The sequence below is a fragment of the Paenibacillus sp. FSL R5-0744 genome, from assembly GCF_037972555.1.
GTDB lineage: Bacteria > Bacillota > Bacilli > Paenibacillales > Paenibacillaceae > Paenibacillus_AQ.
The window spans coordinates 6571884-6802569 of sequence record NZ_CP150228.1 but is presented as its reverse complement, the minus strand read 5'-3'; the positions used below and the strand labels follow the sequence as shown (position 1 = coordinate 6802569).

The following is a 230686-nucleotide window of genomic DNA, read 5'->3' as shown; positions in this document are numbered from 1 at the left end:
TCTAAATCTGCTGCTATGTTATCAGCTGTGGATTGATTTGCGCGATCAGGTTAGTGCCAATCTCGATTTCACTTCCCTGTCCGAAGAAACCCAGGCGGTCATGGAGCAGAAAGGGATTCGTGTGTTGTGTCCCATTCCGGCTTCTACCCCGCAGCTTCCTAATATAACTTATCGATATTCTGCTGAAGAGCAGAATGAACCACCCATTAAATTAGATGTTCCTATAGACAGCAAGCTGATCTATTCTTCCTTCACTGACCTTAGCAAGGCGCTTGAGAGTCAAATACCGGATATCGCAAATTATCGTTTTGATTCTCAAGAAAGTGAAGTTGGGAAGTTCGTGCTTCACCCGCTAGTTCAGAATCAGTGGTCGCTATTCCGAGTTAGGTTAGAGTTGATTAATAGTGACCAGAAGATTGTAGCTTTCCGCTCACCTAAGATTGAGATAGGGGCAAGCAGTAGCGATAAGGAACAGAAGGTACTGCCGGCATCGCAAGCGCTTAGCAGTTTGATTGAAAAATATTTTCCGGCAGACTCCGTAGTAAAGGAGATTGAGCTTGGTTATTATGGTGAGTTGTTCAACTCCGAAAGTCAGGTAGCGTCGCCAATGTGGCGGTTCATGCTGGAGAACGGCAATGCCTATTATGTGGATGCTATAAGTGCGGACATCATCAGTCCGAAGACAACAGATTAGAAGGAGTAAGGAAAATGGGGATTTCATTTACAGTACTGTCCAGTGGTTCTACCGGAAATGTAACGGTGGTTCGGAACGGGGAGACAACACTTATGATTGACGCGGGACTAAGTGCCAAGCGGATCGATGAGCTGTTGGCCATGCGCGAGCTAACGGGTAATGATATAGACGGGATTCTAGTCACACACGAGCATTCCGATCATATTAAAGGACTCGGAGCAATGGCCCGTAAATACGATCTTCCGATTTATGCGAACACCAATACCTGGGGAGCCATTGAAAAAGGCATTGGAAAAATACCCGACTATAACCGAATCATTATGGAGTCGGGACAGCATAGGGATTTTGGTAGTCTGCGTGTTGAATCGTTTGCAATTTCTCATGATGCGGCGGAGCCGGTGGGTTACAATTTTTATGATGGAAAAGAAAAACTGTGTGTAGCTACAGATCTGGGGTATGTTAGCGACAAGGTAAGAGATGCGATTTCAGAGGCGGACGTATTAGTGCTGGAGGCGAATCATGATATTGAAATGCTGAGGATGGGACGTTATCCGTGGAATACGAAACGACGTATACTTGGCGACATGGGTCACCTTTCTAATGAAGCAGCCGGAGCAGCACTAAGTGAAATTCTCACAGGACGGACTAAACGTACCTATTTAGCGCATTTAAGCCGGGATCATAATATGATGGATTTGGCTAAAATGTCGGTACGTTGCGCAATGGAGGATCGGGGCTGTTTCTTTAAAGATAGTGAGTTTAAGCTTTGCGATACGTATTATGACCAACCTACGCCATGGGATAAGTTGAGCCAGTTGTCATAAGCTGATCAAGCTCAGCAGTCTTTCGTTCTAATTCTTGGCGGGAGATCAGGCCTTTATCGATCATCAATTCGATCATAGCACTGAAGGCAAGGGTCATATGGTAGTGTTCATCCTTCAAATCGCCAAGCTTACCGATAAACTCCACCAGATCCATACTTGTGGAAAAAGAATTCATAATTATACCTCCTTATATAGTAAAAACAGAACTGGAGTTGTAAAAAATTCGCAGGCTTTTTACCTCAGGAAAATCACGAATTGAGGGTTGCCTGTGATACAATTATAGACGTGATAAGCAAACTCTAAATTTATGGAATCTTTCTATTAGTGTAGTCTTTTAAGTTGCAAAATATTCCTAGTAGAGAAGATATATTGAAAGATTCTAAAATTCTTTCGATTAACTGAAACTATTGTGTGGTTAATGGATAAAGTGAAACTTTTTAGTGATTGTTGGAGTCTAAAGGATGCAGAGGTATATGCTTGGAACGTGATTGCTAGAGGTTCAGGTTTTAGATACTGTGAACGGTTGGCAATAGAAGGGGGAGATTTTCGGTGGGATTGTTTGATGACGATTTCTATTCAACTAAAGTATCACGGTCCAGAGGGGATGAAGCATCAAAGGGATCATTTGCTAACCGCAAGCATTCTGTGCGAAGATCGCGCAAGGGCTTATCCACTTGGCAAATATCCGCCGTCTGCTCCTTAATCAGTGCTGTGGTGGCAGTGTTTTTATTCAGTATGCTTACTGGACAAATGAGTCACGAAACTGCCCCGAAGTCGGTAGTAACAACTGGGGAGGTTGCCCCAAGCAGAGATCCGTTTGACCGTATCATTCAAGCCGCTGCTACGGTTCGTCCTGCAGTAGTAAGTATTATCAATCATAAAGAAGATAATAAAGAATTGAACATTCTGGATGAGTCAGCATTAGGCTCTGGAGTGATTTATAAAAAGGTAGATAATAAAGCATTTATCATTACTAATAACCATGTCATCGAAGACTCTAGCAATCTTGAGGTCGTAACAGTAGATGGCGAGACACGTAAAGCTACACTTGTTGGAACGGATAAAGTGAGTGACATCGCGGTGCTTTCGATTGATGCCAAGGGTATCAATACAATCGCAGAGCTCGGGGATTCCTCGAAGCTTCGTTTAGGTGAAACGGTCATTGCCATCGGAAACCCGTTGGGACTTGGTGACACATTGACTTCAGGTATTGTCAGCTATACTGAACGGAAGGTTCCCGTATCCTTGAATCAGGACGGCGTATATGATTGGGAGCAAGAGGTCATTCAGACCGATGCAGCAATTAATGAAGGCAATAGCGGCGGGGCGCTTGTGGATCTGGATGGTAAAGTCATCGGTATTAACACGATGAAAATCTCCGATGCAGGTGTAGAAGGGCTGGGTTTTGCTATTCCAGCTAACCATGTGATAGATACCGCTAATGAACTGGCTGAGAAAGGGCGGATTGCCCGTTCCTACTTAGGCGTATATTCGGTAGATTTAAACAATCCTTACATTCCTCTCGCAGAGGACCAACGCAAGGAACTGAACCTACCGAACAATGTTAAGGATGGGGTTGTCGTTCTGGATGCTGTTGGACCTGCACAAGAAGCGGGAATACAGTTCAATGATGTAATTACGAAATTTAATGATGAACCGATTACATCCACGCTCTCCCTTCGCAAGTATTTATATAATCAGACGAAGATTGGTGAGGATCTGAAGATTACCTATTATCGAAATGGGAAAGTCAATCAGACTACAGTAAAACTTCTTGAAAAACCAGAGGAATAATATGCTGGAAGTCGGCATATAATGATATAGCAGTAATGACAAGTAGAGCGGACTACCCCTTCGGTTGAGAAGGTAGAGCTTCCTGAAATAGCGATACTCTGTATCGCTATCGGGGATCTATTTCTTCTAAAGTTTTGATAAATATGGCAATTATAAGCTGATTTAATCAATTTTGGGCTGACTGGCAACCCTTACATTGGAAGGTAATACTTATTAGGGTAGAAACGGATATATACGGATGCCAGCTTGCCTTTGCTAATCAGGTGTGGTAATATGATATCAATCATACATTTAGTCCCTAATTTTCGCATTGAAAAGGGCTGTTATATTCGGTAATACAACCTTTTTCAATGTGTGAATTTTTTCTTTGTTTGAAGATAAAAAGAACATATTAATTTAAATTTGTGGAGGTAACACACATGCAAACAGGTACAGTTAAATGGTTCAACGCAGAAAAAGGATTCGGATTTATCGAAGTTGAAGGCGGAAGCGACGTATTCGTTCACTTCAGCGCAATCACTGGCGACGGCTTCAAAACTTTGGACGAAGGCCAACGCGTTGAATTCAACGTTGTTCAAGGCAACCGTGGACCACAAGCCGAAAACGTTGTAAAACTGTAATAATAGAAGAAACCGTCCCAGCTTGTGAAAGTTGGGACGGTCTTTTTATATCTAGTTAGTCACTATTGACTTACAGGATGGGAGGAACGGCAATGAACTACCGGAAGAAACCTTTGGAAGAAATACCGGAAGAAAATACCGCGATTTGGGCGTGTACCAATGATGGATGCAACGGATGGATGAGGGATAATTTCGCATTTGAACATGCGCCTTCTTGCCGTCTATGTGACTCTCCAATGGTTCGCAGCACGAAGATGCTACCACAATTGCTTAATTCGAATGGCGATCTCAAATCGCTGAAGAAGGGTATTTCCATTACCTAACCAATGCCTTTATGAGTCAAGCTTGTTATAGAACAGTGAACAACTTCAAGACGGTCAAACCGTCTTATTTTTTTTGCTTTTTTTAAGGTAAATTGTGATTTTTGTCACAAATCATTTGAATTTCACCGTTAAAAGCACCCCTTTGTGTGACATTTATCACAAAAGTGCGTCTAAATTTTTGACACAATATAGTTAACGAAAAGGGGAGAAGGAAGGGAAAAATATGGATACAGTAATGCTGTCGCGTATACAATTTGCGTCGACGACAATATTCCACTATTTCTTTGTACCGGTATCAATCGGACTAGCGCTCTTGATTGCGATCATGGAGACCATGTACGTTAGAAAAGGCAATGAAGAGTACAAAAGAATGGCACAGTTCTGGGGAAAGCTGTTTCTCATCAACTTTGCAGTAGGGGTAGTTACAGGTATTTTGCAGGAATTTCAGTTCGGGATGAACTGGTCTGATTATTCACGTTTTGTGGGTGATGTATTCGGGGCTCCACTTGCAGTCGAAGCATTGGCAGCTTTTTTTCTGGAGTCTACTTTTATTGGCATCTGGATATTCGGCTGGGACAAAGTGTCCAAAAGAGTGCACTTGTTATCCATCTGGCTAGTAGCTTTCGGTACGATGTTATCCGCTTTCTGGATTCTAGCAGCGAACTCCTTTATGCAGCATCCTGTGGGATTTGAGATAAATAATGGACGGGCAGAAATGAATGATTTCTTCGCGCTCATTACGAACGGACAATTGCTGGTTGAATTCCCGCACACGGTTCTTGCTGCGTATGCAACAGGCGCCTTCCTCGTAACGGGTATTAGTGCGTATAAGATATTGAAGAAACAAGATGTATCTTTCTTTAAGAAATCTTTTCAAATTGCAGCAATCGTAGGTATCATTTCTTCTATTGGTGTAGCCGTGGCAGGCCATGCGCAAGCACAGTATTTGGTTGAGACTCAACCTATGAAGATGGCGGCTTCTGAAGGACTGTGGGGTAAGAGTGGTGACCCAGCACCTTGGACCGTATGGGCTAACATTGATCCTGACAAGCAGGAAAGTTCTGGAGAATTTCAAATTCCGTATATGCTAAGCTTCCTTTCATACAGTAAATTTTCCGGTGAAGTTAAAGGTATGCTTGAGCTGCAAGCTGAGTATGAGCAAACCTATGGCCCCGGTGACTATATCCCGCCAGTACGTACGACATTCTGGAGTTTCCGGATCATGGTTCTAGCAGGAACGTTAATGATCGTAATGGGTATGTACGCAATGTATTTAATGTGGCGCAAAAAGATGGACCGTCCAAACACTTGGTTTATGCGGTTTATGTTATGGGGAATACTGCTTCCTCCAATCGCGAATACAGCAGGTTGGGTCATGACCGAATTCGGGCGTCAGCCATGGACGGTATTCGGATTGATGACAACGGAAGACAGTGTGTCGCCTAACATTACAAGTGGTCAGGTTCTATTCTCTGTTATTTCTTTTACAGCGATTTACGCCATTCTCGGATTAGTTCTAATTGGTTTGTTTATGAAAGTGATTAAAAAAGGTCCTTATGCGATGGATAACGATCACGGGGATTCGCATGATCCATATAACGAGGAGGGCGCCCAATGATGTCTCTTAATGAATTGTGGTTTGTGCTCATTGCAGTTCTGTTTATAGGGTTCTTCTTCCTGGAGGGTTTCGATTTCGGCGTAGGGATGGAAACACAAATTCTCGCTAAGAATGACACTGAGCGCCGGATTCTGATTAACTCGATCGGACCCTTCTGGGATGGAAACGAGGTATGGTTAATTACTGCTGCGGGTGCAATGTTTGCGGCTTTCCCTGAGTGGTATGCAACGTTGTTTAGCGGATTTTACATTCCCTTTGTCTTTGCTTTATTAGCTTTGATTGCACGTGGTGTTGCTTTTGAATTTAGAGGTAAACGGGATTCAGTAGCTTGGAAAAAAACTTGGGATGTTTGTATCTTTTTCGGCAGCTTCCTCCCACCTTTCCTCCTTGCTGTGGTGTTCGCCAGCTTCATCAAAGGTTTGCCGATTGATGGGGATATGCAAATGTACGCAGGTTTTACAGATATCGTAAATGTGTATACCGTAGTAGCTGGTGTGACTGTTGTCCTTCTTTGTTTGGTACATGGTCTCATGTTCACAACGTTGCGTACAGTGGGTGATCTACAGGCTCGCGCTAGAAAAATGGCGCAAAGATTGCTTTTGCCACTTGGGGCTCTATTGCTTGCTTTCGTGGTAATGACTTATTATATGACTGATATTTTCGAACAACGTGGTTTAGTTCTTATGATTATAGTAGCGCTGGGAATTATCGCGTTCATATTATCGGGTTATTTCATGACGAAGAAGAAGGATGGCTATGCTTTTGGAATGACAGGAGCGGTAATAGCATTGTCCGTAACTTCCATCTTTGTAGGATTGTTCCCACGTGTTATGATTAGTTCAATCGATCAAGCCTTCAATTTGACAATTACCAATGCGGCTTCGGGACATTACTCTTTAAAGGTAATGACGATTGTGGCGCTGACCATCCTTCCATTCGTATTGGGATATCAAATTTGGAGTTACTTTGTCTTTCATAAACGCGTTCACGAGAAGGAGCATCTTGAATACTAATGGATAAAAATTTGCTTGGGTATAAAGGAGTTAAGCCGGTATTTCTGATCGTTGGCCTCCTTACCCTGGTGCAAAGCATGTCCATACTTCTGCTGGCCAAATGGCTGGCAGAAGTCATCTCTGCGCTATTTGCAGGAGAACCTCTGAAGGAACAATGGGCTACTTCGCTATTGTTCCTTCTTGCATTTCTAGTGCGCCATGCTTGCGCCATGCTGATGAGCCGTATCTCTTACCGCTTTGCGGAAGCAACGGGCAGCAATATGCGGAGGGAAATGATGGATAAGCTCTTCCAGCTTGGACCCAGAATGGTGGGCGGGCGTGGAACCGGGGATCTTGTCACACTTGTGCTGGAAGGCGTAACAAAGTTCCGCACATATTTAGAAGCGATTATCCCTAGAATGGTAGGGATGTCAATTACACCGATTTTGGTGCTTATTTATATCTACAAGATGGATACCGCGAGTGGGATAATTCTAACGATCACTATGCCGATTATTATTGTTTTTATGATCTTGATCGGGATGACGGCTCGCAAGCAGATGGACCGTCAGCTGAAATCTTATCGTACCTTATCTAATCATTTCGTAGACTCCCTCCGTGGGCTAGAAACGCTGAAATTTCTGGGCCGCAGTCGTAGTCATAGCACGAGTATTGCCACCGTCAGCGATCGGTATCGCTCGGCGACGATGCGTACACTGCGAGTAGCCTTTTTGTCTTCGTTCGCGCTGGACTTCTTTACGATGTTATCCGTTGCTTCCGTCGCGGTAAGTCTCGGCCTGCGTCTGGTCAACGATCAGATGACACTGGTTACGGGCTTAACCATTCTGATCTTGGCACCGGAATATTTTTTGCCTGTACGATTGGTAGGTTCGGATTTCCATGCTACTCTCGATGGTAAGGAAGCCGCTGAGGCAATGAAGAGCATTATAGATCAGGATGAAGTGAAAGCTGAAGTAGTAGGTTCTAATGGTGACCAAGCATTGAAATCAGCATCGAAAACATCAGAAGAGATATTCACTTGGCATAAAAATAGCATACTTACATTAAATGATGTCAGTGTGAAATACGAGGAAGCTGGTCTTTCTTCACTGGAAGCGGTGAACCTGCAATTTAAAGGAGCAAGCAAAATTGGGATTATCGGAGAGAGTGGGGCCGGTAAATCTACACTAGTCGATATCTTGGGTGGTTTCTTACACCCTACTTCAGGAAGTATCACAGTAAACGGTACAACGGTTAGCGCATTAACGGATGAGGCTTGGCGAAAGCAGACCTCGTATATCCCGCAGCGCCCTTATATTTTTAGTGGTACATTGGCTGATAATATTCGCTTCTATTACCCTGAGGCTTCTATGGAAGCTGTGGCTGCAGCTGTGAAAGCTACTGGATTATCAGAGCTGGCGGCAACCCTTCCGAATGGCTTGGATGAGATGATCGGCGGCGGAGGTCGTTCGTTCAGTGGCGGGCAGGAGCAGCGGGTTGCGCTGGCTCGAGCTTTACTCAGCAGTCGTCCGATTATGTTATTGGATGAGCCAACGGCACATCTGGATATTGAGACGGAATATGAGCTGAAGGAGACGATGGTGCCTCTTTTTGAAGGAAAGCTGGTCTTTCTGGCTACACATCGCCTGCACTGGATGCTTGATATGGACATTATTGTAGTAATGAAACAAGGAAAAGTGGCAGAAATCGGTACCCATCAGGAATTGCTTGCCCGCAAGGGTGCGTATTATGAGTTGATTGGGTCGCAATTGGAGGGAATCCATTGAAACGTGAAGGATGGTTTGCTCCGTATGTATCGTCGTATTTTTGGCGTTTTGTGCTTATTATCATGCTTGGGGCGTTGACGATTTTTACAGCCTCATCATTAATGTATACTTCAGGATTTCTGATCTCAAAAGCGTCTACACCCGTCGAAAATATTCTAATGATTTATGTACCGATTGTAGGTGTGCGTACGTTCGGAACGAGTCGGGCTGTCATTCATTATGTAGAACGTTTAGTTGGGCATGACACGATTTTGCGAATTCTATCTAAGATGCGTGTGCGTCTGTACAATATTTTGGAGCCACAGGCTTTGTTCCTGTCGTCACGCTTCCGCACTGGGGATATTCTCGGGATGCTTGCAGATGACATTGAATATTTGCAAAATGTATATCTGCGCACCGTTTTTCCAAGCATTATTGCTTTGCTGATTTATGGAGCAGCTGTGATTGCACTGGGTACTTTTGATATCGCCTTTGCGCTATTGATGGCTCTGTATATATTGGTGTTAGTAGTGGTGTTGCCGTTCTTATCTCTATTGTTCACACAGAAGCGCCAACGTGAAGTGAAAGTAGAGCGTAATCGTCTCTATCAAAAGCTGACTGACGCCGTACTTGGTATGGGTGACTGGGTCATTAGTGGACGACAAAGCCAGTTCGTAGATACTTATGAAGCAGATGAGAGAAAGGTAGCCAAAACCGATGCAGCGCTGCGCAGCTGGGCACGTATTCGTACGTTCATTGGGCAAGCGGTAATTGGGATTGGTGTGCTTTCTATGCTATATTGGGCCGCTGGAGAGTTTGCAGATGGTGCTATTGCGGGTACATTGATTGCGGCGTTCGTACTGGTTGTTTTTCCTGTAGCAGATGCCTTTCTGCCAGTGTCTGAAGCAGTGGAGAAAATTCCGCAGTACCGTAACTCCTTAGAGCGATTGTCTGGTGTAAATGGAACTGAGCAGAACATCGTCTCTGAAAAAGCAACTGTAGTCGATGCTCTACCTCAGGCCATGAAGAGTGCTCACATCAAGCTCGAAAATGTAGGTTACCACTATGGTTCAGAGGCTAACTGGTCGGTTCGCGATCTCAGCCTCGATATTCCACAAGGTAAAAAGATTGCGATCATCGGCCGAAGTGGTGCGGGTAAATCGACGTTATTAAAGGCTATTCAAGGTGTTATTGAACCTTCTGAGGGCTCGGTTATGATTAATGGAATCGCTGCAGATGCCTATGGCGAGCATATTCCTTCTATTATAGCGGTGCTTAATCAGAGTCCACATTTATTCGATACTACAGTAGCTAACAATATTCGTATGGGTGATCCGAAGGCTTCCGAACAAGCCATTAAAGAAGCTGGCGCCTTAGCCAAAATGGATACGTTGATCTCCTCGTTGCCAGATGGATATGATACCTTTGTCCGTGAAGCAGGGCAACGATTCTCTGGTGGAGAGCGTCAGCGGATAGCGTTAGCTCGTATTTTGCTGCAAAATACCCCTGTTGTCATACTCGACGAACCGACTGTAGGGTTGGACCCGCGGACGGAACGTGATCTTTTGAAGACAATGTTCGAAGCCATGAAGGGTAAGTCACTAATTTGGGTAACGCATCATTTGGTCGGTGCGGAGCAGATGGATGAAGTGATTTTTATGGAAAATGGCTCGGTAGAAATGCGTGGAACCCATGCGGAGCTGATGAAAAAAGAACCACGTTATCGCAGATTATATGAGCTGGATCGTCCGGTGGAGTTTCTAGGGTAGGATGGAGAGTTTGAAATAATATTTATAGAAAATAGAGAGAGATAAGTGATGAGATTCCTTTTGCCTTTCGGGGTGGGAGGAATCTTTTTTTGGTGAAGGGCAAGAATATAGACAATGGATGAACAGATCGCTGGAATGGATAGATAGGAGTTCCATTTTCGTGGGAAGTATGGTAGAACAATAGAAGGAGTATTAGGCCGTAGCGGCACAGAAAGGGATGCTTGGTTGAATGTATGTAGTATGTAAAGAACATGTAGAATTAGCTATTGATTTGTTTGTGGACGAGTATGAAGATGCACCAGATGTAGTGGATTTGAAGGAAACGGAATTCTCTGACTGGGACCCGCCGGCAAAGTGCACCCAATGTGAGAAGAACGCTGAATATTTGGTGGTCTAAAGGACCTTTAAGACTTATAAAAAAACACCTTGCAGTCCCGGAAATGGGCCGCAAGGTGTTTTTGCGTGGAATAATTATAGGTGCATTGGAGGATTAATTTTATGCATCTGCTGCATCTGCCATATTGGTCAGGGAGCTACCTCGGTTGTTCTTGCGGTAGACAATGGCTGAGATGATGGCAAGCATTGCTGCAATAGAGAGTCCCCAGTAGATGTTTGAGTAAGCGGCCCGGAGCGGCAGTCCACGCTGCCATTCCAATGCACTTGCGGCCATAGCTACGCTGAAGGCGCCGCTAAAGAATTGCAGTAGCTGGAACAGTCCCATCCCCGAGCCGATTTGTGAGGAAGGCAGAATCCGTGAAATTTCATTGGATACACTACTGGACAACGTCGTGAAGGCAAGACTCATAATCATATAGATCAGCATAACGGCAATCCAGGACCGCCCAGCGAAGAATGCGAACAGGACGGTAGCAGTCAACACAAGCAGTGGAGCGAAGCGTAATATCCCCGCATTGCCATAACGGTCGATGATTCGTCCGACGGAACGGGAAACGAAGATTGCGAGCAACGAGCCCGGAAAGATCACAAGCCCGGCATGACTTGCACTGAAGCCAAAACGATGAGTCAAAATCTGTGGCAGCAGGAACAAGGTGGCGAAGCTACATAGATAGGAGGCGATACCGACCACCGCCAGTACGAGATATGAGCGGTTACGGAAAAGCGCGGGCATTACAAATGGGTCGGGCGTGCTGCGGATGCGGCCAACAAATAAAGCGATGGCGACAAGTCCGGCGACCAAGGCCACCCACAGCCCACTAGTCAGGAACAGCAGCAGACCGGTGGTGCCGACGCCCAAGAGCAGCCCACCAAGCACATCAAAGGAGCCTCGGGTGGGCACCTCTTTAGGCAACAGGATAAGGAACAACGGCACGAGAAGCAAAATAGCTGCCGTTACAGCGAACAACCAGATCCAGCCGAGATATTCGACGATGGCTCCGCCCGCGACCGGACCAAGGCCTAGGCCGAGTGAAACGGCTGACATAATCGTCGCCATCGCTTTGCCGCGACGGGCTTGCGGGACATAGCGGGTAAACAGCACAAGAGATAAGGACATTACTGCGCCCGCGCCCGACGCCTGTAGAATACGCACGATAAGCAGAAAGATAAAGTTGGTGCTGAAGAAGCCGGCCACAGCCGCAAAGCCTAGCGTCAACAAGCCTATCACCAGCAGGCGGCGGATCGGCAGAAAATCAGAGAGCCGGCTGTACGTGATTGAGGCGATCGAAAACATAATGGAATACCCGGTAACAATCCAAGAAGCGGATGCAGCTGTAATGCCGAAGGCTTCGGTTACATCAGGCAGTGCCAGATTGAACATGGCTGTATTCATGATGACGAGAACCACAGCGATGCTGAACAGCAGAGTCAGCAGGCCTTCCCGTGGAAGAGTCGCTTCCGGAGCGGAGGCTTCATGATCCGCATTCACGGATAGGTTATTTACAGAAGTCATGTGCGAAGCACTCCTTTTTTATTGTTTAATAGTTCGATTACTTACGAACAATTGAAATATAGCATGCGTTGATATAAAATGCAATTAGGATCACCAATATTTTTTTCGCATTAAAAGTAGGACAAAGGGGATAATCATCCATGAAAATACTATTTCATCCGGACCGCAAGGACATTCAGCTTGCTTCCGTATTGTATGCGCTCAGCGATCCGATTCGCCTCCATATCGTATCGGATATTCATAGAAATGGAGAACAGGCTTGCAACGGCTTCAACGTTCCGATTGCCAAATCCACCATGTCTCACCATGCCCGTACGCTGCGCGAGTCAGGGGTTGTGTTTACGCGGGTGCAAGGAACCCAGCGTATACTGTCGCTACGGACAGAGGATCTGAGCGCACGTTTCCCAGGATTGCTGGATTCTATATTGAGTGCTTATGAAGCTGGGGAAAAGCCGGATTTTGTAATGGAGGAGCGGGAGGAGAGTAAGTAGGGGATGGATTGTCTGAAAAATAGGACATTTAAGGAATGCGAAAAGGTACTTACTAAAACTACAAGGGACGCCCAGTGCGCGTCCTTTTGCTATTTCAATAGAGGACTATAACAGGAGGCACTTATGCTTATTCAAATTATTGGCGTAGGAAAATTGAAGGAAAAGTACTTGATTAATGGCATCGCGGAGTATGCTAAACGGCTGACACCGTACCTCAAATTTCAGGTGATTGAGGTGGCAGATGAAAAAGCACCCGACTCTCTAAGCGAAGCAGAGGTCGGTATTGTTAAGGCACGCGAGGGGGAACGCATCCTCGCGCACATAAAGAGCGAGGCGCATGTCATTGCGCTCGCGATTGACGGCAAGCTGTGGAGCTCGGAAGAGCTTGCCGCAGAAATTGACCGGCTCGGCACCTACGGGACGAGCCATGTCGTGTTCGTCATCGGAGGGAGCCATGGGCTCTCCGACGAGGTCATGCGCCGCGCGCAGCAGCGCATGAGCTTCGGGCGCATGACGCTGCCCCATCAGCTCATGCGCCTGGTGCTGGTGGAGCAGATTTATCGCGCGGTGAAGATCAATCGGGGGGAACCGTACCATAAATAGGGCGAAAAGTTGAGTTGAAGGTTGAAGCTTTAATGCTAAATATATCAGGAATAGTTCTCCATCATTTGATATAAATAATTTCGAAAGTCTTCAACATAGGTTTTGGGCTCTACAACTTTTAGATGAGTGCCAAAGCTTGCTAAAAGTTGAAATCCCATATAATTTTGAGGGACATATATGGTTGCTAATAAAAGTCCAGAACCATGGTCTTCAATACTTCGTCGACCATACCTTTCGATGATTTGATCTTTTATGCTAGGCGATATCCATGCCTTAATCGTGACGAATTGCGGTAGATAACTTGCTTCGTGTCCTTGCTCAGACCAATCGTCTCTAGGATGAAACGCGCGTTCATCCATAGTAATATGATCGATCCGGGATAACTTGAATGTTCGAGATCCCTGTCGATGTAAACAGAATCCTTTCAAGTACCAACTCGATTCGCTAAAATGCAGCTCATAGGGCTCAACCATTCTATCCGTTACAGCCCCGTCTTTATCTGTATAATCAAACGAAACCAGCCTTTTCTTTGATATGGATTCTTGACATGTCTTTAAGGTTTCAAGAATCTCGGACCGACCTTCCCAATCATAAAACGACAGTTGAATGGAACGATTCAGAGACAATGGACTAACCATTGCCTCTATTTTTTTTATCGTTGTTTCCACTTCTTCAGTAAGGAGGAGTTGTTCCAATCCGCCGAGCGCAGCCAATATATTCTGTAAATCGGAGCTGCTTAGAAGGCGTTTATCGACCTTGTATTCGTCCATTATGCCGTAGCCGCCTTTGACGCCATTGACAGAGTAGATCGGGATGTTACATAAGCTCAATGTTTCCATATCGCGAAGGATCGTTCTTTTGGAAACATGGAATAGTTGTGAGAATTCCGTTGTAGAAACAATCTCTTTCCTCAGCAATATCATGATAATCGAAATGAGTCTCTCCACTTTGTTCATAATTGCCCTCTTTTTTCTACATGAATTCAGAACGGTGACAATAAGATGTCACTATTTATCCATTATACTACATGTATCACAAGAAGGAGGTTTTGATTTAATGTTTAATCCAACCGATTTTCCCAAGCCAACCCTTATTTCAGTCAATGGTGTGGAACTCGAAGTGTTTGAAGCAGGCCGAGAAAACGCAGGAAAACCTATTGTACTCTGCCACGGCTGGCCAGAGCATGCCTTTTCTTGGCGCCATCAGATGGACGCACTTGCCGCAGCGGGCTACCATGTCATCGTCCCCAACCAGCGGGGTTACGGCAACTCATCCCGTCCGACCGAAGTAACAGACTATGACATTGAACACTTGTCGGGTGATCTCATCGCGCTTCTCGATCACTATGGATACGAGGACGCTACCTTTGTCGGTCATGACTGGGGTGCATTCGTCGTTTGGGGACTGACCTTGTTGCATCCAAACCGCGTCAATAAAGTGATAAATCTGAGCTTGCCTTACCAAGAGCGCGGAGAAAAACCCTGGATCGAGTTCATGGAAGAAATACTTGGCGGCGATTTCTATTTCGTCCACTTCAATCGACAGCCAGGCGTCGCGGACGCCGTATTCGAAGACAATACATACAGGTTCCTTCGCAACCTGTACCGGAAGAACGAGCCTCTCAGAGCACCTGAGCCAGGTATGGCGTTGATCAATCTCGCCAGAGCAGAAACACCGCTCGGTGAGCCCGTAATGAGCGAAAGCGAGCTGGCCGTTTACGTCTCCGCTTTTGAAACATCAGGATTCACGGGCAGCATAAATTGGTACAGGAACCTTGACCGCAACTGGCGATTATTGGCGAAAGTGAACCCAATCATCCAGCAGCCGACCCTCATGATCTACGGCGACCGGGATGTGGTTGCGAAGTCTGAAAACCTGACAAAGTTCGTGCCCAATGTGGAAGTGGTCAATCTGGATTGCGGTCATTGGATCCAGGAAGAAAAGCCGGAAGAAACAAACCAAGCGATTTTAAAATGGCTGGAACAATGGGAGATGTAGTTTTTTTCAACAACCAAGAAGAGTTTAACGATTGGTTAGAAGAACATCATGCTGAAGCTAGTGAAATTTGGGTGGGCTATTTTGGGATAAGTACAGGTCGTGCAAGCCTTACTTGGTCTGCATCAGTAGATGCCGCTCTTTGTTTTGGGTGGATTGACGGTATACGAAAAACCATTGATAAACAAAGCTATAAGATTCGCTTTACTCCGCGCAAAGTAAATAGTGTATGGAGTGCTGTGAACGTAAAGAAGGTAAAAGCACTAATACAGTTTGGAAAGATGAGACCAGAAGGAATGCACGTCTTTAACAACAGAACCGATGCACAAGGCTATTCCTCTGAACAAAGAAACGTGGAACTTGCCAAAGAATATGAAGAACAAATCAAGGCAAATCAAACAGCCTGGCTATTCTTCACTAATTTATCACCATCCTATAAAAGAGATTCTATCTGGTGGGTAATGAGCGCCAAGAAAGAAGAAACACGATTAAGAAGGCTTGGAATATTGATCGCTTCATCTGAAGAAGGGCTAAAATTTCAACATTGCAAAAAATATATTACAGAATAAGGAAATATAAATAACAAAAGAATTGTTAAAAGGATTTTTGGTACTGCATAAATCTGGGTCTATTGTTTCCCTGATCTTTAGGAGAGAGGAGCTACTGTATTTCTCAATCAATTAGGGTTTAATTCTCATCAAAAGTCAGAACGTTTTAAATGCGAGGCATAAATCAAATCGCTAAATGAAGAAGGGATGAAACAGCTCATCCAAAATCGCAACCCCCTTCATTTTTATGGTACAGCCGACCCTCATGATCTATGGTGATCGGGATACGATTCAGAGGTCTGAAAACCTGACAAAGTTCGTGCCTAATGCGGAAGTGGTCAATCTGGATTGCGGTCATTGGATCCAGCAAGAAAAGCCGGAAGAAACAAACCAAGCGATTTTGAGATGGCTTGAAGAGCAGAATGATGCTGAATAGAGTCGCTTAGCAAGCAAAACTTAGAAAAACAATAAGGACACCCAAACAGGCAATGTCATTAAGTTAAGCTCAAAGGTAAGAACGGGAATAAAAATGGAATTCAAAACGGCATGGGAAAGCCCCGTGCCGATCGCTGTCAATACGAGTCCTGAATGAACTTCATTAACAATCTCTTGAATTTCAAGTACTGTCTATGGAGATGTCTCGTCCACGCTCAATGCATAATCAACATAGGTTAAGTTCAACGGAGTAACACCTGTTACTCCAGTAGTGTCAAATATTGAGTGGTCAGGCGCATCGCAAGCTTGCTGAACGTAGTAAGCATTAATTGTATCCAACGCGGCTTGTGGAGACATTGGTGCAGGTGTTTGTGTAGGTGTCTGCGTTCTATAGATGTTACGCTGAACCTTATCATAAGTGGGACAAATTTTAGGCATAAAAAAACCCGAAAAGCAGTACTTTTCGAGCATGTTTTCTTTCGGATTATTTCGTCATATCAAGGACGATTCGACCATTGATTTTGCCTTCTAACATCAGATCGTAGATCTCATTAATCTCTTCTAGTTTACGTGTCTCAATAATGGTTTTGATTTTTCCTTCTGCAGCGAATTGCAATGTTTCTTGCAAATCTTTGCGAGTGCCGACAATCGAACCGACTACCTTTGTACCGTTTAATACCGTATCAAAGATCGGAACATCCATGGATTCAGGGGGCAGCCCAACCATGACGCAGGTGCCGCCGCGACGAATGGCCCGGTATGCTTGGTCGAATGCTTTTTTCGCAACTGCTGTACAAACGACACCATGTACTCCGCCGATTTCTTTTTGAATCCAGTCTGCGGCATCTTCTTTTAATGCGTTTACGGTTTTGTCTGCGCCAAGCTGTTTGGCAAGCTCCATCTTTTCATCCGACGTGTCGATGGCCACTACGTTCATTCCCATCACCTTTGCATATTGTACACCAAGATGACCCAATCCTCCGACGCCGAAAATGGCTACCCATTCACCTGGCTTTACACCTGATACTTTCAAAGCTTTATAGGTCGTAACGCCAGCGCAAAATAAAGGTGCCGCTTCGATGAAGCTTAGATTATCAGGAACCTTCACTACATAATCGGCAGCTGCCACACAATATTCTGCATATCCGCCATCTACGGAATATCCGGAATTTTGCTGATCGAGACAAAGAGTCTCTCTTCCTGTAAGACAATACTCACAATGACCGCAGGCTGAGTACAGCCATGGAATTCCTACTCGATCTCCTACCTTTAAGTGTGTAACTCCTTCACCTATTTCTTCAATAATCCCAACACCTTCATGTCCGGGAATAAGAGGGAGTTTCGGTTTGACAGGCCAATCGCCATGAGCAGCATGCAAATCTGTATGACACACTCCGCACGCCTGAATATGGACAAGGATTTCTTTGTGTCCGGGTTTTGGTTTAGGTACGTCTTGTAGCTCTAACTTTTCTTTGAATTTCTTAACTACAGCGGCTTTCATCAGCATACTCCTTTAGTTTTTTGCTTTTCAAAAAGTAGTATGTTCATGAGGCTAACTTTAAATTCTTGAGACTTTTATCACTGATTAACACTCACATCACAAGTAATATGTTAGAATATCAGAACAGCTTTACTGCGTTACCGCTTTATCAACTTCATAATTCACGAGCTATGATGGCTAAGGATTACACTTTAGCTGGAGCAGCTTCTGGAGAGACTGCGGAAATTCCGCGGCGCCGAAGGGTTCACAATCTCAGGCAAAAGGACAGAAGAGTACTGAATATATATTTGTCATGCTGATCGCTATCAGCAGGGCGAATATTATTTGATATTCTTACGATCTGGGAGATTGGATGACATCCAATCTCTCTTTTTTTTATTCCAATTTATTGTACTCACAAGGGGGAACTAGGTATGGCACAACCAGAATTAAAGAGAGAGCTGGCTAATCGGCATGTTCAACTTATTGCAATTGGCGGCACCATTGGTACAGGATTATTCTTGGGATCAGGCAAGGCGATAGAGAAGGCAGGCCCATCCATTATGATCACGTATTTAATCGTGGGTATTGCTGTGTTTTTTGTGATGAGAGCACTGGGAGAACTCCTATTATCTAAAGCGGGCTATCAATCGTTTACGGATATTGCTGAAGACTACCTTGGATCACGGGTCGCATTCATTACTGGTTGGACCTATTGGTTTTGCTGGATCATGACGGCTATGGCTGATGTCATTGCTGTTGGCGTATATGTACAGTACTGGTTTGATATCCCGCAGTGGGTTCCTGCCATCGCCTGTCTAGTCGTGTTATTAGGACTTAATCTATTAACTGTAAAGAGCTTTGGGGAACTCGAATTTTGGTTCGCTTTAATTAAGGTAATTACGATTCTCGCCTTGATTGGTCTTGGGGTCATTTTACTGATCATTGGGTTTAAGACGGATGCAGGATCGGTGACGATACGAAACCTATGGGAGCATGGGGGCTTTTTTCCGAACGGTATATCAGGCTTCTTATTTTCTTTTCAAATGGTTGTATTTGCTTATGTCGGCGTGGAGTTGGTGGGGGTATCGGCAGCGGAAACAGCGGATCCGGAGAAAAATATTCCGTCTGCAATTAATAAAATTCCTTTACGGATTCTATTTTTCTATGTCGGTGCGCTTTTCGTCCTGCTATGCATTAACCCTTGGACGGAGCTCAGCCCGGCAGAGAGTCCTTTTGTAAAAACCTTTACTTTAGTAGGGATTCCAATTGCCGCAGGGATTATTAATTTTGTTGTACTAACTTCAGCGGCTTCCGCTTGTAATAGTGGGATGTTCTCGACCAGCCGAATTCTCTATAATTTGAGTAGAAATAACCAAGCGGCACCTCATTTGGGCAAACTGAATAAAAACCATGTACCAGGTAACTCGTTATTCATTTCTACAATTGTTATATCTGTGGGTGCACTTTTGAGTAAACTTATTCCGGAGCAGGCTTTTGGAATCGTGACAACGATTAGCGCCATTTGTTTTATATGGGTGTGGGGCATTGTTCTTATCTGCCATATTAAGTATAAGAAAACCCGGCCAGACTTACAGGCGAAATCCAAATTTAAAGCACCGTTCACACCGGCTATTAATTATATTGTCTTAACCTTGTTCGCTGGAATACTGATCATCATGCTATTCGCTGGAGAGACACGCCCGGCTCTATTATGTACTCCATTATGGTTTATTTTATTATTCATCTTGTATTCGATTAGAAGCAAAAAGGGGAAAAGTAATCAAGTTTGAGTGAGGTCAACATCAACTAGCGGTATGCCTAGTGTTAACTGCAACTTGGGGTTGCGGGGCTGCAACTAAAGCGTTCTTTACTTCTGCATACGATTAATCCAATATAGGCTTAAGAATTGCAGAAAGGTAGTTGCTGCTATGATCTTTGGGGAGAAGTTAAAAGCGGAAAGAAATAAAAAAAGTTGGTCACAAGAAGAACTGGCCGAGAAGCTGTTTGTAAGCCGACAGTCGGTTTCGAAATGGGAGAATGGTCAAAACTACCCAAGCATTGAAATCATTATTAAAATAAGCGATCTTTTTGGGGTAACTATCGATGAGTTACTAAGAAGTGACGAGGAGTTGACCAAAAAGGTGATAGAAGAAGGGAAGAAATTAGCTCACCCGAAATTAAAGTTTGTATTTGATGTCTTCGTAATAGCAGGCATTGTGCTGTTAGTGATTAAACTCTGTGTTCTCTTTCTGAACAAAGTAACGGCGCTAGGGATTACCTTGAATGGCGGGTCATTTTTTTGGAACTTCGGTTCTTTGATTTTAATGGTTGTCGGGGGAATCGGCTCCAGCATTCTGAAAGAAAAATATAAACAAGAGTAAGCCGGTGAGCCGGGAATAGCTATTAATAATGTAAAAGGACAGCTGATCGCTGTCCTTTTTACATTCCACGTTATAAGGTTATTCCTTGTTAACTAGGTTTGCTTTCTTTTCAACCATGATCTTGCTCTTCATCGGCATAAATAATGTTATAACAAACGCGGCCACGGATAAAATCATCATAAAGTAATAGGCGTCACTTGCCCCAAGAATGGATGCAAGGGATTTAAGGATCTCAGGAGTAGTAGAGGGATTGCTCTGCATCACTGTGGCCGCATGACTTGTTGCCTGCACAGTATAAATCGTAATTACGACAGCAGTTCCGATGGCTCCGGCAATTTGGCGAACGGTATTGTTCACTGCTGTACCATGGGTGCCGAGTTGTTTGGGCAGTGCATTTAGTCCAGCCGTATTGAGTGGCATAGTGATGAAGCTTAATCCAATTCGCAGGCCAATGGTACGAATCATTAGATACGTATACGTTGTAGATTCAGATAGATCAGTTACCGCCCACATGGATGGAATAATAAATAGTAAACCAATAATGAACAGTGGTTTAGCACCAAAACGGTCGTATAATTTACCGGTGACGGGTGACATGAACGCATTTACGAGCGCCCCTGGCAGCAATAGCAGTCCTGCATCAAATGCTGTAAAACCACGGCCATTCTGCAGATAAATAGGCAATAAAATCATATCTGCGTACATCATCATCGTAATTAATACGTTAATAAGAGAAGTCATCGTAAAAACTTTATTTTTGAAGACAGACAGGTTCAGCAGTGGATCATCAGACTTGATTTGTCGAAGACAGAATACGGCCGTAACAGCGATCCCGATCCCTAAGGTCAGAATTACTATTACATCGTCCCAGCCTTTACTGCCTGCACTACTGAAGCCGTATAAAATTAAGCCAAATCCAACGGTTGATAAAAGAACACTTACTACATCAAGCTTAGACTTAGACGTCTCGGATACATTCACTAAATACTTGAATGCCAACGCTATAACAATGATGACGAGTGGAATGAGGCCGATAAATAACCAGCGCCAAGAGTGATATTCAACAATAAATCCTGCGAGCGTTGGCCCAATAGCAGGAGCAAATATCATCGCCAGTCCAAGCAGTCCCATAGCACTGCCGCGTTTTTCAACAGGGAAAATAGCGAGCACAACGCTCATCATGAGCGGCATTATAATACCGGCACCTGCAGCTTGGATCATCCGTCCGACTAAGAGTAGACTAAAGCTCGGCGCTGCTGCACAAATGATTGAGCCAATTAATAAAAATGACATGGCACTTAGAAATAATTGACGTGTTGTAAAACGTTTCATTAAATAGGCTGTAATCGGAATCAATATCCCGTTGACCAGCATAAAACCTGTTGAAATCCATTGTACAGTTGTTGCCGTGACATCAAATACATCCATCAGACTACTTAAGGCGACATTTAAAAGCGTCTGATTGAGTGTAGATAAGAAACAACCAAAAATTAGAATGGTTAGTAGGATTCCTTTATTTATTTTCTTAATATCTTCTTGCATGGTGCAGGCCTCTCTTCATTGCTTTTTCGACATAGTGTCGATAAAATAAATCATATCAGCATGTAAACGGTATTCCTATTTGCAATTTTATTGAAAATGTCGACTAATCGACAGAATGGGTAAATTAGTTGATGAAATACTATATAAACGATAATAGAGGGATGAAATGTCCGAACATAAAAGAGTTGATCCACGAGCCATTCGCTCAAAAAAGATGCTGAAAAATGCTGTTTTTTCATTATTGGCCGAGAATGTGGAGATTTCTCAACTGACTGTCCAAAAAATCGCCAACCGTGCTGAGCTGAATCGTGCAACGTTTTATTTGCATTATGAGGATATTAACGATTTATTGCGCCAGATCGTACATGAAATCTTTGATGACCTGTCCATGAAGGTTGAACCGTTATTACAAGTGAAGAGCAGTATCGAGCAGGAGCAGTTGGTCACATTTTTAAGTTATTTTTATGAATACCGGCAAATCTTTGCTGTATTGGTAGAGCACAAAGGCTTCAAAAACCAATTAACCAACCTATTAAAAAATACGATCGAAAAGCGAAGAAACGTGAGAAACATAGATTCCACTAAGGAGGTTGTCTCCCTTGATATTATTGCAGCATCACTATTAGGGATTATTATGTGGTGGATTAAGGATGGCAGCCAATATAGTGCGGAATACATAGCAGGCCAAATTACCTTGATGTATAAAAGAAGGTATTTATAATCGCTAGACTTTGCTACAGGAGGATAAAACCGTTGTATGATGTAGAGAGACAAATTTCAAGATAACGGATATTCTCCGCACCAACCTTAGGTAAAACTATAAAAAGCGGCAGTCTAGGGCGGTAATTCTCGTCCAAAGGCTGTCCGCTTTTTTTTATAAATCATTCTATTTAAAATCAACTTTAATTTGTGCTATCTCACTGTTCGTACCAATGCGTAATGGCGGTCCCCAGGTACCCACACCTGATGTAACAATAACTTGAGGACTGTCTAAATTCTTCTGATAGTGCCCGTAATCTACTGTAAACATAGCGTTGGTGATTAGATTTGCAGGAAATACTTGTCCTTGATGCGTATGTCCGCTAAGTATTAAATCGACATCATCTCCGTACTGAATCATATTTGTGGGTTGATGATCCATTACGATAACGGGCATAGTTGTATCAATGTTACCCATCACTTCAGAAGTAACTGCTCTAGCATGTCCTTGATCACCAATCGGTGATGAATCTCTCCTGCCAACTACAACGAATTGATTATCAATAACGACATGCTCATCATTTAGAAGTTTAATATTACTCTTATCTATAAAGTTCACAATCTCATCGTATGATCGTCCTGCATCATGGTTACCTAAACAAGCATAAACCCCATAGGTGGACTGAATAGTATTTAATAACTCTATTCCTTGGGAAGGATTAGAGAGCGCATAGTAGTTACCATTAAATATATCTCCTGACATCAACACAATATCCGGCTGCATGTTATTAATACGATCAACAACGTCTTCAATAAACTTTACATCATTTACGTAGCCTAAATGTAAGTCGCTGATCAGAACAATATTTAAATGATCTAACGACATGCTTTTATGTATTTGGATCGGATAAGTAACTTCTTTTATCTGATTCGCATTATAAATCCCATAGGACACCAACCCTATGACTAGAATTAATACTACTGACCTTGTATGAAAAATAACACGTTTTGGCGCAGGGGAGGGGATGATTTTGATCCATTTACTAATAAGTAAGATTACATCGGAAAGGAGTAACAGCAAGAACAAATAGAAGTAGATCCCCATCCAATAGTCCCCGAATTGACCAATAAAATTAACAATACTTGAATCGGTCGTCATAGCTGAAGAGGACAATAGTAAATTAATAATGATTGTTACCGCACACAAGCTGTAGATGACTCCGTATATAATCCCATTAATATTTGAAAATACATGTTGTAACCATTTGAAAATTTTTCTTGCGATGTAATAGTTACTTGCCGCGTACATAGCGAATATAAACAGAAATGCGAATACCATATGATGCACCGTCCTATTTTTTTAGATTTCAGAGAGCAATCGTTTATAATCAATAATTATGAGCAAATGGTCAGGTACTCAGTAACAGTAACATATTTTTTCATGTTGGAAGAGGAGATTGTTGATTTTGAATAAGAAGAGAAATGGATCAGATCAAATCGTACTAGCCGCAATCGAAACGATTGAGGAAGTGGATTTTCTACTTATGACGGAGTTAACGGCATGGTTTGTTCTTTCTGGTTATTTGGAAATTATGCGAAATGGTTCGGATATTTTGATTCGGACAGGCGATATTTTCGTTTTTAATAAAGGTGATATTGTCCGTGTAATTGGCAGTGAAGAGAATGCGACGCTCTCGGTAAAGTTTCTAACCAATGAGTATCAAGAGGAGTTTCCGGCATTTAAGCTTAACATTCCACTGTCGATGGTGTACAAAAAAGATGGATATGAGCTTGTGAAGAATTGTATGGCGTACTTGTACGTCGAAAGGATATATCCGGGAGCCGGTTCTGATTATATCATCGAAGGGTATTCGAAACGTTTAATCGGATTGCTGTACCGATATCTTGGGCCAGAAGATGAAAAGAAGCAAGTGCATACTGCTTCGGATAAGGTAAAAGAAATTGTATCATATATCAATGTTAATTATGCGGACAAACTCAGCCTGGATGAGATTGCTGAAAAGTCTTATAGTAGCAAATACTACCTGGCACATTCCTTTAAAAATCAGCTAGGGATTTCAATCGGAAATTACATCAAAGAAGTGCGATTGTTTCATAGCTTACGTATGCTGGAAAATACGAACGAGAAGATTGTCACGATTGCTTTAGCTAACGGCTTTCCCAATGTACGCTCATTTAACGAGGCATTTAAAATAAGGTATGAGCTTTCACCTGCTGAATTTCGTGAACAGCGTCAAATAAGAGCGGTGCAGAATCGTGTCGATGCGGAGCTGTCCCAAGATGTATTAGCCTTACTATCGCCGTATGTACCGTTAGGTGAATTACCGGCTGGCCCATCTATTGCCCCCAATCGCATCGAGGTCCAATTAGATTTGCATAAAACGATCGGCCAGTACTCAAAGGTGAATCATGTTCTTAAAATAAAAGGTAAACTTATGGATAGCCGTTTGCTCGAAGTGCGTCAGCGTCTAGGGGTGAAGTGGGTAGCGGTCAATCGTATTTTTAAAAAAGTGGATATACGGTTGAGCGAAGGGAAGCTGGTCTGTTCATTTAGTGAGTTGGATCGAATATTGCAGCAGATCGTGTCTGTTGGCATGATTCCCTACCTTCAATTTCAATCTATAGATTTGGATGATTGGGAGGAGCGGGGATTTCATAACAATGAATGGTTTCAAACGGTAATGACTGAATTGAATCTCCATCTGCAGCAAAATTATATGACAAGTCAGGATTGGATGTACGAGTTCCGCTGCTTCTATGAAATGAAAAATAGCAGGCAATTGCGTCTGTCGCTAGTGAATGCCATTTCAATTTTTAAAAACTATAAGAACGTGGTTATTCATTTTCCCATCCCGCCAGAAGATGCGGTGTTGCTCGATATGACTTGCCATAATGCCGTTTATTGCATTGATGACTGGACCCGTATGCGCAAAATTCCACTTGAAACTGCACATAATTATCTATTTGACGAAGAATACATTCGGGTCATTGGTGAGAACACAAACATGCAAGACCAAAACCGTATTTTGGATCGAATGCTGGTTTACGATCAGGATGATTATCTACACGCCTATTCGGATCTAGCGCAAGCAAATGCAAGCATTTGGCAATATATAAACCTAATGAATCAAAATGAAATTGCAGGTCACTATTTCCCCCCATTATCACTCGATTCAGCGAAGCTGTTTGAGTATTTTCCAGATGAGCTGGCAAGTAAGCTTTCATTACTTACACCGGATGGTCGTTACAAGGACAATTGGTATGCGACAGAGTTTGTGAGTCGCTTGTTTGATGAGATTGTGTTCAAAAACAACTCATGTATCGTGACAAAACAGCAAGATAATTACCGCATTTTAACTGTTTATCCAGAAGAAGAGCAACATCTGTTTATCAATGAAAATAAGGAAAAACTAGAATTAGCTTGGCATAAGGCAAAAAGTCCCTATGTTTTTATAAAGATGGAACTTACAAACCTTGAAGGGACATACCGATTGATCAAGCAACGATTAACTACTGAGCAGGTAGATCAGCGATTAGACCTTGCTGATTTAAGGAAATGCAAAAAGTTGTCTTTCGAAGATATTGCGTATTGGAATGCAATTAATCGACCTTCGAGAAGCGTAGAACAACTGAAAATAAAGGGAAATCATACACTTGAGTTCGAAGTTCCGCTATTTGGGATTATTATGATCGACTTAGAAAAAACCAACGATTAATGCTAAATATTGCTCACTCGATTTCTTGATAAATCGAATGAACGCAATATTTAGCTTTTTTTTCGACAAGATCCTGATAGTTAAAATGTAAGCGCTATATTATGATTGTGAAAAAGAAAGACGATACCGGAGGGGGTCGCCGTGGTGGACAATTTTAATACTAAACGTGTTAAGAAAAGTGAAATCGTGCAAAAGGTGAAGGAAGATAAAGCTAAGCTGCGAGCGCGAAAGCAAGAAATTAAAGCGCTACCGGAAGCAGAACGAACAGCAGCGATTGAACAGGACAAACAATTAAGAAAAGAGCAAAAGCAACAAACAAAAATGGAGTTGAAAGCTCTAAGTCGCAAAGATCGTAGAGCGATGAAAAAAGAAGCGAAACGCTACAAGAAAATTAAAAATAGACCAAGACGTTTCACCGGCTGGTCGATTGTAGCGCTTGTTGTCATATTGTTGTTCGTACAATTCGGTGCAACCGCTTCTAGCATCATCGATGCGCTGACAGGAAAACACATTACAGCCGTAACCGATTCCCCTGAGGCGCTTGCAGCACGTGAACAAGGTGGGAAAATAGCTGAAGAAATTGCGAATGAAGGCATTGTTCTATTGAAGAATGATGATAAACAGCTGCCTTTGAAAGATAAAAAGGTTAACGTCTTCGGACTAGCTGCATTAGAGCTACGTTATGGCGGCGGAGGATCGGGTGCGGGGGATACTTCCCGTGCGGTTAATTTATTTAAAGGTCTAGAAAATGCAGGTATTTCGTACAATACCGAGCTTCATGACTTGTATCAAGAGGTTGGTGCAAAAGCAGGAGTGGGCAGCAAGGCGAGTACCGGAGTCATTCAAGTTGTAAAAGGCATGTTAGGCGGAAATTCTAGCGATGAACCTAAAATCGATTATTTATCGGACGAAGCAATAGCACAAGCGAAATCCTATTCGGAAAATGCAATTATTGTCATTGCTAGTGAGAGTACAGAAGCTAGTGATGCGACCGCTGAGCAGTTGAAATTGACAGCAAATAAACGCGCTTTGATTGAAAAGGTTGCACAGTCCTTTGAAAATGTCACAATCGTTGTAAATGCGGGGAATGCCTTAGAGCTTGGTTTCGTAAATGAATTTAAATCCATTAAATCTGTATTGTGGATAGGAACACCTGGCCCTTACGGTGCCAACGCATTAGGAAATATTCTTGCAGGAAATATTAATCCATCAGGCCGTATCACGGATACGTACGTGTATGACAATTCATCGGCTCCAGCAAGTGAGAACTTTGGAGACTATAAATACGATAATTTGAAGTATTCATTCCTCAATTATCAAGAAGGGATCTATGTCGGCTACCGTTTCTATGAAACCTTCTTTTTAAATGATGAAGCAGGCTATCGAGATACCGTGTTATATCCTTACGGACATGGATTAAGCTACACGGATTTCGAGTGGAAGGTTTTGAATCAGTCATTGTCGGAAGACAAGATTGAACTACAAGTCGAAGTGAAAAATGTTGGCGACAGAGCCGGAAAAGATGTTGTTCAAGTTTATTATTCAGCTCCGTATATTGCAGGCGGCATTGAAAAATCGGCCATCGAACTGGCCACTTATGCAAAGACGTCTCTGCTGGAAGCAGGTCAATCCGAGGTGCTTACCCTTTCGTTCGCTACCGAAGAGATGGCATCTTATGATATGAACGTAGAGGAAGCGTATGTATTAGACCCAGGCACATATACGATTAAAGTGGCTCGCAATGTACATGATATCGTGGCAAGCTATGACCTTCAGTTGGCTGAGAAGAAGGTTTTCAAAGAAGATAAGGATACCGGAACGCCTTACGAGAATCGCTTTGAATTAGCAAAAGGTGAAGTTACGTATTTGTCCCGGAATGATTGGGAGAAGACTTACCCTTCAGATGAAAATATTAGTCATAAAGCACCGCAAAATGTGGTCGACGCATTCTCAAAAGAGCCGGAAGCTTCAACGATGGAAATGCCAACGGTTGGCGCTAATAATGGCTTAGTACTGGAGGATTTGAAAGGTTTAGCCTTTGATGATCCGAAATGGAATGAATTCATGGATCAGTTTACATTGGACGAAATGATTGATTATGTAGCAAACGGCGCCTATAGAACGATGGCAGTAGAGCGTTTGGGTGTTCCTAAAACGTTGTTGATGGACGGACCGGCTGGATTTAGTTACTTCTTTAAGCCAATCGAAGCCGCGTCATATCCGTCTGAAATCGTCATTGCAGCAACATGGAACAATGATCTAGCCTATCAAATGGGAGAAGCGGTTGGTAAAGAAGCGCGAGCGTATGGCATTCAAGGCTGGTATGCACCGGGGATGAATATTCACCGTACAGCACAAGGCGGCCGTAACTTTGAATACTTCTCAGAAGATCCTGTGCTTTCAGGAAAAATGGCGGCATCTATGATAAACGGCGCAGAAGACCAAGGCATTATTGCCTTTATGAAGCACTTCGCGTTAAACGATCAAGAAACCAATGCTCGTTCAGGAAATCTGATCTGGGCCAACGAGCAAGCGATTCGCGAAATCTACTTGAAGCCGTTTGAGATTACGGTTAAAGAAAGCAGCCCTCTAGGCGCAATGTCTAGCTTTTCGATCATCGGGACAAAGTGGGCAGGAGCGAATTCCGTCTTGTTAAATGATGTTCTGCGTAAGGAATGGGGCTTTGATGGATTTGTTTCCAGCGATGCGGTCTTTGGATTTATGAAAGCGCCGGATGCGGTTGTAGCTGGCAATGATCTCATGCTCGATATTATGACACCAAGTAAAAACGAGAAATTATTAAAACAAGCATATAAGAAGGATCCTGCAGGAATCACAAATGGGGTTCGCACAAGTGTTCAGCATGTGTTGTACACGATCCTGCAAACCTACTTATTCGAAAAATAGGCGTAAGCATGCGGGGTGAAGAGATTGAAGTATAGAGCGTTAATCGAAAGTATGACCGTAGAAGAAAAGGCATCTTTAATGTCTGGCGCAAACTTTTGGAATACAAAAGCAATCGATCGAGTGAAGATTCCCAGCATTATGCTGACAGATGGACCGCATGGTTTGAGGAAGCAAGGCGGAAAGGCAGACCACTTAGGCTTAAATAAAAGTCTGCCTGCCACTTGTTTTCCGACGGCGGCAACCTTGGCTAATAGCTGGGACAGACAATTGATCTATGAGGTTGGTCAAACGATTGGAAAAGAAGCAGCTAGCGAAAAAGTGAGTGTGTTGCTTGGTCCTGGATTGAACATCAAGCGGAATCCGTTATGCGGACGAAATTTTGAGTATTTTTCCGAGGACCCTTATTTAACGGGAGAATTAGCGAGTGAGATGGTCAAAGGCATTCAGGTGAACGGCATCTCTGCATGTCCTAAACACTTTGCGGTCAATAGCCAAGAACATATGCGAATGACGATTGACGAAGTCGTGGATGAACGCTCGTTAAGAGAATTGTATTTAGAAGGATTTAGACGTGTAGTTGAGAAGGGTCAACCGAAAACCATCATGACCTCTTACAACAAAGTCAACGGCACGTTCGCCAATGAAAATAACGATTTGTTACAGGATATTCTGTACGGTGAATGGGATTTTAATGGCGTAGTCGTTACGGATTGGGGCGGGAATAATGACCGTGTTGCAGGATTGAAAGCAGGCAATCAATTGGAGATGCCTTCAACCAATGGAATTACGGATCAAGAAATCGTGCAAGCCATTAAAAACAATGAGCTAGACGAAGAAGTGCTGAATGACGCTGTCGATCGTCTGCTCGGATTAGTCTTTACTACCCAGCTGCATGATCAAGACACACCGCGCATTGATTATGAGGAGCACCACAATAAAGCGATAGAAGCTGCCAAACGTTCGATTGTGTTATTGAAAAATGACGATAAGATATTACCGCTTAAACACGGCAATAAAGTTGCGATTATTGGTGATTTCGCCAGTAATCCTCGCTACCAGGGTGCTGGAAGCTCGCTTATTAATCCTGCCAAGCTATCCAATGCCTGCGATGTGCTGGGTCAATCTGGCTTATCGATTGTGGGATATGCGAAAGGCTTCAAGCGAATGGGTGGAAAAAATGACCGTTTACTAAAGGAAGCTGTTACGTTAGCTCAGAAAGCAGATACCATTTTGCTGTTCTTGGGGCTGGACGAAGGCAGCGAAGCCGAAGGTGTTGACCGCGTAAACCTTAGCTTACGTGATAACCAGCTCGAACTGCTTCGTTCATTAACAGAAGTCAATTCCAATATTGTGGTGATTCTCGCTGGCGGTGGTGCCATTGAAATGCCGTTTATAAAGAATGTCAAAGCTATCGTTCATACCTATTTATCTGGACAAGGAAGTGCTGAAGCGTTAAAGAGTGTTTTACTTGGAGAGTACAACCCAAGTGGTAAGCTCAGCGAGACATTCCCGATCAAGTATAGTGATGTCTCTTCTGCTCCTTATTATCCAGGTAAGGAGGCAACCGCAGAGCATATCGAAGGCATTTTTATCGGTTACCGTTATTTTGATACCGTGAATAAACCTGTGTTATTTCCGTTTGGTTATGGGCTGTCCTATACAACCTTTGCATATACGGATTTAACGGTTGATCAGCATCAGGTTTCATTTACCATCACCAATACAGGGGCAGTCGCAGGGGAAGAAGTTGCGCAGCTCTACATCCAGAAACAAGATTCATCGATATTTAGAGCCAAACGAGAATTAAAAGGTTTTGAAAAGGTGAGCTTAGAGCCGGGTGAAAGCAAATGTGTCACAATGATTCTGGAGGAACGTGATTTTTCGTATTATAATCCGACGATTCACGATTGGGCGGTCGAGCCTGGCGCTTACGACATTCAAATCGGAAGTTCAATCCAGTCTATTCTTTTGCAGGAACATGTTATGCTTACGGGCGATTCCGTTTCTTGTGAACATACAAAGGAGCAATTCCCACATTATTTTAGCGGACATGTTCATGAAGTAACGGCAGCGGAATATAAGGGGCTCTTGGGTTATGAACCTCCTTCTCCTTATTGGGATCCAAAGCAGGACTTGGGGTTAAACGACACCATTGCTCAAGCTAAATATAAGAACGCACTTGGAAAAACAATCTATCATATTGTCCTTTTCTTTAACAAGTTTTTTGAAGCAGTCAATAAACCTCTGCTAGCGAATAATGTCTACTTTGTTCTGAATATGCCTTTTCGTCAAATTGACCGTTTTACTGGCGGGAAAATTAGTCGAAAGCAAATCTTGAAGGTATTGAAATGGATAAACCGATAGGAAAATAGTAGCGAGGAAAGGGGATACTACGGTATCTCCTTTTTCTAAGCTTCAAAGGAGAAATAGAAGGCGTATGAGCGAAGTGAATTTCGAGAAAAACACAGGAATGATGGGTGTTTGGAATAAATTCAAGGGACAACATCCGAATATTGCACAATTCATAGTATTTTTTATACTGAGTGCTGGAATGACGGTATTACAACTTGTTCTAATGCCTTTATTTAAACTCATATTTGCACAGACATCATTACTATCTACAAGCTTTCAAGTTTTTCAGTTGGGACATAACTTTGATGGAAGTGCTTATTATATATTCGATTATGCGGCTGGTTCGCTTACATCAGGAGGTGGAGGAGGACTTGGCTATTTTCTTGCCGTTCAAATCACGCTCGGCATTGCACAGATCATTAACTTTTTCGCACAGAGAAGCATTACATTTAAATCAAACAGTAACGTTTGGAAGGCTGCTTTCTGGTATGTATTAGCGTATATTCTTATAACCGTTGGTGCTGCCGCGGCGCAAGGATTTTACAAGGCTCCTATCTATAACTTATTAATTAACACATGGGGAATGGGTTCAATGGGGGAGACAACCGCGGATATTATTACAATGATTATCAATAGTACAATTTCGTTCTTGATATTCTACCCTATTTTTAAAATCATTTTTAAACAGGAGCCTGCAAAATAAGCCTAGTAAAGGCACACCTTTCCTGATTTACGGGGGAGGTGTTTTTTTTATTTAAAGCGTTTATTTATCTGAAAGCTTTATAAAAATGTAAACAATAACATTTTACGACAATATTCACCTTACTTTTACATGGGGGGTATGATATATTCTGGTTGAAAATGGATAATAGGAAAAATGAAAGGAAGAATGCGTATGGAAGCGCTGGTGTGGACATCCAATGATAAGCTAGAGCTCTGCGAATGGGAAGAGCCACAGATTGTAACCCCGGATGAAGTTAAGATTCGGATTGAGATGACAGGCATTTGTGGAACAGATCTAGCGGTCATAACCGGTAAAGAGGAAGGAGTTCCAGGAATCATTCGCGGTCATGAGGCTGTGGGGACCGTAATTGAAATTGGCAGTAATGTTGACCGTGTTAAGGTGGGGGACCGAGTAGTTATCGATCCGAATCAAAGCTGCAATGAATGTTATTTTTGCTTGAAAGAACAGCCGCACTTATGTATAGGTTCCGATGGAAATGGGATGCCTATTGCTGGTTTGAATCGAAATGGGACATTCACTTTTTTTTTCTCAACTGTACAAACGTTTGCACACCTTTTACCTGATCATATGAGCTGGGAGACGGGGGTATTAATCGAGCCGCTTGCCTGTGTGCTGCACAATTTCAAAGAAGCTAATGTCACGGCTGACGATAAGGTGCTCATTCTTGGATCGGGTCCAATGGGGCTGTTAAGTCAAATGGTGAGTAAATCAAAAGCTGCGCTCACGGTAGCGACGGAAATTAATCCCTATCGGTTGGCATTTGCTAGAGAGATCTCGGATTTTGCTCTAACACCATCCCAATTAAATCAAGCTACCGTAGATGAAATCTGCGCGGGACATAAGTTTGATGTGATTATCGATACGGTGGGCACTCAGCTCGAAGTTGCGGAGGAATGGATTGAGCGAGGAGGGCGCATTGTTCCTTTTGGAATTAATGCGAAGTATCGGTACACCTTTTCCCCTACCAGATTCGTACAGCATGCAATCAAAATTATCGCAGCAGGCGAATACCGCTACATGTTCGAGGAAGCTTTGCGGTTTGCCGCTGAGACACCTGAACTGGAGAAATTGGTGACCAGAAAAGTTAAGCTCAATCAGCACGAGGCAGCAATAAACGAGTTGATCGGCTATGAATTGAACTCTTTGAAGGTGGTTGGGAGTGACACCGTAAAGACGGTTTTTGTTCCCTAAACGTAGAACTGCAATCAATGAGAGGTGGATCTGTTAATGAGCAAAGAAAGCAAATTTAGACTTGTTCAGGATTACTTGTCTACACACAAAGATAAAGACGTTGCGCCAATTTGGATTCCTACTGTGTGGAATGAGTGCAAATATGAGCGTGTTCTTTTCGAAAAAGACGGTGAAATTTGTGTACATCCGTATGATTTTTTGACAGAGCATTTGAAGTATGTAGACAAGCTTTCGTGGAGATATTCGCTCAAGGAACGCACGAATTTAGACGACAGCGCGATCTATTCTTCATTAATTCGTTATTCGACGGCTTGGGATTACAACCATGATGGAACAATTGAATCCGGCACTTTTTTAAGATTCCTTATTCTTCTGCCGCTGTTAAAAAAAATGGGCATCAATATTCTGTATATGCTTCCAGTGAACCAGTACAGCAAGTTGAATCTGAAAGGAGATATCGGGTCACCTTACGCTGTGCAATCGTTATTCCACTTGGATCAGAACCTACACGACAGCTTGCTGGATGGTATGGAGGAGTTTACGATCCACGATGAGCTCAGCGCTTTGGTAGAAGCTTGTCATTTGCTTGATATTAAGACTGTTGTTGATTTCATTCCCCGTGTAACGGCGAAAAACAGTGCGTTCATTACCGAACATCCCGAATGGGTGTATTGGATCAAAATGCAGGAATTAGAAGGCTTTGCACCGCCATCGATTCCTGAGCTTGGATTCTTTGAGGAGTGTACGCCTGACAAATTGGAGACGGTCTACCACAGCCAGGAAACCGCAGCATTTCTGCGGAAGTTCTCGCCGCCGCCCAATGAACTTCATCCAATCCTTTGGCAGCAGTTAAAAGAGAGGGCTGCTAAAACTGGAAATGAGCTATTAACTTTGGTGGAGCAAGAGATGGGGATAACGACTGCTCCCGCGCATTCGGATTGGATTAACGATGTACAGCCGATTTGGACAGACATTACGTTCTTGCGCCTCTACAAGGACTTTTCTCCGCAAGTGAGACATCTTATAAGTTCGGATCAGGCACCATATGTTCTTTTTGATACGATTAAATGCAATGACTACCCGGGTGAGGAGCCGAATTTGGAGCTGTGGGATGTGCTGGAGGAGGCCGTACGGTTTAATCTCGAAAAGTATGGGATTGATGGCTTCCGCATCGATATCGGACATGTACTTCCTATTCCGCTGTTGACTCGTATTTTTGACACGATTAAAGAGTTGAATCCGAATGCAATCTTGATCAGCGAAGATTTGTTCAATCGTAATCACAAGAAGGCGGCGAGCACCGGCTACAACATTATGCTTGGCAGCGGATGGAATGTCATGACGCAAATCAATAAGGACAATCTCGTTTCATTCTTAGAGGAGCTGCCTGAGTTAAACATTCATGTGTTCGCCTGTGCAGAAACAGCAGATACGCCTCGAATCACGAGCCGTGGCGGTGTTGAGGTGGCTCGGATGATTGCGGTATTTAATCAATTTCTTCCGAATGCAATTCCATACGTGACGACTGGCTATGAAATGAATGAGGAGCAGCCACTCAACTGTGGTCTTGGCGACAACACGAACGGAGAGGAGATTTCCCGCGCTTTTTTTAACGTCATGCAAATTAATTGGACAAATCCTGCACCGATGCTGCCGTTGCTGACAGAGCTAAGTGAATTTAAGAAAGATTGGCCCCAGCTAGTGAAGCCAGAAAACTTTTTCGTGGCTCAATCCCCGGAAGGTACAGTTCTGTACGGGTATATGCATGGCGAACAGACGCTGCTCTGCTGCTTTAACTTGAGTGCTGATGTTTCCTGCCAAGTTGATTTGAAGGCTGCGGTACCTGGGCGGTGCCCAATGACCGTGACACTGGATAGTTCCTTAACGGGCAGCATCGCAGGTCAGACGTTAGACAGCTTACTGCTTGCACCAAATCAGGCTTTAGTGCTCGTAAACAATCATAGACAAGTTAGTTAAGGGAGAGAGGCAGCGATGGAAAAGAAGAACAAAGAAATTGTGTTATGGCATGAGTTTGACGGTCCGGGAGATACCTCGATTGAGGTGTTGGAGGGAATTTGCAAGCTGTATACAGAGCGCTTCGGCGTACAAATTACGCCACAAGTGATGAACATTACGGAGTTGACTGCGCGCCTGAACCAAATTAAGGACACCCATCAAGGTCCGCATCTGGCGATGGTTCCTGCGGATATGTCCTCCTACGTTGAGAATGGCCTTTACTCTGAAGTACCGGGCTGGCTATTCGATGATGCACTCACTGAAGGGGCACTTTCAACGATGCAACTGGATGGTGTTCAGTATGGTATCCCGGTATTACGGGGCAATCATCTGGTTGTGTATTACAATCCGGAGATTTACGCCAGTGCGCCGACGACATGGGAAGTGTTCGAAGAGGCAGCAGAGAGGTTGTCCGCTCAAGGCATCATACCGATTGGAGCAGATTTACAGCAGGGTTATTGGTTTATTCCGTTTCTTACAGCTTTCGGTGGTTGGCCTGTTCAGGATGGAAAGCCGAATATCGTAACCCCTGAAATGAAGCGATCACTTGAGTTCATCCATGACAAGATGGATCAAGGCGTGCTCGTCAGTCTCGACGGTTCCACAGGACTGCTAGAGCAGTTTATTGACGGTAAGATTGGCGCCATTATTTGTGGAGAGTGGATTTATAACCATCTGGACAAGCAGATGAACAACAGGCTTGCGGTCTGCCAGCTTCCGGTCATAGAAGGCCAGCAATCGCTATCCATGTCTTCTTCTATCGGCCTGATTTACCCGAATCATTCGTTAACGTCGGAGGAACGGGAAGATATCTTGTCTTTCACGCATTTTATGTTGAGTGATGAATGCCAGACCATGTGGACGCTGGGTGTGCAGCGGATTCCAGCTCAGGAAGAGGTGCTGAACCGTCTAGCTGCCTCTGTTACGCCTAACAAACATATGATTATATCGCTGTTGGAGCACGTACGGCCGATGCCGACGTACCCCTTCATGATTCATGTATGGGAGGCGCTAAATGCGGGTCTAACCGAGCTGCCCTTAAGCAATCCTGAACAATCATTAAAAAAAATAGAACAGACTATCCAAGCATTCTGGGGCGCATATAAAAGCTAAAAAGAGACGGGGAGAAGAAACATGAAAACAACGATATTCAGCCAAATTTCGATTGACGGTAAGCTCACTATGGGAGCTGGTAATTCGAGTAAGGAGCTTTTTTCTTTGTTTTCCAGTGAGGATATGGAATTCATTCATCTATTCCGGGGGAATGTGCAGGGCATTATGGTCGGCAAAAATACAATCCTGACGGACAATCCCTTTCTTACTAATCGGTATGAGGAGAACAAAAATCCAATCCGGATCATTCCGACGACCACCTTGGATATTCCGCTAAATAGCAATGTGCTCTCGGATGAGGGGAGGACGATTATTGTCACAACCGAGAAAGGACGGGATGAATATAAAATCAAGCAGATCCGGGAAAGAGGGAAGGAGTGCCTCATCTGCGGTGAGGATAAAGTCGATTTCGTGGAGCTTGAACGTCAGTTGGAAGACAACTTCGGGATTACCAGCTTGATGGTCGAGGGCGGCGGCTTTTTGAACTGGCATATCTTCGATCAGGACATCGTCGATGAAATTATTCTGATGCAGCTTCCGATCATCATAGGTGGTTCCACGAACATTACTTTAGTGGATGGAGACGGGTATCAGCAATTGTGCTTTGCGAAAAAGTTCAAGGTTGTAGAAATTCAGCCAAAAGATAATTATACGCTCATGCGCTACAAAAAAGTGATATAACCTCACACGAAGTCATAGACTGCGAATGGCTATGGACGCGGTAAAATCGAGAAAATGGGGGTTGTGAATGATCCATGTCAGAGAAAGAGAACTTCTACAAAAGTGTGTATAAAATCGCTGTACCTGTTACGCTTCAAAGCTTACTGATGGCATTGCTCAATTTGACGGATCAGTTGATGGTCGGGCAGCTTGGAGATGTGGCGATTGCTTCGGTGGGAATGTCCACCAAAATATATGGGATCATCGCGGTTGTCTTGGCTGGTCTATCGACGGGTGTGTCTATTTATGCAGCCCAGTTTTGGGGGAACAAAGATTCCAAAAGCGTCTCCCAGGTGCTGGGCCTTGGACTACTCGTCGGCTTCGCGTTCTCGTTCTTATTTTCTGCGGCTGTCTTCATCGATTCGCCGCTTTTCCTGAGCATGTTCACGACAGATGCGAATGTAATAGATAATGGGTATATTTTTCTGCAGATCATGTCGATCGGCTTTGTACCTGTCATGCTCACGATGATGTATTCCGCGATTTTGCGTAGTACGGGCCATGCCAAATGGCCGATGTATGTAAGCTTAATTGCTGTTGTGTTGAATATTATACTGAATTACGTACTTATTTACGGGAACTTCGGCGCTCCAGCGCTTGGTCTGAAGGGCGCAGCTATTGCAACCCTTATTTCCAGGGTAATAGAATGTTTGTTGATCATTGGTGCCGTGTACCGATATCGTTTACCAGGCGCTGTTGGGTTAAAGAACTTGTTCATCATTCCCAGACCGCTCATCCGCAAGTTTTTTGGAACGACGTATCCGCTGCTGCTGACTGAATTGATCTGGGTATTGGGTGAAACGGCATATGCGATCATCTATAGCCGCATGGGGACGATGGAGATGACGGCGATGACCATTACCTTCCCATTGCAAGGGCTTTGCATCGGCTTATTGTCCGGTCTGGCTAGTGCAGCTGGGGTTTTGGTTGGCAACCGTTTGGGCGCGAACGAAACGGATATCGCACTCGATCATGCGAAAAAGTTCATTCGTCTTGGCATTATCATCTCTCTAATTGTCGGGGTTATCATTGCGGCAGGCTCGAAGCTGTATGTCTCCGCATTCAATATCTCCGAGGATGCTAAACAGATGAGCATATATATCGTTATCGTATTCGCTGGATTTCTTTGGGCCAAAGTTTCCAATATGATTATAGCAGGCGGCATTCTAAACAGTGGGGGAGACAGCAAGTTCGTGTTCAGCATGGAATCGACCGCGACATGGCTGATAGGTGTCCCCTCCGGGCTATTGCTATCATACGTCTGGAAGCAGCCTGTCTACCTTGTATATCTCGTCATATCACTTGAGGAGGTTGTCCGTTTTGGCTTCGGTTACGCCCGGATTTACTCCCGGAAGTGGATGAGAAATTTAGTCAACGATTTGGCTGAAAAAGCGATGTAAGGGCTGATTGGATCGCTCAAGGCTCCCGTGTATTCCCGACTAAGGGAAAGTCACGGGAGTCTTTTTGTAACTAATGATATGATTGTCGTATGGGGTGACTTTGAACGGGTGATAATTAATTAAACGAGTCTAGCCAGAAAGGAACTGCTATGCAAGAGACTTCTAGAAACCATAGATTCAATTATTTTTTTGAAATGATTCTTCACCTCATTTGCGGAGTATCAATTGTTTATTTTGGCCTGAATGGAAATGATGATAAAACATTTCAAGCAGCCCTTATCATTCTAGTCCTGTTACTCTTTAAGGGCTTAATCACAAGGACCAACAGCGAACTGCCTCCCGCACTTCAGTTTTCGGTGCTGGTCTTTATCACAATCACGATGATGCTCGCCAATTTATTCAATTTGTATGGTGTCATCCCTTATTTAGATAAGATTGAACATCTGCTGTCTGGAATTATTTTATTGTTCGTAGGACGATTCATCTTGATCAAGATGGCTAAGCGTAAAGGGCTGGGCGGTCTGCCTTCCAACATCATCATTTGGTTCGCGTTCCTGTTTGCTGTTGCAATGGCTGGAATGTGGGAGATTTATGAGTTTACGGTGGATCATCTCTTTGAGCTTCATTCGCAAAATGGTAGTTTGACCGACACGATGATGGATATGATTTGCGGAACATTGGGCGCTCTCGTCGCCTCCTTCTATTTATTCGTAGAAGCACGCAGAAAAACGTAGCTTTGATCGACGTTAATTTTCATGTTCACTAGGAGACTTCTTAGGAATTCTAATCTGAAAAATGGTTTCCGTCACAGCTTCGTCCAGCAAACGCACGTTGCCATGGTGCAATTCCGCGATTTCCTTGACGATCGAGAGCCCGATGCCAAGTCCCTCGCCTTTTCTTCCACCGTCGGCGCGGTAGAAACGCTCGAAGATACGCTCGCGATCCTCTCGTGCGATCCCTTTACCCCGGTTTTTGACCGTGAGAACCACTTCCTCTTGTTCCTCCGTCAATCCAATTCCCAGATAGTGTCCTTCTTCACCGTAACGAACGGCATTGTCCAGCAAGTTGCGCAAAGCACGTTCGATCAGCGGTGCGTCGATCATAACCTCGATATCCGTATCTTGGATGTCTGCCTCCAACACGATGTTCTTATCGTCCAGGAATAAGAGGTACTCGGCTGCAATCTTTCGCATTAATTCCGACAGGTTATGTGGAGCGAGCTGAAGCCGAAGTAGATGCTCTTCTTGACGGGTAATGTCGAGTAACTGATCAAGCAGCTTATCCATGTAGCGAGAGTGCTGCAGGATGATTTTGGCCCCGGACTGAAGCTCGTTCTCATTCTTGTACGCACCGGTACGGATCATCTCGGCATAACCCAAAATCATAGTTAACGGCGTTCGCAAATCGTGGGACAGGTCCGATAAGAGCAGTCTTCGCCGATGTTCTAACTGTTCGATTTGGGCAGACTGGCTCTGGATACGCATTGCCATTGAATTGTAGTGTTGGGTCAGCTGAGCGATCTCGTCCCTCGACGTATCTTCCAGCACGATGACATCGCTTCGGATTCCGACTTGGTTCAGCGCGTTGTTCAGTTTTGTAATGCGACGATCGGTGGAAGAGAAGAACCATAAGGAAAGGAGATAGGGAAGCAACAACGCCAGTAACAGAGGTAAAATAAATGTTAGTAAAGCCTTATACGTTCGGAGAAAAAAATATATTTGTCCAGATGTCATGTCTTCGCTGGATAAACTCAATAACATGTAATAGGATCGATAATCATGGGCAACGGAATAAGTAAGAGTGATCGGAGTATTTTCACCCCAAAGATTATTTGGCATATGGTCAACACGGTCGGCTAATTTGCGGAAGTCGTAGGAATTATTCTCGCCGGCGGAATCATACAGCGTCGAACCGTCCTCAGCCAGCCACTCTAGGCGGATCTTGGAATGCGGGCGTAGTACTTCTTCCAGAATGGGTTGAACCTCTGGTCCCGAGTAGGCGTCTTGCCGTTCTATAGTCGTAAGTGCTTCTTGTGAGATGGCGTTTAACGTCTTCAGATCATATCCCGGGGTCCAAGTCTTCCCGGTCATTAGGGTAATCGTAATAAACAAGACGATGCTTCCTGCGGCACTGGATAGCATCATCAGCCATAGCTTAGTTCGTCTCTTCATCGTCCGTCACCCGAGAGGCGATAGCCGATGCCGCGAATGGTATGAAGATTAGATTGGGACCCGGGTGCGCTTTCAAGTATTTTTCGGATGCGGCTGATGAAGACGCTGAGGTTGTTGGCGTCATAGTTTTCATGCTGCCAGACTTGTTTGTAGATTTCTCCTTTTGTTAGTACGCGATCAGGATTGAGCATGAACACTTGCAGTAGATGGGATTCGACCGGAGTCAGTCCATGTTGTTGTCCATCATTATGTAGTACATAATTGTCGATATCCAGAATAAGTTTATTCAATTGAATCACATGGGGCCGGTTGGAGGTCTCAGGATGGCGCCTGCGGAAATGGGCCTGTATCCGTGCTAGCAGCTCCATTGGACTGAAGGGCTTGGTCATGTAATCGTCGGCTCCCAGTCCAAGTGCGTCGATTCTGTCTTCCACTTCTCTTCTCGCACTAAGCGCAATGACCAGCGTTTCCGGACGATGTTCCCGCAAGTAGCGTAGAACTTCGAAACCGTTACCGTCGTCCATCATGATGTCCAGAACGATCAGTGAGAAAGGCTGCGCTTGTAGCTGTAAGATCGCCTGCCGCCCAGACTCCGCTTCGGCGATGTCCCATCCGGCGCGTTCCAGATGTAAGCGAATAAGCTCACGAATGTCGGGTTCATCATCGACGATCAGAATCCGGTCCATGTTTTCATCACTCTCCATTTTTTGTTAACTATGATTTCATTATTATAGCAAAATTAGGTAAAATTAGGATCGGAATATCGACTGGGGATTTTGATAAGTAGAAGTTTCTTAGATAAACTTATAATGGGTACATTGAAAAGGACAAAAGAGGGAGCTACATACATCGTAACTTAGGTCATAACTGAGGAGTGGTAGGCATGGCACGTGTCTTATTTATTAATGCTGGATCAGAGGGACATATCAATCCAACGATTGGCGTTGTACAGGAGCTCATTTCTCGTGGAGAAGAGGTAGTGTACTTCACTATAGAAGCTTTTCGGGAGCGTATGGAGGAGACAGGTGCTATAGTACGGACATTGGACGCTCAACAATTTATAAAAGCCTTTATTTCAGGTGGGAGAGATTATCTGCTTGAAAGAGTCAATGGGCTTTTACTTACGGCGGATATCGTTATACCAAGCGTTCTTGAACAGATTAAGGGGGAGCATTTCGATTACATCATCCATGATTCGATGTTTGGTTGTGGACGTTTACTGGCTCAAATTCTTAATCTTCCTGCAATCAACTCTTGTACTTCTTTTGCACAGACAAAGGAATCATTTGATCAAGTCATGGGACGATTCTACACAGGAGCCCCTGCAGAAATAGTAAAAGCTGTAGACGATAGATTTCAAAGTCTGACCATAAAAATAAAGGAACAATATGGTGTGCAGATTCACTCTCCTTACGAAGTGTTCTGTAATCCTGCACCACTTACAATCGTGTATACGACAAGGGAGTTTCAACCTTATGGAGAAGCCTTCGACCCATCGTATAAATTCGTTGGTCCTTCCATCTCTTCACGATTAACGCCAGATCATTTTGATTTTTCTGCAATCAAGGGGAAGGACCTAATTTACATTTCAATGGGTACGGTCTTCAACCAAGCAAGTGATTTCTATAAGCTTTGTTTTGAGGCATTCGGGAATACGGAGCATACGATTGTTATGTCCATTGGGAACAAAGTGCAAATCTATGATTTAGGAGAAAATCCTCCCAACTTCATAGTTAAAAACTATGTTCCACAGACGGATATATTACAGTACACAAAAATATTCATTACACATGGTGGAATGAATAGTGCGCATGAAGGACTCTACTATGGGGTTCCGCTAATTGTAATCCCACAAAGTGCGGATCAGCCGATCATTGCGGAGCAAGTGGTCAATATTGGAGCGGGCATTAAATTACAAATGCAAGGATTAACTGCAACTGAACTGCGTGAAGCTGTAGAGCGTGTGCCCACCCTTCCGTCATTCCAAAAAGCTGTTGCAACGACTAAAGATTCCTTTCGGACATCCGGTGGACCTCATCAAGCTGTTGATGAGATTTTCGAATGGAAGTGTCAATATCTTGGTTAGTGTGCATGGCCATCCGTTGAAGGATGGCCATATTTGTTTAACTTTCGAGACAAGCCTATCGCGTACTCTCCACATAATTAAAAATAGCATCTCTCAACTCAAACTCGTACGTCAAACCATTCACAAGTCCCACCACATGATTGCTGTCATACAGATCGAGCATGAAGCCAGCCATTTCCTTTGCGGTATGGAATTTCCGCACAGCGCCGTGATATTCGAAATTCGTGACATCGAAAGCACGTTTCGCGAATTCTGTTTCTGTTGCGGCAGGTGCCAACACTTTAGCCTGCATAGGTGCACCTTGACTCTTCAACTCATGAGATAGTCCTTCAGTAAATGCACTTACATAAAACTTCGTCGCACAGTACGTTATAGCATTGCCCACAATCGTATAACCGCCACCAGATGAAACGTTAATTAATTGCGTGCCATCAATAGTGGAGTAGTCTCGAACGAATAAAGAGGAGAGTATAGTCAACGCTTCTATGTTCAGATGTAGCATTGTAGTTATTTTATTTAAATCTTGCTCGGCCACTGAAGCAAAGTTCCCAAATCCGGCATTGTTGATCCAGGTTTCGATGGAATATCCTTGCAGGCTTTCATACAATGTATAAGCATTCTCGATAACGGATAAGTCAATCGTTTGAATGACAACCTCTACATTAGGATGAATACGAGCGATTTTAGACTGTAATTCCTCTAGCTGTTCCTTTCTGCGGGCCACAAGGATTAAGTTTTTTCCACGAGAAGCAAAAGCTAGGGCAGCTTCATAACCTATCCCTGAACTAGCCCCGGTAATTACAGTATACTTCATGTGATTTCCTCCTATTTCTTCTACGAGAATGTAATTCGATCTTACAGCGATTTGATTATATAGGTTAGAGTTTACTCTAAGGCAAATGTTTTTTATAATCAGGGTGACTTTCAAAATAAAATAGATTAGAGGATTTGCATGTACACGATTAGCGAGGTATCCAAGTTATTGGAGATAACCACATATACACTGAGATATTATGAAAAAGAAGGGATTGTTGCTCCGATACGCAGTGCCAATGGAGAGAGGGTATATGATGATACTCATCTTGCTTGGCTGCGATTTGTACTGAGGTTGAAACAAACCCAAATGCCCATTTCACAAATCAGGCAATATGCCCAGTTATATTTAGAAGGAGAACATACAAGCCAAGCCCGCTTGAATCTTCTGGAAGATCATAGAAGCTCAGTTCAGGATCAAATCAGACATTTAACAGAGACAGAGAAGATGCTGAACGACAAAATAGCTAATTACAAGGTCTTCATTAGTAAAGGGAATACACTGGATTTGTCTATGGATGACTAGTAATACAATTACGCTTCATCCATGAAAAAGGGGATTACCTCAGGCCTCACGGCCAACAGGTAATCCCCTTTTCCTCATACATATGGATCTGTTGCAGCGTTTATTATTTCAGAGGAATTTTGATCTCTAGTTGCTTGTTGTAATTTTTAGCTACATTACCTTTGGCATCTACTTTATAAGCCCCGGCAGTGCCTTTTTCAAACACGGCTTGATAAGGTTTGATAATGAGATATTCTGCGGCCGGGCGAAGCGCCTCGAACAATAAATCTTCAGAAACAGTATTCTGGGTTGTTGCAACAGATTCCCGTGCAATATATTCTAATTCGTTTCCCAGATTATCATAAATATCATATCCTAAAGCCTGTGCTTGGGTAGCAACCCCTTTAACTGCTAAAGCAATGCGCACAGAAGTCTCTCCCACAGCAACACGATTAGTTTTGATTTCAAATTGGTTGTCTTTCTTTAAAGCTGGTAGCTGAATGTTACGCGCTACTCCTGCTTGCTTAAGAGAAAACTTTAGTACATACAGATCTTCGATTCCGTTAAGCTTCACATGGATGCTCAATTCAGAGGAAGCCAGGCTTGCCTTTTGCTGCTCAGTTAGCCATCCGGTCTGCAATACAACAACCGCCTTGTTGGCGTCACCATCACTGATCCAGCGTGGTGATTTAAAATCAATTCCACCTGAATTAGTGAGCTTGGCGTCTACTGCCATAATGGTTCCTTCTGCAAGGTAAGGCTCACCTTTATCGTTCAAGGTTACCCCTGCGAGCATTCCTGAGAACAGGGATCCCTCACGGCTCAGATCGATCTTAATATAATTACCGTCAAACTGTGCACTGCCCTTTAAAGTAAGCTGATCGTGTGAATCGGCGGCTTTTGTTGTATTCAGGGAAGCTTCAGCGGCGGTTTGAACACTGGCTGCTTGGGTTAAAGCCGGCATTCCCAACGCTCCAAGGCATACAGCAGCACTTAAAATTACAGACAATTTCGTTGTCATTTTCTTCATGATATCATTCTCCTTAGTGTTTATTTAACTAGCACGTTTATTTCCAGGCCATCGATATAATGCTTCACAGGATTTCCGGAACTATCTGTTTTGAATGCGCCACTCTTACTTTTTGGATCCTCGAACTCATAAAGATAGCCACGGATTGTGAGCATATTGGGATGTTTCTCGAACGGCTCTACAAGCAGATTCAGATCCTGTGATCTATTGGATGAAAGGAGTGCTTTTTGCGATATATTTTCCAATACCAGTCCCTGTTCATCCGTCACTTCAAAGCCCAATGTATTAAAATCTGCGTAATCCCCGTCAGTCTCTTGTTCAATGTTGAGTAACAGGCGCGTGGTTAATGGGCTATATTCCAGCTTTTGCAGCGTCAGACTCCATCCCTCTGCTTGTGCGCGCATATCAGGTACGACAATACTATTTTCTGTAACCTTACGTGCAGGAATCTCCAGAATGTATGGTGTATCTATACCGTTTAAAAGAAGGGTTACAGTCAGTTCAAATTGATCAGGGAAAGGCTTGGTGATCCCCAAATTCGAAGAATCCACCAGTTGAAAAATAGCTGTACTCTGCTCCTTGCCTTCCATCCAGGTTAGAAAAGGAACAGCTTCCCAATGACCATCTGAGAATTCCTCCATTGAAACCCCATCGATCAAAACTTCTGCGGACATTATTGAACCTTTGCCTAGAAAAGGCTTACCATCCGCTCCAATCGTCACGCCGGTGAGCTTCCCGTCCAGCCCTTCTCCCTCGCGCTTCACTGAGAATGCCAATCGGTTGCCATCAAATACAGCCTCTTCGGCAGACAAGGTGATTCCATCATGCGTATCACTGCTATTCGGTCGGGTAATCAGACCCAGACGCTGAGCAGCTTGCAATCCTATATCATCTGCCCGTTCAAAAATTCCGCCTATCCATGGAAGCTGCTTGAGCGCATTGGCCAACGTTGGCGGATAGACGGCCGTTAGCATAACACTTAGCACTATCGCTGCAGATACAGCAGCTGCGATTTTTGGATATATCCGTTTTTTCTTTTTCTTTTCCTTTTCCACAGGATCCTGAACAATAGTGGCGAGTGATGCATAAATCGAATCCTGCCGCGACCGCAGTAAAGGTGGAAGCTCCTGTATATTAGCCTTTCCTAGCTCCCTGATCTGCTTTTCTAAATTGTTATTATTCATTAGCAAGACCCTCCTCCCGCACAGGATGTATCTGTTTGGACAACAATCTCCGTGCGCGATGAAGTCGTGCCCTGACCGCTCCTTCGGAGATGTCGAGCACATCTGCAATCTGCTTAATGGATAAATCGTCATAATAAAAAAGCACGATAGCAAGCCGCAGGGATTCGTCCAACTGATTAATGAAGCTTTGCAGGTCTACGTTGCCTGAATCTTCAAAATGCACATAGGAATCGACCGGTTCTTCGGGAATTTCCGCCACAGCTATAGTTCGCTCTCGCATACGAAGTAACTGATTGCATTCATTAATCAGGATGCGTATAACCCAGGTTTTAAAAAACTTAGGCTGCTTAAGGTTGGCCAACCCTTTATACACCTTCAGTGTCGTCTCCTGAAGAGCATCCGCGCAATCTTCATCTTTTAGCAGAATGGTTTTGGCTAATCTGTACAACTGGGATTCCAGTTGCCTAAAAAGACGGGTAAACGCCTCGTGGTCGCCTTTCTGCGCTTTTTTGATATCCAGTTCGTTTTCCAGCAAATGATTGTTCCTCCTTGAGGGCCCTCTGTATGATTAGATGGAGAAGGCATACAAAAAGTTATATTTGGATAAAAAAATCTGAAATCTATTTAATATCATCTATTCCAGAATAATGGAAAATGAAGATTAAAGCCTATAAAGCTTGCTTAAGCATACAAAATGTTATCTTTTCATCCGTTACTAAATATTTTAACTATTGGTATATTGATTTGTAAGTGCTTACATATCTTAGGACGCACACATATGCATCTGAAAATTTAGAATGGAAGGTGATCAGAACGTGAGAGTTAATCAAAAGGGTATCTCTGCATTTTTAGCAGTGTTGTTGCTGCTAAGTTCATTCTCATTCAACATGAGGAGTGCTTTGGCTGCAGATTCGAACAGTTCTTTAATAGTAAATGGCGGTTTCGAGGACAATTTCTGGGAAGATGGATCATGGAGTGTCGATACGTCAGATTGGAATCAAGTAGAAATTAAGCATTTTGCATATGCCGATGATACTTGGCTAAATCCAGATGAAGGAGCTCATGCTTTCAAATATTGGATTAACAAAGTCGCTACTGGAAACCAGACCATCTCGCTTAAGCAGACTATAACGAACCTCCCTGCGGGAAGTTATGAGCTCTCAGTCAAGTCGATGGGCGGTACTGACAATGAAACGGGGAATGTTGAATTGTTTGCGGGAGACGAGAAGGGGGCTGCCATTACCACCACAGGCTATAATGCTTGGGGAACGCTCAGCCTGAAATTTATCTTGAAGCAGGATACCCCGAGTCTTGAGGTTGGTGCGAACATAAGCGGCGCTCCAAGCGCATATGGATTTCTGGACAGCTTTGAGTTGAAACAGTTGAGTACGGATACGACCCAGCCGGTGGCTGCGGATATTTTTGTGAAGAAGGTGGAAGGACTCCAGCCTGATTTTATTAAGGGCGTGGACATCTCCAGTATTATTTCTTTAGAGAATAGCGGAGTCGAGTTTTACAATGAAAACGGAGAGGTGCAGGATATTTTTACAACCGTACATGAAGCTGGGGTTAATTACGTTCGGGTACGGATATGGAATGATCCTTTTGATACAGCTGGAAAAGGTTATGGTGGTGGCAATAATGATCTGGCCACCGCGATTGAAATTGGGAAAAGAGCGACCGCAAACGGTATGAAGCTGCTAGTGGACTTCCATTATTCCGACTTTTGGGCCGATCCGGCCAAGCAGCATACGCCTAAGGCATGGGCCAATCTGAGTTTCGAAGATAAGAAGACTGCACTTTACGAATATACCAAAGTAAGCCTGCAAGCCCTGCTTGATGCAGGTATTGATATTGGTATGGTTCAGGTAGGCAATGAAACGAATGGACAATTCGTTGGTGAATCTAATTGGACGAAGATGAGCCAATTGTTCAATGAGGGAAGCAAAGCCATTCGGGAGATCGATCCTAATATTCTGGTTGCGCTGCATTTTACAAATCCGGAGTCGGCAGGCAGATATGCCACTATAGCTAAGAATTTGCAAGATAACAATGTAGACTATGATGTGTTTGCAAGTTCTTATTATCCATTCTGGCACGGTACATTAAGCAATTTGACATCCGTGTTGAAGCAAGTCGCTGATACTTATGGGAAAAAAGTAATGGTAGCTGAAACCTCTTACGCGTATACCGCAGAAGACGGGGATGGACACGGAAATACAGCGCCGCAAAGCTCAGGTCAAACTTTAAACTACCCTATCAGCGTTCAAGGTCAGGCTAACTCAGTTAGAGACGTGATCGAAGCGGTTGCGAATGTGGGTAACGCGGGAATTGGCGTGTTTTATTGGGAGCCTGCTTGGCTTCCGGTAGGTCCGAAAGACAATCTGGAGCAGAATAAGTTGATATGGGAACAGTACGGTTCCGGTTGGGCATCCAGCTATGCGAAGGAATATGACCCTGATGATGCAGGGGAATGGTATGGCGGAAGTGCCGTTGATAACCAGGCTTTGTTTGATTTTAACGGACATCCGCTTGCCTCGCTGAATGTGTTCAAATATGTGAATACAGGCGCAGTGGCCCCTATTGCTGTAGATGAAATTAAGGATGTTTCGATAACGGCGATTGCTGGGGAGCCAATCCATCTGCCAACAGACGTAAGTGTTACTTACAATGATGGAAGTTCCGGCAAGATGTCAGTGGTTTGGGATCAAGTTGCGCTTGAGCAAGCCATTAGCAAGGGCGCGGGCAGCTATGTGATCGGTGGAACGGTGGAAGGCGGTCAGGTGGTAAAGGCTCTTCTAGTTATTAAAAAAGAGAACTTTATCGTCAACGCAGGCTTTGAAAATAGCGATAGAAGCATGTGGAAAATCACCTATGCTGACGTTAATGCTCCACATACAGACTACCAAAATAAAGTTACAGATGCCAAAACAGGCAACTATTCACTACATTTCTACTCTGCGAAAGCAGTGGATTTTAGAGTAGAGCAGACTATTTCTGGTCTGAAGCCGGGATATTATAATCTTTCGATGTTTATTCAAGGGGGAGATGCTGCCAACCCCAATATGAATCTGTTTGCTGTAACTGATGGTAAGGAAGTAAAAGTAAACACCGGTGTGAAAGGATGGGCACAGTGGAATAATCCTGAGATCCAGGATATTCTCGTTACCGATGGATCCCTTACCATCGGAGCTAATATCAAAGCAGACGGCGGCGCATGGGGATCGATTGATGATTTCTATCTAAGCTTTGTCAAAGGTATTGAGGAACCTGCTATTGTTGATACGGATGCAGAAGTACAAAATATCACTTCTATGACAGCTACGGTTGGAGGAAATATCACTTCGGACGGTGGCGCTAAGGTTACAGAGCGAGGAATCGTATATTCTACTAGTGCCAATCCGACAATTGAGGATGGTAAAGTTATAGCTGAATCAGGTGGAATAGGAGCCTTTTCAGTAAGTCTTGCAGGACTTCAATCTGGATCTACCTATCATGTACGTGCCTACGCAGTGAATGCAACCGGAGTAAGCTATGGACAAGAGATTACGTTTACAACATTAAGCTCTAGTGCAAGCTTGAATAGCTTGGATTTGAGCGGGATAACATTGGATCAAACAGTGAGCGGAAGTGTATACGACTATACAGCGAGTGTACCGTATTCTTTATCTAACTTCACAGTGACGGCAACGGCCAGCGATGCTGTCTATGGTACCTTGACAGTGAGTACGTACAATAGTGCCAATACACTTGTGGCCGGTCCGATAAGTTTGGCAAGTGGGGCAACAAGCATAGAGCTTCCCCTTGAAGTAGGTAGTAACCGATTAGAGTTATTCGTAATTGCCCAAGATGGCACAGGTACGAGATACACAGCAACAATAACGAGAGCTGCGCAAGATAACGGTTCTGATGGTAATGGAAACGGTGGTAATGATGGTGGTAGTACCTCTAATGTCGTACATCCGGTTATCTCCTCCAATGGGAAACTGACGCTTCCTGCAGGTCAAGCGGGTGAAGTCAAATTGGATAATGGGCTTGTGATTTCAATTCCAGCTAATGCTTCAGGCAAGCAGTTGGTATTATCGATTGAGAAAGTGCTCGATTCGCAGAATCTTCTCAGCAATCATGAGATTCTCGTAAGCCCGATCTATGAAGTTCTAAAAAACTTCGCGGAGAACTTTAGTAAACCAGTCACGCTAACCTTTGTGTTCGATTCAGGACAAGTGAAGAGCGGCCAAACTGTAGCGATCTTTTATTATGATGAAGTGAAGAAGAGCTGGGTGAAAGTTAATGGCGGCAAAATAGATGGAAATCGCATTGCTGCAGATGTGGATAACTTTACGAAGTTCGCTGTACTCGTAGTGGATCAAGCGACTGGATCACCGGTAACCAATGCATCTACTGAACCGACAACAGAGGCCCAATTTAGCGATATCTCGGGACATTGGGCACAGGCTAATATTAAGAAAGCGGTGAGCGAAGGGATCGTCAAGGGTTATACCGACGGAACGTTCAAACCGAATGGTGCGGTGACACGCGCTGAATTTGCGGTGATGCTGATGAATGCGCTGAAGCCAACAGGAAACGGTGTGGAATTGGGCTTCACAGATACAATCCCTGCTTGGGCTGAGAAGTCCATTGCACAAGCTTTAGAGGCGAAGATTATACGCGGCTATGAGGATGTTACCTTCCGTCCGGCAGCGAGCATAACACGTTCGGAGCTAGCAGTTATGATCTCTAGAGCAGCAGGGGGAGATTTAACAACGGCGGCATCAACAGGCTTTGCTGATGATAGCCAAATTCCTGCATGGGCAAAGGATGCGGTTGCAGCCGTGAAGAAATCAGGCATTGTGAGCGGGCGTAACGGCAATGTATTTGCACCAAATGAGACGGCAACAAGAGCAGAGGCAGTAGCCATCATTATGAATCTGCTGCAAACTAAATAGTAAACTTACTGTAGTAAGAAAAAAGACCGTCCTTAGGACGGTCTTTTTGTCTATTCTCTATATGTGCCCAAGCTTGGCATTCAAAAAAAAGAAGAACCAGCAGAGTCTGCTGGTTCTTCTTACTTATATAAATAATTTGCATGCAAAGAAAGATCGTGATATTATAAAATAATCACTGTTGATTTCACGAATTTACACATAAGTGTAACATCTTATCTACACTATTATAATACCATGTGGATTAACAGTTTGTCAAATTTTAATTTTTGCTTCTTTATAACAAGAATGAAAAGGAGCGTGTTCGTGAAGATGGTAAATGTAATGGATTGGCAGCAAGAACAAGATCGGCTTGATTTGGTTACGGAAAAGCTGCAATCAAGAATCGCAGAACTAGAGCCAGAAGTGACTGGGCTACGTGATCAAGTGGTGGACATTCGCAAGCGGTTTTGGGAAGAAGTCACGGTCAATACGAGCACAGACGAAGATTTCGAAGAGACCTTCTACAGTATAAAGCAGCAAGAAGCATTGTTGTCCGAGCGAGAGCGCAGCCACCGGCAGCGGGTGCAGCGTTTTAAGAATATGAAACGGCTACTGCCATCTCCCTATTTTGGGCGAATGGATTTTCAAGAAGACGGTTTGGGCTTGAGTGAGAAAATTTATATCGGAGTGGCTTCTTTCGTTGATGCAGACGGTGTGGACTTTCTGGTGTATGACTGGCGAACGCCTATTGCAAGCATGTATTATGATCATTCCCCAGGGCCATCTACTTACGAAACGCCGGGAGGACAGATTACAGGTGAGATGATGCTGAAGCGGCAATATCAGATCCGTTACGGTCAGCTCCAAAACGTGTTCGATACGAGCTTAACGATCGGGGACGAATTGCTTCAGCAGGTGCTTGGTAAAGGCGCAGATTCACAAATGAAGAGCATTGTGGCGACCATCCAGAAGGAACAGAACGCCATCATCCGCAATGACAAAAGCCGTATGCTTATTGTGCAAGGAGCGGCTGGCAGCGGAAAAACGTCCGCAGCGCTGCAACGGGTAGCGTATTTATTATATAAACACCGCGATAGGCTCAAGGCAGATCAGATCGTTCTTTTTTCGCCAAATCCGATGTTTAACAGTTATGTATCGACGGTGCTCCCTGAGCTCGGCGAAGAGAATATGCAGCAAACGACCTTTCAGGAGTACCTTGCCTATTGGCTCGGATCCACGATGAATTTGGAGGACTCCTTCGAGCAGATTGAATATGTACTGACGTCACAATCCTCGCAGGGGTATGAAGCACGGTTAACGGGGATGCAATATAAGGCTTCTGAGGCTTTCCTGCATGCTCTTCAAAGCTACGCGTTATGGTTAGGCAAAGAAGGTATGCTGTTCCACAGTATCCGTTTCCGGGACCGCGAGTTGATTACTGCGGAGCAGATGAAGTCGCAATTTTACAGCTACGACAGCTCTATACGATTGGCTAATCGCGTTGCTTTACTACGTGAATGGCTGCTGCGTGAGCTGACTAAGCTAGAGCGTCAGGAAATGGAAGCGCCCTGGGTTCAAGATGAAGTCGATTACCTCGACAACGATCAATATGCCGAAGCTTACAGTGAGGTGCTTAAGAAGTACCGGCGAGAGGAAGCTGTCTTCGATTTTACAGAGCAGTATCTTGAAATCTATGGCGATTTTCGTACTCAGAAGGACGGGGAAGAGAATGTCTTTGACTTTAGCTCACAGGAAGATGAGTTACTGCGTCGTATGATCGTGAAGGAGCACTTCAAACCGCTAAGACGGGATGCCAAACGGTTGAAATTCATAGATACGATTGGATTATACGAGCAGTTATTTAGGGATGAAGCCACTTATCAGAAAATGACGGGTGAGACCGAAGTGCCTGACCAATGGTCAGAAATTTGTAAGCAGACGAAGGAAAAGTTGAGCCTTATCGAACTGTTTTATGAAGATGAGACCCCATTCTTATATTTAAAAGAGCTTATCGAGGGTTCTCGTACGAATACAATGGTGCGACATTTATTTATTGATGAAGGACAGGATTATTCGCCGTTCCAATTCGCGTTTCTCAAGCAATTGTTTCCCCGCGCCAGCATGACAGTACTCGGCGATTTCAGTCAAGCGATATTCCCGCAAGCGACGAATCTGCAAGAGGTAGATTCTCCTTTGATCCGGCTTTATGGTGAAGAGGAAACGAATCTATTTCGTTTAATCCGAAGCTATCGTTCGACTCGCGAGATTGTGGAGTTTACGAAGGCGCTGCTACCTAATGAAGAGATCGTGCCTTTTGATAGGGGCGGCAAGAAGCCGCACCTATTGAAGGCTAGCAATGAGGTGGAGCGGGCGGTACGGATAAAAGAGGAGCTTGCGGCGCTTATGGCCGAAGGTCTCGACTCCATCGCCGTTATTACTAAGACTGCTGCGGAAAGCCGCGAAGCCTATGAAGCATTACTCGCACAGGGGGGCGAGAATCTGCGGCTTGTTACGAAGGAGACGCTCACCTTTGAGAAGGGAACGCTAATTATTCCTGCGTATCTTGCTAAGGGCGTAGAATTCGACGCCGTGCTAATCTACGATGCTTCTACACAGACTTATCATCGGGAGAGCGAACGTAAACTCTTTTATACAGCTTGTACACGCGCGATGCATCGGCTTCTGCTGTACACGACAAGCGATTGGTCTCACTTTATTCAAGCCTTGGATGCATCTTTGTATGAAGTAGTATAATTAGACATATCAAAATCAACCTCTTCAAGAAATTCGATAACTTCCCCATTGGGGCTGTGAACGATCGCGTTCTTGATCAGAAGAGGCGGTTCACCAAGAGAAAGCGAATCTGGTTCTATAAAAGCCTTTGCTCCATGAGCAAGGGCTTTTTGGTACATTTCATCTACATTATCCACATAGAAGGCGAAATGTAAGAGTGCTCCGTGAGCTATATCCTCTTCAGACAAGGCTTTTTTCCCTTGGGCGGCAATGACTGCATCGTTATCAAAAATCTCTATGCAAGTTCTTTGATCAGGTGAAATAAGCATTGAAGCTTCTTTGATTTGAAAGGAGGGCAGACTCCAATGATGACCTAACTTAAATCCTAAGGCGTCAATGTAAAATGAAATTGTTGCTTTATAATCTTTGGCTTGAATCGCTATATGTGCAAGACCTTTTACGCTCATTATTAATCACTCCTATATCTAATGTACTATTTATTATAGTTGGATTAAAATAGGAGATACATATATAAGATAAGTGTTTTATCCTGACATGGTTATTGAATATAAGGTATTTTAGTTGAATGGGTTTATTTATTAAAAAGAGCTAGGAGGCGCTTGATATGGAACATCTTATGGATGATATTGATAAAAAGATTATGCAATTATTGCAGTACAATGCTCGAATGCCCATTTCACAAATCAGCAAAGAGGTTTCGATGTCACAACCATCCGTTAAAGAAAGAATCATTAAGTTGGAGGAAAGGAACATCATATCGGGGTATCATACAGCTTTTAATTTGCGGGATCTGAACCGGGGTACGACTACTTTTATTCTAATCAAAACAGAACATTGCCAAGAGCTCACCGATTTTTGCAACGATGCTATGGAAGTTACCGATTTGTTCCGCATTAGTGGAGAATATAATTATCTCATTAAGGTACAGACCTCAACGATTGAGGCGCTTGCTGAATTTCAAGATCACCTTATAAAGTTCGGACCTTCCAAATCGCATATCAGCTTGAAAAATATTTTGGAGAACAGAGTGCTACTCTAAAGCGAAGTTTCCAAATACAAGATATAGTAACCGCTTTCTTTTCATTGTAAAATGGGTCAAAATAGCAGTCGTATTGATACGTATATAAGGGAGCATGCGCATGGAGAGGAAACTGTCTAGTAAAAAGTATATTCCATTCACATACAAGATGATGATTCCGTATCTCATTCTTGTATTGCTGACAGATGTGCTGGTTGGCTATATAGCCTATACAATGCTCGTAGAGTCCAGGACTGAAATGGCGGAAACGAATGTCCGGACCGCATTAAAGCAGACGAGGAACAACATCGAATACCAGACAGATGAAATCAAACGTATGACCAACTCGCTGTTTCTAAATACGAATTTTCAAAATGCCCTTCAGTTCAGGGGAGATCCTTTGGAAAATATGCTCAAAATGAGAGATGATATCGTTCCTTATATGAAGGCCCCTCTGCAACTGTATGGGAACAAGCTGAGACTTGCGCTTTTTACAGTCAATGAGACGATGCTTGAAATTACTGGTGATGATATGTCGACACCTATCGGTCGAAGTGATTATTATGTTCTTTCTGATCAGGTGATCGAGAATACGGAGTGGTTTAAGTCGATTGTTGCGAATAATCAAGACAGTTTGTGGCTTCAAGCGGATACCGACCGTGAGCTAGGTAATATTTCATATTTCCGCAAGCTTGTTTCTTCCAAGGCAGCACCTGCGATTATCGGATATATTCGCGTTACGGCGAGGATTGATGAGCTATTTGGTAACTTTGATACTTTTCCGATTGAACAGGGGATTGAACTTCGTCTGTTGGATAGGGCTACAGGAATGACTTTGTATGAACAAGGTGTTGCTGCTGAAGATACGAAACAAGATGATTATTTAATTATTAGTGAAGATATTCCGGTATCAAGCTATGTCATTGAGGCGCGCGTACCTCACTCTTATTTGAACAAAGATGCTAGTAGAATGCGGAAGGTGATTAGTACCGTTTGTTCCATCAGTTTTTTGGTGATGGCTATTATCGGTTTTCTAGTTGCACGTATATCTGGCAAGAAGATCAAACGGATTGTGTATTTGGTTCGATCTTTTCAGGAGGGTAATTTTTATAAAAGAATCGGATTTCCAGGGAACGATGAATTTGTCTATATCGCTAATAGCTTCAACCAAATGGCGACCAGCATTCAGGAACTCATCCGGAACGTCTATGTGCAGGGCATTCAGAAAAAGCAAGCGGAGCTGGATGTGCTTCAAGCCCAGATCAGTCCTCATTTCTTGTACAATACGCTGTCGACCATCGGCAGTCTGGCCAATTTGGGGGAAGTGGAGAAGGTTACGCAGATGGTACAAGGTCTCTCCAAATTTTATCGACTCACATTAAACGATGGGCATGTATATATCTCCCTTGAAAATGAGCTGGAGCAGGTGAGGATGTATCTGGAAATTCAGAGAGTGAAGTATGCGGATGCCTTTGAGGTTTATTATGATGTCGATCCGGAAATTTTACAGGTGCCTATTATTAAGCTGATTTTACAGCCGTTTGTGGAGAATATATTCAAGCACGCCTGGTTCGGGGAGACTATTGCGATTCGTATTACTGGAAAGCGGCTGGGTGACCGCATCGAACTCAAGGTCATTGATAACGGGATCGGCATGCGGCCGGAGACACTTCAAAACATGCGATCAAGCGCATATCAACCAGGCAGCTACGGTCTGAGAAACGTGGAAGAACGAATTAAACTGCGATACGGGAGCGATTTCGGCATTCAAATCGGTAGCTATTTTGGAGCGGGAACGACAGTTCGAATTATTTTACCGGTGGAAAATGCAGAGATCAGAGAAGTGATGGGGGAGTGAGGAGTATGGCGATGGAGATTAATGTTCTGCTGGTGGATGATGAAGTAATCGATTTGGAATGGCTTAGACGGCGTGTAGCCGACAGTGATCATTTGCCTTTGCATAGCGTGAGAACGGCAACGAGCGGGTTTGCCGCTCTGAAAATGATGGAACAGCACCCTGTTGATATCATTCTCTCTGATATCGGTATGCCGATTATGTCAGGCGTGGAATTTGCAAGGAAGGCGAAGGAGATTAATCCAGAGGTCCATATTCTATTTATTAGCGGACACCAGGATTTCAATTATGCCAAGGAAGCGATTCAATTGAATGCATACAGTTATTTGCTTAAGCCTGTGGATGATGACGAGCTGAACGAGACGCTGACCGAACTCTGCACAAAGATTGAGAAAGTGAGGACGCAGCGTACTTCCTTGTCGGAAACGCTGACGCTTGTTAATCAGGAGCTACTGCTGCGTTGGTTTAACGAGGCTGCACCGGGACAGGTTGAAACGCACATTCATAACGTTCTCACGCCATACTTACAAGGTGCATCAGCGGTTGCCATCATTGAGATCGACGACATGGCGCGAAAAATTCAAACCTGGACGGAAGAAGAGCGGAGTTTATGGAGCAGCACTGCCAATCAGTTTATCCGAAAGTTTGCTCAGGATCAAAATTTGGGCATGGTGATTACGACTTATGACTATCACTTTGTGATCCTTGCTGCGGTTCAGGAACAATATTTTACAGCTTTGCTGGAAGAGTTGATTCGGGCGTTCTATCAGGAGTTCTCCTGTTCGATTACGATCGGAAGAGGAATGTACACAACCGACCCGGTCAAGCTACATGATTCCTATCGGCAGGCGCAGGCCGCTCTAAGCATTAAATGGATCGTAGGGAAGAATAGGTTGATCCAAGATGCCTCGGAATGGTCTCCAAAGGAAAAGATGGCATCGGACTTAGAGGTTATTGTGGATCGTATGCTTAAAGCTATGCTCGACTACGACCTTACCACTATTGATGATTGCTTGCTTCAGCTATTTGCCGGAGACAGCCCAATCTCCCAGAAAAACGACATCTACGATATCATTATCCGGATTACCTCTAAGCTTCATGCTGATCTGCAGCAAATGAATGAGCATTTGTACGAGATTTTGAATTGGGATTCTCATCATCCTTTTGTGCTGTTTCAGTTCGAAACGGTGCATGATATCCTTTCGTGGCTGAGAAGAAGATTCTTTGAACTGTCGGAGCTGCTTTATTTGAAACGCCAAAGGCAAAAGCGCAAGTTAATTGATGAAATCACGGAGTATGTGAAAGAAAGATTAGATCAAAAAATAACGCTAAACGAGGTCGCTGCACATTTCGACTTTACCCCTAACTATCTGGGGCATCTGTTCAAGGTCGAAACCAATAGTCTCTTCAGCGATTTTCTAAGTGAATTGCGTATGAAGCGGGTATGCGAGCTACTCGAGGATCCAACGAAAAAAGTATATGAGATTGCGGAACAAGCCGGATATAAAAATATTATTTATTTCAATAGGCAGTTCAAGCAATATATGGGCATGTCGCCCGGCGAGTACCGGAAGAAAAATAAAATCTGAATCGATTACTTATTGAGGAGGCTCATGTTCTATATGGAACAGGGGCTTCTTTTTTATCGAAATTGTTTATGAATCGTTGAATTAGTATTATGTTTAGTTGTTTCGCTGAATTATCTCACCGCCGCCGTCCTTTTATAATGAGAGATATAGAGAAGAAAGGGGTGCAAAGATGAAAGGGCATACATTTTGGAGCGATTTAAAAAACTATAGGGTTCTGTTGCTGATGCTGGCTCCGGCGGTTGCTTTTTTTCTTTTGTTTGCCTATGTCCCAATGGCGGGCATTATTATTGCCTTCAAGCATTATGATTACGCGGGCGGTATTTTTGGAAGTGCCTGGAACGGGCTTGATAACTTCCGCTTTTTCTTTGAATCAGGAGATGCTTGGCGGGTAACACGGAATACAGCATTGTACAATATTGCATTCATCGTTGTAAATAACTCTTTGCAAATTTTTGCAGCCATTATGTTGTTTGAGGTCGGTGGCAAATGGTTCCGCAAAATTACGCAATCGGCGTTGTTTCTTCCCTACTTTATTTCATGGGTAGTTGTCGGCGCAATTGCCTATAACCTGCTCAATTATGATATTGGTACTGTGAACGCACTCCTTAGAGGACTCGGGCTAGAACCTATTGATATTTACAATACGCCTGCTTACTGGCCGTATATCCTAGTTCTCGTTTCCGCCTGGAAAGGCCTTGGATACGGAACGGTAATGTACTTGGCCGCGATTACGGGCATAGATACTGAACAGTATGAGGCAGCTGAAATCGATGGCGCCAATATTTTTCAGCGGATCCGGAAAGTGACGATTCCAAATCTTTACCCGACGATTATTATTTTGGTGCTGCTGGCGGTCGGGAATATTTTCCGTGGTGATTTCGGGATGTTTTATAACATGATCGGCAATAACGGTTTGTTGTTCTCTTCGACGGACGTTATCGATACTTTCGTGTTCAGATCGCTGATTACTTCGAATGATATCGGCATGTCGGCTGCGGCTGGCGTTTTCCAGTCCGTTCTTGGCTTCGCAACGATCATGACTGTGAACTATGCTGTTCGTAAATACGATAAAGACCGCGCCTTATTCTAACCGCATCAGAGGTACAGTTTTCATAATGGAGGTAACGATATGAAGCAGCTCGATCGTAAAATATTCTCGGGTATTGGTTATGTATCCCTAATCTTTCTCGCAATTTTATGTATATTCCCGTTTATACTTGTCGTATCTTCATCGCTGACGGAAGAGTCAAAAATATTAACAGATGGCTATCAATTTATACCTACGGCCTTCTCAACAGAAGCCTACAACATTTTGTTTAAGTATCCCGACCAGATGATTCAAGCCTATATGGTGACCATAGGCGTTACTATAATAGGCACACTGTTTGGTTTGTTTCTGACTTCGATGACGGCTTATGCGCTATCCAGAAAAGATTTTAAATGGCGTAATAAATTTTCGTTCTTCTTTTTCTTTACAACTTTATTTAACGGGGGTCTGGTTCCTTGGTATCTGCTTATGGTCAATTACCTCCATATCAAAGATACATTGCTGGCTTTAGTGATTCCGATGATGCTCAACGTCTTCTACATCATTGTTATGAAGTCGTTTATGGGCAGCATTCCGGAAGCAATCGTAGAATCGGCTAAAATTGACGGTGCAGGCGATTTTAAGATCTACGCTCGTCTAATCCTGCCTCTCTCCAAGCCGGCGCTAGCGACTATTGGTTTGTTTCTGGCTCTTGCCTATTGGAACGACTGGTACAATGCCCTTCTATTTATTTCCGATGAGAAGCTGATGCCGCTTCAATATTATTTGTACAAAATGCTTGGCAATATGGATGGCATGCGAAAAGCCATGATGGGTGCAGGAGCAGTCGTAACCACATCGATCCCAAGCGAGAGCTTGAAGATGGCAATGACGGTTGTAGCTACAGGTCCGATTCTGCTCGCTTATCCATTCGTTCAGAGATATTTCGTTCAAGGCTTGACGATTGGCGCTGTAAAAGGATGAACCCGGGGAAATCCGGTTTATCAATATAATTAATACAAGGGGGAAGGCTTGAAATGCTGAGAAAAAATAGATTCATTATGCTCGCACTCGTTTTAACCTTCGTAATGATTTTGAGCGCATGTGGTGGTGGCAACAACGCCAATACATCCGCTAAGGCTACCAACAATGCCGCTGAGGTAACAAGTGAGCCTACAGAAACAGCGAGTGCAACGAATGCAGCCGAAACTTCAGATACCATAGACACCTCTAAAGAAGTAAAGTTGAAAATGATCTTCGTTGGGCCTAAACCGATAGACTATGATAGTGTTTTTGCTGAAATTAACAAGAAACTGAAAGAAAAAATTAATGCGACCCTTGAGGGCGAGTTCTTGGACTGGTCTGACTGGGCTCAAAAATATCCACTGAAGCTGGCAGCTAATGAAGATTTTGACCTCATCTATTCGGCAAACTGGGCCGGTTATAATGACCAGGCACTGAAAGGCGGATTTCTAGAATTAACCGATGAGCTAATTACTAAATATATGCCAAAAACTAAGGAAGCTATGTCAGATGTGAGCTGGGATCAGGCAAAAGTAAACGGCAAACTGTACATGGTTCCACAAAACAGAGGGGAATCTGTTGAAAAGCTGATTCTCTATCGTGAAGATTTGCGTAAGAAATACAATCTTCCTGAAATCAACAGCCCGGAAGCATATGCTACCTATTTGAAGACGATAGCTGAGAAGGAAAAAGGAATTACACCTTTCACTCCGGAAACGGGAGACTGGAAGTATCATAATTTGGACCGTGTATTACTGAAGCAGCAAAACGAATGGAATATGTTTGATCTAGATCTTCCATTTGCCTTCAAATTGACCGATGAAACAGGTAAAGTCTTTAACGTCTATGAAACGCAAGAGTTCAAAGATCTACTCGTGTATTACAAAGATCTCGCTGATAACAATGCTTGGTCGAAAAACGTTCTGAACAGTAAAAATGATCATCAGGCGGATTTTAAAGCAGGTAAAACCGCCTCGATTACGCACAATAACGGAACACTTGGAGCACTCATGGCTTTAATGCGCCAAGAAAATTCTCCTTATGAAGTAGCGTTGGCTGATATTAACCAGGGGAAGAAAAAATCAGTGGCGATTTCTACACAAAACGGTACGTCGATTCATGCGACTTCCAAAAATGTAGAACGTTCCTTGATGCTGATCGATCTGATGCAAAACGATAAAGAACTGCACGACCTGATGATGTACGGCATTAGTGGCGTGCACTATGAACCGGTTGGCGACACCAAATATAAAGCACTCGACAAAAATCCGAACTTTACCGGCTTCTCTAATTGGAACTTCAACTCGCCACTCAACCTTGACAATGAAGCATTCCCGCAAGAAGCTAACGATCTGGCTAAGGGCTGGGAAGCTAACGTCTACCACTATGCCCTTGAAACCTTTGTATTCGACAATAGCAAAGTGAAGACGGAAATTGCCAATGTGGGCAATGTAATGCTCCGCTATGCCATTCCGCTTGAGTACGGCGTAATTAAAGATATCGACAAAGGCCTTGCAGATTTGAACAAACAGCTGAAATCAGCTGGCATTGATAAAATCCAAGCTGAGCTGCAAGCGCAAATCGATGCTTTCTTAGCGAACAAGTAATATACAGTACAGGATAAGGGAGGCCCAACAGTCATGAAATGGCTATTGGGCCTCCCTGTTTTTTGAGATCGATTGTATATGAAGGCGCTATCGGACGCAGCCGAGCGGCGTATGAAGAGTTCTGAGGTTGCATTTGTTTTAGTATGAGCTAGTATAATAAGGCAAGAAGCTCCCTCTCGGGAGCCTAAATAGCTTCAAGGGCATCATAAGCGGGCCATTAACTTCGGAAGATTGGAGAGAGATATGAAAAATATATTGTATAAGTATATGAGTAAATTTACATCTCTTAACGAAGAGGATCAGCAGGATATTGTTGAGGGTATCCTTATAGAGGAATTTAAAAAGGGGACAGTGCTCCTTAGACAAGGAGATTTTCCCACAAAATGTTTTTTCGTGCTAAAAGGTTGTGTTAGGCAGTACTCGATAGATGAATCGGGAAAAGAAGTCACATCTAATTTCTACACAGAAGAGCAAGCGGCTTCGATTTTTAATCGGCATCAAGAAAGTAAGCCCTCTGCGTACACCTTAACCTGTCTAGAAGATAGCACATTGGTGGTTGGTGAACTTTATGCGGAACAAGACATGCTTCACAAACACTCGCAATTGGAAACGATGATCCGCAAAATGGTAGAGGAAAACTTAGGTGAGGTACAGGACGAATTAACTTCATTTATCGCTTCCAATCCTGAAGAACGTTACAAAGCTTTGTTGCGAAAAAGACCTCACTTACTCACTCGCGTACCTCAGCATCAATTGGCCAGCTATCTGGGGATGACACCAGAGTCATTAAGTAGAATTAAGAAGCGGGTTCATTCCAGTGATAACTAAAAAGAAAGTCATACACTTTTGTGGAGTTTTCCTCCTCTAAGCAGTAGCCATATCCCAAAACCTAGTTCTCCTACAATCATAGGAATAGTAAAAATATAATTTAATATTGTAATGACCCCTTCGTATTGTGGAAGAAATATTTTGCTTAGATGAATGATCATGTAACCTATTGAAGCAAGCAGCAATAAGATGCCGATTACTTTAGGGATGATGCCAGATTTTAAAGCCACATAGCCCACAATTAATAGATGCCCGCCAAAAACGACCAATCCCATAGACCAAATCAATTGAAATGCATCCAGAAATAACATCATAAATGCTTGAGTCTGTTCGATTTTTAATGAGGAAAAGTCGATTGTATTTCCCGTGAACAGCAGCACAACTATCAAGTTAAGTATAGAGACTCCCAATATAGCGGAATAGGTTAGACGAAGCCAGGCGCCGAGTAATGATAGCTTTTGGTTAATCGGTTCTAGAAACACATAAAACGCCCAGGCGACCAGGATGTCAGTAATCATAATGATGATCCAACCCAAAATTTCACCTTTGAAAAGGTTAGTGGATGACACAAGGTTATTGAATGTGACGCTGGCATCGCCCTGAACAACAAGATTCCCATGGACAAAGCCATACGAAAAAAATGAGGCAAGGGTCATGATAATAAGTGAGATTCCAGCAGTTAAAGCGGACTTTCGCTGATTCGATAGATCTTTTTCTGAGATAGCCATAGATAGCCTCCTAAAGGACTTTTTATTTTTATTGTAATTAGGAGTAGTATGGCGGGCATTGACTTAAATCAAGAGTGCATCATCAGACAGAAAAAAATGCTTATTATCACAATAACGGAAGTTCATCCAGCCGTTCGTAAATCAACAATCCTTTCTCTTGCGCAACCTGTACCATTTCATCGGCACCCTGAGATGATCCTCCAACTCGAAGCACGGCATCACAGTAATTAAGCAGGCGAATGGAAGACGGATGGAAAATCCGGTTGAAAACGTCGTCTCCTAGATTAGTGGAACCGGCTGTAGCAATAAGAGGCAAAGCATACCACTCCCCCAGCACTGGCATATGCCCAGCCTCGTAAACTTGAAGAGCAATTTTATTCATGTATTTGACATTTTCCTCGATTAATACTGGATCATCATTGGTTCCAGAACGATACGGGCCAGCGATAAGGATATGCAGCGGTTTTGATTTTACCTTCAAGAGACCTTGGATCTGAGCGTATTGGAGCAGCATTACCGTCTTAGCATCACGAATCTCGCCGCTTTGGACCATGTCAAGCGCTTGAGCAAACGGAAGTTCCACTACTTCAATATTTTCCTGTTCCTCCTCAAGTCCCCCACCAGGACCAGTTGTCATGACGTCACTATACTCAGCTACAAAGAAGTGCAGGGTTTCGGTAACGGATCCTGGTGACATATAGACCTCGCCAACTTTCTGCACTCGGTCGATACGGTACCCCGTCTCTTCCTCCGTTTCCCTCAGAATACTTTCTTCTGGTGTTTCTTTATCGAGTAGCCCCGCGCAGGTTTCGATAAGCATTCCAGTCACATTGCCGTTTAGATAAGTAGGCATTCGGAATTGTCTCGTAAGTACGATGGTTTGTTTGTGTCGATTATAGAGTAGAATGGTCGCTCCGTTGCCTCGGTCATACACTTCACGGGATTGTGTCTCCCATTGTCCATTTTCTTTTTCATACTTGAATGTGATCTTCTTTAAGGTGTACCAGTTATCCGATAGAAGTTCCTCTTTTACGATCCGTACTCTTGGGTTGTAATACTGTGCCTTCATCTCATTTCCTCCCTAGAAAAATCCCGTTTTCTTTAGTCATTTCGAGGGCTCCATTCTCCTGTAGAAGACGATTGACGTGGTTTCGAAATTTGTCTATAGCCGCACCGACAAGCCGCTCCTTTGCGTTCATCGGGGTCGATATCATATATTCAATCAGGGGTTCAGCTTCGTCGACTAACAGACGGTCGTCGTAACGTAGTAACCGAAGATCGGAGAAGCAAGAAGACAGCAGGTCTCCTCCGTTACCCAGATTAAATCGTTTAATAGCTTGATCCAATACATGAAGGTCGGGGTCGAACGAGACTGCCAAGTGTTCAATCTCTTGTAGGTGTTGAGTGCTCATTGTAGAGGTGCATATTATACCCCCTCGCTTTAGGACGCGGTGTATCTCGTGGATCGCTTTAGGGATGTCCGGCACGTGATACAGCATGTTGTTAGCGATAACCACATCGAAATGCTCATCGTGGAAGGGGATTTGTTGCGCGTCAACAGATAAGAGCTTAAACTGTGAACTTTTACTTCCTAAGCGGCAACGTGCTTCTTCTACCATCCCGCTCGAAATATCAGTAAGTGTGATGCGCCAGCTGCTTGGAATTCGTTCGGCGTTTCTTATCCAAAAGGTCCCATCGCCGCCGCCTAACTCTAGAATGTGGGCTCCAGGGTGCACCTCCAGTTGTTCAAACACCCAATTATGCCAGCCTTGCGGATTTGTACTGAACTTGTCATAAAGATGTATCCGCGTTTGTAAGCGCCTTGCCGTCCGATACTGTTCCCCCCAATCTTGCTTACTCTGCAAGGTTTGAATAACATTTGCTAAGTGGTTCCAATCAGACCGATTGACCGACATTTGCATAGCATCTCGTATTGCATGAACTACATGCTCCGTATGAGTGATTTTTCTCTGTAGAACATCGAGCTGTGCTTGTAACGAATGTCTGATCTCCCCTATGGATAGCGACTCTGCATCTAAGATGTCTTTTATTTCTTGAAGTGATAGTCCTAAATATTTCAACGTTTGAATTTGCTGCAATTTTTCTAGGTCTTTCATGTTATAAGATCTTATCGATCCCGCGTGATGATTTTCTGGAATTAGAAGCCCAATCTGATCGTAATATCGCAATGTCCTGACCGTTATTCCTGTACGCTTTGCAAGCTGCCCTGTCGTTAAATAGTTCTCTTTGTACATCCTTTCCTCACATCCAATCGATTGCTCAAGCGTGTTGTTCTCAGTTAGTATAGCAGGTGACGTAACGTCACCTTCAAGCAAAATTTATGTATAAGAAACAGAGGGCAAGCACCCTGACAGCAGATGGCCTTTCAGAGCCCTCTTGGAAATAATCGGAGCAAATCAACAAGGGTGGAGATTTCGTTTTCCGGGCATGTTACTTAAAACATGTTAGGAGGGGATAAGGGATGTCCAGAAGAAACAGGAAATATGCAGTGCCGGGAGTCAATCGCGGGATGCAAACGTTTAAGGCCGAGGTGATGCGGCGCGAGGGTTATGATGTAGATCCGGAGCGGCCTGATGATGTGAAATATGAAGTCGCAAAAGAACTTGGTATCCCATTGGAACACGGTGAGAATGGACATTTGAGCACAGAATCAGTGGGTCAGATTGGTGGAAAAATTGGTGGATCGATGGTCCGCGAGATGGTTCGTCTCGCACAGCAGCAATTGGTGGATCAGGAAAGGGAGTAGCATTTTTTCTAAATCATAAAGTTGCAGAAAATGTAGGAGGCGGCTTTAGTCCTGAATTGCCTGGGACTGAGACCGTTTTCTTTGTGTTTCCCAAAACAACCTAATTAATGGTAGAATTTTACCGATGTTCCACGGTATAGTGAAGAAGGCTATAACACCATTCAATTCTGTATTGGGAGAGGAATCGTCAAATGAATCAGAGGTATCGTAAACGCAACACAGCTGCTTTCACAGGGGTATCGTATTTTGCATTGGCTGCAGGTCTTTTTCTATTCTGTTTGGGGGTGTACAACGACGATTGGGAATTGAACGTGAAAGGGTATTATTTGCTTTGCATGGTGTTAATTACGATTAGCTGTATCGTTGTGCAAAAGGTCGTTAGAGACAATTCAGAGGATAAAGAAATTAAGCTAGAAAATCCGAAACACAGGATGAGAAATACAGGGGCTTTCACAATTATGGCTTTTGCAGGCTTGGTTATTGGGTATGTAATGTTCTTTATTGGTCTGTACAATGCTCCATTTCAATTGAATGTAAAGGGGTATTATATAGCTGTTATTCTGTTGATTTCATATAGCGCCGTTGGCGTTCAGAAAGTGACGAGAGATAACGCGGAGGACAAAGGGATTCTCGCCGAGCAAGATGCCAGAAGGGACATTCAAGGGTAAAGAGGGACCTAGATAAGGAGCAGTGAGATGAACTTTTTAAAAGAAAATCTTTTTTGGCAGTATCCAGTAAACACTTTTTCTATTACAGATGAGAAGATTGAAATTATAACTGAGCCTAATACGGATTTTTGGCAACGCACCTATTATGGGTTCAGGAACGATAATGCACCTGCGTTGCTAATGAAGACGGATGAGAAATACTTTTCTTTTATAGTGAAAACTGATTTTGACAGCGCTCATAGATTTGACCAGTGTGGAGTAATTGTCTATCAGGACAGTGACAATTGGTTCAAGGCATCGATTGAATATGAGAATGAAGAATATCAAAGATTGGGTAGTGTGGTTACGAATCATGGATATTCAGACTGGGCAACAACAGATCTCGACGCAACAATAAAAACAATGTATTACAGATTAAGTCGACGTGGGAGTGACTTCTGCGTTGAAAACTCTTTAGATGGGATTACCTTTAAGCAGATGCGTATTTTTCATTTGTTTGAAGGGAGTGAGCATATCAACTTTGGTTTATATGCTTGTAGCCCAGAGGATTCGTCATTTAAAGCAACATTTACAGAAATAGAAATTACAGAATGTCAGTGGTTGGAACATAAATAAAGTTAAGGAACTAAGATTAAGCTAAAGGAGCCTCGTGAGTAATGACGAAGCTCCTTTTTATTTTGAAATCTTTGTATGTTAAAAAAGTTTTGAGTGAACTAACTAGGTTCGCGTAGACACTCTTTTTTTAAATAAGCAGCAAAGCTCTTGATATTCATCCGTATATGCCGATTATTTCCCTCGAGCTTACTCATCATGATGCCGCCCTCCATGATGGAAAGGGAGAAGGTAGCTAGTGCCTCAATGTCGAGATCTGCTTTGAATTCACCACTTTGTATACCTTCAGAAATGATTTTCTTTTTGGATTCCAGTGTGCCTATTAGAGCTTGCTGGGCTTTTTCACGCAAGCCTGGATGACTGTCGTCGCTTTCAATAGCCGTGTTAAGGAGCGGACACCCCCCAATAAAAGGGGGCGCTTCAACTACTTTCTCGTACACATGTAAATATGCTAATAGCTTGCCAGAGGCCGTTTCTTGCTGACTAATGGCATGAGCTAGTTGGCCCCCCACAATACTACCCGCATAGCTAAAGGCTTCATATGCAATCTCATCCTTACTGGAAAAATGACGATAAATGCCACCTTTCTTAATGCCTGTCAATTCTGTTATATCAGATAAGGATGAGCCCGAATATCCTTTCTGGTTAAACAGTTCAGCGGCTTTAGCTATGATGTAAGTGCGAGTCTTCTCACCCTTTTCCATTGTCATCCTCCGTCCTTAATTGTATATGTACACGTAGTATATCAAATGAAATTATTCTGTTGCAAAGAAAAGCATCTATGCTATTATAAAAGATACCGATCGGAATCTTTTATAATAGACAGGGGTGGAAACCATAATGGAAACGACATGGTTTAAGGAATCCAGGTATGCATGGATTGGATTAGGATCTCTCTGGGTTATTGGATTTATTGGTGCATTGACTCGCTTCAGCTTGTCTTTTTTTCAGGTACAAATATCGACGGATTTACAGATTAGCAGGGGATTCATCTCAATGGCATGGTCCACCAATTTATTCATCGTAGCCGTATGCGCACCTTTGGGGGGCTGGCTCGTGGATCGTTATGGCACAAAGAAAATTCTAATGTTAAGTGCAATCATGAGTACTTTGGGTACTGGTATTGTCGTGTTAGGCCACCATCCTATTGTCTTTTTTATTGGATACGGTGTTATCTCTGGTTTAGCAGGTATTGGGGCGACGACAAATTATATATTGATGTTTGAATGGTTTCGGCATCATCGGGCTAAAGCAATGGCCTTGCTGGCGAGTGCCTCTTCTGTAGGATTAGCGATTATTACACCCATTTTCGTATCCATGGACTGGCTGACTTGGAAAAACGCCTTTATGGCTTCTTTTATCCTAGGTGTTTGTGTAACACTTCCCGTAATTTGGTTAGGAATTAAGAGTTCACAACAGAAAAATACGGAGAGAGCTCCTTCGGATCGTTCAATAGAAGTCGAAGGTCAAGATACATCACCTAGAGTAACTCCACCGTCGAAGAAATTTATTTCTCTTCCTATCTTTGTCGTAGTCGCGATTGCGCTGTTCACCTGCGGTATCAATATGGGATCCGTCGAGATGAATTTGGTAGCCATACATCAGTTGGCAGATGTATCACCAAGCATGATCGCCTTATCTATGAGCATCCTTGGTATTATGGAAATCACGGGGGCACTCATTTGCGGCTATTTTCTAGACCGATACAATAAATTAATGATGATGTCTCTATTGTATGGCATTCGCATTATAGGTTTTGCTTTCCTCTTTATGCACTTGGGAAGTTCACCTATTCTTTTTGCTATAGCGTTCGGAATTACCTACTTAAGTGCATTACCAGGTGGAATGCTTGTCATTAATGAGTTTGCAAAGGGTAAAGGAAAACATACCGGTGTTCTACTTCTCATGCACCAGGGCGGCGGTATAGTAGGTGTATTAATCGGAGGCCTATCCTTCGATTATTTTGGGAATTATCAGAACTTAATTGTAGTTGATGTTATAATCTGTATCCTCGTAACGCTAGGGTACTTCGGATTATTCACGACACATAGAAGGAATCTTCGGATTCAAAATAAGAAGGTTGCAGTAAGTGAGGCACTTTGACTTAGATATGGAGGGATGAAAATATAACTGCGTGCATAATTGGCTACCTGATCCTTCATATTATAGAGGCTACTCATCTAAGAACAAAGGAGAATATACTTTGCAGCAGCAATTACAGTCAGGAAGCATGAAGATGGGTGGACAGCGGCTAGGCCACGGCGCCCACGAAATGTTCGATGTGCACGAGGTATTGTCCTGCCAGATCAATTTACTGGACCAGTTCATGATGTTCAGAACCTTTGTACAGGATCAAGAGCTATTGTCTATCTTGGATCGGCAGTACAATTTCATGCTGGATCAGTACAACTTGACCTGCCAATGCTTTAAGACAGGGCAAAAGCCAAGCCAGGAAACGGCTACCTATCTTATCCCGAATATGACACAGCCGGTTTACGGCCTCCAACCGGCCCCGCCCAAGAAGCCTAACTCGTCACTGGCGGATGTGAAAGATGCGGGCGTCAGCGGGTATATGCTGGGTCTAATCAAATCCCATGCCTCACTGCTGGCTATGTCTTCACCGGAAGTGACGAACCCAGCGCTACGTCGGGTGCTGGCTTCACAAGTGCAGCATTTTATTGAAATGGGATATGAGTTGTTCCTTTATCAGAACAAACATGCCTATTATCAGGTTCCGCAGCTTCAGGTTTCAGTAATACAGCAGATGCTGGATGCCTATGTTCCCGCTGCCGGATCTCCTCAGATGCCCGTAAATAATTAGGGCGCTGACCATTCTAACTGTAGAAGACCCGACTCGCTTGTTGTTGAACAGGAAGTCGGGTCTTCTTTTGCCTGCCTAAGCCTATACCAGAATAAAATAACACCCGATAACGCATAGTAACACCAGACGGAGGGGATATACATATGGGTTCTCCAACTGGCAAGCTACCTTGGTGGCAGCTTACTTTATTTGGTGTAGGCTGCACGATTGGCACGGGATTCTTTCTTGGTTCCAGCATCGCTATCCGTAAGAGCGGATTATTGGTGTTGGTTATTTTTGTGTTGGCGGCTGTGGCAACTCTGTTCGTCTATGAGGCGCTGGCCCAAATGACTATACAGAATCCTCAAAAGGGCTCTTTTCGTAGTTATGCCAAAGAGGCTTTTGGCCGCTGGGCCGGGTTTGGCATGGGCTGGATCTATTGGTGCTCAGAAATTCTTATACTCGGCAGCACCTTGACTGCTTTGGGTCTGTTCTCGCGGGTCTGGTTTCCGAGTTGGCCGCTTTGGATTTTTACCGCAATTTATGCTGTACTGGGTCTGCTGGTCATTATTCTAGGTAGCCAGGGGATTAACAAAGCGGAAAATCTATTCGCCATGATCAAAATCGCCGCGGTACTGATGTTCATCGTGGTCGCCGTGGTTGCCCTTTTGAGGGGAAGGGGGAATTGGGATACGGTTCACAGTTCGGCAGCATGGTTGAATAAAGGATGGATGGGTGCTTGGAAAGGGTTACTTTATGCGTTCTATGCTTTTGGGGGTATTGAGGTAATGGGCTTTATGGCGATGGACCTACGCGACTCAAAAGAAGCTCCGAAAGCAGGCAGGTTTATGCTGCTGGGCGTGACCCTGCTCTATGTACTGTCGATAGGACTCGCCCTATTATTCGTGAGCCCTGAGAAAGTGAGACCTGATCAAAGCTCAATTATTGCTGCACTTGAAGCGATGGGACTACCTATTCTTGTATATGTACTGAACGGGGTAATGATCGTGGCCGGGTTCTCTATTTTAGTGGCTTCATTGTATGCGGTCTCGACTATGCTGGTGACCTTGGCCGAGGATAAAGATGCTCCTTCTTGGCTGGCGGTGACCAAAGGAAAAAGAAAGATGCCGCTCTACGCGCTTGGTATCAATATGCTGGGCCTGTGCGTGACAATTGTACTGAGCTTGTTTCTGCCAAAGCAAATTTTTGAGCATATCACCACGGCGGCCGGTCTAGTTATTTTGTACACATGGCTATTTATCCTTGCCTCTTTCCTTAAGTTATTGAGACCAAAGATGGGCGGTTGGATTAGATCCATGGTCGCTATGACGCTGATCATTACTGCCGTGGCAGGTACACTTTTTGAAAAAGGGGGCCGTCCTGGCTTCTGGTCCAGCCTTCTGATCATCTGTGTCATTGCGTTGATTACCTGGTTTAGGGAGCACCGTTTGAAAAAACGCGGACAAACCTCATAAGCACTTAAGAGTGAAATTTAATTCCTATTGCTTTGAACTTGTTCTTCATATAAGTATATGGACATTTAGACGGCGCACTTTCATCATCTCGCAGAAAATATTGCTTCCATTCTAAATTGCTCTCCTGCCCATACCATTGAAGGGAGGGATGTGCGGGAACACTGTCGTAGTCAGCAAGCTTCTTGCGGATCTGCTTCTTCATATTGCGGCCAAATGCGGTAGAATCGTTGATATTCTCGAACACCCAACGCGGCTGAAAAGCAATGACAAAATAAGGGGTATGGCGGCTTCTCCGCAGCTCATGTGCCGGGGTTGCGCAGAACGCGAAATACGGGTGCCCATCAAAGCAGAACTCCCACGAAGGATGGGAGGGATCTGTAGAAATTTCATTCGGCCAAGGCACCGTGTCTACCGCGCTGACGCGGCCCAGAATGGACCAGAACAAATTCTCATATTCCTCAATGGAGAAACCTTCCGCCAAATCTTCCGGAGTTTCAAAAAATAGAACAAGGGAAGCATATTTGCCGGTATCCCGCGAGCATTCCCCATATTGACGAAGTAATTGAGCGACCTCTATTGCAGACTCTTCACTTCGTGGATCAGCTACGAAGCCAAAACGCAAATGATTGGACAGAAACCCCTGACGTCCCGGAATACAGGGATATTTGCCTTCGGGATCTGCAATCATAGATGTAAATTGACGAAAAGCATCCTGCTGCCAGTACGTCAGCTCAGCTAGATGCTCATCGAGCCAGACCTTTGTGTTCAAATGGGCCATCCAAAAACACCCTCCTCGTTAGGTTCAAAACATCCTATGCGAAGGGAGGGAGATGGGTGAAGGCCTAGAAAAGCTCTTGATTGTTAAACATATTAGCCAAACAACTGTGTAAAAGCCTGGAAACCGAAGTAGATACCAAAACCAAGAAGGCAAACCCCCGCAGTAAGGGAAATGAATCGGAGCATAGAAGGGCCGGTGAACCGATGGAGGAAGCTAGACAGCATCGCCATCACCACATCCCAGAGTAAAATACCAACAAAAATACCCATGCTATTCCACAGCACCTGATCCAAATGTTGATTTTCTATGCTTTTGGCCAGAATGGAGCCGTAGATGCCTAACCAGAAGAGAATGCTGAGTGGGTTCATCAGTGCCATCAAAAAGCCAGTACGGAAGGCGCTAGTACCGGTCTGTGCACCACGCGAGGCGGATCCAGGCACGGCATTGATATTTTTTAAGGTGTCAATTCCGGTATAAAGGAGAACAAAGCTGCCGAATGTCCACAGGAAGGTTTTCATAAACGGGGTATTCAGAAAGTGGGCTAGTCCAAAGTAAATGAGTAGCATATACACTAAATCCGCACACATGGCTCCCAGTCCAATCATCCAGGATTGGAAAAATCCCATCCGTGCTCCCCGGTCGAGCTGGGCTGCATTGATGGGACCAATAGGTGCAGATAATGAAATGCCGAGTACTATATAGGTGAAAAAGCTATTCATGGTCATCGCTCCTTGAATGAGATGTTAACTTGTACAAGTCATTCTATTCAAGAAGTTGGTAAGTTAGAAGACGAGCCTTTTGGCACGAACCTCTTTGCGACATACCCTAAAGGATCTCCACGGCAATCGGTGTACATTTATACCCGTTGCAGACACTTTCGGAGCAGGGACAAGCCGATATGGCAATGATCAGATCCATCTCAGCCCGCAGCTCAATATAATCCCCAGCTTTAGAAAGCGGTCGCTCCACGCTGACTTTTCCAGAAGGATCAATGACAGTATTCATAAAAAGATTAAACGGATAATGCTGATCGGGAGCGGGCAGGCCAAACTCCGCCAGTGCCTCATTTAGGTTATTGTAGCAGCTGGCGTGTTCCTTTTTGTTATACAGCACCTCATACATCTCGGGACGGCAGGCAGAGTTAATGAAATCATGACGGCCCACAGTATCCTTAATAATCGTAAGCAGTGGTCTGTATTGATTGGAATAGAGGATGTCCCCCGGGAGCACATTCATCTTGCCTAGAGTATCTATCGTTACACCGGGGTCAATCCGTTCATTAGGGTGAACGGCGTTATAAGCAGCGAAATCTGCTACCTGCTCTCCTTCTACATCGGTTACTCGGACGATCTGCCCTTTGTCCAACTTGAAGCCCAATCCCTTAGTTGCTGGAATCAGCCATTGTTGTTCGCTCATCAGTACTCTCCTTCGGGATAGTCATAGTCTGTGAGGGTTAGTATGGCTCTTTGCCAAAAAAGTCATGCAAAGTATAGAGCTGTCTGGCGGCATCATAGAAAGAGTTCGTATTCGATTCGATGACAGTCTTTGAGGATCAGAATGACATTTATTTTGAAGGAAAACTCATTCGAAAGATCGCTCCACCCTGCTCTCCGTTATGAGCGGATATAGTACCGTCGCACCGTTCAACAATTGCACGTGAAATGGCGAGTCCAAGTCCCGTTTCTCCATTCTTACCTTTAATAAAACGCTGAAATAGCTGAGGCAGTAATTGATCAGGAATACCTTGACCATCATCAATGACATCGATCTGCACTTGTCCATCCTGCTCCGAAATTTCTATATCCACGGCTTGTGATGCATGCCTGATCGCATTGCTCATAATATTTAGTACTGCTTGTAATAGTTTTTCCGAATCTCCATGAATATGAAGTTTTCTCGGGTTATCCACTTCGTACTTTACTTTGATGTCAACTCTCTCATTTATAGCTAATGGACGTATTCGATCGGCGGTTTTATCGATTAATTGTTCTACTGACACTTCTTCTTGATCAAAAATACCATCTTCACTTTCAAGCTTGGCTAACAAGATCATCTCTGTAACAATTCCCTTAAGTCGTTCACATTCACTTGAGATGACATCAAGACCATTGTCAGCACGATCCCCGGTGAAAATACCATCTCGTATTCCCTCTGCATAACCTTGAATCGTCATTAGTGGGGTCTTAAGTTCATGAGAAGCATTCTGGAAAAATTGTCTTTGAGCATGATGGTATTGTTTAAGTTCTCCTGCGAGATGATGGACACTTTGGGCTACCTCACCAATTTCCCCGCCAGTTTGAATGAGCTGTACCTCATCGAATTGGCGTTTTTCAACTTTTTTGAGCTCAAGCTTTAATTTCTCAAGAGGAGTAACGAGACGTTTGGTAATAAATAAACTTAGGCCAAAGGCAATAATGCCCCCAATCACCATAATGAACATCATTCTTGTAAAAAGCTCTGATTGATATGATTTTACTTTGCTTAGCGGTGTAGACAAGACAAGGGTGGCTGCCGTTACAGCACTAGTTGGATCAAGATTCTGTGGATTAGAAGTTAAGGTCTCAACAATATATTTCTCCTGTCCATTTTCCCATAAATCCTGCTGATTGTGACTTGAGTGCTGTTCAATGAGCGGTAGCCATGTCTGTGTCTGCGCTTCAGTCATTGTACTAAATAATATATTACGATTCGGCTCTATGAGTAACGCATCGACGGATCTATTAATTTCTTGAGCCGGCTGTACGATAGCTGCTGCTGACTGAGAAGGTGTTAGGTCTTGAACAGGTAACGAATTGACCAACTCCATCATTGCACTGCCTTGTGATCTTAGCTCTTCTCTTTGATTATTGATTAGTGTGTCCATTAGTAGAGGATAAACGAATGTAGCTGTAAGCACGAGTACGCATACCAGTAATATTCCAAATGATAAATGAAGCTTATAGATTAGTTTCATGTTATGTCTTCACTCCATCCACGCGCATTCGATAACCATAGCCCCAAACGGTTTCAAGAGGCAGGTCTTCCATTTTACGACGAAGTCTTTTGACTAAATCGTCAATTGCCCGATCGCTACCGAAATAGTCATCCCCCCACACTAATGTTAACAACTCATTGCGAGAAAAAGCACGATTCGGTTGCGCTGCTAAGGTATGAAGCAATGAAAATTCCTTCACCGTCATTTCAATTTCTTTAGACTTCCAGTAAACCAGACGACTATCTAATACTAGACGAAGCTCATCGATGATGAGGTCGTTTGATTTTGAAAAGACTATACTCTGTTCTGATTTTTCAGTAAGAGAGTTAAGCCGATGGAATAAACGATTTACTCGTGCGACCAGCTCACGTGGGCTGAAGGGCTTAGTTAAATAATCATCACCTCCAAGCTCAAGTCCAAGGATTTTATCTACTTCCTCATCACGAGCAGAGATCATAATAATAGGAACTTCGGCTTCCTTGCGAATTTGTTTGCAGAATTCATAGCCATTCATACCTGGAAGCATGATATCTAGAATCCACATATCCGGGCGCTCTGTGTTCCATAACATGAGCGCTTCTTCTGCTGAACCTAACGATAGGGTGCTATAGCCTTCCTTCTGTAAATAGTTCTCAACGATATCTCTTATATGACAATCATCTTCAACGATTGCGATTTGATAGTTCTTCATCAACAGACCTCCTGACCAATACATCTATTATTCTAACAAAGTTGTCCTTTCAAGCGGGCTTTTCCATACTTTTTCCACAATTGCTCCAAATTAATACCGAAGCTGATCTATAGAATAGTTATTTGTACGGTAAACATGTTGCTTGTATGGAACAAGCTCGAAAGGAGGTTGAGGCTGTGAGAATTTCATATTTGGCTCGCAAGGAGATTCTTGTGGCGTTCTGCTTTCTTGCTCCGAGTTTGATCGGGTTTGCGCTATTTTATTTGATTCCGTTTGGTCAAAGTGTTGTATTTTCATTTGAGAATCCAAGTGGTGAGGCAGGGTTATCGTTTGCCAATTATCAGAGCCTATTAGCTAGCTCGTCCTTTCAAAAGGCGGCAGGGAATACATTCTGGTTCACAATAATTGGTGTTCCGATCCTTATCCTGTTGTCACTTGCTCTTGCCATGCTGCTTAACAAACGAGTCTATCTTCGGAATTGGCTGCGTACCTCATATGTACTGCCACTGGTTGTTCCAGTAGCGTCAATTGTGCTCGTATGGCAGATCCTATTCGACTGGAATGGTTTTTTCAATCATGCATTAGAGTGGATTGGAATTGAGCGGATCGATTGGATGAAATCAGAGTGGGCGCAAGGGGTCATTATTTTTATCTATGTATGGAAAAACATTGGCTATAATGTGGTTCTATTCTTGGCTGGACTGCAAAATATCCCAGATCAATATTATGAGATAGCAAACCTGGAAGGTGCAAGCTGGGCTCGTAAGCACCAGATCACCTTGATTTATTTAATACCGACAGGATTTTTAGTGATGCTGATGTCGATTCTGAACTCATTCAAGGTATTTCGGGAAATTTATTTAGTTGCGGGTGACTATCCTCATGACAGTATCTATATGCTTCAGCACTATATGAACAATATGTTCTTATCGCTCGATATTCAGAAGCTGTCGGCTGCAGCTTTCTTAATGGTGCTCTGTATTTTAGTCATTGTGTTGATGCTCTTCCGAGTTGAACATAAGTTCCGTTCATTTATGGAGTAAAGGGAGGGGTGTAGATGAACAAGAAACAGATAAGAACACTGCTACTTACTATTATCTTAGCCGTAATCGCGCTGGTAATGCTATTTCCGGTTGTGCTCACAATGGTAAGCTCCTTGATGACGGAGAAGGAAATTATGCTAAATTACTGCATGTTAGGTAATACACAGATGAACGATTTTGTGAATTTGAAGCTGATTCCAGATTGGGTTTCGCTGGAGCAATTTTATAAGGCGCTTATTTCAACCTCGCAATTTCTTCGTATGTTCTGGAACTCTGTATTTATGGTGTTTCCAATCATTATAGGCCAGGTCGTGGTGGCAACATTAGCGGCATTTGCATTTGCTAAGCTGCGATTTCCTGGCAGAGAGCCCTTATTTATTGTGTATTTGATAACCATGCTCATGCCGTTTCAGGTCACGCTTGTGCCGAACTATATCATGTCCGATCGGCTAGGGCTGATTAATAGTCCAAGCTCCATTATTTTACCAGGGATATTTGCGGCGTTTGGTGTGTTCCTGCTCAGACAATTTATGCTCCAAATTCCAACGGCATATATGGAAGCAGCCCAAATGGATGGAGCGGGTTATTTTCGATCCTTTATCAGGATTGTCCTGCCTATGGTTAAACCTGGAATGGCAGCGCTTGTTGTTCTGCTGTTTGCAGATTACTGGAATATGGTGGAGCAGCCCCTGATCTTTCTGCAGGATGCCAATTTGCAGCCCTTGTCCATTTTTCTATCTCGTCTACAGGAAGATGCGCTTGGGGTATCCTTTGCGGCTGCGGTCTTGTATATGACGCCTATGATTCTCTTGTTTCTTTTGGCGGAACGGTATTTTATTGAGGGCATAGAGCTTTCTGGAATTAAAGGATAGGGGAAATGAGATGACAAGCACATCTAAGCGACAACGATTAACGGCTGCTTTGTTTGTATTGTTTTTTGCGATATTGGCTGGTTTGACTTTCTTTAGCAGCACACTCGAAACGATGACGCTGCCCAAAGTAGTTACGGAGAAACTTACCTCGAAATCATTAGTTCATCAGGTTAAAGGGAGTGGAGTCTTAACACCTCGGAAGCAGGTGGATTTGTTGAATGAGACTGGCTCTAAAATTGTGAAGGTTCATGTAAAAGAGAATGCTGAGGTTAAGAAGGGGCAAAAGCTCGTGACATTTGATAGCTCTGATCTGGATGAACAGATCTATCAAGAGGAAACGGCGCTTAAGAAACAAAAGCTAAATCGGGAGATTCTCGAGGAGGATATGCTCAATGCATTAATAGGTGGTGATGAGCAAGTGATTGCCAAGGCAGAGCGAGCTCTTGAACTGGATAATATGGATCTTGAACTGGCGCAAAGAAAGATGAATAAGCTGCGCAAAGATAAAGCGGATAAACAGACACTGACTGCCCCCTTTGATGGAAAAGTCACAAAGATTACAGCAGAGGATAGTATGAATGCTTCACAAGGGGGGACAATCCTGACCTTAATGGATAGTGGTAAGGGCTTCGAATTTTCATTTGCTGTCGAGTCGGATAATACGGCATTATTCGAGATTGGATCTAAGGTTTCTGTTCGATTGCAGAAAGACAATACACTGGTTAACGGTGTAATTGAAGAGATTAAAGCTGCATCCCAAGAGAGCAGTGAAGAAGATTCATCCGATAAATCCAGTTATCAGGTTGTCGTTTCTGTCTCCGATGATGGTATTAAAGGCGGCGAACAAGTCAGTCTGGATATAAAGAAGGAGTCAAATGAAAAAGGTTATGTGTTACCAAAGAAATGGGTTCATAAAGATACAACAGGGAGCTATGTCTTTGTAATTGAGGAGAAGAAAAGCTCACTCGGCAATACGTTTAATGCACGAAAGGCTTATATTGTAACGGGTGATTCAACCGAAGATGAGATTGTAGCTGTGAGCGGCTTAAGTCCTGATGAGATCATTATTGAATCAAGTGAACCACTTCAGGAAGGTAATCGAATCCGAGTATATTGAAGGGAATGAATGAATTTGAATAGAAGATGGGTAGTGGCCTTATTAGCAATGATAGTCGTATTATCGGGATGCTCTAGCAGCAGCGTGGGATCAGGTACAGAAGGAACATCTAATGAACAATCAGGTCAGGATGGCAAGAAGATTGAGATTGCGACTATGGCGGTAACTCCTTATTTAGAGGAGGCGGTTAAGCAATACAAAAAAATTCGTCCAGATATACAAATTGATATCAAAGAGTATCTAGCTAGACCCCAAATGAATGAAGATGGAATGAGTCAATCAGGAGAAGCATTCTCAAAGGGCGATGTTGAGAAGTATATACAAACAGTGAGCACACAGATGATGTCTGGCAAAGGGGCGGACATGATCGTAATGAACGATCTACCACAGGACAAATATGTCGCCAAGAACATGCTGACTAATTTCTATGATCTGATGGATAAGGATGCTGACTTTGATCGAAATCAGTACTATCAGAATATTTTTGAGGGCTCCCAAGATGGTAATGGTTTGTATGCAATGCCATTCTCATTTGTCATCGACGCGCTAACTGGGAATACAGAGTTGTTAGAACAGGCTAACATTAAAATCGATGATCAGACATGGACATGGGATGAGTTTAAAGATATTTCCAAGAAGCTTAAGGGAAAAGTTGGTGAGGATTATTTCGCATTTGTTAATCTATTCCCGATTCAAATGTTAGCGGAGTATATAGAAGCTAATTATGATAAGCTCATTGATCAAGGTCAAGCGAATTTCGATTCCGATCTGTTTCGAGATATGATGAAGCAAATCAAATCGATGTATGATGAGGGCGTACTTAGTAATGATTTTACGTACGACTATACCAAAACCTTGTTCAACAATGCTAACCTTTTCGATCCAATAGGAGGCCTGTCCCAAGTCCTTGATCCAAAGCTTAAACTATATCAAAAGCCAACAGTAAATGGAAAATATAGTGGAACTTCATTTAAGTCATATTTCACTTTAGGTATTAACAGCAAATCTAAGGTTCAAGATGAAGCTTGGAACTTTATTAAGTTCATGCTTTCCGAGGAAATGCAATCTTCATCAGTCGTACAAGGGTTTGCGATGCATAAGGGAGCTGTGGAGAAACAGCTTAATGATGCTAAGCAGCAGGCAGTAGCGGGAACACTACCTCTTCTAGAACAGAAGTTTGATACTGAGACCGTAGAAAGCAAAATCCAAGAATTACATCAGCTTCTAGATGGTGCAAGCAGGAATTTATCTAGTGATCATAAGGTTGTTTCAATTGCAATTGAAGAGTTTGATTCATATATGAGTGGTCAGAAATCTGCTGAAGACGTCAGCAAGCTGATTCAAAACCGAGTCAACACTTACATTAACGAGTAAATAGGTCCTATTCGTAAGGCGTTTAATCATTTAACGGTGATTGAACGTCTTTTGTTTATTTTGCAGGAATCATCCCATTTGTCGTTGAATATATCCCGGTAACCGTATTGCGTATTCAAGATACGCAGCCACAGGAGGAGAACAACCTTGAAATCGACTACCGTTCAAAGCCTTACGGAAACGTTTAAGCTGGAAGTGCTCGCAGGTGCTAGCTGCATGGATCGTGAAATCACTCGTTCAAAGACGCATAGACCTGGTCTGGAGTTCGTGGGTTACTTTGATTTTTTTCCAACGAAGCGGGTACAAGTATTGGGCTGCAAGGAAATCAATTATCTGTTAACCCTAAGCGTTGAAGAGCGCAAGTTACATATTGGTAATATCGTCAAGTATCATCCACCATGCTTTATTGTGACGACAGGTCAGCAGGAGATTCCTTATTTAACTCTATTCTGCGAAGAAGAGGGCATCCCGTTGCTTCGGACGCAGGAGACGACGACAGAGATCATCGCAAAGATTGATACCTATCTGGTGAAGGCGCTGGCGCCAGAGCTTTCAATTCATGGAGTATGTGTAAACGTGTCTGGTATAGGTGTCCTACTCAGGGGCAAGTCAGGGATTGGAAAAAGCGAAACCGCGCATACGCTTATTAGAAGAGGCCATCGATTTGTGGCGGATGATATCGTGGTGCTGAAGAAGCTGGGACCGGCGACGCTTCTCGGCACACATAACGAGACGACCCGCGAATTCCTAGCGCTGCGCAGTATTGGTCTGATCAATGTTGTACGCCAGTACGGGCGTAGAGCTTTTCAGGATGAGACGCGAATTGTACTCGACATCGAGTTGTCTCCTTGGCGAGAAAATTCCTTGAATAATGAGCTCGAACTGGAGCCGAAGTTCACAGACTATCTCGGTGTCCAAATTCCGCATATTGAAATCCAGCTTCAGCCCGGCCGTGACGTAGCCGGCCTGATCGAGGCTGCCGCCAACAACTGGTATCTGAAGCAGCTTGGCTATAGCGCCGTTGAAGAGTTTATGCAGAGGATTGAAAACGGGATGTAGTCGTGAAGGTAAAACATATCAATAAATAGAATATTCTAGTATTTTGAAAGGACTGTCCGCAGGTGAGAGTACTGCTTATGGACAGTCTGTCTATTTATTATGACCTACGCATTACTTTTTGTGTGTGCTAAACTGATAATAATGAAAAGGGGATGAATCATGGGTAGAAAACAATCTTTTACTGAAGCCGAGCTGCTTGATATGACAAAAAAATTAGTATTGGATCATGGCTATGATGGCTTTCATCTCAAGTTGCTCTCGCAACATCTGTCCGGCGCCCGAAGTACCATTTATCAATATTATTCTAATAAAGAAGAGATCGTTGCCGCTTGTATGAAGCGCGTAATCGCAGCGGTATTAGATAAGGCATTAACAATTAATGAGGCAAATCCTATGGACGCTCTTGAGCAGTTACTTCTTATTTACGTAGAAGAATCTTCGCTTCATCAGCTCCTGGGAGATGCCAGTAAAATAAACACAGCGAATTCTGCTGCAGCGGCGAGAGACCTTGAATTTATTGAGGAAGCACATAAGACTCTTAAGATTCAGTTATCTGGTTTGTTCGCACGCGCACAGCAGGAAAATAGCCTTCGGAAGGATATCCCACTTCCTGTACTTATTGGCGTTTTTTTCAACCTAATTAATACACCTAATATGCTAAATATCCCAACGCCTGATTGGGGTAAGGTGTTATTTGAAATGTGGATTGGGGGCGCAAAGAGTTAATCTAATTTTGAATAAAATTTGACACATGTGTCATTTATGTTGTTTAATAAATTAGACGTGTGTCAGTGCCATTTAATTTGACACATGTGTCAAATTAAATGTAAAGGGAGCTGAAAAAGATAATGTTCTTAGTTATGAAGGAATTGATGCATAGTAAAATGAAGTTTTCAATGATTACCGTTATTTTTGTATTAATTGCTTGGTTGGTATTCATTTTATCAGGTTTAGGTACTGGATTATCTACACTAGCTGCGTCCACATTCAAGACTATGAAGGCTGATTATGTAGTTTTTGAAGAAGGGTCGCAGTCTTCGATGAGCAAGTCCCTTCAGTCTGAGCAGTTATTGGCCGAAGTGGAGCTATTGCCAAATGTTAGAGCAGCAGCACCGATGGGAAGTACAATGGCAACAGCGCTGAAAGGGCAAGGTGCTAAGAACGAGGATAAGGTAGACATCGCCATTATAGGAATTAATCCAGGAAGTTTCTTGGAGCCGGCTATCGTGGAAGGTGAGAGCTTAACTTCTGAGAATTCTACTGGTGTACTGGTGAACTGGACCATGAAGGATGAGGGCTATAGCCTCGGTGATACTTTTCAGTTAGACGGTACAACGGAATCATTGACGATTGTCGGGTTTGTGAAGGATCAGACCTATAACCACGTTGCTTCCGTATTTACTCCGATGGAGGAGTGGCGGAAGATTAGTTTTGCTGCTCCGGGTTCAGATAAAGGAGTTCCAGGTCCGGTTAATGCAATTATGCTGCAAGGCAAGGATATCGATCCAGAAGTAATAAATAGCAAATTATCAGGTACGGATACGGTTACTCGGGCGGGAGCTGTTCAAGGGATGCCAGGCTACAAGGAAGAGAATGGTACGATTTTAATGATGCTAGCATTTTTGCTTGCGATCTCAGCATTCGTGCTTGGAGTGTTCTTCTACGTAATTACGATGCAGAAGACCAACCAGTTTGGCATTATGAAAGCTATAGGTGCTAGTAACAAATTTCTTGGAAAAGCCATTGTATCGCAAGTATTTATAATTTCTTTGACTAGTATTGTAATTGGAATCTTACTGACTTATGGGACAGCCGCCATTATGCCGAAGGGTATGCCTTTCAAGCTGGAAACGAATCTTGTCGTAACTTATTCTGTAATCTTACTAATCATCGCTGTGTTAAGTTCGATGGTATCCGTTCGAAAGATTACAAAGATTGATCCGCTACAGGCATTGGGGAGGGTTGAATAATGACTAAGGGATTACAAATGAATGATGTTACAAAATACTATGCTGAAGGAAGTAATCGTATCGCCGCACTTGATCATGTAACCCTGTCGGTCGAGCCGGGTGAGTTCGTGGCTGTAGTTGGACCGTCGGGTTCAGGTAAAAGTACGTTCTTATCTATTGCTGGAGCGATGCTTGAAGCTTCAGAAGGGGAAGTTAAGCTGAATGGGCATACTATTTCTACGCTTTCTGCCAAAGAACTGTCGAGTATAAGACTGCAAGAAATCGGATTTATTATGCAATCTTCAAATTTGGTTCCTTATTTAAATGTTTTGGATCAATTGCTAATAGTAAAAAGGATGTCGAGTAAAGTAACTAGAGAGGATAAGCAATTGGCCACTAAGCTGCTCGAAGAGCTGGGTCTTGGCGCGAAGCTAACAAGTCTTCCAGAAGAGTTATCTGGTGGGGAGAAGCAACGGACAGCCATCGCTCGGGCTTTAATAAATAACCCTAATGTCATCTTGGCGGACGAGCCTACAGCAAGTTTGGATACTAAACGGGCCCATGAAGTAGTTAGTCTAATTGCGCAAGAGGTGAAGTCACGCCAGAAAGCAGCGATGATGGTTACTCATGATGAGCGTATGCTTGAATATTGTGATAAAGTATACCGGATGGAGGATGGTAAGTTATCTTTGTTCCCTCTAAAAGATGTTTATAAATAAATTATGCCTTCGTACTATTAACCCAGGCGGATTTAGAGCCGCTAAGATTAGCCGTTCTAGATCTAATTGAGAAATTAGGATGAAAAGAATAGTAATCAAAGAGCGACTGTGGCTGACACGGCGCTTTTTTTTGATGATTGTATTCCTATTACGACATACTATTCCTAGGTATAACCGCCTCAAGGGTATGGATATGCAGGAGGGCATGCGTGATTGGAAGGGCATAGGCTATAAATGGTATAATTTCTAATAGGTATTTTGAGTGATCGTTACTAGGAGGTATTAATGATGAGTGATGAGCTATTGGGAAAATTGGATACTTGGCATGAAGAGGATGAATTTCAAGAAATCGTGGATGCAATAACGGAAATTCCTGAAGAGGAAAGAGACTATGTTCTAACTAGTCATTTGGGCAGAGCGCTTAATAATCTCGGGCAATATGAAGAAGCTTTAGAGCAGTATTTGAGCATTGAAGAAGAGGGTGAAGGTGACCCGCTTTGGCATTACCGTATCGGAGTTTCCTATTATTATCTGAAGCGGTACGACGAAGCTTTAAAAGCATTTACAATTGCAGACGAGCTAGAGCCTGATGATGAGGACACCTTGGAGTTTTTGGGATGGATCAAACGTAAATTGGCTAAGAAAGCTACGAAAAAGCCTGTGAGTAAACCTGCAAAGAAGCCTGTAGTAGCGATCGACACCACCAACTTTTGGGATGACAGCGAGTATGCGTTCTCAGAATATATCTCTGAATCGCCTACAGATGCATTGATTGCTTCAGTAGAAGAAGAGCTGGTTTTTAAGCTGCCAAAATACTACGTTGAAATGATGAAGCTACATAATGGGGGAATTCCTCATAACAATCGGTACCCAATTCCGGGAACAGAAGAATTTATTACGATTTCAGGGATCCTTGGAATTGGACGAGATAAGAATAAGTCGCTGTGTGGAGCTTCAGGCAGCCGGACTGTGATTGAAAATGGACGTTATCCTGAGGTTGGTGTGGTGATTTGTGATTGTCCTTCTGAGAATGAAGTAATCATGCTGGATTACCGCGAGTTTGGAAATGATGGCGAACCCGAGGTTATCCATGTAGATCGAGATAACAAATACAAGATCACACGCTTGGCTGACAATTTTGAGTCCTTTATCGGTGGACTGGTGAAATAGTGGATTCGGCGATTTAGCTGAATGTGGGGCTGATAAATCAGCCAAATAAACGATCGAAAAAAACAGAGCAGCGGTTCTCCTATAATGGAGGCAGCTGCTCTGTTTTTTAGTCTGCTCAATTGTCGCTATTAAACACCTTGGACTGAAGCACATCGAGTGCTCGGTTGATTTCTTCCAGTTCTTCAGTAGAAGAATCCTTGATCCGGTCCAGGAAACGTTCGCCGATCTGCCCAAAAGCTTTGTTCATCATCGCTTGTCCAGCGTCAGACAACCGAATCATTTGCTTACGCCGATCTTCTGCGACATCCAGCTTTTCGCAAAGATTCTTTTCTGTTAATTTCTTGAGCTCACGGCTCGTGTTCGGCATAGAGATATTCTTACAATCACTAATTTGACTGAGAGTAACAGGCTGGCTGACCGCAATATACTCCAGAATACTATATTGAACGGGCGTAATACCTTCCGGTCTAACATCTTTGGTTAAGTCGAATGTTACTTCATGGACTGCCGTCGTAAAGGTCACTAATTTATGAAAAAACGCTTCTTTGTCCATAATGATCACCTCTTAGTGTAAACTTTAACAAAATAATTATCATAATACAATTATCATTTGACAACTAAATGAAGGTTATGATACGATTTTGTTATCAAATGATAATTAAAGAGGTGGACCAATGAACGTTTTAGTCATCTATACTCATCCGAATCATAAAAGTTTAAGTTATGCTTTTCTCAATAAAGTCATTCAAGGAAGTAATGAAAATCGAAAGATCACGAACATCGAGGTGCTTGATCTATATGAAGAGCAGTTTGATCCGGTGCTGGTCTTTAACGAAAATAAACGTAGAAGAGACATGCATATCGATCCCAAGTTTGAGAAGTATCGTGAGCAGATTCGTCAGGCAGACAAAATTGTGTTTGTGTATCCGATCTGGTGGGGCCGGCCTCCAGCCATGCTGCTCGGGTATATTGATCAAATGTTTGCCTCTAATTTTGCTTATAGAGAAAAGGGCGGCCTTATCCCCGAAGGGCTGCTGAAAGGGAAGTCCGTGGTTTGTATTTCCAGCATGAAGGGGCCAACCCTTTATCCTTTATATTGGTTAAACAATTCCCATAAGGTGCTGATGAGAAAAGCATTATTTCAATATTGCGGTATGAAAAAAGTGAAGTTTTTCGAGTTTGGGAATATGGAGAGTCCAAAAGGTAAACATGACAAAAAGCTAAATCAGGTCTATCAATATTTCAAAGCTGTGGCTAATTAATTCTCAAAGATAACGGATCGATGATTATTTGGACTCGTTATAAAGATAGGCAACATAATCCTGCAGCACTGAGGTATGGTCCATTTGTCGCAGCATAGTCCCGATATTCCCACGGTGATAGCTGCCATGGTTTACTACGTGGAAGATAGCACCGGAAATGGATGTCTCAAGTGATCCCATAGTTGGATGATCTAACACAACGGTGGGGTCCTTATCTATTTGACTAGCCAACACCATTTTATTTTTGCTGGTTAGCTCACGATAGAGGACATCCATTTCTTCAATATCTTTTATTGCTAACAAGGGCTCTAATTGGGCAGCTGATGCTTTAGCTTCATTCCTAGTTCGCCCTGAAATCAAGTCAAACCAAATATTCTCCACGACATAAATATGCGTCACAACCTTCGCTACCGAAGAAAAACCGCTCTGAATATCCTTATGGTATATGTCCTTAGGCAATTCCTTTAAGCGATGGATGATCGTTAGATTAGCCCATACATTGTAGTCATACATTTCTAACGTCGGATGTTTCTCCATGAGTTTCCCCCCCTAAGATTATAGATGCTTTAATTATACCCATTCCAAAAATGTTCGGTACAATTTAGAGATGTTTATTATAGGATCCTTTGTCCAAAATAAACCAAAATACAGACGACAGCGATAAAGCAGAGGAGTAACCAATTCGCTAGCTTCATTCCCATCTAAACCGTACCTGCCTTGATCATTGTTAAATCCTCGCCGCTTACTTGTTTGATTAAGTTCATTACCTTAAAGGCTCCTCTGCAATTCTCATAAGGTTTCATTTTATCTTTGTAAGTAGAGCGGTTCTCGTATACCTTCATTATCGAATGAACAAAGCTTTGAGTGGTCATCTCTTCTTCAAGTAACATTTCAGCGAGTCCAGTTTGTTGAAAATACTGCGCTTGGGCAAGTTGACCAGAGCGGCTCCCACCATTCGTGTGAGGAATTAATAACATTGGCTTTTGCATAGTAAGAAGCTCCATCATAGAGTTTGAGCCTGCACGAGATACGACAACATCAGCCATAGCTAATAAATGCGGCAATTCGCAGCTTGTAACGAATTCATACGATTTGTAGCCTGACATAGAGAGGTGATAATCGACCTTTCCCTCCCCGCAAATATGAACCACTTGAAATTTATCTATCAACTCGGAGAGTACATTTTTCACCATTTGGTTAATGCTATGTGCCCCTTGGCTTCCTCCCATAATGAGAAGAACAGGCTTAACAGAGGTAAATCCGCAAAAGGCAAAACCACGTTGTTTATCAGCTAATTTGAATTGCTCCTTCAAGATCGGACCGACATGAACGGCTTTGAGGGAAGCAGATTTGGTTACAGTATCCAGAAAATTTGTACACAGATGAGTGGCAAACGGAAGTGAGATTTTATTAGCTAGTCCAAGATTTAAGTCTGGTTCATAAATAATGATGGGCACTTTGTTGAGTTTGGCTCCAATCACGACCGGTACAGAAACAAATCCACCTTTAGAAAAAATCATACCAGGTTTGATGGTTCGTAGGAGTCGGTAAGATTGAAAGATGCCCTTTATGATCTTGAATACATCAGTTACATTCTTCCAATCCAAATAGCGTCTCAATTTTCCTGTGGAAATGGGATGATAGGTCACATCCTCCTTGTAGTCAGACAAAAGCTTGCGCTCAATCCCTTGTTCGGAGCCTATATAATGGACGTCCCAATCCTCTGCTAGACACTTAGGGATCAACACGAGGTTGCCGGATACATGCCCTGCGGAGCCCCCACCTGTAAATACGATCGAGGTACTCATGCTAGAAACCCACCTTGTTGTAACATTTCTTTTATCGCAGGTTTGCTCATCAACACATGATTGGAATCATAGCTTTGGAAGTCCACAGGCGGGCAAGAGGCATAAGCTTCCTGTAAACCTTCTATAGCAAAAGGAGGGAGAATCACATAATAGTGATCATCCAGATGAATAGAAGAAGCACTCTCAAATTCCGATATCAGGGCCTCACTTAAGCTTTCACCGGGACGTATCCCCGTTTCCTTGATTTGGATCGTGCTAGTTGATAAGTCGTCAATTAAGACCTGGGCAAGATCCTTAATGTTACAGGCAGGCATCTTGGTCACAAAGACTTCTCCGCCTCTGCTTTCTTCTGTCGCTTTAAAGAGTAAGGTGATCGCATCATCTATAGTTAGGAAAAAACGAGTCATTCTAGCATCTGTAAGGGAAATGTCTTTTCCATTTGAAATACTTTGTTTGAAAATAGGCACCACGCTACCCGTTGAGCCGAGTACGTTGCCACTTCTCACACATACAAACTGAGTTTTGGTTTGTCTGAGATTGGCATGAACCATTAGCTTTTCACCGAGTGATTTTGTCATTCCGTAGGTGCTCGATGGTTGCGCTGCTTTATCAGTTGAGACATAGACTACTTTTTTTACGCCATGTTTAATAGCGGCTTGAATCACATGCTGAGTTCCGAGTACGTTAGTCTTCATCGCACTGTCCGGTTGTTGTTCACAGATCGGGACATGCTTCAAGGCCGCTAAATGATAGATATAATCTACCTGATGGCAAGCTTGCATCAGTTCTTGCTTATCACGTATATCACCGATGATGAACGTTAGCTTTGGATTATGATGATATTCCTGTTGTAGTTCTACTTGAAGTGACTCATTGCGGGAAAATATTCTAATTTCTTTAGGGTCTCTTTCCAATAACCGTTTCACGAGTTGTCGTCCCCAAGATCCGGTTCCACCGGTAATTAATATGGTTGTATTTTGCACGGTTTGTTCCTCCTATGATCTTAGCTACACAATAATCATAGTGTTCATATGTTACGTGAATATGGCAAAGCGAAAGCTCTCAAAATCAAAAAAGGTTAAAGAACCCTTATAACAGGTCCCTTAACCCTTCATTTAACTTCTAATAGCCATCGGTTTGTTTACCGGATTGCTCCGCAATTTCCGCGCCGTCTCGATTCTCTGAAGTACCTAGATGCTTGTGGTCGGCTTTGGCTTGAGCAAGACCTTCAGCCACTCGGCGACCGTAGTCTGGATCAGCTTTTGTAAAATGTTCAATCATATTGGTTTGAATCACAGGTGCACATATTTTTAGGGCATCGACCAGGTTATGAATCAATTCATCCCGTTCCCAATCCTCGAACTTGCGATAGGTATCACCAGCTTGCCCGAAGTCATTTGTCCGACTAATTTTGTCGCGAACTAGTCGATCATTATACATCGGTTGATGTTCTTTGCCAGAAGGAGCTGCCTCCTTTAACCCGCCAAGCGAGGAAGGTTCGTAATTCACATGTGGGTTTTGCTCAGGCGCCTTATCCACATGATAAGTCATTTGCCCATCCCGCTGATTCGTCGCTACCCTTGTCTTTGGAGCATTGATCGGTAATTGAATGTAGTTGGCGCCCACCCGGTGCCGCTGAGTATCCGAATAGGAGAACGTCCGGCCTTGCAGCAGCTTGTCATCCGAGAAATCCAGACCGTCTACTAGAACTCCAGTCCCGAAAGCGACCTGTTCGACCTCGGCAAAATAATTGTCTGGGTTTCGATCCAGAACCATCTTCCCTACAGGTAAAAATGGAAAACGTTCATGATCCCAAAGCTTAGTAGGATCGAGTGGATCAAAATCGAGCTCAGGATGCTCATCGTCACTCAGGATTTGCACACAAAGCTCCCATTCAGGGTAATCCTTGCGCGCAATAGCCTCATATAGATCCTGCGTAGCATGGCTGACGTTTTTGGCTTGTATATCCTCAGCGGCTTGCTGAGTTAGATTCTTAATGCCATGTTTCAGCGGCTCCCAATGGTATTTGATTAAGACGGCTTCGCCGTTTTCATTCACCCATTTATAGGTATTAACACCAGACCCCTGCATCTGCCGATAGTTGGCTGGAATCCCCCAAGGAGAGAACAGGAATGTAATCATATGAGTAGCTTCAGGAGAGTTCGATACGAAATCAAACATCCGCTCCGGGTTTTGCAGATTGGTCACGGCATCTGGCTTGAAAGCATGAACCATGTCAGGAAATTTCAGCGGATCACGGATAAAGAAAATCTTCAGATTGTTGCCGACCAAGTCCCAGTTGCCATCCTCTGTATAGAACTTTGTGGCGAATCCACGTGGATCACGAAAGGTCTCCGGAGAGTACACGCCATGAACCACTGTTGAAAACCTTACGAATACAGGTGTTTTTTTGCCTGCTTCTTGAAAAAGCTTAGCACGCGTATACTTCGAGACGGGTTCATCGCCTACTTTTCCATAAGCTTCAAAATACCCGTGGGCTCCTGCACCCCTAGCATGCACCACACGTTCCGGAATACGCTCTCGATCAAAATGAGATATTTTCTCGATAAAGTGGTAGTTTTCGAGCGTCGATGGCCCCCGATTTCCTACCGTTCGTATATTTTGATTATCTGTAATTGGATGACCTTGTCGATCCGTTAAAATCATATCTTCTTTTTCCTTATCCATATGGCAAAGCTCCACCTCTTTTCAGATATGAATAGTATTTTCTACCAGAATTCTGAAAAGTATGCGAAACCCACTGACAAGAGATGTTATGAAAGTTACAATTTTTATTGGCATTTGAAATAATGACTGTTATATTTGAAAATACTATGTGTTATAAGCTTAGCAACTTGGTATCGACAGAATGGAGAGGCGGAATTACATGCAACAATTTTTAGATAGTATGATTAGCGTAACAAATGATTTTTTGTGGTCGAAAATATTGGTGATCCTTCTTATTGCTTGTGGACTTTATTTCACCGTAAGATCGAAATTTGTACAGTTTGGTATGTTCAAAGAAATGTTTCGGGTTCTTAAAGGATCCAATGAAAGGTCAAAAGATAGTATTTCATCCTTCCAGGCCTTCTGCATTAGTATGGCGGCGAGGGTAGGGACAGGTAATATAACGGGAATCGCAATTGCTATTGCCATAGGTGGTCCAGGGGCTATTTTCTGGATGTGGGTGATTGCCATTATTGGATCAGCGTCCGGTTTTATAGAAAGCACTTTGGCACAAGTATATAAAGTGAAGGATAAGACCGGATTTCGCGGTGGGCCTGCCTATTATATGGAGAAAGGCCTGAACAAGCGCTGGATGGGTGCGATATTCGCGGTTCTGATTACATTATCCTTCGGGCTTGTATTTAACGCGGTCCAATCGAATACGGTCACAGTGGCCTTTGAGAATTCATTTGGCACCAATCGGGCCATTCTTGGGCTTGTAATGGCTGCTGCCTTTGCACTGGTTATCTTTGGCGGTGTTAAGCGTATCGCAAGAATGTCCGAATATATTGTAGTGGTAATGGCAGGAATCTACATTGGGGCTGCTCTTATTATTATGCTGATTAATATTACAGAACTCCCAGGAGTTTTCGCACTCATTGTGAAAAGTGCCTTCGGATTTGAACAAGTCGCTGGTGGCTCTCTTGGTGCAGTAATTCTACAGGGTGTGAAGCGTGGTTTGTTCTCTAACGAAGCGGGTATGGGTAGTGCGCCTAATGCTGCGGCAACGGCAACTACGAGTCATCCGGTGAAACAAGGGCTAATGCAAGCGCTAGGCGTACTCACAGATACGTTACTTATTTGTTCGAGTACGGCGTTCATTATCTTGTTGTCTGATGCCTATAAGCAGCCAGGGCTGGACGGAATCAAGCTGACACAAGCCGCATTAAGCGAGCATATTGGTTCGTGGGCATCCGGATCACTAGCGATTATGATTTTTTTGTTTGCTTTCAGCACGTTAATTGGAAATTATTATTACGGTGAAACCAATATAGAATTTTTGAATTCCAACAAAAAGGTATTACTATTCTATAGATACAGTGTTTTGGCGATGATTATTTTTGGTTCCGTAGCAAAGGTTCAATTGGTATGGGATTTGGCCGACTTATTTATGGGCTTCATGGTTATCGTGAATTTGATTGCCATCCTGCTATTATCTAAAGTGGCCTTTGCCGCCTTGAAGGATTATAAAAAGCAGAAACGTGAAGGGAAGGATCCTGTTTTCTATAAAGACAGCATTCCGGGGCTCGAGAACGTTGAAGGTTGGGACAATTCTTCAGATATAAAAAGATAGAAATGTATTTGAAGGGCTCAGGAGACTGAGCTCTTTTTGTTGTCAAATTAGAAAAACGAGCCTTTAGAATCGCTTCTAAGGCTCGTTTTGCGTACAGTATTTTAAATTAGTCCTGCTTAATATAGTTTATCCTGCAGCCCAAACATCTAATTCGATTTTCAATTCAGGTAAACCTAATCCTTTAACATAAGCAATGGTCATTGAAGGAGGCGTCATCCCGAATACTTTATTCCAAATTCCATAGAAATGATCCCAATCGATTTCTTCAGTGGCCCAAATGTTGATTTTGATTACGTTATCGGGAGTCAACTTTTGAGAAGAGAGGACTTCTACAATATTACTCATCGTATTTGTTACTTGTTTATTAAAATCTGTAGGGATATTACTGTTTTGATCGATTCCAATTTGACCAGAAAATACATACATTTCAGCGTTTCTGCTTATTTTTGTTACATGACTGTAGTTACCAACGGGTTTCGCAATATTTTCTGGATTATATCTTGTGATCACATTATTATTTAAATTCATTTTTATGAAGTCTCCTTTAAATAGAAGATACATAACGATAGCTAGGTTATATATCTCCACTGTTTTTTAGTTTTAATTTTTGACAGACTTATCCTATCAATCATTAATTCTAGAAAAAAACAGCAGTAGAATACCCAATACCAAAAGATAAATATTTTAGGGATCTCTTTTTCATCAGGTATTCCTCCTTCATATTTAAAGTAAGATAACTTCATCAGAATGATAACATTAATCCATGTGTGACGGCAACTTTGCCTCCTCCGGCACAACATGACTAGGGTCTTTTTTGCTGTATTTTATGAAAACTTCAATGCTTTTTTTGAAAAAAAGCAAAAAACACTTACATTAACGGATATTATGTTGTTATAATTACAAACAGACCGGTTGGTATGTTGGGGGGGATACGTAATTATGGATACAAAATCACTAATGATTGAGAAGGCGACACTCCTTTTTCAACAAAAAGGTTACAAGAGTGTAGGCGTTAGTGAAATTTTAAAAGCTTGTGATGTTACCAAAGGAGCGCTCTATCATCATTTTCCAAATGGAAAAGAAGAGCTATTAATTGCTTGTCTAAAGAGCCTAAAGGAAGCAATCACAATAGATATGGAGGACATTTTCAAAAAGCATTCTTCTACGCAAGAGGCCACGCAATTCATGCTTAATAAGTTAATTCACAACTTGGAAACCGAGGGCAAGCTTACAGGCTATACATTTAGCAGTATTGTCAGTGAAATGGCTACGGTCAGTGAGCCTGTCCGCCAAGCATGTAACTCACTTTATGAGAACATTCAGGCTATTTACTACACGAAGCTTGCAACTGAAGGCTTCTCGAATGAACTAGCTTCTGATATTGCTTTATTGATGACAACCTCGATTGAGGGTGCGATCATGCTGTGTCAAACGCAGCGATCTACCGCACCTTTAAAGACTATTGCGAAACTATTACCGACAATTTTGAAAGGAAGAACATCATGAATCTAGAAACAAGATTACCGAGAAACGGTAAAGAGGGGAAATTATACGGTGCAATTATTTGTACACTAACCGTTCTGTTTATGTCTTCATTAAATATCATTTTAGCGGTTGGAGAATTCAATGGGGAAGTTGCCTTATCGATCCTTAAGGTGTTTCCGATCATTTGGGTCATTGTTATGATTTTAGAGCCTGTTGTTATTGGGCGTATCGCAGAAAAGCTGACAGCTAAATTCACACAACCTAGCGATAGCTTCAACGCCAAAATTATATTTCGTATTCTTTTCACCGTACTAGGAATGTCATTTGTGATGACCTTTATTGGAGACATCATCGGAAACGGATTGAGTTCTGAAACGTTTAATCACTTCTTAGCGAATTGGCCAAGAAATTTCTTAATTGTACTGATCGCTGAAAGTATAGTGATCCAACCTTTTGCACGATTTGTGATGGTAAAGCTACATGCTTCTCAGGATAAAAAGAAGTCCAGCGCCGCTGGTATAACTGTAAATGGATTATCGGAACAAAACTCATAACATAACTATGCTCTCAGGCGAAGCGTTTCGTTTGAGAGCTTTTCTATTACCGTATATAATGATATTTTAGTTGAATCATTGAAACCCTCCTATATAACAAAGAAAACTTAACAATGAAAGGTAATATTGAACATGATGATCTATAGTCGTCTTGCCATAATGATGCCCCCATTTCCCTAGCTAGGCTCATATTCTTGTTGCTGTTCGAGGATATAAGCTTGTAGGAGGGCGAATTTAATATGAAAAAATATGCAGCACCATCTTTACTGCTAATGATTGTTCTTGTGGCTTTTCCGCAAATTAGTGAGACGATCTACACTCCATCGTTGCCGGATATTGCGGTAGCACTTGGGGTCTCTAATAGTTCTGTACAGTTAACATTAAGTATATATTTTATCGGATTTGCTTTAGGTGTTTTGTGTTGGGGTTGGCTCTCTGATTTCATCGGACGGAGACCTGCCATGCTGGGTGGCCTCATTGTATATGGTGTTGGAAGCTTGATGTGTTTTTACTCGGAATCCATTACTCTACTTCTGGTCAGCCGTTTCATTCAAGCATTTGGAGCAGCAACTGGCTCTATCATTACGCAAACCATTCTTCGGGAGAGTGTATCCGGGAATAAGCGGCATGCCATGTTTGCCCAAATCTCGGCGGTGATCGCTTTTACTCCAGCAGTAGGGCCGCTTATTGGCGGATGGGTGGATCAAGCTTTTGGTTTTCGAGCGGTTTTCTTTACATTAGTGATGATGAGTGTGTTGTTATTTGTGTATGCTTTTTGGAAGCTGCCAGAAACGACTGATGTTTCCGCGAGAAAAAAGGTGGCTATTCTACCTATCGTTAAAAGAATGCTCTCATTGCCACGTGTATTAGTGTTTGGGTTATTGATCGGGGGCATCAATGGAGTTTTATTTAGCTACTATGCGGAAGCACCCTTTATATTTATTGAACACTTTAACATTTCACCGGGAGTATATGGTTTTCTAGGCATTGTTGTGGCTTTGGCATCGATAGTGGGAGCAATGATGTCCAAGAGATTATTGAGTCTCTATGCCGCAGAAAAAATAATTCACATCGGCTGTTTAGTGATGACCAGTGGGGCTTTGCTATTAACAATCGTAAGCAGCCTTGCCTCGTTGCCGAATATGATGTTGATGGTATGCATTCTAATAACCCTTTTTGTCATGTTAATGGGGGCCGGTATCGCTTTACCTAATTGTCTAAGTCTTGCGCTTGTCAATTTTCAGGATGTTGTGGGAACAGCAGGTGCGATCTTCAGTTTGGGATATTACTTATTAGTTAGTTTGGCGACATGGGGAATGAGCGCCCTGCATAATGGTTCATTACTGACGATGCCCATCTATTTCTTAGGGATTAGCGGCGGAATGTGGTTATTAAGTAAAAAGTTTATTGTAGCGGAATAGAATTTACTTCTTAGTTATTTGATTAGAAGGAGATATGGAACGGGGTATCCATAAATGAATGGCAGTCTGGAACTTTTTGAGTTCCGGACTGCTTTTTATTTGTTAGTCCACTTCCGGTACAATGACTTGGATATGACGAGGGAGAACACTTAGCGTAATTGGTAAAATCGGACCTTCTTCACCATCCACATTGGTTTTTACGGCTTCTGGAGAGCTCACAGTCACATTTTGGGCCGTGAAATAGACAACGTCTTTATGATCCTTAAGGCTGCCAAGTAGTAAAGAAATACTGGCTGTAATGGTATTGAGTATACTGAGGTCTTGAATAATAAAACAGTGAAGCAGACCATCGTCAACCGCAGCATCAGGTATCAGATTCTCGAATCCGCCAACGGAGTTGGTTAACACGGCGAGAAAAAGCGGGGAATCGCCTTGCCATGTCTTCTCGTCATAATGAATGACAAGAGGGTGGGGGGAAGTGCTTGTAAGTTGTTTTAGGCCTTCTTTCAAATATGCCAAAGAGCCGAGCTTGGTTTTCTCTTCGATTGAAACGGAGGATAAAGATCCGGCGATTGAACCTACAGCAACAACATTTCCGAATAAGCGGTCATTCAAGCAACCAATATCTACTGTCTTTACGTTAGAGGAAGCAAGGGTTTGAATGGCTATTTCGGGATTCAATGGAATCTGTAACGCGCGGGCAAAATCATTAACCGTTCCTAAAGGGACTACACCTAACTTTGGGTGTTGTTTCTGATTCATAAGACCATTAATGGTCTCGTGAAGCGTGCCATCTCCGCCAATGGAGACGACTAGATCGTAACACTCCTCACAGGCAGTGATACAATAACGAGTTGCATCTAGTTCTTTTGCCGTCTCCTTAATCGTAACCAAGTAGCCTTGATCAGCTAGAACTCTTTCTGCATATCTGACATATTCGCCAGCTTCTTCTTTACCAGATGAGGGGTTAATAATAATCATAGCTTGCCGCATAGGGATTATCCTCTCTTGTTCAATCTAATAGCCTATTAGATGATTACCCCAAAGTGGTATAGCAGAAATCATAACAACCTAAAAAAAGGTGAGCAAGAACGACCTAAGTCGTCTTACTCACCTCTTTTATGTTTGTTAATAGACCTTGTCACCATTAAAAATGGAATTCTTAACGATAACATAGTCGACTTTACGAATAGCTTCTAATTTATTGCCTCCAGCATAAGAAATCGAGGACTGAAGATCTTGCTCCATCTCTCTCAACGTTTCTGCTAAAGCGCCTTTGTGCTCGACAACAATTTTTTTGCCCTCAACATTCTTCTTTTCACCTTTTTGGTATTCAGAAGCGGAGCCGAAGTACTCTTTATACAGCTTTCCATCGATCTCGATGGTATCACCAGGAGATTCTTCATGCCCAGCAAATAGGGAACCGATCATGACCATGGAAGCACCAAATCTAATGGACTTGGCGATATCTCCATGTGTCCGAATGCCTCCGTCAGCGATAATAGGCTTACTTGCAGCCTTGGCACACAAGCGTAGTGCGGCTAATTGCCAGCCACCTGTTCCGAATCCTGTCTTAATCTTCGTGATACATACTTTCCCTGGTCCAATTCCCACTTTAGTAGCGTCGGCCCCAGCGTTCTCTAATTCTCTAACGCCTTCAGGAGTTCCCACGTTTCCAGCAATAACGAAACTAGCAGGTAGATATTGTTTAATATGTTTGATCATTCGAATGACAGCCTCGGAATGACCATGTGCAATATCGATCGTAATGAATTCCGGAATCAACTGTTCGTTAGCTAATTGTTCAACGAAATCGTATTCTTCTTCTTTGACTCCGACACTAATGGATGCGATTAATCCGCGGGTGTGCATGTCCTTGATGAAAGACGTACGCTTCTCCGGCTCAAAACGATGCATAATGTAGAAGTAGCCATTTTGGGCTAAGAAGCTGGCGATCTTCTCATCTATGATGGTTTGCATATTTGCAGGTACCACAGGTAATTTAAAAGTATGACCACCTAAGGTGACTGTTGTATCACACTCAGAACGGCTATTTACGATACATTTTGCAGGAATTAACTGAATATCTTCATAATCGAATACTTTTTTCATTATATACACCTCTAAATGCGAACATTATAGTATTTTGGTTTGATTATTGTTCGTCCACTTTGTAATGTACAGCATTCCGAACAAGAAGTCAAAATTCTAGTACATTATGGTGTAAATTGGACTTAATTATACGACGATTTGGTGTACGGCTTATGACTCTCATATAGTGAACTGAATGTAGGGACAAGAGTATGTATAGATATTAACAAAAGGCCATCCCTATAAGGGATGACCTTTCTTAATTACATTTGAAAAAGCTTGTAAGCAATATACGCTGCAACGACCCAAATGATAATCGCAGAGATCTTATTAATGATCAGCATGATTTTGCCGCTTGAATCTATTTGTCCTACGGTCTTTCCTGCTACAGCAAGCCCAAAGAACCAAATCCAAGAAACAAGGATAGTCGAAACGGCGAATGTAACTTTGTCTATGCCAGTGTAACTAAGGGAGCTGGTGCCGATAACCCCAATTGTATCCATGATCGCGTGTGGATTTAATAAAGAAACGGACATCGCAAATAAGATCTGTTTTTTTGAAGATAGAGGTGCTGCGTCTTGGGATGAAGAGGTAGGTGTGCTTCTCCAGATGGACCATCCCATATACAAAAGAAATACAAGTCCTACTGCAAATAAAGCGGTCTGCAGAACAGGGATGGCAAACACAAGAACAGAAACGCCTAAGACGGCTAATAAAATAAGAAGGGTGTCACATAAAGCAGCCGTAATAATAACTGGGATGGCTTTTTTAAACTTTGGCTGTGAGGCCCCTTGGTTAAATACAAAGACATTTTGTGCGCCAAGCGGAAGAATTAATCCAAAGGCTAAGGCGATTCCGTGAAGTAGTGCGGCTAACATAGATGATTCCTCCGATGATGAGTAATGCGTTATAAAATTGCCTTTGAATATGGTGCTCCATATGTTCTAGATAGTCTTGAATTCCTGCGGTAATTTAATCACCCATTCGTTTAATGAATCGATTACGTGCTGTAGGCTGTTCTCCTCACTCATCTTATATCCCAACTCCTTTATCTGTAATATCTGGCTAAACAATATGTACTATCATACAATTTATGCCTTTATAAAAAAAGATGATTAATATAATCTTGTTGTCCCTAAAAAAAGGTAGTAAAGTAACATGATACATACTATTTATGGAAAGAAAGGTTGATATTTTTTGAGAAAAGGAATATTTACAGGTCTTCTTGCGCTCTTGCTGATTACCGCCAGTACGCTATCTTTTAATGTTGTAGAGGCCGCTGGAACAGTAACGAAATTACCTAGCCCCCAATGGAGTCAGCTGAATGTTGTGGGAGCATTAGAAAGTATAGAAGGGGGTCCCGTGGAGGTTCCATCATTAAATACAGTGTATCTCCACACTAAGGAAGAGCATGCTACCCAAACTAAGGTATGGTTGGTTGATACGCTGAAATCTTATGATACACAGACAGGGAGGCTAAAGTGGTCAGTTAATTTTGCAGACCCTGGCACAGCGATGTTTCGTGAATCGAAAGATTATTTAGTGGCGCCAGATGGAACGGTATACATAACCTTTACAGATAATCTTTCACCTGACGCAACTCAGATCTATGCGGTGGGACCAGACGGAAAACGGAAATGGAAAGTGAATTTGTCTCAGACAGAGGGATACTTATATAGACTTGATAACGGGAGTTTAGTCTTTGCATCCCAAGGTAATTTTGATAACAATGGGAATTATAACGGGTCACTAACTTTAATTAATAAAAGTGGTACCAAAGTAAAAAATATTTCTTATAAAGGAACGGTATTGGCGCAAGGAAATCGTGTCTTAATTCAAACGAATTACGGTGGTGGGAAAGGCTCACGTATCCAGGCACTCGATTCTTCCTTAAATTCAGTGTTTACATATCAAATGCCAGCCGATTCGTACACTGAAGTGTCTTACAATCAGGTGCTTTCCGATGGAACAGTACTAATCCGTACTAATATACCAAAGACAGGGAATCGGTTATTCGGATTCAACTCTAAAGGTAATCTACTGTGGGGAAGAGATATCGCAGGTGATGCTGTCGTATCCTCACTTGGTGAAGTTTATGGGGTTTATGCCAATGGCAAGCTGTCTCTATATAATGTCAAAGGATTGGTTAAGTCGGTAGCGCTTAAAGATGAGACAGAATTTTTTGTATCGTTGGAGCGATTACAGGATGGTAATATTGAGCTTGGCTTCCCGGGTTCCGCCACATATGTTTTAAATCCTAAAACGCTCGCAGTAGATTATACTTTTAAGCTGAAGGATGATTTTAATTTCAACTATGTAGGCAATGGCGTGGGGTATGTAATGACAGACAATGGATTTTCACGAATTAAGTTTTAATTCCAGAAATCGATTAGGATTGATCAAGGGATGCTGCCCCTAAAGGGATGGTATCTTTTTTTCTATTCTGTAATTACACCCCTAGCTTAAATGTCATCCCATCTCATGACCTTTTGTAACTAGTAAGGCCTCAGGGGGTTACACTATAATAAGGGTCTAGTCAGCAGAATTTATAGGGGGCAATGTCTTGTTTAATCTGGTCAAACAGTGGTTCTGGTACGATTGGCTCGTCCTCCTGTTTCGGATTTGTTTTTCTACTTCTTTTATAGTTACGATGTGTTACCTCTCGGAGGACTTTACGATTCCTTTCTGGATCGTGTTTGTTTGGGGTGTGATCTCTTTTTCAGTGCCTTGGTTTTGTTTGCAGCTGCATTATAAGTATTATCTGATGGCGGAGATCCTTCTTTCAGGTGGTCTATGCTTATATTTGGCTGCTCTGTTTCCTGATTCGTATGTAACTTTTCTGCCAATTGCTTTTATGATTGCCAGCAATAGTGCACAGAAGTCCTATCGTTGGTCAGCTCCGATCACGGTGATCTTGATTCCAATAATGTTATCTAAATTGTCACAACAAATGGATGCTATATCGATGATTGTGAACTTTGGCTTGGTGTATACGATTGGCTTCGCTTTTCACTTGCTGGTGGTGAATCATAAGCAAAACGGGATTATTAAGAACCAGAATGCTGTCCTGGAGCAGTATATTTCACAAGTCGAGCGTATGACCCTTCTGGAGGAAAGAGATCGATTATCCAAAGATTTGCATGACACTGTAGGGCATTCTTATACTTCAATTCTTATGGGGCTGGAGACTTTACGTACGGAGGTGAATACCTCTGAAGGAGAGCAAAAGATAGATTCCTTATTAAAGCTAACTCGCAATGGCTTGGATGATGTGCGTAAATATTTGCACCATGTGGGCTCTTCGCAGGATTCATTGACGCTTATGCAGTCCCTGCAGAAATTAGTGGATGATTTCCAGACCTTTTCGAAGGTTAAGGTTCGTCTAAGAACGTTCGGAGAGGCTTATACAATATCCAAGCAGGCTAAAATGACCTTATATAGATGTTTGCAAGAGTCGATAACCAACGCTGTTCGTCATGGTCAAGCCAGTGAAATTGTCATCACCCTGCATTACGAGGAGAAGTTAATTCGACTGGAAGTGCAGGATAATGGATTAGGCACTGAAGATTTAAAAGCAGGATTTGGTGTGAACGCGATGAAGGAACGTGCTTCCAACCTGCAAGGCCAAGTGTATCTCTACTCTAAGCCAGGGGAAGGAACCTTAGTGACCTGTAGTTTACCAAGGCTTGAAGAGATACAGGAGGAAATGATTCGCTTATTGCTGGTCGATGATCAACCTTATATTCGGGATAGTCTGCGAATTATTTTAGAGCAGCAGCCCGATTTTGAGATCATTGGGTTAGCTGAGAATGGTGAACAAGCAGTAGGCTTCTGTGAGCAGGAACAGCCTCATGTGGTGCTGATGGACTTAAATATGCCTGACATGGACGGTGCGGAAGCAACGAAGCTTATTAAGCAAAAGTGGCCAGGGGTACGAGTGCTGATCCTGACTACTTTTCAAGAAACGGATTTGGCAGTCGAAGCACTGCAAAACGGGGCAGATGGCTACTTGTTAAAGTCTACTGAACCGCAGGAGCTATTCGAAGGGATACGTCTCGTACATCGGGGTGTGAAGATGATAACACCAGCTATTACGAATGTATTAATTGATCATTATGAGATGCATCCAACTTCTGAAGCGCAGACTGAGCAGAGTAATGAGTATGGGCTGACCCCGCGCGAGCTGGAAATTCTAGAATGCCTGTCAAAGGGCATGCGTTATAAATCCATTGCAGCTAAATTGTATTTGTCTGATGGAACGGTGAGAAATTACGCTTCTACCATCTATGCTAAGCTGGGTGTACGGAATCGCGAAGAGGCTGTTGAGAAAGCCTTTGGCACATTGGAATAACTAAAACCGAATGATCTGAAATTGTAGAGCGAGCACCTTGTTGTCTATTTTCCCTTGTGGGAGTAGGCGAAAGGTGCTTTTTTGTATGAAATAACTGTCATATGACATTATGGCACTGGTCGATTTTACATCAGGAGCTCTAACATAGGATTTACAAAGATGAACAAATTTTTAGTGCAGAGAGGAAGAGGAGAATATGAGTCAAATGATCCGGAAGCATGTGAGGAATTTCTGTTTCTTATTAATTACTTTTGCCACAGGGCTATTTTACTTTTGCTTTTATTTGGTAGGCATCACTTTTGGGGTCGCAATGTCCTTCACCATAGTAGGGATTCCGATCCTTTATTATGTTTTGCGTTCTACCGAAACCTTTTTACAACATGAGCGAATTCGAACGAAAGTCTATACGGATATCTCCGTTCGGACGCTTCCAACTCGATCTCAAGAACAAGGAAACATATGGGAAAAGGTTAAGGCGGAGTTGTCCGATGAGCATAACTGGAGAGCAATTATAGGGTTGATGCTGCAATTTGGAATTGGAATGCTCAGTCTCATATGTGCAACTCTTTTTTATTTGTCCCCTGTTATTCTCTTGTTGTCACCTATCTTGTATTTCATCGATATCTCTTCTATATCGTTATTCGGGATTGAAAATAAAACACTCAACACCTCACTTCTGTTCATGCTGTTAGGCGCGGTATCTCTTTGGATAGGTGCTTATCTTGGCAACAGTTTAGTAAAGATGATCGGCAGGTATACGCGGCGTTTAGTGAAAGATTTTGCTAGAAGATAAACTTTTACACGAAAGAAGGAAGATTAATGGTAGCCTCAGTTTCATTTATAAAATTATTCTCGCAATCTCTTTGGATGATGTGGGAGAATCTATTTGCTATTGTCACCAAATTCCGCAGCCAGTCTGTGTGGAGATACGGGATATGTAAATTGGTCGTGTTAAAGTATCACGGTGAAAGTGTAGTCTGCCAAGATGGACATCAGATTCATCCCGGAGATTGGGTGGGTGAACTTCATCTGGATAATCGTCAGGTAGTGCAGCTTACGCGTACCCTAGGCGCTGATCGGGCTGGAATTCGAACTGCACGTATGCTTCGCGAGGCCATGAAGGAGATTAGTCGTGAACTAGATAGCAATCCAGAACTAAGCAAAGTGCAGGCGCTAACGGGGATTACGCTACTTCACCGGGGGATCATTCATGGAATAGGGTTTGAGCAGCATCCTATCAAGTCCAAATGGCAGCGGCGATGGTTCGGAATCTATCTTCGGTTCTTACTTCGGATGCTGCATCCGGAGGGGAAACATCGCGTTGAGGACAGCACGGAGAAGTTGTCTCCTAAGATGCTCGTGCTTAGTAAGCAGTCTTTGAAAGCGCGGTTTGCTCCTCGAAGGAAAGAGGCGGTTTCCTAATGTGGACGCTCCTTATTTTAGCTATAGATGCGATTATTCTTTATATGATTGTTCCGTTTGTGATTACTCGAATATTGGGATGGGGTGTTGTATCCAGAGGAAATGCCGCGAAGGAAGTTGCCTTTACTTTCGATGACGGACCAGATCCATGCTATACCCCTGAATTATTGGACTTGCTGCATGAACATGACGTTAAAGCAACTTTTTTCGTATTAGGCAAAAGGGCTGAGCAATTCCCGGATTTAATCCAGCGAATGCACCGTGAAGGACATCAGATCGGCATTCATAATTATACACATACGCCTAACTGGATTTACTCTCCATGGACGAATAGACGGAAGCAAGTAGATCGAACAGCTGATATTGTCGAGCGGATTACAGGAGAGCGGCCTATCTTGTATCGACCACCATGGGGGCTCCTTAATTTAGGCGATCTTGTCTTTCTTAGACGTTCTTATCGGGTAGTGTTGTGGTCTGTAATGGTGGGAGACTGGAAGACGTCTGTTAGCGCAGCCCAAATAAAGCATGACTTATTGAAAAAGATAAAACCCGGTTCTATCATCGTTCTGCACGACAATGGTGATACACCGGGGGCAGATCGAGAAGCACCGCTGAACATGATTACCGGACTGGAAGAGGTCTTAAAGGAGATTTCTAGAAGGGGGCTGAAGAGCCAGCGAGTGGATGAGCTACTGAACAAGGAAGCTAGTCGCATTGGAGAAGCTAGGTCCTGCGTCAAACATCACGGTCAGATTAATCTTTAGCTATGGATGACATGATGTCACTAGATTGGAAGGGAATTCAGACATTGAAGAAGAAAACCGTTCGAACCATCGTTATGACCGTTTCTGTAGTATACATGGTGTTGATTTTTGCAGGTCTATGTATGTACACATTTTCTAAGTTTAATGAAATTCTCAGTCATGAAGTTGAACAAAAGCTTAACTATAAGGTGGAGCTTACTTCTACTAAACTGAATAGTCGATTGTCGAATGATTTTCAGAAGAGCTTGGCTGAAATGAGTGAGGAGGATACAGGTTATTATTTTGTCATAGATAAAGCTGGTCGATATGTAGCAAGCCAGAACCCTAAGCACGATATAGGTAAAGCTATATTTGATGAACCGGACATACAGTTGCAAAAGGTTGGTCAGTTCATAGCACAATCTACGGGAACTAGTGGTACGGAGGACTCGAAGAATGTTTATGCTTTTACAAGGATCGGCGATACAGATTACAAGCTAGTGCTAGTGATGTCTGTAGAACAGATCTTGGAGCCAATGATGAACAACCAATATTTAATTATTGGCGGTTTTGTTATCGCTTTGATTATTTTTATTGTCTTACTCTTCATTATCTTAACCCGACTTATTGTACGACCGCTGCGAAGAATCAATGAGCATGTAATGGAACTTGTTGAACACGGAGGCGATCTGACTAAGAAGCTGGACATGAAGCGTAATGATGAGATTGGGATGTTGGCGTATTCCATGAATCAGTTTCTGGATAACATTCGGGCCATCGTCGGGAATGTTACTTCACAGGCCAATCATATGAATGAAAATGCAGAAATACTTCAAGTTTCAGCAGAGCAGACAAATGAGACATCCAAGCAGATTACCACGATTATTACGGATATGGCTGTGAGGTCGACGGAGCAAGCAGAACATGTGCGGCAAGTACTCACGATGATGGAACGGACAGGGGAAATCTCTGAGGAAATTATGCAGGAAACGGTAAAGACAGTTCACGATTCCAATCATTTAATAAAAGCGGTGCAAACTGGCCAGCGTGCAAACCGGGCATCTGTAGATCACTTGGAAACTATGGTTAGTTCCATTGAGCGTTCAACAGAAACCATTGCACAGCTGAACAGCCGATCCAGCCAAATCGGTGAGATCATTAACGTGATTTCCGAATTGGCTAGTCAGACGAATCTACTCGCGCTAAATGCAGCCATTGAAGCGGCCCGCGCTGGAGAGCAAGGGAAAGGTTTTGCAGTAGTTGCAGGAGAGATCCGTAAGCTTGCTGAAGGTTCCGAAAGAGCAGCCGAGCAGATTGCCGAGCTTGTTGGCGCAATTCAAGCGGATACGAATGCAGCGGTCAAAACGATGGAATCGAGTCAACAAGTGGTCAATCAACAGAATGATTTAGTATTACAAGGGCAACAATCTCTGGAGGAAATCGTTCAGAAGGTTGATCTAACAACCCAAAGCACGCTGCGCATTCAAGGCATATTTGGTGAGCTGTCTACAATGTCACATCAATCATTAAAAGCTCTAGTGCAATCTTCGCAGCTCATTGATCAGTCGGCATCGTCCTCACAGGAAGTAGCGGCTTCCACGGAGGAGCAACTTGCGACTATCGATGAGATGACGACCAAACTTAGAGAACTCAGCGAGTTATCTGTATTTTTAAAGTTAGAAGTTGGGATATTTACGATATAGTCTTATGCTAAAAACCTTTCAAACATTTTTTATATAGGAAGGCTATGGTACCATTTAGGATAAAGTGGTTTGCACCTATATTAAATCGTTGAGAAAAGGATGGGGTAGCATGTTGGATGCTTCTTACTGGTTAACCAATATAAGATCAGAGCAGGGTTATGTTATTGAGGATGGACAAGTGGTTGGTACAGATACGAAGGTTTGTCATATCCGAATTGACGGGGATAAGATTTCGGAAGTGGTTGGAGCGGACGTAGAGCTTCAGAGTCATCTACCTAAATATGACTGCAAAGGGTTATTGATGCTTCCTTCCTTTGAGGAGGCACATATCCATTTAGATAAAACATATTTCGCTGGACCATGGAAAGCGGTAAAGCCTGCTACCGGTGTCTTCGAACGCATTGAGGAAGAGAAGGTATTATTGCCTAAGCTGCTGCCTATGGCGAGACAACAAGCGGAGAGCATCTTGACGCTTATACAGCGTTTCGGTGCTACACATGTGCGTAGTCATTGTAATATTGAGCCTGTCAGCGGTCTGAAGCGTTTAGAGGCAACCCTGCAAGCATTGGATACCTTCTCCGGCAAAATTTCATCTGAAATTGTAGCCTTTCCGCAGCATGGTCTGCTTCGCTCTAATTCTGTTGAATTAGTAAAGCAATCCCTAGCAGAGGGGGCAACCTATGTAGGTGGTGTCGATCCATACTCAGTGGATGGAGATATCGAGAAGTCACTCCAGACCATGGTCGAGCTAGCGGTAATGAATAATGCTGGCATTGATCTTCACTTACATGATGGAAAAGAAGCAGGAAAGCAGACGCTGTCGCGTTTGGCTGATCTCACAGAAGAAGCTGGCTTACAGGGCAAGGTGACCGTTAGTCACGCATTCTGGTTCGCAGGTGCATCGCAGCAGGAAGCAGAAGAAATGGCTGCACGGATGGCATCACTTGGTATGGGGATTGCATCCACAGTACCTATTGGAAGAATGATGATGCCACTACCGATGCTGCACAGCCAAGGTGTACAAGTGAAACTGGCAACAGACAGCCTTACGGACCACTGGTCTCCTTTTGGAAATGGAGATCAATTGGAGAAGGCGGGACGGTACGCAGAGTTATATGGGTGTAGTGATGAACGGTCATTATCGCAATCCCTTAGATTCATAACAGGAGGGATAACGCCTCTTAATCTAAAAGGTGAACAGGTATGGCCAAAAGTAGGAGACACGGCAAGCTTTGTGCTACTGCATGCCAGCTGCTCGGCCGAAGCTGTAGCACGAAGAGCGGATCGTCAAGCCGTATGGTACGAAGGGCGTCTCGTGAGTGGATCATTATAGGGATATGAGAGGTGGATGACATGCTCATCTCTAACCATTTGCAACAATATAAAGCAGCGATGCTTTCACTTCCGAAGGGGACCGCGCTAACGAAAGAGGATCTGCAGGTAGATAAGCTTCTAATGAAGCGTAGCGGCAAGCTTGAAATGTACTATGCACCACACAATGAGTACCTGAATCCTACTGCAAAGGTGATCATTATCGGACTAACACCCGGTTTTACACAAATGAGAATAGCCATACAAGAAGCAGTCATTGGGTTGAAAGCCGGGCTTTCAGATGAAGAGGTATGCAGAAAAGCAAAAGAAGCGGCGAGATTCGCAGGCTCCATGAGGAGTACGTTAATTCACATGCTAGATACACTTGGGCTTCATCAGTACTTGAACCTTACCTCTTGTGACCAATTGTTTCAGAAGCAGCAAACGAACTTGCATACCACCTCTTTATTGAGGTTTCCTGTGTTCGTAGAGAAGAAAAATTATAATGGGGCACATCCTAAGCTACTTTCAGATCCGTTCCTTAGAGAATGTGCGCTATTGTCGTTAGAGCAGGAGCTGGGCATCCTGAGCCAAGCTTTAATTATTCCTTTAGGAAAAACGGTTGAGGAAATGCTCCAGCTTTTGGTATCTGAGGGTAAGCTCGATGATCACCGCTGTTTATGGGGATTCCCTCATCCTTCTGGAGCGAACGGACATAGATTTAAGCAGTTTGCCAGCCAGCAAGAGAACATGACAAAGACGCTCCAAGATCATTTATGGAACGTCTGAGTGATTGATCTTATCGCAACATTTTTTCTGAACCTCACGTTAAGAATGATAGAGTAGCACAATTTCATTCATCTCAGGAGGTATAATTCACTATGAAAACATTCAAAGTAATCGGAGCGGTCCTCGCTGGCACGCTCATAGCATCGAACGTCATCTCTGCTGCTCCAATCCAGCCAGCTCCAGTCAAACCAGCGACTAATTCCTCAGTACCGCAGGATTCTTATGGTGGTCTAAAATATGTGCTAGTCATTGATGGTAACGGCTACTCCCCAGTCGATGTTCCGCTATACGTAGGTTCAAGCAAGGAAGTTATGATCCCAATCCGTACAGCAGCTGAAGCGCTTGGATACAAGCTAACATGGACTCAAAGCCTTCAATCGCTAGGTCTTGAGAAAGATAGCCAGTCGATGTCCTTTCAAATTGCAAAAGATGCTTACCGTAATGGTACAACAATTCTTTCGCTGGGTGCTGTACCGGAGCTAAAGAATGGCAAAACCTACGTTCCATTATCATTCTTCGAAAAAGTATTGAAGCTTGAAGTAGTCGCAGGCCCAACTGGAACCATATCGATTAATTCCAAGGAACAAGGCAATGAAGAGACCGCTTCAGACACGATCAAACAAGGATCAATCACTAGTATCTATAAGGGCGAAAAAAATGCTGAAATCGGCCTCAACGGCTATGGTCATGGCATTCGCCTAGGCATTTCTGATGAAACGGAGATCGTATCTGCTGATAATAAGAAGCTAACCTTTGCTGATCTGCAGCTAGGCATGTCCATCGAGGTCGAGCACAGTATGGTCATGGCTATGAGCATGCCGCCATTGGCGGGCGCGATCAAGATTGTTGTGAAAGAACAAGCTCCCGATCAGCAGACCTTGGGAACGGTTGGCGTGATCGAAGAGGTTACTCCTTCAGATAATGGCACGACCCGCGTTGTAATCAAAGGTGATAAGCTCAGTGATTCTTCCTTCGAGACGATTGTTCTAAATACTTCAGATACTACGACTATTCACGGCACGAAAGACAATCAGAAGATTGCCATAAGTGAGCTGAAAAAAGGTGACAAAGTGTATGCGTTCTACGGTCCAATGTTGACCAAAAGCTTGCCACCTATCGGCCAAGCGATCAAAATCGTTGTAGAAAACTAATTTACATGAAATCGAAGAAATAACGGATGACATGGAAAAAGACCGGCGAGGTGTAGGTCAAGCTATCCACACGGCTTAAATAGCTTTCTTTTAAAGCTACGAATTTATCGCCATCACCGATGAGCAAATCTCGCTTCAGCACGGAAACCGTTAAGCTACCCAAGAAGCCGCTCAAACTGATTAGCATGCCTGACAGAAAACCGAAGATCGGGTTGAGCGGCGTCAGGTAGGGATAGATCAAATAGGAGACCCCGGTTGTTACGACAAACGCACAGGCAAAACCTTCCCAGGTCAAATACGGGTTGGCGGTTGGGACCACTTTGCGCTTTCCCATATAAAGGGATGCGAGATAGTGGACCACATCATTCAGCTGTGTCAGCACTACTAGGAATAATACAAGCCCCGCTCCATACTCCGGTGTAGCAAATTGAAAATAAGCTAAGTGACTAAGTCCGAAGACCATCAGCATTAATCCCCACTGGGTTGAACTAACACTACGCAGGAAGCCAACTGTCCCTTTATTAATGAGCCTAGGTAGCGGTAGGAGTAAGAATACATAGACTGGAATAAACACAATGAACATCCCGTACCATTCGATATAAATCCAGTAGAACTGTAGAGGAATGGATAAGTACGCCCACAGAAATAGTCTGCGGTCGGATTTTCGTGACTTTATCATGGAAAAATATTCTTTGAGTGCGAAGAAGGTCAGCACCATGAGTGCCAATAGTGAGACGACTGGATTAAAGAGAGTAGCCAAACAAAAGATAAAAAGCATTCCCCACCAGGTTTTGATGCGGAAGCCGATCCCTGTATAATCTTTACTGGGCTGTAATTTGCCTATAACTACATACATCAAGTGAATGGCCGATAAGGCCGCAAAAATCAGGATTACCGTTAATAGAGAGCGGTCGATAGCTAATCACCAACTTGTCGTAGAGTAGATTCCATTAATGGGTTCATATGTTATTATGAAGGAAACGTTCAATCTTGATAAGGGGAAAATTGTAAATGGCAGATGATCCATCGGTCTTTATCTTGCTTACGAATACCGGAACGCTCTTTACGAAGCTTATTCAAGGCTACACGAGAGCTCCTTATAATCATGCCTCGATCTCCTTTAATCGGGAGCTTTCCGAGTTATATAGCTTTGGCAGAAAGCACCCGAGCAACCCTCTAAACGGAGGATTCGTGAAGGAAGATATTAAGACAGGCACGTTCAGCAAATATCCAAATACGACGTGTGTTCTATATGAACTTCAAGTTACAGCCCGTGAAGTGGAGAAGATGGAGCGGGTACTCAAAGTCTTTATCCGAAGCCGGCAAAAGTATCTCTATAATATTCTCGGCGTGATTGGTATCGCTTTGAAGGAACCTGTTGAATTCAGCAACTCTTATTTCTGCTCACAATTTGTAGCGGAAATTCTGGAGAGGTCCGGCATTAAGCTATGGAACAAGCTGCCTGCGCTCGTAACGCCGGATGATTTTCGGCAAAGCGATCGGCTGAAGCTAATCTATCAAGGCAAATTAAGTGAGTACGAACCTAAAAGCTAAGGGAGAGTATTGGGATGAATAACAAAGAACGGTTCTCAAATCGGGTAGATTCGTATGTGAAATACCGCCCGAGTTATCCTAAAGAAGCCATTGATTATTTATACAATACGATTGGGCTAAAATCGTATTGTGATATTGCGGATATTGGCGCAGGAACAGGAATATTCTCAGCACTGCTTCTGGAGCGCGGGTGTCGCGTGACTGCCGTTGAACCAAATCCGGAAATGCGTACAGCTGCGGAGGAGAAGTTCGCAAAGGATAACCATTTCCGCGCATTGCCTGGGTCTGCCGAGAAGACAGAATTGCCAGACCAGTCTGTAGACTTTATCGTGTGTGCCCAGGCGTTTCACTGGTTTGATAGGGATGCAGCGCAATTGGAATTCAAGCGGATTCTTAAACCGGGTGGAAAGGCAGTTCTGATATGGAATTCTCGGCGTACTTACGGTACCCCATTTCTGGAGGAATATGAACAGCTCGTGCAAACCTTCGGCACCGACTACACTCAAGTTAATCATAAGAATATTACCCCTGAAATCCTTAGCTCCTTTTTTAAGGCAGGTCAGATGCAAGTAGCGCACTTTAGCAATAAGCAGGTGTTTGATTTCGAGGGATTAAGCGGACGGGCGAGATCATCTTCCTACATTCCGGCCCCCGGAGATCCACGTTACGAGAATATGATGACGGAGCTGAGGAACCTATTTGAACGAAATAAACAGGATGATAAAGTGTTTTTTGAATATGAGACCGAGGTCTATTGGGGCGAAGTGTAGTAAATGAAATCAGCATATTAAAAAGACTCAAATCCTAGTGATAACAGGGATTGAGTCTTTTTTTACATTTAGTTACGAAAGATGAACGTAAAAGGTGGTGGATTCGCCGACCGTGCTTTTGGCGTAAATTTTTCCTTTATGTTGTTCAACGATGGATTTGGCAATCGCCAGCCCCAGGCCATAACCCCCTTGTTTACGCGCTCGGGAAGCATTCGTACGGTAGAATCGGTCAAAGATTCTTGCTAAGTGCTCCGGTGCAATGCCCTCACCCGTATTGGTGACCGATAACACCATATCATTATGTTGTTTTTTAAGGGATAAAGTGACTGAGCCTTTAGGATTCGTATATTTTACAGCGTTGTCCAAAAGGATCATAATCACTTGTTTAATCTGTTCACTATTCCCCATCACAGTCAGGTTAGGCTCAATGTCATATTCAAGCGAGATACGTTTCTCGAAGATAATAGCTTCCATTGTTAAAATAATATTCTCAACCGCTTCGCTCAAATTGAACTTCGAATAGATCATGGTCGATCTGGAGTCGTCCATCTCGGTTAGGTATAGCAGATCATTGGTCAGACTGGTCATTCTCTCTGTTTCCGATTTGATGTAGTGCAGCCACTTCGACTGATTGTGAATAGTATCATCACTGTTGGAGAGAAGAACATCCGCATTGGTGTTAATAATGGTCAACGGCGTCTTCAATTCATGGGAAGCATCGGCAATAAACTGCTTCTGTTTCTCAAAAGCCTCCTTCACCGGTGCGATGGACCGATTAGCGAAAAAACGGCTTGTGAAGTATAAGATAATTAGCATCACCGAGCCAACTACAGAGAAGGTATAGATTAGATTGGTGAGGATTTTCTGCTGGGCAGTGATGTCCAGAAATACAAGCATTGCCCCATCATTCGTATGCTGGATGTTGAAGATCCATTTGCTGCTGTCCAAGGTGAACCTTCCGGTATCTTTATCAGCACTTAGAGCCTCTTGCAGAGCCGTATCATAAAATTCATCGTCCATCGTAAATTTGGAATCTTTCCCGATGAGGCTCGACGCTGTATCTATCTTCAGCATAAATGAGACGGACCGTTCCGGAGGTGGAGTTCCGTTATCCATACGTTTATTATCAGCATGGGGTAACTGGGAACCTCCCTTAGTTGAGCCCATTCGTCCTGTATCACCGCCGGGAGACTTGTAGTTCTCCATAATTCTGTGAAGATCCATCTGAATATTGTTTTGGACATCTTGGTACGTAATGACATAAATCGAGATGAAAGCCACCAGCATTATTACGGATATAGTTACTAGGTTAACAATAAGAAATCGATATCTGAGCTTCGTGAACATTAGGCCGTCACCTCTAGTACATACCCTACATTTCTAATCGTACTAATGCGTACAGTAGAATTTAAGAAGGTCAATTTTTTTCTCAAAAAAGAAATGTACACCTCCACATTGTTGTGCTCTGCCTCCGAATCGAACCCCCATAACTTCTCAATAATTTGTTCCTTGGAGGTTACGGCTTGTTTTCTAAGAATCAGAAGCTCCAATAATTCACTTTCCTTAAGGTTCAGCTTGATCTCTTTGCCACCCACGGTAAGCTTCAGAGTCGATGTATTCAATTCAATATCCCCGAACTTTAAAGCATCATCTGGAATAACCTCGTTTTTACGTCTTAGTACAGCCCTTATTCGTGCCAGTAAGATCTCCGAGGAAAAAGGCTTGGCGATATAATCATCAGCCCCATAGTCTAGTCCAGTGACCATATCTGTTATCTCCCCCTTTGCGGTAAGCAGGATAACGGGAGTGGATTCCCCTTTCTTGCGCAGCGTCTTGAGGACGCTAACCCCATCCATCTCAGGTAGCATAATGTCGAGCAGCAGCAAATCATAAATTCCGCTCAGTGCGTAATCCAGACCCGATCTACCGTCATGGACTGCATCCACCGAATAATTATGTTTTTTTAATATTTGAGTTAAGGCTTCAGCGAGATGAAGCTCATCTTCTACGATTAATATTCTCATGGTTTTGCATCCCCTACATAAAACGAGTATTTGTTATTGAGGTCATTATATCAGTATTACCTTTACTGAACCTTAATGAAGAGAGACATTGATATGTTTTAAAAACGGACAAATAAGGTGGCAAGTAACGGAGGGGGATTTTGGAACTTTAGGAGCGATAGCGTCCGCCTTTGTCTGCGGATTTCCACTGCGAACAGCAGTTTAAATCAAGAAATTTGCAGACAACAGCGGCCGGAAGTCCAACATTCACCGGAGTTACGATTTACACCTGTAGTGGGGTAGTTTGTAAAACCATTTAAGATTCATTAAAGGTTTGGGATCTAAGATACATTCATAAGCACACGAGACAACGATAAACAGAAAGGGATGATCCCATATGGCGATTGAGGTATTCAACCGTTATGAGAACAAATATTTACTGGATAACGAAGCCTACTATAAATTTTTTAACCAATTACTTGAATACATGGAACTAGACGATTTCAACAAGCAGCATGAGTTTTATTCCATCACCAACTTATATTATGATACTGCGCACAATGCCCTGATTCGTAATAGTCTTGCGAAGCCCAAGTACAAAGAGAAGCTGCGTTTGCGAGCTTACGGTGTTCCGAATCAAGATACAAAGGTGTATCTGGAAATTAAGAAGAAGGTGTTCGGGCTGGTGAATAAAAGAAGAACGTCGCTCAAATTAGACGAGGCTTATGCTTTTGTTGCCACTGGCAGGGAACCAGAATTTAAGGATTATATGAACAAACAGGTGATTGAAGAGATTAAATACTTTTTAACGCGGTATGAATTGCAGCCAAAGGTGTATCTGTCTTATGACCGCAAAGCGTTGTTTTGTAAAAAAAATCGTGATTTAAGAATCACGTTCGATACGAATATCCGAAGTCGGCGGTACGATCTCAAGATGGAGCATGGCGTTTATGGCGAACCATTACTAGAGCCAGGTCAGTGGCTTATGGAAGTAAAGGCTGAAAATACGATTCCGGTTTGGTTAGCAAAAATGCTCTCAGAGCATCAAATGTACCGTACAAGCTTCTCCAAGTACGGTAATGAATATAAAAAAATGCTGAAGAACAGTAAAACAGAACGGGGGAGTGCTCTTTATGCTTGATTCATTATTTACCGTAGCAACGAGTACAGAGCTAACGTTTACCAACGCAATCCTAACTATTGTTATAGCTATCGCCCTTGGCGGGATCATTAGCTACACCTATATGAAGACGAATTCCAGTGGGTATTCGCAGAGCTTCACACTCACGATGGTACTGCTGCCCGTAATTGTGGCCATCATCATTCTGCTCATTGGCAGTAATGTTGCCAGAGCCTTCAGTCTTGCCGGAGCGTTCTCCATCATTCGGTTCAGAAGTGCACCTGGTGATCCGAAGGATATCACATTTGTATTGTTTACCATGGCATCAGGACTGGCCTGCGGGGTAGGTTCATTCGGATACGCAGTCTTGTTCACTCTTATCTTGTGCGCACTTATGTTTATTCTTAATCGGACTAATTTCGGGGTAAAAACAACGTTGCAAAAGACACTCAAGGTAACTATTCCAGAGAGTCTGGGGTATGAGGAAGCCTTCGCTGAAGTTTTCAATAAATTTAATGTGGGGTATGAGCTTAAGAAGATTAGAACGACTGAGCTTGGTAGTTTATATGAACTCGTCTACGCCGTTACGCTGGGTGAGACTGTGAACCAGAAGGAATTTCTAGATGCGATTCGCACTCGTAACGGGAATCTAGATCTCTCGTTAACTATGACTCCCTCTGCAAATGACTATTAAAATGATCGAAAGGATGGATGAGATATGAAGAATTATATAACAGTCAGTAAAATAGGGGTCTTGTTACTGTGTGCGGGACTCATGTCGGCTTGCAGCAATAATAATAAGACCGTACAGTCTGAAACCACGTCGAGTGAATTAACGTCGAGCCAGAGTGGAGCTGATAGTGGAGTGCAACTTGCAAGTGCTAAGCTATCGGACTTGGTAACGTTCGATGAAGACGATTCTAATACAAGTTGGACGGCGGACCAATCGACGGAAATTGCTTTGGCTGGAACAAGTGCGCTTGTTGACGGCACCGGGGCTGAGTCTAAGGATGGATCAGTGACAATTACTGCAGCGGGAACTTATGTGCTGTCTGGTAAGCTGAGTGATGGACAGATTGTAGTTAATAATCAGGATGAAGGTATTGTGCATTTGGTACTGAACGGTGTGAACATCACGAACAGCGATAGTGCTGCAATTGATATTAAAGAAGCAGGTAAAGTGATCATTACCTTGGAGGACGGAACAGAGAACTCCGTATCGGATGGAGCAACTTATGTCTATGCTGATGACACTACAGATGAGCCTAGTGCAGCTATCTTTAGTAAAGCAGACTTAACAATCAATGGCACAGGGAAGCTGTCCGTTTCTGCTAATTATAATGATGGGATTACAAGCAAGGACGATCTCAAAATAATGAATGGCACACTTGAAATTCAGGCTGCCGATGACGGGATTGTCGGTAAAGATCTAGTCGCTGTGCAGGATGGAAGTATCAGCATTACAGCTGAAGGTGACGGAATGAAATCAACGAACGATACCGAAACGGACAAAGGCTTCCTTGCTATAGCAGCAGGAACATTTGATATTAAGGCTGGCAATGACGGAATTCAGGCGGAAACTGCACTTGTAATCGATGGCGGAACGTATACCGTGGTTACAGGCGGAGGCAGCGAGAATGGCGAAGTGAAGACAGGTGATCAAGGGGCAGGCATGGGCATGAGAGGTGACCGAGGTCAAGGAACAGGTGGCCAAGCACCGGGAACATCAGAAACATCGACACCAGCAACAAAACCAGAAGCAAAGCCAGAGATAACAACAACGGAAGCACCAACAACTACAACAACAACAGAATCGGAAATACCAAGTACTAAAGGCTTGAAGGCTGGAGGAGATATTAGCGTAAACAACGGAACATTTAACATTGATTCTGCTGATGATGCAGTGCACAGCAACAGTAACGTTGCGATAGCTGATGGAGAATTCAACATCAAAACTGGCGACGATGGAATCCATGCGGATGCCTTGGTGGCTATATCCGGTGGCAAAATTGATATTACGAAGAGCTACGAAGGGATTGAAGGAGCAAACATCGAGATTTCCGGTGGTGAAGCTCATGTGGTTGCTTCTGATGATGGAGTGAATGTTGCAGGAGGTAATGATGAAGCGACTGTAGGAGGTGGCCCTCAGGAGCAGGATCAATTCAGCGATGCTGCGGCTAATGTGCTCACGATTAGCGGGGGAACATTAGCAGTCGATGCCACAGGTGACGGATTGGATTCGAACGGCTCTATCGTGATGTCAGGTGGTACAGTAATTGTTAATGGACCTACTAATGGTGGAAACGGTGCTCTCGATTACGATGGCAGCTTTGAACAGAGTGGCGGTACTCTAATAGCCGCGGGAAGCTCGGGTATGGCTCAGGCAACGTCTGACACCTCCAGCCAACATGCAGTCAGCATGACGTTTCCTCAGATCCAGAAGGCCGGAACATTGGTCCATCTGGAGGATAGCGAAGGAAACACGATTCTAACCTTTGATCCATCGAAGGATTATCAGTCGTTGGTGATGAGCTCCCCTGATTTGAAAGACGGTGGATCATACACCCTCTACTCGGGAGGTACCTCGACTGGCAGTGAAGCAAATGGATTGTATACGGATGGCGAATATACTGGAGGAACGAAAGTAGTAGCGTTTGAAATCACAAGTAGTGTAACTTGGCTGAATGAATCCGGAGTAACCACCGCGAACACCAATCAAGGTCCAGGTGGCGGCGGTGGCGGTGGCGGTGGAAAAGGAAGACCATAATCTATAAATTGCATATTAAAAGCCACTCCAGCACATTGGAGTGGCTTTTTGGTGGTACAGATAATTAGTCGCTATTAATAGAGATTAAATTCTGCTTAATGGGTTGATTTGAAGTCTTTATGATCACATTGTGTGAATTAAAAGACAGAATTTGAATCAGCTGCTCTGCCATATGGTTCGCAGTATATTTGAACCCTCCCTTTACCCATTCCATGATTAATCCAAATAGAGCATAGGCCGTATAGCTAGAAAATAATTCGATATTTATATTGTTATTAGTATTATTAACCTCGACTAAGTCCTGCTTGGTTAGCTCCTTTAAGATGTCACAAATCTTATTTTGAAACCCAGGCAGAACATTGGAATTTACAATGATGGTATAAAAATTAGAGTAGGAAACGACATGCTCGAAAATTTTGATGCTAGAGGTAGTAAGCTCACTCACCATGAATTTATCGGTATGGAGATAGGGATCTTTATAAGCCTTAATTAAATCCTCCAGCACATCATCAATCAGCTCATTCAGAAGTTCTTCTTTGGTTTGATAATGCTTATAGAAGGTTCCACGGTTTAAATCGGCTAGGGTAACAATATCGGTTATCGTAATGGTGCGGAAATTCTTTTTTTCCATGAGTAATATCAATGCATTTTTTAGTTCTTTCTTCGATTTACTCGTTCTTCGATTTTTAAGCAACAGAAGACCACCTAACTGTCTATTTTCTATTCCTATTTCAACACAATTCCAAGTTATATTTATTTATGAACATTTGATGTCTCATTTGTATATTGATAGTTAAATTGCAGAAGATTAAACTTGAGTAGAATAAATTTTAAGTGATTTAGAGATTTTATAAAATATAAGGAAGTATAAGTTTCACGCTATACTTTATCCTTATATTTCTCGCATATACGCTTACCGTCCCATTAAGGACGCCGAAGGCGTTTTTGCTTGTATTGATACTTACATTATAGATAAACGTAAAGGAGACTTCCAACATGAAACTTCAAGACAGAGTTGCAGTTGTTACCGGAGCAGCCTCGGGTATGGGGAAATCTATCGCAGAGTTGTACGCTAAAGAAGGTGCTAAAGTAATAGTAGCCGATCTTAACCTCGAAGGTGCGGAACAAGTCGCAGCAGGAATCGTTAGTAATGGTGGAGTAGCTAAGGCGTTGAAAGTAAATGTTGCTCTAGTCGAAGATATCAATAACATGATTGATACCGCAGTAAATGAATATGGAACCCTAGATATACTAGTGAATAATGCGGGTATTATGGACGGCTTTGAGCCAGTTGGTGATATTAATGATGAGAGATGGGATCTTATCTTTGACATCAATACCAAAAGTGTAATGCGGTCCACACGTAAAGCGCTACCTATTTTCCTCGAAAAAGGAAAGGGCGTTATTGTGAATACCGCTTCTACCGGTGGCGTAAGTGGTGCTCATGCTGGAGCAACTTATACTGCCTCCAAACATGCAGTAGTAGGCTTGACGAAAAATACAGCTTTTATGTATGCCAACAAAGGCATTCGTTGTAATGCCATCGCACCAGGAGCTACTGCCACTAACATTAGTGCTTCTATGAAAAATATTAATGAGTTCGGCATGAGCCGCACTCAACTAACACAGGCTGTAATTCCTCGTGTAGGTTCACCTGAAGAAATCGCACAAGTTGCGTTATTCTTGGCTTCAGATGATTCCAGTTTTGTAAACGGAGCAGTCCTCGCTGCCGATGCGGGATGGACTTCAGCATTCTAAAATTAGATATCATAAAAACTCCGCTAGAGATTACTCTAGCGGAGTTTTTTATGCTCTTGATATTTCCAGGTTAACCCTTCAAAATAGAGAGAATGCTAACTATAGAGGGAGTTATATGAAATGAACGATGTTAGGGCGCGGAATCATGTGAAAGTGATTGGAGACGGAGAAAGAACCATCCTTTTTGCACATGGATTTGGGTGTGACCAGAGCATGTGGCAGTTTATCACGCCTTCTTTTGAGAAAAAATATCGAATCGTTCTATTTGATTATGTAGGTTCAGGTAACTCAGATTTAAGTGCATATACAACAGATAAATATCATACGCTCCACGGCTATGTACAGGATGTATTGGATGTCATCGAAACGTTGGAACTCAAAGATATTATTTTTATAGGTCATTCGATTAGCTCTATGATCGGGATGCTTGCTTCGATTGAGCGGCCGGACTATTTTGATAAAATGATTATGATTGGTCCTTCTTCATGTTATTTAAATGAGGGGGATACTTATTTCGGAGGCTTCGAGAAGAGCGATATTACTGAGCTTCTGGAGATGATGGAGATGAATTTTGCTGGCTGGGCTAGCTTTATGGCACCTCTTGCTATGAACAACCCTGACCCGATGTTAACGAAAGAGCTGGAGCGCAGCTTTATCTCGGCAGATCCTGTTATTGCAAGGGAATTTGCAGAAGTTACGTTCTTTTCAGATCATAGGGAAGATCTACCTAAGGCTACAATCCCTACACTTATTCTACAATGCTCGGATGACAGTATCGTACCTATAGCGGCTGGAGAATATCTACATAAACACTTGAATAATAGCACCTTCCGGTTAATGGAGGCTAAAGGGCATTACCCGCATATAAGCCATCCTGAGGAGACCATCACTTTAATTAATGATTATCTTACGTAAGCTAGATGAGATTATGCTGTGTTGAAAGGATATTTAGATCATGGATGACCGATTAAGATATGCGCCTTGTGGCTATGTTTCTATTACCCATGAAGGAATAATCAAGGATGTAAATCAGACGTTCTTGGACCGTATGGGGTATAAGCAGGTTGATTTGGTGCATAAGCATTTTGAATCTATCATGTCTACGGCAAACAAGCTTATTTTTCATTCATACTTCTATCCTTTTATCAATCTGAATGGACAGGTGGAAGAGTTATTTATCAATTTGAAGGACAGCAAGGGACAAGCCGTCCCTTACTTGTTAAATGGCAGACGCCTTGAGTGTGAAGGTGTAGAGGTCATTGATTGTATTCTGGTACAGATGGGCAAACGTATTGATTATGAGCTAGAGTTACGATCTGCGAAGAAGCAAATAGAAGAGGCTTATTGGGAAAAAGATCAGGCGCTGGCAAAGCTCAAACAAATTCACCTGGAAATCGAGCAAAAGCAAGCTGAATTGCTGGAGATGAATGCCGTTTTAGTAGAATTATCTAATACAGATAAGCTGACTGGGCTGAAGAATAGAAGGTTTCTTCAAGAGAAGCTGGAAGAGCAGATTGCAGGGTATGGCCAAGCTCAAGCAGCATTTTCGCTGTGTATTATAGATATTGATCATTTTAAAAAAGTGAACGACACCTATGGGCATCAGACAGGTGACTATGTACTGGAGAAAATGGCGAGTATCTTGAAACTGCAATCTCGTAAAGAGGATATGGCGGTTAGATATGGCGGTGAGGAATTCATACTTCTTTTACCTAATACAGACATCTCGGAGTCAAAGACCATAGCTGAGAATTTACGGCAATCTATCGCGTATTCAACTTGGGAAATGGGCCGGATTACGGTGAGTATTGGTATAGCTACATTTATTCCAGCTGATTCAGAAACCACCCTTCTGCAAAAAGCTGATCAAGCGCTCTATGCCTCTAAAGAACAGGGGAGAAACCGCGTCACGCATAGCATAGATTTGAATGAAAAGCTTCTTTAACAGGGGGCTTTTTTTTAATACAATAATAGTTATGCTGTGTAATATTGAAGTTATGAAAGGGGGTATGAACCATGCCCAATATCTTAATCGTAGAAGACGACATCGCATTGAATAACGGTATTGTCCTCTCTTTAAGGCAGGAGTCTTTTAGCTTTCTACAAGCCCTCACAATTAAACAAGCCGATCAATTTCTTGTCAGCCATGAAATTGATTTGATTATTTTGGATATTAATCTTCCTGATGGTAATGGTGCTGAATGGTGCGGAGAAATTCGCAAGACTTCCGCTGTTCCCATCTTAATGTTAACTGCTAATGATATGGAGATTGACGTAGTGACGGGGTTTGAGCTAGGTGCGGATGATTATATGACCAAGCCTTTTAGCCTCATGATTCTACGGGCGCGAGTAGCGGCACTTTTGCGCAGAGCGGCTTCGGACAAGGGCGTCACATCCGTCCTGCGGATTGATGATTTCAGCTTTAACTTTGATGAGATGGAATTCACGAATAAAGGACAGCAAGTCGTTCTAAGTAAGACGGAGCAGAAGCTGTTGCGTCTGCTTGTCTTAAATAAGGGGATTACAGTTTCACGTGCTACATTAATTGATAAGATCTGGACGGATGGTACAGAATACGTGGATGAGAACGCATTGTCCGTTACGATTAGCCGCCTGCGCAATAAGTTGGAGGAAGTACCAGCAGCGCCTCGGTATATTCAAACGGTGTATGGAATTGGATATACGTGGGCGGTGAAATAACATGCCAAATGTTTATATGTATGTGATCGTGGCGGTAGTCGTTGCTGCTATTGCTAGTAGCTTGACCGCGTTCATTTATAATCGCAATAACAAAGCTATGTTTAATCAAATAAATTCGATGTTGGATAAGGCCATTAATAATACGTTTGCGGAATCCAGCTATGATGAAACAATGCTGTCTCAAATGGAGACGAAGCTGAATCGATTTCTAATTGCGTCCACCACAGGTGAGCGGGATATTAGTAGGGAGAAAGATCGCATTAAGATGCTAATCTCGGATATATCGCATCAGACGAAGACACCCATTGCTAATATTCTACTGTATGTCCAGCTATTACAAGAGCAAGAGCAAACAGGCAGTCCTACAGCAGATCTGAGTAGCCAGATCGCACAGCAATCGGAGAAATTGAATTTCCTGATCCAAGCGTTGATTAAGACGTCACGAATGGAGGCAGGAATTATCTATGTCAATCCGCAGCCCAATCGAATCAAGGATTTAATCCAATGTACAGTTGCCCAGGTAGAAGAGCAAGCACAACTCAAGCATATAAGTCTCAATATAGAATGTGAAGAGGAGTTAACTGCCATATTTGATCCCAAGTGGACCGAGGAGGCCCTCTTTAATATTGTAGATAATAGCATCAAATACACACCTGAACAGGGTATGATTACGATCTCTACCACAGCATATGAGTTATTCATACGTATGGATATTACAGATACGGGTATCGGTATGGAGGAACATGAGATTAATCTGATTTTTAAACGCTTCTATCGCTCGCCTCAGGTGAGTCAGGTAGAAGGTGTAGGTATAGGACTTTACTTGACAAGAGAGATTATAACGATGCAAAAGGGCTATATCAAAGTGAGCTCTGCTGTTCAAAAAGGTTCCACCTTTTCAATCTTCCTACCGAGAGAGCCTTCTCCCTCCAAATCTTTCAATACTGATAGATTTACGAAAGAAGCATGAAAGAAGTGGCTGTTATAGTCTATATCGTAGGATGCTAAAGGCATTTACGGTATAGATTTTTTCTTATGGAGGATGATTTCGAATGAAAATATTAGAGACCTGTGATCTGATGAAACATTATGGAAATGAACTGAATAAAGTACGCGCTTTAGATGGTATTAATTTAGCTATAGAGAATGGAGAGTTCGTTGCCATTGTAGGAACCTCGGGCAGTGGTAAATCTACATTGCTACATATGCTAGGAGGTCTGGATCGTCCTACTAGCGGTGAGGTATTAGTCGAAGGGAAGAACATCTTTGATCTAAAAGATGATGAATTGACGATTTTTCGTCGCCGCAAGATCGGATTTATTTTTCAAAACTATAACTTAGTACCGATATTGAATGTATTTGAGAATATCGTTTTGCCCATTGAACTAGATGGGAATAAGGTAGATCAAGATTTTGTTGGACAAATTGTGACAACGCTAGGACTAGAGAGCAAGCTGTATAGCCTGCCTAATAACCTTTCCGGTGGACAGCAGCAACGGGTAGCCATTGCGAGAGCCCTTGCCACTAAACCAGCAATCATTCTGGCTGATGAACCTACAGGTAATTTGGACAGCAAGACAAGTATGGATGTGCTGGGATTACTTAAGGTAACAAGTAAGCAATTCAATCAAACGATCGTCATGATTACTCATAACGAAGAGATCGCTCAATTGGCGGACCGTGTGATTCGCATCGAGGACGGCAAAATTGTAGGTGGTGAGTAACATGATGAAGGTTTCCAATCGGAAGATTGTATCTCGGCTTGCCTTTGCCAGCTTTAAAGCTAACAAGACTAGAAATCTGATGGCGATTATTGCGATTTCATTAACTACTGTTTTATTTACCACGCTGTTTACGATCGGTATAGGGATGGGAGAGAGCTTTCAGAACCAAACGATGCGACAAAGTGGGGGTAGTGCTCATGGGGCACTTAAGTACATTACAGAAGAGCAGTTCAACGCGATCAAAGATCATCCGCTGATTAAAGAAATTGGTTATAACAAATTCATTACGTATGCTGATAATCCAGAGTTCTTGAAGCGTCCCGTGGAGATGCGGTATGAGGATGAAGCGGATACTAAGCTACGATTCACTGCACCAACGACAGGGCGTATACCACAGCAAGAAGATGAGATTATTACAGACAGCATGACCTTGGATCTGCTCGGAATTCCTCATCTGGTAGGTGAGAAAGTAACGCTGTCCTATACGATTAAAGAAAAGATTTACCATAAGGATTTCGTGTTAAGCGGTTTTTGGGAAAGTGACACAGCTTCCCAAAATGTGGGAACTGCGGTAGTGTCCAAAGCATTTGTAGATACGGTTTTGGCTGATATACCGCTCACCTATAAAACGGATTATGATATGACAGGTACAATCAGTGCAGATATTCTGTTCAGCAATAGCCGAAATATCCAGCAGAAGCTTGAACAAGTAGTTACAGAAAGCGGCTATACCTATCGTTCAGACGATAGTGTAGGTCCCGCGAGCTCCACCGATATTGAGGGTAATCCGAACTGGGCATATCTATCATCAAGTTTTAATTTCGATCCATCAACCCTCATATCTGCCGCTGCAGCAGCGATACTGATTATTATCACAGGATATTTGATCATTTTTAATATCTTTCAAATCTCCGTCATTAAGGATATTAAATTTTATGGATTGCTGAAAACGATTGGAACAACGTCTAAACAGATTAAAAGCATGCTTACTAAGCAAGCACTACTGCTTTCTGTAATCGGTATTCCCTTTGGATTAGTAATTGGATTCGTCATAGGTAAAGCTTGTTTACCAATGATTGTAGGAGTCAGTGAAATTGGGGCCACAGTAGCCGAAGTGTCTCTGAATCCAATTATATTTATTGGAGCGGCATTATTTGCGCTAATCACTATATTTATTAGTACTCGTAAGCCTGGCAAGATAGCAGGTAGTGTTTCCCCTGTGGAGGCGGTACGTTACAGTGAGGTTACCGATCATATCCATAAAACCAGTAAGAAGGGTACCGATGGTGGTAAACTGCATAAAATGGCACGCTCTAATCTCAGCCGCAACAAAAAGCGTACGCTGTTAGTAGTATTGTCACTCTCGCTTAGTCTAGTAGTGCTTAATACTGTATTTACGCTCTCCAAGGGAATGGATATGGATAAGTATCTTTCGAAATTCGCAGATACGGACTTCCTGATCGGTCATGCCAATTATTTTAATCTGAATATGTTTCGTTCTGAAGAAGATGAGTTATCTGAAAGCTTTATTCATGCCGTAAAGTCTCAGCCAGGATTCGAAGAGGGCGGTAAATTATATTACAATTTGAGTGATAGTAAGATTCACTATACTGGCGATAATCGAATCGCTTATACCGGTCATAGTCTTCTTCTTCCTGAAGGCGATGATCAACAGCTTGATTTATATGGGTTAGAGGATTTGCCTTTCTCAAGGCTTGACATTGTGGAAGGAGAACTGGATTTAGACAAGCTTGCGACGGGAAAATATATCATTGAAGGATTACCTGCTGATGATCATGATAATGTTCAATGGGATGTCGACCGCTACAAAATTGGGGAGAAGGTACAGATCACTGTAGATGGTCAAATGTATGAATATGAAGTTCTAGCGAAAGCAAAAACAGACTATTATACGAATACCAATCGCAGGGGAAGCAGCTTTACGATGTACCTGCCTGCAGATGAATTTACTAAGATTGTTGAACGGCCTATAGTTATGACTTATGCATTTAACGTTGAGAAAAACTATGAGCAAGCTATGGATACCTTTCTGAAGAGTTATACGAAAGATACTGAGCCTCTTATGAATTATGACTCTAAGCTGACCTTACTAGATAGCTTTAAAGGACTACAAAGCATGCTTATCAATGTCGGTGGAATGTTATGCCTGATCATTGGTTTGATAGGTATTTTGAATTTCATTAATTCCATGCTGACTAGCCTACTATCCCGTCGACAAGAGTTTGCGATTATGCAAAGTATAGGTATGACGGATAAACAATTACGTAAGATGGTAGTTTTTGAAGGACTATATTATGCAGCTGCGACGATCATTGTTTCGCTTGTTCTCGGTATACTCTTTTCCTATGGAGTTATTGGAGGTATGGTCGGGAACTTGTGGTTCTTCAGTTATAAGTTCACCATTATCCCTTTACTGATGGCATATCCTGCGCTACTTGTCCTGTCTGTTATTATTCCGTATGTTGCCTTTCGGAGTATAAGTAAGCAAAGTGTTGTGGAACGATTAAGAGATACAGTTTAAGCTTGAACAAAAGGGAACAGATTGGGCGAAAGGTCCAAGTCTGTTCCCTTTTTTTTATCAGTGTGACTATTTATAAACGATACATCCTCTTTGCTCTAATTGCTCTACAATGTCTGTTCCCCTCAAGCTGTGATTCCATCTGAGATCCAGCTTCTCTAATCGATCCAGCTGTAGCAGGGAATCTGGAATCTCCTGCAGATGATTATCTCTTAGGTCAAGCTCTATGAGGCTGCTTAGTTGACCTATTTCCTCAGGCAGCTGATTCAGTTTATTTTTTCTAAGGTTCAGTCTTCTTAGCTTGCTTAGTTTACCAATGGATAAAGGCAGCGCAGCAATTCGATTATCACTTAAATCAAGAATCCGAAGCTCTTCTATAGCACCCAAATGCTCGGGTAAAACGGTCAGTTGATTGCCATACAGATGGAGCTCTCTTAACCCTTTTATTTGTGTGATCGAATCAGGTAGACCTTCTAGCTGATTGTAATATAGCCGCAATTCAATTAGACTGCTCATTTCGCCTATACGGACAGGCAATTGCTTGAGGTGATTATCTGTTACGTTCAGATACTTGAGCTTCTGGAGATTACAAAGCTGCTCCGGCAGCTGTTCGAACTGATTATTGCTTAGATATAGAAAGGAATCCAACCCTTGCAGTCCGCCAATGCTCTCCGGCAGTACTTTTAGTCGATTATGGCCTAAATCCAGCATTTGCAAGTGAACTAAACGACTGATGTTGTCGGGTAACCGTTCGATTTCATTACCCGCATAATTTAGTACTTCTAATTCATCATGAAGGAAGAGCTGATCGGGAATCTCTTTAATGTGGTTGTTGTACATGCTGAGTTCTAGTAGAGGATTACTCTCAAAAATGATCTCTGGCGTTTCGGTAAGTCCTTTTCCGTCAAAATTATATCTCATGAATGGATCTCCTTTATAATTCGTATTGGCATCAAGCCTATGTGACAACGTTACGATAGAATATAACAGGATGATGATTTATTATCAGTATGTTGGCATACAAAACTATGGAATGTTTTTTGATATTCAACATCAGCAGATCACCGTGTTAGACCCGGCGTATTTACTGGAGTATACGGATTTTGATTGTGACTAGTAGTTCCGGGATCTTTTTCAGAGAATCGTTAATTAGAGGGGTTACCAATATGGCTTGTAATCATTGTGCAGTAAGAGAGCTGGATTTTCAAATCAAGGTTCATGGTGAGCTTAATCTTAGGATTTTACCTGAGGTTATTCATCACTTGAGTAGAAGTAATACGATACATAAGGTAGAAGAAAATGTGATTACAATTAAGGAGGCTGGGGTGCGGGATTTTCTAGATTTCTGTAATGACCATATGGAGTCGGAGCAGTTTGAATTCCGTATAGATGACCAAACATGGAGACCTCTATCCGAATTACCCACTGTACTTGATATGGAGTGGATTGATGAGGTTATAACTAAGGGCTTAGTTACTTGTCACTTCCAACCGATTGTGAACGTACGGGAAGAGATTTTTGCATACGAGCTCCTATCCAGATTTAAAAAAGAAGATGGGTCCCTTATCTATCCTAATGAGATTTTTGCGGCGGCACGGAATCGTGGGCGTTTATATGCTTTAGACCGGTTATGTAGAATGACTGCTGTAAAATATGCTGCACCCTTAAATAAAAAAACGTTTATTAATTTTATCCCAACGTCGATCTACGCGCCAGAGTTCTGCTTAAGATCAACCGTTGAACTGGCCAATCAATTAGGCGTCGATCCCTCTCTTTTTGTCTTTGAAGTTGTTGAGACGGAGAAAGTGGATGATCTCGCTCATTTGAAAGCTATTTTGACATATTACAAGGATCGGGGATTTGAATACGCTTTAGATGATGTTGGCGAGGGCTTCAGCACGATCGAGATGTTATTGGAGCTTAAACCCCATTACATGAAGCTGGATATGAAATATGTTCAGGGTGTGTACAGCGATCTGAACAAACAGAAAATAGCTAAACAATTTTTAGAAAAAGCTTTAGAAATCCAATCCGTTCCTTTAGCAGAAGGTGTGGAGTTTAGAGAGGACTTTGAATGGCTTAAGCAGAGTGGTTATCAGTTGTTTCAGGGATATTTATTTGGAAAGCCTGATCCTATTCCCAAACAGTGATACTAATGAGTATAACTCCGTCTAGAGGATGAGATGAATTTCAGGTCAGAGTCTGAGTACAGCCAACCCCCGGGGTTGTATAATTAAGGTAATTGAGAAAGGGGACGGGATGGATATGAAATGGCATAAGTACATCACACACTGGGCGGATTCTAGAGGGTTAGGTGGACGAGAAATTGATTATCAATGGCCGTCTCCATCATTTCCGGTGGTAAGTATTCGCAGCAATTTGGGTCGCTACTCAGGTCAGGGGTATGGTCACGGAAGCAAGCCACAAGTGAAGACAGCTGTTGGATTAATTGCTATTGGAGATGTAGCTGTAGGCTTGATTTCCATAGGTGCGATAAGCGTAGGGGTTCTATCCGTGGGTGCAATATCACTAGGAATGTGGTTAGCCCTTGGAGCGATAGCAATTAGCTGGCTTGGCTTCGCAGCTGGAGCGATTGCCATTGCAGGAGTGGCTGTAGGCGCGATCGCGATAGCCGAAAAAGCGTTGGGAGCTGTCGCCATAGGTGATACGGCATTTGGGGCGGTAGCCATAGGACGGATTGCTGGGGGAGCAGTAGCTGTTGGCCAATGGGCATATGGCCTAATCGCAGTTGGCGAGCATGGCTTCGGGTTAATTCCCATCACGGGCGATGTGTGGAATTGGTTCCGGCGTTTGTTTGGTGCGGGGAGTTAAGTAGACCTCCAGTCCTAAAGTGTCCTTTCTCTTCCGGGATACTCGATAAAGAATATCTATCACGATAGAAAAAGTAATTGCAATTACCTATTCGGATTTCATACCAATTAATCATGCGATCAGATGTAGCGTTATGTTACTCTTTGTAATGTATTCGAAACTTCATAGGCAAACCTATGGAAATGTAGGGACGCAAAGCTATAGGGACTAAGGTTATCATAACTATTGTCAGCCAGCTGCCAAAGAGTGTATTACGCTTTTTGTTAAAGTTTAATAAAAATTAAGTCTTAGTTTTTATGCGACTTTATACGCAATCAAGCTACTCTTTTGGGGTAGTTTTTTTTGTGCCTATTTTTAGGCACGGAAGAGATTCATATTACATCTGGGGGGTAGAAAAGATGAAAAAAATGATTGCGATCGCTACATCGGCAGCCATGTTAGCTAGTTTTTCGAGTGAGGCAGGTTATGCTTTAGCAAGTGATGTAAGCAAGGTAAGTGTAGTGAACACTGTAGTACAAAGCAAGGCTGACCTATTCAGCAATGCGTCAGTTATTCCGTTTGATCTGTACGGCAAGGCTATCCTAGGCGCTTATAATGATGTTTTTAGAATGAATCCTGCGAATATTAAATCCATTACCAATAACGGTGGCAACTACTCAGGTTCACCTATAGCTAAGGCTATGGATGGCGATATGAGTACGCATTGGGAAACGGGCAAACCGAACAGTTCAACGTTTACGAATGAGGTTGTCTTTGTTTTCAATGAGTCCACTGAATTAAATAGAATCGTATACGCTGCAAGACAATCCAGTGCAAAGGGGAAGGGGTTTGCTCAGGAATTTGATATTTATGGCTCAACTACGGATGCAGGCGATTATACGCTAGTATCCTCTGGAGAATATAAAGGCGGAGCAGGTGACGTAGTAGAGATTCAGTTTGCACCTACAGCCTTCAAGAGACTTAAATTTGTCTTCAAAAAAGCTAACCAAGATTGGGCGAGTGCAGCTGAGTTTTCTTTTTACAAAGAAGATACCGTATCCGCTAAAATGAAAAATTTATTTACAGATGATACCTTGAGTCAAGTTAGCACAGCATTTAATACGGTGGAGAAATTAACGGCTTTAGAACAAGAAGTACAGACACATCCACTGTACGCGCAGTTTCAAGCAGATATAGAGAATGCAAAAGTACTTCTGGAGAATCATCAAATAGAGGCAACAGCAGCTAAGGTTTCGAAGCTAAAAGGCTATGGTACAGCATACGAAAATGCCTATAGCGAAGCTTATAGAATGCCCAACTCTAATGTATCAAAAGTAACGGTGAACGGTGGAAGCTATCCAGGTACGAAACCGGAATACATGCTCGATGACCAGCCGAATACACACTGGGAAACGAACAAAAACAATGATGACAGCTTCACGAATGAAGTCGTGTTTGAATTAGCGCAAGCGAAAATACTAGATAGAGTGGCTTTCCTGGCTAGAGATAACCGCAAAGGCTTCCCAGAGGCTTTTGAAATTTATGCATCAGAAACAAGTAAGGGAGAGACCTTCCAACTCGTATCTAGCGGAACCGCGACTAGTACGAATGACTTTCTGGAGTTTAAATTCGAACCTACAAAGTTTAAAAGATTGAAATTCAAGTTCACAAAAGCCAATATCAACAGACCCTTTGCAGCTGAATTTAGATTTTATACAGAGGATAAAGTAAGTGAAGCTGTAAATGGTATTTTCACAGATGGCACGATGAGTGCGGTTGTTCCTGCTTATAATAGCGTCGAAGCAATCAACGAATTAGAAGAAGCGGCAAAAGTACATCCGCTCTATCCAATCCTGAAAGATTCTTTGGATTTAGCTAAGAAGCTAGTGAATGGTGAAGTTCAAACTGAAGGCACCATCATTGAGGCGGAACAACGTGGAGATATGAAAAAGCATGCGCAGGAAAACCTGAGAATTGGTTTCGGGACGAACAACCAGCCTACAGGTCTCGTTGCAATGCCTGGAGATACAATCAACGTTTATGTGGACGCAGCTTCGAGCGATAAACTACCTTCTTTAGTCTTTTCTCAACAAGAGGCGGCTTGGAATGTTTGGGCTAGAGGTGTGCAATTGCGTCCAGGTAAGAATATTATAACCGTTCCTGAATTTGCTACGAATAGTTATTATGCACATGAAGTGACTAAAGGCGGTACAGTGTATATCGTCAATCCATATACAGCAGAGGAACAAGGTAAAGCACCTATGATCCGGTTCGAGGGGCTTACCAAGATCCCTATGATGACCAAGACTACAGATCCTGAACAATTTAAAGCCTTCTTAACCACCTATAAACAAAAATTAGATGAAGATAAGGCAGCGCATCCGAATGTTCAAGATCGCGAGCTCATCGATGTGGTGGAAATGGTCAGCGATCATGTTATTTTCACAGGAACTGCGACAGAAGCTTATAACAAGTTTATTACGCAAGAAAATGATCCGCTGGGTACCGTAACCGGCTATGATACTTGGATGAAGACGATCTTTGACTTCTATGGCTTGGATGGCAGTAGTGTGATTCATGATGCGAAGCTAATTCGTGAGAACATCCGATTGATGCAGCCTTATGGTGCGATGTATGCAGCGGGAGATCATACAGGGATACAAATTGGGACCGTAGGGACGATGTTAGGTGATTTTAACAAAGTCTATCCAGGATGGGGATTGAATCATGAAATAGGGCATCGCTTGACTATGGGTGAACGAGAATATGGTGAAGTAACCAATAATATGGTGTCTATGCTGATGTCAGTCTATGCGGACTCGATGGATACTCGTATTCCTTTTGAAAGTGATATTTATAAATATGTAATCGAAGAAAATAAAGTGGTTATGAATCAGCAGGGCTTATTTGCACAGCTCGGTGCCTATTGGCAGTTAGAATTAGCGCATCCGGGTTACTGGACAGAACTGACCAAGCTGTACCGCGAGCGGAAGGTCTCCCTTCCGAACGGCGACAATTCCAAGCAGCAGTATTTGGTGGAGTTCTCCTCTGAAGTGCTGGGGTTAGACCTAAGTAGCTATTTTGCCAGACATGGCTTCACTGTGAATCCTGAAACGAAAGAGAAGTTAGCTAAATACCCAGCACCGAAAAAGCTCTGGTATTTAAACAATTCAGTGGTTCATTATGAGGGAACAGGAATAGCAGATAAGAATGTTGCGATAAAGGTTAATATCACGCCTAACACTACTGCTAAATCGAACACATTAAGCTTCAGTATAGATAAGGATCTTAAGAAAGATTTCTTAGGTTATGAGGTGTATAGAGACGATAAGTTAGTAGGGTTTACTGGGACTGACCAGTTCGTGGACACGAATGTAGATAGCAGCATCAATTATACGTACAAGATCGTTGGTTATGATAAGAAGCTGAACCCACTGAAGCCGGTACAGGTTAAAGCCTTCAAGCCAGCGCTGTCTGTTGAAGATCAAATTACGTTAAAGCTTAATCAAACTTTTGATCCAATGAACTATGTAAAAGCGACTAACTACCAAGGGAACGATATTACTGCTAATGTCACCCTGAAAGCAAATACCGTTGATGTAACGCAAAAAGGCGACTACGAAGTGGTATATGAAGTGAAGAACGAAGGGGTTACAGAAACCAAAACTACACTGATTACGGTAACGAGTGACTATGCTTATCTTTCGGATCTTACTGCCAAGTCAGTCGTTGTTGGTTGGGGTGAATTAAAGAAAGACAAAGCCGTTTCTGGTGGAATCATCACCCTTGTTCGACAAGGGTTAGCTGCGACCTATACCAAGGGAATCGGTGTACATGCGAACTCTGAAGTTGTTTATGATATTGAGGGTAAAGGTTATGACTTCTTTGAAAGCTACATCGGGATCGATCAAGCGATGAAAGGAAAGCCATCCTCTGCAACCTTTGAAGTGTATGTAGATGGAGAGAAGAAATTCACGAGCGATGTTTTCCGGGCAGGGACAGAGCATGAATTTGTGAAAATACCTGTGACAGGCGCGCGAGAAGTGAAGCTGGTTACCACAGATGCTACAGACGGCAATGCTTCAGATCATACGGTATGGGCGGATGCGAAGTTTACGAATACTTCAAGCAAGCCTACTATCACAGTGCCTGAAGAGACAACGTTTATTGAGCTGAACAGTGACTTTGATGTTTTGACCGGTGTTACAGCCGTTGATAAGGAAGATGGTAACTTGATTGGAGCCGTTGAGGTAAGTCCGAATGGTTTCACTTCAAGCAAAACAGGCACTTACAACGTCGAACTGTCAGTTACAGACCGGGATGGGAATACAGCTGTGCAGACCAGAACAATCGTTGTGTATAGCGCTAGTAAATACTTGAGTGATACAGCTTGGCAGTCGGCAAGAACGGATTATAATGTTGTTCGTAAGGATAAGGCAAGTTCTAACAATCCGATTAAACTACTTGTAAATGGCGTAACCAAAGAGTTCGCTAAGGGTTTAGGAACGCATGCTAACTCTGAGATTGTATATAATCTAGCGGGCGCAAACTATGAATATTTTGAAACGTTTGTAGGGGTTGATAGAAATATCCCGGAGCAAAACAACTCTAGTGTGATCTTCAAAATTTTCGCCGACGGGGTAGAAGTGTATAACAGCGGACTGATGAAATTTGGCACGGAAGCCAAACTAGCTCGAATCCCTGTGAAGGGTGTAAGTGAATTGAAATTGGTATTAGACAATGCAGGCAACGGAAATGCATCAGATCACGGTGATTTCGCGGATGCGAAGTTTATAATTCTGAACAGTACCCCGGAGCTTACCATAGCTAAATCAGTATCTACCAAAGTGGGCCAAGCAATAGCAGTAGGTGCAGACTATTCGGCAACAGATTCAGAAGATGGTGACTTGACGGCACAAGTAAGGGTTACGGGTGAAGATCAAGTTAAATTTAACAGAGCTGGAAAGTATCCGATCACGTACACTGTAACCGATAGTGATGGGAATATGACGACAAAGACTAGAACCATTGCCGTGGTCGATATGACAGACTTTACGTATCTAACGGATTACGACTGGAATTCTACTCAGAACAGCTATACTGCGCCTTTGAAGGATAAATCTATTAGTGCCAATACGCTGAGATTAACCGATGAGAGCAATCAAGTAGTGTCCTACGAGAGAGGGATTGGAGCACACTCTAACTCGACGATTGTATACGATCTAAGCGATAAGAACGCGGACTACTTCACTTCCTATGTGGGTGTAGATCGACAAATGTATGGTACGGTCGGTTCGGTGAGCTTTGAAGTGTTTGTCGATGGAGAGAAGAAATTCGATAGTGGGGTTATGGGCTCCAGAGATCCGCAGAAGTTCATCGAATTGGATATTAACGGAGCTAAAGAGCTGAAATTAGTCGTTACAGACGGCGGAAATGGCAACGGATCTGACCATGCTACATGGGGAGGAACCAAACTACATTTTGCGAATGGAGATCACCTATTCACTGGAGATCTGGAGCAAGCCATTGCAGCGGCAAAAGCAATTTCTCTAGAAGGCTTCACGGCTGAGAGTATTGCGGCATTTACGGCAAGCCTTTCGAGTGCAGAAGCGGCTTTGACTAATCCTTCTGTCACACAAAGTGAAATAGATGCAGCCTCGGCAGCGTTACAACAAGCAATAGAAGGTCTGACCGAAATAGACCTTACGCAAGTCATTACCATTGCGGACAAATATATAAGTGCTTCGATCAAGACTACGTTAGGCGTAACTGGAGAACTAACGCTAGGGGATATGTATAACCTTACAACGTTAACGAGCGAGACAGGAAGAGCTAGATCCTTGGAAGGTCTACAGTATGCTAAGAACCTAGAGACACTTGATATTACTGGAAATGAAATCACTGACTTCTCCCCATTACAAGGGTTAACTAAACTAACGAGCTTATTGGCTGACCCTCAAGTGGTAGAGGTGGGAGGATTAAAGGGACCTGTGGTTGAATGGACCAATCCGGTGAAAGGGCTTGATGGCAGTAAAGTGATCCCTAGTTCGGCAGGGGTCAGAAACACTGGAACATCTAAAGAAATCATGTTTGATATGAATGAATGGGCAGCTAATCCTGATGTGTTCACTATAGACCTATCGAACGAGGAGAAGGGAACTTACATGCTGGGGTTAACTTACCAAGTCGCAGGTAATCTCGTACAATTAATTTCTTTTATTGATAACAATTAAATCCCATAGGCAGAAGAAAACAGGCGAATTGTGGTGTATTCAACCATGATTCGCCTGTTTTTATATTGGGCTTACGTAATATGAGACTCGTATTATGTAAAAAACATCCATTTTGTAATATGACAGAAGTGATGACAACGCTCACTATAACCAGACAAGTCTATTAATTATAATGAATCAGATGGTTCAACTCTTCCAGCCTACGAATGTTCAGCATGAGTAATCGTGTAGACGTATCTATAACGAAAATGTGACAAGCTATAATTCGATGATAAGTACTTTTCCTAATTTTTTATTTGCAGGGGCTATTGGATTTAAGTCGGAATTCCTGCTCAAGATGGAAGGGGCCAAACGGGCAGACGTTAATTGGACGATATCCTAAGTGGACTTGATATAGAGAATTAAGATTGCCATGAGATTTAGAGGGAGGCTTTTCTATGAAAATCGTTATTGTGGATGATCATCCTTTAGTTAGAAGAGGGCTGGCATCTGTCATTTCAATGCAGCCAGGTGTGCAATTCGCTGGTGAAGCTACGAATGGTCAAGAAGCATTTGATGTGATTGAAGCGACAAATCCAGATATTGTTCTCATTGATCTTAAGCTTGTTAATGAATCGGGCTTGGATATCATTAAGACAGCACGTGCTCGCGGCATGGTTAGTAAGTTCATTCTGTTGACTTCCTCTGCGAGCAGGGAGGATTTTTTGAGGGCTGAAGAAGTACTAGTAGATGGATATGTCCTAAAAGAGGCACTGCCGGAGGAGTTACTCTTTGCTATCCATTTGGTGCATAAAGGGAGAAAGTACTATGATCCTGGTCTAATGGAAGAAAAGATGCGTATTAGCGGCAGCAGTCCGACGGATGAATTAACACCGAAAGAGAAGGAAGTACTGATTGAACTTGGACAAGGTGCTTGCAACAGAACGATTGCTACACGTCTATATATCAGTGAATTTACGGTGAAGAAGCATGTCAGCCAGATTTTAGCGAAGCTGCGGGTTAATGATCGGACACAGGCAGCATTGTACGCAAACGCGATAGGGCTAACGAAATATGAAATGTGTTATGAGTAAAAATATAACATTAGCATTAAATACGAGGAGGTGTCTCAGTAGCAGTTCATAGCTCTTGGGACACCTCCTGAATTTTTCTTTTTTGTATGCAATGTATTTAGGAAGCGGCTATTTTTTGGCGGATTTGGGCAATCGCTTCTCTTGTTACCACTTCTCCGGCGGCTATGTAGTCGTCCGCATCCTTAAAGCTGATTTGATTGAAGCCAAGATCGGGACGCAAGATTACATCCGCTAATTGCAGCTCTTCCTTTATCAGCTTTGCGCTCATGATGTCAATCGTATTCATTAAGGAATCTATTAGATGTCTGGCTGCTCCCTTCGTGAAGGATTCAGGGCAAACGTTAACTGCTATTACAATATCAGCTCCCATGCTCCTTACTAGCGCAGCTGGCACAGGATGAACAATGGCTCCATCGGCTAAGTGCTTTCCTTGATAGTTGACAGGTCGCATGGCTACGGGAACGGCTGTACTTGCGGCAATGGTATGTGCAAGCGAACCCGTCCTCATGATATGAGCCTCACCGGTGGAGACGTCTGAAGCTATCGCGCCAAAGGGTATAGGCAGATCCTCAATTAGACGCTTACCGACATGCTTTTCGATAAAGCTGATAATGGGCGCGTTATGAACAAGGGACCGCATAGGGAAGGTTGGACGCACCAGTTGTCCCCAACTGATCGTAGAAAGAACCTTCATACATTCTTTTACGGACATTCCGGCTGCATAGGCTCCTCCGACCATAGATCCAACGCTTGTTCCTGCGATCATGTCTATGGGAATGCCCTCCTGCTCCAGAATGTTTAACACCCCAAGGTGAGCCATGCCTCTAGCTGCGCCGCTTCCTAACGCCAGACCAATAACTGGGCGGTCTCCTACTTTACGGACTCGGCCGAAGCGGAGATGGTGACTGTAGATCATACGTCCTTCGCTACGAATATAGGCTTCTCTCACGATATTTCGTAATTCCTCTACATTATTGTCTAGGTAAGGGAACAGGGACAGCATGCTCAGGGCATCTTGAGAGAGGATTTCTTGCGCATTGCCCGCTCCTTCTTTTTCTAGAAAGTATTGCGCAAGCAGCGGTATATCTTCAGTTCGCTCACGAAGAGGAGGCACAGGCAAGACCGCTAAGTGGGAAACAATCTTCAAGGGACAAGTGCTAGTCAGGATGATTCGAATCTGTGCAGCTGCCTCCAGCAGCTGTAGTAGCTTCTCAGAAGGACAGGATTCTGCTTCCTCGATGACAATGGTTCCTCCTTTTGCCGCAATAACCTTGGTCTCCCAATCAACAAGGCTCATGTCTGCTACATTTAACACCAGTAGTGGGTATTGACCGTTCGTTGCTCGGTAATGAAGTGCTCTTGCTACATTTACCTTCCCTGTACCGGATTCACCTATCACGACAACATGGACCCGCTCCGTCGACAGATGTTCAATCGATCTGAGAAGTGTGCGCATTTCGGCACTTTCTCCGATCAGTTCACCATAGCGCTCTTGTTCCTCGGATTCATGAAGCTTCATGATGATCTGACTTTTCGAATGCTCCTCCAGTACACGTTCGTTGGAATTTTGGATTCTCTTGATCATGGATTCGATGATCTGGCTGCGGAACTCGCGATTTTTGTCCATTAACAGCAGCATGCCACTTCTGGATACGGATATTACATGAACGTTATCGATCGCTTCTACATGTGCACTGATGGGGTCTCCGGTAAGACAGGACATTTCCCCGAAGAACTGGCCTTTCGTGAGTATAGCCAATTCTACCTTTATTTCCGTACTAATAAATACTTGTACCTGACCGGATACCAAAATATAAACCCGCTGGCTGACCTCGCCCTTTTGCATGATAAGCTTGCCGGGTTCATAATGCTCTTCTTGCATTTCTGGAGCTAACTGCTGTAATTCTTCATCGGACAGGTGCTCAAGCATAGGGTAGTCTATGTAGGAAAGATGCAATTTGAATCCTCCTTATGTGGGGATGATTGAGTATTTTTTCCTATATTATCACAATGGAATTTTATAGATGTCATATGACAAAATAGATGACAAAGTTAATTACAACATAGGATTCTATGGCGAGATCAGATGATATAATGAGTATAATTGCTTTGCGAGATTGCTTATTCTGTCTACCTAATTGTAACTAGGGAGTGCTGTTTATGTTTGAGTTGCAAGGATACCAAACTTTAGATCTGATAGAGACTACCTCAGATATCAGGCTGTACAGACTCCTACGTCAAGAAGATGGTCTTAGGGTTATCGCCAAGACAACTACAGGTGAGTACCCAGGATCTACTATGGTTGATGCTTTTCGTCATGAGTATGACATGCTTAAGCGACTTAGTGGTCGTGGAGCAATCGAGGCATATAGCCTGGAAATCACACCGGATCGGCCAGTCCTTCTCCTAAAAGATATAGAGGGGAGTACGCTGGATCAGATACTGCGTACACCTGATTCACTGGAGCTTCCAGTGCTGCTTCGGATCGCCATCGCTGTTGCTGATTGTCTTATGCAAATTCATCGAGAAAAAATAACACTAAATGAACTGACCCCCGCTCATCTAATCGTCAATCCAATTACTTTTGAAGTGAAATTTATTGATATACGAATGTGCTCCGCTGAAAATGATACCAGTCCATTGTCACCCTTAAGCGGGCGGCCGGATGCCTTGCTTCCTTATATATCGCCAGAGCAAACGGGTCGAACTGGGTTGAACCCGGACTATCGTTCTGACTTTTATTCGCTTGGAGTCATTATGTATGAATGTTTTTCAGGCAGTCGCCCCTTTGAGCTTCATGATGTTGTTGATATTGTATATCGTCATCTTGCAGATACACCTGAGCCTTTACATCGCAGGTTTCCCACTATCCCTCTATCTGTCTCTGACATTGTTGCTAAATGCATGGAGAAGATGCCTGATGCGAGATATGCCAGCGCCTTTGGAATCAAGTCGGATCTTGAGGAATGTCTAACCCACCTACAACAATACGGATACATCGAGCCCTTCCTATTAGGAAGCTGGGATATTCCGGAACGCTGGATGGTATCGGAACGATTCTACGGAAGACATTTTGAGAAACTAAGCTTACGAGAAGCACTGAAACGAGCATCACAAGGTGCTGTAAAGACGGTCTGGCTTAGTGGTGAGAGTGGTATCGGCAAAACAACCTTTCTAAAAGAAACGCTTAGAAATTCGATTTGTTTGGATGGTTTTTTCGCCAGAGGCAAATTCGAATCTCTACATACCTCACTCCCTTATGGCATCTGGCATCAAGTTATAGAAGAATTGGTCAGTCAACTGCTGATGGAAACGAAGCTGCAGGTGGAGGTTTGGAAGCTGCGTATTTTACAGGCAGTGGACAGTTACGGGCAATTATTGATCGAACTTGTCCCTAAGCTTGAGCTCTTGATTGGTCCCCAACCTTCCGTGCCTCCGTTGCCGCCGCTGGAAGCTCAGCATCGATTTCAATTAATAATGAGCCGATTTATTCAACTCTTTCCTCATGAAGATCATCCCTTGATCTTGATATTGGACAATCTGCAATGGGCGGATGAAACATCGCTGCAATATCTTACTTCGCTTATAGAGGACACGGCCACGAGTCATCTGCTAATCGTTCTTTCCTATCGTGATCGGGAAATCACGAGGCTGCACCCACTCAGTAAGCTGGAAAAGCATTTGATAGACCGCAACGTAGTGATGAGTAGAATATCTCTACAAGCGCTTGAACTCACCGATTTAAAACAACTGCTACTGGATGTTATGCGTTACGAGGCTGCTGACTTGGACGAGTTAGCGCGGGTACTTCTGCATAAGACAGATGGGAATCCACTATTTATTAAGCAATTCCTTCAGGATTTGATTGATGATCAGCGAGTGGAATTTGACGAGGATCTTCGAAGCTGGAAATGGGACCTCCAGCGCATTACTGAATTGAATGTTCCTGATAATGCAGCAGCCTATCTTTCAAGTAAGTTACAGCAATTTCCTGATCAGACGGTGTATGCACTTAGTAGAGCTGCATTACTGGGCAGCATATTTGATGTGGGTACGCTTGCCGAAATTACGGAGATTCCGGTAGAGACATTGACCGAAGCGTTGGAAGTCGCTGTAAATGGACGTGTGCTACAACCTGTTAACGGGGAGGAATATACGCATTTTAAATTCCAGCACAACCGCATTCATCGGGCGGCCTATGCTCTTGTTCCCGAAGAGGTGCGCCCAGAGCTACATTGGAGGATTGGCATGCTATTGCTAGGCCGCAGCTCTCTTAGTGAAGGAACGATTCTATTTGAAGCGGTCCATCATTTCAATCAGGCGCTTACATGGATAGATCGCCCCGAACAGAGGCTTCAACTGGTAGAGCTGAACTTACAGGCAGGGATAAAAGCGAAGCAAACGACTGCACATGAGACAGCCTTACAATATATGCTTCAGGCAACAGCGATACTAGAGGAGCAGAGCTGGGAGGAGCATTATGGGCTAACCTTCCGGGTATTTCGTGAGAGGGCCGAGCTTGAATACTTATGTTCACATTTTGATAAGGCTAATGAATTATTTCATCTGTTAATCCATAAAGCTGCGACAAATACGGATAAGGCTTATATCTACGCGATGAAGGTTCAATTGGAAGCAAGTAATGATAATCATGAAGAGGTTATCTCCTTAGGTCGGCATACATTATCGCTATTGAAAGTGAGCCATCAATTTGATCCTAGCTATGTTCAATTGACGCTTCAATGGTTAAGATTGCGGCGCAGACTACAGAAGGTTTCACTCGAATCGCTTAATCTTTTACCGCCGATGACCGACGAGGCTCGTAGAGTCGCAATGACCACTTTAGATCATACGAGCAATGCCTGCTTCTATGTCAACCGAGATGGGTGGCTCGCTTCTTCCTTCACCATGATTGAATTGACGCTCGATTATGGGATGACTCCGGAGGCTTCCATTGGATTCATAGGCTATGCAATGTTTCAATACTATTACTTCCGTAATGATGAAGAAACATTTAAATGGGCCATGCTGGCGTGCAGCTTATCGGAACCCTATCCGAAAGTGCATATGACAACCTTAGCTGCGTTCGCAATGTGCTACGATAGCTGGCGGCATTATGATCCAACTATGCTCCGTATGTTTACCGAGAAAGCAGGTAAAGTGGGACTGGAATCAGGTGACTTATGGAAAGGCAACCAGAGTGTGCTAATCAACTGTGCCTCCCTTTTGCAATTTGGCCATCCGTTAGGCGATATCTATGATCGGTTAATTGCTCATTCCGGTGATTTGCTGCGCCATAACAACAGTCTTCACTGTAAGCAGGCTATCATAGCTGCAGCTACTCTAGTTCGATTGACAGGTTATCGCTCACTAGATGATCCATTTAACATCGCAGAGATTAGCGAACCTGATTTTGCACAGTCGGTTCATGGAGATACCTTTAATTTTATACAAGAAATGGTCTGGATACACCGATATTTGACAGGTTATGTATTTGGGGAGTACCGCGAAGCCAGTGAGGCATTAGCGAAATCAGCTGCCATTATAAAATCACGTGAAGATGGCTTAGACAGTCCTATGCAGACCGTGTATGAATGTTTAGTCTGGGCTCAGTTGTATGAGGAATATAACGCTGAAGAGCAACGTGTATACCGGGTAAAAATGCACAGTCGGCTGAAGAAAATGAAAAGGTTTGCTAAGCGTTGCCCGGAAAATTATGAGCATAAATATTTGTTGATGAAGGCTGAGCTGACTCGCCTATCGCGAGATCCACGACAAGCTGAAGCCTTGTATGAGCAGTCTATTGAGGCTGCTCGTATCAATGGCCATATTCACGATTTAGCGATGGCGGCGGAATGCTACGGCAAATATGGACTTCGTCATGGCAAATTACATCTAGCAAGAATCTATATGACTGAGGCCTACGAGGCTTATCTGCAATGGGGCGCAAAGGCTAAAGCGGTTGACATTGAGCAGCAGCATAGTCATTTGCTGCATATTAAACGGGAGCCCGGGCTCGATCGAGTCGATTCCCTTTCTGTAGTTATGTCTGCTCAAGCTTTATCGGGCGAGATGGAGATGAGTCGATTATTGGCCACGCTGATGCGGATCATGCTCCACAATGCTGGGGCCGAATATGGGGCAGTTATTTTTGATCATGATGGCAAATGGATGGTTGAAGCTTGTGGTACCTCAGAAGCTCAGCATATCGAATCTGTTCCTCTCGGGGAAGAGTCAGATCTTGTTCCGGCAGCGATTATAGCCTATGCAGCAAGAACACAGGAGCAGGTTGTATTACATGATGCGCTCAGTGAGGGGATATTTACGCGTAACGTTTACGTTAGGAAGAATAGATTGAAATCGGTACTTTGTCTTCCTATCATGAATCAGAATAAATTGGTTTGCTTGCTCTATTTGGAGAATAACCTATCCCCAGGTGTATTTACGCCAAGTAGGCTCGATGTGCTCAAGCTGCTTGGTTCACAATGCGCAATCTCAATCGCTAACGCCAAGCTGTATTCGGGAATCCAATATCTTAAAAAAAATCTAGAGGACCAAGTTGTAGAAAGAACTCGTAGTCTGGAGCGTTCGATGCGAGAAACATCTGCGGCTTTGGCCGAAGCTACCGTCTTTGAAGAACGCAATCGTATTGCCCAAGAGATTCATGATATTGTTGGGCATACACTTACATCGACGATTCTGCAGATTGAAGCTGGCAAGCGGCTGCTTCAGAAAAAAGATATAGATAGTGGTTTTCAGCGACTGGTTGAAGCACAGGATCTTGTTCGGCATAGCTTGAATGAAATCCGCGGCTCTGTCCATATGCTGAAGGAGGACAAGTATTCGGACCTCACGGTCATGTTGAAGCAACTGATACGCGATACTGAACGTAATGCGGGCGTTGTCGTCCATGCCATTATTTATGATCTGCCGGAGGCCATGTCAACAGCCTATAAAAAGGCCATCTATCATGCTTTGCAGGAGGGCCTAACGAATGGAATCAGACACGGTAAGAGTACGGAGTTTCATTTTAGTCTGGAGTCTGTCGGAGCAAATTTACAGTTTAGGCTCAAAGATCGTGGGTCAGGAGATACTCATATAGTGATGGGTTTTGGACTCAGGACGATGAAAGAACGGGTGGAGCAACTGGGAGGTAGCTTATCGATCGATTCAGAAATGAATGAGGGCTGTCTACTGGAAATCGATCTGCCAATGCGAAGGGTTGGGAATAGAAAATGAGTAAGATAAAGATTGTAATTGCCGATGATCAATTGTTGACGCGTGAAGGGCTTCGTACCATTCTGGATCTGGAGGATGATATGGTAGTGGTTGGCGCTGCCAAGAACGGGGAAGAGGCCTGCGAGATGGTGGAAGCATTCCAACCCGATCTGGTACTGCTTGATGTTCAAATGCCGATCATGAATGGGATCAGTGCACTAAAACGAATCAAGCAGATTCGTCCGGATATATTCATTCTGATTTTAACCACTTTTATAGAGACCGATTATATTGTTGAGGGTATGGCATTTGGAGCAAGCGGCTATATGCTGAAGGATATGGATGCTGATAAAATGATTTCTTCGATCCGTGATACGATATCCGGGCAATTTATTCTGCCAGCTCCGGTAGCAGCCAAATTGGCGACGAGGATGAATAGATTGACGGAGGAGTACGAACATTGGCAAAGATCCAATGTAGATCGTATGAGTCTGACAGAACGGGAAGAGGAGCTGGCGCAGCTCATTATCCGGGGACTTAACAATCGCGAAATTGCCGATACACTGCATATTGCGGAGGGGACAGCCCGTAACTATATTAGTAATCTTTATAGCAAATTAGAGGTGGTTGACCGGGCTCAAGCGATTGTGCGCCTTCAAGCTATTATGTAACCATAGTTGATGCTAACGAATTACTGTAGGGGCCAAGTAATCAAACATTGGAAAATTTCTCAGTACTCCAAATGTAACGGTTAGGATCAACATCACAGCCATAATTCCATAGCTAAGTGGTTGGATACGTTTCTTTTCAGTAATTAAGTACAACATATACAGAGGCGCTAGAATAAATAGCAACGGGTTAAATCTAAACGCCTGAACGAAGTCGAACTTTAACAAGGATAGAATAACTCTTGTGACTCCACATCCCGGACAATAAAATCCAGTCCATTCATGAAATAGACAAGGTATACCTAGATTGGTTAAAGGCATCCATACAGTGAAATACAGTAAGCCAAGGAGACTTAAGGACACACTCCAAAATAGTTTAGGGTGTGTCCTTCTATGAATCGTAAAATTATACCAATTTGTTAACATCAGATTGCACCAAAGCGTATGTGACAATACCAAAACTAAAGATTGTGAGGATCACGTACAGAGCTGAATTATCGGATACGAGATAGCCGCGTTGTCTTTGAGCTTCTGCAACATGTTTACCGATCTGGTAGGCCCAAACCAGGCTCCATATCCCGCAAGTAATCAATGTTAGAAGAAAATGCTTTCCTCCTGTGAATGTGTAGTCTCCACTTAGCTTTCCAACGTCATTCGTTAGAACAATAAACCAAAATATTCCGTATATTCCACATGTAATTAATGACAGTATAATCGAAAATGCGACACTCCTTTGACTAATCATTGTTCACTCTCCTATGTATTTATATGAAAATTTTACATTATTATCATAGACAATTGTGAAAATATATACAAGATAATATTTAGTGGTTTGTTTTTTAAGAAACGTGGAACAAGCTTACTATCTGGATATAGTGGATTCCTTCATGAATATGAAATATACTTTTAAAGATTAGCCGCAAGACAGCTAGAATTTGAACTACGATTGGAGAAAATGAAACAATGTCTAATTTACCGAACTGCCCGAAATGTAATTCTGAGTACACTTATGAAGATGGAAGTCTACTAGTCTGCCCGGAATGTGCACACGAGTGGACATTAGAATCAGAGTCTGAGAATAGTGAAGATCAAAAGGTTATCAAAGATGCCAATGGTAATGTATTAAACGACGGCGACTCAGTAACTGTAATCAAAGACCTTAAGGTAAAAGGAAGCTCATCTGTTCTGAAGATAGGTACCAAAGTCAAAAACATCCGTTTAGTGGACGGAGATCATGATATTGATTGCAAAATTGATGGGTTTGGGGCTATGAAATTAAAATCCGAATTTGTTAAAAAGATATAAAAGAAAGAATCAGCTTACCTTCGATAGAAGTAGAGCTGATTCTTTCTTTTTTTTAGGTAATATTTAAAAGCGTGTCATCTTATGATTTCAACAATTTGGTTTCGTCCTGCATTTTTGGCTTGATATAAAGCTTTGTCCACAGATTCGAATAAATCATTTAGTTGATTGGTCGGGCTTTCTGCATACTGCTCTGCAAAATTATTAATGGACAGTAGTCCCATGCTTACAGTGATGGATACAGAATGAGCAACCTCATCTACATGTACTTTATTGGCCTCTATCATGAATTTGATATGCTCTGCCCAGAGGTTTGCTTGTGTGTGGTTCGTATTTGGTAAATAGACGATAAACTCTTCCCCGCCATAGCGTGCCAGAATATCCGTCTCCCTTAGCGATTGCTTAATGACCTCTACCGTGCTGCAAATTACAACATCGCCCACTAAATGGCCGTAATTGTCATTCACCGTTTTGAAAAAGTCGATATCCAGTAGAATGATGGCAAAAGGCTGCTTCAATATCATATTTTCTATAATCTCTTGTTCTAAGTACTGCGTTAAGTAATGACGGTTATAACAACCTGTTAAGCTGTCGGTTATGGCCATCTGCTTGAGTTTTTGGTTGGTCTGAGAAAGCTCATTCTGGATTTCAATTAATGCCAGATTACGCTCTTGCAGGATCTCGTTCTGCTGATTAGTCTCAGCAATGAGGCGATGCAGCTCGCTTCTATCCTGAAAGGTGAGAATCCGTCCAACCATGATCTCGCCTACGACAATGGGTTCCGCTGTAATATTGATGTACGCTTGGAGCGAGGTGTAGAATACTTCAACTTCGCTTCTCTCCATGGGCTGTTTAAGATATGTATGTTGAAACAATCGGAAAGCGCTGGCAGTCTGCTCCAGGGGGGTTAGCGCCGATAAGTCGAAGCGATCACCGATCTGTAGGTTGATTTTTGGCAAAAGCGATCGATTGATCTCTACCACAGTCTCGTTATCATCCAGTACAAGAATACCTAGTGTGAGTGTGTCAATGATATCCTGATGAGCGATGGTTACGAGATCAAATATTTTATCGCGATGGATGGCAATGACGAAAAAGATGGCAGAGATTAGTATCCCCAGAGAGGTCATCCCCGGAATCACCGGCTGAGATTTAAACAGTACCACATTAAGAAAGACATCCAGTAATACAAATACAGTCAGCACCAGCACACCTTTGAGTACATGAGTAACCTGTTTTTTGATCCGCTGTGTGGCGTTCGATATAAGCGCTGAATAGATGATATACAGAGAAATAATAATAGTGCAGATCAAGAAGAGAATAAACAGCCAAAAAAGCGGACCATAAGATCTTTCAACATATCCACCATGCATTGGCAGTACAAAGCTTTGCTTTGGATTGACGATCACTCCAATTAAGATCAATGCTGCGACAATGTATAGGATCAGCGTTTTCTTTTTTCGGAGGAGATATGATTTTCCAGTGAGAAATATCGTAAAAAGAAGCCATCCAATCGTTAACAGTATCGAGTCAATAAAAGCTAGCTTCACATAAAACAATTGAACATCGGGATCCGCTGTAGTTTTGAGAGCAAATTGACAGAAGGGCCATAACATCATCGTGAAATGGAAAGTCAAGTAAACCTTATGTAAGTTAGTGATTGTTACAGTAACAAATATGTAGATGAATAGAACGAAAAGAACGAAGAATAATGATAAGTCAATCCATGTCATGACATTCAATTCGGTAACACCTTCTTATATAAAAAAATAGGTTCATCTTTATTCATTTAAGCTCGAAACCTTCTCCCACTCGGTTAGCAGCTCTTTTACGCTCTGTGCGGACTGTGGCTTACTGAACAAGTAACCTTGAATTTTATCGCAGCCTTGCTCCTGCAGGTAATCGAGTTGTACAGTTCGCTCCACACCTTCTGCAATAACACACATATTCATGCGTTTACCAATCATAATAATTTGTTCGACAAGAACGGCTTGATGTGTCCCTGTTCGAATGGAATCAATGAAGGACTTGTCTATTTTTAAAGTCGAGATCGGCATATGAGTAAGATAGCTTAAGGAGGAATAACCGGTACCAAAGTCATCCAAGGCAATTTTGATGTTGTGAGCTCTGAGTTCAGTCAGTTTACTACTCACATATTCGTAAGATTCAACCAGAACACTCTCTGTAATCTCTAGCTCTAAGTATTCAGGATCTAGTCCGGAGGCTTGCAAGGTGTCTAGAACTAACTCATTGAAGTCGCTTTGCAGTAGCTGCAGCATTGAAATATTAACAGACATCGTCAGATGTGATAATCCTTGCTCATGAAGACTTTTTAAAAAGGCACAGGCTGTTCTGAGCACCCACGCCCCGAGAGGAATAATGAGGTGGGAATCTTCTGCTATTTTGATAAACTTATCCGGAGGGACCATGCCTAGTATGGGGTTGTTCCAGCGCATAAGAGCCTCTAGTCCCGTCACTCTGTTCTGAGTCAGATCAATCTGGGGTTGATAGAATACCTCTAGCTCATTTTTCTCTAAAGCATTATACAACTGCTTCTCAATGTTCATTCGCTCAGTAAAGGTATCATTGAGCGGTTGATCAAAGACAATAATTTGACCCTTGCCAGCGTCTTTGGCTTTATACATAGCGATGTCTGCGCATTTAAGGAGTTCCATAATATTACTTCCATGTTCGGGGTGAGCACTGATTCCGATGCTTAGGCTAACATGTAGCAGACTGTCATCCATCTCAATCGCATCTTTAAAACCGGCAATAATGTGAGAGGCTACACTAGTTATACACTGACTGTTCTCAATAGAATATAAAAGAACGATGAACTCATCCCCGGCGAAACGATACACTTCCCCACTACTCCCAACCAGGGACACCAATCTCTCACTAACCTTAACAATTAGGCGGTCACCAAATTCATGGCCCATCGTATCATTTACATATTTGAAGTAATCAATGTCGATGAACATTAAGGCTGCAATGTTATTCAGTTCCAAAATGTGAGGCCCATTCTCATAAAAAGCTAATTTGTTGGGCAAGCCGGTTAATAGATCATGATACGCCAGGTAATGCATCCTTTCTTCATTCATGGCTAGCTTCTCTTGATTCTCAATGAGCTGATCATATTGCTGTCTGAGTTCTTCTTCCGTAGCTGTGATTTCCTCATAGGCGGCCTCTAGATTTTCGTGGGCACTCACCCTATCCCTATAGGCAAGATCCAGTTTCTTCTCGATCCTTTTAATCCGTTTCAGAGTACCTAGAATTAATGCAAAGATAAGTAAAGCTGTTATGAGGATAAAGAACCAGCCTTTAATTATATTAATAAGTCTTATCCACTCCGGATCTCGCGTAAAAGTGGAAACGGCCTTATCTGTTAAAGGGATCCATAAGCACCCAACAATAAAATATATTACGGCGATTTTTAAGGAGCCCCGAACAGGATTGAAGGTTTGTTTGGATATGGAATTTTTGTGTTTATTTCTTTGAAGCATATGTCCCTCCTATATCAAGCATGAGATGCATGAGAGCTACTTGTTTTAGATCATTTCAACATATTTCATCAAAATCCTCTATTTGTCAGTGATGTTCTGCAAATTTTAAAAATGAGTTTTTGGACAAGCTGGAGCTAGGCATTAATGCCTAGCTATGCTTGAACTTAACTTATGTTATAATCAAACAAACAACTATAAGAGAAAATTATAGTTAAGGGGGAATCGTAAGTGGAAATAGGTATCAGTACGTTCGTAGAAACAACACCGGATGTTCAATCGGGGGAGTTAATAAGTCATGCACAGCGATTGCGCGAGGTAGTAGAGGAGATTGTTCTTGCAGATAAGGTGGGCTTAGATATATTCGGTGTGGGTGAGCATCATCGAAAGGATTATGCCGCATCTTCTCCAGCAGTTTTGCTGGCTGCGGCTGCCTCACAGACGACACGAATTCGGCTGACCAGTGCGGTAACCGTGCTGTCCTCTGCTGATCCAGTACGTGTATTTCAGGATTTTGCAACACTTGATGGAATCTCAAATGGACGGGCAGAAATCATGGCAGGCCGGGGTTCTTTTATCGAATCTTTCCCGCTCTTTGGATACGATTTAAATGACTACGATGAGTTATTCGATGAGAAGCTGGACCTGTTGTTAAAAATAACGGCATCCGAAAAAGTAACCTGGAGTGGAAATCACCGACCAGCCATTAATAATTTGGGGATTTATCCGCGCCCCGTTCAGAATCCTTTGCCCGTATGGATTGGCAGTGGAGGCAATACGGAATCTGTGATTCGTGCTGGCCTGCTCGGGCTACCACTTGTGCTCGCGATTATTGGCGGAAGTCCGTTGCAATTTGCTCCACTGGTGAAGCTCTATAAGAAAGCGGCGGCCCAAGCAGGACATGATGTGTCGAAGCTTCCGGTTGCCTCACACTCGCACGGCTTTATTGCAGAGGATAATCAGCTTGCGGCCGATATGTTCTTCCCCTCTACGCAGGCTAGTATGAATGTGATTGGTCGTGAGCGTGGCTGGGGTCATTATAGTCGTGCGAGCTTTGATGCGGCACGTAGATTTGAAGGTGCCTTGTATGTAGGAGATCCAGACACTGTTGCTGAGAAGATTATTCACCTACGTAAACACGTAGGAATTACACGCTTTATGCTGCATGTACCGCTAGGTACGATGCCTCATAAGGATGTAATGAGAGCCATTGAGCTATTGGGTACTGAAGTAGCGCCAATTGTTCGAGCTGAGATATCGAGATGGGAAGCAGAGGTCGAAGCAAAATAGGATTGACCCTTTCTGGATTAATCAGTATAATCTTACCAATTTATTGAGGTTGTACTGATTGGAGGAGGGAACTGAAGTGGCGGATCGAATCATAGCGGATAGACTTGAGGAATTAGGTATTGTCCTACCTAGTGCTAGTGAACCGGCGGCAAAATATGCTAACTACGTTATTGTTAATGGATTATGTTTTGTATCGGGAAAAGGACCCGCCGGGCATCCCAAAGGCAAGCTGGGACAAGACTTCACCACCGAAGAAGGCTATCATTTTGCACGTCAGGCTGGTATAGAGATCCTTGCCGTCCTTGAGTCAGCTTTAGGTTCCTTGGATAAAGTGAAGAGAGTGGTCAAAATTCAAGGATTTGTGAATGCAGATCCCTTATTCGAAGAACATCATAAAGTGCTCAATGGCTGTTCGGATTTAATGCTGGAGGTATTCGGAGACAAGGGCAGTCATGCTCGTTCGGTATTGGGCGCTGTTTCTGTAAGGGATAATCTTCCGATCATTATCGATTCTATTTTTGAAGTGGATTAAAAAGAGGGCTGTGGCACCGAAAGGTGACCACAGTCCTCTTTTTACATGGTTTGAGCAGTAGTTAGACAGCAACCCCAATAATTGTAACAAAACTAATTACACTTTTTTTAGTAATAACAATTGAACATATTAATCAACGAGGTGACGACATCATGAGGATTCATAAGAAAGCCACACTACTTGTACTACTTACATCTATACTCTATACAGCTCCAGCCCATGCGGCGGTGATGCCTCAGAATCAGGTTACAGGCGTTTTTCTGGATGATCGGCAGCTTGAATTAGAGGTTCAGCCCTTGCTCATAAACGGTACAACGCTTATTCCCATGCGCAAGCTGTTTGAAGAACAGGGAGCAAAGATTTCATGGAACAACAGTACCAAAACAGTGAAGGCCACTAAGGGAACGCTGGTGCTGACTTATCAAATAGGAGATTTAACCGCGAACAAAAATGGACAAGCCTTAAGCTTAACCGTTCCGGGTCAGGTTGTCGGTGGTAATACGATGATGCCGCTGCGTTTTGTCAGCGAGGCTCTAGGCAGCACCGTGAAGTGGGAGGCTAACACTCGGACCGTCCGCATCTATTCAGCGCTGAATTACGATACAACGATTCGTTATGGGGTTAACCTGCGCAGTTCGCCGAATTCATCGGATCAATCAGGTGTCCAGCAAATGTTGTCCGTAGGCGATAAAGTCCATATCGTTAGAGAAGTGGATGCTTTGTGGTTAGAAGTGCGAACGCAAGACAACAAGACGGGGTACATATCTGCTAAACCGAAATATAGCGATTATACTAGTGAGTCGCTCGCTGAGAAGCAGGGAAGCGCGTTGCTTGCTTACGGAGAAAAGTATCTGGGAACCCCTTATGAATTCGGTGCTGCAACGAACCAGACGTCTACCTTTGACTGTTCTTCTTTCGTAGGGCATTTATTTGAGAACGTGTTGTCGGTGGATCTGCCTCGCGCCTCTTATAATCAAGCCAAAGAAGGGAAGGAAGTTGGGATCAACGAACTGCGTAAAGGAGACCTACTGTTCTTTAGTGCACGTGGTCTCGACATTGGTCATGTTGCCATGTATGCGGGAAATAATCAGATATTGCATACGTATTCTAAGGAGCAAGGCGTCCATTATGAAGCCCTGAGTGAGAAATGGAAGAAGCGTTTTGTGACGGCCCGTAGAATGTTTTAGATTGGGTAGCGATTAGGCTATAATGATCACGATGAAGAAGCATCCGAATACATTTGGGGGATGAAGCATAGTGACTAAAACCATCGTAGAAAAGCTGAACTTACAAAAATACAACCAAGTAGCGATATTGAGTAAACCAGAAGGCTCCGATTATTTAGCGGAATTGACGGATTATGATACTTCGCTAAATGGAGCGTATGATCTTATATTTGCCTTTGTACTAGACATGGCGTCGTTACAGGCACTAGTGAACCGTGTGATTGAGCAACAGCATCTTCATAAGAATGGCTATCTCTTTGTGGCGTATCCTAAAAAGGGAAACAAAGTGTATCCGACCTTTATTCATCGTGACGACTTACTAGAGGGTCTGGGCAGTGATGAGAATGGCTACATCGGAACAAGCAATATTAAATTTGCACGCATGGTAGGTTTGGATGATGTCTTTACAGTTGTGGGGTTGAAAGAGGACGCTAAGGGGAAAGGTCAGCTTTCCAATACCCAAAGTCAATCTGTGGATGACTATATTTCTTTCATTCCAAATGTGGAAGAAGATCTGAAAGATACACCGGAGCTTCTAGCCATCTATCAATCGCTTACCCCGGGATACCGCAAAGACTGGGCTCGATATGTCTATAGTGCCAAACAAGAGGCAACAAGAGCTAAGCGTAAAGAGGAAATGAAGAAGATTCTACAGGCTGGTTATAAGAGTCGTGAGCTGTATCGGCAAGCCAGTAGTACTGAACTCTAACTAGACCTTTCTTCATTAAAAAGATTATTTAAAGACATAAAGACGGTTTTTGAACTCCTTTTCCGTCTATGTTATGAACTTGATTGTTAAGGAGGCAGATAGTGACTCGTACGGATGCAGAACTGGTAGATAAGGTGTGTAAAGGGGATATGGATGCATTCAGTGGGCTTATCGGCAAATATTCCAATGCAGTATATGGAGTAGCTTACGGTAAATTGGGTGATTTCCACACCGCGCAAGACATTACACAAGAGGTTTTTGTTAAGACCTATCGTTATTTACCCAACTTAAAGGAGCCAGAGAAACTCGCCAGTTGGTTATATGCAGTTACTACACGGGAATGTATGGATTGGTTTAGGGCGAATAAGAAGAAAGCTGCATATGAATTCATGGAGCAAATCGAGGTTTCTCAGTTGGAGACCACTGAAGATCAGCTCCTCCGAAGAGAACTCCAGCAAGATGTGTGGAAGGCATTAAACACCTTATCCGAAGCTAACCGTATAGTCACCATTCTATTCTATATCGACAACTACAAGGTTAGGGAGATCGCTGATTTCCTTGATTTATCTATTGAAGCTGTCGAGAGTAGACTCCGCAGATCAAGAACGATCTTAAAAAGGGAGATGTTGAGTACAGTGAATAACAATCTAAGTGAAAACAAATTGCTGGATGAATTTAAAAAGAGAGTTTTTCAGGATGAAAGAATGCCTGAAACCAACTTTCGTCGTGTGGCCATGGGCCAAAGTGAATTCGATGATATTGATATGCCTAAGACGAACTTTTCTAATGTAAATATGGCGGGTACCAAGTTTGACAATATTAATATGAGCAGTACTACTTTTAACGATATCAATATGCATCTTGTTAAGTTTAATGAAGTCGGATTGTGGGAAATTGAGATTAGCAATAGTGAATTAGGAGAAGCCTATTTTCATGATATTCACTTGTATGGTAAAGGCAATAAGTTTGAACGATGCAAGCTTAATGGCACATCTTTTGTAGAGTGTGATCTTTCGAATGTAGAGATAAAAGATTGCAATCTTTCAGGCGTCACAGTTAATGGCATCTCATTAGAGGCTCTGCTAGAGAGTTATCATAAAAATAAATAATATTACAACAGTTCTATTTATTCATCATAGATTTCAGCAAAACCACTTCATCCTAGGAGTGGTTTTTAAGTTTGGGGTATAATGGATGTAGATCATATAGCATAAACCTACAGGGGTGAAATATAGATGAAGCGCATTACGATTTTAATTGCGGATGATGAGGCGGAGATTGCGGATCTGGTGGCTTTGCATTTGCAAAAAGAAGGGTATCATATCATTAAAGTATCCGATGGGCGTGCAGCGGTGCAAGCTATTGAGTCACAAACGATAGATTTGGCGATTCTGGATATTATGATGCCAGGGCTGGATGGCTATGAGGTAACCCGTCACATTCGGGAGCAGCATCATCTGCCGATTATTTTTTTAAGTGCGAAGACTTCTGATCTGGACAAGATCACAGGACTTGTCATGGGCGCAGATGATTATATGACCAAGCCGTTCAATCCAATGGAGTTAGTCGCCCGCGTTAATTCTCAACTACGGCGCTCTATACAATTCAGTCAGCCCGCAGCCGTTCTTAAGTCGATCCTTGAAGTTGGTGGGTTGACGATTTCACCAGATGAACATACCGTCACTCTTTACGGCGAGGTAATAGACCTAACTCCGAAAGAGTTTGATATTCTGCATTTATTGGCGAGCCATCCTAAGCAGGTGTTTAGCGCGGAGAGTATCTTCCAACAGGTATGGGGAGAAGCTTATTATGAGAGTGGCAACACGGTCATGGTGCATATCCGTACCTTGCGCAAAAAGCTTGGTGAAGACATCAATAAGAACAAATTTATTAAGACAATCTGGGGAGTAGGATATACCTTTACTGGGTAAGGCCACTGAGCTCTTATACATTTTAAGAAAAACTTTATATTTGTCCTGCTTTTTCTTTAAAGTGTCTTCGTTATTCTATTCCTATCAAGCATAAACGCCTTAAGGAAATGGGAGGACAATACGGATGAAAAAGTGGGTTTTTTTGGTGATCGTTGTGTTATTTCTTGGTTACGCAGTCGCTCGTTATTTACCGGATACGGGTAATTTAGCTGATAAGAATGATAAGATCCAGAAGGGATCGATTAGAGATAGCGATAGTTTAAAGGTGGTTACGCAAGATCAGGTATATCAAGGGGATTTATTGCTGGTGAACAAACAATATCCGGTACATGAGGACAGCGTGAAGTCTGATATTGTGACCTTATTTGATCAGAAGGATCTGGTTCAGGGCTATGGATTACTAGATACCTCGATTCGGTTGTCTGAAAGTGTAGCACATAAATTCAATAAGATGATCAAGGCCGCTGAGAAGGATGGCGTGAATCATTTTTTAATTAGCAGTGGGTACAGGGACTTTGAGGAGCAAGAGCAATTGTATGCGGAAAAAGGTTCGGATTATGCTCTTCCAGCGCAATATAGCGAACATAATTTAGGATTATCGCTGGACATCGGATCGTCTCAATCGGAAATGAGCAAAGCACCTGAAGGTAAATGGCTGGAAAAGAATGCGTGGAAATACGGCTTTATTCTACGCTATCCGAAAGACAAAACGGAGATTACGGGGATTAAATATGAACCTTGGCACTTCCGTTATGTAGGCTTGCCACACAGTGCGATCATTCAGGAGAAGGGGATCGTGCTGGAACAATATTTAGATCTTTTGAAGGAAAATAGTGAAATTTCAACGGTTGTAGACGGCAAAACATATACGGTGAACTATTATCCAGTATCAGGATATACAAGTATTAAGATTCCAAAGGAAGGGCAATATAAAACGTCGGGCGATAATATGGATGGCGTAATTGTCACTACATTTTGATGAGTACGAAGCCTAAGAGCGAGTCTACTATGACATTATTGCTGGCAGCCGTATTTATTGTCTATATGTATTTTTTGATCCGAATTATCGTATTTAAAGGCGCACCTTTTAGCTTGCAATCACTTTGGGAACAGGCAGGGCGTATGCTCGAGCATCCCGACAGAATTTTTAAGCGACAGGGCAACTATGTACCCTTTAAAGAGATCTCGCGGGGGATAGAGCATCTGTCACTTTCAGATCCTTTTTCATCACTTAATTTAGTGGGCAATCTTCTGGCGTTTATTCCGTTTGGAGTCTTTGTTCCAATGCTGTTGTCGCAAAAAGTAAGGTTATTTCAAAAGGTCTTCATGCTCTCTTTTGCGCTGAGTCTGAGCTTTGAAGTTACACAATTAGTATTGTATATCGGCACCTTTGACGTGGATGATCTGATCTTAAACACTTGCGGTGGGGTAGTCGGTTACGCCATATATAGAATGCTGGTTTCTTCTGGATTGTTTACAACTATATCGAAGCGGTGTTAGTATTTGTGGATGGTAGATATAGACAGAGGATAGAAGGGGCATGGTATGAAAAAGCGTATTTCGGATATTTTTTCCATCATTGTAGGAGCATTGCTGTTTTCCTTGGCCGTTAACTTGTTTGTGATTCCGAACGAGTTCGGTGAAGGCGGGGTAACGGGACTGACTATGATTACATACTATTTGTATCAGTGGTCACCAGGTATTGTTAGCTTAATTCTTAATGCTTTATTATTGATTGTGGGTTATAAATTTCTGGACAAAACGACGACAGTATACACGATTATTGCGGTGTTTTTTAACTCGTTATTCCTGATTCTTACGAAGAATTGGCATATCGCCAGCGATGAGTTGATCATCAATGCAATATTTGGAGGCATCTTGTCTGGTGTGGGTATCGGAATGATCATACGTGTGGGTGGAACGACCGCAGGGTCAACCATTATCGCCAGAATCCTGCATAAATTTTTGGATTGGAACGTTAGCTACGCTCTTCTTCTAGTCGATTTAGTTGTGGTATTTGCTTCGTATTTCATCATTGGTGTTCAAAGTCTGATGTTTACGATTGTGATGCTCTATGTAGCGACTAAGGTGATGGACTTCATTATTGAGGGAGTGAATCCTAAGAAGGCCGTTACGATTGTATCCAAGGAGCAGGACAAAATTGCTGAACAAGTTAATGGAATCATGGATAGAGGGGTCACAGTCATTTATGGCCGAGGGTATTATACTAAAGAACCCAAAGAGCTTCTCTATATTGTCATTAGCAAACAGGAAGTAACCATGCTTAAGAAAATTGTAAGATCGATTGATAAAGAGGCTTTTATTGCCATTCACGATGTAAGAGATGTGTTCGGAGAAGGCTTTGTGGAGCTGGCAAAATAAGAGTGAAAGTGCTGTCCGGTAGCTACCTGAGCTGCTTGGACAGCTTTTTTTTTGGATTGGGCATTCGAATGTGATGGATATCATTGCATTTTCTGTTTATTCACATTTTATTAAATTTTAAAGTGATTCAGCGCACACTCGCTCATTTGCAGCTTCTATATGCTTTTTATAGAGGTATTATCTAATTGCAGGAGAGAGGGTATTCATATGTTAGATCAACAAACGATTGCTATTATAAAATCAACAGTTCCTATATTACAGGTTCATGGAACAACCATTACTACGACGTTCTATGGCATGTTATTTGAAAACCATCCAGAGCTATTAAATATATTTAATCATGCCAATCAGCGGCAAGGCAGACAGCAGACAGCGCTTGCTAACGCAGTCCTAGCAGCGGCTATGAATATTGATCAACTAGGGAATATCTTACCGGTGGTAAAACAGATTGCAGAGAAGCATCGAGCACTGGGTGTATTACCTGAGCATTATCCGATCGTGGGTGAGACCTTGTTAGCTGCGATTGGACAAGTACTTGGCGATGCGGCAACACCGGAAATTATAGATGCATGGGCCAAAGCCTATGGTGTGATCTCAGATGCTTTCATTGGTGTGGAAGCAGAAAAGTATCGTGAAGCTGCGGAAGCTCCGGGGGGCTGGAGTGGATTCAGAAACTTTATCGTCACTCGGAAGGTTAGTGAAAGTGAGCTTATTACTTCCTTTTACCTGTCTCCTGAGGATGGAGGGGCGATCTCATCTTATTTCCCGGGTCAGTACATCACGGTTCGTATTCAGCCCGAGGGGGAAGAATATTCCCATATTCGCCACTACAGTTTGTCCAGTGCTCCGGGACAGGCGTATTACCGTATCACTGTTAAACGGGAAGGTGAAGGGATAGATAGACCTGCGGGCGTCGTATCCACTTATCTGCATGATTTCGTCCAAGTGGGCTCTATATTAGAAGTGGGCTCTCCAGCGGGCGATTTCGTACTGGATCAGCGTAGTGACACTCCGGTGGTTCTAATCAGTGGGGGTGTGGGCTTAACCCCAATGGTAAGTATGCTGGAGACAATAATTGCTGCACAGCCAGAACGCGAGGTAACTTATATTCATGCAGCCATCAATGGAAGTTTGCATGCTATGAAAGATAGGGTGGCAGATTTAGCACAATCTCATTCTTCTCTTCGGTCCTATGTATGTTATGAATCTCCAGGAGAAGGCGACAAGTACAATAGATCTGGTTATATTGATCTTTCTTGGCTTCAAGAAATAGCAGATGTGAACTCTGAATTCTATTTCTGTGGGCCGACCCCATTTATGAAGGTCATATATAAGGCGCTCAAGGAATGGCGGGTACCTGATGACAGAATTCATTTTGAATTTTTTGGACCTGCCGGCAGTTTAGAAGAATAATATAGATAACAAAAAGCGCCTTAGCCGATTGGCTGAAGCGCTTTTTGTTTTGCGTTAGTGTTTATTTGAAAGAAGCAAATGGATCGGTGCCTTTAGGCAGTATTGAGCTGAAATTAAAGGTGTAGGTAGGAATTCCAGCTGCATAAGGTGCGATTTCATATTGTTGATAGAAGATAGCTAAGCCACTTTCACTGACGTAGAAGGCTGGTTTATCTGTGAGTCCACCAGTTGACTCCGGAAAAGCAATATCCTTGGTGCTTTCCTTCAACATTTTATCTAGTTTTTGTTTGTAGTTTGGTTCTGCCTTTAGCAGGTCTTTAAGCTCTATCTTCTTACCATCCTTCAGCGAGAAGGTATGTCCCTCGCGCATGGTACCGCCGTGTGCTCCACCGCTGTAACCATATTGATCAACTACAATACTAAGCACGCCTTCACGGTTAAAGGTGACAACATAATTTTGAGAGTAATCATATTTATTCTCTATCGTGCCATCCCTACGGCTAGACTCTTTCTCAGCCTCTGACACGAATAGTTCAGCCTCTTTTTTGAAGGTGGTATTAATCGTGTTTTGTACTTCATCCGTCAGACCGCTGATCTGTGGATATTGTACTTTAATATTAGCATTCTTATTGCTCTTGTCTAAGTTAACAGAGGTGATCTTGATGTCATTCATCACCTTCTTGCTAAGTTCAAGTGATTTCTGAGCTGGATTATATACGCCTTGAACGCCTAAATAATCATTTAACAGTTTGAATGGAACATATAAACGGTCATTGATCATCTTCACTTCATGATTTCCGGTCATGCTATAAATGTAATATCCGTTTAAATCGGTACTGACGCCATAGTCAGAGACCTCCATGTTCAGCTTCACCGAGTCACTACCTACACTGTAAGTCTTTGTGGTTGAATTGTATTGAATAGCAAGGCCGAAGGCATCACGCAATACGGTTAAAGGGATCATGGTATTTCCATCTACGATTTTTCCATCTACGATTTTTCCTTGCTGCGTTAAGACTTGGCCTTTATATTTAAGCACCACAGAAGGCTGCTGAACGGCTTGATTGACTGTTTTTGTACCGGTAGTTGCAGCTTGAACAGAATTCCCTCCGATGAGTCCAGTACCTCCAAATAATACTCCAGTAGCTATTACAGCAGACGTCCATTTCATAGTTTTGTTCATGATTTAATTTCTCCTCTCCAATGATGGGCTTATGTAGTTCATTATGATTTTTGATGTTATCTATCACTCCTACAATTATACCTAGGCCCCAAATAGATTTGATTACAAACACGGTTACAGTGTTGTTGCATAGACGTGCAAAAGGTATATACTTTTTAACCATTTATTAATTTTTGACACAATCATGAGGACTTTAAAGTAATTACGGTAAGCTCGGGACGACAATTAAAACGTATAGGCATACGAGTCACTCCAATTCCGCGTGTGGTGTAGACCTGGAGTCGACTATCTGGGAGCTGGTATAATCCGCTTGAATATTTACTGCCGTGCGGCGGGGTATACAAGGCACCTACAAATGGGAGACGCACCTGTCCTCCATGACTATGGCCGGACAATTGCAGATCTATGGGAAGATCACTGTATTCATCGGCAAAATCAGGCTCGTGCGCAAGGAGTAGAGTACATGCCTTATCAGGGATATGGCGTAGCGCCTGATGAATATCTGCTTTGCCGACCCACGGATCATCCACTCCAGCTAGATAAAGCGCCTCCGCATCTTTTTTTAAGACAATATGTTCATTATGAAGTACGTGGAATCCAGATTGCGTTAACCCTTTCGTCACAGCTTTCCTAGTGCAAAAAGCATCGTGGTTACCTAACACAGCATATTGTCCAAACGGTGCCCGCAACTGTGAACAGATGTCCACAGCCTCAGAAATATAATCGACAGAATGATCTAGCAGATCCCCTGTGAAGCAGATCAGATCTGGACTTACATGTTGAATTTGCTGCACTAACTCTGTTAAGGCTTCGGACTTCGTATATACGCCTAAGTGTAAATCACTGAAATGAACGATACGAAATCTATCGAATGCTGGAGGGAGTAGAGGAAGCTTTATATCTATATGTTTAACTTCAAGCCAGTAGGGCTCAACCCAGTGTGAATAAATGCCGGTCGCACTAGCGGTTCCAAGCAGCCCCAACGACACTTGAGCACTTTTCTTCAGAAATTGGCGTCTGCTAATAGTATTCATAAACAAATCATACGTGGGGATTGTTACTCTACTATGACAATATTCATTTAATAACCCATTGTGACGATAAAACTACATATACATTTTTTATATGGGAGATGAAGAGATGAGTATTATCGATGCCTTAGTCCTCGCAGCACCTTATTTCAAAAAGATTCACTCGCAGGATATTATGATTGGAATCACGGACAGGGAGATCTTCCATTATTACGCACCAAGTAAAGTTATTGATCTCGGATTGGTTAAGGGTAACCCTATCCCTCCTGAAGATCTGTCGCTTTCAAATGGACTGAAAGGTATAGCAAGCTCTAACCGAATCCCAGCAGAAATTTATGGAGCTCCTGTAATCTCAACATGTGTACCTATCTACGGAACGGATGATGATGTAATCGGGGTTTTTGCCATTGCCTATACACTAGAGAACGAGAATAAGCTTGAAGGATTCACAGATGAGATTAATGAGATAAGCAGTCATCTAATGGAGATGGTGCAGAGCGTAGCTGCCCAATCTCAGGAATTATCAGCTACTTCGCAGCAAATATTAGATAATACGCGTAGAGCCGTAACGGAATCACAAGAAGTGAATAAGGTTGCCGGCTTCATTCGTGAGATTTCTGAGCAGACGAACCTGCTTGGGCTGAATGCGGCAATCGAAGCCGCGCGTGTAGGAGAGCAAGGGGCAGGTTTTGGGGTGGTTGCTACTGAAGTGCGCAAACTGTCCGTTAACACTAAAGAAGCAACCCATAATATTGAAAAATCACTGAGTGATGTTCAAAAGTCCATTAAGCAAATGGAGCAAGAAATTGAAGCGATCTCTGCTTCTTCACACGCACAAGCAGAATTGGTCACTGAATTCAGCGGGGTAATTGAGCGCTTGAATAAGGCCAGCAAAGAAATGACTACTTTCATGCAATCCATCATCCAGTAGGGTGTATGCATAAAGTTACTTATCCTAAACCATGCTAGAAGAGAACAGGCGCATTTCAGAAGGGAGCGAATTTCATTTATGAAACAACCCGATTCCAGTCTGCAAGCGAACGACAATGTAACTCAAGCCAAAAATGCTTTAGGCAAGCTTCATTTCTCTGTCTCTCAGGCGCTTAGTCATCCAACAGAACAGACTTTGGCACAGGCTGAGAACCGTTTGGCGCATACCGAACAGGCGGTAGAGCAAGCTCGTGCCTCGTTAGGTCCCCAAGGTGTGGAGTTGGCTGAAGAACTGCTGGCCGAGGATAAGAGCAGGCTTGCTGCATTGAAGACGCAAGGGAAACGTTCAGAACGCTAGATGTTCCTGCTACAACCCGTGAAGCGAATAAGCTTCACGGGTTGTTCTCATGTGCTATTCCCCTAAGGATGTAGCTTAGGAGTGTGGGTGGTATACTGGAACGAGAGTTCTAGCATGGCTTAGATGGAGGATAAAGGATATGAATGGCATGCACATCGAAGAGTTAACCCGGCAGGCGGAGGCTTTCATTCGACAATGTTACGCTGAACTTGATAAGACTGAAGCTGAGATGGATCAACGCATCCAAGCCGTACGAGAAGAAATTAATCAATCCGGGAGTTACACACATACAAGGGAAGAGCTGGCTCATGGGGCGAGAATGGCTTGGCGAAATAATAGCCGCTGCATTGGCCGCCTCTTTTGGCAATCCATTGAGCTGATGGATGAACGTCTGGCAGAGACCGAGGAGGATATTGCTGAAGCTTTGCTGCGACATCTGGAAAAGGCGAATAATGGAGGACGTATTCGTCCACTTATCACGGTCTTCCGCAGCGGGGAAGCTCCTGATCGGAGAATCCGGATTTGGAACCATCAATTGATTCGTTACGCGGGATATCCTGGTGATGCTGAACATGAACGCGCTGGTGATCCGGCATCGGATGAATTTACGAAAGTGTGCCAACAACTAGGCTGGCAGGGAACAAGGGGCAATTATGATGTATTGCCGCTAGTGATCAGCATAGGTAATGGGCACCCCCACGTATTTCCTATTCCTCAACACCTCATTCAAGAGGTACCGTTAACTCATCCTGAAATTGAACGTTTTGCAGAGCTTCAGCTTCGCTGGTATTCTGTGCCGATCATTTCGGACATGCAGTTGGAGATTGGCGGGATTCTATACCCCGCGGCTCCTTTTAACGGCTGGTACATGGAGACCGAAATTGGCTCACGTAACTTAGGGGATACTGGAAGATATAACACTTTGCCAGCTGTAGCTGATCTGATGGGACTTGACCGCTCCAGTAACACAACGCTTTGGAAGGATCGGGCGCTTCTTGAATTGAATCGTGCAGTACTGCATTCCTTTAAGCAAGCTGGGGTCAGTATCGTTGATCACCATACTGCAGCTGATCAATTTGTGAGATTTCAAGAGCAGGAGCAGGGACATGGACGTCAGGTTTCAGGACGCTGGTCATGGCTGATCCCCCCTATGTCTCCGTCGTCTACACCGATTTGGCATGACAGTAAGCTGAAAGAATATGATTACAGCCCTCGTTTCCTTTATCAGCGATCACCTGTGGCCACCTGTCCTTTTCACTAGCAATCGAATTTATGATCAAAAAAGCGCCAAGTTCCCCTCATAAGGAAACTGGCGCTTTTTAGGCTTTTAAATGCTCTAGAAAGATTTGTTTAAGAAGCTCAAGCTGCTTGTCGGAGTCTAAATCCGATTCTAGCAGGAGGATGTTTTCTTTCATCGTTAGCTTTCTGGAAAAGAGAGCAAAGCTGTTCATCAGCGTGATTAAGGTCTCTTTCACAGGGAGATCGGCGCGAATAGAACCGTCTTCTACCCCATTTTGAATGATCCTGGAGTACTCATGCCAAATCTTGCGGTTTAATGCATTGAAATCCAGAACGTCCTCAACAGGCTCATTTAAGTGAGAGGCGTAGCTTTCAAAATTGACCATAAAAATAATGCTTAAATGATTTTGATCCTGAATAAAGAAGTCAAATAACATCTCGATCTTTTCGAGACAGGTAAGTGGTAAGTCGGCTACATGCTTAAAGTAATCGAGCATTGGTTCTAGCATTCGGGTGGCCACCGCCACGATGAGCTTTTCTTTTCTGGGAAAATATCGAAACAGCGTCGCAATCCCTATATTTGCTTCGCTTGCGACATCCTGCATCGTCGACTTTTCAATTCCTTTTTGCGAAAATATTCGTTCTGCGGATTCGAGAATCGTATATAATCGCTGCTGTTTACCGTCGGATCGTTCTTTTTCATAGCGTGCTTTAGGATTCATGAGGGATAGACCCTTCCATTTTTTAATTAGGTTCTTTAATTATTAGTATTATATCCACCGTTTATTGGATTAAGCAAGGAGAGGTTGTAGTTATTTCGTAAAAATGATATGATAAATATCACAGTGATAGTGTTACTATCATAACTCGAATTATTATATCACAATACGATTATAGAGGAGACTTAATTATGAATCGTCTAACTAATAAAGTAGCAATTATTACAGGTGCAGGCAGTGGCATGGGTCGTGAAGAAGCCCTTTTATTGTCCAAAGAAGGTGCTACAGTTGTAGCAACTGATATTAACGAAGCTGCTGTACAAGCAGTTGTAAAAGAAATCGAAGCCAATGGTGGACAGGCCGCAGCTTATGCACATAATGTAGCTTCCGAAGAAGACTGGATCAAAGTTGTAGAAGATGTGATTAGCAAATTTGGAAAAATCGACATCCTGGTAAACAACGCAGGAATCTCGTTCCCAGTTCAATTGCTTGAATCCACTGTTGATCAATGGAACAAAGTAATGAACATTAACGTAAGCAGCGTATTCCTTGGGATGAAACATGTTGTTCCTCAAATGAAGAACAATAAAGGTGGTTCCATCGTCAATATCTCCTCCATCGCAGGTTTGACTGGCAGCAGCGGTGCTGGCGCTTATACAGCTTCTAAAGGTGCCGTTCGTATGCTGAGTAAAGCAGCAGCTGTAGACTTTGGTAAAGATAACATTCGCGTGAACTCTGTTCACCCAGGATTTATCGAAACTCCAATGAGTGCTGAATTTGTAAATGATGAAAGAATGCATAGCTTCTTTATGTCCCAGACTGCATTGCCACGCGTTGGACGTGCTTCTGAAGTAGCTGAAGCTGTATTGTTCCTAGCTTCTGACGAAGCTTCTTATATTACGGGTGTTGAGCTGCCAGTTGATGGCGGAGTCGTGGCTAAATAATAAATTTCTAAATAGGAAACACTAAGAAAGTCGTCTCATGCGTGGATGTTATCTATGCGTGGGGCGGCTTTTTGCGTTCTAGGCGTCTCGATAAGTACTCAAGTAACGCTTGATATACAAAATTAATAGTAATAGATACACTGAAACCATCATAAATGAGGAGGAGATTTCAGTGTTCGATATGTTAAAGGTAGGCAAGAATATCGCTGATTTAAGAAAGCAGACGGGGATGACTCAGATGGGGCTTGCCGATCAACTTGGCATTAGTTATCAGGCGGTTAGTAATTGGGAACGAGGAGAGACTATGCCGGATGTTTCTAAGCTTCCCCAGCTGGCCGAAATTTTTAATGTGAGCATTGATGCAATCCTTGAAAAGAGCAAATCGACACAGATAGTAGTAAATGTACTCGAAAATACCACAGAACAATTTTTAAATCAAAATGAGCTTTCAGTAGCGGAAATTTCCGAAGTTGCGCCCATTCTTCTTACGGAACATGTGAACGAGGTATTTGAATATGTGAAGGATCCAGTATCGATACAAGATCTGCTATCCATCGCTCCATTTATAAGCGAAGAAGTACTAGATGAGTGCGCAAAAGTTACCTTTGAGCGAGAAGGAATTCATGCGCTGTTGTCTATTGCTCCGTTTATAAGCGATGAGATGCTGGATGAGTGTGCAAGAAGTACCTTTGAACGAGAAGGCATTAACGCATTATTGTCTATTGCTCCTTTTTTAAGTGACGAGGTACTAGATGAGTGCGCTAGAAGAGCTTTTGAACAAGAAGGGATAAAAGCCCTTGTGTCTATCGCACCATTTATTAGCGACGAGGTGATGGATACATTAGCAAAAGCGTCTCTTTCTATTTAAATCATAAAAATATTTAAGCGCCCATTTCTACCGAACATTAGCCTACACCCCTGCATAACATATAGCACTTGTAAGCAGGAGAAGGGTGTGGTTCAGAGATGGGCATCCAATTAACAGCGCTCCATTATGTATATTTGGCATTCATCGTGTTCATTATGGCACTTTTGATTAAGCGGCGGGATACAACGATGATCTGTATTTCAGGCATCTTTGTATTAGGCTGGCTCGCGACAGAAACGATTAGTGGTTCAGTCACAGGCGTATTCAACTCTTTTGTATATGCAACAAAGGAGTTAATGGGTACGATTATGATTATTTCGATCATTGTAGCCATGAGCAGAGTATTAACACGTACCGGAATAAACGAGACGATGGTTGCCCCACTTACCCGTTTTTTACGTACGCCGTTTATGGCATTTTGGGGCATTGGCTTGATTATGATGGTGACATCATGGTTCTTCTGGCCTTCGCCAGCAGTGGCCCTGATAGGGGTTGTGCTGCTGCCCGTTGCTATTCGCGTAGGATTGCCTGCACTTGGAGCAGCGATTGCGATGAATCTATTCGGTCATGGGATTGCGCTGTCGAGTGATTATATTATTCAAGGTGCACCTAAATTAACGGCAGATGCGGCAGGACTTCCGGTAAGCAGTGTCATGGAAGCGAGTATTCCGCTTGTTATAGTGATGGGTGTAGTCACTACGGTAACAGCCTATTGGATGATGCGACGAGATCAGAAGAACGGTACTTGGCGAGACGGACTTATTTCCGGGAAAAATGCCGCGAATGCGCTAGCTGCAGACAGTGACGCGGTCGAGGGTCAAGCGGTGATTCCTCCCACACTGAAGAAATGGCTGGCGATCGTTATCCCACTCCTGTTTCTAGCTGATGTAGCAGGTATGTTTCTGCTGGATTTACAGGGTGGAGACGCAACGGCCTTAGTTGGCGGGACTGCTGTATTTATCTTGGTTGTAGTAACATTGCTCGCACATCGTAATAAGGGACTGGAGCAAGTCACCTCATATCTAATTGATGGACTCACATTTGGCTTTAAAGTATTCGGTCCAGTGATTCCAATTGCGGCATTCTTCTATTTGGGAGATTCGGCCTTTGCTGAATTGTTTGGCAAAGTCTTACCTGCTGCTTCTCAGGGAATTGTTAATGATCTAGGGGTTGCTCTGGCGCATAATGTACCTCTTAATGGTGCTGTAGGTGCTGTGACCGCTACCATAACAGGGGCCATTACGGGCCTTGATGGTTCAGGGTTCTCGGGAATCTCACTTGCGGGGTCCATCGGAAAATTGTTCGCTGTTGCCACACATTCCGACGCAGCTACTTTAACTGCACTCGGTCAGGTATCTGCCATTTGGGTTGGCGGGGGGACGCTAATCCCATGGGCATTGATTCCAGCCGCCGCTATCTGCGGCGTAAGTCCATTTGAGCTCGCTAGACGCAATGTGAAACCGGTGCTGATTGGGCTGATAGTTACAACGATTGTTGCTATGTTTCTGGTGTAGACTTAGCTTAGAATATTGATTCAAAAAAAGGCTGCCGGGAATATCCCGGCAGCCTTATATATTTATCGTATACCCTTCATGAAATTTTGAATCTTAGAAGAGAACAGGAAGAGAATTAACGCGAGCACAATGGCGACTCCGCCTATGACTCCGAAGTACAGCATTTCGGTATCCGGGGTATAGAATTTCACAATTTGAGCATTAATAGCTTGTGCAGCAGCATTGGACAAGAACCACATACTCATCATCTGAGCAGTAAAAGCAGCTGGCGCCAGTTTGGTTGTTGCTGATAAGCCAACAGGCGACAAGCATAGTTCCCCAATGACGACGATAAAGTAGCTGAGAACCAGCCATAATGGATTCACCAGTGAATTGGCTCCACCGAAGTAAGCCGGTACCAGAATCACTAGGAAGGACAGACCGGCAAACAATAAACCAAGTGAGAACTTTTGTGGAATCGTTGGTTGGCGGTTACCGAGCTTTAACCAAAGCCATGCAAATGCAGGTGCAAGGGCGATAATAAATAGCGGGTTAAGCGATTGGAACCAAGCTGGAGAAATGTGTATGCCTGCAAAGTCCAACTGGGTACGCTTATCAGCAAAGCTTGCTAGAACTGTTGAAGTTTGTTCCTGAATCGCCCAGAACATAATCGAAGCAATAAATAAAGGGATGTACGCGAGAATCCGTGATCGCTCTACAGCTGTTGTTTTGGGACTGCGGTACATCACAATGAAGTACATTGTAGGAATAAGTAGCCCTAACACCCCTACGATTTTAATGAATGTCTCAAAGGTGAGTATTCCAGTAAGAATGCCGACCGTAACTAATACAGCAAGCACAACTAGTCCAATGCCAATCCAAGTAAATAATTTTTTCTTTTGTTCGGCTGGAATCGGGTTGCGTACAATCGTACCTGCCAGACCTAGATTTTTGGTGCGAGTCACTACGTAAACAACTAATCCAATAAACATGCCCACCGCGGCAATCGAGAAACCGAGATGGAAATTATTCATACCTACAGCGCCTACAATCAGTGGAGAGATGAATCCGCCGAGATTAATACCCATATAAAAAATGCTGAAAGCAGCGTCGCGGCGGTTATCTTGTTCGCTGTAGATTTCGCCTACAATACTTGATACATTGGGCTTAAGAAGTCCGGTTCCAAGCACGATCATAATCATCGAAGAAAAGAATAGCGTGGCATTTCCCGGTATCGCCAGTAAAATATGCCCAAACATAATTAGAACGCCGCCGTAAAAGACTGCCTTCGAAGTCCCGAAAATTCGATCCGCAAGCCATCCACCTATAATTCCAGACATATATACGAGTGATCCATAGATAGACATAATCGAAAGGGCCATATCCTCTGGAAATCCGAGCCCGCCTTTGCTTACTTCATAATACATGTAGTAAACAAGGATCGCTCTCATGCCATAATAGGAAAAACGTTCCCAAAATTCAGTAAAGAAGAGTGTGAATAGTCCCTTAGGATGTCCGAAAAATCCGGTTTGCGGGACACTATCTACAATTTTTTGCCTGTCTGTTGCTGACATGAATCAAATCCTCCTAGAAGCTAATTGCTCTTTTCATGAAGTTAACACAACTCTACACTACCTTAATATTTATAATACCCTCATGAGGAAAATCACAACCCTTTGGCGAGAAGGTTCTGAATAACGTCATATTTTTTAGTAATATTTCCAGTGGAAATAGGGAAAAAACTTTTACTGTATTTTCTGTACGGATGAAAGTTGTTAAAAATTATAGTTGATTTTAAGTTGCATTATTTAGGAGATGAGCATATACTCTAATCAAGAAAGTGATTGATCAATAACCTAATAGATTAGGTTGCGTAAGGAGATTATGATGACAACAGAATCTAGTTCCGGTCGCAAGAAAGCGGATGAATCGGTTTCCGTAAACCGCCGAGAACAAATCTTGGAGGCAGCGGTTGTTGTATTCGCCGAGAATGGCTACTACCGAGCTACGACAGCACAGGTTGCGGAAAAGGTAGGTATTTCTCAGCCCTATGTGTTTAAGGTGTTCAAGAATAAAGAAGAATTGTTTGTTGCTTCCTTAGAGCGGGCTTTTGAACGGATTATTCGTTCGTTTCAAGGAGTAGAGGCCACTGCAGATCAAGTGTTAAAGGAAAGCATTAAAGTATACGAGTTGTTGATGGAGACACATCCGAATGAGATTATTTTGCAAGTTCAGGGGTTAGGGATTCGCGATGAAGTCATCCGTGAAACGATGCAACAAGGAATGCTTGAGATCACCAACCTTGTGCACGAGAAGTTTATCGCCGCTGGGATCGAGCAGCCTGAAGTAGAGGTAAGTACCTTTATGGCCAATGGTATGCTCTGTAATATTTCTTTGGCTCTTGGAATGCCAGAGTTGAAGCCGAAACACCGGAAAGAGTAGTAGAGATGAAATTCATTCTAACATCTAAGAGCTCAGGCTCTTAGATTTATGATCGTTAGTTAGTGATTAATCAATAACAATAATAGGAGGGATCATTTATGTTAACAAAAGCGCTTGTGCTTGGTGCAACCGGGGGAACAGGGACGGTAATTATCGCTGAATTATTAAAGAGAGGGATAGAAACGGTGGCCTTTGGGCGATGGATTCCAAAGTTGGAGAAGCTTGCAACGAAGCTGGGTAATCCCGTCGCTCTTAAGCTAATAGCAGGGGACGTATTTAATGCGAAGGACGTATTATCAGCTGCACAGGATGTGGATGTTATTTTTCATAGTGCATCTGTTCCGTATAATGAAATGAGCACACGACTGTTACCTATGGGAGAGGCGGTCATGGAGGCGGCTAATAAGCTGGGGATAAAGGTTGTCGCAGTGGATGGCATTTATCCTTATGGAAGAAGACAGAATGACAAGCCGATCAACGAGGAATATCCGAAGAATCCCCATACAAAAAAAGGTAAAGTGAAACTTGAGTTTGAACAAATGTTTTTTAGCCAGCGTTGGAGTAAAGCACAGCGGCTCATTGTCCGTTTACCGGATTATTATGGACCTACTGCCAATGAGGCTTCCTATTTAGGATCGACTCTGGAGTCCATCGCTGCAGGTAAACCTGCAGTGTTCATCGGAAATATGACCGTTGCCCGTGAGTATGTGTATTTGCCGGATGCTGCTATCATGATTATTGAGCTCGCTAGTAGAGATGAAGCTTATGGTCAGAATTGGAACATTCCCGGGGCAGGCACAATCTCAGGACGAGATATCGTTAGAATAGCGCAAGCAGCAAGCGGCTCCAAGAAGCCTGTTATCTCATTAGGAAAGACTGGACTATCGCTGCTCGGTATATTCGTTCCAGTCATGAAAGAGATTGTTGAGATGCTGTATTTAACCAAAGAGCCTGTGGTCCTAAGCGGTGGTAAATACGAGCGTGTTGTGGGTCCAATTCCCGCTACTCCTTTTGAGCAAGGGATAACAGAGACTGTTCAAGTTCTAATGAGTCGTCAGTCCAAGGCAGAATAAAGAGCCAGGCTCATTGTGAAAGATAGAATAAAAGGCTAACTTATGATACTATTTACTCCTATATAGAAAGAGGACGTGAGCTAAAATGATCAACATAACTATGCCCAATGTGGATGTTAGTATTACTAAACAAATCAACCCGCAGCTAAGCAATATCTACGGATTCACTGATTTCCACCTAATTCCAAGAGATTACGGCGGTATCTTTATGTTCTACAATGACCAAGATGAGTTGTTGTTTGTAGGTAAAGCGAGAAAGCTAAGACCTAGAATCAAAAAACATTTCGAAGACACCGTATCTGATATTAAGCTGCATCGGGACGAGGTCACCAGAATTGATGTAAGTTTAATCGAGAGCCCCGTTCATAGAGAGATCTACGAAACGTATATCATTAATGAGTTGAAGTCTAAATACAATGTAGATAAAGTGATGTTCAGATAAGTTTAAGGAAGAGGCGCCGTCTAATGACGGTGCTTTTTTTTATGTACAAGAAGATAGGAATGAAATAAGAGTATCGGTACACACTATACAAGATTGTTAATAGATGCTTAAAAGGAGATAGGTCATATTGAAGCCTAAGTTTTTGATTGCGAAGTTAGTTTTTGTGTGTATGTTCCTTGTTGTTAGTGTAATGCCTGTAACTGCCGATGCTGCAGCCAAAGAGAAAAAGAGTTCACACAAGCAATGCTTTACGCCCTCTGTAATAGAGCTTAAGGATAATCTTAGGAAACTATGGAGCGACCATGTGATATGGACGAAAAACTACATAGTTAGCGCCTTTGCGAATTCCGAGGACAAAGAGAAGGTACTGGCAAGGTTGCTACAGAATCAGCAGGAGATAGGGAATGTTTATAAGCCGTATTACGGTGAGGCAGTAGGTGATAAGCTAGCTCAATTATTGCGGGAGCATATCCTTATTGCCGGAAAGGTAGTTGCTGCTGCACTAGCAGGTAATCAGTCGGATTTGGAAAAATACAATAAAGAGTGGTATGACAACGCTGACGACATTGCTAAGTTCCTTAGCGCACAGAATCCCAAATATTCGTATGAACAATTGAAGGAGATGCTTCATGAACATTTGGAGCTAATAACGGATGATGTGACAGCTAGAGCTAAAAAGGATTGGGATGCCGAGATCGTCGCTTTCGATAAAGGGCTTGAGCATATGATTATGTTTGGAGATATACTAACCGAAGGTATTGTTAAACAATTCCCCGATAAATTTAATTAAAACCAGAGCACCCGCAAGGGTGCTTTTTTCTTGTTATTGGCAAGAATTTAGGTCTTTTGATCCAATTCAAAAAGTTAGATATAAAGGCTCACTTACAGACAAGACAAGTAAACTATAATAGACTCGTGGGCACTCGACATTTTTTGACATTTTTTTATAATTGAGGTGATAAGATCAATGATTTCTCCCTTTTTTAAAAAGAAAGATTCAGTGGATAAGCAGTCCAAACCGGGTATGGTTCAAAAGGTGCAATTATCAGAAGAGCAGGGCGAGGAAGTAGAGGAACAGATTGCTGGCGAGACTTTAGCAGGAGTGGTTACTACAGGGAAAGCGCCGCTTGATAAAAAATCACTCGATTTGATCTTCTCCGTGGAGCAGATCATTCAGGCCAGACAGCATGCTGAGACGAATATTAATGAACTTCAGGATCGGTTGACTCATTCCAGCAGCCATGTTGAACGTTTGAACCGGGACATGAAGAATCTCAATAAAGTGATTGAGGAAAGAGAGAAGAACGTTCGAGAGCTTGAGCATAAATTGATTGAGAAGAATCTGAAAGTCGATCAAGTACTGGAAGATTATCGGGAGCTTCAGACTACCCTCACTGCAGAGATTGAAGAATTAAAGAGTACGATTGATCTAGAGCATCAAAAGTATGTAAATCTGATCCAAAAGCATAACGAAGCTCATGCAGAGAAGCTCAAGAAGATGAATGATCTGGAAGAGAAGCTTGGACGGATTGAAACTGAGAACGCGCATTTAAGACAGAAATACGATACGATCCGCCAAGAAAAAGCATATCTCTCCGGTATGATCAGCGATTTTACCAATCGTATGACCGTTCCTTTTGGGAATGGAAGCACACTGGCGGGACGAAATGACGAAAACGGAGATACATAAGATTCATGGCAATGAATGAACCGAGCACTGTTCTAATGATTGAGTTGCTGTCGCTTGAGCATGAACAGGCCGGTTACCAGATTGAAGTAGGTTTAACCCGTGATATTGGGTATGCCAGACGCATGCTAAACATAGACGAATTTACATATGAACAACTAAACGCGCTGGCTCCCTTTTTCGGGGAAAGAATGAGATTGTCATTGTATCCGAAGTGGGATCCATTTCGCAACAGTTATTACAGCACACTGATTATTATGAACCAAACCTTCAGCGAAACCATGTATTTTGCCTGCTCTGAATATTATGTGTCTCAGCTTCTTCAATTAAAGCAAGTGAACGATCCCCATGTACAGGAAGAGATTACTGTTGAAACTACGCCACCCTCTATACCTCCAGCACGCAGGCTAAGAAAGAAGAGCAAAAAACGGGTTGGAAGACTTAGACTGCAGAGTATCATGTTCGCTTGTTTAGTCGTTATATTGTTGTCTCTTCGAATGGGTGGTCAAGATATGGACCGTGCAGAAGGATTGGAAGGTCCCTCACTAGGCGCCAGCGCTGAGGGGATCGAGAAAATAGTCTCTCTACCATTCATTCCTCCTATTGGTAAGATAGAAGCGAGCCCTAGCCAGCAAGAGGAGTCTGAGCCTACGCCAGAACCTTCTAAACCTACACCAGAACCTACAGAGCCTCCTCAAGAACAAACACAGCGGTATGAGGAGATTAAATTAACCGGGAATAAATACACCTATAGCCTGCCGAAGGGTTACGTGGCCTTGTCATTTGATGATGGTCCGTCGAAGTATACGAAAGAAATCGTAGATATTCTAGTAGAACATGAGGTGGCAGCCACCTTTTTATTTGTTGGGAATAAGGTCGCTCATAATGTGGAAGCGGTTAAGTATGCGAATGAACATCAGATGTCGATCGGAAGTCATTCGTGGGATCATAGCAAGATGACCGACAATGGGGCTAACGAGAATCAAAATAATTTGGCGAAGGCTAACCGGGCATTGGAGCAAATCATTCAATCGCCGATTACTGTTTTTCGGCCGCCATATGGTGCGATTAATGATAAGTTAGCAGCCAAAGTGACAGAACAGCAGATGAAAGTATTGTTATGGAATCGTGATTCCGAGGATTGGAGACGCAAGACCTCAGAAGACGTCATTCAATTTGTTCATCATACTGATCCGTCCGGTGCTGTATATCTTTTTCACGAAAAGAAAATTACCGTAGAGGCATTGCCTGCCATCATTCAGTATCTAAAAGGGAAAAACATGAAATTCGTCATTTTTAAATAACATCAATGGTCCATGATTGGGTCTTATCTTAGAATAAGAGTAGCTGTTACAGGGTTATGATCGCTGTGTTCAAAAGATAGGTCATGGCCCTGTACGCCACTTATTGTGATATTCGGTGAAACTAGGAAGCCATCAATTACAGCCCGGAAATTTACACCTTCTGAATAAGCTACATCAAGTGTCCGGACGGACGGCACTTTAGCATCGACAGCCCATTGAAAGCCCTCCGGTTTGAAATCTTCAGGGAACTGCTGCAGCCATTCTGGCCAAGCTTGTGTAGTCTCAAAGGCCTCAGGGGTTGTGCCCGGTAAAGAATGATTCCAGTCTCCGCCTAAGATGAGGTAATTGCCTTTATCATTCTCTCTCTGAATATAAGTAGAAAGATATTCTAATTGCTGCTTGCGAATCGTTCCCCCTTGGTCAAAGGCTGATAAATGAAGGTTGATCAGGATCAGTTCTTTCCCGTTATCGACGGGGAATCTGCTCTCCATAAAGGCGCGGTCAAGTTCAAACAGTTGACGAGGCCAGCTTTCTTTTCCCGGAAGATCATATCTAACGTTACTTGTGCTACCGAATTTAGATAAGGTTAATAAACCGCTATTTACTGAGCCCATCGGATCAAGAACGGGAATCGGTACCCAAGGCACCTTGTAGTTCGTTGCGAATACGTTGCTGTAATCAGAGAAGGTATTCGATAACAAGGAGACCTCATCTATATGGTTGCTACGAGAAGAATCGAGATCTACCTCCTGCAACATAAATAAATCTGAGCCTGAAGTAGTCATTAGAGAGGCTATTGCCTCAAGATTTGTCTTCGTTTGTTCCTCGCTGCTTGAACGTGATTTGGTCCCGCCATCCATAAAGAAATCCTGATCCTTATCCAGCCCAGCATAGCCAATATTAAAGGTTGTTATTGCAAAAGGTTCTCCCTGCTTCATCATTAGTTCCTGATTATGGTTTACCGTTAGTGGAGTAGTCTCCTTCGGCTTATAATCGGCAATGGTAATATACAGTAAAAAGCCACCAAAGATTAGAACGGCAGCTAGAAGGGCAAAACCGATGATTTTTATTGTGGTTGAGCTCATTTGATTCGATCTCTCCTCAGATGTAATTTCATAGAACGGACTTCTAATGGTGTAAACTTCGACGCTTCGCTACAACTCCCCTTGTTTAAATAAAAAAAATTTGAGACAATGAGTAGTGATGGACTGAACTTTAATGTTTTGAAAAGAGGATAACGAATGAATATGGAATCCATTTATGGATTAACTTTTGATCAACTGGCGGCATGGCTGTTAGAACGTGGACATAAAAAATTTCGAGCTACGCAGGTCTGGGATTGGCTTTATCGGAAGCGGATTACAGAATTCTCAGAAATGCTCGATGTAAATAAAGATTGTGTAGAATTATTGGAGCAGCACTATGTGATCCATACGCTGGAAGAACATGTGAAGCAGGAGTCTGCGGATGGGACGATCAAGTTCCTGTTCCGTTTGAAGGATGGCAACCTGATCGAGACGGTGCTCATGAGACAGAAATACGGTTTGTCCGTATGTGTCACTACTCAGGTTGGATGTAATATCGGCTGCAGCTTTTGCGCTAGTGGACTGTTAGCGAAGAGTCGTGATCTTTCCAGCGGTGAAATTGTAGAGCAGATTATGAAGGTTCAGCAGCATTTGGATGCAGCAAACCTCGAACAAAAGGTTAGTCACGTTGTAGTCATGGGAATTGGCGAACCGTTCGACAACTTTAAGAACCTGCTCAATTTCTTATCGATTATTAAGGACCACAAGGGATTAGCCATCGCAGGAAGAGGTATTACTGTATCGACGAGTGGGCTTGCTAACAAAATCGTAGAATTTGCCGATGCGAATACACAGGTGAACTTGGCAGTATCGCTTCACGCGCCTAATAATGAGCTGCGGACGAAGATTATGAAGATTAACAAGGCCATTCCAATTGAGAAGCTAATGGAGTCCATAGATTATTATTTGGAAAAAACAAATCGCAGAATTACGTTAGAATACATTCTGATGAAGGATGTAAATGACGGCAAGGAGCATGCGCTTGAGCTGACCGAGCTAATCGGCGACCGGCGCCAGCTCGTCAATGTGAACTTGATTCCTTATAATCCAGTCGATGAGCACAGTCAATATCAAAGAAGCGAGCGGGAGACCGTACGAGCCTTTTTTGATACCTTGAAGAAGCAGGGCGTCAGCGTAAGCACTCGTCTGGAGCATGGTGTAGATATTGATGCAGCTTGCGGACAATTGCGAAGCAAGCAGATCAAGAAGTCGAAAGCTCTGGCTTGAGGGACGGGCGACCCCTTCATGCAGCTTTTTGTGATACAATGACGTGGCAGGTATTAGGAAAAGAGGTTGATTGAGCAATGTTGACATTTACAAGCTACAACGTGGAGAATGTTAAAGATCCTTTTGGTATACTAACCGGTAAACGGTATGAATTCGTGGTTCAACTGGATGTTCCAGAAGATGATGAGCTCTATGTAGAGAACGGAGTATCCGCTAGAGCGATTATTAAAGTGGATGAAGATCAAGTTAGCATCGTGAGTTATGATCTACAGGAGACAACAACAGGTCAGTTGCTTGACTTTGATATGGAAGAGGACGAGGAAGCAGCATTACTCCTTTTCTGTAAAGAGCATTTGCCAGAATAATGATGCAGCATTGACATCCTTGCCCAATGTTCAATTGTGGCAGGGATTTTTATTTAAATATAAGAAAGTATAGGTTTTGCACCTATACTTTAATTTTTATATTTCTCGCTTAAACGCTTACCGTCCTTACAAGGACGCCGAAGACGTTTATGCTTGTCGCATGAATGTGAAATATAGGTTAAAATATTAAAAAGCATCCAAAATAGGAGTTGTATACATGTCTAATGAAGAAGTGTTCTTGACCAAAGAAGGATTGGCTCAATTAGAGGAAGAACTGAAGGAATTGAAGGGCCCAGGGCGCAAGGAATTGGCAGCACGGCTCAAATTGGCGATCAGCTATGGAGACTTGAAGGAAAATAGCGAGTACCATTCGGCCAAGGACGACCAATCGTTCATGGAGACTCGTATTATGATTTTGGAGAAAATGCTGACCAAAGCCAAGATCGTAGATGAGAGTCAGATGGATCTGTCAAAGGTTAGTATGGGTTGTATCGTTACCCTGAACGATATCGAATACTCCGAGAAGATTGAATATAGAATTGTAGGGGCTGCTGAAGCAGATGTCCTAAACAACAAGATTTCCTATGAAAGTCCGCTGGGCAAGGAATTGCTGGGTAAAAAAGTTGGGGATATCGTTAGTGTAAACGCACCAATGGGTATCATCAAATATGAATTGCTTGAAATCAAAATGATGTAACACATGATAAAAAGGTCTCAACCCCGTTATAGGGGTTGAGACCTTTTTTAATTATAGGTAATGGCTATTGTGTATATTGATTTCATATCTTAGACGTCTTGCTCTGTTGCGCTTATAGTTTAGAGTAACTTAGAGCAGAGGAGTACTGTTCATGATCCAGAGCGTGTTATCAACGTTGTATCAAGTCATCGTGCCATTATCCATTCCGGTGATCGTCGGTGCACTGCTTGGACGGTTTAAGAATTTGGATACCAAGCCGTTATTGACGCTCTATTTATACTTTTTAACGCCGGCTATTATTCTTAATACACTGGCTACGGCCGAGATTTCTATGGATGATATTTACAAGACGCTCGCTTTTTCGCTGCTAAATCTATGCTTTTTATGGGCGATTGCAAATATCATCGGAAAGTTATTGAAGCTCGGCCCCTCTGAAATATCGGGATTGACTCTGGTCTCGACATTTACGAATAGTGTGAATTATGGACTTCCCTTGGTGTTGCTGGCTTTCGGACAGCTTGGGCTCGATAAGGCTTCTGTTTATGTGATTGGGCAGATGATTATCGTGAATACTGTGGGCGTTTATTTTGCGGCTAGATCGCAGTTCTCGGTGAAAAATGCGGTAAAGTCCGTGTTCTCTCTCCCTGCCATCTATGCAGCTATGCTAGCACTTTTTCTTAGAATATTTGACCTGCATTTACCTTCTGAGCTTGCTACAGGGGTCTCCATGGTTGCCGGAGGTTATTCACCAGTCGTACTGGCGATTCTGGGTGCACAGATGGTCAAAGTACGAACCATGTCATCTGAACGTAAGGGTCAGTCTACTTTTTGGACAGGGATGATCATTCGATTAATCTTAGCTCCACTAGTAGCATACCTCGGATTATCTATTCTGCATATTGATGGTATTTTATTCTCTGTGCTGCTGATTCTGGCCTCCATGCCAGTTGCCGTCAACGCGGTGGTATTAGCGGAACGATTTGACGCCTCTCCAGAGCTGGTATCCAAATGTATTTTATGGACGACACTTGCTTCCTTTCTTGTGTTGCCGATCCTTATTGTGCTAGTGCAAGGGGCGTAAAGACAAAAAGGACCCCTCTTTCATTTCTGAAAGATAGGGTCTTTTTTTACTGTTACTTAACCTAGCGGTTAATCTCTTAGAAGTCGAAATTATCAGGGTCAGGACCTACCCGTTGATCTTGGTTCAGAGCGTTGATTAGATTCATATCCTCTTCTGTTAACAGAAAATCAAACACATCTACGTTTTCGATGATCCGGTGCTCTTTAGTAGACTTTGGAATGGTAATAATTCCACGCTGCAGGTCCCAACGGATAATCACTTGAGCTACGGATTTACTGTGTTTAGCTGCAATTTGTTTCAGTACAGGCTGATCCAACAATTGCCCTTGCATTAATGGAGACCAAGCCTCCAGTTGAATTCCTTGTTCCTGGCAGAAGCTAAGCAGTGCTTGCTGACTCAAATAAGGATGGAGCTCCACTTGGTTTACCATCGGCTTAATTTCCGCATCCTTCATCACATCTTCAAGATGATGGATCTGGAAATTGCTGACCCCAATCGCTTTTACGCGTCCCTCTTTATACAAAGTTTCAAGTGCTCTCCAAGTCTCTTTATATTTTCCTTTTACAGGCCAGTGGATAAGATATAGATCAAGGTATTCAAGTCCAAGCTTAGCTAGGCTAGCTTCGTAGGCGGCAATGGTTTCTTCGTAGCCCATATCTGCAGTCCAGACCTTTGAAGTTACGAAGAGCTCTTCTCTGGACAGGTTGTTGTCCTGCAAAGCTTCTTTGATCGCTTGACCTACGCCAGTCTCATTCTGATAGATCGCTGCTGTATCGATGCTGCGGTAGCCGTGTGCAATAGCAGATTTGACCGCTTGGATCAGCTCAGAGCCTTCTTCGACTTGAAATACACCAAGTCCAAGCCAAGGCATGTTTACCCCGTTGTGTAATGCAGTTGTATCCTGTAGATGTTGAGCCATAATAAAATTACCTCCTGAGATATTTAATAGTTTGATTGGTTTGTTAATGCACAGCTGATTAAGCAGCTTCGGACTGGAGAAGAGTCTCGTCTTTCTTCTCCAGCGCACGACTCCAGGCGGTTAAGAATACTGCGGAGAGAACCATTATAGCACCCACCCAAGTGGTATGAATCAGTCCCATATGATCCGTGACAATACCACCAAGATAAGCCCCGATGGCAATACCAGCGTTAAAAGCAGCAATATTCAACGCAGATGCCACATCTCGCGCACTCGGAGCATATCGATCTGCAAGTGTAACTACGTGTACTTGTAGACCAGGTACGTTCATGAAGGCTAACAATCCCATAAAGAAGATCGTAAGTAGTGCAGCCACTTTGAAGGGTGCGGTAAAGGTTAAGACGAACAGTACAACAGCTTGTATAGCAAACATGTAGAACAGGGCATTCATAGGGTTACGGTTGGCTAATTTGCCTCCAATGACGTTGCCGATGGCGATCGCTATGCCATAAACAAGAAGGATGATGGCAACGGTACTCTCTTTGAAACCGCTGATTTCATGGAGAAGTGGAGATAAATAAGTAAAGACTACAAAGGTACCTCCATACCCTAAAGCAGTGATTGCGAAGGCAAGCAGTAACCGTCCATTCTTCACGAGTTTGACTTGTTCGCGAAGCGGTGTTCGGGTTCCTTTGCGCAGCCCTGTGGCAGGGACCAAGATCAGATTACCGATGAGCGCTATAAGCCCGATGGCAATAATGGCGATGAATGCAGCTCTCCAGCCTAACTGTTGCCCTAGGAAGGTACCCAGTGGCACACCGGTAACAGTAGCTACGGTTAGCCCTGTGAACATGATCGCAATAGCGCTGGCTTTACGATTCTCAGGCACAAGGTCGGCGGCAATGGTCGAAGCAATCGACATGAACAGACCATGCGAAAGGGCAGATATTACTCTAGCTATTAGCAGAATTGTAATACTGTCCGCAGCCGCGGCAAGGCTATTGCCGATAATAAATACAATCATAATGATAAGCAATAATGTTTTGCGCGATATCGCCGTGGTCAGCGACGTTAAGATTGGGGCGCCAAAGGTTACCCCTAAAGCGTACAAAGTAACAGTTAATCCAGCTGTGGTCAGCGGTATATTCAGGTCATCAGCGATTAAAGGCAGCAGCCCTACACTGATAAACTCGGTGGTTCCGATCGCAAAGGCGCTAATGGCTAAAGCCAGGAGTGCCAGGGTACTTCTTTTTTGGTTTAACAACATGTCTCTCACTCCTACACTCTGATAATCACCGGCCGGTAAGTGCAATTATGAAGGCATGAGTCATTTAAGTATAGTACGTACTTTAAAGTGCTATAGGTACTAAAAAGTACCTATAAGAAATCACCTAAGGATATTGTCATCCATTCCTAGAAAATTATCCGCAAAAAAGCGTTGGGCTTCCTTCAGTTGAAGGGAATACCAACGCTTTGATGATTGATCTATTGTGTTCAGTATGTTATTCGAAGCTGTATTTGATTCCCCATTGTTCTCTAACATTACTCATAATGTCCATGACATCTAAGGAGAGCTTGAGGGTTTCCTGGTTGCCTTTTGCCGCGATATAGCGCTGCATATCCTCGATTTCGTATTGTAGCGCTTTGGAAGTATCGCCGGCTTCGATCGTTTCTAGGGTGCCATCTAAATATTGAATTGTAGCTGTAGAGGCCCGTGGGAAATTGTCTACAGTAATAAAGCCAAGTTCTCCAGCAACGACGCCGCGTTTAGGCATTTTGGAGCGCATGGTAAGGGAGATGATCGCCATTTCATCGGCATCGTTGTTCAGAATGATTCCGGATTGTTCATCGACGCCTGTCTCAAAACGTTTCACTGTCGTTAGAATTTCCTGTGGCTGTTTGGACAGGAAGAATCTTGTGAAGGACAAGGCATACGTCCCAATATCCAGCAGCGCCCCTCCAGCCAAATCTTTGCTGAAGAAACGGTTGTTCACATCATATTCTTTATGGCTGCCAAAGGAGACTTGCACCATTTTGAGGCGTCCGATCTTACCTTCATCCACGATTTTCCGTAGCTTTTTGTACAGTGGCATATGGTAGATGGTCATAGCCTCTGCGACGACTAAACTTTTTTGTTTAGCAAGCTCGGCGATTTCCTGTAGTTGTTTGCTATTTACGGTGATCGCCTTTTCACAGAGGACATGTTTGTTATTCTGCAAGCTTTCTATGATGTATTCGTAGTGGTTACTATGTGGTGTTGAGATGTAGACGACATCAAATTCTGGATCTTGCAGCATTTCGCTGTAATTGCCATAAGCCTTCTCCGCTCCATATTGGCTCGCGAACGCCTGGGCTTTCTCTAAGGTTCGTGATCCTACCGCATATAAAGTTCCGCCGATGTCATCTAGAGCAGCCGCAAATTCATTAGCGATACTTCCCGGGCCGATGATTGCCCACTTCAGATTGTCCATGGTTAGCACCTCGCCTGTTTTGATTGTTTGAGCTTACTTAGAGATTACCTTGATTCCACTTGAACCAGCCACAAGTGCTGAGGTAACTTCTTTCGTGAATAGGGAGGTCTCAATGACCCCGTTAATGGCTTTGAGTTCAGTTTGAAGAGCAGTGCTATCCTCTACCTTGTCAAAAAAGACATCCAGCAGCACATTGCCGTGATCACTGACCGTATACCCATCCTTACTTGCGCTTGTTCGAATCTCAGGCTTGCCGCCCAGCGATTTCACGGAATGTTGAACATAACTAAGAGCATCCATAAGAATTTCCAATACTACGGGATGCTTGAAGGTTAGCTTGTTCACAAGTTTAGTTTCATCTACCAGCAATATATAATGATCCGCCATACTAGCAATCAGTTTTTCTTTCGTATGAATGCCGCCACCACTCTTAAGCGCATGCAGTTGCTCATCCACCTCATCACAGCCATCAAAAGCAACAGCTATTCGGTCAACGGACCAAGTGGGTACAACCTGCAATCCATTTTGGACACAGAGTGAAGCTGTAGTGAAGGAGGGGGTCACTACCTTTACTCGAAGATCTGCTTCTTTAATATTCCCGATTAAATAGGAAATCGTACTACCCCCACCTAAACCAATGGTTGTGTCGTTCTCAATATACTTTAGAGCTTCTACGGCGCAACTTTTCTTTCTAAAGTCCATATTCAAAGCCGATCATCTCCATTAAAAAATTGAAAATTTGCACATTTGTGCAATATAATAAAAAATGTGCAAAATAATCGTCTACAGTATAGCTAGGGGTTATGGATTCGTCAAATCCTTGAAAAAAGCGAGGAGTTCTATCATGGATCGAAAAGAAGACAAGAAGCTGCTCATTAAGATTGCACAAATGTACTATGAGCAGAATTTAACGCAAAGTGAAATTTCTAATGAACTTGGCATATATCGCACCACCATAAGTAGGATGCTGAAGAGAGTCCGTGAAGAGGGCATCGTTACAATCACCATCAATTACGATATTGGAGATCATTGTACACTGGAGCAGGAATTGAAAGAACGGTTCGGGCTGAAGGAAGCCATTGTTGTAGAGGTAGATCCAGCCCAGTCCGGGGTGATCAAGCGTAAAGCTATTGGACAGGCTTGTGCAAGATGGCTGGAGCAAGTGGTTCAGCCGAAAGATACGATAGGGTTCTCTTGGGGAAGCAGCTTAGCTGCCGTTGTAGACAATCTGACCCTCGGACAGAGGCCTTTTGTAACCTGTGTTCCTACGGTGGGTGGTCCATCTGGAAAGATGGAGAGCGGATACCATGTCAATAATATCTGCTACCAAGCTGCCTTAAAGTGGGGGGCGCGCTCATTAATGATTGACGTGCCAGCGATCACGGAGCAAAAGGAAACCAGAGATCAACTGATGCGTTCGCAGTATTATCAAACCATTGCGAAGGCATGGGATCGGCTGGATATCGCTATATTCGGCATTGGATCACCGGAAATTAAAGGCGAAGAGGCATGGCGCGGATTTTATGGCGATGCTGTGATTGATGAGCTGGAGGACGGGAAAGTAGCTGGTGATATTTGCTCGCGTTTTTATGATGGCAATGGATTGCCTGTACGCACAGCAATATCGGACCGAACGTTGACCATTGAGCTGGAGCAGATCAGACGAGCGAGGTACGCTATTGGTGTAGCGGAATCGCTGGAGAAGGTTTCGGGCATCTTGGGCGCGCTAAATGGCGGGTATATGAATGTGCTCGTAACGACCGAAGAAACGGCGCAGAAGATCTTGGAGTAACCCCTACTAAATGTAAACAATTGAATTTCGTGAAAATAACCTGAAAATGGTATGCAAAACACTAAAAATTTTGCTTGTAAGCACCAGACAGAGCGTGTAAGATATACAAGGTATTCATATCGGACATTAATAAAACTCATATAATCTTGGGGATATGGCCCATAAGTTTCTACCGGATAACCATCGTAATTATCCGACTATGAGTGAAATAGCGCATCTAGGGTTCCGCTTTCTTCTTTGGAGGAAAGGTCTGGACCGAGCGATGCGGACACTATGTAGTGTTACACCACTAAGGGACAAAAGCCCAGAAGGACAGATTCACTTGAGAGAAACGACTCAAGGGATTTGTCCTTTTTTGTTTTTTTAATGAAGAGGAGAGATTAGTTCACGATGAAAGTACTTCAAGAGCGCATTAGACAAGAGGGTCTTATTTTATCAGATACGGTACTGAAGGTAGATTCATTTCTGAATCATCAGGTCGATACGGAGCTAGCGCTGCAAATCGGTCAAGAGTTCAAAAAGTTGTTCGGTCATCAACCGATCACTAAGGTGATTACGATTGAAGCTAGTGGGATTCAGTTCGCCATGGCTACTGCGATTGCATTAGGTGTACCGTTTGTTTATGCGAAGAAAAAGAAAGCAGTAACGCTCTCAGAGGCTGTCTACTCAGCGCCTGTACATTCCTTTACTCGCCAAGAGGATTATCTGGTCAGCGTCTCCCAGAAATATCTTGGAGCGAATGACAAAGTGCTTATTGTGGATGATTTCCTCGCTACTGGTGCTGCACTTGTGGGACTGGTTGATATCGTAAAAGAGGCAGGAGCAGAGCTCCTTGGCGTCGGTTGTGTCATTGAAAAGAGCTTCCAAGAAGGCCGGAGCCTTCTGGAGAACAGAGGCATAGAAGTCCATGCCTTGGCCCGTATTGCATCTATGTCACCAGGTGAAATTCACTTCATTGATAATGAAAGCTCATTAGAGAAAATCAAGGAGAGTGCGGGATGTTAAGCAAGCAAAAGGTATTTACGTTAGGTCTTCAGCATGTCCTAGCCATGTATGCAGGAGCAGTAATTGTACCGCTGATTGTTGGGGGTGCCTTGAAGCTAAATGGGACTCAAATGGCTTACCTCATCGCAGCCGATTTGTTCACTTGCGGATTGGCTACACTGCTGCAAATAATGGGCACCAAGTATTTTGGTAGCAGGCTCCCAGTTATTCTTGGATGTACCTTTACAGCCGTTGGCCCGATTATTGCGATTGCCTCGACACATAATCTGGCGACTGCGTACGGTGCGATCATTATTTCCGGTTTGTTCGTTGTTCTTGCGGCCCCGCTTTATGGGAAGCTGCTGAAGTTCTTCCCGACCATTGTAACGGGTTCTGTCGTGACCATTATCGGGTTATCTCTTATTCCAGTAGCTATGAATAACGTTGCTGGCGGAGAAGGCAGCGCTGATTTTGGACAACCCCGCAATTTGTTGCTTGCACTGATTACACTACTTGTCATTTTAGCAGTTAACCGTTTCGCCACTGGATTCCTGCGCTCGATCTCAGTTCTGGTAGGTCTTGTGGTGGGTACAGCGATTGCTTATGGAATGGGTATCGTTAACTTTTCTACGGTAGGTGACGCTTCTTGGGTGAGCATCGCACAACCGTTTTACTTCGGATGGCCTGAGTTCAGTCTTACTGCAATCTTCACTATGATCATCGTTAATATTGTTAGTATGGTGGAGTCTACTGGGGTTTATTTTGCAGTTGGTAAAGTAATTGATCAGAAAGTTGAACAGAAGCAGATCGTAAACGGACTGCGTTCCGAGGGAGTAGCAATTATGCTGGGCGGAATTTTTAATGCCTTCCCATACACTGCTTTTTCTCAAAATGTGGGTTTGATTTCGCTGTCTCGCATTAAGACTCGTAATGTTATTTTTGCCGCTGGCGGGATCATGATTGTACTAGGACTCCTGCCTAAGCTGGCTGCCTTGACGACGATTGTACCGAATGCCGTACTTGGTGGAGCCATGATTGTCATGTTCGGATCGGTTGCCGTTTCCGGGATATCTATTCTATCCGATGTGGATCTCCGTAAGGATGGTAATCTACTGATTGCTGCTTGCAGTATTGCTGTTGGCTTAGGTTCAGCGACACTTCCTGCAATGTTCGCAGAGCTGCCTGAATTTGCGCGGATGCTGCTACAGAACGGTATCGTATCCGGTTCGCTTACAGCGATTGTACTGAACATTGTCCTCTCCAAGACAAAGGATGATGTGCAGGTAGCGGATAACACCGTACCTGTTCTTGCAAAGGAATCTCAAGTCTCCTAAACTTTATTGGATTGATGAAAAGGCTCAGACTAGGTGAAGTACAAACCTAGACTACCTGCAAAGACGAAATAAAAGATCTGACTCGGCTTCATGCACGGGTCAGATCTTTTTTTAAATATAATAATATATTATTCCACGCTTTAAAAAATCCTTATATTTTCTCCAGAAACGATTAACGTCTTTCATGGACGACAACTTCGTTTCTTCTTATGATTAACGGTTACTATGTTTGATTAATATCCCTATATTACGCGCGGTGCGCTCCATGTTGAAGGAAGCATCGGTGAGCGCTTTATCTAACGTACATACTCCAGGCACGATGGAGAAGAACATATCGATACCATGCTCGTTCACGGCTTCTACGCCAGTACCGAGGGAACCCGCTAAGGCAATAACAGGTACACCAGCGGCTTGTGCTACTTTGGCAACACCAATCGGTGTTTTACCATAGACGGTTTGGCTATCCATACCCCCTTCGCCTGTGATGACATAATCCGCATCTTTCACTTTATCCGCAAGCTTCATGGCATCGACGACGATGTTCACGCCTCGCTTCAACCTGGCTCCCAGGAAGGCCATTACGCCAGCACCAAGTCCACCTGCTGCACCCGCACCTGCTGTATCATTCACTTCTTTTCCGAGATCGCGCGCAATGATGTTTGCTAAACGTGCAAGATTTGCATCCAATTGCTTCACCATGTCGGGTGTTGCACCTTTTTGCGGACCGAAGATGGCGGATGCCCCGCGCTCACCAGTTAATGGATTGTCTACGTCACATGCGGCTACCACTTGTACACCTTGGAGTCTCGGATCTACATGATCACTATCAATACGGGTAACTTCACTTAGCGATCCTCCACCGTATCCAATCTCCGTTCCATCTTCTCGCAGGAAGCGGAATCCAAGCGCTTGTGCCATGCCTACACCGCCATCGTTGGTTGCACTGCCACCAAGACCCATAATAATAGAACGTACGCCTGCATTCAGCGCATGAACGATAAGCTCTCCTGTACCCTTTGTCGTGGTGATCAACGGATTACGCTCTTCCTTCGGCACAAGTCCAAGTCCAGAAGCAGCTGCCATCTCAATAATCGCGGTCTTTCCATCTCCCATAATGCCATAAAATGCATTCACAGGCTGACCGAGCGGCCCTGTTACGTCACAATGTACAATTCGTCCGCCTGTCGCATCGACGAGTGACTGAACTGTACCTTCGCCGCCATCTGCCATCGGTACTTTAATATATTCTGCATCGGGAAAAGAGGAACGAAGTCCTCGTTCTATGGCCTCACAGGCTTCCATTGCTGTCATACTTTCTTTGAATGAATCTGGTGCCAATACAAACTTCATGCTCTTCACATCCTTTTGTGTTGTTTATGCTTCAACAGTTGTTATAGGAACCATTGGAATACACCGAATACTAATGTCGAAACGATCGCTAGTGTTAGACCAACTGCGGTTTCATAAGGAATCAATTTCAGACGCTCTTTCATCTGCATGTTCACACTGCCACCAGTTGCGTGGAAGAAGCTGCCGTGAGGCATGTGGTCTAATACAGTCGCACCAGAGTGAATCATTGCCCCTGCTCCTAGCGAAGCTACGCCAAGTCCCATGATGGTGGAGCCGAATACAGAGCTTGCTACGGCTGTGCCTGCTGTTGTCGATGCTGTTGCAAGAGACATTAACGCACCACTGATTGGAGCAAGCAAGTATGCCGGTAGGCCAGATGCAGTAAGGCCGTCGATAATAACATCCTTTAATTGTGAATTTGCAATGATACCAGCTAGTGTACCTGTCCCGATTAACATGACGGCTACACCCGTCATTTTACCAAGACCAAATACAGCGAACTCATTTAACTTCTTAAATCTTCCCATTGCAATGGCGCCTACGATACCTCCTACTGGAAGCGCGATAACTGGATCGATTACGATGCCTGCAATTGGACGAAGGGATAACAAGATAATGGCTACAAGTGGAGCTAGAAAGGCTGTAAAGAAGCTTGGAAGCTGCTCATTCGGATTATTCGTTACCTCAGAAGCTTCTACTTTACTGCCTTTATTATTTAAACGCTTTGCGATGAAGTACGTTACGATAATCCCGAATACGGCTGGGATTATACCTGCTGCCATCAACGAAGTTAATGGAATATGAAATGCATCTGATGCGGCAATCGCATTCGGGTTAGGTGACATGATGTTACCGGCTTTACCGCCGCCGATCATAGCGATCAGAATTGCCAATTTCGATAGATTCGCACGTTGTGCGATAGCTAATGCAATGGGTGCTACAGTAATAACAGCTACATCCACGAATACGCCGACCGCTGTAAGCACCATTGTTGCTAAGGCTAATGCGAGTAATGCCCGTGTCTCGCCGGCCTTCTGAACCAACGTCTCTGCAATCTTTTTCGCCGCGCCTGATTCAATCAATACACCTGCTAACACACCTGCTGCCAAGATGCGAAGCACGGCAGGAATCATCCCTTTAGCACCATCCATCATCAGCGTAATAGTATCCACCATACTCACGCCGCCGATTAAACCACCTACTAACGCACCGATCATCATGCCGTAGGCTGGCGGTACTTTTTTCAATATTAGAACAATTGCCACAACCAATGCAGCTAAAGCACCTAAAACGCTTACACTCACTGTCATGAGTTATTCCTCCCCAGGTTTACACATAGTTGTATATATCGATATGTGGTTTGAGCTCATACCTATACTTTAGCGTTTATTTGTAAGCGTTTCATTAGGCGGAGAAATAAACATTTCGCATCGATTGATGTCTTTTTTTGTGCATATGCACATATATCCTCTTATTCATCACAAGACATAGCAGAATGCTCCAACAAATATAACCAACGCGCACTCATGAGCAGGAACAGCTCCTGATAATTTCTTGGATCCTTCCCTGTGAGCTCGGTTATACGCTGGAGTCGGTAGCGTAACGTATTCCGATGAATGCGCAGTCGTTCAGCGATATGCTGTTGCTCCCCACTTTCGAAGTAAAATAGAGCTAATGTCTGCTGAAGCTCACCACTACGATCCTCCTCCACAAAATGCGCCCATAGCTGCAGCAACTCCTCCGACATCCAATGATGTACACTCGGAACGACCATCGTCTCCAGTTGCAGATCCGTTGCATAATAAACCGGCTCATCCGGATATATTGCATAGCCTGCACGCATCGTATCTTCTGCGGATTGAATGGACTTCATCATCCCTTGAATCCCTGTAAAAGGTTTGCCTACCGCGATACGTAGTGGAGAAATCTCCTTTACATCTAACCAACGTCTTATCTCGTGAATTCCTTCACATATATCCGTATGCGGCTTCCGCTCATGGAGATGCTCCTTGACCAGAATAACTTGTCTGGCATTACGAATAGTAATCAATTGAACAGCCGGGCGTCCTTCTAATACATCAGTTACCCGCTTCATTGTTGCCATTAGATCCTCTTCATTACGATTAATTAATTCAATGATGCATGCGATATGAGGCTTATCCACCTGAAAATGAATCTGCTGTGCTTGATGTCGCAATGTTTGTACGTTCCCCTCATCGCCATTCATCACCGCGAGCAGGAAATTCTCCTTCATTCGTTTGTCCCATTGAGCCTGCTCTAACAGCTTCATATGCTCAAGATACATTTCCGCCGTCATCTTCACCAATTCACCATACTTCGTCACTTCCTTGGGATCACCAGTAATCCCAATAACACCAACAATCTCATTCTCAAACTCAATAACAAGGTTCGTGCCGGGCAATACCCCCTGCAATCTAGCGGCGCTCTCCTGATCAATCTCGAATCTGCCACGACGCTCTATCGCGAGTAATGCACCCTCATGTGATTGCCCTAACCGCTTACCATCTCCAGACCCAATAATTCGTCCTCGCTTGTCCATAACATTGACATTGTACCCAATCACATGCATCGTACGTCGAACAATTTCCATCGCAACTTCTTTTGTCAAACCCCTCATGGCTACTACCTCCTATTTAGAAATTCTCTATGCGAACTCATGTGAACACTCTTTTCCTAGTTCATGCGCGATATAATATACCTCTAAGATCTTATCATTATCACAAGCCGGGTCTGATTGAAACACTACAAGTATATATTGCGGAGAATGGAGATCATAATCGAACTGGTATGTGGATTGATGTGGCGCAAGTAATCCTCCTCTTCTAATTGCCAACCTCTTTTTATAGGCATAAAATTAGTTGAGCATGTATAGATAAATTAGGACAGGGATGGAGTAGGAATGAACGAGAAAGTATTAATGAATGATAAGATAGTCATGCCATTATGGACGATGTGTCTCTTTATTGTAGTGATGAACACAACGATGTTTAATGTATCGCTTCCTACCATTATTCAGGATCTCCAAATTTCTGCTGACCTAGGCTCATGGGTCATTTCCAGCTATTCGATTGGATATGCGTTGTCGACGGTTATTTATAGCCGGTTATCCGACTTGGTGCCGATTCGCAAGCTCTTGACCATTGGCTTAATTACGCTTGGGACAGCATCAGTGTTTGGATTGTTCGCACATGACTTTAATATGCTATTGATTACAAGAATCCTACAATCTGCGGGCGCCGGATCTATGGCTGGATTGGGGCTTGTACTCGCCAGTCGCTATGTTCCGATTGAAAGACGCGGTGCTGCTATTGCGATGATCTCGGCGGGTAGTGCAATGGCCTTTGGTTTGGGCCCTATTGTCGGAGGTGTCATCAGCCAGTACTTTGGCTGGAACGGATTGTTCGGCATAACTTGCCTTGTGCTTATTGTGCTGCCGGTACTGCTGCGGTTATTGCCTAAGGAACAGCCACAGCCTGCAAGCTTTGACATCCTGGGGGCGGCGCTGACCGTTGTAAATGCGGCAAGTTTACTGGTAGCTGTAACTACCCAGTCGCTTGTATGGCTAGCGGTGGGTGTAGTGTCTATTATCGTGCATGCCGTACATCTGAAGAAGGCCAAGGAATCATTCATTAATCCACAGCTGCTTACCATGCCGGGTTACTTGAAACTGGTTGCCATAGGCTTTTGTATTCTAGTGCTGAACCTAGGGAACTTGTTCCTGATGCCGCTTGCGCTCGCTAATCTGTTTGAAAAATCAGCGCTGATGATTGGTTTGTATATCGCACCGGGAGCGCTATTATCTGCATTTCTGACCCGTTATGTGGGACGTTTTATTGATCGGTACGGTAATATACGCTTCTTAGTGATTGGACATTGTATACTTGCAGCCGTTATGGCTGTGTTTGCCCTGAATCTTTCTGTATCACCTGTAGTACTGCTGCTAGGTTATCTATGCTTCTCTCCCGCTTTCTCAGCTACGATGGCATCCTTAAACAATGAAACTTCTATAGTTCTTCCAAGGACTTGGATTGGTTCTGGTATGGGGCTTTTACAACTGGTTCAATTCTTCGGAGGCTCTGTATCTGTTGCAGTCTGCGGGCTTTTGCTGCATGCTCAGCGTGATATCTCCCCTGCAAAAGCATATCAGCATGTATACGGCGTGTTGCTCCTCGTTTGCTTGTGTTCGTTAGGAATTCTTCTTTTATATAGACGTTCTAACGCCAAGAGAAAGGTTGGGCAGTCTATGCACGCCTAGAACTGAAACGAAAAGGTAATAAAGACGTATCAGATGCTATAGCAGAACTAAGGAAGGAATGGTAATAATGGACAATGGGATGAATGTAATCTTATTTGAAAAAATGCCGGAAGGCGGGCTGCGAGTCATTGAGGAACGCAAGTGGAGCATGAATATGATCGCAGCGTTAGAGCATGTCAATTATATTGTGGTTGGCAGTGTTGAATATGAAACGGTTGAAGGACGGCTGAATGTAGATGAAGGCAAGCTGGAGCTTTTACTTGTTCCGATGCACAACGAATGATTGAGATAAGGGAAGGAGAACCTTACGATGTCTAAAGATGAAAAGGATAAGGAATTAGCGGTATCCAAATTATTCACTTCTGATGGTAAGCCCATTCGAGTATTATCTACTTCGCTAGGCATAGCTTTGTTAGCGAATGCTATGTTTATTCCTGGCGGCGCAGGGGCTAGTGCAAATACTTCTGGAGATGAACCCCAGCTAGTGTCCTGGTCTACCGAAGAGGTTAAAGCCTATTTTGACAAAAATGTGGATTGGAATATTCCATATCCGGAAGGTACACAAGAGGTAGAACAGGAAGGCCAAGGTGTTGTAACCAATAATGGAACGACGGTAGTGAATAACTATGGTGGATATCATTCAGGTTTTGGTTGGGATGACTTGCTGCTATATCACATGCTGTTTAACAGTGGTGGCAATTACTCTTCCAGAGGATGGTCTAAGGACCGTCCAACTTATTATGGAGGCACGAGAACAACTTATAAGCCGCCTACCTATAGCAGTGAGAAATTCCAGAATAAGAAGGTTCCCGGTTCTGTTGTAAAGCCCAAAACATCGACTTCCTCCACAGGCTCTATTACGAGAAGAGGCTCTTCCTCAAAAAATGGAATCGGTGGCACTTCCAGCGGATTAAACTCTTCGAAGAACTCTAAATCTAGCTCAGGCTCGAAGTCCTCTTCGAGATCAGGCTCAAGTAAGAGTGGTTTTGGCGGATGAGTGAGCAGCAGAGTGTATTTGAAATTCTAGATCAGTCTGAGCTTGAAAGAGGTCCACGGGTCAAAGCGTTATATGAACTCGGGTTCACTTGGGCTGATCTTGAGGATGAAGAGTACTGGTTGGATGCAATTGCTCTAATGCACAGGGACACTTATAAGGAGCTTGAAGAAGCCTCATCAAAACTCTGGGCCATTCTCGATAAAGCGGTTCGCTATGTTCATCTAAAGCGCGATTTGTATGAACTGCTTGGGATTCCCCCTGTACTTTGGGAGATGCTTGACGGGTGTCCTATGCCAGAAGAAGGATTCATTAGTCGGTATGCCAGATTTGACTTTGCCATAGCCCATGATGGGACGATTAAGCTGCTCGAACTGAATGCGGATACCCCAACAGGTTATGTGGAAGCCTCGATAGCTACACCGTGGATCTGTGAGCAAGCTGGAATGCAGAGTCCAAATCAAGGGATGAAGGCACAAGTTGCGGCAGCTTGGCAGGTAGAACGTCCGGATACCGCAGCTTGTGTGGCTTATGGATCTCATCTTGAAGATTCAGGTACGATAGAAGCATTAGTGAAGCACAGTGGTCTCGATACCCAGTGTGTGGATTGTCTTGATCTGTGGGTCGACAACGGAATTCTCAAGGATGGGGAGGACCGTGTGATCGAGCGGATGTTCGCTCTATATCCTAAAGAGTGGATGGCTGTGGATGAAGGCGGCGATGCCCTCGCCTATGCGGTAGAGCAAGGGAATCTTCAGCTCTTTAATGGTCCTCACAGTATATTGCTCCAATCCAAGGGGCTGGTTGCAGCGGTGTGGGGAATGTATGAGCTGGGCCTGCTATTCGACAAGGAAGAGCGGGAGACGATCTCGCGCTATATTTTGCCTACTTATAATAAGCCTGTATTCTCAGGGAACTTTGTGTCCAAATCTGTTTTTGGTCGTGAAGGGGGTTCGGTGCGCATGTTTGATGATAGCGGTGCGCTAGAGCTTGAAGATGAAGACGGTTATGACAGTAGTCAGCTCTTCCCCACTGTGTATCAAAAAAGAGCCGATTTAGCACGGATAACGACATCAGAGGGTGAATTTCATCTGCTGACAGGCATGTTCGTGATTAACGGGAAGCCTTGTGGTATGCTCGGCCGAGCGGGCGGATTGATTACAGGCAATGCCAGTCATTTTATTGCGTTGGGAGTGAGATAATTGGATAAGAGCAAGAAAGCCCGAATCGGAGTCTTATGTATGATGCTTCTGACGGTACTGTTACTAAGCGCATGTTCCAGTAATCAGGGAAGTGTATTTGATTCAGGAACAGCTCAAACTTCAGATAATGTAGCACGGGTACCGTGGGACTACCGGGTGGTAGAGAGTACCGTAGGGGATTTAATTGGGAGTGACATGACGGTTTTGCCGGATAATGAACTGCTCCCGAATGATGGGAATTATGCTACTGGCGATAAAATTTGGACACTTCAGTTCATGGACGCCGAGTTAATCACGGATGCTGATCAGAAGAATGAAGTTCGCCTGTCTTCATGGAGCACGATTAAGTCTTATGCAGATGAAAAAACGGCAGCAGAGGATCTTACCAATCTTAAAGTATCGGTAACCACTGATGTTGATCTTGTAGGAGTATACAAGACTAAGTATAAGGATAAGACAAGAAACTTTGCGGTGCTTGAGCTCCCTTCAGGTAATCGGATTAAGCAGCCGATTGATGATGAACGCTATACCGCATTAGAGAAAAAGAAAACCGCTTCCGTAGTCCTTGAGGAAGTACATGATTTTGCCGACTATGATTCGGCTTATGCGAAATTTCGGGGGTGGGCGAAGTGACGATGGTGGTTAATTTGGTAGTGAGTGTGTTTGTGATTATTCTTTTGCAAGTGTTAGGCATGGTGATCTTTGGTTTAATGACTCCGTTTAAAGATATGGAGGAGCTGAAGAAAGGCAATGTGGCTGTAGCCTTGGCTTTAGGCGGCAAGTTTCTGGCAACGGCTATTATTATTGGCGTAGCAGCGTATACGAATACCTCCATTCTGCACATGATCATTTGGTTTGCGGTAGGTTATGTGTGCTTGATTGCGGCTTATTGGATCTTTGAATTGGCAACCCCAACCTTTAAGATTTCAGAGCATCTGGAGAAGGGAAATGTGGCAGTAGGCACTATGCTTTGCTTGGTGTTTATTGGGACAGCATTTGCGATTAGCAGTTTGATTGTTTAGTTCGAGTATGAAATAGGGTTGAGACAAAGGTTGCCCCGATCCATCCATCGAGCGGCAGCCTTATTGAAAATCTAAGAAAGTATAAGTTTTACTTTTAGCTTGATGTGAAGAAGGGGTGGGCAGATGCATCTGTTTCTGAGAATTTCCACCAAGATGATGCGGTTACGTAAACGGACTATAGGGTTAATTATTCTGATCTTTATAGTTCTTAGTGCGTCAATTGCTTACCTGATTGAGCCGGGTACGTTTCACAGTTGGTTTAATGCATTCTATTGGGTTATGACAACGATGGCGACAGTGGGGTATGGGGACTATTTTGCAGAGACCGTAGTTGGAAAGCTGTTTACCATGTTTCTATATATCTTTGGTATCGGCCTCCTCAGCTTGGTTATTGGTAAGGTCATTGACTCCATTGCGGAGGTGCAGAGAAGGAGAGGAGCGGGAACGTTGAGCTTTCGGGGAAAGGACCATGTGATTCTAATTAATTGGAGTAAGAAAGCACAAGCTGCCGTAGACGAGGTTCTATGCTATTCGCCAAAATGCCACATTGTCATCATTGATGAGACAGGAAGTCATCCTCTGGAGCATATGGATCAAGTTCACTTTATAAGTGGCGATGCCTCCAGTGATGAGATTCTAGTTAAGGCTAACATCCATGAAGCAAGAGCGGCCATTGTGTTCGGGGACACAAGGATTGATGAAGCATCGCTGATCGACGGCAAATCTTTGTTAATTGCCTCTAGCATTGAGCGCATTGCGCCACAAGTACATACGACTGTAGAAATAATGCAAGAGAAGAATATACAGAATTTCAGGCATGTCCAAGTAAACGAGTTCGTTCTTTCGCATGATGCCATCTCCAGACTGGCTGTTCGTTCTGCACTGCAAGAGGGAAACTCTGAGGTGATAACGCAGCTGCTGAGCCGTAAATATGGTGATGATATTTATGAGATTCCAGTGAATAATACGTGGAAGACTTATGGGGATGCATTTCAGAGCCTGCTTCTGCAAGGTGCAACCTTATTGGCGGATCGTAGCGATCTAAGTATCAATCGAAAGCTGGATCAGGCTATTCCTAAGGATGCTAGATTGTATGTTGTTTCCGATGAAGAGACGTATCGTAAGATTAAAGATTAGATCAGAATTAGCTGGATCAGGCGGGTTTTCGGGAGCTGAGGCTTCGCGGGAATCCGCCTTTTTTTGTTTGCCAAACTTTCCTAAAGGGTAAGAGATACATGATAATATTTACTTTACCTTTGGAAGGAGCCATTGTTAATGAGTGAACATCAAAAAGTGAACGGAAACAGCAAGAATGAGCAACTGGAACAGTTTCGCAGTAAGGATGAAGGTCACACCTTAACAACGAACCAGGGTTTAAAAGTATCAGAGGACGAGTTCTCCTTAAAAGCGGGTGATCGGGGCCCAACCTTACTGGAAGACTTTCATTTCCGGGAAAAAATGACGCATTTCGATCATGAGCGAATCCCTGAGCGAATCGTGCATGCACGTGGATTTGCTGCTCATGGTGAGTTTGAAGTATATAAATCACTGAAAGAATATACAAAGGCGAAATTCCTTCAAGATCCCTCCGTGAAGACACCGGTGTTTGTCCGATTCTCGACGGTAGCCGGATCACGGGGATCAGCCGAGACGGTGCGGGATGCCCGCGGATTCTCTACCAAATTCTATACAGAGGAAGGGAATTACGATTTAGTCGGAAATAATATGCCCGTCTTTTTTATCCAGGATGCGATCAAGTTCCCGGATTTAGTACATGCGCTTAAGCCTGAGCCGCACAATGAAATGCCTCAAGCCGCATCGGCTCACGATACCTTTTGGGATTTCATAGCCAATAACCAAGAATCGGCCCATATGGCAATGTGGCTGATGTCGGACCGTGCTATTCCACGTAGCTTCAGAATGATGGAAGGGTTTGGGGTGCATACTTTCAGGTTGATTAATGAGCAAGGAAAAGCCCATTTTGTTAAATTCCATTGGAAACCAGTACTTGGTGTACACTCTTTAGTGTGGGACGAAGCTCAGAAAATATCAGGTGCGGACCCTGACTTTCATCGCCGTGATTTATGGGAATCGATTGAAGCCGGCAACTTTCCGGAATACGAATTGGGCATTCAGCTTCTAAGTGAAGAAGATGAATTTAAGTTTGATTTTGACGTGCTGGATCCTACAAAGCTCTGGCCAGAGGAAGATGTACCTGTACAGATTGTTGGGAAAATGACCTTGAACCGCAACGTGGATAATGTCTTCGCCGAAACGGAGCAGGTAGCTTTCCACCCTGGACATGTGGTTCCAGGCATCGATTTCACCAATGATCCACTGCTTCAGGGCAGATTGTTCTCTTATACGGATACTCAGCTAATTCGGCTTGGCGGTCCTAACTTCCATGAGTTGCCGATCAATAGACCGATATGTCCTTTCCACAACAATCAGCGTGACGGGCATGGACGGCAGACGATTAATCAGGGTTCAGTGAGCTATCACAATAATTCGCTTGCTAATAATACGCCTGCACCTGCAACAGAGGCTGAAGGTGGTTATGTACATTATCAGGAGAAGGTTGAGGGCCGTAAGGTGCGTAGCCGGAGCAAAAGCTTTGAAGACCATTTTTCACAAGCCAAGCTGTTCTGGAACAGCATGAGTGCTCCAGAAAAAACGCATATTATTGAAGCCTATTCATTCGAGCTCGGGAAGGTAAAGAGTAAGTCTGTCCGGCAGCAGGTTGTAGATATGCTCGCGAACGTTACGTTAGAGCTTGCTGTGCCTGTAGCAGAAGCTATTGGGGCGACGCCACCGAAAACGGGCGGTTCCGAGGTGGCTCAAATCTCCCCGGCACTAAGTCAGGCAAATACGAAGAAGCACCCAAACACACGTAAAATAGGTGTGATTATAGGCGACAGATTTGATGAAGACTTGGTGATGCCTGTTCTGGATACGCTTATGAGAGCCGGGATCCAGCCGGAAATAATCAGTGATAAGCTTGGATTTATTAAAGGCTCGAAGGGGACAGAGCTTGAAGTCATTCATACCTTATCCACGACAGATTCGGTGCTCTTTGATGCAATTTATGCAGCTGGTGGAAATTCGGAACATAACAAATTCCATAAAGATACAGCGCAATTCCTGAACCAAGCCTATTCTCACTTTAAGCCCATAGCGGTGACTACTGAAAATGCTAAACTACTTGAAACGGCCGAGCATAGAAGCAGTCCGGGTGTAATCATTGGAGATGGCGGAGAGGTGTTTGCTGCCAGCCTTGTCGCGGCAATTACTGCCCATCGTTTTTGGGAACGTATGAATGAATAAATAACTGATACAGAGGGGATATCCCGCTCGCCAAAGGCGTAAGGATATCTCTTTTTTGTCCAAGGATAGATACATAACGCTCACATTTTGATTTAACATTTTGTTGTATATTACCGTTATAGATAATACTAGGCAGTAAGCAGAATAGGAGAATATTAAAAGGAGGTGATCACTTGAGGAAAATAATTATTGCTGCACTAGCGATATTTGCAGGCATTATAGGGTTAACGGCATGCGAAAAAACGGCAGTACCGAATCCGTCCAATAGTGTTCATACTAAATCTCCAGCTCCAGTAGATTCGGAAAATGATACTAAGGTAATCCAGACGCAGGAAGTAACTAACTTAGAGCAGTTTATTACCTCGAAACTCACAGGTGAGTACGGTGTATATACTAATTTTATTGAAACAGATCAGTCGGCGGAAGCGGCGAGTGGACACGAAGTTCTGAGTGAATCGGCATCTCTCCGGATGCTGGCAGCTGTGCGTAGCGGCCAACAAGAGAGATTTGCAGAACAATGGCAACTGGCTAAGCAAACTTTTGATATCAACAGTGGTTTCAGCTACCGTTACAGTCCTAAACAGCAGAAGCTATACCCCTTGAATGCTGCCGTTGATGATTTGCGTATGATTCAAGCTCTTTATGAGGCGGGGGAGAAGTTCGGCGATAAACGTTATACAGCTGAAGCGGATAAATATGGCGAAAGATTTTATGATTATAATGTAAAAGACGGAAAACTTTATGATTTCTACGATATGGAATATTCTTCAACAAACACATTCGTCACTTTGTGTTATATTAATTTGGGCACTTTGCGAAAAATGTCGATTCCTAGCCAATTTAGTAAGAAACTGACGAATGATTTGAACGTAATATTGGAAAACGGATATTTATCGGATGAATTCCCCTTTTATGAGACACGGTTTAATTATGAGAGTGGAAAATATAGTTCGGAAAACATCAATACAGTAGAGTCGCTTTTATCCATTCTAGCCTTAGCTGAGGTGGGCCAGCAGAAAGCCACCAGCATTGATTTTATCAAGCAACAGGTCGAAGCTGGAACGTTGTATGGGCAATATTCGAGAGAAGGTAAGCCGCTGAACGATATCCGCTCCACAGCCATTTATGCCATTACGGCTATGATCGGCGCAGAAATCGGCGATGAATCTCTCCACCATAAAAGCATTGAAAGAATGAACGAGTTCAGAGTAACAGATGTGGATAGCCCACTGTACGGAGGATTCGGTGATGTCGCTAGCGGCCAAGCTTATTCTTTTGACAACCTGATGGCATTACTGGCCTATGTCTATTAACTTAAACTTATTGTATTGAAGGTGAACCTGCATGATGGACAACACGGTGAAAACACCTCTAAGGCAGGGGATAGCACTTGCTAATTTATCCGTTTCTCCTGCATTTCTTGCTGCATTTGGAGTGCTGCTTATTACCATCATCGCGCTGTTCACAGCTCCGTATGTCGGAGTGGCGGATAACGGTGACTTTTTCCGTAGCATTTATAGTAATGGACTCTATTTCAATCTGCCGGATTATGATAGTCAGTACTTTGGTTATTTTGTGAAGCAATATGGGATCTTTCAATATTTTAATGAGAATGGTGCAATGTTATTTTCCTCTCAGTCCTTATTTATCAAGCTGGCTATAGGACTTAACAAGTTGTTCTTCAGTAGTGAGGTATTCGACATCCGCTTTCAAGCGGCGATTTATACGATTCTATATGTAATCGCAATTTACTTATTAATAGAGGCTATTACATGGAAGATGTCCCGAAAACAGGGGTTCATCATTGCAGGTATTGCTATTTTTATATTCGGAGATACCGGGTATACGGCTTATTTTAACTCCTTTTACGGCGAGAGTGTTGTGATGATCACGATGATCTTCATGTTCGCTTCATGGCTGATGTTATATCGAAAAAGATTCAATGACTACGCGATGCTGGCCTTATTCGTAATTAGCACGCTGATCCTGACTACTTCTAAGCAGCAGAATGCGCCAGTGGGTATGATCATTGCTGTTCTGGCATGTTCACTGCTTTGGATTCGTAGAGACAAGATATTTCGGATCCTGACAATGGCGTCTCTTGCTCTGATGCTGTTCGCAGGTGTGTTCACATATTTGAATATCTCAAATGAGTTCGTAAACATTAACCAGTTCCATGCCATGACCCGAGGGGTGCTGAAGGAATCACCTGATCCAGAAGCCGCTTTAAAAGCGTTAGGGATGGACGAGCAATTCGCCATTCTGAAGAACAGCATTCACTATGAGAAATACGTGACCATAGACGTGAATTCACCACTTCTCGAGGAGAATTTCTACAGTCGTTATGGATTTGTATCCATCCTTAAATATTATTTAACGAACCCTGACCAGCTTAATTCGATTCTTAATGTAGCTGCTCAAAGTGCATTCTCGATTAAGCCTGCGGCTATGGGGAATTTCGAGCATTCTGTTGGTAAGGAGTTTCGAGCACAGAGTCACTTTTTCACCGGATACAGCCAACTGAAACAAACGCTAGCCCCGCGAACATTCGGGTTCATCTTCCTCTGGATGGTGCTTGTCATCGGTCTCTATATGCCTTCCTTTGTAAAAGCGATCAAGTCCCGTGATTTCAGAGGTATGCAGCGAATGGTATTGATTGTCGCTTCGATTGGCATTGGGCTTTCAGGTATTTTTGTATCAATTATCGGGGCAGGCGATGCCGATATTTCCAAGCATGAGTTCTTATTTACATTATCCTTTGATTTAGTCACTTTTCTGACCCTATCCAGTGTGATCGGGCGTAGAGTTTCTAAAAACAGCAATCGGGTTAAGCAGGTTAGCAAGAGCACCCCTTCTAGCACGTATACAAAGGCTCAAAAGGATGTGAGTGTGTGAGCATCAGAGGAGTTTTAAACGGAATATTGCTGCTGACGTTGACTCTAACAGCCCTTCTGATTCCCGTCACACCTGTCCAATCTGCTGCTTCGCCACAGCAGGTCCTACTACTCTACGACAGCCTCGCTAAGGGGACAACGAAGGAAGGCAACGTGACTGAACTCCAGCGACTGCTGGCGGCCTATTCCATGAAGGTCACACTTAGAAGTTTGGATCAATATGAACAAGGGATGCTGAATCATTACTCTAAAGTGATTATGGTCCGTAATGCAGTAGATATTTTGATCACTAATAAATTTTATGTAGAGGATTGGGAGCATTATCAGGGACAGTATTTGCACATCGGGTACAGTCCTCCAGCCTCGCTGACAAAGAAACTTCAGTTAACCACAGATGTCATGTATGACGCGAATCCAGATCTCCAGATCGGACAGTTCTCGGGAATTTCACTTCAGGTACAGGATATGCTCTATATAGCCAGAAGTCAGGGAACCCAGTCCCTTGGAAAGCTGATCTTCCAGGATGATAGCCTGCAAGCACCTTATGCTGTGAGTAAAGAGGATGCTGCTTATGTTCCGTATTTTGAACAAGGGAATGTCAGTGCATTGGCGATGGGGTATGTTCTGAAGGATTGGCTTCATATCAACGCAACGCCTAAAGTGTATCTTGCGATCAAAGAGATCTATCCCTTCTCTGATCTGGGACTGCTGACAGAGACTGCGGAGCGGCTGTATCAAGTGGGGATACCTTTTCTTGCAAGTGTGCGGCCAGTGTTCAGCAATACCGATTATCCGGCAATGCAGCGTTATTTGGTAGCCATCAAAAGAGTGCAATCGAATAATGGCAGCATTCTGGTCAATGCCCCTATTGCGATGCATTCAACGAGTACTAGTAATATGGATCATTCACTTCAGGTGAAGATGAATGCGTTCATTAATCTGCTGGTGCACAACAAGATTGGGCCGCTTGGAATCGGAGCACAAATGCACTGGGCGTATGACAAGGAATACTCGGAGGCGGGGATGGGGTTTTTCGATTCTGTGATACTGTATCCGGATGAAAACGTTGATTATATGGAGCAGAGCGACACCTCCAAGTCCTTTCCATCCTCTTTATATAGTGTGCCGATTGATTTTTTGCAGGATCTGCAAACATCCAATAATGTGATGCCAGAACTGCCGATGGACACGGTAATCACTGTGGATATGCCTAAGGATAAGGAAGAACTTGAGGGAATGCTGAAGATGCTGGAACAATACTGGGTTTCTTTTGCAGATTATAAACAAGAAAGGCATGAGGTTGTTACAGACGTCAATACGATCACTTCATCAGAAGGAGTGATTTCTATTAATGGACAACCCCTGAGTCTGAATTATACGCCAGAAACAGTGAATAGCGATTATCGGTATACAGAAGAGCAGAAGAAGAGCTTTACGACGCTTTTTAATATACAGAATCAGTTCTTTATAGTTGCGATAATGATTTCTCTGTTGCTATTTGGCGGATTAATGATCATCGGATACCGATTGTATAGGAAAAAGTATTTGAAATGAGACAACTAATCGTGATTTGGAGGATCCTATGACGATTTCAGACATACTGATGGTAATTGCAGTGATCTGTATCTGGTCTCTATTGCTGGTGAATGTGACCCTCATTATCGCAGGCTATTTATATTACATTAAATCTGAAAATGAGGACATACCAGAGATAGAGGGCGAATATCCTTTGGTTTCAATTATGGTTCCTGCTCACAATGAGGGGGTAGTAATCTGTAAGACGGTAGAGTCTCTGCTAGCGCTTGATTATCCGGAAGATCGATATGAGATTATTGTGATTAATGATAATTCCTCTGATAACAGTGCTGAACTGCTGGCCGGTATCCAAAACCGAAATCCGGGGCGGCAGCTGATCGTCATTAATACGGATGCGATTACGGGTGGCAAGGGGAAATCGAATGCGCTGAATATAGGCTTCACCCATTGCAAAGGGCAGTTAATTGCGATTTATGATGCAGACAACACTCCTGAAAAAACGGCTTTACGTTATCTGGTCGCTGAGATCATGAATGACTCTAGCCTAGGCGCAGTAATCGGTAAGTTTAGAACCCGTAACCGTAACGCAAGCCTACTTACCCGGTTTATTAATATTGAGACGTTGTCCTTTCAATGGATGGCGCAAGCGGGACGCTGGAAACTGTTCAAGTTATGCACCATTCCCGGCACTAATTTTATTATGCGCAGGTCTATCGTAGAAAGTATCGGTGGCTGGGATGTTAAAGCGATAGCCGAAGATACAGAAATCAGCTTCAGAATATATATGATGGGTTATCGGATCAAGTTCCAGCCGAAATCGGTCACATGGGAGCAAGAGCCACAGACCTTAAAAGTCTGGTTCAAGCAGCGAACGCGCTGGGCTAAGGGCAACATTTATGTCATTGTCAAAAATATCCCTCTGCTGTTCGATAAGTCCGCCGCAAAAGTCCGATTCGATATTCTTTATTTTTTAGCGATTTACTTCTTATTGCTGATGTCGTTAATCACCTCGGATGTGCTGCTCATCCTGCATGCTTTGGGCTATGTACATACTACCATTGCTGGGCTTAGCAATTTCCTCTGGCTGCTCGCCATCATTCTGTTCGTTGTAGGTACTTTCATAACGTTGACGACAGAGAAGGGCGAGATGAGCTTCTCCAATTTATGGATCGTAATGTTGATGTACGTCTCTTATTGTCAGCTGTGGATGGTTGTCGCCGCCTACGGACTATATCTTTATGTCAAAGACCTCATCTTCAAAAGAGAAGCAAAGTGGTATAAGACTGAACGCTATTAATAAAGAACAAAGAAGTAATGTGAGAAATATGTGATCACAGGAGAAACAGAACATGATGATGAAAAAACAAATGGTTATACTGTTAACCTGCCTCTCTCTTTTTCTAATTCAATTGAATGTTGCAGCCGCCGAGGCTCCGCCTCAGGATACTAGATTAACCTACACAACCTCTTTTACAGGAACAGATACTGCGTTAAAAGGTTCGAGTGCCCAGCAGCAATATTTTGAGGTCATGGATTATTGGAATGTGGATGAGATCAGAATTAACCTGCACTTTCAAATTTCGCAAATTACCAAGGAGCAGATTTCTAGCGTTACCTTAACACTAAATGGCAGCCCATTCTATACATTTAGACCCTCTCTAAAAGATAATGGCGAACAACAACTGGTCCTTCAGGCACCTAAAGGGTTTCTAAAAAAAGGAACCAATACGCTTGGAATTCAGGGCTATTTGCAGTCGAACTATACAGATGAACAATCTTGTTCTGTCGATTATGATTTTGATAATTGGCTGCATCTGTTTAATACATCCAGTATTAGCGTGATGTATACGCCAAAGCCCTTGACTGGAGGGATTAGTGACTTTAGCGAGCGCTTCTCTGGCGTTGATACCTTAACGAAGAATTATAGTGTGCTGACCGTACCGGATAAAAGCACAGGGGCAGAACTGGAGTCGGCTACTTATGCGCTCTCCGGACTTGTGAAGGGGAATACATTGGACAATAGAACGATTCCAATGCTTCCCTACCGGTCAGATACGGTGAAGAATAAAGCTGCGGTTGTACTGGTAGCTATGTATGACCGAGTACCAACTGGGCTTAAGGCTCAGTTAAGCACCTCTGAAGATTTAAGTACACATGCACTGCTGCAGTTAGTGAATAAGGATACTCAGCCGACACTTGTCGTAACCTCGAAGGATGAGAACTTACTGATTAAAGCAGGCCGTTTTGTTGCGAATGAAGAGTTATTGGGTCAAATCAGCAGTGATTTAAAGGTGGTCGATGATGCTACAGAAGTATCTGCACCCCCCCTTTCGATTAGCTCCAATATTACGCTTACAGAAACGGGTGATAAACTCACTGGGGCACGTCATCAGGAGCAGACATACTTTGTTGCATTGCCCTCTAACCGCTCGATTGCAGATTCAGGCAGAATCAGATTGGATTTCCGTTATGCACAGAATTTAGATTTCGACCGTTCATTAGTGACTGTCAGCATCAACAACACACCCATTGGCAGCAAGAAGCTGACCAAAGAGCTGGCGAATGGCGATAAGCTGGATCTTCCAGTTCCCCAAAGCTTGAATATTTCGGGTAATTTCACGGTAAATGTAGCCTTTGATTTGGAGCTGAAGGGAGCCGAATGTACTTTAGATAAGCAACAAATGCCTTGGGCGTATATCAGCAAAGATTCTGTAATGCGTCTTAATACTAAGGATCGTACGGATCTTTTGTTTAATAACTATCCGTATCCGTTTATACGTGACGGGCTTTACAATCAAGTAGCAGTTGTTTTGCCGCAAGAAATGGATGATTACTCATATTTGAGTTTAGCTAATGTATTTAATCTACTGGGAAAATACGCTAGCGGAAATATAGGCAACATTCAGTTCTACACGGATAACATTAGCGCTGATCATTTGAAGAATAATAATGTCATCGCCATAGGCACGTATAAGAATAATAAGATCATCCGTGATCATAATGATAAGCTCTATTTTCAATATAACGGGAACGGAACAGCGATTCGCTCCAATGAGAAGATGAGTATTGAAGATCATTACGGATCTCAAATTGGAACACTGCAGCTGATTGAATCACCATTTGAGGCGGGACGGGGATTGCTTGCTGTTACGGGAGCCCACTCTGAAGAGTACTATTTGGCGTCGAAGTTGATCGCAACAGAGCGGGACAAATGGAAGGTGTTTGGCGATGGGGTAATCGTTGATAAGGACGGTAATGTCAATGCGCACCGTTTCAAGATCATTACTGGAGCAGCAGAGGATTCCGTGGTTAAAAAAATAGCGGAACGAACGGACGTGCTGAGTTTCATTATCGTAATTGTGCTGGTGCTGACACTGGTGATTCTATCGCTGATCCTGCTGCTTCGTAAACATATGAAGAAACGTGGTGATAAGCGTGAGACGTAATCGCAGCGGTTTAGTTTCGGATATCGCTCTCTTATCGTTCCTGGTGCTTCTTTTTATTTGTATTGTCTTCATTTCAGGGGCACCCGATGATTATATCCAGAATATTATCATTTTAAATGTGGCTTTTATTCTGGCGATTGTTACGTATTTTACAACGGTGACTGCAGGGTTGGTCTTGAACCTGGTGTTTATATTTGCTTACGGCTTCTACACGATGTATCAGACGATATCTTTGGGAGAGACAATTGGACTGAATACTTACTTTTGGCTAATTATGACCCCATTGTTAACAGTGGTACTGTGGATATTTACACTAAGCAATCGTGAGCTGCAGGCTGAGAATCAGCGTTTGGAGAATAAGACTGCCAATATGGCCATCATCGACGAGAACACAGATCTGCGTAACAGTATTTCTTTTCAGAAGGATGCTGACTTATTTACAGGCATTTCGACTCGATATCAGATTCCACTCACACTGCTTGTAGTGAAAGTGAAATACTGGAATGAGATTAGACGTATTATTCCCGAAGATAAGCTGGCTGAGGCCATTCACGACGTATCTCAGCTCAGTCAGGCCAGCATTCGTACCAATGATGCATTGTATTTACTGGACAAAGATGACGCAACATGGGGCCTTCTGCTGTTCACCGACAACGATGGAGCAAAAATCGTGATCGAGCGGATTAAATTGAAGCTTCAAGAGCTTAATGACACTGAATTTGTCAAAAAGTATAAAGTTAGCCTTGGTCTCAAAATAGGTGCTGTAGAATATCAATCCAGCACTATTGAGAACCCGTTAGATTTTATTGTTCAGGCTAAAAAACAACTGGAGTATGATGTATAAGTCAGTTGAACGTAAGGGAATATAAGGAATATCGGATAGTAGTTGACTTTATATGTCGATTTCACGTATGATGGAGTGGTGGTCTAAATCGTAAGATTTACGAATTTTCCTACGTTTATTAGGTTATACTTATAGATAAACCTACAGATCATTTGGTTAATTTACCATAAAGGCTCCACTAATTTGTTCAGAAGGAGGACGATCAGAATGAGAGAAGGCATACATCCAAAGTACAACAAGGTTATTTTCATGGATGCAAGCGTAGGCTTCAAATTCTTGAGTGCATCTACAAAATCATCCAATGAAACAATGGAATGGGAAGATGGTAACACTTATCCTGTTATCCGCGTGGACGCAAGTTCCGCATCCCACCCATTTTACACTGGTAAACAAAGAGATACAGAACAAGGCGGCCGTGTTGACAAGTTCAAACAACGTCTTGCACAAAAGAAATAAGAATCCTTACGGATTAAAAAGGGACAACCCATTTAGAAGCGATCGCTTCAGGGATGTCCCTTTTTTGTGTTCAGGCATGTTAGAATGAAATGGAATTGATAAATTTCGATAGTGGCAGGGGAGCGATCAGTAGTGGAAAATGAAATAAAAGTAGATACCGTCCTTAAGAGTGAGGACGTTCAGGAGTTTAACCTATGGTTCAGCTTGAACAGCCGAATTATACTTAGCTCTTTCAGTGTGGTTGCTTATTTTGTGATTTTGCTGTTAATTACTAAGGATTACAGTACTAAAAATATTTCAATCCTTGCTGTGACTGCTGTGATTCTTGCCGCTGTTTTATGGTATATGACCAAATCAAGTTTGACCAAAAAATCTAAAAAAGCCTTCGCAACAGACAGTTTAGCCCAGCAACCTCAGAGCTATTCCGTATCAGATGAGGGTATAAAGTACGTATCTGAGGCAGGTTCCGGGCAAGTGAAATGGGAAGAGATACATAAAATAGGTGAAACGATGAACCTGTTCGTGTTTTTTGTGTCTTCTAATCGAGCGCTGATTATTCCTAAACGGTACTTTCAGTCGGTACAAGATAAAGATGCATTTAAGGACTTGGCCAGAAAGTATATGTTCTCCCATCGAGTAAAGTTCAAATCGTAAGATGTACAGATGTGCTGGTATTTGTTGATTCATTTGTAGGATTGATTAGGATATAATGATAGGAGCGACTTGAAAAATAGGAGAAATATGGCATGCCGTGGATTCAAGGATATCCGTATTACTTATTAATGGGCAGTGTTCTAAGCTTTTACATGGGCATCAGCTCCTATCGACATCGAAAGTCGGCAGGAAGACGCTATTTATGGATCTTAATGCTGCTGGTCAGCCTCATATTTATTGCAACGGCGGGAGAGATCATGTCATCCTCTTTTCAGGTTAAGCTGTGGTGGAAGAATATGCAGCAGGCTCCGCTTTTTTTAAGTGCGTTATTTACTTATGCTGTCGTTAAAGAATATGTGTCTCCTTCCGCGGAACGCCTACCTGTAAAACTTGCTATTTTCTCGATTCCAATTGCTTTGGACGTACTGCTTATTTTTACGGATACCTATCATCATCTAATGCGTAGTGAAGTGGGCATGGCCACTGTTGCGGGTGTTAGTGGAATTACTGTAAAGCCTACGCTTCTTAGCATGGCTTTTATTGCTTATGATCAGCTATTTGGTCTATATGCGGTCTGCTTGCTAGCTGTTTCCTTAATGAATAGACCGAGAGCTTTTTTGCGACGTGCGTTCTTACTATTTGCCGGGCTACTTATTCCGGTCGTTTCTGTTTTTTTACTTCCCTTGTTGAAGATCACGCTTACAGGCTTTACGGCCTTCACTTATCTACCCGCAATTATAGCGGCTTATTTGTGTTTATTCATTGACTCCAAATCTACGATCTATCCTTTAACTAAAATTAAAATCCTGGAGCATATGAAAGACGGCGTAGTTTTGACAGACCGGAATGATAGTATCATTGGTATAAATGAGGCTGCAACCTCCATTTTGTTTGAGATTACCGGGATATTGAATGAGACCTGGATGGGGAAAAATATTGATCTTTTTATGAGGCATCACAAGGACATTGGCGCTCATTATAGTCAAAGGACCGAAGGACAGTTTGAGATTGTATGTACTGGAATAAGAGAGATTTGTTATGGGGTGTCCTTGATAGCGACTGAACATCAGGCAACAGAGAACAAGGGGATGCTAATTGTTTTTAGTGACCATAGTGAAAAGAAGCGGTATGAACGTGAATTGGTCTATCAAGCAACGATAGATGATTTGACGGGACTTTATAATCGCAGGCACTTTATGCAAATGGTACAAAATCAAACGATTCCGGACGGACTAGGACTGGCGCTGTTGTTATTTGATATCGATGATTTTAAGTTAATTAATGATACCTATGGTCATTTAGCAGGAGATCAGGCATTAGTTGATTTCTCGAATAAAATACTTCAGGTATACCAAAACAAAGGCATTGCCGGAAGAGTCGGGGGCGAGGAGTTTGCTGTATGCTTTTTTGCTGAGGATAAACGTGCAGCCTTGATGGAAGCAGAGGATTTTCGCACAACGATGAGTGATTATAAAATAATTTTGAATGAACACGATAGCATTCAGCTTACCGCAAGCATCGGAATTTCTTTTACAGAGCGCAGAGAGGTGACTTTCGAAGATTTGTATCGGGAAGCGGATGAAGCGTTATATCGTTCCAAGAATTCGGGCAAGAATAGAGTAACACTAGGTCGTGAACCCATTTTAAGAGAAGCGATGAAGGGATAAGAGGTGTTCTAATGAATCTGACAATTAATGAAGTGATGAGTAAGCTTGAGGAAATGGGTACAGAGCAGACGAAGCGTACCTTCATACGACATGGTGCTAAGGAGCCTTTATTTGGAGTAAGGATAGGGGACATGAAGAAGCTGGTAAAGGATATCAAGAAAGACCAAGGTCTAGCTCGCGCTTTGTATCAGACGGGGAATTATGATGCGATGTATTTGGCAGGGCTTACAGTTGACCCCAAGACGCTTACGAAGGAAGAGCTTCAAAGCTGGGTAGTGACAGCTTACTGCTCTGGAATAGCGGAATATACGGTAGCGTCTATCGCTGCAGAGAGCCCTTACGCACTAGAACTTGCAAGAGAATGGATTTCTTCATCGGATGAAATGGTGGCCACCTGTGGCTGGAGTACTTATGGGAATTACATTTCAGTTACGCCGGATGATCTGCTAGACATCGCTGAGATCAGAAAGCTACTACAGCAAATACAATCTACCATTCATCAGGAACGGAATCGAGTTCGTTACACGATGAATATGTTTGTAATTATCGCCGCCAGCAGCGTAACCGAACTGCATGATGAGGCAACGCAGATTGCTGCAAGCATTGGAAAGGTTCAGGTACAAATGGGACAAACCGCATGTAAAGTACCGCTGGCAGTAGATTATATTGCCAAGGTTGAGCAGGCAGGAAAGCTTGGTGTGAAGAAGAAGACCTGTATTTGTTAATGGAGACAGTATAACATCGCCTTCAAGTTAGTCACTCTATTTCCCCCTCATATTCTATTGAGGAGTGAGTAAACTTGGAGTTTTTTTATGGTCAAATACACAGGTGTTTCAACGGTGCTCAAAAATGTTTAAGTTACCAGCAGTAAAAATTCACATAGAAAACTTAGTGGAGCAGTGAAGAAGGAGCAAAGAGCCATTATTATAAGGAATTAGGTAAGGAGTTACGCTTAGAAGACAGGACGGAGGCACTTTGTGAAAAAACATCGATTTACTTTGCAGTATAAAATACTATCTATAACAATTTTTATCGTGATCTGTCTATTAGGATTCGTGATGGTTATGCATGATAGAATCAATGCGCTGCAGCGGGAAAGCAGCTTTATTTCCCATCAGGACCGAGAGATAACTAGTTTGGCTAATCAGATCGAGAAGAACATTCTAGATATGGAAACGGGACAACGAGGTTATATTATCACCGGCGATGATAAGTATCTGGAGCCCTATAATTTGGGGAAAACTCAATGGAAGGCGAATTATGATGAGCTCTCCGTGCTTACTGCTAATGGTTCCATGCAACTTCAGCGTCTGATGGGCATTGAAAATAATATCCAGCAGTGGATCAAGCAGTCCGGGGATTATGTGATAGAGTTGAAAAAAGAGGGACAGGAAGCTGAAATCTTACGATATTTCCATTCGGATGATGGCAAAGATCAAATGGACCGAATTCGTAGCCAGATCAGTACTTACCGCGAGACGATGAATGAGAATACTAATGATTTGATAGCTGGACAGGCAGATCAGAATAAATTGCTGCTGGAGCTCCTTTATATTGTTTGGGCGATTATTGCTGTTACCTCAGTGATCGCCTCGTGGATCATTTCACATGCCATCGTTAGTACGATTCGTAAGGTTACTCATACGATTACTGGATTAGATTCCGCTGATGATACGAAGAGAAGAGTGGAGATTACCACGAATGATGAAATCAGGGATCTCAGTGTCGCTACGAATCATCTGATAGACACGCAACAAGAGCGAATATGGATTCAGGATCATGCTAATGATTTGCTGTCAAGGTATCAGGGCATCACACGAGTCTCACAACTGGGCGATATCTTTTTAGGTAAAACTGCAGAAGTTATTGATTATCCATATGGTGCCTTATATATACGGACGCAAGATCATGATCGAGACATGTTAAATAGAACTTCTACTTTTGCTGGAAACAGCGACATAACAGATCATGGGACATTCCAAATTGGAGAAGGTTTGGTTGGTCAATGTGCTAAAGAGGCACGTTTGATTCACATACAGGATCTTCCAGATGAGTATATCAACATTCAGTCCGGGCTGGGCGTTTCCGCACCGAAATTCCTTATATTACTTCCAGTTTGTTTTTCGGGTGAGGTAGTTGCTGTGGTGGAAATTGCCTCCTTTTCTCCACTTACTGAGCCGCAGATTAAATTCTTGGAGTCTATTTCAAATGCATTTGGTGCTGCAATTAACAGTACCATCAGCAGTATGAGAATTGATCAACTTTTGGAGCAATCCCAACGCTTAAACGAAGAACTTCAAGTGTATACTGAAGAACTACAAACCCAGTCTGAGGAGCTGCAAATCCAGACAGAGTCGCTACATGCGACGAATAGAAAGCTGGAAGATAAGAATCTCTTAGCTGAACAAAAGTCATTTGAGGCTGAAAAAGCTCGAATAGAGCTTGCTCAATCTGCAGAATTATTGCGGCAAAGCTCGCAGTATAAATCGGAGTTCTTGGCGAATATGTCTCATGAACTCCGAACTCCGCTTAACGGCATATTGTTACTCTCCGAATTTCTCATGGAGAATCAGTCAGGGTCCTTAAGTGAGGAGGATATTGAATTCTCCCAAGCCATTCATTCTTCTGGGCAAGATCTGCTGGCGCTGATTAACGATATTTTAGATTTGTCCAAGGTTGAGGCAGGGAAGCTGAATATTGAAGTTGAAGCGATAAATCTAACGGAGATCCCGGAGGCAATGCTTCAGAGCTTCAGTCACCTGTCTCGAAAGAAAGAGATTCCTTTGCATATACAACTGGGGGAGGACTTACCTCCGCTATTTTATTCGGATGCTCAAAGGGTACGGCAAATTATTATAAATCTGCTGTCCAATGCGTTTAAGTTTACAGCTAATGGTTCAGTAACTCTTGAAATACGTTTGGCGACTACAGACGAACTACGGAGTTTGGCACATTTGGAACCAGGGTTATTTATTGCTTTCGCCATCAAAGATACTGGAATTGGGATTCCTTTTGAGAAGCAGGCTATTATTTTCGAAGCTTTTCAACAGGCGAATGGAAATACAGAACGTCAATACGGTGGAACTGGGCTTGGGTTATCCATATCCAGAGAACTGGCAACACTGCTCGGTGGTAGGATTACGGTGGAGAGTCAAGAAGGAATAGGTAGTGTCTTTACGGTGTATTTGCCAATGAAGCTTCAGGACCCTAGCCTTGAAGAAACCGCTGGGATAGCAGATCTTAATCATGAGGAAGAAAGTTCGGTTGCTCTTCCCGCAGCAACCAGTGAGAACATAAGCAGCGACTTCACCTCTTTAAATCATAAGCATGTTCTAATTGTGGATGATGATGAGCGGAATCTGTTCGCGTTATCTAACACGCTAAGGAAGCGTGGACTGCAAGTAACTACAGCTGCGGATGGAGAGAGAGGCATACATGCGCTGGAGCAATCTGCATCCATAGACATCGTTCTTATGGATATTATGATGCCGGTAATGAACGGATTTGAAGCTATCGCTCGAATCAGAGAAATGCCGACAAGGAATAGAATTCCAATTATAGCGCTGACCGCGAAGGCGATGAAGGAAGACAAGGCGAAAATCTTACAAGCGGGTGCAACAGATTATCTTAGTAAGCCAATTAACTTAGAACGTTTATTAGCATTGATGCAATTAATCCTAAATAGTGATTCATAAGGTGATAGATTCTAGAAAAATCAAACAGCGCGCGCCAATGGAGTACTGGCGCGCGCTGTTTAGTTTGTACGAGCTGTCGATTGGACAGCTCTAGGGTTGTTGATAATGTTATTGTTGAACGGAATCTACTACGACTTTAGCAGCTGTGCCGATTGGTGGCAGGCTTTTAGTCAGCATAGGGCTGTAGAATCCTATAACTTTTGCGCCTTTTACAAGCTCGCTGCTGTTTACAGCTTTGCCATCGGTATTAATTAGCGCGGTATCTTTACTAATACGAAGTACTACTTCTTGTTGTGACTGTTCGTTCAGGCCACTGCCTTTAACGGTGATGCTGATGTTTCCTTCATCGTCTTTTTTAACTTCTTCAATGGTACCTGCAGTACCCAAAAGATCATTTTGTTTCTGCTCATCTAGAACAGTGATCTTGTAAGTTGGAGTTTGCGGTGGCAGGCTCATGGTCATGATCATGGAATGCTCTGCTTTTACGGTCATACCGATATGAAGATCTTTTAGAGCAAGCTTAGTACCGTCTGCCATTTCGATAGTCGTATCTTCACCTACATTCAGTACGATGCCATCTGTGCCTACACCCTGGATCTGAACGGATTGGTATTTGCCCTCATTATTGACAGCTGTAATCACGCCAGTCTTGGTCATATGCTCTTCCTGATTAGCGGCAGTGATCACGATGGAATCTCCCTTCACTGTCATGTTGTGGTGGATGATTTCACTTACAAAGGAAGCTGGAACGTACAAAATGGAGTCAACCAATTGTGGTGCAGTTCCAAGCGTAGTATTCATTTTATTAATGCTATAGCGATCTTCTCCGGCTTTCACTGTAGTGAAGACAGCACCATTGATAAGATCAACGGATTTAGTTTGTCCATTCCAAGTTAATTCAAAGCCAAGTGCTTCAGTAACCGAACGAAGTGGCACCATAGGCTCTTTGCCATTTGTAGTTTGGAAGCCTGTTTCTTTCAGAGCGGAACCGTTGATTTCAATCGCAAATGTTTTTTGGTTAGCGCTAACGGTTGTTTGAGCAGCATCATTTTTGGCAGAAGTTGTTGTTGGTGCGGCATAGGCTGCTCCTGTTGATAGTGCTAGGGACAAAGTTAAAAGAACTGTACTTGTTTTTAAAATGTTGTTCATAGTTGTGAGCTCCTTTTTAAGTTCATTTGTTAGTGTTGTTATTATCTAGACGGGACATCCCTCAAATATGTTGCAGTTTTTTGCATAAAAAAGAGTAAGAGACCCTTCCGTTTGTAGTAAAATGGAAATATTAACAATCGCTCACATTAGGAGGCGCTATGGAGTCATTCAAAGATCGACTTAGATTCATGAAGGTCCAGCAGGACGGGCTTATTAAGGAATATGAAGCTCTGATCGCGGAATATGAAAGTCACGATCTGGTCAACGAGAATGAACACTTAAAGAAGCAATATGAGAAACATAAGCTTGCTTTAGTGGAGTTAAAGACTCAGGTGGGGAAGCTTCAAGAAGAGAATACAGAGCTAAAAGTTACGCTAACGGAACAAATTTTAGATGAGAAACTTGGCATTCTTAGTCTGTCCAGACAGAAGCTGCAGACTTATTTTGCCTCTAAAAGCCTTGCCCATACGGACCGGCTGACGGATTTTGAGATGGACACAAAGCGTCATATTCAGCGGTTGTACCAAACAGCCGCGAGGCAGCTCGGTGAGGATAAAGCGGAGTTATCCAGTCGACTTGGAGCATTATCGGCGGAGTTAAATGAGCGTGTACTAGCGCAGCGACAAAGACTGAGGGAATCCGAAATTGCTCTGAACTCCAGAATGGATAATGGATTACATGATTTTGCCTCAGAAGAGATCAGTGAAGAAGTATTGGAGCGTCGAAGAAAACAAAATCAGATCGAAATGAAAATTGGACTAGGCTGGATTAACAAGCTTGGGATCTTGTTGCTGATCTTGGCCGTGGGAGCAGCATTCAGATACTCCTATTCCAATTGGTTCACCGGTTATATGAAGGGAGGCGCCTTTTTCCTACTGGGTTTACTGATGTTAGGGGGCGGGGAGTGGCTATACCGGAAAGGAAAAGGGACGTTCGCTTTAGGGCTACTTGGGGGCGGGATTTCAGTGCTGTACGGCTCTATTTTCTATAGCTATTTTTTACTGGATATTATCAGTATTTATGTAGGGCTGTCCTTATCCGTGCTCGTCACATTGACTGCGGTGCTCCTGTCTTTAAGGTATGAATCACGAAGTATTTGTGCGTTGGGTTTAATCGGAGGGTACCTGCCGCTATATTCTTATCTTGGGGCTTTCGGGCATTCAGGCAACGCAGTTTATGTGGCAATGGGCTACTTATTTCTTCTGAATTTATTCATTCTACTAATTTCCTTCCGCAAACGCTGGAACGTGGTCAATTACATCAGCTACTTATTTAATACACCCTCCATGCTGATATTAATAGCGTTATCGGATAGCAACGGAATGAATATGATTTATGCGGTGCTGACTTTTGCGATGTATTTGGGCATTACGTTATGGTACCCGTTCAAGTATCGCTCCAAGTTGTCTTGGTGGGATTTCTCTCTACTGGGATGCAACACGTTTATTAGCTGTCTTACCTTGTATCTTCTATTTCTGGATGCAGGGCTCAAGGATTACAATGGTGCGCTGGCGCTGCTCTTCTGTCTGCTGTATCTAGGGCTTGGACGAGGGCTTGAAAAACTGATGCCACAAGAAAAAGAAAGCATGCTGCTGTTCTACGCTACTTCGCTGACCTTTGGTATTCTGATGATTCCGTTCCAATTTGGAGCGGCTTGGTGGTCCATTGGCTGGTTGGTTGAAGGCGTTGTGCTTACCTTGTTTGGTAATCTGAATCGGTTTAAAGGGATGGAAAGGGCAGGCTGGGGGATTTTAACGCTTTGCCTTGCGGTGTTCTTCGGATTAAATGTACCAATGCAGCTCAGTATAGCCAATGAATGGTTGAATTCCGCAGACGTCTATTTTCCGCTAAAATATGTCTTCATTACTGCAGGCATGCTGATCATTGCCGTATGGTACGCTGTTCAGCATAATCGAAAGGATGTCCTACAGCGCAGTGAGCCTTACGAAATCACCTTAGCCCTGTGGTTTAAATACGCGGCATTATTGAATTTCTGGATCTATGGTTTGTATGAATCGAGAAGACTGTATCGTCTGGCTGTACCGGAGGATTTCTCGCATAGAACCTTCTATAATTTGCTGCTGTCCGCTCTGTTAACTATTATTCTGGCCTATGTATTGCCAAAGGTGAAGGTGCTTTATGACACGATTGTTAAGTATTTTGTGAGACTTCTCTTTGGGATCGGCTACGCTATTTGTTTGGTGATTACAGTAGGCTTGCCAAGCCTGCAGAATGAGCTTGCACGTAATACCGGGGCTGATTATATCGCACTGGGTGTGCTTATTATCTTCAATATTTTCGTGTGGTTTAGTGGACGTGATCTGCTGATCACCTTGCTTAAACGTGAGTATAAAAGTATGGAGATCTATCCTGTTTTCATGGGAGTGTATCTACTCGGAATCATCACCGCTTTTCTAGGGGTACAGCTGCAATTAAGCGATGCGGGATTAATATTTAGTCTTGTGTATCTGTTGATAGCAGTTCTGTTCATCATGTACGGCTTCCGCAAAAGATATGTGTATATCCGACGCTTCGGCCTTGGATTAACGCTTCTGGCGACAGGTAAGCTGCTGCTATACGATTTGGGACTACTGAATACCGGAAGTAAAATTATCGCTTATGCCAGCTTTGGGATTTGCCTGCTGGGGATCTCCTATCTCTATCAAAAGGTGTCAAACAAAATGGAGGAGGGGCAGGCAGCGACGGAGAATGTGACTAAGGGGTAACTTACAATGTGAATCATGGGAAGGAAGACGGGGATGTATCAGACTTATATTTTCGATCTGTACGGTACACTGATTGATATTGAGACAGATGAGGAGCAATCTGAGGTATGGGAAAGGTTAGCTCTCCATTTCGGATATCAGGGACTCTCTATATCAGGTAGTGAACTGCAAGAACGGTTTTTGCGGGAGCGGGATCTTCAACTTGGTGAAGCCGCACGGAGCTGCGAGTATCCGGATTTCGTAATGGAGGAAGTGTTTCGGTCTGTGGTCCGTCAATTAGGTGGAGAACCGGATCAAGCGTGGTTATATGAAACCGTGAGGTGGCTACGGACGTTATCAATGGTCCATATCTCTCTATATGAGGGTGTGACTGAAATTCTACAAACGTTAAGAGAACGTGGCAAAAAAGTATTCTTGCTCTCCAACGGGCAGAAGACATTTATTGAGGCAGAGTTAACTATGCTCGGAATCATACATCTATTTGATGGCATTGCGATCTCTTCGGAAGCAGGGGTGAGCAAGCCTGATCCGCTATTTTATCGCTATTTAGTTGAAAGGTATGGAGCGGATTTGAGCTCAGCCATTATGATTGGAAATGATCCTCGTACGGATATTGAGGGGGCTCTGAAGGCAGGGATTGATTCCTGTTACATTCACACGGCTTCTTCACCGTCCGATATGGTTGTGAAGAGTACGTATTCTATATGGGATGGTGGTTTGCGGCAAATCCCAGGTTGGAACTCATAGTTGAATTAAAAAGTCCCCGTCCCCGGCTTCTTACTCACCGGTTACGGGGACTTCGTATGATCACAACGCCGTTTGTTTATGCTTGATTAGATTACGCCTTCAGCCAACATAGCATCGGCTACTTTCTTGAATCCAGCGATGTTCGCTCCTGCAACGAGGTTGCCGGACTGTCCATACTGCTCGGATGCATCTACAGACTGTTGATAGATGGAAACCATGATCTCATGCAGCTTCGTATCAACTTCTTCAAAGCTCCAGGACATACGCATGCTGTTTTGGGCCATTTCAAGCGCAGATACAGCTACGCCGCCAGCATTAGCAGCTTTGGCAGGTGCGAATAACACGCCAGCTTCTTGGAACTGGTGAATAGCTTCAAGGGTGGATGGCATGTTGGCGCCTTCGCCTACTGCTTTAACACCATTCTCAATCAGTTTCAATGCCATGGCTTCATCAATCTCATTCTGAGTAGCACTCGGAAGGGCGATATCACAAGGAATAGTCCAAATTTGCGTGGAATCTTCGGTATACACAGCGTTAGGGTGTTCATTCACATATTCACTTATCCGTTTTCTTTCGACTTCTTTCAGGCGGCGGACAGTTTCGAGGTTAATGCCGTTTTCGTCATAGATATATCCAGCGGAGTCACTACAAGCTACAACTGTTGCACCTAGCTGTACAGCTTTTTCAATCGCATAGATCGCTACGTTACCAGAACCAGAAACAACAACGCGACTTCCTTCAAAGGAAAGGCCTTTTGCTTTCAGCATCTCGTTTACGAAATAAACTGTACCGTAACCAGTAGCTTCTGTCCGAGCCTGACTACCGCCGTAACCAATACCTTTACCAGTCAATACGCCAGCCGGATATCCTCCGCGGATCCGCTTGTATTGTCCGTACATGTAGCCGATCTCACGACCACCTACACCGATATCTCCTGCAGGAACGTCTTGGTCAGGACCGATGTAATTTTGCAATTCAGTCATGAAGCTTTGTGCAAAACGCATGATTTCGCCTTCGGATTTTCCTTTAGGATCAAAGTCGGATCCGCCTTTACCTCCGCCGATGTGTTGGCCGGTAAGAGCGTTTTTGAAGATTTGCTCGAAGCCGAGGAATTTGATAATACTAGCATTAACGGATGGGTGAAAACGAAGTCCACCTTTGTAAGGTCCAATGGCACTGCTGAACTGTACACGATATCCACGGTTAACTCTGACCTTGCCTTGATCATCTGTCCAAGGAACACGGAACATAATCAAACGTTCTGGCTCAACCAATCTTTCCAGAATGGCATTTTCCTGATACTTAGGTTCAGCAGCCAGGATTGGAAGCAAAGATTCAAGGATTTCCTTTACAGCCTGATGGAATTCGGGCTCGAAAGGATTACGCGCAACAACCTGTGCGTATACGTCTTCGATATAACGATGTGCCTTGTTGCTGTTTGTGTCTAATTGCTGGGAAGATACAGAGCTCATGAATTCAACCGCCTTTTCTAGTATTCAATTTGGTCCAACACTTTTTTTATATTTTGGCACAAGTCAATGTTCCTCACAACTGTTTTTATTAAATAACTTACCTGAAGTGGAATGTTGTAGAGCCCGTGATAGCAAGAAAAGTGTGAACAAACCGCGGTATACTTCGCGTAATGACGCGTTAAAGCGTGAAATATGCTACAATGGAGATGTAATAATTGTAGGGAGATGAAATTTGAAAAATGAGTGACAAATTAAACGAGCAGGAATTAGTAACCGTATTATCTGCCAAAACCAAAGTAGATCCTAAATTAATTCGTTTAGTATTGAAGCATGAACAGACCTTTATCAATAATGCCAAGGCCAATGCCAAAGGCGAGGTAGACATCGACAATGATGATCTGGTTGACTATGTTGTTGCCCAGCGTGATGTGAAGCTGGATGAAATCACAGTGGAGACGATTCTTGATGCGGAGATGGATTACTTAATGGATAAAGGGCTGGCAGGATACATCGATTAACCCTTGTGCATTTCCGGCTCTAAAGCCTTTAATATAAAAGGATATAGAGCCGGAATGAAAAAAGTAGGCATTTACATTGCATTCAATGATTTAGTGTGGTACAATGAAGTTAATCATAAATTTAACCCTTAATTCACATATTGTAAAAGGTTATCATTTGTGCGTATGAGTCCTTTTCCAATGTGTGAATTTTTATTTGTTCGTACACTACGTAGGAATAAAAGGACATGTGTTAAATAAAATATTGGAGGTAATATCATGCAAACAGGTACAGTTAAATGGTTTAATGCAGACAAAGGATTTGGTTTTATCGAGGTTGAAGGTGGAAGCGACGTATTCGTACACTTCTCCGCAATCACAGGCGACGGATTTAAATCTTTGGACGAAGGCCAACGCGTTGAGTTCAACGTAACTCAAGGCGCTCGTGGACCACAAGCCGAAAACGTTGTAAAACTGTAATTCGAAAATTAGGCTGCCCTTAACACAAGTTGAGGGCAGCTTTTTTATTTTTCATCTTATGAATCTGCCCCTAATAGGGTGGCGAAATCGTCTCGATTCGATCCAAGGAGGGGTACTTATGTATTTTCGTAAAAAAGCACTGGAGGATCTTCCGCAGGAAGACACAGCCATTTGGTCTTGTACCAAGGAAGGTTGCACCGGTTGGATGCGCGATAACTTTGCATTTCAGTACGTACCTACCTGCTGGCAATGTAACTCTCCCATGACGAGAAGTATGAAGATACTGCCAATGCTTGTGAATACGAATTCAGATATGAAGGCTATGAAGAAAGGCATCACGATTAAGTAACAGCCTTTACTAAAACCATGCAAGAGATGGTTAAATAGAAGCAGCTAACATACTCAAACAGCTGGACCCTTGATGGTGGGCAGCTGTTTTTTGTTTGAGTATTTTTATTTATGGTCGAGCAATTTCTCCCACTCGGTTAAGATAATGTTCTCTGAGAGATGCTTCAAATGCTCAGGAACCTCTACATGGCACATCAATTCCAGGCTGTTGCCGTCCGGGTCGTTGAAGTACACAGAAGCATTCCCTTGATAAGCTCGAATAAAAGGCTCAACGGAAGCTCGATTACGGAACGGAACAGCCTCTACCCCAATGGATTGCAGCCATTGCAATGATTGCTTCAGATCCTCATAAGTTACGCGGAAGGCAATATGCCGTAAAGATGGGTGGTATGGCGTTGCTACTTCCTTTCCTTCCCAAATGCCGATCCAACTCCGACCTTCCTCCATCCAGAAGAATGCAGTTTCCTCATCCCGCCAGGCCATTTTTAATCCCAATTTCTCATAAAATTCGATAGATACCTCAAGATTACTTACAGGTAAATGTGCTTCGTATAGTCCTTTTATCATATTCTCGTCTCCTCGTGCAGGCTTAGCCTGAATTCTTTCAATAACTACCAGGTTCTTCCATGTATTAGTTCCCATTCTTTCCAAGGTATCATTCCTAGCTCAGGCCTGGGCGGATCAGGCAGTACAGATAGGAACTCTAAGGAATGACCATCTGGATCACTGAAATACACGGATACGGCTGGCATCCAGCCAAATACATACAATTGTCCCTTATCATCATCGAGGAAGTTGGAGGCTTCAATCCCCTTGGCCTTCAGGTAGGATACTGACTGCTTCAAATCCTCAAGCGTTACTTGGAAAGCAAAGTGCTGATGCACAACCTCGGAAGGTGCCTTCTCCCAAATCCCCAGCATGGCCTGATTACGATCTTCTCCAATCCAGTAAAATCGCCGCTTGCGGCCTTCAGTATTCTCCGAATGTGCTAAGGGTAGTCCCAGAGCATGTTCATAGAAATGAGCAGATTGTTCAAGGTTAGTCACGTTCAGATGGGTTTCAAACAGTCCTTTGATCATAGGGCGGCACCTGCCGGGCTATTGATTTTGCGAGCTAAATTTAGGAATGATTCTAAGACTAGGCGAATTCGATCTTCAATTTCTTGACCGCCCTCGTACCCGTCGTATTCGACCTCGAACCGCTTGCGCTGCATCCCGCCGATGGAGATCCAGTCTGGCGTATTAATCCCATGTAGATTGCGTACAACCGCCTGCAATTGAAGTAATGAGCTTACACCTACAGCTCCACCTGCAGAGCTAGCGGACAATACCGCTTTGCCGTTGAAGTGCGTCTGGCCTAGATGGTCGAGAGCATTTTTCATCACGCCGCTCATGGAACCGTGGTATTCCGGGGTAATCAGGATGATTGCGTTCGCAGTTAGCATCTCTTGATGGAGGGCGCTTAGATGCTCATGCTCCGCGTAAGACTCATCTGGTGAATAAAAGGGCAGTGGGCGTTTATGGAGATTAAACAGGGTGACTTGTTCGCCTTGCTGATTAATAAAATGTGCGGCATGCTCTGCCAACTTTGTGCTGGTCGCTTCTTTTCGATTGCTGCCTGTCAGGATCATGACTTTCATCTGTATCCACTCCTATAAGGTCGATTGCTATAAACCAATGATAGCTGAATCGACATTTGTTGACGTCAGCACATGGAATGAACCTGCATAATAAAAACGCTCAGCAATTGTGCTGAGCGTCTAAGACTATAGTTGTAGATGAGCTGTGGCACTATGAGTTGTAGCCGCTTTTCAATGCAAAAATGGCAGCTTGAGTCCGATCCGATAAGTTCAGCTTTCCCAGTACATGACTGACATGTGTCTTAACAGTCTTCTCGGTGATGACCAGCTTACTGGCAATCTCTTTGTTGCTCATACCTAGTGCAATGAGGTCTAACACTTCCTGCTCTCGTGGAGTAAGAAGCTCAGATCCGGTGATTGTAACCGATGTAGTACTGGATCCATTCAGATCTGAGTTGCTAACATTCAGTTGTTCTGGTGTAGAAGCTGCCATTAGATCCATCAGTTGACTGGCAGCTGCGGAATGCAGCTCAACTTGACCACTGTGTACCTTGCGGATGGCGACTACCAGCGCTTCTGGTTCTATGTCTTTTAGCAAATATCCTTTGATCCCTACGCGGATAGCAGGGAGTACATGATCCTGATCTGAAAAGGAGGTCAACACAATGATTTTGACCTGTGGATGGGAGATCCGTAGCTGTTTAGCCGTCTCGATGCCGTCCATAACGGGCATGTGCAAATCCATTAATATGATATCCGGCTGGAGCTCAGCCGTTCTCTCTAGTGCCTCGCGGCCGTTCGACGCTTCTCCGATAACCTTGATGTCCGGTTGTGTCGAGAGAAACACTTGTAGACCTCGACGAACCATTGCATGATCGTCAACCAGTAATAAACCTATTGTCATTTGTGATCACCCGACTTCATGTGGATTGGAGGGGCAAAGGGATGGTTACTTCAACCGTTGTGCCTTGGTGCTCCTCACTGTGGATCTGAATATGGCCGTAGAGCGCCTCAGCTCTTTCCTTCATAATATGCAGGCCGAGAGATTCATTGGTGTCTGTGTTACAGCGTCGTTTGGCACCGCCCTTGCCCTGATCGGCAATGCTAAGTATCACCTCGGTAGCGTTCAAAAGTAGAGATACTTTAGCTTTAGAAGCTCCGGAGTGCTTACGTACATTATTAAGTGCTTCTTGACCAATGCGCAGCAGTCCTTCTTCCACATTGCGGGGAAGTTCGAGTACACCGCTGCGCTCTGTCTGTATCAACAGCCCTAGTTGCTGACCATGAGCCTGCAGCGCGGTCAATAACCCGGCTTCCAGTCCTGCAGGACGAAGCTGCATGATTAAAGCACGCATTTCTTTGAGTGCAGATTGAGAGAGCTCTTGAATATCGCGGACAGCCTCAGCAGCCGGATGGGAGGTATGCTCTTGCTGCAGCATGCTTTCTACACCTTTGGCCGTCATCGAGAGGGAGAACAGAATCTGGTTCACCGAGTCGTGGAGGTCACGGGCCAGTCGATTCCGCTCGTCCAGACGCGCGATTTCGCGGCGCTTCTCTCCGAGCTGTACACTTTCCAGTGTAGCTGAAATATGCTCGGCAATCGCTTCGAGTACTTCTCCGTCTGCGGTTGCGGAGGCGAGTGCTTTAGGCGAGGTGATGAGTAGAATGGCTGAACCATGTGCAGTAATCTGCCGAAAGGGGACGGCAAGCATTACAACTCGCTCTGTAACAGGCTGTTCCGAACAGCATGAGTTCGTAATTTCCTGTTCTTCGTCAGAGGTTAATGTTGCGAAGCGCTGTCCTTTTGCAATATCCCTTAGACGATTCTTAAAGGAATCCGAGAGCTCAAAAGGAGCTAATTCAGGTGTTATATTAGCTGCATGAGCGGCTGCATGTACTTCGAATTTGCCCGCGTGTTGTCCAATGATCGCTGCAAAAGGCCAATCGAAATATTGACCAATCAGGGCGGTGGTTTTCTCCACCAGAATGCTTGGGGAGATGCATTCACTAGCCGTTATATTCAAAGCAGCGCTGAACTCCCCTAATTTGGCGTACAGATTGGCACGACGCTGCTCGGTGCTATATAACTGCATGCGTTCAATGGCACTGCCAATTTGCAGGGCCACGGATTGTAGCAGAGCCAGCTCACTGTTGGGGTAATGTGCTTTGCCTGGTGCAGCTACATTCATAAGCCCTAAGTAGCGTTCGCCTGAATGCAATGGGATAGTGGCGTGGTGGGTGATCCCCAACGTATCGCCCCAGTTATATTGCCTGGCATTACTCAGCCGCTTGCAGTTTAGAATGTTAACGGCATGCTCTAGCCGTCCGTCCCATAGGCGGTCTAAGCACCAGCAGCTTCCACACTGCATCGGCTGTTTATTGTTCCGTTGCAGCGCTGGCGGTAAACCTTGATCTGCGGCGAATTCATACTCCATATTCTCTTCGCTCAGGAAGATCCAGCCTGCCGTATTTCCTGTTAGATCTAACAGCTTACCCATAACTGTATCGAGCATCGGTTTGAGCTCATTGGAACTGTTTAAGGTCTCCGCAATCGTCTTGAGCGTCAATAACTCGTGGATTCCGGTTTCTTCCGGCATGAGGTTCTCCCCTTTAGATTAATTAGGTTCTATCTATTGTAACGTAGAATGCTTCATTCATTCTAATATTTATGTAATCATGAAGCGACAAAAAAGGTGGACCCTTAAGATCTGGTATGACCTTAGAGAACCACCTAAATAAATTCGTTAATTTACAGCTGCAGGGGTAGTGGAAGGCACGCTGTGTTCTACATCATCGTGCTGAATCAGTCCATGTTTCTCCCAAGCTCGACTCTTCCAGCGGAAATACATAATGACAGCTCTTGTCCACTCATCAGCCGCAGTGGCAATCCACACACCGGCTAATCCTAGGTTAAGCTGGAATACCAGAAAATAGCCAAGGGGTAAGCTCATGCAGACCATGGAGATCAGTCCCATATATACTGGGAACTTCGCATCGCCCGAGGCGCGTAGTGAGTTAATGATGACCAAATTAGTTGTGCGCCCGGTCTCTAGGAAGAAACTAAGCAGTATAACCTGAGCCCCCATCAGAATAATGTTCTCGTTGTCTGTGAAGAGGCCGAATAGTGGTACCCGGAAGACGATCACAAGAGCATCTATTACTACTGTGACCAGAAGTGCCCACTTCACACTGGTGAATACACGCGTATAGGCCTCCTTGGGGCGCCTAGCTCCCACCAGATGTCCTACGATAATGGAGGTTCCCATGGAGACGGCTACACTGAATAAATAAATATAATTGGAAATGTTGAGCGCGTATTGACGAGTGGCCATAGCCTCGGCGCCCAGATAGGTAATATACAACGTGAATACGAGCTGACAAGATTGATAAATAATCGATTCAAACGCGGACGGGATGCCGATTTTGAGAATTTGCTGCACATATTTTTTGGAAAGATGAATGTAGTAGGTTAACTTTACCCGTACCTCCATCACTCTGTAGAGCAATAAGAAGAAAATAATAAGACAGATAAACCGACTGACAACCGTTGAGATAGCTGCACCTTCGACACCTAACGCTGGAAGTCCAAAATGACCATAGATGAGTAAGTAGTTACCCACCACGTGAATGATGTTCATCAGCAAGGATACGACCATCGTCTGTTTAGTGAAACCGTGCGTACGGATTGTGGTCGCCAGAGCATTGATTAATGCTTGGAGAAAAATACCGCCCCCGACAATATGAATATAGGATTTAGCGTAAACGAGAATGTCCCCTTTTACATTCAGGGCAGTTAGTAGAGTCCCTCCGAATATCAGCAAAAATGTACTTAGGAGAATTCCTACTAACAGGTTTAGAGTAATGGCATTGCCGGTCACTTGAGCGGCTTCCAGAGGTTTTTTGGAACCGAGGTATTGGGAGACTACAATCGCTGCGCCGTTACCAATTACACTGAGAACTAAAATAGCCATCGCGATAATCTGATTCGCTGCACCAACACCCGATACGGCATCGTCCGATACGGAGCTGATCATAAAAGTATCCACACTGCCCATGAGCATAAATAGGAACAGTTCCAGGAATATCGGCCAAGTTAGTTTTACAAGGTTAAATTCTTGGTGATTATTGTGCTTCATTGTACACCTTCTTACATCATGATTAAATTGCTGTTATTCCATAAACAAACTGTAATGTTAGCACAGCTTTCATGAAAATGCAGTACTTTTACAAAAATATGACAAAAGGTTGTTAATGTCTGCAAAGATAAAGCTGGCAGCAGCACATTAGTATCCTCCAGGTAACTACATCACAATAAAGTGCCTACTTCCCTTAAAGGATGTAAGGATCTACAATTTGTACATGACTTACTAAAATATATTAACAAGGAGTGCAAATAAATATGAAATTGCAATTAGCATTGGATCTAGTGGATATTGCGGGAGCGAAAGAGATTGTCTCAGAGGTTGCTGAATATATAGATATCGTTGAAATTGGAACACCTATCGTTATTAATGAAGGCTTGCATGCGGTGAAAGCAATAAAGGAAGCTTTTCCTGCTTTGACAGTATTGGCTGATTTGAAAATAATGGATGCTGGTGGATATGAAGTGATGAAGGCGGCAGAAGCTGGTGCTGATATCGTTACTGTGCTTGGTGTATCTGATGATGCTACCATTCGGGGTGCGGTGGAGGAAGCTAAGAAGACGAATAGACAGATTCTGGTTGACCTGATCAATGTAAAAGATATTAAGTCAAGAGCGGCTGAAGTAGACGCACTTGGCGTAGACTATGTCTGCGTACACTCTGGATATGACCATCAGGCGGAAGGAAAAAATTCTTTTGCAGATTTGAATGCAATTAAAAGTGTGGTTAAACAGGCTAAAACCGCTATCGCTGGGGGTATCAAGCTAAGTACGCTTCCGGAAGTTATCGCAGCGAATCCTGATCTTGTTATTGTTGGCGGAGGCATTACGGGTGAGGCTGATCAAAAGGCCGCAGCGGCAGAGATGAAACGTCTAGTTAACCAGGCTTAAGATTACAATGAACACATTGAAATATGCGCAGCAAATTATAGAGGAGCTTCAGCGCTCCATTTCTCAGCTTGATCAGCAAGAGGCTGAACGAATGGCTGAACTGCTTCTTCAGTCGAATAAGGTATTTGTGGCCGGGGCTGGTAGATCAGGATTGATGGGACGAGCTTTTGCAATGCGACTCATGCATGTCGGTAAAGAAGCGTACGTCGTGGGAGAAACGGTAACTCCGGGTATTGAGCCTGGTGATGTGCTTGTGCTCGGTTCGGGTTCAGGAGAGACGAAGGGGCTGATCTCTATGGCAGAGAAGGCCAAAGGAGTAGGTGCAGAGGTTATTGCCGTTACGATTGCGCCAGACTCGACCGTCGGACGTTTAGCGAGCTATGTAGTGAAGCTGCCGGGATCTACAAAAGATCAGACCAGCGGAGGCTACAGCACGATTCAGCCAATGGCTTCTTTATTCGAACAGACGATGTTAGTCTTTTACGATGCAGTGATTCTGCGGATGATGGAGAAGACGGGGCAGACGACTAAGCAGATGTTCGGCAAGCATGCTAATTTAGAGTGAGAGTACAGAAACGAATGCCTTCCAAGTAAGGAGGTTATTCGTTTTTGTGTTAGTATGACAATAGGAGAGAGGAGGCGCTTTAGTTATGGCAACCGAGATTAAAGATCGCATCAACTTGAAGGAAATTAACTGCGAGAAGGAACTGACGCTTGCAGTGATTGGAGGCAAATGGAAGCTGATAATCCTGTGGCATCTTGGGCTTGAAGGGACAAAGCGGTTCAGTGAGCTGAAGAAGCTAATTCCTCATATCACGCAAAAAATGTTGACCAATCAGCTTCGAGAGCTTGAAGAAGATCAGTTGGTTCTTCGGAAAGTGTATGCCGAGGTTCCTCCAAAAGTTGAGTATTCTCTGACTTCATATGGACAGAGTCTGCTTCCCGTCCTTCGATTGATGTATGATTGGGGTAAGAATTACGGGGAAAATGTGATCTGGAAAGACACGCCGCCGGAAGAAAGATGCTAATCGAATAGACTTTGAACATTAATAATCCCTGAGAGGTCTGAATCGACCTTTTCAGGGATTTTTTGTATTCAATATGGAGTGACGTGAATTATGATTTAGGCTTTTTGTTCGAACAGCTTGGCGATCTCGACGATTACGTTTACCGCTTTTTCCATGTTGTCAGCAGAGGCGTATTCGAATTTGCCGTGGAAATTTTCGCCCCCCGTGAAAATATTAGGTGTAGGTAAACCCATGTAGGAAAGCTGTGAGCCATCTGTTCCCCCGCGAATCGGGCGGATGATCGGTGTGATGTTCAGATTCTCCATCGCCTCATGGGCAATATCGACAATATGACGCACCGGTTCGATTTTTTCGCGCATGTTGTAATATTGGTCTTTCATTTCAAGCACGATGTTCTCTTCACCATGGATGCTCTTGAATTCATCTACGATGGCAGAAAGAAAGGCTTTACGTGCCTCGAATTTCTCGCGGTCGAAGTCACGAATGATATATTGAAGCTTGCTGAATTCCGGTGTGCCTTCTATGGAGCTAAGGTGGTAGAAGCCATCATAACCGTCTGTGAATTCTGGAGCTTCCTCAGCAGGGAGTCTAAGATGGAGCGCCATAGCGATTTTTGCGGAATGAATCATTTTTCCTTTGGCAGTACCAGGATGTACATTGACGCCGTAAACCGAGATTTTGGCTGATGCAGCATTAAAGCTTTCGTACTCTAGTTCACCGAGTGGGCCTCCGTCCACAGTGTAAGCATAGGAAGCATTAAAAGCAGCTACATCAAATTTATGAGGTCCGCGGCCGATTTCTTCGTCCGGTGTGAAGGCAACTCTAATCTTGCCATGTTTGATTTCTGGATGCTGAAGAAGGTGATTCATAGCTGTCATAATCTCGGCAATACCGGCTTTATTGTCTGCGCCAAGCAGGGTGGTACCATCGGTTGTAATTAATGTATGGCCTTTATATTCTGCCAGCTCTGGGAAGCTCGCTTTAGACAATACAACATTTAATTCTTTGTTCAAAAGAATATCTTTGCCATCGTAGTTCTCCACGATCTGTGGCTTTACATTTGTTCCTGTGAAATCAGTTGCTGTATCGAGATGTGCCAAAAAACCAA

206 protein-coding genes and 3 riboswitches (2 of these 209 only partly in view) are annotated in these 230686 nt (G+C 43.4%); of the genes, 143 read left to right on the top strand and 63 right to left on the bottom strand.

Annotated elements, in window-relative coordinates; translation table 11 throughout:
* Together yycI and MKY19_RS30115 are read left to right on the top strand one after the other, a co-directional pair.
* Nucleotides 1-694, top strand: partial view of a two-component system regulatory protein YycI gene (gene yycI / locus MKY19_RS30120; RefSeq protein WP_042193029.1) — the 3' portion only. The gene continues 47 nt to the left of window position 1, outside the view; only the last 694 of its 741 coding nucleotides appear in the window; the start codon falls outside the window, past its left edge; its stop codon occupies nt 692-694.
* 14 nt (nt 695-708) lie between these two features.
* The gene (locus MKY19_RS30115; protein WP_042193028.1) at nt 709-1518 is read left to right on the top strand and encodes an MBL fold metallo-hydrolase; all 810 of its coding nucleotides are present in this window, start codon (nt 709-711) and stop codon (nt 1516-1518) included.
* Here the strand turns inward: MKY19_RS30115 and MKY19_RS30110 are convergent.
* Nucleotides 1484-1693 (bottom strand): hypothetical protein, encoded by a 210-nt coding sequence (locus MKY19_RS30110; protein ID WP_042193027.1) that lies wholly within the window; start codon nt 1691-1693, stop codon nt 1484-1486. The genes MKY19_RS30115 and MKY19_RS30110 overlap by 35 nt on opposite strands.
* 374 nt (nt 1694-2067) lie before the next feature.
* Between MKY19_RS30110 and MKY19_RS30105 the strand changes: the two genes are divergently transcribed.
* The 8 genes from MKY19_RS30105 to MKY19_RS30070 all read left to right on the top strand — a co-directional run bounded on the left by MKY19_RS30105 (nt 2068) and on the right by MKY19_RS30070 (nt 10797).
* Complete coding sequence (locus MKY19_RS30105) at nt 2068-3312, top strand: trypsin-like peptidase domain-containing protein (protein ID WP_042193026.1); 1245 nt, start codon at nt 2068-2070, stop codon at nt 3310-3312.
* A gap of 419 nt (nt 3313-3731) precedes the next feature.
* Entirely contained in the window at nt 3732-3932 is a 201-nt protein-coding gene (locus tag MKY19_RS30100; RefSeq protein WP_019914582.1) for a cold-shock protein, read from the top strand.
* 92 nt (nt 3933-4024) lie between these two features.
* Complete coding sequence (locus tag MKY19_RS30095; RefSeq protein ID WP_042131698.1) at nt 4025-4255, top strand: cold-shock protein; 231 nt, start codon at nt 4025-4027, stop codon at nt 4253-4255.
* A gap of 223 nt (nt 4256-4478) precedes the next feature.
* On the top strand, nt 4479-5873 hold the full coding sequence (locus MKY19_RS30090; RefSeq protein WP_339799565.1) for a cytochrome ubiquinol oxidase subunit I: 1395 nt from the start codon (nt 4479-4481) through the stop codon (nt 5871-5873).
* The gene (gene cydB / locus MKY19_RS30085) at nt 5870-6886 is read left to right on the top strand and encodes a cytochrome d ubiquinol oxidase subunit II (RefSeq protein ID WP_042193024.1); all 1017 of its coding nucleotides are present in this window, start codon (nt 5870-5872) and stop codon (nt 6884-6886) included. The genes MKY19_RS30090 and cydB overlap by 4 nt, the downstream gene beginning before the upstream one ends.
* Nucleotides 6886-8652, top strand: coding sequence for a thiol reductant ABC exporter subunit CydD (gene cydD, locus MKY19_RS30080; RefSeq protein WP_339799562.1), 1767 nt, complete (start codon nt 6886-6888; stop codon nt 8650-8652). Before cydB ends, cydD begins: the two co-directional genes overlap by 1 nt.
* A complete protein-coding gene (cydC, locus tag MKY19_RS30075) occupies nt 8649-10400 on the top strand; it encodes a thiol reductant ABC exporter subunit CydC (protein ID WP_339799560.1) in 1752 nt (583 codons plus the stop codon). Before cydD ends, cydC begins: the two co-directional genes overlap by 4 nt.
* A gap of 229 nt (nt 10401-10629) precedes the next feature.
* Entirely contained in the window at nt 10630-10797 is a 168-nt protein-coding gene (locus MKY19_RS30070) for a CxxH/CxxC protein (protein WP_076120603.1), read from the top strand.
* A 99-nt stretch (nt 10798-10896) separates the two neighbouring features.
* Here MKY19_RS30070 and MKY19_RS30065 read toward each other — a convergent pair whose 3' ends face one another.
* Nucleotides 10897-12309 carry an MFS transporter gene (locus tag MKY19_RS30065; RefSeq protein ID WP_339799558.1) on the bottom strand — a complete coding sequence of 471 codons (1413 nt, stop codon included), beginning with the start codon at nt 12307-12309 and terminating at the stop codon, nt 10897-10899.
* A gap of 140 nt (nt 12310-12449) precedes the next feature.
* On the opposite strand from MKY19_RS30065, the gene MKY19_RS30060 reads away from it, so the two are divergent.
* Nucleotides 12450-12800 (top strand): helix-turn-helix transcriptional regulator, encoded by a 351-nt coding sequence (locus MKY19_RS30060; protein WP_042193020.1) that lies wholly within the window; start codon nt 12450-12452, stop codon nt 12798-12800.
* 123 nt (nt 12801-12923) lie between these two features.
* Nucleotides 12924-13403 (top strand): 23S rRNA (pseudouridine(1915)-N(3))-methyltransferase RlmH, encoded by a 480-nt coding sequence (gene rlmH, locus MKY19_RS30055; RefSeq protein ID WP_042131690.1) that lies wholly within the window; start codon nt 12924-12926, stop codon nt 13401-13403.
* 44 nt (nt 13404-13447) lie between these two features.
* Here the strand turns inward: rlmH and MKY19_RS30050 are convergent, their stop codons facing one another.
* Nucleotides 13448-14359 carry a YafY family protein gene (locus MKY19_RS30050; RefSeq protein WP_339799556.1) on the bottom strand — a complete coding sequence of 304 codons (912 nt, stop codon included), beginning with the start codon at nt 14357-14359 and terminating at the stop codon, nt 13448-13450.
* Between the two features lie 100 nt (nt 14360-14459).
* On the opposite strand from MKY19_RS30050, the gene MKY19_RS30045 reads away from it, so the two are divergent.
* The 3 genes from MKY19_RS30045 (at nt 14460) to MKY19_RS30035 (ending at nt 16382) form a co-directional block, all read left to right on the top strand.
* Entirely contained in the window at nt 14460-15401 is a 942-nt protein-coding gene (locus MKY19_RS30045; RefSeq protein ID WP_339799554.1) for an alpha/beta hydrolase, read from the top strand.
* Complete coding sequence (locus tag MKY19_RS30040) at nt 15377-15967, top strand: YdeI/OmpD-associated family protein (protein ID WP_232061375.1); 591 nt, start codon at nt 15377-15379, stop codon at nt 15965-15967. The genes MKY19_RS30045 and MKY19_RS30040 overlap by 25 nt, the downstream gene beginning before the upstream one ends.
* A gap of 226 nt (nt 15968-16193) precedes the next feature.
* Nucleotides 16194-16382, top strand: a complete 189-nt coding sequence (locus tag MKY19_RS30035) for an alpha/beta hydrolase (RefSeq protein WP_339799551.1) — start codon at nt 16194-16196, stop codon at nt 16380-16382.
* A gap of 191 nt (nt 16383-16573) precedes the next feature.
* Here MKY19_RS30035 and MKY19_RS30030 read toward each other — a convergent pair whose 3' ends face one another.
* Together MKY19_RS30030 and adhP are read right to left on the bottom strand one after the other, a co-directional pair.
* Nucleotides 16574-16819 carry a hypothetical protein gene (locus tag MKY19_RS30030; RefSeq protein WP_339799549.1) on the bottom strand — a complete coding sequence of 82 codons (246 nt, stop codon included), beginning with the start codon at nt 16817-16819 and terminating at the stop codon, nt 16574-16576.
* Between the two features lie 46 nt (nt 16820-16865).
* On the bottom strand, nt 16866-17882 hold the full coding sequence (gene adhP / locus MKY19_RS30025) for an alcohol dehydrogenase AdhP (protein ID WP_339799547.1): 1017 nt from the start codon (nt 17880-17882) through the stop codon (nt 16866-16868).
* Between the two features lie 197 nt (nt 17883-18079).
* Nucleotides 18080-18160, top strand: a riboswitch (glycine riboswitch).
* A gap of 135 nt (nt 18161-18295) precedes the next feature.
* Between adhP and MKY19_RS30020 the strand changes: the two genes are divergently transcribed.
* Nucleotides 18296-19654, top strand: a complete 1359-nt coding sequence (locus MKY19_RS30020; RefSeq protein WP_339799545.1) for an amino acid permease — start codon at nt 18296-18298, stop codon at nt 19652-19654.
* A gap of 138 nt (nt 19655-19792) precedes the next feature.
* Nucleotides 19793-20245, top strand: a complete 453-nt coding sequence (locus MKY19_RS30015) for a helix-turn-helix transcriptional regulator (RefSeq protein ID WP_076298088.1) — start codon at nt 19793-19795, stop codon at nt 20243-20245.
* 78 nt (nt 20246-20323) lie between these two features.
* On the opposite strand, the gene MKY19_RS30010 is transcribed toward MKY19_RS30015, so the two are convergent.
* Nucleotides 20324-21787, bottom strand: coding sequence for a DHA2 family efflux MFS transporter permease subunit (locus tag MKY19_RS30010; RefSeq protein WP_339799542.1), 1464 nt, complete (start codon nt 21785-21787; stop codon nt 20324-20326).
* A 166-nt stretch (nt 21788-21953) separates the two neighbouring features.
* On the opposite strand from MKY19_RS30010, the gene MKY19_RS30005 reads away from it, so the two are divergent.
* On the top strand, nt 21954-22508 hold the full coding sequence (locus MKY19_RS30005; protein ID WP_339267989.1) for a TetR-like C-terminal domain-containing protein: 555 nt from the start codon (nt 21954-21956) through the stop codon (nt 22506-22508).
* Between the two features lie 165 nt (nt 22509-22673).
* Here the strand turns inward: MKY19_RS30005 and MKY19_RS30000 are convergent, their stop codons facing one another.
* A complete protein-coding gene (locus MKY19_RS30000; RefSeq protein ID WP_339804581.1) occupies nt 22674-23825 on the bottom strand; it encodes a metallophosphoesterase in 1152 nt (383 codons plus the stop codon).
* 127 nt (nt 23826-23952) lie between these two features.
* On the opposite strand from MKY19_RS30000, the gene MKY19_RS29995 reads away from it, so the two are divergent.
* The 10 genes from MKY19_RS29995 to MKY19_RS29950 all read left to right on the top strand — a co-directional run bounded on the left by MKY19_RS29995 (nt 23953) and on the right by MKY19_RS29950 (nt 39401).
* Complete coding sequence (locus MKY19_RS29995) at nt 23953-26223, top strand: AraC family transcriptional regulator (protein WP_339799539.1); 2271 nt, start codon at nt 23953-23955, stop codon at nt 26221-26223.
* A gap of 144 nt (nt 26224-26367) precedes the next feature.
* On the top strand, nt 26368-29130 hold the full coding sequence (locus MKY19_RS29990; RefSeq protein ID WP_339799537.1) for a glycoside hydrolase family 3 N-terminal domain-containing protein: 2763 nt from the start codon (nt 26368-26370) through the stop codon (nt 29128-29130).
* A 51-nt stretch (nt 29131-29181) separates the two neighbouring features.
* Entirely contained in the window at nt 29182-31494 is a 2313-nt protein-coding gene (locus MKY19_RS29985) for a glycoside hydrolase family 3 C-terminal domain-containing protein (protein WP_339799535.1), read from the top strand.
* A gap of 73 nt (nt 31495-31567) precedes the next feature.
* Entirely contained in the window at nt 31568-32185 is a 618-nt protein-coding gene (locus MKY19_RS29980) for a hypothetical protein (protein ID WP_339267981.1), read from the top strand.
* A gap of 174 nt (nt 32186-32359) precedes the next feature.
* Nucleotides 32360-33418, top strand: coding sequence for an alcohol dehydrogenase catalytic domain-containing protein (locus MKY19_RS29975; RefSeq protein WP_339799533.1), 1059 nt, complete (start codon nt 32360-32362; stop codon nt 33416-33418).
* 36 nt (nt 33419-33454) lie between these two features.
* Nucleotides 33455-35395 carry an alpha-amylase gene (locus MKY19_RS29970; protein ID WP_339799531.1) on the top strand — a complete coding sequence of 647 codons (1941 nt, stop codon included), beginning with the start codon at nt 33455-33457 and terminating at the stop codon, nt 35393-35395.
* Nucleotides 35396-35410: 15 nt separating this feature from the next.
* Entirely contained in the window at nt 35411-36547 is a 1137-nt protein-coding gene (locus MKY19_RS29965; protein ID WP_339799529.1) for an extracellular solute-binding protein, read from the top strand.
* A gap of 21 nt (nt 36548-36568) precedes the next feature.
* On the top strand, nt 36569-37228 hold the full coding sequence (locus MKY19_RS29960) for a dihydrofolate reductase family protein (protein ID WP_339799527.1): 660 nt from the start codon (nt 36569-36571) through the stop codon (nt 37226-37228).
* Nucleotides 37229-37302: 74 nt separating this feature from the next.
* Complete coding sequence (locus MKY19_RS29955; RefSeq protein ID WP_339799525.1) at nt 37303-38667, top strand: MATE family efflux transporter; 1365 nt, start codon at nt 37303-37305, stop codon at nt 38665-38667.
* A gap of 194 nt (nt 38668-38861) precedes the next feature.
* On the top strand, nt 38862-39401 hold the full coding sequence (locus MKY19_RS29950) for a hypothetical protein (RefSeq protein ID WP_339799523.1): 540 nt from the start codon (nt 38862-38864) through the stop codon (nt 39399-39401).
* A 12-nt stretch (nt 39402-39413) separates the two neighbouring features.
* Here MKY19_RS29950 and MKY19_RS29945 read toward each other — a convergent pair whose 3' ends face one another.
* Together MKY19_RS29945 and MKY19_RS29940 are read right to left on the bottom strand one after the other, a co-directional pair.
* Nucleotides 39414-40838, bottom strand: coding sequence for a HAMP domain-containing sensor histidine kinase (locus tag MKY19_RS29945; protein ID WP_339799522.1), 1425 nt, complete (start codon nt 40836-40838; stop codon nt 39414-39416).
* Nucleotides 40835-41542, bottom strand: a complete 708-nt coding sequence (locus tag MKY19_RS29940) for a response regulator transcription factor (protein ID WP_339799520.1) — start codon at nt 41540-41542, stop codon at nt 40835-40837. The genes MKY19_RS29945 and MKY19_RS29940 overlap by 4 nt, the downstream gene beginning before the upstream one ends.
* Nucleotides 41543-41721: 179 nt before the next feature.
* Between MKY19_RS29940 and MKY19_RS29935 the strand changes: the two genes are divergently transcribed.
* Nucleotides 41722-42924, top strand: a complete 1203-nt coding sequence (locus tag MKY19_RS29935) for a macrolide family glycosyltransferase (protein WP_339799518.1) — start codon at nt 41722-41724, stop codon at nt 42922-42924.
* Nucleotides 42925-42979: 55 nt separating this feature from the next.
* On the opposite strand, the gene MKY19_RS29930 is transcribed toward MKY19_RS29935, so the two are convergent.
* Nucleotides 42980-43738 carry an SDR family NAD(P)-dependent oxidoreductase gene (locus MKY19_RS29930; RefSeq protein WP_339267972.1) on the bottom strand — a complete coding sequence of 253 codons (759 nt, stop codon included), beginning with the start codon at nt 43736-43738 and terminating at the stop codon, nt 42980-42982.
* A gap of 138 nt (nt 43739-43876) precedes the next feature.
* On the opposite strand from MKY19_RS29930, the gene MKY19_RS29925 reads away from it, so the two are divergent.
* Complete coding sequence (locus tag MKY19_RS29925; RefSeq protein WP_339799516.1) at nt 43877-44263, top strand: MerR family transcriptional regulator; 387 nt, start codon at nt 43877-43879, stop codon at nt 44261-44263.
* A 103-nt stretch (nt 44264-44366) separates the two neighbouring features.
* On the opposite strand, the gene MKY19_RS29920 is transcribed toward MKY19_RS29925, so the two are convergent.
* The 3 genes from MKY19_RS29920 to MKY19_RS29910 are packed head-to-tail and all read right to left on the bottom strand — an operon-like array spanning nt 44367 to nt 46991.
* A complete protein-coding gene (locus MKY19_RS29920) occupies nt 44367-45272 on the bottom strand; it encodes a DUF5643 domain-containing protein (RefSeq protein ID WP_339799514.1) in 906 nt (301 codons plus the stop codon).
* A 20-nt stretch (nt 45273-45292) separates the two neighbouring features.
* The gene (locus MKY19_RS29915; protein ID WP_339799512.1) at nt 45293-46456 is read right to left on the bottom strand and encodes a DUF4179 domain-containing protein; all 1164 of its coding nucleotides are present in this window, start codon (nt 46454-46456) and stop codon (nt 45293-45295) included.
* Nucleotides 46449-46991, bottom strand: a complete 543-nt coding sequence (locus MKY19_RS29910) for a sigma-70 family RNA polymerase sigma factor (RefSeq protein WP_231573368.1) — start codon at nt 46989-46991, stop codon at nt 46449-46451. The genes MKY19_RS29915 and MKY19_RS29910 overlap by 8 nt, the downstream gene beginning before the upstream one ends.
* Nucleotides 46992-47343: 352 nt before the next feature.
* Between MKY19_RS29910 and MKY19_RS29905 the strand changes: the two genes are divergently transcribed.
* Together MKY19_RS29905 and helD are read left to right on the top strand one after the other, a co-directional pair.
* Nucleotides 47344-51402 carry a glycosyl hydrolase 53 family protein gene (locus MKY19_RS29905; protein ID WP_339804578.1) on the top strand — a complete coding sequence of 1353 codons (4059 nt, stop codon included), beginning with the start codon at nt 47344-47346 and terminating at the stop codon, nt 51400-51402.
* Nucleotides 51403-51711: 309 nt separating this feature from the next.
* Nucleotides 51712-54135, top strand: coding sequence for an RNA polymerase recycling motor HelD (gene helD / locus MKY19_RS29900; RefSeq protein ID WP_339804574.1), 2424 nt, complete (start codon nt 51712-51714; stop codon nt 54133-54135).
* Here helD and MKY19_RS29895 read toward each other — a convergent pair.
* Nucleotides 54099-54581, bottom strand: a complete 483-nt coding sequence (locus MKY19_RS29895; RefSeq protein ID WP_339799509.1) for a VOC family protein — start codon at nt 54579-54581, stop codon at nt 54099-54101. The genes helD and MKY19_RS29895 overlap by 37 nt on opposite strands.
* Nucleotides 54582-54739: 158 nt before the next feature.
* Here MKY19_RS29895 and MKY19_RS29890 point away from each other — a divergent pair, with 158 nt between their 5' ends.
* From MKY19_RS29890 to MKY19_RS29860, 7 genes are all read left to right on the top strand, one after another.
* Nucleotides 54740-55174, top strand: a complete 435-nt coding sequence (locus MKY19_RS29890) for an Lrp/AsnC family transcriptional regulator (protein ID WP_076285015.1) — start codon at nt 54740-54742, stop codon at nt 55172-55174.
* Between the two features lie 100 nt (nt 55175-55274).
* A complete protein-coding gene (locus MKY19_RS29885; RefSeq protein ID WP_339799507.1) occupies nt 55275-57011 on the top strand; it encodes a histidine kinase in 1737 nt (578 codons plus the stop codon).
* A gap of 5 nt (nt 57012-57016) precedes the next feature.
* Nucleotides 57017-58597 (top strand): response regulator, encoded by a 1581-nt coding sequence (locus MKY19_RS29880; RefSeq protein WP_339799505.1) that lies wholly within the window; start codon nt 57017-57019, stop codon nt 58595-58597.
* A 169-nt stretch (nt 58598-58766) separates the two neighbouring features.
* On the top strand, nt 58767-59687 hold the full coding sequence (locus tag MKY19_RS29875) for an ABC transporter permease subunit (protein ID WP_042192982.1): 921 nt from the start codon (nt 58767-58769) through the stop codon (nt 59685-59687).
* Between the two features lie 39 nt (nt 59688-59726).
* Nucleotides 59727-60608 carry a carbohydrate ABC transporter permease gene (locus MKY19_RS29870; protein WP_339799504.1) on the top strand — a complete coding sequence of 294 codons (882 nt, stop codon included), beginning with the start codon at nt 59727-59729 and terminating at the stop codon, nt 60606-60608.
* Between the two features lie 53 nt (nt 60609-60661).
* Nucleotides 60662-62254 carry an ABC transporter substrate-binding protein gene (locus tag MKY19_RS29865; protein ID WP_339799503.1) on the top strand — a complete coding sequence of 531 codons (1593 nt, stop codon included), beginning with the start codon at nt 60662-60664 and terminating at the stop codon, nt 62252-62254.
* A 243-nt stretch (nt 62255-62497) separates the two neighbouring features.
* Nucleotides 62498-63082, top strand: coding sequence for a Crp/Fnr family transcriptional regulator (locus MKY19_RS29860; RefSeq protein WP_339799502.1), 585 nt, complete (start codon nt 62498-62500; stop codon nt 63080-63082).
* An 8-nt stretch (nt 63083-63090) separates the two neighbouring features.
* Here the strand turns inward: MKY19_RS29860 and MKY19_RS29855 are convergent, their stop codons facing one another.
* From MKY19_RS29855 to MKY19_RS29845, 3 genes are all read right to left on the bottom strand, one after another.
* Entirely contained in the window at nt 63091-63810 is a 720-nt protein-coding gene (locus tag MKY19_RS29855) for a DUF4386 domain-containing protein (RefSeq protein ID WP_339799501.1), read from the bottom strand.
* A gap of 106 nt (nt 63811-63916) precedes the next feature.
* Entirely contained in the window at nt 63917-64879 is a 963-nt protein-coding gene (gene nudK, locus MKY19_RS29850; protein WP_339267956.1) for a GDP-mannose pyrophosphatase NudK, read from the bottom strand.
* A 1-nt stretch (nt 64880) separates the two neighbouring features.
* Entirely contained in the window at nt 64881-66146 is a 1266-nt protein-coding gene (locus MKY19_RS29845; protein WP_339799500.1) for a MerR family transcriptional regulator, read from the bottom strand.
* A gap of 146 nt (nt 66147-66292) precedes the next feature.
* Here MKY19_RS29845 and MKY19_RS29840 point away from each other — a divergent pair, with 146 nt between their 5' ends.
* The 3 genes from MKY19_RS29840 (at nt 66293) to MKY19_RS29830 (ending at nt 67860) form a co-directional block, all read left to right on the top strand.
* Nucleotides 66293-66577: an alpha/beta-type small acid-soluble spore protein gene (locus tag MKY19_RS29840; RefSeq protein ID WP_339244082.1), complete on the top strand. Its 285-nt coding sequence runs from the start codon at nt 66293-66295 to the stop codon at nt 66575-66577.
* Nucleotides 66578-66768: 191 nt separating this feature from the next.
* The gene (locus tag MKY19_RS29835; RefSeq protein WP_339799498.1) at nt 66769-67245 is read left to right on the top strand and encodes a YiaA/YiaB family inner membrane protein; all 477 of its coding nucleotides are present in this window, start codon (nt 66769-66771) and stop codon (nt 67243-67245) included.
* 27 nt (nt 67246-67272) lie between these two features.
* Nucleotides 67273-67860 (top strand): DUF1349 domain-containing protein, encoded by a 588-nt coding sequence (locus MKY19_RS29830; RefSeq protein WP_042192966.1) that lies wholly within the window; start codon nt 67273-67275, stop codon nt 67858-67860.
* A gap of 98 nt (nt 67861-67958) precedes the next feature.
* Here MKY19_RS29830 and MKY19_RS29825 read toward each other — a convergent pair whose 3' ends face one another.
* Nucleotides 67959-68561, bottom strand: coding sequence for a TetR/AcrR family transcriptional regulator (locus MKY19_RS29825; protein ID WP_339799496.1), 603 nt, complete (start codon nt 68559-68561; stop codon nt 67959-67961).
* A 136-nt stretch (nt 68562-68697) separates the two neighbouring features.
* Here MKY19_RS29825 and MKY19_RS29820 point away from each other — a divergent pair, with 136 nt between their 5' ends.
* The 3 genes from MKY19_RS29820 to MKY19_RS29810 all read left to right on the top strand — a co-directional run bounded on the left by MKY19_RS29820 (nt 68698) and on the right by MKY19_RS29810 (nt 72132).
* A complete protein-coding gene (locus MKY19_RS29820; RefSeq protein ID WP_339244079.1) occupies nt 68698-69960 on the top strand; it encodes an MFS transporter in 1263 nt (420 codons plus the stop codon).
* A gap of 127 nt (nt 69961-70087) precedes the next feature.
* Complete coding sequence (locus MKY19_RS29815; protein ID WP_339804571.1) at nt 70088-70678, top strand: spore coat protein; 591 nt, start codon at nt 70088-70090, stop codon at nt 70676-70678.
* A gap of 143 nt (nt 70679-70821) precedes the next feature.
* Nucleotides 70822-72132: an amino acid permease gene (locus MKY19_RS29810; protein ID WP_339799494.1), complete on the top strand. Its 1311-nt coding sequence runs from the start codon at nt 70822-70824 to the stop codon at nt 72130-72132.
* Between the two features lie 4 nt (nt 72133-72136).
* On the opposite strand, the gene MKY19_RS29805 is transcribed toward MKY19_RS29810, so the two are convergent.
* The 5 genes from MKY19_RS29805 to MKY19_RS29785 form a co-directional block, all read right to left on the bottom strand.
* Complete coding sequence (locus MKY19_RS29805; RefSeq protein WP_339799492.1) at nt 72137-72910, bottom strand: YqcI/YcgG family protein; 774 nt, start codon at nt 72908-72910, stop codon at nt 72137-72139.
* Nucleotides 72911-73002: 92 nt separating this feature from the next.
* Nucleotides 73003-73629 (bottom strand): LysE family transporter, encoded by a 627-nt coding sequence (locus tag MKY19_RS29800; protein WP_339799490.1) that lies wholly within the window; start codon nt 73627-73629, stop codon nt 73003-73005.
* A 106-nt stretch (nt 73630-73735) separates the two neighbouring features.
* A complete protein-coding gene (locus MKY19_RS29795) occupies nt 73736-74326 on the bottom strand; it encodes an urea carboxylase-associated family protein (RefSeq protein WP_339799488.1) in 591 nt (196 codons plus the stop codon).
* Between the two features lie 148 nt (nt 74327-74474).
* Nucleotides 74475-75863 (bottom strand): HAMP domain-containing sensor histidine kinase, encoded by a 1389-nt coding sequence (locus MKY19_RS29790; protein ID WP_339799486.1) that lies wholly within the window; start codon nt 75861-75863, stop codon nt 74475-74477.
* Nucleotide 75864: 1 nt separating this feature from the next.
* Entirely contained in the window at nt 75865-76575 is a 711-nt protein-coding gene (locus tag MKY19_RS29785; RefSeq protein WP_339799484.1) for a response regulator transcription factor, read from the bottom strand.
* 176 nt (nt 76576-76751) lie between these two features.
* Between MKY19_RS29785 and MKY19_RS29780 the strand changes: the two genes are divergently transcribed.
* The 9 genes from MKY19_RS29780 to MKY19_RS29740 all read left to right on the top strand — a co-directional run bounded on the left by MKY19_RS29780 (nt 76752) and on the right by MKY19_RS29740 (nt 85878).
* Entirely contained in the window at nt 76752-77618 is an 867-nt protein-coding gene (locus MKY19_RS29780) for a sugar ABC transporter permease (protein WP_256716186.1), read from the top strand.
* Between the two features lie 14 nt (nt 77619-77632).
* On the top strand, nt 77633-78490 hold the full coding sequence (locus MKY19_RS29775; protein ID WP_339799481.1) for a carbohydrate ABC transporter permease: 858 nt from the start codon (nt 77633-77635) through the stop codon (nt 78488-78490).
* Between the two features lie 10 nt (nt 78491-78500).
* Nucleotides 78501-79607 carry an efflux RND transporter periplasmic adaptor subunit gene (locus tag MKY19_RS29770; RefSeq protein ID WP_339799479.1) on the top strand — a complete coding sequence of 369 codons (1107 nt, stop codon included), beginning with the start codon at nt 78501-78503 and terminating at the stop codon, nt 79605-79607.
* A 15-nt stretch (nt 79608-79622) separates the two neighbouring features.
* Nucleotides 79623-80981, top strand: a complete 1359-nt coding sequence (locus MKY19_RS29765; RefSeq protein WP_339799477.1) for an extracellular solute-binding protein — start codon at nt 79623-79625, stop codon at nt 80979-80981.
* Between the two features lie 147 nt (nt 80982-81128).
* Nucleotides 81129-82040, top strand: a complete 912-nt coding sequence (gene hprK / locus MKY19_RS29760; protein WP_339799475.1) for an HPr(Ser) kinase/phosphatase — start codon at nt 81129-81131, stop codon at nt 82038-82040.
* 159 nt (nt 82041-82199) lie between these two features.
* On the top strand, nt 82200-82766 hold the full coding sequence (locus tag MKY19_RS29755; RefSeq protein WP_042131631.1) for a TetR/AcrR family transcriptional regulator: 567 nt from the start codon (nt 82200-82202) through the stop codon (nt 82764-82766).
* A 122-nt stretch (nt 82767-82888) separates the two neighbouring features.
* Nucleotides 82889-84010, top strand: coding sequence for an FtsX-like permease family protein (locus tag MKY19_RS29750; RefSeq protein WP_339799473.1), 1122 nt, complete (start codon nt 82889-82891; stop codon nt 84008-84010).
* Nucleotides 84010-84708, top strand: coding sequence for an ABC transporter ATP-binding protein (locus tag MKY19_RS29745; RefSeq protein ID WP_339799471.1), 699 nt, complete (start codon nt 84010-84012; stop codon nt 84706-84708). The genes MKY19_RS29750 and MKY19_RS29745 overlap by 1 nt, the downstream gene beginning before the upstream one ends.
* Before the next feature lie 288 nt (nt 84709-84996).
* Nucleotides 84997-85878: an SMI1/KNR4 family protein gene (locus tag MKY19_RS29740; RefSeq protein WP_339248707.1), complete on the top strand. Its 882-nt coding sequence runs from the start codon at nt 84997-84999 to the stop codon at nt 85876-85878.
* A 115-nt stretch (nt 85879-85993) separates the two neighbouring features.
* Here the strand turns inward: MKY19_RS29740 and MKY19_RS29735 are convergent, their stop codons facing one another.
* On the bottom strand, nt 85994-86431 hold the full coding sequence (locus tag MKY19_RS29735; protein ID WP_076284992.1) for a MarR family transcriptional regulator: 438 nt from the start codon (nt 86429-86431) through the stop codon (nt 85994-85996).
* Nucleotides 86432-86552: 121 nt separating this feature from the next.
* Here MKY19_RS29735 and MKY19_RS29730 point away from each other — a divergent pair, with 121 nt between their 5' ends.
* The gene (locus MKY19_RS29730; RefSeq protein ID WP_042192931.1) at nt 86553-87140 is read left to right on the top strand and encodes an NAD(P)H-dependent oxidoreductase; all 588 of its coding nucleotides are present in this window, start codon (nt 86553-86555) and stop codon (nt 87138-87140) included.
* Nucleotides 87141-87164: 24 nt separating this feature from the next.
* On the opposite strand, the gene MKY19_RS29725 is transcribed toward MKY19_RS29730, so the two are convergent.
* From MKY19_RS29725 to MKY19_RS29710, 4 genes are all read right to left on the bottom strand, one after another.
* Complete coding sequence (locus MKY19_RS29725) at nt 87165-87677, bottom strand: DinB family protein (protein ID WP_339799468.1); 513 nt, start codon at nt 87675-87677, stop codon at nt 87165-87167.
* A gap of 164 nt (nt 87678-87841) precedes the next feature.
* Nucleotides 87842-88948: an undecaprenyldiphospho-muramoylpentapeptide beta-N-acetylglucosaminyltransferase gene (locus tag MKY19_RS29720; protein WP_339799466.1), complete on the bottom strand. Its 1107-nt coding sequence runs from the start codon at nt 88946-88948 to the stop codon at nt 87842-87844.
* A complete protein-coding gene (locus MKY19_RS29715) occupies nt 88945-89931 on the bottom strand; it encodes an SDR family NAD(P)-dependent oxidoreductase (protein WP_339799464.1) in 987 nt (328 codons plus the stop codon). Before MKY19_RS29715 ends, MKY19_RS29720 begins: the two co-directional genes overlap by 4 nt.
* 139 nt (nt 89932-90070) lie before the next feature.
* A complete protein-coding gene (locus MKY19_RS29710; protein WP_339799462.1) occupies nt 90071-91636 on the bottom strand; it encodes a catalase in 1566 nt (521 codons plus the stop codon).
* A gap of 199 nt (nt 91637-91835) precedes the next feature.
* On the opposite strand from MKY19_RS29710, the gene MKY19_RS29705 reads away from it, so the two are divergent.
* Complete coding sequence (locus MKY19_RS29705; RefSeq protein WP_076284987.1) at nt 91836-93248, top strand: alanine/glycine:cation symporter family protein; 1413 nt, start codon at nt 91836-91838, stop codon at nt 93246-93248.
* A gap of 126 nt (nt 93249-93374) precedes the next feature.
* Here MKY19_RS29705 and MKY19_RS29700 read toward each other — a convergent pair whose 3' ends face one another.
* Nucleotides 93375-93776 (bottom strand): Rid family hydrolase, encoded by a 402-nt coding sequence (locus MKY19_RS29700; RefSeq protein ID WP_339799459.1) that lies wholly within the window; start codon nt 93774-93776, stop codon nt 93375-93377.
* A gap of 411 nt (nt 93777-94187) precedes the next feature.
* On the opposite strand from MKY19_RS29700, the gene MKY19_RS29695 reads away from it, so the two are divergent.
* The 3 genes from MKY19_RS29695 to MKY19_RS29685 all read left to right on the top strand — a co-directional run bounded on the left by MKY19_RS29695 (nt 94188) and on the right by MKY19_RS29685 (nt 96708).
* Nucleotides 94188-94754, top strand: a complete 567-nt coding sequence (locus MKY19_RS29695) for a TetR/AcrR family transcriptional regulator (protein WP_042192916.1) — start codon at nt 94188-94190, stop codon at nt 94752-94754.
* Nucleotides 94751-95287 (top strand): DUF2798 domain-containing protein, encoded by a 537-nt coding sequence (locus MKY19_RS29690; RefSeq protein ID WP_339799457.1) that lies wholly within the window; start codon nt 94751-94753, stop codon nt 95285-95287. Before MKY19_RS29695 ends, MKY19_RS29690 begins: the two co-directional genes overlap by 4 nt.
* Nucleotides 95288-95526: 239 nt before the next feature.
* On the top strand, nt 95527-96708 hold the full coding sequence (locus MKY19_RS29685; RefSeq protein WP_339799455.1) for a multidrug effflux MFS transporter: 1182 nt from the start codon (nt 95527-95529) through the stop codon (nt 96706-96708).
* Nucleotides 96709-96810: 102 nt separating this feature from the next.
* Here the strand turns inward: MKY19_RS29685 and MKY19_RS29680 are convergent, their stop codons facing one another.
* The 3 genes from MKY19_RS29680 to MKY19_RS29670 form a co-directional block, all read right to left on the bottom strand.
* Complete coding sequence (locus tag MKY19_RS29680) at nt 96811-97701, bottom strand: diacylglycerol kinase family protein (protein WP_339267916.1); 891 nt, start codon at nt 97699-97701, stop codon at nt 96811-96813.
* A 135-nt stretch (nt 97702-97836) separates the two neighbouring features.
* Nucleotides 97837-98820 (bottom strand): GMP reductase, encoded by a 984-nt coding sequence (gene guaC, locus MKY19_RS29675; protein ID WP_042192907.1) that lies wholly within the window; start codon nt 98818-98820, stop codon nt 97837-97839.
* 242 nt (nt 98821-99062) lie between these two features.
* The gene (locus MKY19_RS29670; RefSeq protein WP_339799452.1) at nt 99063-99677 is read right to left on the bottom strand and encodes a LysE/ArgO family amino acid transporter; all 615 of its coding nucleotides are present in this window, start codon (nt 99675-99677) and stop codon (nt 99063-99065) included.
* Between the two features lie 319 nt (nt 99678-99996).
* Between MKY19_RS29670 and MKY19_RS29665 the strand changes: the two genes are divergently transcribed.
* The 9 genes from MKY19_RS29665 (at nt 99997) to MKY19_RS29625 (ending at nt 110269) form a co-directional block, all read left to right on the top strand.
* Entirely contained in the window at nt 99997-101175 is a 1179-nt protein-coding gene (locus MKY19_RS29665; protein WP_339799450.1) for a PQQ-binding-like beta-propeller repeat protein, read from the top strand.
* 187 nt (nt 101176-101362) lie between these two features.
* Nucleotides 101363-103150, top strand: a complete 1788-nt coding sequence (locus MKY19_RS29660) for a hybrid sensor histidine kinase/response regulator transcription factor (RefSeq protein ID WP_339267907.1) — start codon at nt 101363-101365, stop codon at nt 103148-103150.
* Nucleotides 103151-103346: 196 nt separating this feature from the next.
* Entirely contained in the window at nt 103347-103943 is a 597-nt protein-coding gene (locus tag MKY19_RS29655) for a sensor domain-containing protein (protein ID WP_339267906.1), read from the top strand.
* Between the two features lie 26 nt (nt 103944-103969).
* A complete protein-coding gene (locus MKY19_RS29650) occupies nt 103970-104572 on the top strand; it encodes a polysaccharide deacetylase (RefSeq protein ID WP_339267903.1) in 603 nt (200 codons plus the stop codon).
* On the top strand, nt 104572-105336 hold the full coding sequence (locus tag MKY19_RS29645; protein WP_339799447.1) for a polysaccharide deacetylase family protein: 765 nt from the start codon (nt 104572-104574) through the stop codon (nt 105334-105336). Before MKY19_RS29650 ends, MKY19_RS29645 begins: the two co-directional genes overlap by 1 nt.
* Before the next feature lie 44 nt (nt 105337-105380).
* A complete protein-coding gene (locus MKY19_RS29640; protein ID WP_339799445.1) occupies nt 105381-107018 on the top strand; it encodes a methyl-accepting chemotaxis protein in 1638 nt (545 codons plus the stop codon).
* A 109-nt stretch (nt 107019-107127) separates the two neighbouring features.
* Nucleotides 107128-108351 (top strand): amidohydrolase, encoded by a 1224-nt coding sequence (locus MKY19_RS29635; protein ID WP_339799443.1) that lies wholly within the window; start codon nt 107128-107130, stop codon nt 108349-108351.
* A 20-nt stretch (nt 108352-108371) separates the two neighbouring features.
* A complete protein-coding gene (locus tag MKY19_RS29630) occupies nt 108372-109118 on the top strand; it encodes a uracil-DNA glycosylase family protein (RefSeq protein WP_339799441.1) in 747 nt (248 codons plus the stop codon).
* A 92-nt stretch (nt 109119-109210) separates the two neighbouring features.
* Nucleotides 109211-110269, top strand: coding sequence for a copper amine oxidase N-terminal domain-containing protein (locus tag MKY19_RS29625; protein ID WP_339799439.1), 1059 nt, complete (start codon nt 109211-109213; stop codon nt 110267-110269).
* 1 nt (nt 110270) lies between these two features.
* Here the strand turns inward: MKY19_RS29625 and MKY19_RS29620 are convergent, their stop codons facing one another.
* Nucleotides 110271-111185, bottom strand: a complete 915-nt coding sequence (locus MKY19_RS29620; RefSeq protein ID WP_042192888.1) for a phosphatidate cytidylyltransferase — start codon at nt 111183-111185, stop codon at nt 110271-110273.
* Nucleotides 111186-111280: 95 nt separating this feature from the next.
* Between MKY19_RS29620 and MKY19_RS29615 the strand changes: the two genes are divergently transcribed.
* Together MKY19_RS29615 and MKY19_RS29610 are read left to right on the top strand one after the other, a co-directional pair.
* Nucleotides 111281-111823, top strand: coding sequence for a hypothetical protein (locus MKY19_RS29615; RefSeq protein WP_042192886.1), 543 nt, complete (start codon nt 111281-111283; stop codon nt 111821-111823).
* 14 nt (nt 111824-111837) lie between these two features.
* Nucleotides 111838-112593, top strand: a complete 756-nt coding sequence (locus MKY19_RS29610) for a class I SAM-dependent methyltransferase (RefSeq protein WP_339799437.1) — start codon at nt 111838-111840, stop codon at nt 112591-112593.
* A gap of 72 nt (nt 112594-112665) precedes the next feature.
* Here the strand turns inward: MKY19_RS29610 and MKY19_RS29605 are convergent, their stop codons facing one another.
* Both MKY19_RS29605 and MKY19_RS29600 read right to left on the bottom strand, forming a co-directional pair.
* Complete coding sequence (locus MKY19_RS29605; protein ID WP_339799435.1) at nt 112666-113940, bottom strand: HAMP domain-containing sensor histidine kinase; 1275 nt, start codon at nt 113938-113940, stop codon at nt 112666-112668.
* Complete coding sequence (locus MKY19_RS29600; RefSeq protein ID WP_339244023.1) at nt 113940-114617, bottom strand: response regulator transcription factor; 678 nt, start codon at nt 114615-114617, stop codon at nt 113940-113942. The genes MKY19_RS29605 and MKY19_RS29600 overlap by 1 nt, the downstream gene beginning before the upstream one ends.
* 376 nt (nt 114618-114993) lie before the next feature.
* Here MKY19_RS29600 and MKY19_RS29595 point away from each other — a divergent pair, with 376 nt between their 5' ends.
* From MKY19_RS29595 to MKY19_RS29585, 3 genes are read left to right on the top strand one after another with little or no spacing between them, the layout of a single operon-like run.
* Nucleotides 114994-115737 (top strand): polyphosphate polymerase domain-containing protein, encoded by a 744-nt coding sequence (locus MKY19_RS29595; protein WP_339799433.1) that lies wholly within the window; start codon nt 114994-114996, stop codon nt 115735-115737.
* Nucleotides 115730-116410, top strand: coding sequence for a DUF4956 domain-containing protein (locus MKY19_RS29590; RefSeq protein ID WP_339799431.1), 681 nt, complete (start codon nt 115730-115732; stop codon nt 116408-116410). Before MKY19_RS29595 ends, MKY19_RS29590 begins: the two co-directional genes overlap by 8 nt.
* 24 nt (nt 116411-116434) lie before the next feature.
* A complete protein-coding gene (locus MKY19_RS29585; protein ID WP_339799429.1) occupies nt 116435-118483 on the top strand; it encodes a carbohydrate-binding domain-containing protein in 2049 nt (682 codons plus the stop codon).
* A 64-nt stretch (nt 118484-118547) separates the two neighbouring features.
* Here MKY19_RS29585 and MKY19_RS29580 read toward each other — a convergent pair whose 3' ends face one another.
* Complete coding sequence (locus tag MKY19_RS29580) at nt 118548-119114, bottom strand: TetR/AcrR family transcriptional regulator (RefSeq protein WP_081951317.1); 567 nt, start codon at nt 119112-119114, stop codon at nt 118548-118550.
* A 365-nt stretch (nt 119115-119479) separates the two neighbouring features.
* On the opposite strand from MKY19_RS29580, the gene MKY19_RS29575 reads away from it, so the two are divergent.
* From MKY19_RS29575 to MKY19_RS29545, 7 genes are all read left to right on the top strand, one after another.
* Nucleotides 119480-120241 carry an SDR family oxidoreductase gene (locus MKY19_RS29575; RefSeq protein WP_042131593.1) on the top strand — a complete coding sequence of 254 codons (762 nt, stop codon included), beginning with the start codon at nt 119480-119482 and terminating at the stop codon, nt 120239-120241.
* Between the two features lie 120 nt (nt 120242-120361).
* Nucleotides 120362-121156: an alpha/beta hydrolase gene (locus MKY19_RS29570; RefSeq protein ID WP_339799427.1), complete on the top strand. Its 795-nt coding sequence runs from the start codon at nt 120362-120364 to the stop codon at nt 121154-121156.
* Between the two features lie 40 nt (nt 121157-121196).
* A complete protein-coding gene (locus MKY19_RS29565; protein ID WP_339799425.1) occupies nt 121197-122186 on the top strand; it encodes a sensor domain-containing diguanylate cyclase in 990 nt (329 codons plus the stop codon).
* A 71-nt stretch (nt 122187-122257) separates the two neighbouring features.
* Nucleotides 122258-122941, top strand: a complete 684-nt coding sequence (locus tag MKY19_RS29560; RefSeq protein WP_339799423.1) for a response regulator transcription factor — start codon at nt 122258-122260, stop codon at nt 122939-122941.
* A gap of 1 nt (nt 122942) precedes the next feature.
* Entirely contained in the window at nt 122943-123911 is a 969-nt protein-coding gene (locus MKY19_RS29555) for a HAMP domain-containing sensor histidine kinase (protein ID WP_339799421.1), read from the top strand.
* A gap of 82 nt (nt 123912-123993) precedes the next feature.
* Nucleotides 123994-124665, top strand: coding sequence for an ABC transporter ATP-binding protein (locus MKY19_RS29550; RefSeq protein ID WP_339267882.1), 672 nt, complete (start codon nt 123994-123996; stop codon nt 124663-124665).
* 1 nt (nt 124666) lies between these two features.
* The gene (locus tag MKY19_RS29545; protein ID WP_339799418.1) at nt 124667-127207 is read left to right on the top strand and encodes an FtsX-like permease family protein; all 2541 of its coding nucleotides are present in this window, start codon (nt 124667-124669) and stop codon (nt 127205-127207) included.
* Nucleotides 127208-127273: 66 nt separating this feature from the next.
* Here MKY19_RS29545 and MKY19_RS29540 read toward each other — a convergent pair whose 3' ends face one another.
* Nucleotides 127274-128125 carry a leucine-rich repeat domain-containing protein gene (locus tag MKY19_RS29540; protein WP_339799417.1) on the bottom strand — a complete coding sequence of 284 codons (852 nt, stop codon included), beginning with the start codon at nt 128123-128125 and terminating at the stop codon, nt 127274-127276.
* A 245-nt stretch (nt 128126-128370) separates the two neighbouring features.
* Here MKY19_RS29540 and MKY19_RS29535 point away from each other — a divergent pair, with 245 nt between their 5' ends.
* From MKY19_RS29535 to MKY19_RS29520, 4 genes are all read left to right on the top strand, one after another.
* Nucleotides 128371-129354, top strand: coding sequence for an EAL domain-containing protein (locus tag MKY19_RS29535; RefSeq protein WP_339799415.1), 984 nt, complete (start codon nt 128371-128373; stop codon nt 129352-129354).
* A 115-nt stretch (nt 129355-129469) separates the two neighbouring features.
* Entirely contained in the window at nt 129470-130036 is a 567-nt protein-coding gene (locus tag MKY19_RS29530) for a hypothetical protein (protein ID WP_339799413.1), read from the top strand.
* Nucleotides 130037-130193: 157 nt separating this feature from the next.
* A riboswitch (cyclic di-GMP riboswitch) is annotated at nt 130194-130280 on the top strand.
* Between the two features lie 154 nt (nt 130281-130434).
* Nucleotides 130435-136248, top strand: coding sequence for an NPCBM/NEW2 domain-containing protein (locus MKY19_RS29525; RefSeq protein ID WP_339799411.1), 5814 nt, complete (start codon nt 130435-130437; stop codon nt 136246-136248).
* 437 nt (nt 136249-136685) lie between these two features.
* Entirely contained in the window at nt 136686-137321 is a 636-nt protein-coding gene (locus tag MKY19_RS29520; RefSeq protein WP_339267869.1) for a response regulator transcription factor, read from the top strand.
* Between the two features lie 97 nt (nt 137322-137418).
* On the opposite strand, the gene MKY19_RS29515 is transcribed toward MKY19_RS29520, so the two are convergent.
* Nucleotides 137419-139251 (bottom strand): patatin-like phospholipase family protein, encoded by a 1833-nt coding sequence (locus MKY19_RS29515; protein ID WP_339799408.1) that lies wholly within the window; start codon nt 139249-139251, stop codon nt 137419-137421.
* 230 nt (nt 139252-139481) lie between these two features.
* On the opposite strand from MKY19_RS29515, the gene MKY19_RS29510 reads away from it, so the two are divergent.
* Nucleotides 139482-144560, top strand: a complete 5079-nt coding sequence (locus MKY19_RS29510; protein WP_339799406.1) for an AAA family ATPase — start codon at nt 139482-139484, stop codon at nt 144558-144560.
* Complete coding sequence (locus tag MKY19_RS29505) at nt 144557-145210, top strand: response regulator transcription factor (protein ID WP_339799404.1); 654 nt, start codon at nt 144557-144559, stop codon at nt 145208-145210. The genes MKY19_RS29510 and MKY19_RS29505 overlap by 4 nt, the downstream gene beginning before the upstream one ends.
* Before the next feature lie 12 nt (nt 145211-145222).
* Here MKY19_RS29505 and MKY19_RS29500 read toward each other — a convergent pair whose 3' ends face one another.
* Together MKY19_RS29500 and MKY19_RS29495 are read right to left on the bottom strand one after the other, a co-directional pair.
* Nucleotides 145223-145528, bottom strand: a complete 306-nt coding sequence (locus tag MKY19_RS29500; protein ID WP_339804567.1) for a DUF2752 domain-containing protein — start codon at nt 145526-145528, stop codon at nt 145223-145225.
* Between the two features lie 85 nt (nt 145529-145613).
* The gene (locus tag MKY19_RS29495) at nt 145614-145952 is read right to left on the bottom strand and encodes a DUF4234 domain-containing protein (RefSeq protein ID WP_052404459.1); all 339 of its coding nucleotides are present in this window, start codon (nt 145950-145952) and stop codon (nt 145614-145616) included.
* Nucleotides 145953-146170: 218 nt separating this feature from the next.
* On the opposite strand from MKY19_RS29495, the gene MKY19_RS29490 reads away from it, so the two are divergent.
* Nucleotides 146171-146512, top strand: a complete 342-nt coding sequence (locus tag MKY19_RS29490) for a zinc ribbon domain-containing protein YjdM (RefSeq protein WP_042131582.1) — start codon at nt 146171-146173, stop codon at nt 146510-146512.
* Nucleotides 146513-146586: 74 nt separating this feature from the next.
* Here the strand turns inward: MKY19_RS29490 and MKY19_RS29485 are convergent, their stop codons facing one another.
* Both MKY19_RS29485 and MKY19_RS29480 read right to left on the bottom strand, forming a co-directional pair.
* Entirely contained in the window at nt 146587-148242 is a 1656-nt protein-coding gene (locus MKY19_RS29485) for a diguanylate cyclase (protein WP_149645573.1), read from the bottom strand.
* A 48-nt stretch (nt 148243-148290) separates the two neighbouring features.
* The gene (locus MKY19_RS29480; protein ID WP_339267860.1) at nt 148291-149718 is read right to left on the bottom strand and encodes a bifunctional diguanylate cyclase/phosphodiesterase; all 1428 of its coding nucleotides are present in this window, start codon (nt 149716-149718) and stop codon (nt 148291-148293) included.
* A 522-nt stretch (nt 149719-150240) separates the two neighbouring features.
* Between MKY19_RS29480 and MKY19_RS29475 the strand changes: the two genes are divergently transcribed.
* The 10 genes from MKY19_RS29475 to hmpA all read left to right on the top strand — a co-directional run bounded on the left by MKY19_RS29475 (nt 150241) and on the right by hmpA (nt 159492).
* Entirely contained in the window at nt 150241-151299 is a 1059-nt protein-coding gene (locus MKY19_RS29475; protein ID WP_042192850.1) for an LLM class flavin-dependent oxidoreductase, read from the top strand.
* Nucleotides 151300-151375: 76 nt separating this feature from the next.
* Nucleotides 151376-151831 (top strand): RidA family protein, encoded by a 456-nt coding sequence (locus tag MKY19_RS29470; protein WP_339267857.1) that lies wholly within the window; start codon nt 151376-151378, stop codon nt 151829-151831.
* A gap of 152 nt (nt 151832-151983) precedes the next feature.
* Nucleotides 151984-153018 (top strand): stalk domain-containing protein, encoded by a 1035-nt coding sequence (locus tag MKY19_RS29465; RefSeq protein ID WP_339267854.1) that lies wholly within the window; start codon nt 151984-151986, stop codon nt 153016-153018.
* A gap of 67 nt (nt 153019-153085) precedes the next feature.
* Entirely contained in the window at nt 153086-153766 is a 681-nt protein-coding gene (locus MKY19_RS29460; protein WP_339804562.1) for a YdeI/OmpD-associated family protein, read from the top strand.
* Between the two features lie 101 nt (nt 153767-153867).
* Nucleotides 153868-154875 carry a sigma-70 family RNA polymerase sigma factor gene (locus MKY19_RS29455; protein WP_339799400.1) on the top strand — a complete coding sequence of 336 codons (1008 nt, stop codon included), beginning with the start codon at nt 153868-153870 and terminating at the stop codon, nt 154873-154875.
* Between the two features lie 126 nt (nt 154876-155001).
* Nucleotides 155002-155697, top strand: a complete 696-nt coding sequence (locus MKY19_RS29450; RefSeq protein ID WP_339799398.1) for a response regulator transcription factor — start codon at nt 155002-155004, stop codon at nt 155695-155697.
* Between the two features lie 124 nt (nt 155698-155821).
* Nucleotides 155822-156676, top strand: coding sequence for a M15 family metallopeptidase (locus tag MKY19_RS29445; RefSeq protein ID WP_339799396.1), 855 nt, complete (start codon nt 155822-155824; stop codon nt 156674-156676).
* Nucleotides 156676-157197 carry a VanZ family protein gene (locus tag MKY19_RS29440; protein ID WP_042192839.1) on the top strand — a complete coding sequence of 174 codons (522 nt, stop codon included), beginning with the start codon at nt 156676-156678 and terminating at the stop codon, nt 157195-157197. The genes MKY19_RS29445 and MKY19_RS29440 overlap by 1 nt, the downstream gene beginning before the upstream one ends.
* A gap of 45 nt (nt 157198-157242) precedes the next feature.
* A complete protein-coding gene (locus tag MKY19_RS29435) occupies nt 157243-158079 on the top strand; it encodes a YitT family protein (protein WP_339799394.1) in 837 nt (278 codons plus the stop codon).
* Between the two features lie 207 nt (nt 158080-158286).
* Nucleotides 158287-159492 (top strand): NO-inducible flavohemoprotein, encoded by a 1206-nt coding sequence (gene hmpA, locus MKY19_RS29430; RefSeq protein WP_339799392.1) that lies wholly within the window; start codon nt 158287-158289, stop codon nt 159490-159492.
* A 61-nt stretch (nt 159493-159553) separates the two neighbouring features.
* On the opposite strand, the gene MKY19_RS29425 is transcribed toward hmpA, so the two are convergent.
* Complete coding sequence (locus tag MKY19_RS29425) at nt 159554-160675, bottom strand: DUF4163 domain-containing protein (RefSeq protein WP_339799390.1); 1122 nt, start codon at nt 160673-160675, stop codon at nt 159554-159556.
* Nucleotides 160676-160857: 182 nt separating this feature from the next.
* On the bottom strand, nt 160858-161709 hold the full coding sequence (locus tag MKY19_RS29420) for a metallophosphoesterase (protein ID WP_339799388.1): 852 nt from the start codon (nt 161707-161709) through the stop codon (nt 160858-160860).
* A 106-nt stretch (nt 161710-161815) separates the two neighbouring features.
* Between MKY19_RS29420 and MKY19_RS29415 the strand changes: the two genes are divergently transcribed.
* The 3 genes from MKY19_RS29415 to MKY19_RS29405 all read left to right on the top strand — a co-directional run bounded on the left by MKY19_RS29415 (nt 161816) and on the right by MKY19_RS29405 (nt 164255).
* The gene (locus tag MKY19_RS29415; RefSeq protein WP_076284952.1) at nt 161816-162637 is read left to right on the top strand and encodes a methyl-accepting chemotaxis protein; all 822 of its coding nucleotides are present in this window, start codon (nt 161816-161818) and stop codon (nt 162635-162637) included.
* 78 nt (nt 162638-162715) lie between these two features.
* Nucleotides 162716-162994, top strand: a complete 279-nt coding sequence (locus tag MKY19_RS29410) for a hypothetical protein (RefSeq protein ID WP_076284951.1) — start codon at nt 162716-162718, stop codon at nt 162992-162994.
* A 148-nt stretch (nt 162995-163142) separates the two neighbouring features.
* Nucleotides 163143-164255, top strand: a complete 1113-nt coding sequence (locus MKY19_RS29405) for a nitric oxide synthase oxygenase (protein WP_339804560.1) — start codon at nt 163143-163145, stop codon at nt 164253-164255.
* A gap of 58 nt (nt 164256-164313) precedes the next feature.
* Here MKY19_RS29405 and MKY19_RS29400 read toward each other — a convergent pair whose 3' ends face one another.
* Nucleotides 164314-164955, bottom strand: a complete 642-nt coding sequence (locus MKY19_RS29400; protein ID WP_081382675.1) for a helix-turn-helix domain-containing protein — start codon at nt 164953-164955, stop codon at nt 164314-164316.
* A 188-nt stretch (nt 164956-165143) separates the two neighbouring features.
* Between MKY19_RS29400 and MKY19_RS29395 the strand changes: the two genes are divergently transcribed.
* The 3 genes from MKY19_RS29395 to MKY19_RS29385 all read left to right on the top strand — a co-directional run bounded on the left by MKY19_RS29395 (nt 165144) and on the right by MKY19_RS29385 (nt 168278).
* Nucleotides 165144-165896, top strand: coding sequence for an SDR family NAD(P)-dependent oxidoreductase (locus tag MKY19_RS29395; RefSeq protein ID WP_076284950.1), 753 nt, complete (start codon nt 165144-165146; stop codon nt 165894-165896).
* A gap of 181 nt (nt 165897-166077) precedes the next feature.
* Complete coding sequence (locus MKY19_RS29390) at nt 166078-166764, top strand: helix-turn-helix domain-containing protein (RefSeq protein WP_339804558.1); 687 nt, start codon at nt 166078-166080, stop codon at nt 166762-166764.
* A gap of 98 nt (nt 166765-166862) precedes the next feature.
* Nucleotides 166863-168278, top strand: a complete 1416-nt coding sequence (locus MKY19_RS29385; RefSeq protein WP_339799384.1) for a hypothetical protein — start codon at nt 166863-166865, stop codon at nt 168276-168278.
* A gap of 62 nt (nt 168279-168340) precedes the next feature.
* Here MKY19_RS29385 and MKY19_RS29380 read toward each other — a convergent pair whose 3' ends face one another.
* Complete coding sequence (locus MKY19_RS29380; RefSeq protein ID WP_042192820.1) at nt 168341-169831, bottom strand: peptide MFS transporter; 1491 nt, start codon at nt 169829-169831, stop codon at nt 168341-168343.
* Between the two features lie 310 nt (nt 169832-170141).
* On the opposite strand from MKY19_RS29380, the gene MKY19_RS29375 reads away from it, so the two are divergent.
* The 6 genes from MKY19_RS29375 (at nt 170142) to MKY19_RS29350 (ending at nt 175205) form a co-directional block, all read left to right on the top strand.
* Complete coding sequence (locus MKY19_RS29375) at nt 170142-170699, top strand: TetR/AcrR family transcriptional regulator (protein ID WP_339799382.1); 558 nt, start codon at nt 170142-170144, stop codon at nt 170697-170699.
* A 98-nt stretch (nt 170700-170797) separates the two neighbouring features.
* On the top strand, nt 170798-171772 hold the full coding sequence (locus tag MKY19_RS29370) for an NAD-dependent epimerase/dehydratase family protein (protein WP_339799380.1): 975 nt from the start codon (nt 170798-170800) through the stop codon (nt 171770-171772).
* 85 nt (nt 171773-171857) lie between these two features.
* Nucleotides 171858-172214 (top strand): nucleotide excision repair endonuclease, encoded by a 357-nt coding sequence (locus MKY19_RS29365; RefSeq protein ID WP_042192814.1) that lies wholly within the window; start codon nt 171858-171860, stop codon nt 172212-172214.
* A 127-nt stretch (nt 172215-172341) separates the two neighbouring features.
* Nucleotides 172342-173004, top strand: coding sequence for a glycosyltransferase (locus MKY19_RS29360; RefSeq protein ID WP_339267830.1), 663 nt, complete (start codon nt 172342-172344; stop codon nt 173002-173004).
* Between the two features lie 177 nt (nt 173005-173181).
* Complete coding sequence (locus MKY19_RS29355; RefSeq protein ID WP_042192810.1) at nt 173182-173904, top strand: hypothetical protein; 723 nt, start codon at nt 173182-173184, stop codon at nt 173902-173904.
* 5 nt (nt 173905-173909) lie between these two features.
* Nucleotides 173910-175205, top strand: coding sequence for a polysaccharide deacetylase family protein (locus tag MKY19_RS29350; RefSeq protein ID WP_339267828.1), 1296 nt, complete (start codon nt 173910-173912; stop codon nt 175203-175205).
* A gap of 23 nt (nt 175206-175228) precedes the next feature.
* Here MKY19_RS29350 and MKY19_RS29345 read toward each other — a convergent pair whose 3' ends face one another.
* A complete protein-coding gene (locus MKY19_RS29345) occupies nt 175229-176290 on the bottom strand; it encodes an endonuclease/exonuclease/phosphatase family protein (protein WP_339267825.1) in 1062 nt (353 codons plus the stop codon).
* A 156-nt stretch (nt 176291-176446) separates the two neighbouring features.
* Here MKY19_RS29345 and rlmN point away from each other — a divergent pair, with 156 nt between their 5' ends.
* The 4 genes from rlmN (at nt 176447) to MKY19_RS29325 (ending at nt 179660) form a co-directional block, all read left to right on the top strand.
* Nucleotides 176447-177517 carry a 23S rRNA (adenine(2503)-C(2))-methyltransferase RlmN gene (rlmN, locus tag MKY19_RS29340; protein ID WP_339799376.1) on the top strand — a complete coding sequence of 357 codons (1071 nt, stop codon included), beginning with the start codon at nt 176447-176449 and terminating at the stop codon, nt 177515-177517.
* Between the two features lie 77 nt (nt 177518-177594).
* Nucleotides 177595-177882, top strand: a complete 288-nt coding sequence (locus tag MKY19_RS29335) for a DUF6509 family protein (RefSeq protein ID WP_042192802.1) — start codon at nt 177595-177597, stop codon at nt 177880-177882.
* A 217-nt stretch (nt 177883-178099) separates the two neighbouring features.
* Nucleotides 178100-178579, top strand: a complete 480-nt coding sequence (gene greA / locus MKY19_RS29330; protein WP_042131553.1) for a transcription elongation factor GreA — start codon at nt 178100-178102, stop codon at nt 178577-178579.
* A gap of 151 nt (nt 178580-178730) precedes the next feature.
* Nucleotides 178731-179660 carry an AEC family transporter gene (locus MKY19_RS29325; RefSeq protein ID WP_149645456.1) on the top strand — a complete coding sequence of 310 codons (930 nt, stop codon included), beginning with the start codon at nt 178731-178733 and terminating at the stop codon, nt 179658-179660.
* 76 nt (nt 179661-179736) lie between these two features.
* On the opposite strand, the gene MKY19_RS29320 is transcribed toward MKY19_RS29325, so the two are convergent.
* From MKY19_RS29320 to rpiA, 4 genes are all read right to left on the bottom strand, one after another.
* Nucleotides 179737-180579 (bottom strand): aldo/keto reductase, encoded by an 843-nt coding sequence (locus MKY19_RS29320; RefSeq protein ID WP_339243952.1) that lies wholly within the window; start codon nt 180577-180579, stop codon nt 179737-179739.
* A 58-nt stretch (nt 180580-180637) separates the two neighbouring features.
* A complete protein-coding gene (locus MKY19_RS29315) occupies nt 180638-181846 on the bottom strand; it encodes an MFS transporter (RefSeq protein ID WP_076284942.1) in 1209 nt (402 codons plus the stop codon).
* A gap of 235 nt (nt 181847-182081) precedes the next feature.
* On the bottom strand, nt 182082-183050 hold the full coding sequence (locus tag MKY19_RS29310; protein ID WP_339799372.1) for a Gfo/Idh/MocA family oxidoreductase: 969 nt from the start codon (nt 183048-183050) through the stop codon (nt 182082-182084).
* 33 nt (nt 183051-183083) lie between these two features.
* Nucleotides 183084-183752: a ribose 5-phosphate isomerase A gene (gene rpiA, locus MKY19_RS29305; RefSeq protein WP_339799370.1), complete on the bottom strand. Its 669-nt coding sequence runs from the start codon at nt 183750-183752 to the stop codon at nt 183084-183086.
* 142 nt (nt 183753-183894) lie between these two features.
* Between rpiA and MKY19_RS29300 the strand changes: the two genes are divergently transcribed.
* From MKY19_RS29300 to MKY19_RS29290, 3 genes are all read left to right on the top strand, one after another.
* Nucleotides 183895-184842, top strand: coding sequence for a sugar-binding transcriptional regulator (locus tag MKY19_RS29300; protein WP_339799368.1), 948 nt, complete (start codon nt 183895-183897; stop codon nt 184840-184842).
* Nucleotides 184843-184958: 116 nt separating this feature from the next.
* Nucleotides 184959-185062, top strand: a riboswitch (purine riboswitch).
* A 170-nt stretch (nt 185063-185232) separates the two neighbouring features.
* Nucleotides 185233-185847 (top strand): xanthine phosphoribosyltransferase, encoded by a 615-nt coding sequence (locus tag MKY19_RS29295; RefSeq protein ID WP_339799366.1) that lies wholly within the window; start codon nt 185233-185235, stop codon nt 185845-185847.
* Nucleotides 185841-187160 carry a nucleobase:cation symporter-2 family protein gene (locus MKY19_RS29290; protein WP_076121591.1) on the top strand — a complete coding sequence of 440 codons (1320 nt, stop codon included), beginning with the start codon at nt 185841-185843 and terminating at the stop codon, nt 187158-187160. Before MKY19_RS29295 ends, MKY19_RS29290 begins: the two co-directional genes overlap by 7 nt.
* Nucleotides 187161-187373: 213 nt before the next feature.
* Here the strand turns inward: MKY19_RS29290 and MKY19_RS29285 are convergent, their stop codons facing one another.
* The 3 genes from MKY19_RS29285 to MKY19_RS29275 form a co-directional block, all read right to left on the bottom strand.
* Entirely contained in the window at nt 187374-188510 is a 1137-nt protein-coding gene (locus MKY19_RS29285; RefSeq protein ID WP_339799364.1) for a glycerate kinase, read from the bottom strand.
* A gap of 41 nt (nt 188511-188551) precedes the next feature.
* Nucleotides 188552-189820, bottom strand: a complete 1269-nt coding sequence (locus tag MKY19_RS29280; RefSeq protein WP_076284937.1) for a GntP family permease — start codon at nt 189818-189820, stop codon at nt 188552-188554.
* A gap of 161 nt (nt 189821-189981) precedes the next feature.
* Entirely contained in the window at nt 189982-191148 is a 1167-nt protein-coding gene (locus MKY19_RS29275; protein WP_339799361.1) for a sugar diacid recognition domain-containing protein, read from the bottom strand.
* A 282-nt stretch (nt 191149-191430) separates the two neighbouring features.
* Between MKY19_RS29275 and MKY19_RS29270 the strand changes: the two genes are divergently transcribed.
* From MKY19_RS29270 to MKY19_RS29180, 19 genes are all read left to right on the top strand, one after another.
* Entirely contained in the window at nt 191431-192786 is a 1356-nt protein-coding gene (locus tag MKY19_RS29270; protein ID WP_339799359.1) for an MFS transporter, read from the top strand.
* Between the two features lie 67 nt (nt 192787-192853).
* Nucleotides 192854-193069, top strand: a complete 216-nt coding sequence (locus MKY19_RS29265) for a hypothetical protein (protein ID WP_339799357.1) — start codon at nt 192854-192856, stop codon at nt 193067-193069.
* 27 nt (nt 193070-193096) lie between these two features.
* The gene (locus tag MKY19_RS29260; RefSeq protein ID WP_042192777.1) at nt 193097-193783 is read left to right on the top strand and encodes a hypothetical protein; all 687 of its coding nucleotides are present in this window, start codon (nt 193097-193099) and stop codon (nt 193781-193783) included.
* On the top strand, nt 193780-194982 hold the full coding sequence (locus tag MKY19_RS29255; protein ID WP_339799354.1) for a glutathionylspermidine synthase family protein: 1203 nt from the start codon (nt 193780-193782) through the stop codon (nt 194980-194982). The genes MKY19_RS29260 and MKY19_RS29255 overlap by 4 nt, the downstream gene beginning before the upstream one ends.
* Before the next feature lie 39 nt (nt 194983-195021).
* Nucleotides 195022-195615, top strand: coding sequence for a signal peptide protein (locus MKY19_RS29250; protein ID WP_339804556.1), 594 nt, complete (start codon nt 195022-195024; stop codon nt 195613-195615).
* Entirely contained in the window at nt 195612-196004 is a 393-nt protein-coding gene (locus tag MKY19_RS29245) for a DUF350 domain-containing protein (RefSeq protein ID WP_042192771.1), read from the top strand. The genes MKY19_RS29250 and MKY19_RS29245 overlap by 4 nt, the downstream gene beginning before the upstream one ends.
* Before the next feature lie 123 nt (nt 196005-196127).
* Nucleotides 196128-197141 carry an ion channel gene (locus MKY19_RS29240; protein ID WP_339799352.1) on the top strand — a complete coding sequence of 338 codons (1014 nt, stop codon included), beginning with the start codon at nt 196128-196130 and terminating at the stop codon, nt 197139-197141.
* A gap of 138 nt (nt 197142-197279) precedes the next feature.
* The gene (locus MKY19_RS29235) at nt 197280-199328 is read left to right on the top strand and encodes a catalase (RefSeq protein WP_339799350.1); all 2049 of its coding nucleotides are present in this window, start codon (nt 197280-197282) and stop codon (nt 199326-199328) included.
* 173 nt (nt 199329-199501) lie between these two features.
* A complete protein-coding gene (locus MKY19_RS29230) occupies nt 199502-200641 on the top strand; it encodes a glycosyl hydrolase family 8 (RefSeq protein WP_339799347.1) in 1140 nt (379 codons plus the stop codon).
* 31 nt (nt 200642-200672) lie between these two features.
* On the top strand, nt 200673-202223 hold the full coding sequence (locus MKY19_RS29225; protein ID WP_339799345.1) for a hypothetical protein: 1551 nt from the start codon (nt 200673-200675) through the stop codon (nt 202221-202223).
* On the top strand, nt 202220-203776 hold the full coding sequence (locus MKY19_RS29220) for a hypothetical protein (RefSeq protein ID WP_339799344.1): 1557 nt from the start codon (nt 202220-202222) through the stop codon (nt 203774-203776). The genes MKY19_RS29225 and MKY19_RS29220 overlap by 4 nt, the downstream gene beginning before the upstream one ends.
* 28 nt (nt 203777-203804) lie before the next feature.
* The gene (locus MKY19_RS29215; RefSeq protein ID WP_042192761.1) at nt 203805-205055 is read left to right on the top strand and encodes a glycosyltransferase family 2 protein; all 1251 of its coding nucleotides are present in this window, start codon (nt 203805-203807) and stop codon (nt 205053-205055) included.
* 52 nt (nt 205056-205107) lie between these two features.
* Nucleotides 205108-207204, top strand: coding sequence for a cellulose biosynthesis cyclic di-GMP-binding regulatory protein BcsB (locus MKY19_RS29210; RefSeq protein WP_339799343.1), 2097 nt, complete (start codon nt 205108-205110; stop codon nt 207202-207204).
* Nucleotides 207194-208048 (top strand): diguanylate cyclase, encoded by an 855-nt coding sequence (locus tag MKY19_RS29205; protein ID WP_339799342.1) that lies wholly within the window; start codon nt 207194-207196, stop codon nt 208046-208048. Before MKY19_RS29210 ends, MKY19_RS29205 begins: the two co-directional genes overlap by 11 nt.
* Before the next feature lie 207 nt (nt 208049-208255).
* The gene (locus tag MKY19_RS29200) at nt 208256-208504 is read left to right on the top strand and encodes a type B 50S ribosomal protein L31 (RefSeq protein WP_042131530.1); all 249 of its coding nucleotides are present in this window, start codon (nt 208256-208258) and stop codon (nt 208502-208504) included.
* Nucleotides 208505-208636: 132 nt separating this feature from the next.
* Entirely contained in the window at nt 208637-209158 is a 522-nt protein-coding gene (locus MKY19_RS29195) for a YcxB family protein (protein WP_076284927.1), read from the top strand.
* A gap of 92 nt (nt 209159-209250) precedes the next feature.
* Nucleotides 209251-210825, top strand: coding sequence for a diguanylate cyclase (locus tag MKY19_RS29190; protein WP_339799340.1), 1575 nt, complete (start codon nt 209251-209253; stop codon nt 210823-210825).
* A 17-nt stretch (nt 210826-210842) separates the two neighbouring features.
* On the top strand, nt 210843-211550 hold the full coding sequence (locus tag MKY19_RS29185) for a DNA alkylation repair protein (protein ID WP_339804553.1): 708 nt from the start codon (nt 210843-210845) through the stop codon (nt 211548-211550).
* Nucleotides 211551-211802: 252 nt separating this feature from the next.
* Nucleotides 211803-214520 (top strand): CHASE3 domain-containing protein, encoded by a 2718-nt coding sequence (locus tag MKY19_RS29180; RefSeq protein ID WP_339799338.1) that lies wholly within the window; start codon nt 211803-211805, stop codon nt 214518-214520.
* Between the two features lie 108 nt (nt 214521-214628).
* On the opposite strand, the gene MKY19_RS29175 is transcribed toward MKY19_RS29180, so the two are convergent.
* A complete protein-coding gene (locus tag MKY19_RS29175) occupies nt 214629-215669 on the bottom strand; it encodes a copper amine oxidase N-terminal domain-containing protein (protein WP_339243932.1) in 1041 nt (346 codons plus the stop codon).
* 158 nt (nt 215670-215827) lie between these two features.
* On the opposite strand from MKY19_RS29175, the gene MKY19_RS29170 reads away from it, so the two are divergent.
* The gene (locus MKY19_RS29170; protein ID WP_339799336.1) at nt 215828-218395 is read left to right on the top strand and encodes a DUF2339 domain-containing protein; all 2568 of its coding nucleotides are present in this window, start codon (nt 215828-215830) and stop codon (nt 218393-218395) included.
* A 15-nt stretch (nt 218396-218410) separates the two neighbouring features.
* Nucleotides 218411-219142 (top strand): HAD family hydrolase, encoded by a 732-nt coding sequence (locus MKY19_RS29165; RefSeq protein WP_339302253.1) that lies wholly within the window; start codon nt 218411-218413, stop codon nt 219140-219142.
* Between the two features lie 86 nt (nt 219143-219228).
* Here the strand turns inward: MKY19_RS29165 and gdhA are convergent, their stop codons facing one another.
* Entirely contained in the window at nt 219229-220614 is a 1386-nt protein-coding gene (gene gdhA / locus MKY19_RS29160; RefSeq protein WP_339243929.1) for an NADP-specific glutamate dehydrogenase, read from the bottom strand.
* Between the two features lie 239 nt (nt 220615-220853).
* Here gdhA and MKY19_RS29155 point away from each other — a divergent pair, with 239 nt between their 5' ends.
* From MKY19_RS29155 to MKY19_RS29145, 3 genes are all read left to right on the top strand, one after another.
* Nucleotides 220854-221132, top strand: a complete 279-nt coding sequence (locus MKY19_RS29155) for a hypothetical protein (RefSeq protein ID WP_060626091.1) — start codon at nt 220854-220856, stop codon at nt 221130-221132.
* Between the two features lie 258 nt (nt 221133-221390).
* Complete coding sequence (locus tag MKY19_RS29150; protein WP_019914790.1) at nt 221391-221591, top strand: cold-shock protein; 201 nt, start codon at nt 221391-221393, stop codon at nt 221589-221591.
* A 118-nt stretch (nt 221592-221709) separates the two neighbouring features.
* Nucleotides 221710-221940, top strand: a complete 231-nt coding sequence (locus MKY19_RS29145) for a cold-shock protein (RefSeq protein WP_042131520.1) — start codon at nt 221710-221712, stop codon at nt 221938-221940.
* A 104-nt stretch (nt 221941-222044) separates the two neighbouring features.
* Here MKY19_RS29145 and MKY19_RS29140 read toward each other — a convergent pair whose 3' ends face one another.
* From MKY19_RS29140 to MKY19_RS29115, 6 genes are all read right to left on the bottom strand, one after another.
* A complete protein-coding gene (locus MKY19_RS29140; protein WP_339267780.1) occupies nt 222045-222506 on the bottom strand; it encodes a VOC family protein in 462 nt (153 codons plus the stop codon).
* Nucleotides 222507-222550: 44 nt separating this feature from the next.
* Nucleotides 222551-223018, bottom strand: coding sequence for a VOC family protein (locus tag MKY19_RS29135; RefSeq protein ID WP_339267778.1), 468 nt, complete (start codon nt 223016-223018; stop codon nt 222551-222553).
* Nucleotides 223015-223578, bottom strand: a complete 564-nt coding sequence (locus MKY19_RS29130; protein WP_339267777.1) for an NADPH-dependent FMN reductase — start codon at nt 223576-223578, stop codon at nt 223015-223017. Before MKY19_RS29130 ends, MKY19_RS29135 begins: the two co-directional genes overlap by 4 nt.
* Nucleotides 223579-223729: 151 nt before the next feature.
* Entirely contained in the window at nt 223730-224422 is a 693-nt protein-coding gene (locus tag MKY19_RS29125; protein WP_339267775.1) for a response regulator transcription factor, read from the bottom strand.
* A gap of 16 nt (nt 224423-224438) precedes the next feature.
* Nucleotides 224439-226115: a GAF domain-containing sensor histidine kinase gene (locus MKY19_RS29120; protein WP_339799332.1), complete on the bottom strand. Its 1677-nt coding sequence runs from the start codon at nt 226113-226115 to the stop codon at nt 224439-224441.
* 147 nt (nt 226116-226262) lie between these two features.
* On the bottom strand, nt 226263-227654 hold the full coding sequence (locus tag MKY19_RS29115; RefSeq protein ID WP_042192729.1) for an MATE family efflux transporter: 1392 nt from the start codon (nt 227652-227654) through the stop codon (nt 226263-226265).
* 263 nt (nt 227655-227917) lie between these two features.
* On the opposite strand from MKY19_RS29115, the gene hxlA reads away from it, so the two are divergent.
* From hxlA to MKY19_RS29100, 3 genes are all read left to right on the top strand, one after another.
* The gene (hxlA, locus tag MKY19_RS29110) at nt 227918-228550 is read left to right on the top strand and encodes a 3-hexulose-6-phosphate synthase (protein WP_339799330.1); all 633 of its coding nucleotides are present in this window, start codon (nt 227918-227920) and stop codon (nt 228548-228550) included.
* A gap of 7 nt (nt 228551-228557) precedes the next feature.
* Nucleotides 228558-229115, top strand: coding sequence for a 6-phospho-3-hexuloisomerase (hxlB, locus tag MKY19_RS29105; protein WP_339799328.1), 558 nt, complete (start codon nt 228558-228560; stop codon nt 229113-229115).
* Nucleotides 229116-229200: 85 nt separating this feature from the next.
* The gene (locus MKY19_RS29100) at nt 229201-229578 is read left to right on the top strand and encodes a helix-turn-helix domain-containing protein (protein WP_036682121.1); all 378 of its coding nucleotides are present in this window, start codon (nt 229201-229203) and stop codon (nt 229576-229578) included.
* A 95-nt stretch (nt 229579-229673) separates the two neighbouring features.
* On the opposite strand, the gene pepT is transcribed toward MKY19_RS29100, so the two are convergent.
* Nucleotides 229674-230686: the 3' portion of a peptidase T gene (gene pepT, locus MKY19_RS29095; RefSeq protein ID WP_339799326.1), read on the bottom strand. 220 nt of this gene lie beyond the right edge of the window; 1013 of the gene's 1233 nt are visible here — the last part of the coding sequence; the start codon falls outside the window, past its right edge; the stop codon is at nt 229674-229676.

Bases quoted from the DNA above. Each gene is read 5' to 3' on its own strand.
- MKY19_RS29130 (WP_339267777.1), bottom strand. From the start codon at position 223,578: ATGAAAGTCATGATCCTGACAGGCAGCAATCGAAAAGAAGCGACCAGC.
- MKY19_RS30005 (WP_339267989.1), top strand. From the start codon at position 21,954: ATGTCCGAACATAAAAGAGTTGATCCACGAGCCATTCGCTCAAAAAAG.
- MKY19_RS29165 (WP_339302253.1), top strand. From the start codon at position 218,411: ATGGGAAGGAAGACGGGGATGTATCAGACTTATATTTTCGATCTGTAC.
- MKY19_RS29935 (WP_339799518.1), top strand. From the start codon at position 41,722: ATGGCACGTGTCTTATTTATTAATGCTGGATCAGAGGGACATATCAAT.
- MKY19_RS29335 (WP_042192802.1), top strand. From the start codon at position 177,595: ATGTTGACATTTACAAGCTACAACGTGGAGAATGTTAAAGATCCTTTT.
- MKY19_RS29260 (WP_042192777.1), top strand. From the start codon at position 193,097: ATGTCTAAAGATGAAAAGGATAAGGAATTAGCGGTATCCAAATTATTC.
- helD (WP_339804574.1), top strand. From the start codon at position 51,712: ATGGTAAATGTAATGGATTGGCAGCAAGAACAAGATCGGCTTGATTTG.
- MKY19_RS29775 (WP_339799481.1), top strand. From the start codon at position 77,633: ATGAACAAGAAACAGATAAGAACACTGCTACTTACTATTATCTTAGCC.
- MKY19_RS29405 (WP_339804560.1), top strand. From the start codon at position 163,143: ATGCACATCGAAGAGTTAACCCGGCAGGCGGAGGCTTTCATTCGACAA.
- MKY19_RS29120 (WP_339799332.1), bottom strand. From the start codon at position 226,115: ATGCCGGAAGAAACCGGAATCCACGAGTTATTGACGCTCAAGACGATT.
- rlmH (WP_042131690.1), top strand. From the start codon at position 12,924: ATGCTTATTCAAATTATTGGCGTAGGAAAATTGAAGGAAAAGTACTTG.
- MKY19_RS29450 (WP_339799398.1), top strand. From the start codon at position 155,002: ATGAAGCGCATTACGATTTTAATTGCGGATGATGAGGCGGAGATTGCG.
- rpiA (WP_339799370.1), bottom strand. From the start codon at position 183,752: ATGGACTTTAGAAAGAAAAGTTGCGCCGTAGAAGCTCTAAAGTATATT.
- MKY19_RS29570 (WP_339799427.1), top strand. From the start codon at position 120,362: ATGAACGATGTTAGGGCGCGGAATCATGTGAAAGTGATTGGAGACGGA.
- MKY19_RS29435 (WP_339799394.1), top strand. From the start codon at position 157,243: ATGAAAAAGCGTATTTCGGATATTTTTTCCATCATTGTAGGAGCATTG.
- MKY19_RS29645 (WP_339799447.1), top strand. From the start codon at position 104,572: ATGTGGACGCTCCTTATTTTAGCTATAGATGCGATTATTCTTTATATG.
- MKY19_RS29885 (WP_339799507.1), top strand. From the start codon at position 55,275: ATGGAGAGGAAACTGTCTAGTAAAAAGTATATTCCATTCACATACAAG.
- MKY19_RS29920 (WP_339799514.1), bottom strand. From the start codon at position 45,272: ATGAAGAAAATGACAACGAAATTGTCTGTAATTTTAAGTGCTGCTGTA.
- MKY19_RS29345 (WP_339267825.1), bottom strand. From the start codon at position 176,290: ATGAGCTCAACCACAATAAAAATCATCGGTTTTGCCCTTCTAGCTGCC.
- gdhA (WP_339243929.1), bottom strand. From the start codon at position 220,614: ATGAGCTCTGTATCTTCCCAGCAATTAGACACAAACAGCAACAAGGCA.
- MKY19_RS30045 (WP_339799554.1), top strand. From the start codon at position 14,460: ATGTTTAATCCAACCGATTTTCCCAAGCCAACCCTTATTTCAGTCAAT.
- greA (WP_042131553.1), top strand. From the start codon at position 178,100: ATGTCTAATGAAGAAGTGTTCTTGACCAAAGAAGGATTGGCTCAATTA.
- MKY19_RS29580 (WP_081951317.1), bottom strand. From the start codon at position 119,114: ATGGAAAAAAAGAATTTCCGCACCATTACGATAACCGATATTGTTACC.
- MKY19_RS29525 (WP_339799411.1), top strand. From the start codon at position 130,435: ATGAAAAAAATGATTGCGATCGCTACATCGGCAGCCATGTTAGCTAGT.
- MKY19_RS29590 (WP_339799431.1), top strand. From the start codon at position 115,730: ATGCTTGATTCATTATTTACCGTAGCAACGAGTACAGAGCTAACGTTT.
- MKY19_RS30010 (WP_339799542.1), bottom strand. From the start codon at position 21,787: ATGCAAGAAGATATTAAGAAAATAAATAAAGGAATCCTACTAACCATT.
- MKY19_RS29815 (WP_339804571.1), top strand. From the start codon at position 70,088: ATGAAGATGGGTGGACAGCGGCTAGGCCACGGCGCCCACGAAATGTTC.
- MKY19_RS29505 (WP_339799404.1), top strand. From the start codon at position 144,557: ATGAGTAAGATAAAGATTGTAATTGCCGATGATCAATTGTTGACGCGT.
- MKY19_RS29655 (WP_339267906.1), top strand. From the start codon at position 103,347: ATGAGTCAAATGATCCGGAAGCATGTGAGGAATTTCTGTTTCTTATTA.
- MKY19_RS29255 (WP_339799354.1), top strand. From the start codon at position 193,780: ATGAGTGAGCAGCAGAGTGTATTTGAAATTCTAGATCAGTCTGAGCTT.
- MKY19_RS29635 (WP_339799443.1), top strand. From the start codon at position 107,128: ATGTTGGATGCTTCTTACTGGTTAACCAATATAAGATCAGAGCAGGGT.
- MKY19_RS29670 (WP_339799452.1), bottom strand. From the start codon at position 99,677: ATGTTAGCCGCACTACTTCACGGAATCGCCTTAGCCTTTGGATTAATT.
- MKY19_RS29600 (WP_339244023.1), bottom strand. From the start codon at position 114,617: ATGAGAATATTAATCGTAGAAGATGAGCTTCATCTCGCTGAAGCCTTA.
- MKY19_RS29535 (WP_339799415.1), top strand. From the start codon at position 128,371: ATGGCTTGTAATCATTGTGCAGTAAGAGAGCTGGATTTTCAAATCAAG.
- MKY19_RS30115 (WP_042193028.1), top strand. From the start codon at position 709: ATGGGGATTTCATTTACAGTACTGTCCAGTGGTTCTACCGGAAATGTA.
- cydD (WP_339799562.1), top strand. From the start codon at position 6,886: ATGGATAAAAATTTGCTTGGGTATAAAGGAGTTAAGCCGGTATTTCTG.
- MKY19_RS29145 (WP_042131520.1), top strand. From the start codon at position 221,710: ATGTATTTTCGTAAAAAAGCACTGGAGGATCTTCCGCAGGAAGACACA.
- MKY19_RS30040 (WP_232061375.1), top strand. From the start codon at position 15,377: ATGGCTGGAACAATGGGAGATGTAGTTTTTTTCAACAACCAAGAAGAG.
- MKY19_RS29400 (WP_081382675.1), bottom strand. From the start codon at position 164,955: ATGAATCCTAAAGCACGCTATGAAAAAGAACGATCCGACGGTAAACAG.
- rlmN (WP_339799376.1), top strand. From the start codon at position 176,447: ATGAATATGGAATCCATTTATGGATTAACTTTTGATCAACTGGCGGCA.
- MKY19_RS29685 (WP_339799455.1), top strand. From the start codon at position 95,527: ATGAAAAAATATGCAGCACCATCTTTACTGCTAATGATTGTTCTTGTG.
- MKY19_RS30100 (WP_019914582.1), top strand. From the start codon at position 3,732: ATGCAAACAGGTACAGTTAAATGGTTCAACGCAGAAAAAGGATTCGGA.
- MKY19_RS29710 (WP_339799462.1), bottom strand. From the start codon at position 91,636: ATGGATAAGGAAAAAGAAGATATGATTTTAACGGATCGACAAGGTCAT.
- MKY19_RS29950 (WP_339799523.1), top strand. From the start codon at position 38,862: ATGATTCTTCACCTCATTTGCGGAGTATCAATTGTTTATTTTGGCCTG.
- MKY19_RS30015 (WP_076298088.1), top strand. From the start codon at position 19,793: ATGATCTTTGGGGAGAAGTTAAAAGCGGAAAGAAATAAAAAAAGTTGG.
- MKY19_RS29560 (WP_339799423.1), top strand. From the start codon at position 122,258: ATGCCCAATATCTTAATCGTAGAAGACGACATCGCATTGAATAACGGT.
- MKY19_RS29235 (WP_339799350.1), top strand. From the start codon at position 197,280: ATGAGTGAACATCAAAAAGTGAACGGAAACAGCAAGAATGAGCAACTG.
- MKY19_RS29285 (WP_339799364.1), bottom strand. From the start codon at position 188,510: ATGAAGTTTGTATTGGCACCAGATTCATTCAAAGAAAGTATGACAGCA.
- MKY19_RS30065 (WP_339799558.1), bottom strand. From the start codon at position 12,309: ATGACTTCTGTAAATAACCTATCCGTGAATGCGGATCATGAAGCCTCC.
- MKY19_RS29425 (WP_339799390.1), bottom strand. From the start codon at position 160,675: ATGAACAAAACTATGAAATGGACGTCTGCTGTAATAGCTACTGGAGTA.
- MKY19_RS29940 (WP_339799520.1), bottom strand. From the start codon at position 41,542: ATGGAGAGTGATGAAAACATGGACCGGATTCTGATCGTCGATGATGAA.
- MKY19_RS30050 (WP_339799556.1), bottom strand. From the start codon at position 14,359: ATGAACAAAGTGGAGAGACTCATTTCGATTATCATGATATTGCTGAGG.
- MKY19_RS30095 (WP_042131698.1), top strand. From the start codon at position 4,025: ATGAACTACCGGAAGAAACCTTTGGAAGAAATACCGGAAGAAAATACC.
- MKY19_RS30060 (WP_042193020.1), top strand. From the start codon at position 12,450: ATGAAAATACTATTTCATCCGGACCGCAAGGACATTCAGCTTGCTTCC.
- MKY19_RS29840 (WP_339244082.1), top strand. From the start codon at position 66,293: ATGTCCAGAAGAAACAGGAAATATGCAGTGCCGGGAGTCAATCGCGGG.
- MKY19_RS29280 (WP_076284937.1), bottom strand. From the start codon at position 189,820: ATGACAGTGAGTGTAAGCGTTTTAGGTGCTTTAGCTGCATTGGTTGTG.
- MKY19_RS29800 (WP_339799490.1), bottom strand. From the start codon at position 73,629: ATGAATAGCTTTTTCACCTATATAGTACTCGGCATTTCATTATCTGCA.
- MKY19_RS29820 (WP_339244079.1), top strand. From the start codon at position 68,698: ATGGAAACGACATGGTTTAAGGAATCCAGGTATGCATGGATTGGATTA.
- MKY19_RS29545 (WP_339799418.1), top strand. From the start codon at position 124,667: ATGATGAAGGTTTCCAATCGGAAGATTGTATCTCGGCTTGCCTTTGCC.
- MKY19_RS29150 (WP_019914790.1), top strand. From the start codon at position 221,391: ATGCAAACAGGTACAGTTAAATGGTTTAATGCAGACAAAGGATTTGGT.
- MKY19_RS30035 (WP_339799551.1), top strand. From the start codon at position 16,194: ATGGTACAGCCGACCCTCATGATCTATGGTGATCGGGATACGATTCAG.
- MKY19_RS29355 (WP_042192810.1), top strand. From the start codon at position 173,182: ATGATTTCTCCCTTTTTTAAAAAGAAAGATTCAGTGGATAAGCAGTCC.
- MKY19_RS29515 (WP_339799408.1), bottom strand. From the start codon at position 139,251: ATGCTTGAGCACCTGTCCGATGAAGAATTACAGCAGTTAGCTCCAGAA.
- MKY19_RS29415 (WP_076284952.1), top strand. From the start codon at position 161,816: ATGAGTATTATCGATGCCTTAGTCCTCGCAGCACCTTATTTCAAAAAG.
- MKY19_RS29380 (WP_042192820.1), bottom strand. From the start codon at position 169,831: ATGTCAGCAACAGACAGGCAAAAAATTGTAGATAGTGTCCCGCAAACC.
- MKY19_RS29170 (WP_339799336.1), top strand. From the start codon at position 215,828: ATGGAGTCATTCAAAGATCGACTTAGATTCATGAAGGTCCAGCAGGAC.
- MKY19_RS29695 (WP_042192916.1), top strand. From the start codon at position 94,188: ATGGATACAAAATCACTAATGATTGAGAAGGCGACACTCCTTTTTCAA.
- MKY19_RS29725 (WP_339799468.1), bottom strand. From the start codon at position 87,677: ATGGAGAAACATCCGACGTTAGAAATGTATGACTACAATGTATGGGCT.
- MKY19_RS29320 (WP_339243952.1), bottom strand. From the start codon at position 180,579: ATGGCTCAACATCTACAGGATACAACTGCATTACACAACGGGGTAAAC.
- MKY19_RS30020 (WP_339799545.1), top strand. From the start codon at position 18,296: ATGGCACAACCAGAATTAAAGAGAGAGCTGGCTAATCGGCATGTTCAA.
- MKY19_RS29565 (WP_339799425.1), top strand. From the start codon at position 121,197: ATGGATGACCGATTAAGATATGCGCCTTGTGGCTATGTTTCTATTACC.
- MKY19_RS29980 (WP_339267981.1), top strand. From the start codon at position 31,568: ATGAGCGAAGTGAATTTCGAGAAAAACACAGGAATGATGGGTGTTTGG.
- MKY19_RS29190 (WP_339799340.1), top strand. From the start codon at position 209,251: ATGCCGTGGATTCAAGGATATCCGTATTACTTATTAATGGGCAGTGTT.
- MKY19_RS29275 (WP_339799361.1), bottom strand. From the start codon at position 191,148: ATGAGGGGTTTGACAAAAGAAGTTGCGATGGAAATTGTTCGACGTACG.
- MKY19_RS29295 (WP_339799366.1), top strand. From the start codon at position 185,233: ATGAAAGTACTTCAAGAGCGCATTAGACAAGAGGGTCTTATTTTATCA.
- MKY19_RS29125 (WP_339267775.1), bottom strand. From the start codon at position 224,422: ATGACAATAGGTTTATTACTGGTTGACGATCATGCAATGGTTCGTCGA.
- MKY19_RS29385 (WP_339799384.1), top strand. From the start codon at position 166,863: ATGGGCATCCAATTAACAGCGCTCCATTATGTATATTTGGCATTCATC.
- MKY19_RS29865 (WP_339799503.1), top strand. From the start codon at position 60,662: ATGCTGAGAAAAAATAGATTCATTATGCTCGCACTCGTTTTAACCTTC.
- MKY19_RS29390 (WP_339804558.1), top strand. From the start codon at position 166,078: ATGTTAAAGGTAGGCAAGAATATCGCTGATTTAAGAAAGCAGACGGGG.
- nudK (WP_339267956.1), bottom strand. From the start codon at position 64,879: ATGAAGGCACAGTATTACAACCCAAGAGTACGGATCGTAAAAGAGGAA.
- MKY19_RS29750 (WP_339799473.1), top strand. From the start codon at position 82,889: ATGTTCTTAGTTATGAAGGAATTGATGCATAGTAAAATGAAGTTTTCA.
- MKY19_RS29575 (WP_042131593.1), top strand. From the start codon at position 119,480: ATGAAACTTCAAGACAGAGTTGCAGTTGTTACCGGAGCAGCCTCGGGT.
- MKY19_RS29965 (WP_339799529.1), top strand. From the start codon at position 35,411: ATGGAAAAGAAGAACAAAGAAATTGTGTTATGGCATGAGTTTGACGGT.
- MKY19_RS29140 (WP_339267780.1), bottom strand. From the start codon at position 222,506: ATGATAAAAGGACTATACGAAGCACATTTACCTGTAAGTAATCTTGAG.
- MKY19_RS29310 (WP_339799372.1), bottom strand. From the start codon at position 183,050: ATGGACAATCTGAAGTGGGCAATCATCGGCCCGGGAAGTATCGCTAAT.
- MKY19_RS29770 (WP_339799479.1), top strand. From the start codon at position 78,501: ATGACAAGCACATCTAAGCGACAACGATTAACGGCTGCTTTGTTTGTA.
- MKY19_RS29895 (WP_339799509.1), bottom strand. From the start codon at position 54,581: ATGAGCGTAAAAGGTCTTGCACATATAGCGATTCAAGCCAAAGATTAT.
- MKY19_RS29445 (WP_339799396.1), top strand. From the start codon at position 155,822: ATGAAAAAGTGGGTTTTTTTGGTGATCGTTGTGTTATTTCTTGGTTAC.
- MKY19_RS29955 (WP_339799525.1), top strand. From the start codon at position 37,303: ATGTCAGAGAAAGAGAACTTCTACAAAAGTGTGTATAAAATCGCTGTA.
- MKY19_RS29860 (WP_339799502.1), top strand. From the start codon at position 62,498: ATGAAAAATATATTGTATAAGTATATGAGTAAATTTACATCTCTTAAC.
- MKY19_RS29370 (WP_339799380.1), top strand. From the start codon at position 170,798: ATGTTAACAAAAGCGCTTGTGCTTGGTGCAACCGGGGGAACAGGGACG.
- MKY19_RS29925 (WP_339799516.1), top strand. From the start codon at position 43,877: ATGTACACGATTAGCGAGGTATCCAAGTTATTGGAGATAACCACATAT.
- MKY19_RS29250 (WP_339804556.1), top strand. From the start codon at position 195,022: ATGATGCTTCTGACGGTACTGTTACTAAGCGCATGTTCCAGTAATCAG.
- MKY19_RS29810 (WP_339799494.1), top strand. From the start codon at position 70,822: ATGGGTTCTCCAACTGGCAAGCTACCTTGGTGGCAGCTTACTTTATTT.
- hxlA (WP_339799330.1), top strand. From the start codon at position 227,918: ATGAAATTGCAATTAGCATTGGATCTAGTGGATATTGCGGGAGCGAAA.
- MKY19_RS29100 (WP_036682121.1), top strand. From the start codon at position 229,201: ATGGCAACCGAGATTAAAGATCGCATCAACTTGAAGGAAATTAACTGC.
- MKY19_RS29870 (WP_339799504.1), top strand. From the start codon at position 59,727: ATGAAGCAGCTCGATCGTAAAATATTCTCGGGTATTGGTTATGTATCC.
- MKY19_RS29490 (WP_042131582.1), top strand. From the start codon at position 146,171: ATGTCTAATTTACCGAACTGCCCGAAATGTAATTCTGAGTACACTTAT.
- MKY19_RS29805 (WP_339799492.1), bottom strand. From the start codon at position 72,910: ATGGCCCATTTGAACACAAAGGTCTGGCTCGATGAGCATCTAGCTGAG.
- MKY19_RS29615 (WP_042192886.1), top strand. From the start codon at position 111,281: ATGGCAGATGATCCATCGGTCTTTATCTTGCTTACGAATACCGGAACG.
- MKY19_RS29495 (WP_052404459.1), bottom strand. From the start codon at position 145,952: ATGATTAGTCAAAGGAGTGTCGCATTTTCGATTATACTGTCATTAATT.
- MKY19_RS29290 (WP_076121591.1), top strand. From the start codon at position 185,841: ATGTTAAGCAAGCAAAAGGTATTTACGTTAGGTCTTCAGCATGTCCTA.
- guaC (WP_042192907.1), bottom strand. From the start codon at position 98,820: ATGAAAAAAGTATTCGATTATGAAGATATTCAGTTAATTCCTGCAAAA.
- MKY19_RS29175 (WP_339243932.1), bottom strand. From the start codon at position 215,669: ATGAACAACATTTTAAAAACAAGTACAGTTCTTTTAACTTTGTCCCTA.
- MKY19_RS29905 (WP_339804578.1), top strand. From the start codon at position 47,344: ATGAGGAGTGCTTTGGCTGCAGATTCGAACAGTTCTTTAATAGTAAAT.
- MKY19_RS29225 (WP_339799345.1), top strand. From the start codon at position 200,673: ATGATGGACAACACGGTGAAAACACCTCTAAGGCAGGGGATAGCACTT.
- MKY19_RS29825 (WP_339799496.1), bottom strand. From the start codon at position 68,561: ATGGAAAAGGGTGAGAAGACTCGCACTTACATCATAGCTAAAGCCGCT.
- MKY19_RS29735 (WP_076284992.1), bottom strand. From the start codon at position 86,431: ATGGACAAAGAAGCGTTTTTTCATAAATTAGTGACCTTTACGACGGCA.
- MKY19_RS29465 (WP_339267854.1), top strand. From the start codon at position 151,984: ATGAGGATTCATAAGAAAGCCACACTACTTGTACTACTTACATCTATA.
- MKY19_RS29915 (WP_339799512.1), bottom strand. From the start codon at position 46,456: ATGAATAATAACAATTTAGAAAAGCAGATCAGGGAGCTAGGAAAGGCT.
- MKY19_RS29270 (WP_339799359.1), top strand. From the start codon at position 191,431: ATGAACGAGAAAGTATTAATGAATGATAAGATAGTCATGCCATTATGG.
- MKY19_RS29975 (WP_339799533.1), top strand. From the start codon at position 32,360: ATGAAAGGAAGAATGCGTATGGAAGCGCTGGTGTGGACATCCAATGAT.
- MKY19_RS29875 (WP_042192982.1), top strand. From the start codon at position 58,767: ATGAAAGGGCATACATTTTGGAGCGATTTAAAAAACTATAGGGTTCTG.
- MKY19_RS29520 (WP_339267869.1), top strand. From the start codon at position 136,686: ATGAAAATCGTTATTGTGGATGATCATCCTTTAGTTAGAAGAGGGCTG.
- hmpA (WP_339799392.1), top strand. From the start codon at position 158,287: ATGTTAGATCAACAAACGATTGCTATTATAAAATCAACAGTTCCTATA.
- MKY19_RS29540 (WP_339799417.1), bottom strand. From the start codon at position 128,125: ATGAGATATAATTTTGACGGAAAAGGACTTACCGAAACGCCAGAGATC.
- MKY19_RS29690 (WP_339799457.1), top strand. From the start codon at position 94,751: ATGAATCTAGAAACAAGATTACCGAGAAACGGTAAAGAGGGGAAATTA.
- MKY19_RS29945 (WP_339799522.1), bottom strand. From the start codon at position 40,838: ATGAAGAGACGAACTAAGCTATGGCTGATGATGCTATCCAGTGCCGCA.
- MKY19_RS30030 (WP_339799549.1), bottom strand. From the start codon at position 16,819: ATGCCTAAAATTTGTCCCACTTATGATAAGGTTCAGCGTAACATCTAT.
- MKY19_RS29265 (WP_339799357.1), top strand. From the start codon at position 192,854: ATGGACAATGGGATGAATGTAATCTTATTTGAAAAAATGCCGGAAGGC.
- MKY19_RS29755 (WP_042131631.1), top strand. From the start codon at position 82,200: ATGGGTAGAAAACAATCTTTTACTGAAGCCGAGCTGCTTGATATGACA.
- MKY19_RS30110 (WP_042193027.1), bottom strand. From the start codon at position 1,693: ATGAATTCTTTTTCCACAAGTATGGATCTGGTGGAGTTTATCGGTAAG.
- MKY19_RS29365 (WP_042192814.1), top strand. From the start codon at position 171,858: ATGATCAACATAACTATGCCCAATGTGGATGTTAGTATTACTAAACAA.
- MKY19_RS29970 (WP_339799531.1), top strand. From the start codon at position 33,455: ATGAGCAAAGAAAGCAAATTTAGACTTGTTCAGGATTACTTGTCTACA.
- MKY19_RS29555 (WP_339799421.1), top strand. From the start codon at position 122,943: ATGCCAAATGTTTATATGTATGTGATCGTGGCGGTAGTCGTTGCTGCT.
- MKY19_RS30000 (WP_339804581.1), bottom strand. From the start codon at position 23,825: ATGGTATTCGCATTTCTGTTTATATTCGCTATGTACGCGGCAAGTAAC.
- MKY19_RS29240 (WP_339799352.1), top strand. From the start codon at position 196,128: ATGCATCTGTTTCTGAGAATTTCCACCAAGATGATGCGGTTACGTAAA.
- MKY19_RS29740 (WP_339248707.1), top strand. From the start codon at position 84,997: ATGAGTGATGAGCTATTGGGAAAATTGGATACTTGGCATGAAGAGGAT.
- MKY19_RS29625 (WP_339799439.1), top strand. From the start codon at position 109,211: ATGAAAACATTCAAAGTAATCGGAGCGGTCCTCGCTGGCACGCTCATA.
- MKY19_RS29420 (WP_339799388.1), bottom strand. From the start codon at position 161,709: ATGAATACTATTAGCAGACGCCAATTTCTGAAGAAAAGTGCTCAAGTG.
- MKY19_RS29855 (WP_339799501.1), bottom strand. From the start codon at position 63,810: ATGGCTATCTCAGAAAAAGATCTATCGAATCAGCGAAAGTCCGCTTTA.
- MKY19_RS29630 (WP_339799441.1), top strand. From the start codon at position 108,372: ATGCTCATCTCTAACCATTTGCAACAATATAAAGCAGCGATGCTTTCA.
- MKY19_RS29680 (WP_339267916.1), bottom strand. From the start codon at position 97,701: ATGCGGCAAGCTATGATTATTATTAACCCCTCATCTGGTAAAGAAGAA.
- MKY19_RS29135 (WP_339267778.1), bottom strand. From the start codon at position 223,018: ATGATCAAAGGACTGTTTGAAACCCATCTGAACGTGACTAACCTTGAA.
- MKY19_RS29880 (WP_339799505.1), top strand. From the start codon at position 57,017: ATGGCGATGGAGATTAATGTTCTGCTGGTGGATGATGAAGTAATCGAT.
- MKY19_RS29410 (WP_076284951.1), top strand. From the start codon at position 162,716: ATGAAACAACCCGATTCCAGTCTGCAAGCGAACGACAATGTAACTCAA.
- MKY19_RS29835 (WP_339799498.1), top strand. From the start codon at position 66,769: ATGAATCAGAGGTATCGTAAACGCAACACAGCTGCTTTCACAGGGGTA.
- MKY19_RS29210 (WP_339799343.1), top strand. From the start codon at position 205,108: ATGATGATGAAAAAACAAATGGTTATACTGTTAACCTGCCTCTCTCTT.
- MKY19_RS29325 (WP_149645456.1), top strand. From the start codon at position 178,731: ATGATCCAGAGCGTGTTATCAACGTTGTATCAAGTCATCGTGCCATTA.
- MKY19_RS29610 (WP_339799437.1), top strand. From the start codon at position 111,838: ATGAATAACAAAGAACGGTTCTCAAATCGGGTAGATTCGTATGTGAAA.
- MKY19_RS29300 (WP_339799368.1), top strand. From the start codon at position 183,895: ATGGATCGAAAAGAAGACAAGAAGCTGCTCATTAAGATTGCACAAATG.
- MKY19_RS29730 (WP_042192931.1), top strand. From the start codon at position 86,553: ATGAACGTTTTAGTCATCTATACTCATCCGAATCATAAAAGTTTAAGT.
- MKY19_RS30070 (WP_076120603.1), top strand. From the start codon at position 10,630: ATGTATGTAGTATGTAAAGAACATGTAGAATTAGCTATTGATTTGTTT.
- MKY19_RS29530 (WP_339799413.1), top strand. From the start codon at position 129,470: ATGAAATGGCATAAGTACATCACACACTGGGCGGATTCTAGAGGGTTA.
- MKY19_RS29985 (WP_339799535.1), top strand. From the start codon at position 29,182: ATGACCGTAGAAGAAAAGGCATCTTTAATGTCTGGCGCAAACTTTTGG.
- MKY19_RS29605 (WP_339799435.1), bottom strand. From the start codon at position 113,940: ATGTTCACGAAGCTCAGATATCGATTTCTTATTGTTAACCTAGTAACT.
- MKY19_RS29350 (WP_339267828.1), top strand. From the start codon at position 173,910: ATGGCAATGAATGAACCGAGCACTGTTCTAATGATTGAGTTGCTGTCG.
- MKY19_RS29930 (WP_339267972.1), bottom strand. From the start codon at position 43,738: ATGAAGTATACTGTAATTACCGGGGCTAGTTCAGGGATAGGTTATGAA.
- MKY19_RS29585 (WP_339799429.1), top strand. From the start codon at position 116,435: ATGAAGAATTATATAACAGTCAGTAAAATAGGGGTCTTGTTACTGTGT.
- MKY19_RS29200 (WP_042131530.1), top strand. From the start codon at position 208,256: ATGAGAGAAGGCATACATCCAAAGTACAACAAGGTTATTTTCATGGAT.
- MKY19_RS29500 (WP_339804567.1), bottom strand. From the start codon at position 145,528: ATGCCTTTAACCAATCTAGGTATACCTTGTCTATTTCATGAATGGACT.
- MKY19_RS29315 (WP_076284942.1), bottom strand. From the start codon at position 181,846: ATGTTGTTAAACCAAAAAAGAAGTACCCTGGCACTCCTGGCTTTAGCC.
- cydB (WP_042193024.1), top strand. From the start codon at position 5,870: ATGATGTCTCTTAATGAATTGTGGTTTGTGCTCATTGCAGTTCTGTTT.
- MKY19_RS29790 (WP_339799486.1), bottom strand. From the start codon at position 75,863: ATGAAACTAATCTATAAGCTTCATTTATCATTTGGAATATTACTGGTA.
- MKY19_RS29795 (WP_339799488.1), bottom strand. From the start codon at position 74,326: ATGAGCGAACAACAATGGCTGATTCCAGCAACTAAGGGATTGGGCTTC.
- MKY19_RS29485 (WP_149645573.1), bottom strand. From the start codon at position 148,242: ATGACATGGATTGACTTATCATTATTCTTCGTTCTTTTCGTTCTATTC.
- MKY19_RS29650 (WP_339267903.1), top strand. From the start codon at position 103,970: ATGGTAGCCTCAGTTTCATTTATAAAATTATTCTCGCAATCTCTTTGG.
- MKY19_RS29705 (WP_076284987.1), top strand. From the start codon at position 91,836: ATGCAACAATTTTTAGATAGTATGATTAGCGTAACAAATGATTTTTTG.
- hxlB (WP_339799328.1), top strand. From the start codon at position 228,558: ATGAACACATTGAAATATGCGCAGCAAATTATAGAGGAGCTTCAGCGC.
- MKY19_RS29155 (WP_060626091.1), top strand. From the start codon at position 220,854: ATGAGTGACAAATTAAACGAGCAGGAATTAGTAACCGTATTATCTGCC.
- MKY19_RS29115 (WP_042192729.1), bottom strand. From the start codon at position 227,654: ATGAAGCACAATAATCACCAAGAATTTAACCTTGTAAAACTAACTTGG.
- MKY19_RS30090 (WP_339799565.1), top strand. From the start codon at position 4,479: ATGGATACAGTAATGCTGTCGCGTATACAATTTGCGTCGACGACAATA.
- MKY19_RS29785 (WP_339799484.1), bottom strand. From the start codon at position 76,575: ATGAAGAACTATCAAATCGCAATCGTTGAAGATGATTGTCATATAAGA.
- MKY19_RS29830 (WP_042192966.1), top strand. From the start codon at position 67,273: ATGAACTTTTTAAAAGAAAATCTTTTTTGGCAGTATCCAGTAAACACT.
- MKY19_RS29440 (WP_042192839.1), top strand. From the start codon at position 156,676: ATGAGTACGAAGCCTAAGAGCGAGTCTACTATGACATTATTGCTGGCA.
- MKY19_RS29720 (WP_339799466.1), bottom strand. From the start codon at position 88,948: ATGAGTACCTCGATCGTATTTACAGGTGGGGGCTCCGCAGGGCATGTA.
- MKY19_RS29215 (WP_042192761.1), top strand. From the start codon at position 203,805: ATGACGATTTCAGACATACTGATGGTAATTGCAGTGATCTGTATCTGG.
- MKY19_RS29700 (WP_339799459.1), bottom strand. From the start codon at position 93,776: ATGAATTTAAATAATAATGTGATCACAAGATATAATCCAGAAAATATT.
- MKY19_RS29375 (WP_339799382.1), top strand. From the start codon at position 170,142: ATGATGACAACAGAATCTAGTTCCGGTCGCAAGAAAGCGGATGAATCG.
- MKY19_RS29395 (WP_076284950.1), top strand. From the start codon at position 165,144: ATGAATCGTCTAACTAATAAAGTAGCAATTATTACAGGTGCAGGCAGT.
- MKY19_RS29595 (WP_339799433.1), top strand. From the start codon at position 114,994: ATGGCGATTGAGGTATTCAACCGTTATGAGAACAAATATTTACTGGAT.
- MKY19_RS29510 (WP_339799406.1), top strand. From the start codon at position 139,482: ATGTTTGAGTTGCAAGGATACCAAACTTTAGATCTGATAGAGACTACC.
- adhP (WP_339799547.1), bottom strand. From the start codon at position 17,882: ATGAAAGCCGCTGTAGTTAAGAAATTCAAAGAAAAGTTAGAGCTACAA.
- MKY19_RS29890 (WP_076285015.1), top strand. From the start codon at position 54,740: ATGGAACATCTTATGGATGATATTGATAAAAAGATTATGCAATTATTG.
- MKY19_RS29550 (WP_339267882.1), top strand. From the start codon at position 123,994: ATGAAAATATTAGAGACCTGTGATCTGATGAAACATTATGGAAATGAA.
- MKY19_RS29745 (WP_339799471.1), top strand. From the start codon at position 84,010: ATGACTAAGGGATTACAAATGAATGATGTTACAAAATACTATGCTGAA.
- MKY19_RS29960 (WP_339799527.1), top strand. From the start codon at position 36,569: ATGAAAACAACGATATTCAGCCAAATTTCGATTGACGGTAAGCTCACT.